Here is a 230,686-nt window from a genome sequence, read left to right as displayed (position 1 = left end):
GGAGAAGGCATGGCCCCCTTTGATATTTGCTTTCACTGATTACTCCCTTTTTATGTTTCAGGATTGTGGTGTTGAGGACGTGCCTGCTGGCTTATCTTTGGACTCGGTAGATGCTGGTTTGGCGACAAATTTCTTGACGGCCTCCTGCAAATCCTTGAAGGCAGCTTCCTGATTAATGTACGACCCTTCAGGCGTGCCGATCAGCTCACGCAAATGCGCCATGCGTTTTTCGCTGGTGGGGTGAGTGCTGAGCAAACCCATGGCTTGCTTGTAGGCTTCACGCGCCTGCTTGTTGTCGATTTTTTCCATGGCGGCTTTTTCTTCTGCAATCATGCGCTCGAAAAAGACGGGTAAGCCCGCCGGATTGATGTTGGCACGCTTTAATAGCAGCACACCTTTTTCATCCGCATCGGTCTCAAAGCGGCGCGAATATTGCTGGCTCATCAGCATAGGCGCTGCATTGCTGAAGACTGCCAACAAGCCACTGACATCGCCAAACACGGCACTGGCGACCAGATAAATTCCGGCATTGCCGATGATATTGCGTGTCCCATGCCGCTCTTCTACATGGCTGATCTCATGCGCCAGCACGCCCAGTAATTCTTCCGCACTGCCCGCCTTCAGGATCAGGCCAGAATGAATGGCGACATAGCCACCAGGCAGCGCATAGGCATTGGTGCTGCTGTCATTGACAATGGAAATAGAATAGCGGTACGGCGAATTCGGCAAGGCCTGCAACAAGGGTGTGGTAAGTGGCTTCAACACCACTTCAGCCTCAGCTTTAGGCATGCGACGGTTTTTCAGGTCATCCTGGGCAGCCACGCTGGCACCGAGTTTTTCTTCCCATTCCACAGGCACCTGTTTGGCGGCATAGGCAGACATGGTATCCATCTTCCACATCAGTCCCACTGGCACCGCTATCAGCAGCAGGCTGAAGCCTATCAATGCTCCCCATCCATAAGCACGTTTGCGGCCCGCCGCAGCGATCTGTCGTGAGCATTCAGGGTGAGCAAGCAGCACCGGGTTTTTCAATATGTTGAGGTCGCTGGTATACAGCACCAGGTCAGGCTTGTGGGCATGCTTGATGAACACCAGTTTATTGGCTGCACCACCCAGTGTCAGTTCCAGTTGCGCAAATGGTAAAGTGCCCAGCAAGGAGGCTACCTGATAACTGACACCCAATTGCGACAGGCTCAGTTCACCAGTATCCCGGCCATCTGGCAGGGATGCGTGAAAAGCGTGACAAGGGTATTTGCTGGAAGCAAGATCCATTTTGGTCCTGAAGTAATATAAGAAGCTGTCTATAGCTTGCTGAAGAAACAAGCAAATTTAGTCAGGGCGTCAGAATTATAAATCAGCGTTCCGTATTTTTTGTTTAAGTTTATAAACCTGACAAAACATGGTATTGACGCAGTGGGGTGTGGCTGTTAGTGCATCGTAGTGCATCGCCTGCAAGTATCATGTTTCCCTGTGCCGATATAATGCAGGCCATTAATCAAAGGGCTTTTGCCATGTCACCAGACTTGAATGATTTACTGGCTTTTGCCCGCGTTGCCGAATGCCGCAGCTTCCGCCAGGCTGCGCAAGAATTGCAGCTTACCGCTTCTGCCCTCAGTCATACCTTGACGAAGACGGAAAAGAAGCTGGGCATGCGTCTACTGCAACGTACTACCCGCAGCGTCAGCCTGACACCCGCAGGTGAACGCTTGTTGCGGAGCCTGCAACCTGCGCTGCAAGAAATCCAGGGTGCTCTCGAAAGCCTGAATGAACTCAGGGACAAACCGGTAGGCCACTTACGCCTGAATGTACCGCGCCCAGCCGCGCAACTCACACTTGCCCCTGTCATGGCTGCCTGGCATGCGGCTTATCCTGAAATTGAACTCGAAGTCGTCAGCAGCGATGCCCTCATTGATATCGTGGAGCAAGGCTTTGATGCAGGCCTGCGTTTTGGTGAAAGCCTGCAGCAAGACATGGTAGCGATTCCGGTCGGGCGGGAAATCCGTTTTGTGGTTTGTGCCTCTCCGGCCTATCTGCAAAAACATGGGATTCCAAAGACACCGCATGATCTGTTGCAACATCAATGCATACAATTTCGTTTCCCCAGCGGGCAAAGATATCGCTGGGAATTCCAGCGCGGGCAAGAAAAGCTGGAAGTCGCCACCACCGGTGCGCTGGCGGTAGATGATTTCTATGTGGCGACACGGGTTGCCTGCGATGGTGCCGGGATTTGCTATACCTATTGTGGCTATGCGGATGAACTGGTGAAGCAGGGACAATTGCACTATGTGCTGGAAGACTGGTGGCCGGCGCCCGAGCGCAGCTATTTATATTACCCAAGCCGCCGTCATCAATCAGCGGCTTTGCGGGCTTTCATCGATTTTATGAAGTAAGTTGATGATATAGACACAGGAAACAAGCACCTACTTTGGTGTTGTCGCTATCGTCCAGGAGAAGCTGCCAGTCTTTGATTTTACGGAATCATACAAGCTGCTGACCTGTTGATCTGCATGATTATCTTTGGGATCCACTTTGCGACTGACTTGCATTTTCCATTTTTGCATAGTGGTTTTGTTATCAAATTTTGTTTCCGTCTCCTCCATCGTGTAATGGAGCTTTTGATCGGCCAGTGCTTTGCGGAATGCTTCCATGCTGGCCTGATCTTCAGTCTCATATGAAATTTTCAAAAGCACATCGACTTTGGCATTTGTTGCGTGCTGACGAATTGCATCAGAGGGTAAATCAGCGGCGTTGGCAATGAGTGCGGTACTTCCAATGCAGATGAGGGTATATGCCAATAACAGGTATTTATTCATGTTGTGATGGTTTTTTGAGGTTGGTTTATTCAGTATTGAGTATCAAAAGCATATTTGATAGTATCAAAAATACACTTGATAAGTAAATGCTTAGCACATTTGCTGCCAGGCCTCAGGGCAGGAAAATCCCCTGAGATTGGAGTAGAAGAGTAAACTATAGGGATAACCATCTTGTCGCATCCTGCGATACGAAAGAACGAGCGAGCATCGCCATGTCAGAAAACACACCTCCGATTACCTTTGAAGACCTGCAACTGAGTGCGCCTATTTTGCGCGCCTTGCAGGATGTTGGCTATGAAACACCATCGCCGATACAGGCGGCCACCATCCCGATTTTGCTGTCCAACCGTGACGTCCTGGGTCAGGCCCAGACGGGTACCGGCAAGACCGCCGCCTTTGCCCTGCCTATTTTGTCGCGCATCGATATCCGTCAGACTACCCCGCAGGCGCTGGTGCTGGCACCAACGCGTGAACTGGCAATACAGGTCGCTGAAGCCTTCCAGACCTATGCCCGCCACATCCCCGGCTTCCATGTCTTGCCTATCTACGGTGGCCAAAGCTATGGCCCGCAACTCTCGGCCCTGCGCCGTGGTGTGCATGTCGTTGTTGGCACACCTGGCCGTGTGATTGATCACTTGGACAAGGGCACGCTGGATCTGTCCGCGTTGAAAACCCTGGTGCTGGATGAAGCAGATGAAATGCTGCGCATGGGCTTTATCGATGACGTAGAGCGTATCCTGCAAGAAACACCAGAAGGCCGTCAGACTGCCTTGTTCTCGGCCACCATGCCTCCGGCCATCAAGCGCATTGCCCAGACTTACCTGAACAAACCGGCAGAAGTCACGGTTGCTGCCAAGACGGGCACAGCCGACAATATCCGCCAGCGTTACTGGCTGGTCAGTGGCATGCACAAGCTTGATGCCCTGACACGCATACTGGAAGCCGAGACTTTCGACGGCATGATCATTTTTGCCCGTACCAAACTGGGTACTGAAGAACTGGCAGCCAGGCTGGGTGCAAGAGGCTTCTCGGTAGCCGCCATCAATGGCGACATCAACCAGCAACAACGCGAACGCACGATTCAGCAACTGAAAGACGGCAAGATTGATATCCTGGTCGCTACCGACGTGGCTGCCCGTGGTCTGGACGTAGAGCGTATCAGCCATGTCATCAACTATGACGTGCCGTATGATCCAGAAAGCTACACCCACCGCATAGGCCGTACTGGCCGTGCTGGCCGTAGTGGTGAAGCCATCCTGTTTATCACACCACGCGAAAAGAACTTGTTGAAAGCGATTGAAAGAGCAACGCGCCAGCCAGTGTCGCCATTGGAATTGCCAACAATACAGACCGTCAACAATGTCCGTATCGCCCGTTTCAAGGATCAGATTACTGCCACGCTGGCACAAGGCGGCCTGGAAGAATTCACGTCCTTGATCGAAGATTTTGAACGGGAACAAAATATCCCAGCAGTGGAAATTGCTGCGGCGCTGGCCAAAATGGCGCGTGGCGATGAACCTTTGCTGCTCGATAAAAACCGCAAAGAAACCAAGACCGACGATAGCTGGCGCGATGAGCGTCCAGCCCGCGCTGAGCGTGGCGACCGAGGCGATAGAAATGATCGTGGTGACCGGGGTGACAGATTCGAACGCGCACCGCGTGAAGACCGTGGTGCACGCCGTGAACACAGCCCGCGCACGCCAGAGCCAGGCATGCAGACTTTCCGCATCGCGGTGGGTCATGATCATGGCGTCAAGCCTGGCAATATCGTTGGCGCGATTGCCAATGAAGCCAATATAGAATCCAAGTTCATCGGTCGTATCGATATCTATGATGACTACACCATCCTTGATCTGCCAGACAATCTGCCTGGCGACATGATGGAACACCTGAGTTCAGTACGTGTTGCTGGCCAGGCCTTGCGTATCAGCGCAGAAAAAGGTCAGGGCAGCAGTTCTGCATCATCCCGCCCGGCTCCGCGTACAGCGCGTGAAGAAGCGCCTCGCGAACGCGCCAGTCGTACCTCTAGTGCCCCCAGTGTTGCTGACGCCGCACCAGGCAGCAAGCTGAACCAGGCCGTGGACCGTGCAGCCCGCGCGCCGATGGACGAAGATCGTCCAGCCAAGCCCAGGAAAGACAAGGCTGACGGCAAAGGCAAGGTCAGCATCCCTATGCTGACTTACCGTATCGAAGTCGGCAAGGCTGATGCTGTCACCCCCAGCAATATTGTTGGTGCGATTGCCAATGAAGCCGGTCTGGAAGCCAAGCATATAGGCCGCATCGATATTTTCGACGACTACAGCACACTGGATTTGCCAGATGGCATGCCCAAGGAATTGCTGAAGCAGTTGCAAGGCGTCTGGGTCGCAGGCAAGCAAATCCAGATCAGCCCGGTCGGTGAAGACCATGTGCGCAAACCGCTACCAGTCAACCAGCCATCGCCTTTTGGCCCCAAGAAAGCCGGCGGTGATCGACGCGTGACAGAAAAAGCCAAGGGTTATGGATCGGGTAAACCAGCAGCAGCCAAGCCACATCGCAAAGGCCCTAAAGCCTGATTGGCCTGATGCAGGCAGTTCGTCAGATCTGAAACAATAGCTTCAATACCCCCGCGCTTGCGGGGGTATTTGTTTGTGCGGGCGGTTTTATGTGTGCTCAGGCAGCAGCACGTTCTGCATCTGGTCTGCGACGCAGCCTGATCTGGGCAATGGCAGGTGGATGGTAGGCTGCATGCAAAGGGCCAACATCTGTTCCGGGTGCAACGATATGGTCTATCTTGTCCAGGACTTCATCACTGAGCGCAACACCGGCACCTGCCAGCAGGTCATCCAGTTGTGCCATCGTGCGCGGCCCCAGGTTGGCCGCGGTCACACCTGGGTGGGCAATCGCAAATGCCATCGCCATGTGTGTCAATGATAATCCGGCGTCCTGCGCCACGATGAGCAGTTGCTCAATAGCCTCCAGTTTGCCCGCATCCGTCATATAGCCAGGATTGAAACGTACCCGTGCGCTATCAGTTTGCTGGCCCTTGCGATACCGGCCAGTCAGCAAGCCCATGGACAGCGGGCTCCATACCATCACACCCATGCCATATTTCTCACAAATTGGCAGCACTTCGCGTTCTATGCTGCGGTTAAGTATGGAATAAGCTGGCTGCTCACAACGGAAGCGCGCCAGTCCGCGCTTTTCTGCCACCCATTGCGCTTCCACGATGTCTGAGACCGGAAAGGTGGATGATCCTATGGCGCGTATTTTTCCAGCACGCATCAGGTCGGTCAGTACCGACAGGGTTTCTTCTATGTCGGTGTCTGGTGCTGGCCGGTGTATCTGGAACAGGTCTATGTAATCTGTCTGCAGGCGGCGCAGGGAATCTTCTACGGCACGCACCAGCCAGCGCCGTGAATTGCCTTGCTGGTTGGGGTCAGTGCCCATGGGCAGATTCGCCTTGGTTGCCAGCACGACATGATCGCGGCGGCCCTTGAGTGCCTTGCCGACGATCTCTTCTGACTCGCCATGGCTATAGAAATCTGCCGTGTCGATAAAGTTGATACCTGCATCGAGTGCCTTGTGAATGATGCGGATGGAGTCTTCATGGTCAGTATTGCCAACCGCGCCAAACATCATCGCGCCCAGGCAGTAAGGGCTGACCCTGATGCCGGTTTTTCCTAGCGTACGGTATTGCATAAGGTGTATTCCTGTCGTTGAAATAATGAAATGAGTTCTGATGACCGTCGACGAAATCAGCATACTGAAAGGTAAAATAGAACATCGTTCCGGATCAATCGGATCAATGTTCCGTTTTATTATACGGAACAGTGTTCCGAATTTCAAAGAAAGAATATAATTGGAAATAAAAATGGAAGTGAAAAATGGAAATGAAAAGTGGAAATGAATAAGCTGGCTCCTGGAGCAGGTAGTGAAAACGGCTGGAATGAAGAGCAAAAACCCAGGCGCGTGCGTGCTGACGCGCAACGCAGTACAGATGCCTTGCTGGAGGCGGCCCTGGAAGTATTTGCCACTTCCGGTGTGGACGCGCCGGTGCGCGAGATTGCTCTCAAGGCAGGCGTAGGTGTTGGTACCCTGTATCGCCGCTTCCCACAGCGCTCAGACCTGGTCATCGCGGTTTTCCAGCATGAAGTGGATGCCTGTGCCAATGCTGCGCCTGTGTTGGCGGCTGAATATCGGCCTGGCGAGGCGGTCGCGCAATGGATGTTGCGCTATGTCGATTTCATCGCGGCCAAACGCGGGCTGGCGGCAGCGCTGCATTCCGGTGATCCTGCATTTGCCGTCCTGCCGGCCTACTTCCAGCAGCGCCTTGAGCCAGCGCTCCGCAGTTTGCTCGACGCAGCAGCAGCAGCAGGCGACATGCGTGCAGATATAGCGCCCTATGATTTGCTGCGTGCGGTCGCTAATCTGTCGACAACTACCCAGGAGGGCGGGCCAGAACATGCGCGGCGTATGCTGGCTTTGCTGGTCGATGGCTTGCGCTACGGTGCCAAGCCCGCTGCCAATTAATATTTGTATTTAAACTACATAATTATCGTTGTTTAAATACATCGTCGAGAATATGTGGTGTCTCGTTTTAAGCCTGCTCGAAGAAGAGGGGTAACGATTAAAAAGGCTTATTTAGGAATTTTCATGTTTCTTTTACTTGATACGTCATTTATGTTGATGTATCTTAACTACATAAATTAATAAAGAGACGACAACATGAAAAACATAGCCAGCCTTGCTTTGCTGGGATTAATGTCCTTGCCTGTACTTGCACAAACCATCAGCAGCGTAAACCATCCGTCCTGGAGCAAGAATGCCGCGATTTATGAAGCGAATATCCGCCAGCATTCACCTGAAGGAAGTTTCAAGCGTTTTCAGGAATACCTGCCTGAACTGAAAAAGATGGGGGTAGGCATTATCTGGATCATGCCCATCAACCCCATCGGTGAAAAAAACCGCAAGGGCAGCTTGGGCAGTTATTACGCTGTGCGCGATTACAAAGGTGTCAATCCAGAATTTGGCGCACCGGCTGATTTCAAGAACCTCGTTGATGCCGCCCATGCGCAAGGTATGAAGGTCATCATAGACTGGGTCGCCAATCATACTGCCTGGGATCATCCCTGGGTCACATCCCATCCCGAGTATTACTTGAAGAATGGCAAGGGCGATTTTGTGCCACCTGTGGCAGACTGGCAGGACGTCATCAAACTTGATTACGCGAACAAACAGTTACGCGCAGAGATGATAGATGCGCTGAAATTCTGGCTGACTGAATTTGGTATTGATGGTTACCGCTGCGACGTCGCCGAGATGGTACCGACCGATTTCTGGAACGAAGCAAGGGCAGCGCTTGACAAAGTAAAACCAGTCTTCATGCTGGCAGAGGCCGAGGCGACAGACTTGCATGAAAAAGCCTTTGACATGACTTATGCATGGCAGCTCAAAGACATGTTTGGCGAGATAGCCAAGGGCAAGAAAAACGCCAATGACCTGGCGGCCTATATGGCCGGGCCGGAAAAGAAATTCCACCCCAATGCTTATCGCATGCTGCATACCTCCAACCATGATCTGAATTCATGGGAAGGCACAGAGTTTGAACGCTTGGGCGATGGCGCAGAAAATTTCCTGGTCTTGTCGAATCTGTTGAAAGGCATGCCGCTCTTGTATTCAGGCCAGGAGGCCGGCAATACCAAACGCCTGGAATTTTTTGAGCGTGACCCCATCAAGTGGCAAGACCATCCTTACAAGGCAATCTATACGACGCTGTTTCATTTGAAAAAAACCAATCGCGCCTTGTGGAACGGCACCGAAGGTGCAGAGCAGGTACGTATCGCCACATCGAATGATGCGTCCATCTATGCGTTTTCACGCAGCAAGGCAGGTAATCAAGTCGTGGGCATCTTTAACCTGAGTGGACAAGCGCAAAGCCTTAGCCTGAGCAAGCCACTTGCGGCCGGACTCAGCAATCTGTTTACCGGTAAGAAAGAAGCTATTAAACAAGCTCAGAAAATTGAACTCAAACCTTGGGAATACAAGGTGCTGGTCAAATAAAAATCAGGGCGAGCCGCAGCACAAGACTGCTGCGGCTTGCTATCGTCCGCAATCCAAGGCTAACGCAGTCAATAATCCAGATCCAGCACAGGTGCAGGCAAGGCATCTGTTGTTACCAGGCCCAGGATACGTGCGAGGGTTTGCGAGATCACATTCACGTCATTATCAAAACTGTTGTGGGCAAGCGGGATAATGCGCTTGCCGCAATTGACGTGAGTAGCATCAATGATGTGCAAATTGCTTATTTGCTCTGCCGTCAAACCCGCGCCATCTTCAGCAAAATCGCGGGGCAGTTTTTTGCCCCAGTAAAACTTATTCCAGCTCTTCAAAGTAGCGAGGGTGGTTTCATTCCATTGCCCCTCTGCCAGTTTATCACCGTTGAAGTAGGCAGCATCAAGGCTGGTAGCCATACCCAGCAAAGGTGTTTTATGGCGAGTTTCAAAGGCCCGTGCCACCAGGTAGAGCAAGGACTTGCGATAGACCTGATAGACATTGTCAGTACGTTCGCGCCGGTCTGACATCAGATGCAGATGGAAATTCTCGCGTGCCAGCACACCGCTTTCCATGGCCGGGCGGTAAGTGCTTTCTGCAAATTCCAGGCTACAGGCAGGTGCGTACAGACTACATGTGCTGACAGCCAGTTTGCGTGCGGCCAGCAGGCCCAGCAAATGACCCATGACGATGGAGCCGGCTGAGTGGCCTATCAAATGAATTTCCAGCTTGCCCTTGCCAAGCTCCTTGCTTAATTGCTTGAGGCGTTCGGCGATTGCCAGCAGGCCACGCGGCGGCTGGTCATCTTCGGTAGCCAGGGCAGCATTTTGTTTTATCTGCATCCACTGCGATTTGCCACCTATGCTGGCGGCAAGGTTTTCTATCGTGCGGTCCATGACATCAACGGCTGTATTCTTGAGCTGCTCCAGCCAGTCGCTGGAGACTACCGAGCCTGTCAGATAATCCCGCAATTTATCCCTGAGCACGTCCCCCATGGTTTCTGTGAGCCCGGTTTTCCAGGTGATGAAGACAGGGTAAATGCCGTTTGCCAGGAAACTGGGTGCCATGGCGGCAATGCGCTTGAGTGACTCAGCTTCACTACTAAGGCCACCATGGGCATACAGGGCAAGTTTCAAGACTTTGTTTTTGCTGTGTTGTTTGAGCCAGGCTTGTGGTGCCTGCACCAGGATTTTTTCTACCGCTGCTGCCGCATCGGCAACTTCGAGCAATCTTTGTATCAGGCCACCATCATTGCCCATGACCACGGTCAGGCTATACGCCTGGTCCATGCTGAGCACTGCCTGGCCAGGCTTGCCTGCGGGATGGGCACCCCCGGGCAGCAGGGCTGATCCACTGGCCTTGAAGGCAGCAGCAGGCGGAATATTGGCCTGAGGGGCCAGCTGCTTTTCAGCGCGGGTACGGTTCACCGCATCAACATAGCGCACGGGCACACCAAGGGATACGGTCCAGGCATCCGTGCCATTCACCAGCCAGTCGTCATAGGTGATGATGGCAAAGCCCTGCATGCCCCAGTCTGCACCCCAGGAATTTTGCACGACAAAACCCTGGTCGGTATAACCGAGCAAGGCAAAGGCATGGCCACCGGCCTTGATCTCGCTAAAGTTGACTACGGGTAGTTGCTCCAGCTTGCTGAAGTTGCTTGCCCTGGATGCCGGGACTTCGGACCAGCCCTGATGCAGCTTGCAAGAGACATAGATGGCACCAATCTCGACTATGGCCGCCTGCATGTCAGTGATCGATGTTTTATCTATGCGGTAATACACACCCAGGGCGCGGCTCAGTGCATCTTTTTCCCAGCCCGGTTTTGGCGCTTCGAAGGCTGGTACCTGGTCATTTTTATTGACCGTATACGGCCAAAGTGCACGGCTGCAGACCCCATGCTTGTGCCAGCCCTTGAGAGCACCACGGCAACTGGAGCCCAGATAATCCTCACCCGGCCATTCGTCATACAGTTGCGCAAGGTGATAAATCATGCGCGGGCTGCTTTCCTTGCTGCCCGCATCGCGCAGCCAGAACAGGTAATTGATGACAGCTGCCAGGCCAAAACCAGTGCAGGCACCATCCGAACCCTGGTTCAAAATCATGCCCGCCTTGATGTATCTGGCGAGCTGGTTTTTGATGAAGCTGCTATCTGGGAAGAATACCGGCAGGTTCAGTAACCGGGGAGTGTAGTTGCGGTCACGGATATCAAGGCGGTCAGGGCGCGCATCCAGGGCCAGTTCGCTGCCGTTGAAAGGTATGGTCTGGGCTGGCATGCAGGCCTCCTGGGTCAGTTTGAGGAATTTTTATGGGAATATTGCTTGAAATATTGGCAAGAATAGTGTCTCAGGATTTATTTGGCTTGGCAATAGTTCAATGCGTGGGGACATCTGGAAAAGCTTGCACGCAAAGAAAAAGGCCGCCAAGACTAGCTTGACGGCCTGTTACCCCGTGATTACTGAGGCTTATTTTTTCGCTGCGTCAGCAGAAGCAGATGCTGCCGGTACTACAGTCGGTGTAACTGACAATGGTGCACCTGATGCTGCTGGTGCAGAAGCTGCGGCTGGCGCTTCCTTGATTTCTATCTTGGCTTTGGCCTTGATGTCATCCAGCATTTTCTTCAGGTTCTTTTGCTGCAATTGCTGGATCAGGCCGGACTTGACTTCTTCCAGAGGTGGAATGGTCACAGGACGAGAATCGTCGAGGATGATGACGTGGTAACCAAACTGGGATTTGACTGGCTCTTCAGTGAATTTGCCTTTTTCCAGTTTAGCGACTGCTGCACCAAATTCCGGCACCATGCCGCGTGGGTTGAACCAGCCCAGATCACCACCATTGGCTTTGGAGCCTGGGTCTTGTGATTTGGCTTTGGCCAGGGCTTCGAAGGACTTCACGTCTTTCTTGATCTTGGCGATGATGTCTTTCGCCTCATCTTCTGTTTTCACCAGGATATGGCGTGCCTTGTATTCGTTGCCACCATTGCTTTTCTTGAATTCTTCGTATTCAGCTTTCAGAGCGTCATCCGAGACGGCTGCTGTCTTGATGTAATCCTTGACATAGGCATTCGCCAGGATGGATTGACGCGTCATTTCGATCTGGTCGGCTACTTCTGGCTTTTTATCCAGACCTTTGTTGACCGCTTCTTTGGCTACAACGATTTGCATGGCCAGATTATCGATGACCATCTTGCGTGTTTCAGCTGTATCAGGCATACCTTGGGCGGCCTGTTGCTGCATGATCTGGTCCAGTTGTTTCTTGCTGATAGGTGTGCCATCAACGGTGGCAGCGACTTCACTACCTGTTGCAGTTGCCGACGCAGAAGCTACAGCCGCTGCTGCAGGCTTGTCTGCATTCTTATCATTACAGGCGCTGAGTACCAACAAGGCAAGAGCGCTACCCAGGACTACACGGGACTTAATTGACATACACATTCCTTCAATATTGAGCTGACTTTGCAGCAGATATCATGCCTGTCGGCATACGACGATTTAAAAAATGACGCTGAATTCTACTCGCGATTTTACCTGCCATGCTAGTTATTCACTTTTACTTACTAAATTTCAGTAAAAATGACTGCCTCCGGCCCTTGCCAAAGACAGCCGCAGCAGCAGCCCGCCTGGAATGGAATGAAATATCAGAGGCTGGTCAGACCAGCTGCAATTGATCCAGTGTGCTGCCAAAACCTTTCCCATGCTGGCAAAAGTAGCCTGCCATCTGCATCCGTATGATTATCTCTATGGCAATTTGGATTCCAGCAAATTTTTCAGGTATTCCTGCTAAAAATAAGGAATATTTCTTAAAAGCACGGAAGTAGGGGAACAAATATTGACTTGTTCACTCCAAGCAGGGGAGTTATATCCGGTATAAGAATGACAATCAAGATCTACATCATTTACATCAGCAATTGAAAAGCGTCGCACAGAGAGTTTTGGTCAATCCGGCCAGAAACTTCGATAGAAGAATCCAAACAGGAGACATTAATGCGTATTTTGCAGGTTTTATGCGGTACCGCCCTCATCGCCACCAGCTTCAGCGGCCAGCTCGCGCTTGCCGCCAGCGAAGAAAAAATCGATCTCGACCTGATTACCAAATTACGCGACGAGGCCATGAACCGCTCCAAGGCGCAAGAGATACTCGGCACACTGACCGATGAAATCGGCCCGCGCCTGACCGGTTCACCCGCCCTGCGCAAGGCCGGTGACTGGACCCGCAGCAAATTCGGTGAATGGGGCCTGCAAAATATTCATAGCGAAAGCTTCGCTCCCTTTGGCCGGGGCTGGACACTAGAGAAAACCACCCTGCGCATGGTTGCGCCTGCCCAAGTTGATCTGTATGCCATCCCCAAGGCATGGACCCCAGGTACTAACGGTCTGCAACGCGGTAAGCTGATCATTGCAAAAATGGCGGCAGATGAGGATTTGCCAAAATGGAAGGGCAAGCTGGCCGGTGCCATCGTCTTGCTGGATGAACCTTTGCCCATCAAACCCCATGTGAAGGCAGATGCGCACAGGTATTCGCATGAAGAACTGAGCGAGCTCAGTAAAATCGATTTCGAACCGTCCGCCTCCCGCCGAGGTGATATCCAGACTTACCTGAAGCGTTTTGCATTCGCCAAAAAACTGCGCTCTTTCCTTGCAGAAGAAAAAGTTCTGGCTGCCTTGAATGTCACCCGCGGTGAAGATGGCACCATCTTTGTACAGGAAGGTGGTTCGTACAAGAAAGATGACGTGACCGGCCCGCCAACCCTGGTCGTTGCCAGCGAAACCTATAACCGTCTGTATCGCCTGGTCGACAAGAAAAAAGACGTAGAACTGGAAATTGATGTCAAAGCCACGTTCAGCGACGAAGACCCGGAAGCAGCCATCAATGTACTGGCAGAAATCCCCGGCACAGATAAAAAAGATGAGATCGTCATGCTCGGTGCCCATCTGGATTCCTGGCATGGTGGCACAGGTGCCACCGACAATGCCGCCGGTGTTGCCATGGCGATGGAAGCCGTGCGCCTGTTGAAAGCTACCGGCTTCAAGCCGCGCCGCACCATACGCATCGCCCTGTGGGGTGGTGAAGAACAGGGCTTGCTGGGTTCGCGTGCCTATGTCAATAAATGGATCGCGTCCCGTCCTGAGCCGACTGATCCCAAAGAGCTGGAATTGCCCAGCTTTGCCCGCAAGCAGACTGGCCCGTTGAGCATCAAACCCATGCACGGCAAGATTTCTGCTTACTTCAATCTCGATAATGGCGGCGGCAAGATCCGTGGTATCTATGCAGAAAACAATGCGACCTTAAAACCGATTTTCGATGCGTGGCTGGCACCGTTCAATGATGTTGGGGCAACTACGACAACGCTGCGTAATACTGGCAGCACCGACCATGTGAGCTTCGACCGTGTCGGCGTGCCCGGTTTCCAGTTCGTGCAGGATGATATGGATTACTTCAGCCGCACTCATCACTCCAGCATGGATGTCTATGACAAGGTACAAAAGAACGACCTGACCCAGGCTTCGATGATACTGGCCAGCTTCGTTGCTCATGCGGCCAACCGCAACGAGATGTTGCCACGCAAGCCTATGCCTAAAGATCCACCGCCAGATGAGAAGAAAGACGATAAGGCAACCGAAGAAACAGCGGTCAAATAAATAATACAGAGACTTTATTCTTTCAAAAAGGCCATTTGCGCTTAGTCTTCCAGAACAGGAATACAATGCGCCCATGGCCTTTTTTGATTGAGACAACAGATGAGTGAAGTTAGCCTGACCAGCGCGGAAGATATTCCCGATAACCTGGCTGAGATATTGCCGGTCGGCATGATCGCGGGCGGAGGCATGGCAGCACTGGCCATGGCAGCAGTAGCCAACCGCAAGTTTCTGGCGACCCAGCCAGCAGAACAGCGAAACAGTGGCTGGCAGGCGTTCCACTATGAGCGCATTTCTGCAACCGAATTTGAAATCACAGGCGGCATCGCCGACCCAAGTTCAGGCGGTAAAAAATTTCATGGTGCGCATGACACTGTCATCATCAATGAGGCCGAAGTTCTGGCTGAAATGCGGTTGCTGCTGCCGCAAGCAGCAACGACGACTGTAGCGAATGCCAGTACGGCTTTGGCTCAGCCCGTCGCCACCATACAGGGTACAAATATGGCCAATGTACTCAAGGTGATTTTTACCTTGCCGGATGATGAACCCGGTCGTCAAAGAATCCTGCGTACATTTCAGCTACAAGCCGATTTCTTTGGCGCAAAAGTGCAGGCTTGCTCATTACATGATGCCAGCTTGTTGAAGCTGGATTAAGTTGGATTAAGCACCTTGACAACGCGTACTTTTTTGAAATGGCTGATGGCATTCAGTCTTTGTCTTTTGCTCTATGCGATATGGCGACGTGATGTATTGCCACCTCCGGCCGAATTGAACAATGTGCTGTTGAATGAGCCAGTACAAACCCAGATAGAACAAACCGCATTTGCAGTCAGCAGGGGCGGTGTCGATTACAAGGTGCAGCCCTTGTATGACTATGACCTGGTTGGCCTGGTCGTCAGCAGGCATGATACCAGCACCGGCTGGGATTACCTGCATCGTGAATGGAATGACCATTTGAATGTCATGGATATCTGTGTGATCTGGGGTAATAATGCACGCAATGGTTCTTACAACGACATCAGTTTTTCCAGTGGCCAGTTCACCTGCAATTTCCGGGCATCGACAGCAGAAGCATTTGCCGCATTTGACCAGACTGCCATTTCAAACAACCATCTGCTCACCGACCAGCCCAGCCTTGCCAAGATCATGCAAAAAGTCGAAGTAGGCGACCAGATACGCCTGCGTGGTCGTTTGTCTGAATATTCACATAACCATGGTTTCGCTTTCAAGCGCGGCACCAGCATCGCCCGCACCGATACCGGCAATGGCGCCTGCGAAACCATTTTTGTTGATAGTTTCGAGATACTCAAAAGCAGTGGGCAGACTTGGCGCAAGCTGGTGTGGCTGGCGGCCATCATGCTGGTCGTCAGTATCGTGGGCTGGTTTATGCAACCAGTTCGTTTCAACCATTAGCGTGATGAAATACAACCGGCTAATGCGATCATGCTGCGCTGCACATAAGCATTCATAAGCGTTCTTGCTTGAAATTTGTATCCTCTTATTTCGATGGACTTGAGAAAAAGCAAAAAAGCTGCATTTAGCCTGGGCTCGATGTTCTCGCATTTTGTCGGCATTTTTGTGTAAGTAAGCAACACTTGCCCAGAACTGCCTGCAGTCAATACCAGTTGTGTGGTCTGGCGATTAATTTTCCGTACGCTCGTAAGGGAAATCCCGTTTGTTTCCATCCGCATAATGGAGGATACTTGCACAATATGGTGCACAGACTTGCACTTTTATCTCTCGTTATCTTCCAACAGTAGGAGAACGTATGACCTCTTCCCACTTCGCTGAGCTGATTGCTTATGCGCAAGCGCACACCGGCCCGGCATCTGAACGCCAGGGTTCTTTTATTACCACCTACTTTGAAAACACTGACCCGGATGAAATCATCAGCCGTGGCCCGGCTACCCTGTTCGCCCAGGCCAATGCCCATTGGCGTTTGCTGGATGCACCGCGCGCTGCGCACACGCCCAAGATAAGGGTGTTCAATCCCACCCTGGCAGAAGATGGTTTTGTCAGTGACCATACTGTGGTGCAGATCGTCAATGACAATATGCCCTTCCTGGTCGATTCAGTGACGATGGCGATCAACCGCAGTGGCCGTACTGCCCACTGGATAGTGCACCCGTTGATGAGCGTCGCACGAGATGTGAATGGCAGTGTGACTGCGGTCAGTACCGTGGCTGCGGCAAAAGCTGCTGGCAGTACTGATCCGGTTGAATCTCTGATTTTGGTTGAATGCGACCGCATCGTCGATCAGGCAGCACAGCAGGCACTGGTGGAAGACTTGAAAAGTGTCTTGTCTGATGTACGCGGTGCTGTAGTTGACTGGCAACCCATGCTGGCCCGCGTACGCGAAGTACGTGCTGCGAGTGAGAAATCCAGCCAGTCCCCAGAAAAACGTGATGAAGCGATTGCTTTTCTGGCATGGCTGGAAGACCGCCATTTTACCTTCCTTGGTGTACGCGATTATGACTTAAAACGCGAAGGCGAGAATGTCAGCCTCGTTGCAATTGCCGATTCTGGACTTGGCATCTTGCGTGGCCCGGTGAAGACCCCGGAAACCCGTTTGCCGCCAGAAGTAGTCGCCTTGATGGATTCGACAGAAATGGTCATGGTCACCAAGGCCATGACACGCGCCACTGTACACAGGCCAGCCTGGCTGGACTATATCGCCGTCAAGCGTTTTGATGATGCGGGTAATGTCATCGGTGAATCGCGCTTCCTGGGTTTGTATACATCCACAGCTTATTCCGAGCCCGTAGGCAATATCCCGCTGGTACGCCAGCGTGTGGTGAATGTCATGAGTACCTCCGGCGTTGTGCCTGAGAGCCATGCGGCCAAGTCGCTGCAAGCCATTCTCGATGATTATCCGCGTGATGAACTGTTCCAGATTGATGCTGCTACGCTGGCTGACCATGCGATCGGTATTTTGCGTCTGCAAGAACGCCAGCGCACCCGTTTGTTCCTGCGCCGCGATCCTTTTGGCCGTTTTACCTCGGCCCAGGTGTTTGTACCGCGTGACCGCTATAACACTGAGCTGCGCATCAAGATAGGCAATGAATTGATGATGGCACTGAATGGCCAGTCGATAGAATTCACGCCCATGCTGACCGACAGCCCACTGGCACGCATCCATTATCTGGTCCGTGCCAAGGATGTCGCACCACAAAACGTCAACCTGGCGATGCTGGAAGCCCGCATCGCCAAACTCGCACAACGCTGGGAAGATGATTGCACGGCAGAGTTGCTGCGCTCGCATGGCGAAGGCAATGGCCTGAACCTGGCAAACCGTTTTGCCAATGCCTTCCCGACTGCCTACCGTGAAGATTTTTCTGCCCTGGTTGGTGCAGAAGATGCCGACATGCTGGCCAGCCTGAACGCCGGTGCGCCGATGATGGTCAAACTTTACCGTCCGCTCGATGCAGGACCGGGCAATCTGCGCTTCAAGATTTATAATACTGCCAAGGTAGCCTTGTCTGATTCCCTGCCTGTACTGGAGCATATGGGGGCCAGGGTACTGGATGAACATCCGTATGCCATCGTCAGCGGTGCCGAGACTTTGTGGATACATGACCTTGGCTTGCAATTGCCTGCCAACACAGATTTGTCATCAGTCAAAGTGCGCTTTGAAAACCTGTTCTCACAGGCTTGGGGTGGCGAGGTTGAAAGTGATGACCTCAATCGCCTGGTCTTGAATACAACTCTTGATGCACGCTCTATCGCCGTCTTGCGCGCCTGCTCGCGTTATTTCAAACAACTTGGTTTTGCCTATAGCCAGAACTATATCGAAGCAGCACTGAACAAGAATGCACCTATCACGCAACTGATTGCCGAGCTGTTCGGTGCCCGCTTCAAGCCTGATTATGTCGGTGACCGCGAACAGGCACAAAAGCATATACGCGAGCAGTTGGAAACCCAGATGAGCAATGTTGCCAGCCTGGATGAAGACCGCATCTTGCGCCAGTTCATTGCGACTATCGTTGCGACACTGCGTACCAATTTGTGGCAAACCACCGCCAGCGGGGCATTCAAGCCCTACATGAGCTTCAAGCTCAATCCGCGTGAAGTGCCGGGTGTGCCAGAACCCAAACCCCTGTTTGAAATCTGGGTTTATTCTCCGCGTGTTGAAGGTGTGCATCTGCGCGGTGGCAAGGTTGCCCGTGGTGGCTTGCGCTGGTCTGACAGGCGCGAAGACTTCCGTACCGAAATCCTGGGTCTGGTGAAAGCCCAGCAAGTCAAAAATACGGTCATCGTGCCTGTTGGTTCCAAAGGTGGTTTTGTCCTCAAGAATGCGCCGCCAGCGACAGACCGCGAAGCCTATCAGGCCGAAGGCGTGGCTTGCTACAAAATCTTCCTGTCTGGCTTGCTGGACCTGACTGACAATATCGTCAAAGGTGCGGTGGTACCGCCCAAACTGGTGATACGCCATGATGTTGATGATCCTTATCTGGTGGTCGCGGCTGACAAGGGCACGGCGACCTTCTCCGATATCGCCAATGGCGTCTCGGCTGACTATGGCTTCTGGCTCGGTGATGCATTTGCATCGGGCGGTTCGGTCGGTTACGACCACAAGAAAATGGGTATCACTGCCCGCGGCGCATGGGAATCGGTCAAGCGCCATTTCCGCTCACAGAGTGTGAATACGCAAGATACGGCTTTCACCGTGGCCGGTATTGGTGACATGTCCGGCGACGTGTTTGGTAATGGCATGCTGCTGTCTGAGCATATCAAGCTGGTGGCGGCATTTGATCACCGTCATATTTTCATCGACCCATCACCTGATGTGGCAACGTCATTTGCCGAGCGCCAGCGCCTGTTCAATCTGCCGCGTTCGAGCTGGGATGATTACGACAAAAGCCTGATTTCTGCTGGCGGCGCTGTCTTCCCACGCACAGCAAAATCCATCAGCCTGAGTCCGGAAGCACGCGCTGTGCTGGGCATAGAAACAGCCGAGCTGGCACCAGTGGAATTGCTGCGTGCGATCTTGCAAGCCCCTGTAGATTTGCTGTACAACGGCGGCATAGGCACTTATGTCAAGGCCAAGTATGAAACCCATGCCCAGGTCGGTGACAAGGCTGGTGACGCCTTCCGCGTCAATGGCAATGATTTGCGCTGCAAGGTTCTGGCAGAAGGTGGTAACCTCGGTTGCACCCAGAATGGCCGTATAGAATTTGCCCAAAAAGGCGGTCGTATCTACACCGATGCGATAGACAATTCTGCCGGTGTCGATTGCTCTGATCATGAAGTCAATATCAAGATTTTGCTGGGCAGCATCGTCGAAGCAGGTGACCTGACCCTCAAGCAGCGTAATGACTTGCTGGCTTCGATGACAGATGAAGTCGGCCACCTGGTTCTGACCGATAATTACTATCAAAGCCAGGCGCTGGATATTGCCACCCATCGCCCAATGTATGTACTCGATGGCCAGCAAAGGCTGATGCAGTCGCTGGAAAAACAGGGCCGCCTGAACCGCGCCATAGAATACCTGCCCAGCGATGATGAAATTTTCCACCGCAAGGCTTTGAAGCAGGGCCTGACTGCACCAGAAGGTGCGGTCGTGCTGGCCTATGCCAAGATGTCGGTATTTGATGAACTGGTCGCCAGCAATCTGCCGGATGATCCTTTCTTCAGCCGTGCATTGAAAGCTTATTTCCCGCAAGTCTTGTCTGAACGTTTTGCTGAAGCGATCTCGAATCACCCATTGAAACGCGAAATCATCGCCACCTTCATCACCAATACCGTGGTGAATCGCGCCGGTGCAACCTTCGTCAACTTCATTGCCTCTGAAGCAGGAGCGACAGCGGCAGATGTGATACGTGCCTTCACCCTGGCACGCGAAATATTTGATCTGGAAGTGTTGTGGGACCAGATTGATGCGCTGGATTATAAGGTTGATTCAAAACTGCAACTCGACCTCTTGTCCAAGCTGATTGCCATTGCCCAAAGAGCGTCGCGCTGGATGTTACGCATACGCTCGCAAAGCACTGATCTGCCAACGCTGATCCAGCGTTACCAGCCAGCCGCACGCGAGCTGCGCTGGCAACTTGATGACTGGCTGCCAGCCAATGCTCACGCCAGTTGGCAAAAAGAAGCTGAGGCCCTGACGCAAGCCGGGGTAGAAGCCACACTGGCACAAAACCTGACGGCGCTGGAATACATCTTCCCGGCACTTGACCTGGTTGATCTCGCTCAAAGCACGAGCAGCACGCTGGAACTGGCAGCGCGCGCCTACTTTGGTATTGATGATGAACTGGGCCTGACCGGCTGGCGCAATCAGATCAACCGCCTGCCAACAGACACCCTGTGGCAGACCCAGGCACGCGGCAGCGCGAGAGATGATGTGTATTCCATCGCCAGCCAGATCACCCGTGGCCTGTTGTCACGGCAGGAAGAAGTCAGCAACTGGCATGCACAGCATGCGCCAGCCATAGACAGGCTGACTGCCTTGCTGACCACCATCAGCGCACAGGGGCCGGACCTGGCACCAGTATCAGTAGCCTTGCGCGAGTTGCGTCACCTGGCTTGATGCATAGTCTGCAGTCATGCTTCATGAAACTGGCCTGTTGTTTTCAACAGGCCAGTTTTTTATGCGCTGTTATTGCTGGTTGGATTTGTTGGATTTGACGACGGGCTTACAGCTTGCATCCAGCACATACTGCTTTGCTTGCTGGCCTTTCTTTTGTTTTTCCATGCTCTCCACGCTTATCGTGTTCCCAGTGATTTTCCATCTGGAGGCAGATACATCCAGTGCATGCAACTTGCTGCACCCGGCTGTTTTGTAAAACATCAAAAAATCATTGGAGCCACTATATTCATGGGTGACTAAGACCTGTTCATCCCGGCTCAGGTAGATATCTTTCCTGACCCAGATACCACTATTGATTTCGCACTGGGTATTGCTGGCAAGTTGCAAGACTTGTAAAGATGGTTCAGGGAAAACATCAACTTCAGGATCATTGGCATCGCTGTTGAAGCGCAATTCCACGGATTTGGCCTTTGCATGGAATATCTCATACTGCCCAGGATTGAGCGGGGTAACCGGGATATTTTCCAGCTTGCAACTGGCGGCATCTACCTGTGTCGCCAGGATACAGTTCAGCGTGATAACCACGGCGGTAGATGTAAGTGACATTGTTAATTCGGTCATGGGTCGGGTTATATAATTTATACGAAATTTTATGCGCAGATGTTGAACGTATTCTGATTTTCTTGCTCTAAACAGGTTGCTTTATTCTTCTATCTGGTCTCGAATAATAATGAAAAAACATTCCACATATTATTTATCTTCTGCTTTACTGGCCTTGGCACTGGGCTTGCCAGCGCATGGTTTTGCACAAATGCAGGCCAGCAAGGTAGATGAAGCTGCCTTGCGCGCCCATCTGGCGCTTATTTCTTCCGACCTGTTTGAAGGCCGTGGCACAGGCCAGCGTGGCGGTGACCTGACGGTAGCTTATCTCGACACCCAGGCTGCTGTTGCTGGTTTGTTGCCCGCTAACGGCAAGAGCTACAAGCAGGCGGTCAGCATCAACGGTATCAAGTCCTTGCCATTGGAAAGCTCGGTCAATATACATCTTGCCAGGTCACTCAATTTGAGTTTTGGCAATGACTGGATCTGGAGTACGGGTGATGCCGTGAGCTCGCATCAGTTTGATCATGAATTGCTGTTTGTCGGTTATGGCATTACTGCGCCAGAAGAGCAATGGGATGATTTCAAAGGTATTGATTGCAAAGGCAAGATACTGGTCGTCATGGTGAATGACCCGCAGCCCACGGCAGAGCAGCCAGACCGCTTTGGCGGCAAAGCCCTGACTTACTATGGACGCCGGACCTACAAGACGGAAGAAGCCCTGCGCCGTGGTGCCGCCGGGGTTTTGCTGATACATACCGATGCCTCTGCAAACATAGGCTGGGATGTCTTGAAAAACGGTGGCATGGGTGAGCAATTCCAGGTGGCCAATAAAGATGCCAAAGGCCTGGCGATACAAGGCTGGATTACCGATGGCGCAGCAAGCACCCTGTTTGCGGCATCAGGCCTGGATTTGAATGCCTTGCGTCAGGCTGCTGAAGGCAAGGACTTCAAGCCAGTCGCGATCAAGGCCAGGCTCAAGGGTGAGGCAAAATCTCAAATACGCCAGTTGGAGCAATTCAATATCGCAGGCATCGTCCCTGGCACAGACCCACAGCTTAAAAATGAACTCGTGATCTACAGCGCACACTGGGATCACCTCGGCAAACAAGACGGTGCCGGTGACCAGATTTATAACGGTGCCGTCGATAATGGCTCAGGCACCGCCGCCTTGCTGGCGATGGCAAAAACAGCCGTGCAGCAACCGGCCAAACGCAGCCAGATGTTCTTATGGGTAGCCGCAGAAGAGCAGGGCCTGCTCGGCAGCGCCTGGTATGCTGCACATCCTCTCTGGGCCCTGAACAAGACAGCAGCGGCACTGAACCTCGATACGCTCAATTTTGTAGGCCGCACCAGAGATATCAGCGCCTTTGGTGCCGACCGTAGTGATCTGATTGTTACGGCCAACAAGGTAGCACAAGGCATGAACATGACAGTCGCCCCACCACGCGTGGATGTGGCGGGCGGCTATTTTCGCAGTGACCATTTCAGTTTTGCCAAGGCGGGTGTACCGGCATTTTCCATAGGCAGTGGCCGTGACTACATCAATGAGCCGCAAGCCTCGCAAGAAAAGGCACGCGGCTATGGCAAGCGTTATCACCAGGTTACCGATGAATATGATGCCAGTTGGGATTTGTCCGGCATGACAGAACAGGCACAGTTCACCTTGAACCTGGGCCGGGAAATTGCCAATGCAGCAAAAATGCCTGTCTGGAAAGAAAATGATGCTTTTGCGAAAGTAAGGAAATAAATAAAAATAAAAGAAGATGGTGGAACTTGTCCTGGAAAATGATTTCCAAGCCTATGCTGTCTATCGATAGACAAAATCTCTACAAGATTTCACAAGAAAGAAAATAATGAACCAGACAACATTTAAATTAAAGCCTATCGCCAGCGTCTGCCTGCATGTCATGCTTGCCCTGCCTTTGATGCAAGGCATGGCACATGCTGCTGATGCTCCTGTCCCCAAAAACGTAGTAACGACAAAAGAAAGCGGCATGGATGCTTCAGTCGCACCGGGTGATGACTTTAACCGTTATGCCAACGGCGGCTGGGAAAAAACTGCTGTCATCCCTGACGATAAAGTCGCTGTCGGCATTTTTGATGTGCTGAAAGAAGAGTCTGATGCCAAGGTCTTGAAAATCATAGAACAAGCGACCAAGGCAGAAGCAGGCAGTGCCGTGCGCAAGATTGGTGATTTTTATACCTCTTACCTCAATACCGACGTTATCAACAAACGTGGTCTTGCACCGCTGCAAGGCGAGATGCAAAGCATAGCTGACCTCAAAGACAAAGCCGCTCTGGCGACTTACCTGGGCAAGCATTTGCGTGCCGATGTTGACCCTATCAATGCCACCAATGTATTGACTGAAAACCTGTTTGGCCTGTGGGTGTCGCAAGGTTTTCATGACCATACGAAATACATGCCCTACCTGCTGCAAGGCGGCCTGGGTTTGCCTGACCGTGAATACTATCTGTCAGCCAGCCCCAGAATGGCCGAGATCAGGAAAAACTATCTCGCGCACATAGCAGCGACATTCAAGCTGGCAAATGTGCCAGATGCCGAGCAAGCCGCCAAGCGCGTCTTTGATCTGGAAATACTGATCGCCAAAGGCCATGCGAATCGCGAAGACACTTCGGATGTTGTAAAGGCCGACAACACCTGGACCCTGGCGGACTTTAACAAAAAAGCTGCTGGCCTGGACTGGGCAGCCTACTTCAAGGCAGCAGGTCTGGATGGACAAAGCAAATTCATCATCTGGCATCCCACTGCATTGAAAGCTTCATCTGCACTGGTGGCGAAAACGCCGCTGGCAAGCTGGCAGGATTATTTGCGCTTCCATGCCATCAACACGCGTTCCACAGTATTACCGCAAGCCTTCTTTGAACAGCGCTTCAAGTTTTACAGCGCACTCAGCGGTGCCAAAGCACCTCAGCCGCGCTGGAAATATGCAGTGGCAGCAACCAATAATGCGGTCGGTGAAGAAGTTGGTAAATTGTATGTGGCCGAGAATTTTTCGCCCGATTCCAAAACCCGTATCAATGGCATGGTCAGCAATATCCTGGCTGCCTTTGGCGAACGCGTACAAGCCTTGAAATGGATGACGCCAGCCACCAAGCAAGAAGCGCTGGCCAAGATCAAATCGACCTATGTTGGTGTTGGTTACCCGGATAAATGGCGCGATTATTCTGGCCTGGTGGTCGATGCAAATGATGCCTATGGCAACCGCGAGCGTTCGCAGGAGTTTGAATACAGCCGCGCCCTGGCAAAATTTGGCCAGCCTGTGGATGTCACAGAATGGTGCATGAATGCGCAACTGGTGAATGCCGTTAACATGCCGCTGCAAAACGCCATCAATTTCCCGGCGGCGTATTTGCAATCGCCGAACTTTGACCTGGCCGCCAGCGACGCCACCAATTACGGCGCTCTTGGAGCAACCATAGGCCATGAAATCAGCCACAGCTTTGATAATTCTGGTTCCATGTTTGATGCTAAAGGCGAATTGCGCAACTGGTGGAGCAAGGCCGACCTGGCGCATTTCAAGACTTCTTCCAAAGCCCTGATCGCCCAGTTCAATCAATACAAGGCCTTCCCTGATCTGGCCGTGAATGGTGCCCAGACCCTGGGTGAAAACATTGCCGATCTGGCTGGTTTGATGGCTGCCTACGATGCCTATCGTGCATCAATGAAGCAAAAAGGCCAGACGATTACGAAAGATGATGAACAGGAATTCTTCCTCGCCTATGCCCGCAGCTGGCGCGGCAAGATGCGTGATGAAACCCTGCGCACAGTCATCATCACCAATGAACACGCGCCTGGACAATACCGCGTCCTGACCGTGCGTAATCTGGATGCCTGGTATAACGCGTTTGCCGTGCAGCCTGGTCAAAAACTTTATCTGGCACCGAAGGACAGGGTCAAGGTCTGGTAAAAAAACCTGCTTACGATCTTACTGCGCGAGCGCTATAGTAATTAATGCGGGACTCATGTGCTGCTCAACATGCTCATGTACTAGAGTACATTCCACTTTTTGTGCTGCGTTTTTGCTACCCTGACCCCGCTGACGCACACTCGCTACAGATCGTAAACAGGTTTAAGAAAAAAAGATGTCAGGCAGGTCGCAAACCATCATGCATGCGCCGCCTTACTTCTCCAACATGACGCTCGCTGACCGGGACTTTGTCCTGGTTGGCGAGGATCAGTTGATAGACGCCATCTCCCAATACTTCAAGCTGGCTGAGCTGGTCACAGCGCACGATTGCGCTGCGGTGCACGCGCATGAAGCGTGCCGGGTCAAGATGCTTTTCGAGCTGGCTTAGCGCAACCCTGTGCAACACGGCACGCCGCATGTGACGCTCATTCAGGTGCAATTGCATGTAATTTCCTGCCGCTGCTATCCATAAGACATCCGCCAATTGTATACACTCTATGCGGCCTACTGAGCGCACGCTGACTTGTTGCCAGTAAGCTGGCTGTTCTTTTTTTGCCTCATCCTCAGCCTTGACATACTGGCTCATGGCTTGCGCATAACTGGCTTGCTGGCGCTGCGTGAGCATGGCAGCGGCGCGTTCCAGCGATAGCGCCAGACGCCCATCGTCAAAAGGTTTCAGCAAATAATCTAGTGCATGCAGGTCAAAGGCTTCTATTGCATGGGCGTTGAAAGCCGTGACAAAAATGACTAGCGGTGGTGTTGCCTGGGTACTCAGTTCACGCGCCAGTATCAGGCCTGTTTCGCGGGGCATTTGTATATCGAGGAAAATGACATCGACCGCATACGCATTCAGCGCTTCGCGCGCCGTAGCCACATTTGCACATTCAGCGACGATGCTCCAGCCGGGATGATCCTGCAAGGCGTAGCGCAAGTTGGCCCGGCCAGGTTCTTCATCATCGACGATCAGTGTACGAATATTGTTCACGCTGTCGCACTCTCTGTCGCGCGCTCAGGCATATGCAACGGCATGCGGATTTCTACTTCAAAGCGTTGTTGTACCTCATCTTGTATGCGGTCACTGTGCATGCTAGCGTGTCCGGCATACATCAATTCCAGCCTGGCGCGGGTTTGTGGCAAACCCAGCCCCAGACCGGGGTTGACCGCGGCACCATCGGTGATAGTGTTACTGACTTTGATGCTGAGCTCTTCGCCCTGCAACTTGAATTGCATACGGATATCACTGCTGCCTTCGTGACAGTCCAGATCATGGCGCAAGGCATTTTCCAGCAAGGGTTGCAGCAGCAAAGGTGGGCAGTCACCTGCCAGTACATTGGCTGTCTCACCCGCGATGCTGATCTGCAGGCGCGCACCGTAGCGCAGTCTTTGCAATTCCAGATAATCGCGTATGAATGACATCTCATCTTCGAGGCTTACCCAGTCCCTGCTACTCGCAGTAAGTGCATAGCGCAGCAAATCACTCAGGCGGTTCAGGCCAGCCAGGGCGATACGCTTGTCATCACTTCTTACCAGGGCGCTGATGGCGTTAAGGCAATTGAACATGAAATGCGGTTCCAGTTGTCCGCGCAAGGCATCCAGCCTTTGCTGCTCCAGGTCCAGTTTGAGATGTAAAACATCGTTCATGGATTGCTGCAAGGCTTGTTCACGCACACGCGCTTGCCGCCAGGTACAGATGGCCAGCACGGCAATGAAGGTGCCGGTGGACCAGGCATATTCGAGGAAGACAGTAAAGTTACGCATATTGAAGGCCGTGGTCATTATGTCTTGTAAGCCAAAGCCGGGTTTGTCCTTGAGCAGATCAAGGATAGCGATATACATTACTTCCAGTGGCAGAAAGCCCAGCAGCATGATTGCGTAGGCCAGCATTATGCCTTTGGCCTTGCTGAGAAATCGCTCGTACCGCATGAAAATCAGGTAGAGGCAGGTACTGAACACCATCATCAGCAAATGGCTGCTGACCCAGAACCATAGTATTTCGCTGAAGCGACGCTGGGTAGTTCCGTACTTGATCAGGTCACCATAATTGCCGAGTGCACCAATGGCACACAGACTGGTCCATACCAGGATATTGCTCAGCAAAAGCTTGAGCAAGCTGATTGCCGTGAAAGGGTGAGCCTGGTTCAGGGCGGGAGTATCTGGGCGGGCATTTTCCATGGCATCAGTATAGCAGTCTGTATGAACGTATTTGCTTGTGCAGGGAGACAGCAGAGACATGGCTTCGGGGTTTCGTCACAAGCTTTGTCATGACAGTTTATCGCTGCCAGATAATCAATTTCTGCTTTAAATTGCCAAGGAAAAGGGAAACACATGGATGTAAAGTTGAACGTGAACGGACAGGTACGTACATGCCAGACAGATGGCGATACTCCACTGCTATGGATATTGCGCGAAGACCTGGGCCTGACCGGCACCAAGTTTGGCTGCGGTGCCGGACTATGCGGCGCCTGTACCGTACACCTGGATGGTCAGGCTCTACGCAGTTGCCTCGTGCCGGTAGAGGGCCTGAACGGGCGCAACATCACCACGATAGAAGGCCTCTCACCCGACCGCAGCCATGTCCTGCAACAAGCCTGGATAGAGCATCAGGTGCCGCAATGTGGTTATTGCCAGTCAGGCATGCTGATGGCGGCTGCCGCCTTGCTGAAGAGCACACCGCATCCCAGCGACAAGCAAATCGATGCTGCCATCACCAATCTGTGCCGTTGCGGTACCTATCCGCGTGTCAGGGCCGCCATACATACGGCTGCTGCGAAGCTCAAGCCATTGGCAGGTAAGAAAGGGACAAAGGCATGACTACCCTGGCTTCGCCTGCACGCAGGAATTTTCTTAAATCGTCTTTGGTGGCCGGTGCATGGATACTGGGCAGCAGCACAATACCCATGCTTGATACTTTTGCGAGGGATGAAACGGGAAAGGCAGTGTCTCCTTTCGATTTCTGGCTCAGTGTGGATAGCACTGGCGTGGTGACTGCATACACCACAGTTACCAATCTGGGGCAGGGCACCCATGCGGCGATTGCCCAGATTGTGGCAGAAGAGCTGGAGATGTCTATCGCCAATGTGCGCATAGAACATGCGCCCGTCATCAAAAAATTCCACAGGGAATGGCCACCCGGTATCACCACTTTTGGCAGCGCTGGTTTTAATTCTGCAATGGCGACGATAGCACCGGCCTGTGCCGCAGCCAGGCAGATGTTGCTACAAGCGGCAGCCTTGCAATGGCAAGTCGAGGTGAAAGACTGTATCGCACGCAATGCGCAAGTAGCTCATGCCGCCACAGGCCGCAGCTTGCACTATACTGCCTTGATCAAGGCAGCGGCACTGCTGACACCACCAGAAAAACCTGTCATCAAATCATCGAAGGACTGGAAGGTGCTGGGGCAATCGGTGCAACGTCCCGACATTCCGGCGCGGGTAGATGGCAGTGCCGTGTTTGGCATCGATGTGCAAAGACCAGGCATGCTGATGGCAGCTGTTTTGCATGCGCCGCGCTTTGGCAGCAGCTTGCAAAGTGTGGATGACAGCCCTGCGCTGGCAATAAAAGGCGTGCGCCAGGTTGTGCATTTGCCGAATGCCGTGGCGGTGGTCGCCGATCGTTACTGGATAGCACGCAAAGCAGTGCAATTGCTCAAGCCTGTATGGCAGGATGGTGCGCATGCCAGCATCAACACCGCAGAGATGCGCACCAGCTTGCTGAGGGCAGTTGCTGCTGGCGACGGCAAGCTCTTCCCTCGTCCAAAAAAACAAAAAGAAGGTGCTGCAGAGACCGCAATGAACGAGGCAAGCAGCATGGTCGACACCAGCTTTGATGTCCCCTTCCTGGCGCATGCAGCGATGGAACCCCTGAATGCCACCGTTGAGGTGACTGCAACAGGTGCACAAGTCTGGCTCTCCACCCAAAGCCAGACTGATACACAAAATGGCATCGCCAAGGCACTGGGCTTACAGCCGGAGCAAGTACAGATACATACCCAGCACGTCGGGGGTGGTTTTGGCCGCAGGCTGGAACATGATTTTGCTATCGAGGCCGCCTTGATCGCCAAAGCTGCCGGTGCCATCGTAAAAACCATCTGGTCGCGTGAGAACGATATGCGGGCCGGTTATTACCGCCCCATCACCGCTGCCCGCGTGCAACTGGCGCTGGATAAAGATTATCTGCCCATGGTTTTGCGGCTCGATACTGCGGGCCCCTCACTACTCGAATATACGCGGGTCACGAATAGCCCGGCCAGGGATGGTCTTGACTGGACCTATATCATGGGCTGGTTCGGCAACACTTATAAATTCCCTTTATTCGATACCCGCTGGACACGCGTAGATTTTGGCGTTCCCTGTTCTTACTGGCGCTCGGTAGGCAATTCGCAAAATTGCTTTTTTCTTGAACATACACTGGAACAGGCAGCACGCAAGGCGGACATGGATAGCCTGGAATACCGTCGTCGTCTGTTGCAGCACAATCCCAAGGCCCTTGCCTTTGTGAATGCGCTGGCAGAACGCGCAGGCTGGAGCAAGCCCTTGCCCAAGGGCCATTACCGTGGTTTTGCCATGAACGGCAATAGCGCCCTGTTCAGTGCGCATATTGTTGAAATTGCGGTCAGCAAACCCGGGCAATTCCGCCTGATAAAAATTACTGCTGGCATCAACCCGGGAATTGTCGCTAATCCCAAAGCAGTCGAGGCGCAGATGATGGGTGGGACCTTGTTTGGTTTGTCTGCTGCCCTGTTTGGCGAAATCAGTTTCAAGGATGGCCGGGTGGAACAAGGCAATTTTGATAGCTATCGCCTGGTCACACTGGCACAGACACCAGTACTGGACGTCATGGTCATGAGTACAGGTGACAGGCCGGAAGGCGTGGGTGAAGAAGGCCCGCCATCGATAGGCCCGGCCATTGCCAATGCCTTGCTGGCAGCCAGTGGCAAACCAGTCACACGACTGCCTTTGACACAGGCGGGGTGGAAACTGGACGTGTAGGAGTTAAGTTAAGCAAAACAGATTTTTGCTGCTACTTGTTCTAACTGCTGGTATCGTGCAATTCTCACATCTGAATTCACACTATTCCAGGAGATAAAAATGACGATAGCAAACTGGTGCGTATTGGCCGCATGTCTGTTACCGATAGTGGCAGTCGGTCTGGCCAAGGGGGGCTCGGCAAAAGTGCCGCGTGAAGCTGGCAGGTATGACAACGATCATCCCAGGGAATGGGCAAATGGCCTGAGTGGCTGGCGGCAACGTGCCAATGCGGCACAGCAAAACGGCTTTGAAGCCCTGCCCTTGTTTATTGCTGCGGTTGTTCTTGCACAGCAAGCACATGCTGACCAGACACGTATAGATCAACTGGCAGTGTTGTTCATTGCCATCCGTATCGTTTACATCATCGTCTACCTGATGAACCAGGGGACGTTGCGCACCCTGGTTTGGGCAGGGGGCGTGGCAACCAGTATTGCCATCTTGCTGATGGCCTAGGTTTTTATCATGACCAGGATATAGGCGGGCACGTCCTCGTCCTTGTCCTGACGCGCAACTTCCTGTTTGACTTCGGCTATTTTAAATCCATGTGAATCTGCCAGCCGCTGCAAGTAGGCATAGCTATGGGCATAGCGCTGAGATGGGCGCAAGATGTAATCTGCGCTTTCATTCGTCACTTCCACTGAAAATCCCAGCACTGCACCAGCACGCATGACATGGCTGGCCGCAGCAAATACGGTATCGAGTGCGCCGATATAGACAAATACATCGGCAGCCATGATGAGGTCAAAATCCTGGTCTTGTCCTTGCAGCCAGTCGCTGATTTCTGCACAGTGCAGTTCATCGTACCATCCTGTCTTTGTGGCTTGCCCCAGCATTTTTTCTGACAAGTCTATGCCTGTCAGTTTGCTGGCTGTTGGCCGCAGATAAGCGCCGCACAAGCCTGTACCGCAACCCAGGTCCAGATAATTGCCGGGCCCGGCTTTCACATGTTTGCTGATTGCCTTGCTGAGCAAAGTGGGGATTTGATAATGCAAGACCTCCAGCAAATGCCCATCAAAATGGCTCGCATACTGATCAAACAAATCTGCGATGTAGGTGGGGGGTGACATTGCGGGTGTATCCATTACTCCTAATGCTGCCAGCGCATAATTGATGTGTGCCAGCTCTGTACCGTCTTTACTGTGGCTGCTTGCAGTCTGGTATGCCGTGATGGCAGCAGCCTTTTGCCCCATCTGGCGTAGGGTATTGCCATACTGCAGATGCGCCTTGACATAATCAGGCTTGATTTTTATTGCCTGTGCAAAGCTGTCCACAGCAGCGGGGAATTGCTGTATTTTTTGCAGACAGATTCCCAGGTTGCAAAGAGCTTGTATGTGCTCAGACTGCAAGTGCAGGACATCTTCGTATCCAGCGATGGCATCTTCATACAGACGCAGACATTGCAGGCTCAAGGCGCGTGCAAAATGGATGGCAGCATCTTGCGGTGTTAATGTCAGCGCTTCATCAAAGTCCTGCAAGGCTTGTTGATGCTCTTCCATTTCCTGCAGGGCGATACCGCGGTTCAATAAAGCTTCGGTATAGCGAGGGTTGAGGCGCAGGGCCTTGTCATAATTATGCAGGGCCGCTACCAGCTTGCCTATGCTGCGCAGCGTATTGCCACGGTTATTCCAGGCCATCGCATAGTCTGGCTTCAATTGCAGCGCTCGGTCATAACTGAGCAAAGCCTCTTCAGGCAGTCCCAGGTCTTGCAAGGCTGCACCAAGGTTGCCATGCGCAATGGCCTGCTGTGCATCGATAGCAATCGCCTCGCGCAGGCGTGTCACTGCCAGCACGGCATCGCCACGTTGTTTTGCTATAACACCCAACAGTTGCAGGGCATCAAAATGCTCAGGCTGGCTTTGTAAAACCTGCAGGTAGAGTGCTTCTGCTGCATCCAGCTTGCCTTGCTGATGAAGTGCCACGGCCTGTTGCAACATATTGCTCATCTTTATTGTGCTCATTTTCCTGTACTATCTGAATTACTTTATCAAGGATCAATGTTATGGATGAACAGGAACTATTGGCGCTGTTATGGAGCCTGCTGCCTTCCCGCGCCTACCTCATTGCCGCCTTTGTTTTTGGCTTGCTCGGTATGGTCGCGTTTTACTATGGCAGAAAAAAAGCCAGCAAACGTGTCATATGGCTGTCTGTGGGCTTGATGTTTTATCCCTACTTCATCGGTAGCGACATACGTCTGCTATACGGCGTAGGCATTGCTTTTTGCATCGCTATCGCCGTCAGTATTTATTATCCTCAGGAGCCTAAAACTTAGTTCAGGATTTTTTCCATCTCTTCAAATTGCAGGTTTTCTACCAGAATCTGTTCCTTGCCATTATCAGAGGGGAAGGGTTTGAAACGACCTGTGCGTACATAGCCTCGGCGTTCATAGTAAGCAATCAGTTCTTTCCTGACACTGATGACGGTCATCCATATCTTGCTGATGCCCCACAACTCCTGCGCATGTTTTTCAGCAGTTTGCATAAAGTGTTTGCCTATGCCATTACCCTGCAGCACAGGGCGCACCACAAACATGCCCAGGTAGGCTGCGCCTTCAGTTTTTTCCAGATTCACGCAACCGATGATGTCTTCACCCTGCAAACACAGCAGGATCACAGAATCGGGATTGGCAATCAGTTCGCGCACTTCAGGCGGGAATATGCGTGAGCCCTGTAATAAATCGGCTTCTGTAGTCCAGCCCTGGCGGCTGCTGTCGCCACGGTAAGCACTGTTCACCAGTGCCGCGATCGTGTCCGCGTCGGCATCAATGGCGGGGCGGAAATGGATGTCTGCGGTATTGCTGCTGGTATTTGCTGTCATGACTGTCTATGTAAGATGAATTCTGGCTGGCGTTGGGCTGAAATAATAACATGTGTTTCTTGCCCCGGAATCTGGCTTTGCGTGCGCCGGGCAGCGTGTTAACATGTCAATAGCAATAGAAAAATTTATCTTTTTATTAAATCCCTATATTAAATCCCTATATTAAATCCCTGATCTGGCAATGAAAACTTCTGCTACCAAGGCTATCCTGTTTGTCTGCATGGGCAATATTTGCCGCTCACCCAGTGCCGAGGGTGTATTCCGCGCCCACGCCGGGGCAGCAGGGCTGGATTTACATATAGATTCTGCCGGTACCCATGCCTATCACATAGGTGAGGCACCTGACCCCCGCTCGCAACAATTTGCGGCGCGCCGTGGCATAGACTTGTCGCAGCAAAGGGCGCGCAAACTCACTGCAGATGATTTTGAAAGTTTTGACCTGTTGCTGGCCATGGACAAGGACAACCTGGCACGCATGAAAGCTGCCTGCCCACCGCAGCATCAGCACAAGCTCAAACTCATGATGGACTATGCAAGCCAGAGTGACAGCGAGATCGTGCCCGACCCCTACTATGGCGGGCCAGGCGGTTTTGACCTGGTGCTTGACTATATCGAGGATGCCAGCGCTGGCCTTATACTTTGCATACAACAAGAAGCTGACACGAGGGGCGCATGATGCAGGAAAGGGAACTGGAATTTGCCAGGAATGCCATACGCAGTTACCTGCAGGGACGGCCAGACAGTGCCGATACAGCCGAAGGCATACTCCAGTTCTGGATATGCTGGCCAGATGTAGTTCCATCTTTGTCGGTGGTATTGACAGTACTGGAAGGCATGCGTGATGCCTGCGAAGTTGAGAGGGGTAATGTCGGTGGCCGTACTATCTGGCGTGCTGCGCGCTGAGCCGGATACCCATGTCAGCGCGCAGACTGTTTTTCCTGCTGCCATTTTTTCTGGTGGCTCCCCTCTGCCTGGCTGAGCCCATACAGGCACGCAATGATCCTGTAAGAATTGAGACTGTTAAAGGGGTGTCTTCAAACACCTTGATGGCGACCAATACCAGCCGCATGCCGGTGACGGTGACGCTGCAACTCAGCAATTTCAGCAACCTTACTTCAAGTAAGCCATGGCCGATACAGGCGCAAATGGCGGGTGGCCAGACCATGGAACTAGTAGAGATCGCCGCCGCCAACAGGCAATTTGGCTATACCATGGATTACCGCAGTTATATCGTGCAGGGCGACCCCAGGGCCAGGCATGATGCCAGCATCAGTTACCAGATACCCTTTGTTGCGTCTCAGGGTTTCCAGGTTTTGCAAGCAGCCGACGGCCCGCAGTTTACCCATCATACTGTTGCTACCCGTTATGCGGTTGATATCGAAATGCCCATGGGCACGATAGTCGTGGCAGCGCGTGCCGGGCAAGTGGTGGAAGTTGTCAGCCAGTTTGCCGACGATGGCAGGGCAGAGCCTGCCTATATGGACCTGGCCAATTATGTGCGCATCTTGCATGATGACGGTAGCTGGGCTGATTATTTTCATCTCATGCAAAACTCTGCCCACGTACAGCCGGGCATGCGTGTCGAGCCCGGGCAAGTGCTGGCTTTATCCGGCAATAGCGGTTATTCAGCGACACCACACCTGCATTTTCATGTACAGGTGAATCAGAATGGCACCGTCATATCGCTGCCCTTTCACTTCATTAATTCGCATGATGGCATTTTCACACCACGGTATCAAAGCTGGTTGATACCGGATACCCCCAATCTCAATGCCAGCAAGGCTAAAGCGAAGAAAGCGGCGCGTGAATGTTTGCCTGCCGGTAAAGCGCTGAATGACCTGGCAATACGCTGTTTATCCAGTTCCTGAACAGGCGAATTATTAGCCTGAACGGGGCAGTGTGACGAAAATAATGTCTCTAGTGACAGAAAGCCACTGGCAGGAAATTCCCATCTGATCGCGCTGCTATACTGCAAGACATGGATACCAGCAGCCTTCATACTTCTACAAATGCATTGCCACCACCTGCGCCACAGACCTGGCAGGCTGCAGGCAAGGTATTGCTGCTCAATATAGTCCTCTGGAGCGCGCTGAGCCTGATCGGTGCGCTGACTTCGCTCAATGATGATTTGCGCGAAGGTAATCAGGGCGATTTCTGGCTGATCCTGCAAAGCTGGGGCAGGAGCGCGATAGCGCTGGCCGTACTCGGCTATATCCTGATGTATTGTTTCAGACGCTGGCCCTGGCTGTATGGCAGTGCCCGGCATATCGCCATGGCTTATGGCCTGCTGCTGCTGGTGGTCTTGCCGGGACAGTTACTGTATGTAGGCAAGTTGTTTACTCTCGATGGCCCTCATGATGTGAACTGGGGGCAGATACAGGCCGAGTTACAGGTTTTTGACAAGCTGGCCGCCCTCCTGCGGCTGTCATCCATCAGCGCGGTGTATTTTGCCGTGGTCGCGATCAAGGTCTGGCAGCAAAGCCAGCAAAGAAACCGCGCCTGGGTGCAGGAAAGAGAAGATAGCCTGGCCTTGCGGCTGGAGCTGGAGCAGCAAAAGTCCCTGGCCTTGCGGGCGCAGCTTGAACCGCATTTCATGTTCAATGCCTTGAATGCCATCAGCGCCCTGGTGATTTCTGACAACAAGGATGTTGCCCTGAATGGCATACAGGGCCTCAGTGAACTCTTACGTTATGCACTGGCTGCGGGCGATAAAAACTGGGTCAGGTTTGCCGAAGAACTGGCCTTTGTGCAGGACTATCTGGCCTTGCAGGGCCTGCGCTATGGCCAGCGCCTCCATGTCGTTATAGAGGGGGCGAATGAACAAGTACTGACCTGTGATTGTCCGCCTTTGTTACTGCAACCCCTGATAGAAAATGCACTCAGACATGATCTCGATTGCCATGAAGAAGCCAGTGACATCTTGTGCAGCTTTGAATGCCGGGAGGGAAATTTGCTGATACGCATCAGTAATCCCGTGCATACAGAGGCTGCTGCCAACCCTGGTGTTGGTCTGGGTTTGCGCAATACCTTGGCGCGCCTGCAACTGACCTATGGTGATGCCGCTTCCTTGCAAACAGGGATTTGGACAGGCCGTTTCCAGGTCACGATCAGCCTGCCTGTTAACATTGCTGGCGGGCTGGTATGAATATGGCGATCCGCAGCATCATTGTCGATGATGAAGAGCATGCACGCATCACCCTGGGTTATTCCCTGGGAAAATACCCAGAATGGCAGGTACTGTCCGCGCTTAAAAACGCGGCCGCTGCGCGTGAATTCATCGCGCAAAATAGGGTCGATGTGGTGTTTCTCGATATACAAATGCCCAGGGAATCAGGTCTGGAACTGGCCCGCAGCCTGGCCGCACAGTCAAGGCCGCCACTGATCATCTTTGTGACTGCTTATAATGCCCATGCGATAGACGCCTTTGATCTGCATGCACTGGATTACCTGCTCAAGCCATTTAGCCAGGACAGATTTGCCAAAACCCTGGAGCGTGCCAGGGAAATGCTGAGTCTGACCCAGCAGCCTGCATATGCTCAGGCTTTGGCAGCCTGCCTGGTTTCCAGCCAGCATAAACCTGATGAACTGCAGCCCGTTTATCTGCAGCAAGTCACGGTCAGGTCTGTTGGCGAGATGGAATGCATACGGCTCGCTGATGTGCACTGGATAGGGGCAGCCGGTAATTATGTAGAACTGCACCTGGGCCAGCATGTAGTCTTGCACAGAGTGGCTTTAAGCAAGCTGGAAGAATATCTCGACCCCCGCCAGTTCATCCGGGTACACCGCGGTGCCATCGTCAGGACAGATCAGCCCGTCCATTTGCGGGTAATGGGCAACGGTGGCTATCAACTGACATTGCGTAGCGGTGACGAAGTCGCCGTCAGCAAGAATTATATCGATACCCTGCGCCAGCTCATGCTGGAGCCAGCCCTGCCCCAAATTTCAGCACACTCCTGAACTTATCCCGCTCCCTTGGGTCTGATTTCCTGTAATTCAAGCAAGTCTGTTTGCATTTCAGTACGCCAAATAAGCATTTCATCCATAAAAAAGTGCACTTCAAAACCAAGGCGATTGAACTGGACAGGACTACAGGGAATACTCTCTCATCCAATTTCCCCACATTAATAGCGACAGGGACCATCATGTTACGTAAAACTTTACTTGTTCTTGCCATTGCCTCAGCGCTGGCAGCTTGCAGCAAAGACAAAGCTGCAGAAAAAGCCAATGCAAGCGCCAGTGCCAGCGCAACAGCAGACAAGAGTGATGCCAAAGACAAGAAAGACAAAGCCCCTGTCAAGCTGGTGATTGCACCAGAAGACGTGATGACGGTGCAAAGCAATGCCATGGCATCTGGCCCGGTAGTGACAGGCTCCATACAACCAGAACGCAAGGCAGATCTGCGTGCCGAGGTCAGTGCGGTAGTCTTGCAAGTGCTGAAAGAAAATGGCGATGTCGTCAAACGTGGCGATATCCTCGTCAAGATGGACGAAACCTCCATCCGCGACAACCTCAATTCGGCTGAAGACAATGCCCGTAGCGCCGCAATGGCACTGGATCAGTCTGACCGTGCCCTGCAACGCTTGAAAACCCTGCGTGCATCAGGCATGACTTCTTTGCAAGCCCTGGATGATGCTGAAGTACGCCGCAATACCGCCCAGAGTGAATTGTCAGCGTCCAAAGCGCGCGCCGTTGTTGCCCGTCAGCAATTGCAGCGGACTATTGTGCGTGCACCGTTTGATGGTGTCGTCAGCGAGCGCAAAGTATCGGCTGGTGATACCGCCGCCATAGGCAAGGAACTGGTCAAGGTTATCGACCCGACCAGCATGCGCTTTGCTGGCCGCGTGTCGACGGACAAGATCGCCATGGTCAAGGTTGGCCAACCTGTAGGTTTCCGTATCAACGGTTATGCCGGGCAAGAATTCCGTGGCAAAGTCACCCGGGTTGATCCGGCAGCGAACGATGTTACCCGTCAGGTTGAAGTGCTGGTGGCCTTTGCTGACAGCAAGCAACCCAGTGTGTCTGGTCTGTATGCCGAAGGCAATATAGAAGCAGCGACCGTCAATGCCCTGATGCTGCCTGAGGCTGCTGTCATCAAATCTGGCGATAAGGCGTATGCCTGGAAGGTTGCAGGTAAGACCCTCAGCAAGGTGGATCTGCAAATTGGCAAGCGCGACCAGCGCACCGGCAATTATGAAGTCCGCAGTGGCCTCGCTGCAGGCGATGTTGTCATGCGCAGCCCCAGCTCCAGTTTCAAGGATGGCCAGAACATAGAATTGGCAGCGCCCAAAGTGGCAGTGGCTGACGCGACCCCAGCACAAGGGAAATAATCATGTTCTTATCTGATTTCAGTATCAAGAAGCCGACGGCGACCATTGTCCTGATCATTGCCCTCATGGCTCTGGGTTTGCTGGCTCTCAGCAAACTGCGGGTGAACCAGAACCCTGACGTCGAAGTGCCCGGCTTGTCAGTCGTGATTGCCTATCCTGGTGCTTCACCGGATACAGTAGAGCGCGAAGTCATCAACCGTCTGGAAAAATCCCTGCAAGCGGTATCCGGTGTAGAAGAAGTCTGGGCCACAGCATCTGAAAACAATGGCCGCTTTGACATGCGTTTCAGCTTCAAGAAAAACATGATCGAAGCTTCGGATGAAGTCCGCAATGTCATCTCTGGTCTGCGTTATAAAATGCCGACAGAAATGCGCGAACCCATGATACGCCGCTGGGACCCGGGTTCACAGCCTATCGTCAACATGGCCCTGTCGTCAGACAAGCAGAGTCATGCCGAGATTTCACGCCTTGCTGAAGATACGCTGGCTGACAAATTGCGCAGCATCAGCGGCGTGGCAACGGTAGAAGTCAGCGGTTCATTGAAGCGTGAATTATCTGTACTGTTGCGTGCAGAAAAGCTGCGTGAATTCAATGTCTCGGTCGGTGAAGTCGTCAATGCCTTGCGCAACCAGAATACCAATGCGCCAGTAGGCAAAATACGTGGCAATCTGGATGAAGAAAGCATACGTCTTGTAGGTCGCATAGAGTCGCCAGAAGAATTTCAGGGCATCGTCGTCAAACGCACAGGTGACCAGATTGTCCGTCTGTCACAGGTGGCCACCATAGAAGACAGTTTCGCTGATAAAGATGGTCTCAGCATACGCAGTGGCAAACCGAATGTCGGTATCTTTGTCACCCGTGCGCGTGACGCGAGTACTGTTAGCGTCGCCAAGGCCATCAGTGAAAAAGTAGATGAAATCAACAAGGATCTTGAAAAGACACAACCAGGTACCAAGCTTGAAATCACCCGTGATGGTGGTAAAGATGCACAACGCAGCCTCAATAATGTGATCGAATCTCTGGTACTTGGTGCTGGCCTGACTATCTTTGTCGTGTATGCATTCTTGAACTCCTGGCGCTCTACGCTGATCACTGCCTTGAGCTTGCCGACCTCGGTGATTGCTGCTTTCATTGCGGTTTGGCTGTGTGGTTTCACCCTCAACTTCATGACCTTGCTCGGCCTGTCGCTGGCGATTGGCGTATTGATTGATGATGCGATCGTGGTACGGGAAAATATCGTGCGTCATATGCAAAATGGTTCAGACCGCCGCACTGCCGCGCTCGAAGGTACGGCAGAAATCGGTTTGGCCGTGGCTGCAACCACTTTCTCCATCATTGCCGTGTTTATTCCCGTTGCCTTCATGCCTGGCATGCCGGGTGAATGGTTCCGCCCATTTGCTTTAACCGTAGCTTGCTCGGTACTGGTCAGCCTGGGTATCTCGTTCACACTTGATCCTATGTTGTCGGCATACTGGGGCGACCCACCAGATCATCACACTGCACCTAAGAAAGGTATCAGTAAAGTCCTGGCGCGTTTCAATGACTGGTTTGACCATCAGTCTGACCGTTACAGCAATGTGATTGCCTGGGCTCTGCACCACCGCCGTTCCATGGGCGCGATTGCCCTGGTCAGCCTGGTTATTGCACTGGGTGTGCAGGTCAAATGGGGCGGTACCAGTTTCCTGCCGGCTTCTGACTCTGGCAACCTGATGATTACCGTGCGCACTCCCGCTTCATCTTCACTGGAATATGCACGTCTGAAAATGGAAAGGGCAGCAGAAATAGCGCGTACTCTGCCAGAGACCAAAGAGACCAATAGCAATATCACGCCTGCCGGTGGCCGCATCTATGTCGATATCGGCAAACGTACAGAACGCAAACGTGGTGCCAAGGAAATTGCGGCTGAACTGCGCGAAAAAGTACGTGTCCTGGTGGGTGCAGAATATGTGGTGCTGGATGATCTTAACAATGGCGCACAAAAGCCAGTACAGATAGAATTTACCGGCCCCGATTCGCGCAAGCTGCTGGAAATTACCAGTGCTTACATGGATAAATTGCGCCAGGTACCAGGAGCGGTTGACGTTGGCTTGTCTGAGCAGGATCCAAAAAAAGAATTGAAGATAGAACTGAACCGTGGCCTCGCTAATTCCATGGGCATTTCTTCCAACGATGCTGCGCAAGCCTTGCGCGTTGCCTTTGCCGGCATCGAGGTGGGTGACTGGGTCGATCCGACTGGTGAAACCCGCGATGTGGCTGTGCGCCTGCATCCTGATGATCGTGTCAGCAAGGAAAATATAGAACGCCTGCCTATCGCAGTATCGGGCACTAACCAAATGGTGCCGCTCGACCAGATTGCCACCATTACCATGGGCAAGGGCCCATCGGGTATCGAACATGCCAATGGCAAACGCACGATTACCGTGTCTGCCAATGCCCAGGGCCGCTCTAATGGTGAAGTGATTGATGACGCCATGAAGCTGGCCAAGTCTTTTGATTATCCACCTGGCTATGGCTTATCACTTGGTGGTTCGGGCCAGGATCAGCAAGAAGTATTTGGCGCCATGCTGATCGCCTTGTTGTCCGGCATAGGGTTGATGTATCTGATACTGGTGATACAGTTCGGCTCCTTCACGGCACCGCTGGGCGTCATGCTGTCATTGCCGCTTTCGCTGATAGGTGTCGTCCTGTCTTTGCTGGTAACAAGCAGCACCCTGAATTTGATGAGCTTTATCGGTATCATCATGCTCATGGGCCTGGTGGCAAAAAATGCGATTCTCTTGCTTGATGCGGCACGCAAACGCGAGTCAGAAGGCTATGACCGTGAAGATGCACTCATGTATGCAGGCCGTGTGCGTTTGCGCCCTATCCTGATGACCACCTTTGCGCTGATCGCAGGTATGTTGCCAGTGGCGCTCGGTCTGGGCGAAGGTGGTGAGTTTTACCGTCCGCTGGCAATTGCGATTATCGGTGGCACCATCACTTCGACAATTTTGACCTTGCTGGTCGTGCCTACTTTCTATGACAGCATAGAAATATCGCGTGACCGCATGATGACAAAAATGCGCAGGCGCATGGAAGTCCGCAATCCTTTGATCGCCTTTTGCATGACCATGCTGGAAGCGGTATTCACCTTGCTGCTCATACGTTTTATTTATCGCATGTTGATGAAACTTTTTGGCCTCATCACGGGTCGAAACCGTAGATCGAATACAGCATTGAACATCAAGGCAGAAAATGTCTGATGCCTGTTTTCAGAGAAATCTGAAAGAGTAAAGAATGGTAGTAGAAACGCTTCCCTCTTGCTGATAAGACCTTTGTTCTCTGGTCAGCAATTTAATAGCCTGCGCAACGAGGTGTGCGCAGGCTTTTTTTTATCCAGATTTATATAGTTGCAGTTTTGGGACGCAAGTTTTTCCTGGCTTGTGCAGCAATTTCGTAAGAATGCAGGCGCGCAGCGTGATTGTGAATTTGTGCAGTGATCATCAATTCATCCGCGCCTGTATGATTGATGAACGCCTGCATCTTTTCTGCGATGGTGTCGGGCGCGCCGATGGCGGAGCAGGACAAAACCTGTTCCAGCAAGGTATGTTCTTGCGGGCCGATTTTTTTCAAAAAATCAGATACAGGTAATGGCAGTTTTCCAGGACGGCCACTGCGTAAATTAATGAATGCCTGTTGGGCAGAGCTAGCCAGATAATAAGCTTCATCATCGGTAGCAGCTGCAAACACATTAAAGCCGAGCATGACGTAGGGTTTGGCCAGTTGCGCAGAGGGGCGGAAGGTGGCGCGATAAATTTCTATCGCCTGCATCATTTGCTGAGGCGCGAAATGCGAGGCAAAGGCATACGGCAAGCCCATGGCTGCCGCCAGTTGTGCACCAAACAGGCTGGAACCCAAAATCCAGACCGACACTTTCAAGCCGTGCCCAGGCACAGCACGCACTGCCTGCTGTGATTCATCGCTGAGATAATCCATCAATTCAGCCACATCCTGAGGGAACTCATCGGCATCGCTGGAGAGATTGCGACGTAATGCACGCGCAGTGCGCTGGTCTGAACCTGGTGCCCGTCCCAGACCCAGGTCTATACGGCCAGGGTAGAGTGATTCCAGCGTACCAAATTGTTCTGCAATAACCAGTGGCGAATGATTCGGCAGCATGATGCCGCCAGCCCCCACGCGTATGCTCTTGGTACCGCCAGCAATATGACCTATCAGTACAGAAGTGGCAGCACTGGCAATGCCAGGCATGCCGTGATGCTCTGCCAGCCAGTAACGCTGATAGCCCCAGCCTTCGCCATGCTGGGCCAGACTGAGGGAGTTGCGGAAGGATTGCGCAGCATCACTGCCTTCGGCAATCGGTGACAAATCAAGTATGGATAAGGGATATGGAGAAGACATAGCCTGCAATTTCAAATGGAGAGAAAACCATTATGGGTGAAATCGCGATTCTCTGTTGGCAGGCTCAATTTTCTTACGATTGTTGCAAAACTAATCGGACTAACTGTTCGAGTTACTTTAACGCTGGCCTGCGTCTGGTAGGGTGCGCCGTGCGCACCGCTATTTTCATCGGCAAGGACAACGGTGCGCACGGCGCACCCTACAAATTTATGCAGTCTTTTTCATCACCGTATCCAGCAAGAGACGGTCAAGCACAGAGAAATCCATATCACCAGTGCTGCTGGTCCTGACACTATCCAGCCTTTCCAACTGGCTTTCAATAAAGCGGTTGATGACAGGCATAGGAACAGATAATTCTGATTCCTTGGCGCGGCGTTTGATGACGAGCAATTCGGCGATGGCTGCCAGCAATTCCTGGTCTTCAATGGTCGCATCTACCATATCCTGAAAACGCATGGGCACTGGCCCTAAGTCCTGTTCTATCCACAAACAAGCCAGCAAGGGGCGTAAGACATACAGGTATTTTTTCAGCTTGACCATTTCACCCTGCAAATGCTCGCGGTAGTTTTTGCTGGCCATGTGCAGGTAATGGTAGTAAGCCCTTTCAGGCCTGTGCACTTCGCGTGCTGCGGCCTGCAAGGCTTGCAAAAAGACCGGGTCAGTCGCATATACCACCGGTGAAGACAGCCACTCTATCAGCGTTGCATTGCCATTGCGCAGCAAGCCCAGCGCCTTGCGCACATCCCAGCCGCTGACATCATAGATTTCATTGACAGGCAATTCAATGACATCGCGCCCAGGAAAGACGGTCAGGTACCAGTCCAGTTTGTTGGCATAGATAAAGCGCACGTCATAGTCACTGTCTGGCGAAGCAAAGCCCCAGCCGCGGCTGCCTGATTCGCAGGCAAACAAGACTTTGACATCATGTATCTGTTCTATACGTTGCAGGGTCGCATTGATCTCTGCGCGTATCGCCGGGTCTATGGGATGTTCTTGTTCTTCCAGTGGCAGGGTAGTCGTGGTCATGATGATCTTTGATATTGGTTTTGCAAAAAATGATACATGTTTTCAGTCTGACAATTTGTAAGGAAATGCAATTCGTATTGTCGGCTCAGGATTTCAAGACTAGTCTGATTTTCCCCTGCCGTATGCCAAGAATAAAATCATGCTACCAAATTACCCAGCAAAACTGTCCGCTCTCGCATTGATATTGACTCTCGCCGCTTGCGGTGGCGGTGGTGGCGGTTCTGCGCCGGCCAATACGGGCACGACTGGCGCAGGCACAACGGGTACTGGTGGCACTACAGGCACAACAGGAACCACAGGAACCACAGGAACCACGACTGCCACTGCGCCAGTGATCAATAGCTTCAGCGCCAATCCTGCCAGCATCAATGCCGGGTCAAGTACGCAACTGAGCTGGACAGTCACTGGCGCTACCAGCCTGACGCTGAATGGTACTACGCTTACTAGCAATAGCCTTGCAGTCAATCCGGCTACGACCACGACTTATACGCTGACAGCCAGTAATTCTGCTTGCAGCACTACATGCAATACCAGTGCTACGGTCACAGTGACCGTGAACAGCGCAGGTACAGGTAACACAGCAGGCAATGCCGTGTATGGCGATTTGCGCAAGGCTGACCTCGGTGCTGGTGCCAATCTGAATGGCAGCCTGCCTTTCCCTACCAATAATGCCTGGAATACGGATATCTCGGCCGCACCCGTCGATCCTGCGTCCGACGCACTGATCGCCAGTATAGGGCTGGGTACAGGTTTGCATCCTGACTTTGGCGCTGGCCTGTACGACGGCGCGCCGATAGGCATACCTTATGTCGTCGTCGCAGCAAGCCAGCCCAAAGTCAATGTGCAATTTACCGACTATGGCGATGAGAGCGAACCTGGCCCTTATCCCATACCAGCCAATGCACCGATAGAAGGGCAAAAAGCCAACGGCAGCAGCTTTGATGGCGACCGTCACGTTCTGGTCATAGACCGCGATGCGAATCGCCTGTATGAAGTTGGTAATGCCTATCCACAAACAGGTGGTAGCTGGAAGGTCAGTGGTGGTGCGATATTTGACCTGACATCCAACACAGTCAGGCCAGGTGGCAAACCTGGCTGGACCAGTGCCGATGCCGCAGGCCTGCCCATCTTCCCTGGTTTGGTACGTTATGAAGAAGCTGCCAGCGGCGTCATACGTCACGCCTTCCGCTTTACCGTCAGCCGCACCCGTCGTGCCTATGTACCACCAGCGACCCATTACGCCTCATCGAATACCAGCAATACCCTGCCACCGATGGGCATGCGCGTGCGCCTGAAAGCGAGTTACCAGATACCTGCGAATTTTTCAAATGAGAGCAAGGCCATCCTGCAAGCCATGAAAACCTATGGCATGCTGGTGGCCGACAATGGTTCCAACTGGTATATCAGCGGCGCACCTGATGCGCGCTGGAATAACGATAAACTGCTGTCTGAACTGGGCAGTGTCAAAGGCAGCAGTTTTGAAGTGATCCGCATGGACGGCCTTGTTACCCCCTGATTGCGCAGGCAGCCTTATTTGGGAAGTTCATGACGACGGGAGTGCAGCCGCTTCCATTAAAAATCTGGCTTTGACAGTGTCTGAGTCAGCTTCAAGAAAAAAATTTTCAAAACTGGTTTCATCAATAAATGAATGACGTACTTGCGCCATCAATTCACCTAGCCGTTTGCCAGACAGGCCAGTGATGTCAGCCGCAAGCTCACCATTGAATTGCTGTTTCAATCGTTTCTTGCGGGCGTATTTTTCCAGTGCCTGATCATAAGCCTGTTTGAAATCTGGAAAGAGTATGAAAGTAGCTTCCAGAAAATCCTGCTTTTGCTCATCACGCGCAGCCGTGCCAGCTACTGCCCACGGGTAGGCTGGCAGTGTGATTTCATCCTGCTCATCGAGCCACAACAAAAAGGCATTGTAAGTCGCCCGTTTGGCGTCGCGTATTCTGGCCTTATGGTTACGGTTATCCAGCAGATAAATTTCGCGGTTGACATAGGGTGAAGACACGACATAGCGAAAGATATCTTGCAGGTTTTTGAATTGCCTGCTCACACGCATGCTCTCATACAGTGGGGCATCATATCCCAGCAGCTTCAGTGCCTCACTAAAATCCCTGGTGATGCACAATTCAGCAAGCAAATGATCTTTGTCATCTGGTGCCCGTAATGGATACAGCAAGCCCAGATGACCAAACTTGGCACCAAATTTATGCGCTATACGGCCTATCAGATTACCAAAATCATTATAGCCAAAATAGCGTGAAGCAAAATCAAATGAGGCAGCTTCTGTCCTGATCAGATCAAGCTGGAACACACCTTCTGCTATAGCCAGGCCTATGCTGGTGACATCACCATTCAAGACGATTTCGGTCGCTTGCAATGCTGTAGCAAATTGCGCTGCATCGTAGTCATCACCAGCTTCGATCAGGATATCGAGATCACCAAAGTCTGCCTTGTCAGCATAAGCGATGATAGCCTCGATACGGCGAAATGGAAAATGCCGCTGTAGTGTAGTCACAGCTTCATGTTCCACTTCGCGATACCGTGCAGCAGGCAAACGAACTGACTCAGCTTTTAATGCATTTCCGCCCATGATTTTCCTACCTGTCTCCGTGTTTCAGCAAATAGGTGTTTGAAATTGCCTTGAACGACATTCTATTACCCAAGCTTGTGCATTCTATAGCAATGACATCTTAAATAGGGTCGATAACCATGCTGAAAATGCCATCATCCAACATGTACTTTTTTGCTATTGACAATTTATGCAACTGCAAGAAAGTGCATAGTTAAGCAGACTGATGAAGTCTTTCACCAAAGGCGTAACCAAAGACTCATTTTTTCGATATCTAATAAAGTAAATCAAAACTCCTTGCAATCCGACTTATATCCATCCAAGGAAATTTGTTACCGCTGTCGAAGATACCGATACGTCCTGTGTATCTATCCCTTATTCTAATGAGATTTTTAGTTACGGTAAACGAGCTCGACATAACACTGATCTATAAAAGATTTTATAACTGGTGCCGACTGCAGGACTCGAACCCGCGACCCACTGATTACAAATCAGTTGCTCTACCAAACTGAGCTAAACCGGCAAAAACTGGCGCCCCATAGCGGAATCGAACCGCTGGCAACCCGCTAGACAGGCGGGCACTCTACCATTGAGTTAATGAGGCAAAAAACTGGCGGAAGATGTGCGACTCGAACGCACACAGGCTCGTGAAAACCCTCCGGATTAGCAATCCGGTGCAATACCATTATGCGAATCTTCCTTCAAAAAATACCGCGCATGTGCGTCTGCACATCTCACTGGTGAGGTAGTGAGGATCACATGATCACACGGTAAAACTGGACCCGCCTGCAGGGGTCGAACCTGCGGCCTCAACATTCGTATTGTTGCGCTCTTCCAACTGAGCTAAGGCGAGAAAAAATATTTGGCATCCCAGGTAGGACTTGAACCTGCAACCTTCGGTTTTGGAGACCGCGACTCTGCCAATTGAGCTACTGAGATATACAGGACTTACGAAAAACTGCCCCAGCTGCGTTGCCACTCCTCTCCTAGGAGCCGCGTACTAAAGTACTGTCTTCGTCGCTGACGGTGCAGTTGGGGTTTCAGACAATATATTGTCTGCCGACGAAACGAACATCCTCTACAAAGGATGTTTCATAAAAGCGATAGCCTTGCTGGAACAGCTTTTCGTCAGTGCTGTTGAGGGTGCTGGTACTTGCAGATGGAGTTGAACCATCAGCCTCTGCCTTATCAAGGCAACGCTCTGATCAATTGAGCTATGCAAGTAAGGATAAAATGGTGCCCCTTGCTGGTGTTGAACCAGCGACCCACTGGTTATGAGCCGGTTGTTCTCCCACTGAGCTAAAGGGACGGAAATGGCTCCTCGACCTGGATTCGAACCAGGGACAGATGCATTAACAGTGCATCGCTCTGCCAACTGAGCTATCGGGGAATTGATCTTAAAAATATCGTTTAAAACACCGTGTAAAGTGACTGTACTTTAAGCGACATTCTTCATTGGTCGGGATAGAGAGAATCGAACTCTCGCCGTCCGGTTAAAAGCCGGATGCTCTACCTTTGAGCTACATCCCGTGAGATGATTAAGTGTGGCATCTGACGATGCCTGGTCTTTCGTTTCATGATTTACTCCTGTAATTGAAATGAGAATATGGTGGAGATGGACGGAATCGAACCGACGACATACTGCATGCAAAGCAGGCGCTCTCCCAACTGAGCTACACCCCCGTAATCTGTAAAGCACTTGCACATGGCCTGAAAATGCCATGCTATTTACTACGAATAAAATGGTGCGTCCCCGTGGTAGCTAGAACTCATCTCCTCAACGGGAGTGAGTGCGAACAAGATGATTTGGGATGCAGTGCAAGGCGTGACCCGCTGCTAAGGCTCATGCCTTAGCGAGGGGCACAACGCCGCAATGCGCCCAAATCGTCAGTTCCCGCAGGGTTTGTCTCATAACGCGTGCTGGACTGCGTTGGACTCGTTATCAATAGCACCGCTATTGACTGCCTCGTCCGCCTTGCCAGCACACGTTATGAGACAAACGCATCTCACTCCCGTTGAGGAGATGAGTTCTGTCCACGCTCTCCGATTCTTCAAAACGGCGCTTTCACCTGGTTAGCTTGAGACACAAAATGGTGGATGGTGATGGAGTTGAAGCACCTACTACTAGCGTGCTTGCGGGTTACAGCCGCACCCCTTACCGTTCGGGCAACCATCCTTAAAACTGTTAATACTGGAGTCCTTGAGCGGAATCGAACCGCCATTCGCTGATAGAAAGTCAGCTGTCCTAACCTAAGCGAACTGTCACAGTGAAAAGCAGAAGTGCTTGCCATGTGCGCGCCGACCATGGCTGCGTTGCAAATACTCGCGATAGCCCCGCTATCGCTGTGTTTTGCGCCTTGCCCTGGTTCGCCGGGCCCATGTCCTTCACTTCAGCTTTTACTATGACAGTCCACTGGACGACAAAGACATCATGAAAAAAACCTCGGCAATAGCAAGTACTAATAAAGTCACTTTCATGATGGAGCGGGAGAAGAGAATCGAACTCTTGCCGTAAGCTTGGAAGGCTTCAGCTCTACCTTTGAGCTACACCCGCATATAAACGTGTTTCATCTTTAATGATGAAACGAGTTTTTGTATTCAGCCTTACCCCAAAAGCAGACCTTCCTGCCCTTGGGATAAAACTGTTTGAACTTCCCAAATTGTTAAAGAGCTTCCATGATCCGGTGTTGTCCGGCCACGACCGCGTTGGCGGGTTTAACTACTGTGGTTTGTCTTGAATACTGCGAGCAAACCAAAAATCCAAGATAAAAAATGACACCAAAAAATCAAAAAGCCCGGAGCTTTTCAGGGCATCCGGGCTTTTCAGCGCTAGGGTCTTGGGTGACTTTAACTGCCGCCTGTGACCGTCAGGGTTTCCCCTCGAATGCTTGTGTTGCTAAACCATGTGGCCGCAAAATGAATTGGGCTGACATCATTGAACATCTCACTATCAGTATCTTTAGTTGTGCGTGTATCTGTATTCGTACGATACGAGGCTTCACAAGTACTCCGTGTGCCGCCTGCTGCACCGCCAACTTTGGCAACCGACGCCAAAGCCCGCGCTGTCTTGCGCAAGTTTTGTATCAGTTGTTGTGTCAAAGTTGTTTTCACGATCATTCCTAAATAGGGTGGTGTTGCTTGGTTGATGTACGTATCTTGCCACAGCTTTTTTATAAAAACAAGCATCAAATGACGAATTTGTTCATTTAATTGATATTTTTCGCGAATGATGCAAATTTATTGCGTATTCAAGCGAGTGGACAAGAGTGTTTTTGTCTATGGCCCTGCTATGAAAATCAGCCCCAGACATCACACCAGCCAGTCTCTTTGACCAGCTTGCCAGGGAAGATGCCGCATCCACCCCAGCCCTTGCCTTTGTCTTCATATAATTGGCAACTGCCGCATTTTTGCGTGTTCTTGAATTCAGGGAAGCGCTTTACATCGACTTTGCTGGCGTCTTCTACATAGGCATGTTCTTTGGCGGCTGCCTCATCTTCTTTCACTGCTGGATCAGTAGCGTAGCTGGAAGCCGTGCAAATACTGAGGCAGGCACCAGTCATTTGCATGATGAATATACGGCGGTGGTGATTGATGTTCATGTTGTGTATGTGCTTTTGATGGTGGATGTTCCCACGTCAGCCGTTCAGATGCAGAGCCAGGGGCAGCGTTTGCGGGCTTTTTATTTTACGTCAATCAGGAATGCCGGTGGCGTCGCGTAGGCATCATTTATAGCAAATCTATGCTCTTCAGTTTTCTGATGTCGCCAGTATCTGTTTCTGACTACATTTTAAAATGTAGTCAAATTACTTAATTATTTGTGTTGTTGATCAGCAACTACCTGATATGCCTGATACATCAATTTTTAAATAAATAACATAGTAATATTTAGATTTTTAGCTCTTATTTGTGCTGCATAACAGCATCAATATATTTATATATTAATAGTTTTTGTATTAAAACTACTGCACAATTTTTAGGCTTATTAAAAACTTATGTGGTACTAAAGGCCGCTAAGTCCGGATATGCCTTGCAGGCAAGGTGCTTTTGTCACCGTGGATTGCCATTGACGGTGCCGCTGAGTAAGACGGGCGGTGAGTTTGGGGCTGTTGAGGCAATGCATGAATCGGTCTGCATGAAATTGGGGGCAGTTCAAATCTTCAGGGTTTGAATTTGCCAAGTTAAATAGTGAGGGGACAATATGAATCAAAATATAAGCAAGGAAAGTAGTAAAGGCGGTATCAAGGGCACATTACAAAAAGCATTTTTTTGTAGTGTGGCAGGCGTGACTATGGTGGCAGCAAGTGCGCCTGCTCACGCCTTTAATCCGCGTGACACTTCAGTGCAGATGTTTCACTGGAAATGGACCGATATTGCACAGGAATGCACCAATTTCCTCGGCCCGCAAGGCTATGGTGGTGTGCAGATATCGCCACCCAGTTCAGCCAATCGTGGCGGTAACTGGTGGGATATTTACCAGCCTGTCGATTACACGAATCTGACCAGCAAGATGGGCACGGGATCCGAGCTGCAGACCATGATCAATACCTGTCACGCAGCAGGCGTGCGTGTGTATGCGGATATCGTCGTCAATCACCTGGCAGCAGGCAGTGGCACTTCTACTGCTGGTGCAAGCTGGGTAGCGGCCAGCAGTTACCCGCGTTTCAGCGCTGCTGATTTTCATCCGGCCTGCGATATCCAGGGCAGTGATTACAGCAATAACCGCAATGCCGTTACGCAGTGCCGCCTGGTCGGTTTGCCCGATCTGGATACGGGCGCCAGCTATGTGCAAGGCCAGATCAGGAATTATTTGAGCAGCCTGATAGGCATGGGTATAGATGGCTTTCGTTTTGATGCAGCCAAGCATATACGCCAGAGTGATTTGCAAACCATCGTGAATGGCGTGACACATACCACGACATCAGGCGAGCCTTTATGGATCACGCAAGAAATCATTACCGATGGCACGGTAGATCGCAATTCTTACCTGAGCATAGGCACCATCAATGAATTCAAGTATGCAAAGGCGATGAAAGAGACCTTCCGCAACCTCAATGGTGCCAGCATTTCGCAAATGCGCAGCATCATGGGCATGCCCGGTAACTGGGGTGGTACCTGGGGCTTTTTCACAGACAGCAGCAAGGCCACCGTGTTTATCAATAACTGGGATACTGAGCGCAATGGTGATTCCATGAACGCCAGTAACCGCAGTGGTGCGACCAATGATACGCAGGGTAGCAAACGCTATGACCTGGCGAATATCTTCATGTTGGCCTGGCCTTATGGTGAGGCGCAAGTGCATTCCGGTTTTATCTTCACGGACACCAATGCCGACGCGCCAGCCGCCAGCCCCTTTGATGCGAATGGCAATCCACTGATCAACCAGCAATGGGATTTCATCCATCGCTGGGCTGACATCGCCAATATGGTGGCTTTCCGCTCGGTGACATCGGGCCAGGGTGTCGATAACTTTACCAGCGGTAGCGCTAACCAGATCGCCTTTAACCGTGGCAGCAAAGGCTTTGTCGCTATCAATAATGAGTTCAGCGCATGGAACCAGAGCTTCCAGACCTTGCTACCTGCTGGTACTTACTGCAATGTCGTGCATGGTCTGGCCAATGCGGGCAAGACAGCATGTACTGCCGATGCAGTGGTGGTGGCGGCGAATGGCACGGTCACGCTCAGCATACCCGCAAATGGTGGCAACACGGTACCGGCAGTGGCTTTGCACATCAACCAGAAACTCGGTGGCGCATCGAATGACACGACCGCACCCTCGGTGCCAACCGGCCTGACAGCAACTGCCGCCAGCAGTAGCAGCATCAGTCTGAGCTGGAACGCTGCTACCGACAATGCCGGCGGCAGCGGCGTCAAAGGTTATAACATTGCACGCAATGGCGGTAGTCCTGTGTTCAGTGCCAGCACCAGCTTCGCTGACAGCGGTTTGTCGCCAGCCACCACGTATAGCTATACCGTTGCAGCGGTCGATCATGCCAATAATGTGTCAGCCAGCAGCATTGCGGCCAGTGCAAAAACGCTGGCGGGTGCTTGTCAGGTGCTGGTGAATTTCCAGGTGAGCAATAACACTACCGTGGTCGGGCAGGATGTTTACCTCACCGGCAGTGGGGCAGAACTGGGTAACTGGAATACCGCAAGCGCCACGAAGTTGTCTGGCAATCTCTGGCCCTTGTGGACAGTGTCGCGCAACCTGAATGCCAGTACGACTTATGAATACAAATACCTGACCCAGGGCGTCAAACCTCTGGCTTGGGAGGTGGGGGCAAACCGTGTGATTAATGTACCTGCCTGCGGTAGCGCGCCATTGACTGTACCGGCCAGCACTTTTCGCCAGTAAGTTATTTCAGGTCGCAATTTCGTCCGGTAGAAAAGAAACTGGACCAAGGTGAATGAGGGGCTCAATGGCGGATGGTTTGCCATTGATCCTTTTATTTTTGCAGCACGTCTATCTGCTTTTGCAGGGATTGGTCAACAGTGTATCCCGGATAGCTAGCACGGAATTTACGCCACTCTTCCAGTGCCTCCTTGTTACGGTGGTTCTTCAATAGCTGTTCAATTCTCTCCAACCACTCATAGGCACCCGGATGTATTTCAGGTGCCAGTGCGGCTGACAGCGGCGGTGCAGTTGCCACAGGCGGTGGCGCCATGACTATGCGTGGCGCTGGCTGCGCGGCAGGGAATGGTACAGCCGCAGGCATATCAGCTTTTTTATCTGCCGCTGCTGTCTCGGCTTTCACATGGCCGGTGGCATCAGACGTTGCTGCACTTCTGGATGCTGTCATTACTGGCTTTTCTGCCGACCTGGATTCTGTGTCACTGGTTTTCGCCGCTGGTGCACGCATTTTTGCGTTACCGGCATATTGGCTGTCTGCTGCCACTTTTTCTTCAGCGCTGACCATTTGCGCGGGTGCCGCAGCCATGTCTTGCCTGCGTATTGCCGACCCTGTGATTGTCACCCTCGCCGGTTCAGGTGCTGCGGCTACCATGGGTGCTGGAGCCGTGCTTGCAGGCGGGACAGGAGCCGGAGCGGATTTTGAAGCGGATATTTGAGCAGACAGCGGTTCGGCTTGCTGCTGAGCTTGCCTGAATTCACTATGCGGTTTTGCTGCACTGGTACGTCTGGCGTCATCGGCCACCTGGCTTTCTTTGGCCTTGCTAGCTTCCATGGCAGGTGCTGCTGCACTGTTCATGTTCGCTGCCGGTGCCGCCGCTGGCGGGGCAACTTCGGCGGCGACCTTTGCCTGCTTCGTCAAATCTGCTTGTGCCAGTTGTGGCAATGCTGGTGTGTCTTTTTCTTGTATCGCAGGTGCCGTAGGTACCGCAGGTGCATTTGGAGCACGCACAGTCACTGGATCTGCCGGATAGGATTCCTGGTTTTGCTGCATGACCACGGGTATGGCAAACAGTATGCTGGCAGCCAGACTCAGTGGCAGTTTCCAGCGCCAAAAAAATGATGGCGGTTTGCCGCTGCCTTCAGGGCCGATGGCATCATTGGCTGCTGGTGGCACAATGGCTGGTGCTGTCCTGGTTGCTAATGGGGCCGCAAGAGCACCTTCTGCCTCAGCGATGATCGCCGCATCCAGCTCTGCCGACGGTTGTGCTTGCGGCAAATCTTGCAACAGGCTGGCGAGTTCGCCCTTGCCTTGCAGGAAATCCTCAAATTCAGCTACGTGCATATCGTCATTCCTGGATGTCATGCTGGCTCCCCCTGTGTCTGGGTATGCAATTCGGCACGCAATTTTTGCATGGCATAACGTAATCTGCTTTTGACGGTCTCCGTAGATACGGCGGTAATGGTGGCAATTTCTTCCAGGCTCAGGCCATTGAATTGCTGCAAGACCAGCGCTTCTTTCTGTTCGCTGGGCAAATTCCTGATGGCTTCATGCAAGCGCTCGGTCTGCTGTTTTTTTTCCAGCCGGGTTTCTGGTGACCTGGTCAGCGGTGTCGATTCCTGTGTGCTTTCCAGCGTGTGTTCATACTGGTCAGGGTCGGCGTCAAGCAGGCTTTCTCGCTGGCGCAGTATGTCGATCAAACGGTTGCGGGCGATCTGGTACAAATAGGTTTTGAAACTGGCAAGCGCTGTGTATTGCGACCGTGCCGCATGCAGCGCAGCCCAGCTGTCCTGCACGATTTCATCTACCCATTCCTGACGTGGCGAACGCCAGTCTATAAAGCGGTACAAACCCAGGCGATGACGCTGATACAACTCTTTGAAGGCGCGCAGGTCGCCATCGCAATAGAGCAGCATCAGTGCCTCGTCTGTTTGTGGTTCGGTTATCATGGCTGCTAGTTTAACGGAAAATCCCGTCTCACCAGCATAATTTCCATGCACTGTCAGGGTAAAACTGTCATGCATCCAAGCCACTTCCGGCGTTTTTCTGACAATCAGCAACTTGCCAAAAAAACGCCCTGATAGTGCTTTAGCTGATACTAAGGCGCGATGCGTATTGCCAGCGGAGTTGTCCACGTCTTGTCCGTATCGTTATAGTACAGATAGGCAGAAGAGGCAGGCCCGGTATAGCTGCCTGGTACTGTTGCCACCAGATCTACCGCCAGTTTTTTTACTTCGCCCGGTTTCATGTCACGGAAATACAGTATCACTTCACGGGCACGGGTTTCATAGAAATCTATCTGTCCTTTCTCACGCATTTCTTTCAATTGCCAGTTCTGGAAAGTCAGGCCACCAGGCAGACCCAGGCGTACCAGGCTCATGGGCTGGCCGGTTTGTGTCTTGTTGCTGATGACCGCATTCAACCTGACGGTCTCACCCATTTTCAAATCAGCTTTAGCAAGGCTGGTGTTCAGGCTGATCACGGCGGTGTTGGATGATGCCGGTTCATTGCTGCGATATTCAATCGCCATGGAATACGGCAGCGCAGAGCCGCTGCTGGTTTTGAGCGTGATATTGTGCTTGCCAGGTGTCAGCAAGTCTTCAAAACCATTGAACAGCAAAGGTTCACGCTTACCAGCCTCATAGCTCTTCTCGCTGACGACGACACCATCAACAATCAGGCTGACTTTGCCCGCCGTGGGTGCAACCCTGGTTGCTTCGTCAAAGGCGATTATTGCCTTCAGGGCCAGCACAGTGGCCTGGGTTGCGCCCCATTGACCAAAGCCGCTGCGGTTAGCCTGCAACCAGGTGATGCCCTTGCGTGCCTGTTCCAGGTGGCCATCTGCTTTCAACATGGCCAGCACCGCCAGCGAGGTGGTTTCTATATGCAGATTGCTGCCGCCGCTACGGGTGATGGAATGATCTGCATTCGTCCAGGAACCGTTGGCATTTTGCATGTCCACCAGTTTATCGACTGCAGTGCGGCGGGCCTTTTCTGATACTGCTGCTTTTGTAGATGGTGCCAGCATGGTGCCGCTGGCCAGTGCCAGTTGATACGCATCTTGCGTGGTTTCCGCCAGTTTGACGGATTTACCTATTTCTTTATCCAGCCCGGTTTCACCAGCGCTGACCAGTGCCCAGGTAATATAGGCATCAGTCACTTCTGGTGCAGCACGGCCAAAGCTGTCGAGCGCCTTGGCATCGCGCTGGTAACCACCATTGCCATCACGTCTGGCTTTGAGCCAGTTTGCAGTACGCGCCAGCATGGCGGTATCGACGGAACCATAGATATTTTTCATATCGGCAAATTCCAGCAAACCATAGGCAGTCAGCGCTTCATGGCCAGGGTCGCCACCAAACCATTCATAGCCTTTTTTCGGCGATTCAAAGCCAGCCAGTTTCTTGTAGCCGCTATCGAGTAATTTGCCGGTACGTTCCAGCAAGGCGCTGTCGGCAACATCATGCTGCTTCAGGTATTGCATGATCATTACGTTAGGGTAATTGGTCGATGAGGTTTGCTCGAAACAGCCAGACGGTTCACGTAACATGCCTTCCAGGCCAGATACCATGGTAGCGAGTGGCGAGGTATATACCTTGATTGATGTCTGCACGCTGCCCTTGTTGGCTTTGCTGAGATCGATGTCGTGCGTAAGCTGTCCCTTGATTTGTCCTGACTTCTCCAGCAATTGCGGAAAGCCAGTGGCAACCACTGGTATGCTGCGCAAGACTTCATCTTTCAAGCCCGATGCCGTTGCTGACAACTGCACCTGCGACAAACCTTGTGTGCCCGTGACTTCAAGCGGGATAAACATGCTCTTGCGCTGGCCAGCAGCAATAGCGCCCACTTTGTCATTGCTGTCACTGGCTTTCAAGAGTTTGCCAAAATTGCTGTTGAGAGTGACGTTGACTGTCTGTTCGCCTTCATTGCTCAAGGTGACGGGAATCAGCGGTTTGTCACCTGCCGATATTTCCAATGGCAGCTTGGCTGACAAGGAAAATGGCAAGGAAGATTTGAGGATGTTTTCACTATGCCCGGCCTGCCCGCCACCGACACCCTCTGCCGTGACGCGGAAGGAAGTGACTGCATCCGACAAGGCCAGCTTCAAGGTGGCCTTGCCCTGTTTGTCGGTTTTTACCGAAGGCGCCCACAGAACGGTATCGCGATAATCATCACGCGGCCCGGCATAATCAGGGGTAGAGGCTGGAACCGGAAAAACCCGCACTGCTGCCCATGTCGCTTCCATCTCCGCTGGCGGAGCCATCATTTTCGCATCTGCACGGGCGAAATCTTTATCTACCGTGATGGACGCTTGTGGCAGGTAGGCAGCTTCTCCCTGTTCAGGTGGGACAAGCCTGATCCTGCGCCCGGCAATTTCTTCCTTCATTTTCCCCATAGCGGGTTTTTGCGGGGCTGGTACTGCTTCAGCGGCAGCCAGTTTTCTCAACTCCGGTGCTGCTACTGCTGCTACTGGGACAGGTGCTGGCGCAGGCATCGCTATTGGTGCTGCCTGTGGTGCTGCTTTCATCGCAGCCATAGGCGCTACGGCATTTGCCTCTTGTCGCCTGATATTGCTGCCAGTAACAGTGACACGCTGAATCGGGTTGGTTACCTGTACCCAGTCAAAGCGACGATAGCCACGCGTACCCATCAGCATATCCAGTGCCAGGGCACTTTTGTCTTCCCCCAGGTCGGTATAAAAATTAGGCTCTTCTATCTTGCCGGGTAATTCACTTTCCAGCAAAAGACGCGACAGCATATGGGCGCTTTTGTCATCGGCAAACGACAACACAGTGTCATCGACAACCGACAGGGCCAGTTCTGCCGGCACGGCTTTGCCGCTGGCATCTCTGGTGGTAATGTTCAGGGCGACTTCGCCACGCGGTACATAGGCTTTCTTGTCTTGCTCTACCTTGATCTCAAGCCGGTTACGGCGATTGCGGAACACCAGGCGCTCAGCCAGTGGGTCCAGGTTTTGGTTAAACAGAGTGACGCGGGCAATACCTGCAGTAGAAGTCGTGGCAGGGTCTTTGGCTTGCAAATACATGACAGCCGGTTTACCCGGGCCTGCTTCCATGCTGCCTGCATCAAATAATTTATCGCGCACGGTGGCCGCGACCACCACCTTTTGTGTGGTGCTGCATTGCACCGCTATACGCAAGGCTTTTTCCTGTCCATCCAGATCATCATAGCTGCGCATGACACAGCCCGCTTCTTCTGCCAATGGCAAAGCATAGTGCTCAGTCACGCTGCTGGGTTTGCTGACTTCTGCATGATAGCTACGACCTGTAGCTGGTGTAAACGCCATGCGGCCCAGACCATTTTTATAGGTGCTGAATTTCGCTACCGTATTACCCAGGTCATCAACCAGCTTGCCCTCGGCATCTGCTGGTTTCCCCAGCCTGGTCTTGGCTTCAAAATAGAGACGGGCAGGCAGGCCCGCCACCATCTTGCCTCCCTCAGGGAAGAAAGACAGTACCAGCTTGTTTTGCAGGATGGGGATGGATTTTGAGATCGATTCAGTGACACCACCATCTTCTACCAAGATCGTCAGCAAACCATCGCCAGTGCTGATGTTCTTCGGCAAATCAAATTTCACCAGTGCCTCACCCGTGGCATCTGTCGTGACATTCACGCGGGGTAATTCAACACCATCGACAGTGGCTACTGCAACCAGGCGCTTGCCCGACATGATCTCACCAGTAGGGCGTTTGACGGCGATCGTGGCGCTGACCTGTTCACCCGCACCATAGGATTTTTTGACGAATTCCAGGGTTTTCTTCATGCGCGGTGCTTCAAATGCAGAGACGATGATGGCGCGTTCCAGGGTTTTTCCATCACTGCTGGTGATACGTATCTTGTATTCACCACCCTGCGCCTCTGCTGGCAATTCAACATCATTGGCAGCACTGCCAGCCTCGACACGCAAGCGTTTCTTGATCACGCTGGCGCCTTTGGGCGAGATCAGTTCCACCGTTGCTGCTTGCGTTTCGCTGCCAGTCAAATTGCGGGCTTTCAGGTCCCAGCTTTTGAACCAGATGGTTTCACCGGGTTTGTAAAGCGGCTTATCTACCTGTATGTACAGGTTGCGTCCCTCATGCGTGTCGAAATAACGATTGATCAGGGCGGGCAATTCCTCAGCGCGCACTTGTTTGATCCTGGTCGATGCCGCCGGGGCTGGTTCAGCCGCAACCGGGCCCGACACTGGTTTTTGCCCATCCTGAGAGGCGATCGTTTTGTTCTTCTTGTTGCCAGCTTGTCGGGAAGCTGTTGTGTCAGATTGCGGGCTTATCATCACATCATCCGTGGCAGCGACGTTTTCTGCGACATCGCCAAACTGACAACCGCCCAGCATCATTAACAGCAAGGGGCACAAGATCGGCGCTTTAAAGTAGTGGCCAGATTTTTTCATGATTGACAATTTCCTGTATTTTTAGTGTGAACGGGGGCCTGGGTAATCCCCCATGAAGGTGCTGCATGACATCAGGTAGTTGTGGTGCGCTATATTTGCGGCGCTTTAATTCGGGTCAGGTACGAAACCGCCAGGGAAGGGATTGGCATCCTGATCGCGGTTGCGCGGGATAATGCCGCGTGCGACCAGATGAGCGTAGGTGTCATACTGGATACTGATGATTTCGTCAGGCTGCTGGCTGGCACGGCGAAAATCGGTGTTCCGCACGCTGCTGTCTATGCGTTCACCATGGCCTGTACCTATCCTGGCATCCATGGATTTTTCTGCCATGTCAGACTTGCTTTTTGCCAGATTGCCGTTCGCTTCAACCGGAGGCGAGGCAGAAGCAGTGGAGGCAGCGGGTGCTGGTGCAGTAGCCGCAGACTCAGCCCGGCGTGAATACAAGGGTTCTACAGGAACAGGCTCCCTATATTCCCTGAACTCCCTGAACAGGGCAACACCGATGACACCAACATTGTCTGGCCTGCCCGTGCGGGCCGCATACGAATCAGGCAACTGGGTGAAGTAGAAAGCCGCCACTTCATCCATATTCTTACGCCAGCCTTTTACCTCTACCGGCTGCTGCCCCGCCAATACATAGCCTGATTGCTGGGGCGACGCCGTGGCACCTGTCAATACATTGACGCCATCGACAGACAAGACCGACAAAATACGCCCGCCTGTCTTGTTGATGATTTCTACCGCATAACGCTCACCGGGCTTGCCCGCTACATAATTATTGCCCTGATGACGCCATATAGGCAGCCTTTCACCCGTGCTTTGATTGATGATGCTGACGCCAGCAAGCTGCCCCGCATATGCGAATGTGCTCAACGACGCCATTGTCCCTATTGCCAGGGCGGCCAGTAAAGATGTCCATTTATTCATTTTGTTCTCCATAAAAAGCGCGTTCATACTCATTAAACGGAGCAGCAAAACAAAAGGGGTTAAGATTTTAAAAAAATAATTGAATAGATGGCTGCGTTCTGATGATCCAGTGTCACATTTTCATTTTTTAAGGATAATATGAAGCCATCGCGAGCTTAAGTGGCCTAAATCATTTGAGTTGCTCGCAGCAATCATCCCAGGAAAAAGTCATGAATACAGAAAACACCAGCGAGTCAGCCACCACACCTGCCAGCCCGGCAGCAGATGCACAATTCCTCGATGCAGTAGAAGTCCGCGTCCTCGGCGTGCTCGCAGAAAAAGAAGCCGCCACTCCCGACAATTATCCCTTGTCCTTGAACACCCTCGTCAATGCCTGCAACCAGCTCACCAGCCGCGACCCCGTCATGTCTGTGACCGAGTCTGAGGTGCTGGAAGCCATAGACAGGCTGGCCACCAAAAAACTGGTCAACGCCATCCACCAGGCAGGTGCCCGCGTCGCCAAGTATGAGCACCGCATGCGTATCAAATGGATGCTCGACCAGCCCAAGGTCGCCGTACTGACCATACTCATGCTGCGCGGCTTCCAGACCGCCGGTGAAATCCGCGCCCGCGTTGGCCGCCTGCATGAATTTGCCAGCGTCGCCGATGTTGAAAAATCCCTGGACTACCTGATGGACAAATACCCGCCGCTAGTCGCCCGCCTGAACCTGACACCAGGCACCAAGGAGCCGCGCTATGCGCACCTGCTGTCCTGTGATGAAGCCAGCATCGACCAGGCCGAAGCTTCCAGTTTTGCCAGTGCCGGTGGTGCTTCAAAAAATGATCGGGTCAGCCAACTGGAGACAGAGGTCGCGCAACTGAAGCAACAGGTCAGCGATTTGAGTGCGCAGTTTGCGGAGTTCAAGAAGCAGTTTGAGTAGATAGCTGTAAGACCAAAAAGCTCACCACAGAGACACTGAGACACAGAGAATTCACGGAGATAATTCTCTGATAACCCTCTGTGTCTCTATGTTGAGCAATCTTGAGCTTGATTATTTATGGTTGAATATCAAAACATGATCATAACCGCGATGATCAGTTTGAGTAGCAAGAGGCGATATGAACCCTGAATTACCCGAGGCAACATGATTTCAAAACAGTATGTCAGCCGCGTCAGCCTGCGCAGAGATATCGTCGAGTCTTTTGAACGTTACCCTTTCTCTTTGCCTGCGATAAAAAACTTCGAGTATGTGGATCTGCATCCCAAGATCACTTACTTTGTTGGTGAAAATGGCTCGGGCAAATCTACCTTGCTCGAAGCGATCGCGGTTTCTTTGGGTTTTAACGCTGAGGGTGGTACCAAGAACTTCAGCTTTGGTACACGTCGCTCACATTCAGTACTGGATGAGTATTTGCGTATTGCCAAAGGCATACGCAAGCCGCGCGATGGCTTTTTCTTGCGGGCTGAGAGCTTCTTCAATGTGGCTACTGAAATTGAAAGACTGGATGAAGAACCAGGTGGCACGCCGATTATCAATTCCTACGGTGGCATCTCATTGCACGAGCAATCACACGGCGAATCCTTCCTGAAGCTGATGACAGAACGCTTCGGTGGCCAGGGCCTGTACATACTCGATGAACCTGAGGCTGCGCTATCACCACAAAGGCAACTCGCGGTCTTGTCTCGCATCCATGATCTGATAGAAGATAATTCCCAATTCATTATCGCTACCCATTCACCGATACTCATGGCTTATCCTGATGCCTGCATCTACCAATGCGGTAAAGACGGTATCTCTGAAATTGCCTATGAAGACACCGAACACTACAAGGTCACACGGGATTTTCTGGCGAATCCCAAGCGCATGATGGATGTGTTGATGGAGCGTTGAGTTTTTGAATTAGGTTGATTTCTGAAAGACCAAAAAGCTCACCACAGAGGCACTGAGGGAAGAAAGACTGCTGGCAAGCAGCCTTCGTTACGCAGGCGAACGGCATGCCGTTCGATTTCCCTGCTACACCACAGAGGATACATAGAGAAAATTCTTTGATGAACTCTCTGTACAGCCCCAGTGTCTCTGTGTTGATAGATTTTACCGTGACTTGATTACTTGTGATTGAGCATGGCAATCACGACGACGACAGCGATGGCCAGCAACACCGCCCCTGCAATCTTCCACGCTGAATACGGACGCTCACCCTGCACCTGGCCGGTCTGGCCATTCACCAGAAAGCGGTAAGTTTTGTCGCCATATTTATAAGACGACAGCCAAATAGGCAGCAGGATGTGTTTAAAACTGATATTCGAATAGCGCGGCTGCATGGCAATGATGCGCTGGTGGTCACCACCAATGTCGCGGCAGATGGCATTGCGGATTTCGCCTTCCATCTTGCCCTGGGCATCGACAAAGCCAGGCTCCAGTCCCACCTGGTAAGCCTCTACCGTGAAGCCGGAGACATAATCGTCACGGTAACCCTGCAGTTTTTCCAGGCGCCATGGCGCGAGGTTTTCTGCATACGCAGTTGGCAGGGTTTTTGAACCCACAACCAGCACGTCATCAAAGGACACCTGCACTGCGCCCACTGCCGGATACCAGTTGGTACGCGTCACCTGGCGGCTCTTGGTCTCACCGTTTTCAGTATAGTTTTCTGTGACCGTGTAATCGACACCGCGCTGGCCTTGATAGGTCGTGTCGCTGTCAGCATCATACGTCCAGTAAGGGGTGTAGATACCCTTGAGGCCACGCTCGGCACGGTAAGCCTGCTTCAGTGCATTTGGCGCGAACCATAGGCCCGTAATCCAGTTGGCAAACTTGCTGCGCGCTTCTGATTCCTTGATATCAAATGGCGCAATTGCCTTGGGCCTGATCTTGCGTGCAGAATAGGCATTCGCAGCGATCAGCGGCACCGCGCAAAACGGGCAGCGGTCAGACACCAGATTGGCTGCCAGTTGCGACTCTGCGCCGCAGCCTGTGCATTTCACATGCTGGCTGGCGAGCATGGGTTCATTACCGGCCTGCTCTGAAAGGTAAGCCTGATAATCCAGCTCTTCCACTGCTGCGACCGTGGCTTCCTGGTCTTCAGGGATATCATTCTTGGCACCGCAATACGGGCATTGCAGTGCGTGCTGGCCAGGCGCATATTCCAGCTTGGCACCGCAAGATTTACAGGGATAGTTTTTTGTCGTCACAGGAGAGGATTCCAAAACAAAATAGAAGGCGTCGCTACCATCAGGCGCGACGCCACATCAGAGGATGATTTATTGCGGTGGCAGCGGTGGAGGCAACGCCGCAAACAAGCCAGACAAATCAGCCTGTTCACCCGCCTTGCCCCAGGCAGCCATGCCCTGACGCCATACCAGGCTGTCACGCGTCAAACTGCCATTGCCAACGTGGGATTGCAATACACCCAGATCAAACGGCCCGGTCTGTGCACCGTTTTGCGCGACGAAATAAGATACCGCCGTTGGCAAAGGTGGTGGCATACCGCCGCCTGCCGCTGGTGCAGATGCAGGAGCGGCAGCAGGCGCTGCTGCCGGTTGTGGATTATTACCAAACATCGTGCCCATGCTCTGGCTCAGCATACCACCCACGCCTACCCCCATCATGGCACCAGCCATGCCGGGGTTTTGCGCTGCATCACGCAAAGCCTGCGCACCCTGGTACTGGGCGAACTGGTTCATATTGCCGATCACGCGCATCGCCCCCTGCTGGTCGATGGCTTTTTCCACTTCTTCCGGCAAACCTATGTCCTGCACCTGCACTTCGCACAGTTCCAGGCCATATTGCACAAAGTCCGCAGCAATTTTTTCCTGTATGCGCTTGCCCACTTCAGTGACCTTGGCTTCCAGGTCGATGACAGGCACACCAATTTCAGGCATCACTTCCTTGATGCGCATGCCGATCTTGCCACGCAGGTTTTCTTCTATATCCGCTGTCGTAAAATCAGCCTTGGTGCCGACCAGCTCAGACAGCATGGCCTTGGCATCCACGATGCGTATGCCATAGATACCAAACGCTGTCACACGCACCACGCCAAATTCAGGGTCACGCATGGTGGCAGGGCCAGCCGTGCCCCACTTCATATTGGTAAAGCGGGTAGTCTTGAAGAAATACACTTCCGCCTTGAACGGGCTGTTAAAGCCATACTTCCAGCCCTTGAGCGTACTCAGCAAAGGCATGTTCTCGGTCGACAGCTCATACATGCCCGGCGTGAACACATCCGCCACCTGCCCCTTACCCATCTGGCCTTCATTGACCATGATGGCAATCTGCCCTTCGCGCACCGTCAGCTTGGCACCCATCTTGATTTCATTCTGATAGCGCTCAAAGCGATGCACCATCACATCGGGACTGTCATCGAGCCATTCGACAATATCGATAAATTCATTGCTGAGCTTATTCCACAGACCCATAGTGTTCTCCAAAAAACAAAATTCTTGCAGGATGCTGGCAGGCAATTCTATTGATAGCGGCCAACAGCTATTCGGCGGATACCAGTATATCCGGCGTAGGCGAAGTATTGCTGAATTGGTACATTATCACAAGGGTAGGGAAGGGAATTATTGATATTGTTTCTGAACGTAAATAAGCTAAACCGGTATTTTCAAAAACACATCAGTCCTTTTAATTACTTTTAGATCGTACATATCCTGTTTTAATACGGATGGGTCTATATTCTTGTGTAATTTTGCAATTTATCTCCAATAGGACAATTTATGCCCGTTTCCTTGAATGAACTCATCGCAAAGGCAATTGAACCTGATGACCTGAAAGCAGATGGGCAATTAACATCGCCACGCAGTTATGGTGTGTACGAGATTAAGGGAGCGAAGCAAGACAGCATTTACAGGCAAGGAAATCACTCTGTGCGTTTGCGTGAGCTTCAAAAGGAATTTTCTGAGGCTACATTAAAGTATTTATTTTCCTCAAAAGAAGATGCAGTTCAGGTAGCTGCCATGCTAAATGCCAGAGATAAAAAAACAGTTTCGGAGAGAATATCTAGACAGGCGAAGATTCCATCAAGTCCGAAGTCGAGAGTTTCGGGGCAAAGCATTGTCCATTCAAGCAAAATCCTGATTGAACTTTTTGAGCATAAGCCATATCAGGGTGTCGCACCTGAACGATCGCGGTTTCTGTTTATCGGGCTTGATGCGAATTATGATGTGGACATAGAGAAGAAATCTATTTTCCAAAAAGTGCTTGATTATCATGAGGATGGCGAGAAATTTTGGCATGCTCACAGAGTGCATCACCCGTTTCTGTTACATGAATATGGAGGTGATGGAAAGCGCTTTCACCGGAATTTTGAGCGTATCGGATTTAAAGCAGAGCGCGCCAACTTGATCTCTTTCGTTGAGCTGTTCCACCTTCCGACTGTTGGTCGTAACAAGCTTTCGGTTGCGGATTTAGATGTCACTCATTTGAAGAGATTAAATCAGTCAATACTTGAAGGCGATGCTACTCACATATTCATTTCTTCTACAGTTGCCAGTTTGATGCGTGCTAGTGGTGTATTTACTTGGTTGCCCAGTAAATCAATAGATGCAAGTGATGTAATGCCAGTTTTATTTAGAAATAGTAATAAAACCATTTATTCTCTATTGCACTTTTCCGGCTACGGGAAGTATTACAAGAAATTAGGTTTGCAAATAGAAGAAATCAAAAAAATCATTGCGAAATTTTAAATCTAGATACGCAGCTTTGATCTGTTCGCCTCAATGACTTTGCCCACCATCGCCAAGGTCTTTTTCGAAATAGGCAAATCCCGTGCAGTATTCTTGAAATCAGCAGCAGTAATTAGTCCTAGCATTTCATCAATAATATTATGCGCTTCTTTTTCTTTCATTCCCCCGTCTTGAGCCACTTTCAAGATATGTGCCCGCGCTGGTGATTTTCCTTCGCCAGCGACATCCATGAAATGCTCGCCGCGATAACCTGCACAATAAGTCAGGTCATAAGGTGGGGTGAGTTCCCATTCATTATTTTTGTTGAGTAAGTAGGACAGGTTTTTTGCGTGATCATCGCGGTTGTTCATCAGTACGTTGAAAACGCAGCGTTGTAATGCCTTTTTTAGTTCTCTTGCATCTCTTGTTAGCCTGCGGGTTGCTCGCATGAATTCGCTATAGCCTAAAGAGGGTATCTGGAAATGAACGTGCAATATGCCGGCTAGTGAGTGAACGTGGATGCGCTGCTCATTATCGCGGTCAAAACGTTTGGTGCCGAATGCTGTCATGCCTTCTGGTAATTCAAAGAATTGTGTCTCGCCCATACCCAGGCCGCATTTGCGCGCCAGCCGGGCATACAGTTCTTCCAGTGCGCAGCTATCGTTGGCATCGTCTTTTGCCGGGAATTTAATGAGCCAGGATTCTGCATCTGGGATGTACTCAGTGCTCATTTGCCCTGTCGCAGGCTGGTAGTAAACCAGTGCCTTGGGGCGTGCACCGCCGGGTGAGCCACCTGCCTTGGCGAGCTCGTCCAATACTTCATAGCTGTCATCTGTGAGTATTGCCTGAACTTCTTTCGCCAGATCAATCAGGGCAAGGTCGCTGACTGCCAGATGGGTTTCGCTGCCGGGTTCATAGGTCAAAGCACCCATGGTGTTGTCACCAAGGTACGCGAGCATGTCTAGTACAGAGACGGTGTCGGTATCGATGCCTTTGGCTTTCATGCGGCGTTTCATCAACTGTAACCCCCAACTGTCAGGCAAGGAGTCGTAGAGTAAACCTGGAACGCGCATAATAGGCAGGTAATCGACCTGTTTGTCAGGGTAGGCAGATGGCCGCAATGGCAGGCGTATGGGGGATAGATCCAGACCGCTTGCAAGTGCTGCTGGCGAATACTGGAACAAGATATCACGGCCATCGTCGGCCAGTGTACCCAGCCACAGTGAATCGCCATACGCGTTATAGTTGACCTTGAGCTCTTTCATGACGGGCTCTTGGGTTTACGATACGCACGCTGTCTGGTTTGTACCGCAGACTTTGCCCGCATCCCTTCTATGGTATTGGTTTGCGGCATCAGGACTGTCTGTAAATCTGGCGCGGCATTCAGTGATTCAAGTATGCGGACAAAGTTGGCCAGGGTGCATTTGCCAGTTCGTTCAAAGCTGCTGACAGTTTGGGCCGAGATGCCTGTGCGTTGCGCCAATTCTTCTACACTGATGTTCAGCAGCAAGCGACGCTCACGCGCTCTTTCGCCGAGTGTCAGGCAAATTTTGTCAGGCAGTAGTAAGGAGAAATCCATTGGTTTTATATAGATTAGTGTTAGATAATCTAACTTTCCAATAGAATTATACTGGTTATGATAGCGGCCCTGGCTTATTTTTTAAGCAAATTTCTATGTAAAGTATTGCTTCCTGACTAACGCTCATCCTCGCTGTTGCGAGGATAAGCTTATCGTAGCATGAGAATCAGGCACTCAACTCACCCCACCTGATTCACCCTCTTCAGTCTCCCCGCAACCGCGCCCCAGCTCCTCAACTTATGCCCCTTCACCGCATAAAAGAAAATCATCAGATAACAGGGCAGCATGACCCAGTAGGCGGTTTGGGAGTTGCCTGCGTCGGAGAATTTACCGTACAGCATGGGCAGCAGTGCGCCGCCGGCGATGCCCATGATGAGCAGGGCGGAACCGGCAGCGGTGTATTTGCCCAGGCCTTGCAGGGCCAGTGGCCAGATGGATGGCCAGACCAGGGCGTTGGCCAGGCCCAGCATGGCGAGGAACATCACGGTGTTGGGTACTACCGGCACGCCTGCCCATCCGACTATTGCCTGGGCAATGCCGGTGTCCGTGGCGGAACTGGTGGCGACGCCAATGGTGAACAGCAGGCCGCTCACTGCCGAGAACAGCAGGGCAGTTTTTTGTGTCATCTGTTTGGGGATGGTCGTCGCACCGAGGATGTAGCCTATGACCATGAAGCTCATGGTGTATGAGGTCAGCACGGTGTAGTTATGCACGCCCAGGTTGCGGCCATACAGGCCTATGGTATCACCAGCGATGACTTCGACGCCGACATAGGCGAACAGTGACAATGCACCCAGTACCAGTTGCGGGTATTGCAGCACGCCCCATTTGGTGATTTCGGGCTGGTTCTTTTCTTCGTCTGCCCGCAGTTCTGGTAGTGAAGAAAAATGCACAATCATCATCACCACCAGCAAGCCCGCAGCCATGATGGCATAGGGATAGACCAGGCGCGATGACAGTTCTGAACGCAAGGCAAGACGACCAGCATGATCAAGTGCGGCCAGTGCAGTGTCAGAATATTTTTCTATGCCGGACAAGATCAGTGCAGAGAACACCAGCGGCACGACGATGCCCGCACCTTTATTGAACAGGCCCATGATACTGATGCGCATGGCAGCGCTCTCGCGTGCACCTATGCAGACGATGTAAGGGTTGATGGCGGTTTGCATCAGCGTCATGCCAGTGGCCAGTGTGAACAGGGCCAGCAAAAAGAAGCCGTAATAACTGGTCTTTGCTGCCGGGATAAACAGCAAAGCGCCCACTGCCATGATGCCCAGGCCCAGAGTCATGCCATTCTTGTAGCCGGTACGGCTGAGTATGGCGGCTGATGGCAGGGCCATGACGGTGTAGGCGATGTAAAACGCAAACGTCACCCACAGCGCCTGGAAGTTATTCAGGTCGCAGACTATTTTTAAAAACGGGATCAGCGAGCCATTGAGCCAGGTAGCAAAGCCCAGGATAAAAAACAAGAGGCTGATAAAGAACATGGCAACGACCACATCCTTTGTTGATCCCGTTGCTTGATCATTGTTATTCATGAGGTGTTCCAGACGTATGTAAAATGGTCACTTGATCTAGTCTTGCTGATGCATTGTGCAAAAAAGCCTCCCCTGCTGCTTATATGGGGAGGCTCTTCTGGCGCTCTTGCATGGTGAACTGAATCACTTCAGTTCACCGTCGTGCAGATGAAAGCAGATCAGAACTTGGCCCTGACACCTACGCTGTAACGTGCGCCGTTTTCATACACACCAACTGGCAGGCCATCTGTAGTGTTGGTGCGTATCACAGAATTGGTCAGGTTGACGGCAGTGGCGAACAGGCTGATCTTTGGTGTGATGTCCCAGTTGGCTGTGGCATCCCATTGACCGTAGGCGCTGGTGACATCCTGACCACCTTCATCCAGGCCGCCGTAGGATTTGGAACGGTAGTTATACGACAGGCGGAAGCTGATACCGTCCTTTTCATAGTAACCGCTGGCATTCAACTGATTGCGTGAGTTGCCGATGACATTCAGTTTTTGTCCGCCAGCAATGGAACCTGCCTTGGCATCAGTGAAAGTGTAGTTCACGATGGCACCAAAACCATGACCAAAAGCTTGTTGCCATTGCAGTTCCAGACCGTTGATGACCGCACCATTGTCGGCATTATGCGGACGTGTTACCGGGCGCGTTACGCCACCGACATTTTCTTGCGCAGTCGACGTGTAGATAAAGGTATCCAGGCGTTTAGTGAACAAGGTGGCAGACAGCAATGATGCATCAGAAAAATACCATTCTGCACCTATCTCTGCCTGATCGGCATGGTAAGGCTTCAGCAGAGGATTACCGGCAGTGGCGGCATTGGTGGTGCCGCTCACTTCGGTACTGGCACTGAGATCGCTGTAAGTGTTGCGTGCCATGACGCGGGCGATCGCACCACGTATGATCAAATCTTTGCGCAAGTCATACACCACGTTCACGCTGGGCAAGACATCGTTATAAGTACGCGTGGTGCTTCCAATGACATAATTGCCTTTGCCGGTCAGGTCTTGATAAGCTTCAGATGTCTGTTCAGTCTTGACCAGGCGTACACCAAAGTCACCGCGCCATTTGTCGATGGCATAGTCCGCCTTGACATAAGCCGCCGTGATTTTTTCTTGTATCTTGTAATACTCACCCTTGGCTTCGTTATAGACCATGCCCTTGTCGTACATGGCAAAACCCTTGCTGGCAGCCAGTGCATCATTGACCCATGCATATTGTGTCAATGAACCTGAGGTAGCTGCAGCCTGGCTCAATAGTGGTGATGGGCCAGTCGAAAGATCAGCCAGGCTGAAAGACTGCCAGCCAGTGCTGTCAGGGCCAACCGTGCCTATGGTGCGATGATTTTGTACGGTGTTGTCACGGTATTTCAGGCCCAGTTTGATATCCTTGATGAAGGAGCCGGTCAGGTCCCAGGTCAGGTCGCTCTGCACATAGTTCTCTTTGCTTTCCATCTTGCGTACCCAGTCACGCGCATTTTGCAGCGTGAGCTTGGTTGGGTCGAGCGGGCTCATGTCCAGGTAAGATACTTCATAAGTATCTGGTGCGATATTCACGGTGGCGCGGGTATTGCCAGTGAACCAGAAATTGCGGTCATGCTTGCTGCCACCCTCGGCTGATGTGGAACCCAACTGGCCGTGTACTTTCCAGCCATCGCCTTCGTAATTGCCTTCCAGATCAAGTATCTTGGATTTGATATAGGCTTCGCGGTAGATAGGCTCAAACGAAACACCAGTCGTCGGACCTACGGTGCCACCGACCACTGCCTTGGTGCCATCAGAAGTCGTAATGAAGCGTGGGTTAGTAATGCGGATGACATTATTCTTGTCCGCCAGACCACCTATCTGCCACAGGTAGTTCTGGTTATTATTGTCCATGTTCATGTCTGAATTGATGTAATTCAGGGAGATATCGCTGTCACGGTTAGGCTTGATCTGCAGGGTGACATTGCCCGTCGTGCGCTCACGGTCCTGGCGGAAAATCGCGGAACCACCACCCCATGATGCATAGGCGTTTGGTGTTGCTACATTATTTTGATCAATGATGGTGTACTTGGTGGAATCAGTAAAATTTTCCAGACCATCGCGGCGCATGGTGCGTTTTTGCTTGCTCAGGGACAGCAAGACGCCCAGGGTGTTTTCATCATTCTTCCAATTCACCAGACCAGAGATTTGCGGGTCGGTTTTCTTGGGAAGATCAGAATAGGTTGCTTCCAGCGAGAATTGCGCTGTCAAAGGTGCCTTGAATTGCAGCGGCTTGCGGGTCTTGACATTCACCAGGCCGCCGATGCTGCCTTCATCGAGATCAGCAGATGGGCTTTTGTAAACATCGAGGCTGCCTACCAGTTCAGAAGGCAGGATGTCATAGTTAAAACCACGGCTTTGTGAATCGTTTTTCCACCAGTAAGCGGAAGCGACTGACTGACCATTCAATTGCGTCATGTTCAGGCTTTTATCTGTACCGCGTACGAAAATATCGCGGCCTTCACCCCAGGTGCGATCGACAGAAATGCCAGGCACGCGTTGCAGCGAATCAGCGACATTTTTGTCAGGGAATTTACCGAGGTCTTCTGAGTTGACCGTGTCAACAATGTTTTGTGAATCGCGTTTGCCAGCCAGGTTTTTTTTCAGTGTATCGCGTATGCCGCGCACTTCAACTACTTGCGAGCCTGGTGCAGCTTCTGGCGTTTCATCGGCAGCATAGACAATATTAAATGCAGTGGTGCTGACGATCAGGGCAATCAGTTGCGGTAACAGCTTCTTCTTGAATACGGGGGTGTTCATGCAAATCTCCTTCAGTTGGTTTTACTCGTAGGTATCACATCTTCTTTTTTTGGCGCAAAAATTTTGACCTCGTTATGTATTACATACAGCGGGGTAAAAATAATCTTTTCATTCTTTTTATTGTTTTTATTGTTTTAGTCTTCACATGCATCAAGTGCTAAAAAAAGCCGACGCCGCACTGGGCGTCGGCAAATCAATCATACGACTTGGGGGAGGTATGATCTTAACGCTTGAACTCTCATCGCTTAAACTTACTTGCACTTGCAACACTGTTTTGTATTCTTGCGGCTGCTTCCTTGCCGGTGAGCGTGCCATTCAATAGATCGGCATTCACATTCCATAATTCCTGCTCCATGCTCGGCTGGCCACGGTTCAATATCTGGGCATTGACACGTATGCTCGATTCGCACGCCGTGCGCCACTCCATCATCTGTTTGCCTATCGGGTCACGCACTGCGATCAAATGATTCGATAGTGAAAAAAATCCGGTGACGCGGTTGGTATATAAGTCAGCAAATTCCTGCGAGCCTAGCCATTCGAGAAATTTGTAGGCATCTTCCTTGTTCCGTGATTTCTTGTTGATGCCTATACCTATATCCATGTGATCCAGGATGTAGCACTTGTCACCAACGGCACGCACGGGCGGTGCGAATACACCAAAATCCAGGCCCTGCACCTGATTGAAATAAGAGATATCCCAGGACCCCACCGGGTACACGGCCGCCTTGCCGGAAGCGAATTGATGCTGGCTGTCGCTGTAGGTTTGTGTGCTGGCTGTGCTTGGCAAATACGAGCCCAGCTTGGCGGCATAATCAAAGGCGGCCACATACTGTGCATCAGTAAATTTTGCCTTGCCTGCGATAAGTGCCTTGCGACCTGCTTCGCCATGCCAGTAATTGGGGCCTATGCTGGTGAACAGGGTTTGCGTGGCTTCCCATTTTTCTGCTGTACCCAGCGCTAGTGGCGCGTAGCCGCCATTCTTTTTTACTGCATCGAGTACCGTCAAGAATTCAGCCTGGGTTTTTGGGGCCTGCAGGTTGAGTTTCTTGAAGATTTTTTTGTTGTACAAGAAGCCGTGAATGACAGAAGCTACTGGCATGCAAAAAGTCGCTTTCGCATCATCGGTCTGCCAGGCCAGCATGGAGCTTGCTTCAAAATGTTCCATGCCCGGCTTGCCATCCAGTTTTTCCAGATAGCCTTTGTTATACAAAGATTGCGATACATCGAAAGGGCGGCAAGCTACGAGATCACCGGCAGTGCCATTGGCGAAATGTGCTTGCAGGCTGCCGTCATATTCTGTCGGTGTGGTGGGCGCAAAGCGTATATCTATGCCAGGGTGGCGTTTGGCAAATGCTGGTATCAGGACTGTTTCCCACAAGGCCTTGTCATCCACCCGCCAGCTTTCCAGGACGAGCGAGCCAGCATTGGCAGTGCTCATCATGGCGGTGGCGCATAGCATGGTGATGTGGGAAATACGGCTCAAGAGAAATCCTGTCAAAAATATTTTTAGGCAAAACAAATCGGTATAAATGAATTACTTGAAACCGATACTAGCAACGTGATCAATGTAATGCCACTTGCATATCTGTTTAGCGCATCTTTTTATAAGTGATTGATTTATTGGAGCTTTGTGTAAACTGGTCAGGTGAACAGCTTACAAATCCTTACCCTTTTTTTGCGCTGGTATCGCTGTGCGCTAGGGTGTGGGTGATTTACAGGCGTGTGGATTACTAAGCTGGCAAAACTTAACTTAAGAATTCCTTACAAAACTTTACAAAAGTCCAGATTCAGGTGTTGTGATTCGCGCAGAGCGACGCCAGCTTATCCTCAAATGACAAACTTAATTAAGTCGGTAAGAGATGTTGAGGTGTGAGTGATATACCAGGTCAGGCATCGCCCTCGTCGGGCAGGGTAATGATGGCCTTCAGGCCGCCTTCGGCATGGTTCTCCAGCACCAGCGTACCGCCATGGGCTTCAATGACGCTGCGTGCTATGCCCAGGCCCAAGCCCATACCGCTTTCATTCTGACTACGGCCATGTAACAGGCGAACGTAGGGATCGAACAGGCTGGGCAGGGCGTCCTCTGGTACGCCGGGGCCATGGTCGCGTACTTCTATGATGACTGCATCAGTCGCGGCACGAACGCTGATTTGTGCACGTTCTCCATAATAAAGGGCATTGTCTAGCAGATTACCTATCGCCCGCTTCAATGCCAATGGTTTGGCATGGACGGTCACGCCTGAATCAGCGAATGCCACATTGTGCTTGGCCAGGTGGGCGCTGCGTACCAGACGGCGTATCAGCGGGTCCAGCCTGACTTCAGTGGGGTTTTCATGGATGTCGCTATCTTTTACGCATTGCAAAGCGCCCTTGACCATCATGTCGAGTTCATCCAGGTCTTCTTCAAACTCACTGCGCAAAGTATCATCGTCAAGTAATTCTGAGCGCAGTTTGAGGCGCGTGATAGGTGTGCGCAAATCGTGAGAAATGGAAATGAACAGGCGTTCGCGGTCTTCGATATAACTTTGTATGCGCTGCCGCATGGCACTGAAGGCACGGGCGGTATTGATGAATTCCTTGCTACCAGTCTCAGGCAAGTCTGGTACTTGTTCACCCTTGCCAAAGGCTGCTGCCGCATCTGACAAGGCCGCCAGTGGCCGCGTGATCCAGCGCACCACCATGATGGAGAGCAGTAATACCGCAGCCAGTGACAGGCCCTGCAAGACCAGGCGGTCAAAGGACAGAGGGTCATTGCCCTTTAAAAAATAAGGGTTGGGCATCAGTGCCGCCATGTATAACCAGTTACCTGGTTCCAGCTCGGTCTGTATCACCAGCACAGGTGCAGGTTCAGGCTTGATCAGCAGGATATGTTGCACCCAGCTCTCAGGTAGGTCAGTGATGCGGGTGCCATCGACAGAGGTAGTCAGTTGGTCGGGCCAGGCAAAGGCGAGTTTGAATTCAGGGTATTGCGGCAGGTCAGTCTTGAGAGTATTGCCGACCTTGCCTAACACCGTATGCGCCAGTGCCTGCGATTCTATTTCTGTGATGGGTACATAAGCATTATTCGCCTGCACAAAAAAGCGGGTTCCCCCCATCTCGCGGAATTGCTGTATCAGCACGGTGCGGTAGTTAGGCGGCAGGCTGCGGAAAAAACGTATTGCGCTTGATGCGCTGTGCGCCAGGTATTGCGCTGCCGTGGTCGCTTCTATCTCTGCCTTGGCGCGTTGTTGTGTGGTCCAGATGGCGCTGCCCACCAGTTGCGTCAGCAGCACACCGCACACCATGACCAGCGACAAACGACCCAGCAGCGATTGCGGTAGCCAACGCCTGAGCATGATGGCAGCTTCAGGCACTGGCCACGCTCACGTCGGCAGAAAATACATAACCCGCTCCGCGTACGGTCTTGATCAGGGTAGGCTGCTTGCTGTCATCCTTAAGTAGCAGGCGCAGGCGGCTGATCTGTACATCGAGTGAACGGTCCAGCGGGCCTGCGTCGCGGCCACGGGTTTCTTCTGTCAGCACATTGCGGTCCAGCACATCGCCCGGGTGCTCAACAAAATACTTCAGTAATTGATAGTCCAGCCCGGTCAGCGGCACCAGTTCACCAGTGTTGTCTGTGACCTTGCGCTCTATCAGATCCAGCGTGAAACCCAGGAAGCGGTAATAGCGCGGCGCTGACGCGACATCGGCAATTGCTGTACGGCGTAGTATGGCCTTGATACGTGCCAGCAGTTCGCGTGGGTTATAGGGCTTGGCGATATAGTCGTCCGCACCCAGCTCCAGCCCCACAATGCGGTCAGTGTCGTCGGAACTGGCGGTCAGCATGATGATGGGGATATTGGATTTTTGCCGCACTACCTTGCACAGTGCAAAGCCATCGGTATCAGGCAGCATTACATCAAGTATCACCAGCGACAACTGGTTCATCTGGCTATTGAACTCAGCCACGAAGCTCTCGCCATTGTGTGAGAGGATGACTTCATACTGATTTTTTTCCAGATAGGTTTTCAGTAAAACCCGGGTCTTCTGGTCATCGTCGACTATCAGTATTTTGCGTGTCATCTTTGTCTGCCTCACATCTTATGGAGTTTGTTTTTTATTATTGCTAAATGTCTTGTACATCGCCATCAGCCTGGCCTGGGTGTCGGCAGGTGTCACCGTGGCGTCGATAAAGTAGCGGTGTATCACGGCAATGATGGCGTCTTTGCTGGTTTCATCGGTCGCCATGCGATGCACCAGGCTGGGTGCTTGCGTATTAGCTCCCTGGGCAAAGGCTGTCCATGATGCGCGGGCGCAACTGTCCATGCGTGCAAGGTCGGCGTCGCGCCTCACTGACACCGAGCCCTTGACGGCATTGTAGTCAGCTTGTACCGCTGGCGTGGCGACCAGGCGTGCCAGTTTTTCTTGCGCCGCAATGCGCGAATAATCATTGGTGAACATTGAAAAGGTATCGACGCTATACAAATGATATTTACCAGTACCCGGCATGGCCGTGCAAGAAAAAGCCTCGTCAGTGACAAAACCGCCGTCATTGAGCTCACCCTTGACCCAGTCGCCGGTGATCATCATCGCCGCTTCATTTCTGGAAAACTGCTTCACCACTTCTGTCCAGGGGCGTTCATCGACAGGGTTATTCATCCAGGCTTTCATCTGACGCAAACGTTCCAGTGCATGGGAAAAGCGCTTGTCCATGACCGCCTGGGCATTTTGTTTGACGAATAATTCGCGGTGGTATTCAGGTCCACCCTCAACCAGTATCAGGTTTTCAAACAGCGTGGCAACCTGCCACGGCTCGCTGCTTTGTGCCAGTGGTATCACACCTGCTACTTTCAGCCTGGCTGCAATGGCGACCAGCTCATCCCAGTTTTCTGGTGGTGAGAGCTTCAGCGTGGTGAATATTTTCTTGTTATAAAACAGGGTGTTAATACGGTGTATGCCCAGCGGTGCAGCCACCACATGTTTGCGGTGCTGTATCAGGTTTTGTATGGTCGGGAAGAAACTGGTATTCCATTTATTGACCGCTGCAACCTTGTCCAGCTCCATCAAGAAACCCAGGTCTGCCCATTCGCGTATCGAGACGCCAATAATTTGCGTGACCTCGGGGGCATCATTCGCCAGCACGCGGCTCTTCAATACTTTGCCCGCTCCTATGCCCGCACCGCCGGGGATGCCAGCATCGCGCCAGATGATACCCTCATCCGCCATGCGCGCCGCCAGCAAACTGGCTGCCTTGCGTTCGCTGGCAGAGGTCCACCAGTGCAAGACTTGCAGCGTGCTGTCAGACTGCGGAGTGGCTGCATGAGCTTTGCCTATGCAAAACGCCATGCACAAAAGCCCAAGCGCTGCCATCCTGGCAACGTGCCGGGTTGGCGATGATGCAGCGACATGATGGACGGACGAAATCAAAGGAACTTTTCCGGGCAGGTTATTGCAGCAGGGAAATCAGGTTTTCAGGATTGATCAGGAAGATCGAACCGGATGCATATTACCAAAGGGGGCTGTTTTCTGGTAGGCATTGTTCTTTTGTGTACACAATACGCTGGAGATAAATACAATCGCCTAATACATAGTCACTAAACAGGGGAAATGACCGTACATGCGTTCGAGATTGTAGGTTGGGCTGGTAAATCGTAGCCTAGCGAGGCCCGGCCCAACCTGCAGTAGTCATCGTGCACAACATTTTAATTAATCCCTTTTTCTAACTACCAGTCTCTCCAGCAAATCAAACCCCCATTGCGTCAACAATGCCAGAGCCGCAGCAGGTATGGCACCTGCCAGCAACATTTGGTTGTCATTCAAGGCCAGGCCTATGGTGATGCGCTCACCGTAACCGCCCGCGCCAATGAAGGCCGCGATGGTTGCCGTGCCCACGCTCATGACGGCTGCCGTTTTAACACCAGCCAAGATCATGGGCAGAGCCAGAGGCAAGTCTATATTCCATAAGCGGTCTCGCGATGACAAACCCAAGGCTTGCGCAGCCAAGCGTAATCCGCTTGGTACCTGCACCAGGCCTACACAAGTATTGCGTACTATGGGCAGCAAGGCATATAACGACAGGGTGATCAGGGCAGGGACAAAACCTATCCGGCCCAATAAGGGTATCAACATCGCCAGCAAGGCTAGTGAGGGTATGGTTTGCAAGATGCCCACAGTCGCCATGACGACCTCGCGCAAACGCGGTGCAAATGCGGCGATGATGCCCAGTGGTATACCGACTAAAAAGGCCAACGCAACCGACAGCAATACCAGCGTCAAATGCTGCCAGGTCAGCTTCAAGAAATCTGTGCCAAATAATTTGGACATGAAACCTGCACGTTCAGTAGTTACCGGTGACCTTGCCACAAATTGCTGCGCGGCCTGGACAAAGCTCAGCCCATCAATTTCTACTGCTGCATTCATCGCTATCATTTGCGCATTGTCTATTTTGCCTTCCAGTTTCTGGACGGCTGCCCAGGCTTGTGGGAAGCGCGCTGGCACATCCAGTCGGTACAGCAAGACGGCATCATAACGCGGGAAGTAATTTGCCTCATCCAGCAGCACGCGCAAGCCCAGTTGTTTGATCTTGGCATCGGTGGAATAAATATCGATGACATCTATCTGCTTTGCAGTCAGTGCTTCATAAGCAATGCCATGGTCCAGCCCGCTGGCCTGTTGTGGCAGGTGATAACGTTTGACCAGGCCCTGCCAGCCATCGGCACGTCCCAGAAATTCATGGGAGAGACCAAAACGCAACTCAGGCTGTGCCGCAAGATCAGTTAGTGACTTGATATTCCCAGCATCAGGCCGCATCGCCAGTGCATAGGTATTATTAAAGCCTAGAGGTACAGCAACTCCCAGGCCTTGTTTAGCCATTTCCGTCTGCATCTCTTGCATGCTGATTGCATATTCATGCTTCAAGATTTCAGTGTTGATGGTACCCATGTATTCCGGATAAACATCGATGCTGCCATTCTTGAGCGCATTAAAGACAATGGCCGTATTGCCCAGACCCTGCTGATGTAATGCAGGGCTATGAGCAGCTGCAGTTTGCGTCAGAATCTCGCCCAATACATAGGATTCTGTAAAGCGTTTGGAACCAACTTTGAGCGTATCAGCCGCTTGTGCTTGCGCTGCAAAACTGCATAGTAATAGCAGTTTCAGTATTGAAGAGAAGAGGTATTGCAGCCTGCACCAGGTCAGCATGGGTGTGTGCTCCGCTAAATTGTGATCGAAACTGTGACGGGATATTTTTCTTGTATTCTACATGCCGTTTGCAAATGTCCAATTCCACCTTGATTCTGGCTGAACTGCCGCTACTCTTGTCTCTGCCACCGACCTACACTGCAAGCTCCAGATAAATCAGGAGTGACCATGCCCAACACAGGATCTACGCATATCCCCATCAAGAAAATTAAATCTTGTACTAAACAGGACATGCACGCCGACGATGCGCTCAGTGATTTTGGCGCACGCGAGATCGCGCTCAATGGAGTCAGCAAGCGTGTCTATCTCACTGGCACAGGGCCTGCGGTCATCGTCATGACAGAAATGCCTGGCATCAGCCCGCATGTGGCACGCTTTGCGCGCTGGGTGCGAGAGGCGGGTTTTACGGTGTATATGCCTTCCTTGTTTGGGCGCGATGGCGTGGTGGCATCGGCAGAAGAGGGGGCAGCGGTGTTCCAGAAAGCCTGTGTCAGTACAGAGTTCCGCGCGTTTTCAGGTAAAGGTTCCAGCCCTGTGACGCTATGGCTGAGGGCACTTGCCAGGCTCGCACATGAAGAATCTGGTGGCCCTGGTGTAGGCGCGATAGGCATGTGCTTCACCGGTAATTTTGCCCTGTCGATGATGCTGGAACCCGCGGTACTTGCGCCAGTAGTGTCGCAGCCATCTTTGCCCATGGATGATGCGGCAGGCACGGGCATAGACGAAGCCGATTTGCAAGCCGTACGCCAACGCCTGGAGGCAGAAGACTTGACTGTCATGGCTTACCGTTTTGCCGGCGATGCATTTTGTCGCGCACAGCGCTTCGCGGCATTTTCAGAAGCTTTGGGCGAGCGCTTCGTCAGCAAGGTGTTGCCTGACAGCGCTGCCAATCAGGATACTGCGCCTTTCTTTACACGTTACGTAACAACACCGCATAGCGTGGTGACCGCGCACCTGATCGATGAGGCAGGGCAGCCAACCATCGTTGCGCGGGATGAGATTTTGGCTTTCTTTGCGCGTCGTTTGAAACGGGTGTAAAACAGGAGTATAAAAATGCCTGGATCAAGATCCAGGTATTTGCATTAATAGTGCAAAGAAACTTACTTCTTGAACGCCGTTACGGCCGCACGGCCAACGGCGGGATCATCTGTAAAGAAACCGTCAATTCCCGCTTTCAGGTAAGCCGTGATTTCTGCGATGGAGTCACCGCGCTGCGTCAGCGAAGCAGGGTCACCAAGGCGCATGCTAGTTGGCAGGAAAGGATTTTCCGGGCGCAGTGTCCAGGTATGCACTTTCAAGCCAGCAGCATGCGCATCTGTGACAAAGCTAGTCGCCGCACCCAGTTCATTTTTCGCATCACGCGGGATGATGACTTCCTTGTACGGCGATACTGCATCCGCATACTGTGCGATTTCTTTCAGACCTGCTGGTGTGACGAGGTCGGCATAAGTGCGGCTGCTGCCAGCGGCGATAAAGTCATACGGGGCATTGCGTGGCACGCCATTGACTGGCGGGTTCAGCGGATTATCGACCAGTTGCACCAAGCGCATGTCTATCATGCCGCGCAATTCTTTCAGGTTCGCCACTTCAAAAGACTGGATGAAGACTGCAGCATTTTTACCCTTGTAGCCATTCGCCACCAGTACATCGACCAGACGTTTTTCCAGCGGCAGGCCTATGGATTTGAAATAAGTTGGATGCTTGGTTTCAGGGTAAATGCCAATGACGCGATTTTTCTCTTTGGCCTGTTGCTTGACCAGGTCGATGACTTCTTGCAACGTTGGTATTTCAAACTGGCCATCATAAGCCGTGTTGGCAGGGCGGTTCGCCGGAATACGTTCCTTGGCGCGGATAGTCTTCAATTCTGCCAGCGTAAAATCTTCCGTGAACCAGCCATTGACAGGGATACCGTCTATGGTCTTGGTGGTTTTGCGGCTGGCGAATTGTGGAAGAGCAGAGACATTGGTGGTACCAGTGATGTCGTTTTCATGACGTGCCACCAGGACACCATCCTTGGTGGCTACGAGGTCAGGTTCAACAATATCAGCACCATCATCTATCGCTCTCTGATACGAAGCCAGCGTATGTTCAGGACGTAAGGCAGATGCGCCACGGTGGCCGGTTACTGTGGGCAATGGTGGCCAAGATGGACCAGGGTTCTGAAAGTCAACAGGCTCGCTGCTATTGCCACCACAGGCACTCATGCTCATGCCTGCAAATACTGCGCAGAGCAAGTGTGCAGTGTGTCTGGATAAATGTCTCATCAAGTCTCCTCACGATTCATTACGATAAGTGTGACCAATGCAGTTGGCCAGATATGCTTCGCCACCATCATGTTGGCGTTGGCAGGAATGTAAGGCTTAAGCGTGACTATATGATGACTTGGAGAAATATCTTACAAACTGTTTCACCTCTGCTTTTTCAGGGGGAAATAAAAAAGGCCGACCAATTTGGTCGGCCTTCCATGCATATTACTTGTGCTGTATTACATGCATTACGCCATGTGTCATGCAGCTTGCAGGCTAGGATAATCCGTATAACCTTTTGCGCCCGGTGTATAGAAAGTAGCTGCATCAGGAGCATTCAAGGCCGCGCCCTGCTTGATACGTGCAGGCAGGTCAGGGTTGGCCAGGAAGCTGGTACCAAAAGCTACCGCATCCAGTGTGGAGTTGCTGATAGCTTGCGCTGCTTCGTCAGCGTTGTAACCCATATTGCCGATCAATACGCCTTTGTAATTGGCACGAGCAACAGTCAAAACATCACCAGTCTGTGCCTGGAAGAAGTCAGAACGCATCAGGTGCAAATACGCCAGATTGAATTCATTCAGGCGTGTCGTCAGGTAAGAAATCAGGGCCAGTGGATCACTGTCTTTCATGCTGTTATAGCTGTTGATAGGTGACAGGCGCAGGCCGACTTTATCAGCGCCAATTGCAGCACTGACTGCAGTCAATACTTCAAACAAAAAGCGTGCACGGTTTTCTATTGAACCACCATAGCTGTCGGTGCGCGTGTTGGCACTGTCACGCAGGAACTGGTCGATCAGGTAGCCATTTGCGCCATGTACTTCTACGCCATCAAAGCCAGCAGCAATCGCGTTTTTTGCGCCTTGTGCATAAGCAGCAACCAGGGCAGGGATTTCATCCAGGCGCAATTCACGCGGCACTGCATTCGGCACTTTGCCGTCAGGTGTGTGAACTTCAGAATCAATGGCGATAGCGCTAGGGCCGACGTTTTCAACACCATTGTTGAATGCCGGAACAGCAGCACGGCCAGCGTGCCAGATCTGCATGAAGATCTTGCCACCTTTGGCGTGTACAGCATCCGTCACGACTTTCCATGCGGCGATTTGTTCGGCATTGTAGATGCCTGGTTCGGCATAAAAGGCGGAGGTATTTTCAGCCACCATGGTGCACTCAGTCACGATCAGGCCAGCTGTGGCACGCTGGCTATAGTATTCCGCCATCAGGGCGTTAGGCATGTGACCTGCGTCAGCACGGGCGCGTGTCAGAGGGGCCATCAAAATGCGATTAGCGAGGGAGACAGAACCGGTTTGCAGAGGATTGAATAACATTTCTTAATTCCTTTATTGGGCGTGTTGGGGACAGCAAAAATCGATGGTAAAAACGCATAAGGGCAAACTTATGGCAAAACTTATTGGGTAAGCAAATCCACAACTCCATGTATAGCCAACCCAGGGTACTTCAAGATAAAAATTAGACTGGTCGTCTAGAAGAAAATTATAAGAATAAATGTTTTATAAAATGTTACTAAAGGGATTGCGCTTGATATTTCAAATTCAGTGTTTTACAGCTTGAGCATTTTGCGGGTGGCGAGCATTGCGCTTTCCAGCGCACTCATGTCACGTCGCATCTTGGTCAGCAAACCCGCACCCAGCCACATCTGGTACAGAGTCAGTGCGCATGCATCAGCATCCAGGTCTGCAGGCAGCGACCCATCGATGATACCTTCACGCATGCAATCGGCCAGCTTGGCAATGATACTGTCCGTGCCACGTTGCAAGGTGACGCGCATGGCTTCAGACAAGTCAGACACCTCGCCGCCGAGTTTGGTCGCCAGACACTGGCATTGTACGCCCTCACCTGGGCGCTCCGGCAACCAGCCCTGCCAGTAACGCATGAGACGCTTGGCTGCTGGTATGTCCGGATTTTTCAATACAACATCAACTGCTGCCAGATAACCGGCGAAATAGTCTTCGAGCAAGGCTTCGCCAAATAATTCTTTGGACTTGAAATAATGATAAAACGAACCCTTTGGTACTGCCGCCGCCTTCAACACCTCGTTCAGGCCGACCACAGAAAAGCCTTTGCCCAGGATAATGGGTTTGGCTGTATCGAGGATATGTTGCCTGACATCGATGCGCGGAGTGTTCATAGCCTGCATTCTAGATAAAATTAGACCAGTCGTCTAGTACTTTTTTCAGAAAAAAAATGCGTTGAAAGGGCGCGAGAGCAGGTACATGAGATTAGTCAATTTTTTGGACGCGGATGGCATAGACCGCACATATTGAGTTGTTTGACTGGTTGGCAACAAACGCCGCTGTGCTCCAGCCTGTGCTGGAGCGACGATGTTGAGAGCGTTGAGAATACCAGTGCCGTCCTCCTTTTGAGAACAAAAACTCAAGGCCCATGTAAAGCAACTAGCCCCTGCTTCGTCGCTCCAGCGCATGCTGGAGCCTAGCGGCTTTCGTTGATCACCATAGACATCTTTTGCTGGCAAGCATCAAAACCCGACTGTTATCGCAATAAAAGCTGCAAGCACCCAATTCCCTCAATCCCTCATCTCCCAAAAAACTCAGCATGTATCGCCTGCAAAGCCAGTTTCCTGTCCTCTTGCTGCACCAGCATGTAGGCAGCCACTTCGCTGGCACCTGCAGCCGCCAGGCAGACGTGTACGCCCGCCGCAATTGCAGCAGACAAGGCGCGGCTGGCAATCGCGCCGCCTACATCAGATGCCTCCAGTACGCCATCACCAACTACCGCGACAATAGCCACATCTGCGTTGCGCGACACTTCCACCACACCGGCCAGATGGTGCTTTACCAGTGCGGCATAGGCAGCATCCAGATGATTGCGTGATACCAGGATATTGATGGCAGTTTGCGCTGTCAGCACGCTTTTGATATTGATGTCGTTGGCATCCAGGGTGTTGGTCACCTGCGCCAGGATGCCGGGTTTGAATCCCACGCCAGGGCCGTGCAGTTTCAGTATCGCCACGTCTTCTGTCGAGGTCACACTCTTCACCACATCACGCGTCACCTTGCGTTGTGCATTGATAATGGTGTAAGGCAAGAGACCGCGCTCAGGGCGGGTTATGTTCAAAATACGGATAGGGATATTCTGGTCAAACAGCGGTTCTACCGTGCGCGGGTGCAAGATCTTGGCGCCGAAGTAAGACAGCTCTGCTGCTTCCAGATAATTCAATTGAGTAATCGTATGCGGCGCACTCACCGTGCCAGGGTCGGCGCTGAGAAAACCATCCACATCCTTCCATACATCCAGTGATTCTGCACCTATGCAGCAGGCGATGGATGCTGCTGAGTAATCAGAGCCACCACGGCCAAACAGGGTCGCCTTGCCATCACGATCTACCCCATAAAAACCCGGCACGACAATGACTTCATTGCCCTGCAATGCTTTCGAGACAGCCGGGGCGCTCGCATCAAAATCGCAGGCAGCATTGCCAAATACGCCATCGGTAACCAGACCTATATCTTCTGGTAGGGCTTCGCGTGCGCGTATGCCGTGGCTGAGCAAGACTTCGGTCAGCAACAGGCTGGATAGACGCTCACCATAGCTGAGGATGGCATCATTGACGAAGGTGGGCACATCACCTATGCAGTGTATGCCGGTCAGGTAACGATCAAGCTGATCAAGGCGTGCCGACAACGCTTTTTCTACGCGTGCCCGGTTGGTGGCATCGCTGATATTCGCTTCCAGTATCTGCTTTTTCAGGGCACGCAGGTTTTGTGTGTAATCCTGGCTCTCGGCCAGGGCTGCTGCTGTTCCCGCCCCTTCTCGTGCAGCCTGCACGCAAGCAATCAGGGCATTGGTAATGCCATAAAAGGCAGATACCACCAGCACCAGCGGCTGTTGGTAAGTTTGCACGACATTGACAACGCGGTTGATATCTTTAGGCTGGCGCAGGTTGGAGCCACCAAATTTAACGACGATTTTTTTCATTGCAATTTCCAGGACAGGGATAGCATGTTGATCTCAGACATCCCGCAAAATACGAAATGGCATATATCGAAACAACAAGGGTAATGCAGCGGGCCGGACAGGTCAACGCAGTATCCATCACGATCAATCAAGCAGACGGCGAAAAACAGCAGTATTCCAGCATTTGATCTGGCGCTGCTGCCTTTATAGTCGCATCACCGCGCTGACTACCCATGTCGAATCCTGTCCTCCATTCGCGCTTCTGCACCACTTGCCAGACACCATGAAAAAATGCCACAACCCGTATCATCCTTATTGCACGCACTGGGTGGCAGAGGGTGAAGCCATATGTGCGGCGGGCCATGCGCAGTCAGCAAATCCGTTGAGACGTGAATTACTGCATGCATCCGCTGGCAGGCTGACAAAAAAAACGGAGGCATATGCACCAGCCAACCTGCATATGCATTTCAGCGGCTATGACCCGCGTGCCGCAGGTGGCCGACAAACCCTCAAGCTGGAATTGTGCGGCATCTTGCCAGCAAATGCCACCATCATTGAAGTGCAATTGCATTGCGAGCTTATCGCCTCTGGGGCCGCAAAACTGCGGCTGCTGCGCACCGTCTCAGGACAATGGCAACCCCTGCTGGTCAGCTTCTCATCCAAAAGCAAGGAGCATGGGCAATACCCGATAGAAATCAGTTTGTCACATCAGCAAGACCCTAGCGCCAGACGCAAATGGCTGTGCACCAGCGTGCTCTTCGTGCCGCGTGCAGACGCCAGCCTGACAGAAATACACAGCGTCTTTCTGGCGGCACAAAAAAATGTCAGAGTCATTGCAGAAGATGGCGCGATTGCCACGTTGAGTGGGCTTGGTCAGTCGAGCAGCTATGCGCATGGCAATATGGATATAGAAATCAATGCCAGGGATGCCTCTGTGGCCAAGCTGGACATGCTCCCACCTACAGGCAAATATGAAATCGCCATGGGGGCGATAGCCTGGGATGAAGAACTTATTGAAGTTGTTGCAGAAGCAGATGTGCCAGTCAATGTACCAAAGCTTAAACAAGTACCCTCGCCTACAACAGTACCAGACAGGGCAGCAGCAGGCAAGCCGGTAACTAACAGGTCGGTAAGCAGTAAGCCAGTAACAAAATATGCCAGCCTGGCTATCGGCCATAAGCAGTCATTCAGGCATATCCGCCTCTTCGCTCTGGATGAATGTGTGCTTGGCCGCATGGAAGAGCAGCCGCAGGCCGATATCCAGCTCAGCCATAACGCCAATAACCCGGCAGAAAATGCCAGGCTGACACGCCGCATCAGCGCCCGTCACGCCATCATCCGTAGAAAAGCCGCCGGTGCAGAAATCATCGATATATCACGCTATGGCACTTTGCTTGACGGTATCAGTATGGAAAAAGACCAGGCCTATGCTTTGCATGCAGGCATGCAAATTGAGTTTTGCGCCAGTGTGAGGGGCATAGTCAAACTGCAAGTCATGGCAATGCTGCCGCATGTCATTATCCTCAGTGACCTGGATGTCAAGAGAGGGAGCGGCATGCTGTATCTGCTCAAACCGGAAACAAGGGCGATGACATTGCCACAAAATATGCCTGAAGGTTTGCCGCTGATATTTCATTTTCAGGGTCAGTTCTGGCACAGGGACATGCTAACTTCGCAAGAAAACATGCTCGACGATTCTGCAGATTTAAATGCAGCTCCTCAAGTGCCATGGTCAAACCCTTATCCAGGGCTGGCAAATGCGCGATACTGAGACTGTGAGGCGAATTAACATGGCAAAAATGGCAATGCCATTGAAAAATTTTGTTAATCCTGCCAATGTGCAATCAGATTGATTTATCGGTACTTCCTTAGTGAAGCCGTACAGAAACGGCATGTTTTTTCCATACAAATCACGATCTGGCCCTAAAACCCCCTTCTGTTCCCGCCTTTCAAATCCAACCCCGGTGCTACCATTTTTGCTCAGGTGCATGATGTTCCCTCGTCCCCGCACCGCGCCGCGATTGAAGGAGTTCCCATGTTCAGCATCTTTGCCAGTTCCAAACTCAAATGCCCCCAGTGCGACCATGGCAATATACAAGATGCAATTTATTGCACGCATTGCGGCTTCATGCTAAGCAGCCCGCGGCACGAGACTATTTTGCGCCAGAATCGCTGGCTGCCAAAAGAGAATGAGGTCGCGATGTATTTTGGCCTGCGCCCACTCAGCAGCATCACAAAACAAGACTTGCATATCCCTGTCAGCGCACGCGCCTATATAGTGCAAGAAGGCCAGTTTGTCGAATTGTTGACAGGCGATTACATGGGGCAAGACATCAGCGGCCAGCTCATGGGTTTGCAGACCGACAAAGCGGCGGAAATCTTGCTGACCCGCCTGAATCCCTTTGCCCTGCTCTTCAGCTTTGACGATCTGCACACCGCAGAATTTCTGGCTATCGCTGCCAAGTTTGTCATCAGCGTCAAGATTGCTGACGTACCTGCATTTGCCAAACATTTCATGACCGCACCCGGCATCATCACCTGCCAGCAATTACAACAGTTGCTGGAACCGATGGTGCGCCAGATTGCGCTTGAATTTTTGGGTGCGCAATCCTTGCGGGATTTGCAAGACAATGCCCACCTGCGCCAGCAACTCGATGAACGCCTGTTGTCGACCCTGAATTTGTCGATTGCAGAATATGGCTTCGTCGCGACTCAGGCCGTCACGCGTGAAGTACGGCATGACAAGCTGACAGATGACAGGGAAAAGCTTAGTGAAAAGATAGGCAGCATGCATCTGGTCATTGATGGTCAACGCGCCAAACTGGAACAAAGCAAGCTCATCGATGCGCTTTACACCAATAGCGAATGGCAAAAAATCTCCAGGCAGGAAGAACAAATCCGCCTGCGTTACCGACATGAAGAACTGCGCCAGCAGTTTGGCAAAGACCTGGGCTGGTTGTATATGCAAGGCCAGGTCGAGAACGCCAAAAAACGCCTGAGCCGCGCCAAGTTGCGCCAGGATGAAAACGAAAGACTGCAAACCATACGTGCCCGCGAGCTGGAACTATATAGCCGCATTGCCGATGCAGCCACGCGCAAGCATGCGCTGGAGCGTGGCGCTGCAGATACCATCAAAGAACTGGAACACGGTCTCAAGCAAAAATCTGAACATCGCCAGAATGAGGCAGACCAGTGGCTGCATGTACGTACCATGGCGCGCATCAAGATGCGTTCAGAATCAGAAATCACCCAGTTGCAGGGCAAGGAGACCGCACAACTGATGCAGCAGAAAATCCAGCATCAGTTAAAAAAATTCCAGCTCGAACACGAGTTCGCGCTAGCCAGCCTGATCGCTGATCAGGAACAGCAAAAAGCCCAGACAGCGTTATTGCGCCACAAGCAAAACCACCTGGCACGCCGTGAGCAGGAACTGGAAGATGAAGAACAAAAAAACCGCCTGATACTGATCAGCATAGAAGCAGAAGCCAAGGCCAGAGAATTCCAGCGCATACAGGCCTGGGAAGAAGAACTGCAACAGCAACGCACGCGTGCATTGCAACGTGAAGACAGCATCAGCGATGTTGATACTGAATTCAAACTCAGCCAGGTACAAGAAAAAATCAATGGCATCAAACGCAACGACAACCAGGCCGATGCCATGGCTCAGCATGAAAAATTGCTGACAACGCTGAAAGCTCATGCCCAGTTTGAACAGCAGACACAGCAGCAACAGCATCAAGCCAGGCTGGCCGAAGTGGAAGTTGAAACCTTGCGCCAGCAACTCAAGCAGCAAGATGATGAACGCCGATGGAAAAAAGAACTACAAATGGCAGAAGCCGAGCGGGCCGACAAGTTTGCCAGACTCAGCCTGGAACGTGAACAACGTCAGGCAGAGCAGGCACATGATGCCCTGCTGGCACGCATTGCCATAGAACGCATGAATGCCATCGCCAACTTCAGCGAAACCGGCAAGATCGCCACTGCTGATCCGGCGAATGCGATTGCATTGGCCGAGATCGTCAAGGTGCAGGCTCAGTCCAGCCTGACGGCAGAACAAATCCTCGCCATGCAGGCTGGCAGTTCAGAACATGCCGCTCATGCCATGGGTGCCATGGCCAGTGCGCAGCAAGGCATGACATGGGAACAGGCAGTCAAGATGCTGCAAGAGCGCATTGGAGATGAACGTGCGCAAAGAGAAGCAGAGCAGCAAAGACGCCATGAGATAGACCTGAGCATGGCGCAAAACGCTGGCAACCGCGTAGCGCAGTCCAGTCAGGCAGGAAGAAAATAGGCATAGGACGAAGCTGGCGAATGCAGTGTAAAACTCAGCTGAAAAACGCCGCCGGACATCGAAGAAAATTTAATGTTACACCCCATATCCAAGTTAAAGAAGACCAGTCATCACAATGCAAACGCCACTACAAAAAATCCGTGAATTGCGCGCATTGCTGGATGAAGGTCTGCTAACCGAAGACGAATTCAAGCAACGCAAAAACGCAATACTCGACAATGAGCTTGCCCCTGCCATTTCCAGGCAGGCCAGCAAGGCCGCACAAGAACCCGCACAGGGTACTGACTTGGGTTTTCTGGCGGGGCAAGAAGTGGGTGGCGTCTCCAAACGCTACAGGCTCGAAAAACTGTTAGGGCAGGGCGGCATGGGCCAGGTATGGCAAGCCAGTGACCTGGCAACCCAGGCTGAGCTAGGTCACAGCGAGACAGTGGCTCTCAAGATTTTGCCACCACAACTGACCCAAAGCGCCCTCCATGCGCGCCTGCTGGTCGAAGAAGCATCACTGGTGCGCAGGTTGGCGCATGAACACATTGTCAGAGTATACGACTGGGCACGCGATCCTGCCACCAACAGTTATTTCATCATCATGGAATATCTGGACGGGCACGATCTGGAAAACTATCTCATCAAGCACACCCGCTGCACTCTCAAGCAAGTGTTGGACATGCTCAGCCCCGTGGCAGATGCACTTGATTATGCCTGGGCCAAGCACAAACTCGTGCACCGTGATTTAAAGCCCAGCAATCTTTTATTGACACAGGCAGGTGATATCAAGCTGCTCGATTTTGGTATCTCTGCCCGCTTGCGCAGCCATACCCAGGCTGGTCTCATTTCCACCAGCATGACGCCATCGCGTTCACCCTATGCGGGTACCGCAGGTTACCGTGCACCAGAAGCCGGCAGTCATCAGCACAGCCCCGGTCTTGATGTATATGCAGTTGCCGTCATGATTTACCAGATGCTGGAAGCGGCCATGCCCTTTGGCGAATATCGCCACCCCCAGCAGCAACCTATACAACCCGCAGCTTTGAATGCAGCGCAATGGCAAGTCTTGCAAAGCGGCTTTGCCATCCAGCCGGACCAGCGCCCAGCCAGTGTGCGTGCGTTATTGCAGACCCTGCAGGCTGCGACTAAACCGCTCAATAGCGCAATGTCCGTCAAGGCTTCCGTCAACATCAGGCCACAGGCAGAAATAAGAGAATCGTTGATAGAAGCCGCCGCCCGCCAGCGCGCCGAGCAAAGACGGCAACGCAAGGAACTGGAAAAACAAAGGCGCGAGCAAGCCAGCGCAGCACTGCGCGCACTCATAGAGAGACAAAACCGCCTGCACGCCATAGAAGATGCCCAGCGCCGTCAAAAAGATGAGCAGCTAAGGCAATATAAAGAACAGCAAGAACAAAAACGCTTGCAGGATGAAGCAATGACAGCAGCCTTAACAGCCTCACCTGCAGATGCGCCAACCGACACGACCATCACCTGGGAAGAAGCACAACGCTATCTGGCGGCAATCAGTCGCAATAACGGTACCGACAATGGGCAAATGCCAGGCGTAGCAGCCTGAATGCAAAAGGCCAGTGCCATCAGCAACGGCACTGGCCTCGACATCAATCAATTAAACTGCTTAATTCTTGACCGCAGCCATAATCGCTTCTGCAACCGCTTTAGGTTGCGACAACATAGGCACATGGCTGGTTGACAGCGTGGTTGTCACGGCATTGATCTTTTTCGCAAACGCGGCTTGCAAGCCCGGATCTATCATGCGGTCTTTGCTGGCGACGATGTAATAGCTGGGCTTGTTTTTCCACGCAGCGAATGTCACCGCTTCACCAAACACCTTGGCTGGCAGCAGACCTTGGGTAGTGGCCAGCACCGCAGTTTTTTCTTTTGGTACATCTTGAGCGAAATTAGTCGCAAATGATACTGGTGACAATTCCAGGTTGCCATTGGCATCTGGTTTCAGCGTCGCGATACCTGGCGGGACTGGATAGTCTTTACCCAAGCCACCCAATGCTTCACCTTCAGAAGGTGCAAACGCGGCCACATATACCAGCGCCTTGATCTTGTCGCTGATACCCGCCTGTGTAATTACGGCACCACCCCATGAATGACCGACCAGTACTACCTTGCCAGTCTGGGCATCGACTACACGCTGTACCGCAGCTACATCATCCGCCAGTGAAGAAAGCGGGTTTTGCACGGCGACAACCTTTACGCCTTTCGCTTGCAGAAATGGCGTAACCTGGTTCCAGCTTGAACCATCAGCGAAAGCGCCGTGGACCAGGACTACCGTGGTGTCGCTGCTGGTTGCGGCCAATGCATGGCCCGGCAAGGCAGCAGCAGAGGACAGGGCAACAGATAAGATCAATGCGGTTTTGCTGATGTTTTTCATGATGATGACTTTCATAGAAAATTTAAAAACAGATAAATTAGTTAGCGCGCTAAGTATTTGAATGGCGTTTCCCGTCTTTTGCGCTTTGCCATGTGGCGAATAATAGCGCGCTAATAATTAGCGCGCAAGTTAAATTTCAATATTTTTATTTCAGCTTGCTTTAAATTTAACGGTCGAGGTGACTACTCAGTTTGTTCAGGCCAGCCATAAGCTGCTTGAAGTCGGTCAGTTGCAAGCCACAGGCGGTAGCAATTGTCTGGCTGATACGTACGCCGGCTGCACGCAGTTTATTACCCTCATCCGTCAGCGTCAGTACCCTGTTGCGCTCATCTTTTGGGTCGCGGTTACGCAGCAGATAACCTTCTGCTTCAAGGCGTTTTACCACGGGCGTGATAGAACCGGAATCCTGCCCCAGGCGGCTTGCCAGATCACGTATCCCCAGGCCTTCTTCTTCCCACAACACCACCATGACCAGATATTGCGGATAAGTCAGGTTCAACTCAGCCAGCAACGGTTTGTACAACTGCGTCATTTTCAGTGACGTAGAGTACAGGTTGAAACACAGATGGTCTGCGAGCAGGGGTGGTTTGCGGGTAGTCATAGATAATCAAATTTTGGTATGGCGTTAGCCTAGCGTACTTTGGGATTGGTCGCAAATGTGAAGACGTTGGCGGGTTTGTAGGTTGGGCCGGGCCTCGCTAGGCTACGATTTACCAGCCCAACACTGGGCGTTTAATAAACGTATATGTTATCTGAGGCTGAGTGTTAGGCTGATAACCCGTAGCCCAACCTACGACGAAGGCCCACCTACGTTATTTTTTATCCCCCCCCACCAACTCCCGCATCTGCACATGCAATTCATCTTCCCACTCCACCTTCAACTGCTGCTTGGCCCTCAGATAATGATCAGTGAACACATCCAGATACATCTCCAGCGCCTGCGCAGCCGCAGTTTCGCCAGCCAGCCCCAGGCACAAAGCCGCCACTTCAGAGGTACACAAATGATCATCCCGCCGTGAGCGGCGCAAACGGTAACGTGATAACTGCTCTGGCAGCAGGCTAAGTACGGGGAACTGCGCCAGGTAAGGGCTTTTCTTGAATATCTTTCGTGCCTCTGGCCAGGTTGCATCCAGCAAAATGAACAGCGGGCGCTTGTTGTTATTGTGCTCTGCATCTACAGGTGGCAATTCCGTAATCACGCGCTCAGGTGCCACAAACTCACCGGGGAACACCACATACGGCTGCCATTGCGGATCAGCCAGCAGGGCCAGCAAGGCGGGGTCAACTTCTGTACGTGCCCAGCCAAAAGCCATTGTCTTGGGTACCACATCGGCAATCAGCCAGCCAGTGTTGCTGGGTTTAAGTGTTTCATGCTCGGCCATCAGCAGGCATACCCCGGCGCGAGTTGGCACGATGGGGCGCAATTCACACAGACAATGACTGAGGATCAGCCTGCAGCCACTACAACGCTCTCCCTTGGGGCCGCCACGCGCCAAAAACGGCCTGGTGCTACGCTCAAGACGTGCAGAACGCAGGCGGGATACTGCATGGGGTGGATGTGACAGAGGTGGCAATGGCGATGGCTTCATCAGAGATGCAAATCAGGTAGCAGGCATGGCACCATGCGTGTTTGAAAAACAGGCAGGCGATATTCTGGAATGCTAAAGGAGAGCGCAACACGCGCTGATAGCCAGTGAACTGGCTAGCTAAAAGACAAAGGTGCAACTTCAACGGTTGCACCTTGCTACCTCTACAAAAAAGCAATCAGCGGTAAAACGCCTCAACCACGCCCTTGACCTTGATCATCAAAGGGTTGCCCTTGCGGTCACGCGCCTTGCCAGCAGCAACGCTGACCCAGCCTTCACTGATGCAATATTCTTCAACATCATTGCGCTCTTTGCCATTGAGCTTGATGCCGACATCGTGTTGAAACACTTCGGCGACATGATAAGGGCTGCGCGGATCAACCGACAGGCGATCCGGTAATGGAGGGTATTGTGTAGTATCGTTCATAAGCACGATTATCCCTTAGAACGGCAGGGGATTCAATGACAACCGCAGCATGACTCTTTGCTAGATATAAGTTAATATAATAAAGGCAATTCGACAGGTGCGATTGGCTTTGCCACGCTGCGTTTCGTGTTCACGCCTATTCATGTATTCATCATTTTTAAAAACCACACGAACACTCTACTTTCTAAAGCTTGAATCTTTCAATAGTCAAAACAAATTGAATCGATAAATTAAATTAAGTATACCTATTGCTCTTCCATCTCTACAATCGATCAGGTAGTAGAACTCATCTCATCCCTTGATGAAATGAGCTCGCTTATCATTCAACCAAAGGAGATAACGATGTCAAACGATGCGAAATGCCCGTTCTCAGGAAGTGCCCGCTTAACTGCTGTGGCCGGTTCCCCAACTAATGCAGGCTGGTGGCCAAACCAACTGAATCTCAAAATCCTGCATCAGCATTCTCCTTCATCCAATCCCATGGAAAAGGACTTCAATTACGCCAAAGCCTTCAAGACCCTTGATCTGGATGCAGTGATACAGGACCTGCACGCACTGATGACAGACTCGCAAGACTGGTGGCCAGCAGACTACGGCCATTACGGCCCTTTCTTCATCCGCATGGCCTGGCATAGCGCAGGCACCTATCGTACCGGCGATGGCCGTGGCGGTGCTGGGGCAGGCGCGCAACGCTTCGCACCGCTGAATAGCTGGCCAGACAATGGCAACCTCGACAAGGCGCGCCGCCTGTTGTGGCCCATCAAGCAAAAATATGGCAACAAACTGTCCTGGGCAGATCTGATGATCTTGGCAGGTAACGTCGCGCTTGACTCCATGGGTTTCAAGACCTTCGGCTTTGCCGGTGGCCGCCCTGACGTGTGGGAACCGCAAGAAGATATCTACTGGGGTTCAGAGGGCAAATGGCTGGATGACCAACGCTATACAGGAGACCGCGAACTCGAAAAGTCTCTCGCCGCCGTGCAAATGGGCCTGATCTACGTCAACCCAGAAGGCCCGAATGGCAAGCCAGACCCGTTGGCATCTGCCCGCGACATCCGCGAAACCTTCGCCCGCATGGCCATGAACGATGAAGAAACCGTCGCCCTCGTTGCAGGCGGCCATACCTTCGGCAAAGCCCACGGCGCAGGCGACCCAGCCCATGTCGGCGCAGAACCAGAAGGCGGCAGTATCGAAGAACAAGGCCTGGGTTGGACCAACAGCTTTGGCAGTGGTGTAGGCGTGCATACCACCACCAGCGGGATTGAAGGCGCCTGGACACCAACGCCCACCAAATGGGATAACTCCTATTTCGAAACCCTGTTCGGCTACGAATGGCAACTCACCAAGAGCCCCGCCGGAGCCCATCAATGGACACCAACCGACCCAACTGCCAAAACCACAGTGCCAGATGCGCATGACCCATCCTTGCGTCACGCCCCCATGATGACCACCGCAGACCTGGCCCTGCGCGCAGACCCGGCTTATGAAAAAATTTCCCGCCGCTTCCTGCAAAACCCGCACGAACTGGCAGATGCCTTCGCTCGCGCATGGTTCAAACTGACCCACCGTGACATGGGCCCCATAGCCCGTTACCTTGGCCCGCTGGTACCAAAAGAAGAACTGATCTGGCAAGACCCTATCCCTGCGGTCGATCACTCTCTGGTTGACGACAAAGACATCGCCAGTCTCAAAGCCAAGCTGCTGGCATCCGGCCTCTCCATATCGCAACTCGTCAACACCGCCTGGGCATCCGCATCCACCTATCGCGGCAGCGACAAACGTGGCGGTGCCAACGGCGCACGCATACGCCTGGCACCACAAAAAGACTGGGAAGCTAACCAACCAGCCGAACTGGCCAAGGTACTCGCCAGACTGGAAGCGATACAGTCTACGTTCAACGCCGCGCAATCTGACGGTAAAAAAATCTCACTGGCTGACTTGATCGTTCTGGGTGGCAGCGCCGCCATCGAAGCCGCAGCCAAAAAAGCCGGGCAAGATATCACCGTGCCATTCACTCCAGGCCGTATGGATGCCAGCCAGGAACAAACCGACGTTGAGTCTTTCGCCGTACTCGAACCCGTGGCAGACGGTTTCCGCAATTACCTGCGCAAGGGTCTCGAAGACGCCGCAGCAGCACTGCTCATCGACAAGGCACAACTACTGAACTTGAGTGCACCAGAAATGACAGTGCTGGTAGGTGGCCTGCGCGCACTTGATGCCAAAAGCGTACTTACCAAACACGCAGAGACGCTTAACAACGACTTCTTCGTCAACCTGTTGGACATGAGAACCAAGTGGCAAAAGTCAGGTACCGATGGTTTGCTCGAAGGCCGCGACAGAAAAACGGGTGATCTGAAATGGACAGCCAGCGTCATAGACCTGGTCTTTGGTTCCAACTCACAATTACGCGCACTGGCAGAAGTGTATGCCAGCAGCGACGCGCAGCAGCTATTCGTGCGTGATTTTGTGAGGGCCTGGACCAAGGTCATGAATGCGGACAGGTTTGATTTGTTGTGATGTTCAAATAAATCTGATTGCAATAGCGTAGATTGTGTCGGCCCTCGCCAGGCCCGGCACAATCTACGCTTTTATACTGAGTTCCCCGCCACTTTTGCCAAAGACATGGCGTCCTTATCAAAGCCCGCCAGCCGTTTATACCGCAAAGAAATCGCCTCCAGTTCAGCCTGTGCAATTACTTCATTCACGTCCGCGAAACCTTGCGGCGCACGTTCTTCCGCCATCTGCATCACTTGCTCAGGTCCGTTCATGCGGTTGCGCAATACGATGCCCGTAGTGCGCGGCAAGCGTTCAGCTTCATACTCACGCAGGGCATACAAAATATTTGATTCATTAACCAGGCAATTTGTCAGATAGCGCGCATCAAGTATCGCCTGTGCACTGCCGTTCGAGCCTATAGGGTACATGGGGTGTGCCGCATCACCCAATAATGTCACCCGCTCAAAGGTCCAGCGCGGCAAAGGGTCGCGGTCTACCAGTGGAAATTCATACACCACCTCTGACTTTTCGATCAGCTCGGGAATATCTATCCAGCCCCAGTTCCAGCTATCAAAGGGTTTGCTAAAGGTAGCCTTATCCACTTTGCGATTCCAGTCCGACGCTGGCAATTCACCACCCGGCACACGCAACTCTGCAATCCAGTTTATCAACGAACGGCCTTGCGCCCGCAATGGCTCAGAGATAGGGTAACAAACAAATTTCTGATCCTGATGCCCCGCCATGAACATGCTGCGCCCGTCCATGTACGGCGCAGCCTCCGTCACACCCCGCCACAGCATGCGGCCAGAAAAACGCGGCTGGTCACCCTGTGTATATAAAAAGCGCCGCACTGCGGAATGTATACCATCAGCACCGATGAGCAAATCAGACTCAACCAGCACCGCCGCTTTATCCGCCTGCATGGTGAAAGTAGAAATGACCTTGTCCGCTACCTGCTCAAAAGACGTGAATGCATGTCCCTGGTGAATGCGCCCAGCACCCAGCCGGTCTATGGCATTCTGTAGCAAAGTCATCTGTAACTCACCACGGTGTATAGAATATTGCGGTGAGTCATACCCAGCCGCACGCCCTCGCGGCTCTTGCCAGATTTTTTGCCCAAATTTATTGAAATAAGATAGGGATGAAGTTTCAATCCCGCGCTCAGCGAGACAACTTTCCAGCCCCAACTGACACAATTGCTGGCTTGCATGCGGCAATAAATTGATACCCACACCCAGCGGCTTGATTGCATTGACTGCCTCATACACTTCAACTTCTATCCCGCGCTCATGCAACATCAACGCCAGAGTAAGGCCACCTATACCGGCACCTGCGATAACTACTTTCATGTCTTCCTCCAGCAAAATTATAATGCAGCACGTCTTTAATAAACCGCTTAATTGTTCTACTGTATAACAATTATTCTGGATAACACAAGATGTGTTGCAAATTATTGCGGTACAGCTTAGAGCGCTTAGGGTCCGTATTCTGATTCTTGTAGTGTGGCAATAAGCTTACAACGCAGTGTAGTTAATTAAAAATAGCGCAACATGTACAATACTTCAAAGAACAAGCTCATTCATATTGCCTGACCATGCCCAAACAAAAACCAGCCAACACCAAAGTGCAATCCAAGTCCAAGACGCCAGCGCCCAGGCGCGAGGCTAGCAAACCACAAGCCCCCACCTTCAATGCCCGCATAGAAGGTATCAATTACGATATCCTCGAAGAACTCACCGGCTATGCTGTACGCCGCGCCCAGCTATCCATCTATGCAGACTTCACCGCCAGTCTGGGCGCATTTGACATCACGCCACAGCGTTTTTCTTCTTTGGTGATCATCAGCAACAACCCCGGCATCTCACAAACCCGCCTCGCAGAAGTCATGGGCATCGCCCGCTCAGGCGTAGTCGCCATCATCGACAATTTTGAGCAAGCTGGTTTGCTGGAACGGCAAGACGCCGGCGACCGCAGATCCTACAACCTGCACCTCACCAAAGAGGGACAGAAGCAATTGGAGAAATATAAGCAGGCAGTGAAAGAACATGATGACAGGGTTAGCCAACAATTGACGGTGAAGGAAAGACAGCAGTTACGTGCCTTGTTGGGGAAGTTGTGTATGGAGGCGAAGTAATAGCTTTGCGTAGGTTGGGCTGGTAAACCGCAGCCCAACCTGCGGAATCCAATGTTTCTCGATGTAATGAGTAAGTCACCACTTGCCAACAAAAAATCCAAAAAAAGAAAACCCCACTTGCATCCTGCTCAAAATATTATTATATTGAATAACTGTTATGCGACATAACAATAATCTGTCGTAATTAAAAAACCAAACATGACTAGCCCAGCCAGCAAACAAGGCCAATAACGAAAAGCAACAACACTCCACACCTCGCATCTGCAATACCAACAATAATTCAGGAGACCGCAATGCAATTCAACATCAAACCCACCCTACTGGCGATGCTGATAGCCGCCGCCACAGGCACAGCCCACGCCGACATCACCATAGGCGTCAGCTTACCTCTGACTGGCCCGGCATCTGGCCTGGGCATCCCCACCAAAAACGGCATTGCCCTGTGGCCAGAAACCATAGGGGGCGAAAAAGTAAAACTCATCATCCTCGATGATGCATCCGATACTACCCAGTCCAGCAAAAACGCCCGCAGGCTCATCACCGACGACAAGGTCGATGTCATCGTCGGCTCCACCGCCACACCAGCATCAGTTGCCCTGGCAGAAGTTGCGTCTGAACTCAAGACGCCACAAATTTCCACCTCGCCAGTTGAGGTCGCACCTGGCAAAGGCACCTGGACCTTCCGCGTCGCCCAGTCCACCCCGCTCATGGCCCATGCCGTGGCCGACCACATGAAAAAATCCGGCGTCAAAACTTACGCCTACCTTGGTTATTCTGATGCCTATGGCGAAACCTGGTTCAAAGCCATTACCGCTGCCACCAAAGACGGCTTGCAATCAGTCGCCACAGAGCGTTTTAACCGCCCTGATACCAGCGTCACCGCACAAACCCTGAAGCTACTCGCTGCCAAGCCAGATGCCATCCTCATCGGCGCATCTGGCAGCGGCGCAGCCATGCCCCATAAAGCACTGATAGAGCGCGGCTACAAAGGCAAAATCTACCAGACACACGGTGCCGCTTCGCGTGATTTGATACGCCTGGGCGGCAAAGACGTAGAAGGTGCCTTCGTCGTCGCCGGCCTCGCCATCCTGCCCGAGCTGTTGCCAGATAACCACCCGTCAAAACAACTGGCCACCGATTTCACCAGCCGCTATGAAAAACAATACGGCGAAGGCAGCAGAAACCAGTTTGCCGCCCACGGCTACGACGCCTACCTGCTATTGAACCGCGTGGTTCCCCTTGCACTGAAAAAAGGCAAACCCGGCACGCCAGAATTCCGCACTGCTCTAAAAGATGCGATGGAATCTGAAATCGATATCCCCATCACCCAAGGTGTCTTGCATTACACAGCAAATGACCATTTTGGCCTGGAAGAAAAGGCGAGGGTGATGTTGACGATACAAGGCGGGAATTGGAAGGCGGTTGGCCCTTGAGGTACATGGGTGCAATCCATCTGCATGACACCCGAGATACTTGAAGTGAATATCTATTGCCATCAGCAAGAGCCGCCTGCTGCGGTTCTTGCCTCTTTGATTCTTGATTAATCGTTTGTCGCGCTGCCAGGTTTGCCCCATAGCCGTCGATATGATCCGTCGCGGTCGTGGTCATGGACTTGCTTTTGAATATTGAAGCGCCGGCCATTGCGTGGGTCTGTGCCACGCCCCGCGATATACAACCAGTTACCTTGATTACTGTACACATCATAATCAATGAGCTGTGCTTCAAACCATGCTGCACCAGCTCGCCAGTCGCAAGCCAGTTCATGGATGAGATAACTGGCGACCACCTGACGCATGCGGTTGGATAAATAGCCAGTCGCAGCAAGCTCTGCCATTGCCGCATCAATAAACGGCTCGCCCGTCCGGGCAAGACACCAGTCGCTAAAATTTTCCGCATTATGCGTAGGAATAGGAAAATCGGACAGCCCTTTTGCAAAATATAACTGACGACCGTATTTGAGATGCAACAAGCAAAAATAATCACGCCACAATAATTCAAACCAGATCCAGTAACTGCTTTCATTGGCACCATGCTCAGCTTCAAATTTTTTCAGCGCACTAAAAATCTGGCGTGCTGATATCGCACCAGACGCTAGCCATGGAGAAAATTTGGTCGAATAATCCAGGCCCGATAATTGATTGCGGGTCTGCTTATAGGTATGCGGCAATTTCCGATTGAGATAGCGTTTGACATGGGCGCAAGCGGCAGTTGAACCGCCAGAGAACTCAGGCAAAAAGTAGGGAAACGAAGAGCGCTCATCCATCTGCGCTTCTTCTATGTCAGTGCTTATCCGCGCCTCATCAGACAGTGCATCAATCGCCCATTGACTGGCAATCTGGCTGTAGTTGCCCGGCAATGGCGGCAACGACTGTACCCCCGGCAGTGGTGCAGGTGCTTGCACGCCTTCACGTTCTATGATGGTACGAAATTGCGTAAATACATCAGGCAGGGCATTTGGCATGAACGGCAAATCTACCGGGTCAATCAAGGTGGATTGCCACCGGGTGTGTACAGTTAAGCCGGCAGCGTTTAATGCAATCACCTCATCCTGCTCATAGGGTGCAGCAATCTCTTCGCAGTAAATAATGCGGCTACCTAATTCACCCGCTAGCAGCGGAAAAAAATCCGCCGCACCCATGTTGACTTCTAATAGCTGGTTCCCGCGTGTTACCAACTGCTGCCTCAAATCAGCTAAAGCAGATGCCAAAAACCGCTGACGATGTAATCCAGGATGCGGCAACTGCCAGCGCAATGTATGTAAAGTTGAGGGCGAATGGCAATAGACAAATAGAATCTTTTCCGCATTCTGGCATGCAGCAATTAAAGCGGGATTATCTTCGAGACGCAGGTCATTACGAAACCAATAGATAATGGTGCCTTGCATATGGGGACCTTGTAAATTGCCGTTCATTGCATTTTTTATTTCCATTTCACCAATCCAGTTCTAACTGCGTGCTACCTGGTTTGTCAGGTGGCGAAGGCTGGCGCGATGTGCTGGAACTCTTTCTACGCGACCCATGCTTTTCTAATATGATCAAATTCTCTGGCTGCATATGCGCTTGCTTGCGCAAATCAAACAGCCGCGTCTTCGCAACGCGAGTCGCCAGTTCCAGATCCACAATAGGCTCAGGAATATCGACACCAACTTTGACACCACAAGATGCCTGCACATCTGGCGGCATGCGCCATGGTTCAAACAACCAAGTGTCTGGCACGCGCCGCATCACAGGCAACCAGCGGCGCACGAAGTGCCCGCGGGGATCATGATCGCTGGCTTGTTTGACCGGATTATAAATACGCGGCACATTCGTCCCCGTGGTGCCTGATTGCATCTGCATCTGGCTCCAGTGTATGCCTGGTTCATAATCTAAAAACTGGCGCGCAAGCCAATGCCCGACTGGTCGCCAGTCCAGCCACAAAGGATAGGCTGCGACAGAAACCAGCATGGCGCGCATTCTAAAATTAAGCCAGCCTGTTTGTCGCAACATGGTCACACATGCATCTACCAGCGGCCAGCCGGTGCGGGCGGAAGTGAGTGCATCAAAATGCGCCTGATTGAATTCCTGCTCACGCAGCCCGTCATAACCGCGATGCATATTGCGGTATTCTATTTCAGGCTCGCTCTCCAGTTTTTGAATAAAGTGGCAATGCCAGTACAAGCGACTGATAAAGGCGTCCAGTCCCTTTTTTTGACGATCAGCCGTGACGGGCAACTCTATGCGTTGTTGCCGTGTTGCGTGCACCACTTCTCGCAAGCTAAGGCAGCCAAATGCCAGATACGGCGACAGGCGCGAACAAGCCGTGGGTGCCGACAAGGGCGATGAAATTCCGCCCCGGTACTGATAGCTGCGCTCACGCAAAAAACTATCCAGTATCATCAAGCCATTCTGCCTTCCACCACGCTGACGCTCAGGTGGATCATAAGGGTCCAGGTGCAACTCCTGTACTGAAGGCGGCAATCGTGGGAATGTAATTGCAGGTGTCAAAGGTGCAAAACTTGCGGCACTGAAGGGCGGCAGCGCTACACTGGGCAAGTCATTATGCGCATTCCAGCTGGCTTGCCAGTCATCCCTGCTTTGCAATCGTCGCACCACCCCAAACTGGGCAAACTCATGCCATTCTACTTGTTGCGTGCGGCACCAGCGCGCCAGCGCCTTATCGCGCTGGTAAGTGACATTGTTGCCAGTTTCTTCGTGTGAATAAATAGCCGAGAATGGCTGATGGCTAAAAATGTGCGCAAATACTTCAGTGACTTCACCCGTCAGTATATGTAATTGACCACCATTTTTTCGTAAAGCAGTGTAAAGATCACGCAGGCTCTCGAGCAAGAACTGGTAATGCTGATTCGCCGCATCAGCCTGCGCCCACAAGGACGGTTCAACCACGTACAAACACAGCACCGGCCCTTTGCTGGTGGCTGTATGTAGCGCAAGATGATCATGCAAACGCAGATCGCGCTTGAACCAAACGATGCTATATGTCATGCGGGCATTATATCAACGCCCGCTTATTTTATCCGGATGCGCAAAAACTGGCAGGCAAGCCTGCTACTCTTGTTTAGTGGGCACCAGCTTGCTTACATCAAAGCCTTGAGCCACCAGCCGTGCGACCAGGGCATCGTACTTTTCCTTATCAACTTTTTTCGTGCGTGACAATATCCACAAGAACTCGCGCTTGGCTTCGCTGACGGCAACCAATTGGTAATCCTTGTCCAGATCAATGACCCAATAATCCCCCCACACCATAGGCAGAAAAGACAAAAACGCTGGCGCAAAGCGCACTTTCAACTTCGGTGAGCTTGAGTTGCCCACCTGCCTGGCCTCGCCTATAACCTCGATGATCTCGCCACCACTGCCCTGGCAACGGTTGGTGACCTGTACCTTGTCGTCCGCTAATGCTGAATATGTAGCCGAGGTAAAGCCCGTGCACTTCTTCTGGAATCGATTTTCAAACTTTGCTATTTCATACCAGGTACCCATGTAGCGCGGCACATCCAGTGCGGCAATTGTCACAACAGGCTTGGCAGCGGCTTGCGGTGTATCGGCAGCATTCGCGTTCAGGCTTAATGCAAACAGTGCTGCGATGATGATTCTTTTCTTCATTAAATGCTCCAAATTATTTCATGACAAGAGCAGCTCAGTCACGGCGGTGTGGCGACAACTGAAGCGCAGCATGCTGGCGACGACGCTTGCCGGACATGTCAATATACAGCTAATTTGAAAGGCGTTCACAGGCACTGGGTAAGCTCAGGCATTGACCAGTTATCATCTGTCATGATCTACCCTGTCTCATGCAACTGCATGTGCTGGCTGGCACCACTCTGGAATTTATAGGCCAGTGCAGTGATGGCGCCGCTCCAATATCCAAACTCGGAAACCAGATTGGTAAATTTTCATATTGCATGTTTTTCAACTGAGACATTTTGTCCTCATGTAGGAAAACTGCTTTGAGGTAGTATGCAGCAGGGCGCACAGCAACACCATTGTTGCGTGACAGTTGTGGACGCCTGCTCATTTCTCATCCGCATTCAGCAAATCACTATGCTGGATGCCTGAGGGGGGATGGTTGAAAAAAACGAAGTTGCTGGAGCGGTGTTTTACGGTAGTGCTCTCCACACGATAGATAGTGCCAATAACAACCTGAAAATGCTCAAAATGATGGATTGGATCCCTATAGTCCTGGTGACATTCAAACTTCTCGTGCTCGCGATAGGCATGTTCTTCGCCATCAAGTGGCATTATGATCAAGGCAAGAAGCTGAAGGAAATGGAGGGGCACGCAGTGCTACGCGCGAGCGGCAAGGTGGCCGCAATCTTCGTGCTATCGCTCCTGGGCCTGGGGCTATTCACCCTCGTCCTTGCCAAGATGTTTGGATTGGACTTGAGTTTCCCGTGATGGAAAGAATAGCTGGTCGATATCCAGTGATGCGTCAGCACTTCCCATTATGCGGCTATTCGGCAAGGTCGGCAAGCGGGCCGTCACTGCCGAAAAAACGGGCTATGATATCCAACTGGGCTTCGCCCTTGGCCGCAGGGATGCGAGGAAAAACCAAACAGGCGTAAAGTCATTTGAGGCATTATAACCTGTGGCCTAGGGTTTCCGCAGCTACCTGTTACTAAGCCGCGTCATCTTCCTGGCTCTGAAAAAAACCAAGTTTGGACAACAAAATTCTGCACTGCATTAAAAGACACGATGGAATCTGAAATTGATATCCCTCTCATTCAGGGTGTTTTGTATAGCACAGCGAATTACCATTTTGGACTGGAAGAAAAGGTGGGGGTGATGCTGGGGATACAGGTGAGAATGGGAAGGCGGATGGGACGTAAAATAAAGCCAAAGAAATAAGTTCAGAACAAATATTATGAGATGAAATGCGCCTATGATCTTCATGTAGTCATATTCTTACCATTATTTCGATATCGAATAATTCAATATTGCGTAAAAAAACGATGAAAATTATATCTATTTTTTGAAAAAATCAGTCCTATCTAACTTTTTCACCTTTCGGTGCAATCGTAAAATCAAAAATGGCTTTTGCAATTTTCTCCCAACGCAAATCTGTTTGCATAAGCTTGAGATTTAACTTTAGTGGGTTGTTTGATAAGATGTCAATAGCATTAGCTAAGACGTTATCGCCCATGCCTAAAATTTTTGTACATTCGCATAATTTTTCTTTTGCTTCCCCATTTTTGCATAAACAACAGCCCTTTTTTCTTCTATTTAATTCTGCTTCAGCTTTCTTCCAATATTTTTTTGTTTCAGAATCTTGTCTTGCAACCCAATCCAGAGCTAATCCTTGCTTGAGGTCAATGTATTTCCAGTGTCCCGGATCTTCGACTACTATTGAATTAATCTGATTTATGAATACGTTCGCATTTTCGATTCTTTTTATTAGATCGTGCGGAATTAGATTTTCAATTTCTCGTTCTTCAAGAGATATATGTTCTGCGACTTTATTTGCTGCTTTGTTTACTATTTCAATACATCTTTTGGTGACAATTGATTGCTTGAATTTTGGATGCAATTTATCACTATCGGTAACAGAGAGACACGGTGAACTTTCGGTTCTCAAATAGCTTGAAAGTGAGGCAGCGATGACTGAACCACCACCGCATATTGCCCTAGCATTTGGGAAAAATCCATGGATTTTTTCTCTCTCAATATAACATTCTGCAAATTTCAATAGGAGCATTACGTCAGACGGATTTTCCCCAATTACCGCAGTTTCAATAATGGAATTATCCGCAAAAAAGTTTAAGGGAATGTGCCAGTCATTTCCAATTCGCTGAACTCCGAAACGAATTTCGTTCTCAATATAGACAACTATTTTTCTAGCTACCAAGTCAGATAGAAGTCTATATTCTGAAAGCCTATTTCGAAGTGCATTCAGTGTCGCCTGACTGCTTAAGCTTAACGTTGGCTTCAATTTGGGTACAATCCCATCTAAATCTTTTATACGAAAAAAAAGCACATGACTTCGCCTTCTGAAGCAAGTCAATAAAGCTTCCATACCTGCGTTTTGTTTTATATCGTTAGGATCCATATTTACTATGGACGGATCGAATTCTATAAACATCTACGCCTCAGGCTCAAAAAAGCCTATAGGCCAATTCGTTAAATAGCCTTCTTCGTCAAAATTTGCTTGGCTTATTTCAGTGACTGAATCTTCATTTTTGTCAAATATCAATATTTGAACAGATGAGCTTTTCAATTCTCCTTTACTGATAAGCTGTCCTAATCTATTTATTATGTGATTGCTATGCGTTTCAATAATAAATTTAGGTGGATTAGTTTTCGTATCAATGATCGCTGTAGCAAATACGTCAGCTAACTTAGCTTGAAAAGACGGATGCAAATGTAGTTCAGGTTGCTCGATAACAATGCAATTAGTAGTTTTTTTGTCTGTTTGCGTTTCTTTTACAGTTGAGTACCAAATTTGAGTAATCACAGGCAAAATTTGTGAAACTCCAAATCCAATATCAGCAAGATTCGACTGTGCTTTAGAATTATTCTCATTAATTACTATTGCAACATGACCGCCATCATTTTTTGTTTTGGCGACAAATCCAAATCTTTCTTTTGTCCAATTATTGAAATTCCTTAGTAAACTTGGACTAAGGTTGTCGATAAACATTGCTAAATTTTCACCTTTTGAGTCAATTTCATCAATTGCGAGTTCTTGTTTTCTATAATATCTAAGTGCTGTAGCTCGTAAAGGCTCAATATACTTCACGCCAGAATAATAATCTTTTATACCGCTATTTAAAAAATCAATGAGAGAATTAATCTTTGATGCGAACAGAAAGGGCTCGATTTTTATTAGCCTATTCTTTATGAATTTAATTACTCCTGGATTCATTTCTTTAAAAATAAATCCATGGTCTTTAAGGACGTAGTCCGACAATGTACCTATAGGCAACAGAGGCGAACTTTTGATAATGTTTTCGAGCATCACTCGGATCGGTTCAATGCGTTTCCCAACTAAAAGTTTTTCAATCTCTGCGATAAATGGGGTGTAAATTGAAAATTCATGTTCGGCTATATACTTGAAAAATCTAAAATTTGGCAATATGGCACCATACTGAGCGATAGCCAATTTTTTCGGATCAGCATGCCAACTAACGTCGTCAACATTAAATCGCGACATCACGTTATTCGCGTTGATTTCAAGAGAAATATTGTATCCAAAAGCATTTATTTTCACTGTAGACGAGTGACTAGATGTGCCTTGTTTTTGAATTGTGATTTCTGTGTGTGTTTTGATAAGGCGCCTTAACCTTTTGCGACCTCGATTTACACCTATTTGATTATCTTCGTGTATGGTTAAGCCGAGAGAGATCGTTATCTCTTTTGGTTCCTTCTCCGATCGTGAAACTGCCTCTTCAAACGATCCGAAGTCCACTCTATCCCCAAACCAAAGAATTGGACCTCGTTTTTTTGCTTCGGTACTTTGCCTAAGTAATGGAAAACTCCTTGCAAACGTACTTTTGCCGGCACTGTTTTTTCCAACCAGAATAGTAATTGGAAGCATTTCTACGGATGCATTCATTTGCAGAGATCGCAAATTTTCTATTTGTATATATTCTAGATTTGAACTCATTTTTTTAAAAAATAGATAATGCTGATTAATTGAATTGAGTCGGATAGTTAAGTGTACTTAATAAATTTACATTCATTAAAAATTTAACCATTGATTACATTATCGTTGCATTAATTGCGTTAATGGTAATAATATCGCATGTCATCATTTTGGCGCTCCTTTATCGCAACCGCTCACTAAAAGCCCGCGCCAACTCAATCAAAGTCGCCTTCGCCGCAGAGTGTCGCACGGGCGGCAAAGCCTGTACTCCAATTGCGATCTGCCTCGCAGCCTCAGCCCGCGTATCCTCCAGCGCCTTATTGGCGACTAGCCATGCGCTGACCTCTACAGCGTCAGCAAAACCATTCGCTGCCAGCACATCAAAACCTTGCGAGTCGCGCTGTCGGGCCAGTAGCAAGGGGTAGGTCAGCAGGCCGGTGCTGAGGTTGGTGTAGCGGGTTTTGCCTGTGTCATTGGTATCAGGGGCGAGGTCGATGATGTCGTCGATGAGCTGGAAGGCCAGGCCCATGTGGCGGCCGAAATTGGCGGTGGCGGTGACTGTGGCGACGTTGCAACCGCCTACGGTGGCACCGGCGCGGCAGGAGCAGGCGAACAGGCCGGCGGTTTTGCCATCGATAATGTACAGGTAATCTTGTTCGCAGGCTTGCAGGTTGCTGCGGCCTGATAGCTGGTCGGATTCGGCGGCGATCATGGATTCTATGACTACAAACTGAACTCCAAAATCTGGTGCTTCAATTTTGGGTTCAGTTCAAGTTTGCTGAGGAATTTTTATTGAAGGGTTAAAACTCTTCCCAGTCATCGGTCGCTGTGGCCACGGGTTCTTTTCTGGGGGCTGCTGGTTTTGTGGTTTTGGCGGCAGGCTTAGTGACAGGCTTAACTTCAGGCTTAGCTGCGGGTTTGGACAGCCTGCGTACCAGCGGTTTTTCAGAAACGCTGGCGACTGCGACCGGTTTTGAAGCTGGCTTGGGCGTAATGACGTGGTTCTGGTCAAGTTTAAAGACACTGACTATGCGGCTCAGGTTCTCGGCCTGGTCTTGCAAGGCCCCTGCGGCGGCTGCGGCCTGTTCTACCAGGGCGGCATTTTGCTGGGTCATTTCATCCATCTGGGTAACGGCAACATTGATCTGCTCTATGCCAGCACTTTGTTCAGTGCCAGCAGCCGTAATTTCACTGATGATGTCGCTGACGCGCTTTACACTATCCACGACTTCTTTCATGGTTTCACCAGCCTGATCGACCAGGCGGGTACCTTGCCCTACTTTATCGACAGAATCATTGATGAGTTCCTTGATCTCCTTGGCAGCACTGGCCGAGCGCTGCGCAAGGTTGCGCACTTCTGAGGCCACCACGGCAAAGCCGCGTCCCTGTTCACCGGCGCGGGCAGCCTCAACCGCTGCATTCAAGGCCAGGATATTGGTCTGGAAGGCGATACCGTCGATGACGGCAATAATATCGACGATCTTTTTTGAGGATTCATTGATGGAGCCCATGGTATCGACGACCTGCGACACCACGTCGCCCCCTTTTTGTGCCACCGCAGAAGCAGAGTGGGACAATTGATTGGCCTGGCGTGCATTGTCGCTATTGTGTTTGATGGTAGAAGTAATCTCTTCCATTGAAGAAGCTGTTTCTTCAAGTGAGCTGGCCTGGTTTTCCGTGCGGTTGGACAAGTCCATATTACCTTCTGCAATTTCTTTCGTCGCTGCGGCAATTTCATCTGTGCCCTGACGTACCTCACTGACTACTTTCAACAGGCTCTGGTTCATTTCTTTTAGAGCTTGCAATAGCAAGCCGGTTTCGTCACTGGTATGCGACTCGATATGACTGGTCAGGTCGCCGGCAGCAACGGTCTGAGCAACCCTGACGGCATCCTGCAGTGGACGTGAAACAATGCGGGCAATGGCAACAGCAAGCAACATGCCAAGCGCGATACTGCTGACAAGCACGATGATAATCAGAGTGCGTGAAGACTCGTAAGATTCAGCACCACGCTTGTAGGCATCAACACCGCCCTCGACATTGGTCTTGACCATTTTATCGACAAGAGCACGTACTTTGGTATTGAGCTTGGAAGAGTCTCCACGCATCAAGGCCATGGCGTCCTTGCTGTTACCCTCTTTCGCCAATGCTGCCATCTTGTCCGAGATTTGCAAATACTCGGTCATTGACTTGCTATATTCTTCAAACTGTTTTTTTTCGTCAGGCTCAGATATGAGGCGCGCATAATCGGTCTCATTCTCCTTGAGGCCAGTAATGGCTTCCTTCGTGCGGCCTATGTATTTTTCGACCTCTTCGGCATTTTCAGCTGAAACCAGTTGTGCTTCCTGTGAACGTATGCGGGAGACCCTTTCCTTGATACCCATTGCAGCATTCACGCTGGGCATCCAGTTGGTGCCCAGTTCATAGGCGTTCTGGTTCACCTTGGCCAGCATGGTAATGGAAAACACGCCGAGGAATATCGTCAACAGCAACAGCAAGCCAAATCCCACGAACAGCTTGGCTGAGATTCTCAGGTTATAAAAAGTCTTCATCACAACTCCCGGTAAAAGGGATGACAATATGTCGGAAAAAAGCCGTTAATGCGGGCCGGGTCCAATATCTCAGAATTCTTCCCAGTCTTGCTCTGTCTTGGCTGGTTCACGCTGTTTTGTTGCCGCTTTTGCAGGCGGCAGTTTGCGTGTACTCGTAGCAGGTTTAGCGGCTTGTGGAGATATTCTGGCTGCGGGCCTGGCTGCCTGACTTTGAAAACCTGCAGCAGGCTGCACATTGTGGAGTTTGAACACCGCAACAACACGGCTCAGGTTGGCTGCCTGCTCTTGCAGGGCACCCGCTGCCGCCGCTGCTTCCTCCACCAGCGCCGCGTTCTGCTGGGTAACCTGGTCCATTTGTATAATGGCGGTATTGATCTGGTCTATACCTGAGCTTTGTTCGGCACCGGCTGCCGTGATCTCGCTGATGATGTCGCTGACACGTTTGACGCTATCGACCACTTCTTTCATGGTGATACCTGCTTCATCGACCAGGCGCGTACCCAGATCGACTTTTTCGACCGAATCATTGATGAGAGTCTTGATTTCCTTGGCGGCACTGGCAGAGCGCTGTGCGAGGTTGCGCACTTCTGATGCGACCACGGCAAAGCCGCGCCCCTGTTCGCCAGCCCGCGCCGCTTCTACTGCTGCGTTCAGTGCCAGGATATTGGTCTGAAAGGCAATGCCATCAATGACGGCAATGATATCGACAATCTTTTTGGACGATGCACTGATGGAACCCATGGTATCGACCACTTGAGACACCACGGTGCCACCTTTTTGCGCCACGGCAGAAGCTGAATGCGATAACTGATTGGCCTGGCGAGCATTATCACTATTATGCTTGACGGTAGAAGTCAGCTCTTCCATGGAGGATGCTGTTTCCTCCAGCGAACCCGCCTGGCTTTCAGTGCGGGCCGACAAATCCATATTGCCATTGGCAATTTCTGTTGAGGCTGTTGCGATCAGGTCGGTACCGGTGCGCACTTCGCTGACCACCGATAACAGGCTGGCATTCATCTCTTTCAGGGCTTGCAGGAGTTCGCCGGTCTCATCCGTTGTCGTGACCTGGATATCACTGGTCAGGTCACCTGAAGCCACGGTCTTGGCGACCTTGACTGCTTCTTGCAGGGGGCCTGCCACGACTCTGGCTATCCAGTAAGCCAGCAGCATTCCCAAGGCAATGGTGGCTACGATAAGGCCCAGTATCAAATTCCTGGAGTTCGCATAAATCTGTTCACCTGAGTGGTATTCGGCGGTACCGCCATCGGCATTCACCTGTACTATTTTGTCGATAATTGCCAACATGTCCGCATTCAGTTTGGATGAATCGCCACGTAAGGTCGTGCGCGCTTCTTCCATATTGCCGGCGTTGGCCTGAGCGGTCATTTTTTTTGTCTCGGCTGCATAGCGCTCCCATATGACGAGATATTCGGCAAAGAACTTTTTTTCTGACTCTGTGCTGATCAGTTTTGCATAGTCCGATTCATACTTCTTGAGTTCTGCAACATAATCAGCCCAGCGCTTTTCGTATTTCTTCAGATTGGTCTCATCACCTGCTGATAGCACTATTTGCATTTCCTGGGTGCGCAGGCGTGAAATTCTTTCCTTGATGCCCATGGCTGCATTGACGCTGGGCATCCAGTTGGTGCCCAATTCCAGTGCAGTGGCATTTACCCGGGACAATTGAAAGACTGAAAAGCCGCCAAGAAAAACGGTAAGTATCAGCAGCAGCATGAAGCCAACGAACAGCTTGGCAGAAATCCTCAAGTCATAAAACAATTTCATGGTGAGTCCTTTATGGAAAAGAACAACAAAATTGCGAAGGTCAGGAAGCCTGGAACAGAGGTGGGGGGATATTATGACTATATATCTAGTTGTAGAAGTAAGTGTTGCAGAATGCAAATTTCTTGTTAGTAATTTGCGGTGCAACTGTGAAAAGCGTGGCAAAAAAAAAAGAAAGCTGACCAGCAGCTTTCTTTTTGACAATTAACCGACTGATTGGTCAGGGCAGAACAGTCACGACCTTGACCGTGGCATCCACCGCAGATTTTTCTATATAGCCTATCCCGGCAGGATTGGCAGCCACGGCTTTTTTTACCTCTGCACTACTGTGCAATTCTTTTGGTGCCGTTCCTTTGCCGGTGAACACCAACTTGGACCAGATTGTCTTTACTTCAGACAAATCCTTGTCAGCCACTTTCTTGTAGAACTCGGCACGTAGCGGTGAATTGTCCGGCAAATCCACAGGAGTAAACATCGGTGATTTACCCAGGAAGAATTGCGAAGCCTGGGTAGCGGTCATGGCCGTTGCCGGGTTGGCGGTATTCACGATCACGACCAGCTCGGCTGCTTGCACCATTGCGGTGCCAGTCATGACAGTGGCGGCGAACAATAAATGTGTCAATAGCTTATTCATCACGCCTCCCATCAGAATACAAAATCAACTGCTGCTGCAAACACGGTCACTGGACCTTTGAAACCTGGTTTGGCATTGATGAATACGCCTGGGCCATTGTCGGGTGACATCCTGTCGAGCTGCAACTTCAAAGCGGCAGATTTATGAAAGTCCCAGCGTACACCTATGCTGTTGCTGCTTTGTATTGGTGAGGCAGTCGCCAGTGAGTTTGCGCCCAGGGTATAAGGCAGCAGCGGGCCAGCAGTTGGCAGGCCAGCGACTGTACGTGGGCTGTCCTGGGTTGCGGACGCATGGACCACATACGGCAAGAAACTGCCCATGCGGTAACCAAACATGGTGTACCAGGAGGTGGTGTCTGCAATGGACAGGCTGGCAGATTTACGCTTGCCATATTCTGCCTGCACTACCATGCTCTTCCAATCCACACCGAGACCGACGGAAGTGAAAGAAGCCTTGGTGTCGTTCACCGCGATGGCGTTCGCAGCAGAGGCAAAACCAAACTTCGTCAAACCAGAAACCAGGGTATTGAGGTTAGTGGAATTATCGACAGTGACATTTGCATCGACACGGCCAAAACGCAAAGTGAAAGGACCGTTTTCAGCGACGATGTTGACGCTGGATACTTTCTTGAATTTCGCTGTGAATCCACCGCGGTTGTCTGAGTCAGTGACGCCATAGGCAAATTGCGCAGTCACGGCGGTATCACCAAGATTGGTCTGGTAGAGTACATCGGCACCGTCCAGGCTTTCCAGCGTGACCTGGGTATACATTTCTACCGGAGGGCGCAACATGGTGTTGGCATAGCCAACATTGCGGTAGTCAGAAATCATGTACACAGGCAAACCAACGCGGCCCACGCGTATGTTCAGGTTGTCAGATACCTTGGCTTTGGCAAAAGCCCAGGCCAGTTCTGCACCAAAATTGTCCGTGACGTTTTTACGCACCAGACCCTGCCCTGTAAAAGACAGCCAGTCATTCATTTTTGCGGTGACTTGCAAACCAAGATTGGAATCCACGCCAGTTTTTGCGCCGCTGGTGACGCCAGCCAATTGATTTGGGCGGGCAAATTCTGCGTCAGAAGTATTGCTGCGTGTCAGTGCGGCAGTGCCAAATCCGCTGATGGTGATGTTGGACGTATCCTCAGCCCAGGCGGCTGATACTGCGGATGTCATCGCTAATAGAGTAATAAAAGGCTTCAATTGCATGCTATCTCCTTGAAAGTTTCTTCATTGTAAGTTTTATTGAACAGACAGATTTAGACTATTTCCTCAGGGAAATCCACAAAACAATTGCATAACGACAACTCAACGTTTGGCAAAAAATAGTAATCTGATATGCGATTTTTTGATGCCTACTAGGAGATGCTTGACGGAAACATAAACAAAAGGCCCGCCTTTTCAAATTAGGTGATGCTCAGACTTACAAAAAGTCATTTCACCATTTCTTGCACTTTCCGTGGCGAAATGCCGACAATACGCATGCTTAAAAAGCAAAAATGGCAGGCCAAAACGGCCTGCCATCACCAAATCAGTGCATGCAAATTTGTTTAAAAATCAGCTGTCACTGAAAAATTCCAACTGCGGGATGGTACAAAAGTATATTGATCAAATGCTGTGCCCTTGCTGTTCACAGAAATCGAAGTTGCCTCCTGTTTGTCGAACAGATTATTGATGCCAAACTGCGCCTTCACATTTTTCAGCATCAGCCCATCTGTCTTGTAGCGATAACCGATAGTGAAATCTGTCGTTGTATAAGCAGCTATTTTGTAGGCTGCTGGTTCGCCATCTTTTGCATATTGTTGGCCCGTGGTTTTTGCGATCAATGAAGCATGCAAGCCATTGGCCTTGTACAGCAAACCCAAAGCAGAGGTGGATTCTGGTGCCTTGGCAACCTGCAAGCCTGTCTCTTTTGTCTTGGCACTATTCAGGGAAGCATTCGCATGCACTGAGAAACCACTACCGAGATAGTAAGTCGCCGCAGCTTCTATCCCCTTGTAGATGACACCACCCTGGTTGTAATACACCACGTCGTTGCCAGTGCCAGTAGAAGCAATTTTGTTATTGAAGTCGATGTAATACACATCGGCATCCAGGGTCAAATCTCTGGATTGATGAACCATACCCAGCTGATAATTGGTCGATGTCTGCGGCTTTGGTGCGCTCAGGCTGGGCGTGTTGACATAGAACATGGACAAATCAGGCACCAGGAAGCCGCGGGCGATTTGCGTGTAAGCAGACCATTCCTTGTTGATGCTGTAATTGGCGGTCAGGAAAGGCAAGGTTGTTGTATAGGTTTGTTCTGTAACGGTCGGGATGCGGGTGGTCTGGTTGACCTTGGCATCAAGTGAGCGCTGGAAGCTGACATACTTCAAGCCCGGTGTAATCGTCAGGTCTGGCATGGCGGCCCATTCAAATTCGACGAAGGGCTGGTATTGCCTCCAGTTCGAACCCTGCTCATAAGCGACATTCTTGGGGGCAGTCGATTCTTTCGGATTGGCAACACCCAGGGTCCAGTCAAAGTCATAGGTATGGCGGTTGGTGCTGGCATTTTCCATCCAGATGCCAAGACGCAGCAAACCAGCATCAAATTGATTGCTTACCTTCAGGATATCGCCATTCACACGGTAGGCATTGAGCTTGTTATAACCGGGAACATTCAGATTGCCTGTTACGCCAGCCTTGGTGCCATTCGCGGTCGCGCCACTGGCGTCCTGGCCGGAGTAGGTATCGTTGGTATAGGAGTAAGTGTAAAGGGTATTTTCTATCCCCCAGCCTGCCAGTTTTGACTGTAGGCGTATGTAATCAAAATCCGTATTTTTGTTGTTGAAGTTGTAGCCATAGAAATTCTGACTTTTAGGATCATTATTGAGCGCATAGTTCTTGCCGAACTGCGCTACCTGGTTCAAGGTCACGCCACCTTTGTCGGCTGCATAGCTGGTGATCTTGTTGAAGGTCGAAAACACGGTCAGCGTGGTCTCCTTGCCCAGACTGCGTTGCAGTTTGAACTGGTAATTGTCTTCAGTCACACCGCTATAAGTCAGGTAGCCATCTGTCGTCAGGCGAGAGCCATTGAACATGAAACGGGTATCGCCAAAATACGAACTGGTGCCACTGTCGATTTGCACGCCAGTCATTCTGGTATTCCATGAACCAAATGTGGCATAGGGTGAGAAATGAAAATCCTGCGACAATTCTTTGGAAAACAGATTGACGGAACCGCCAAATGTCGCCTGCCCCAGATTGCTGGCATTGCCAGGACCACGTTCTATGACCATGCCACCTATGATGCGTGCCGGGAAATACGAAGTCGAGTGATGGGTAGGATTATTGGTATCGCCAAAAGGGATACCATCATAAGTGATGTTATATTCACCATCTTGAAAACCACGTAGTGTCACCTTGGTTTCAGCCAGACCTGGCCCATTCGGTGAGACACCGGCACCAACGCTGGGGGCGATGCGTGCCACGGCATTAAAATCTGCCAGTGGTGTCACTGACTGTTCTATGAAGGTAGCCGTGATCACGGACTGGGGCTGGGTCGCCTTCAGGGAAGTTTGTACCGGTGCCCGGTTACCTATCGAAGCGCCACTGATGACAACACGCGATTTGATGGCATCCGCATCCAGCGCGGACGGGGACTCCTGTACCGTTTCAGGAGTGGTAACAGTCTGTGCCCTGGCGTGCTGTTGTGTCATGCATGTGATGGCGAGCAACACCTGCGCCGTCATGATATGCATGGAAAATTGAACTTGCTTGCGTGTCATCATTTGCCTTCCAATGAGCTTGGTGGGTAGAAAACCCGCAAGTGTAGGAAGTGCATGTGACAGGACGGTGTAAGCTGGATGACCGTTTCGTGACGTAACAACAGGACGTGCTGTGAAAAGGTAAAAAATCTTCAACTCGCTGCGAATCGTCGCTCATGCATGGCTGATCGTTGTATCGTCTTGCGCTGCGACAGATGTATGAAAATATTTCCTTCTTAATTACACCCCAATCTTAATCCTGAATTTGAGACCGGGACTGGGGTGGAATTACACAAAGCGGATAAGGCAGATTTCACTTGTTGCTGCACTCGGTCTTATTGCCCTGCATGCGGCATTCCGTGATCAGCTTGCCTTGCTTGTTCCAGGCCTGGACTTTCCAGCTTTGTTGTTCACGCTCCATGGTCATGAAGCCGACTTCATTCGAATTGCTGAAGTAATCCAGTTTTGCCTCAGTATACGGCGTGGAATTTACTGCCAGTGGCACAGGCAGCGGCGTGTCAAGCGAAGAGCCGCCATTGCCTGAGACAAATTGCACAGGATGATCAGTGCTGAAAGTCAGCGCTTCAAACAGATGCACATGACCGGACAAGGTCGCCTGCACTTTGGAAGGGAACAGGCGCGTGGTATTCAGGGTTTGCATGATGTCTTGCATGGCGAGATTGCCAGGGAAGATATTCAGCGGCCCGTCTTTTTTACGTTCAGCAGCAAAGGCCAGCACAGGGTGATGGTCGATGAAGATATTGAAGTCGGCATTTTCTGCCAGCTTGTTGACGGTCTTGAACTGCTCCCTATACAAAGAATAGGCAGCATCGGTTTTTGCGAGTGGTTTGATCGGCACTTTGGCTGAATCAAAGATGATCAGTTGCGCCTGCTCGCTGCCTATGCGCCCCAGCGGTACGGCATAAGGATCGCTATAGTCGCCACGCATGTCATTTGATTCATCGACACAGTCACGCCCTCTTTTCAACGGGCGCGGGTCCATCAGACGCCACCAGCCCTGGCCTGCACGTACGCAGGTTTCATGATTGCCGCGCACGACCACCCACGGTGCAGCCTTCAGCAAAGCCTGTGCAGGCGTGAAGAAATCTGCCTGCCAGGTATCCCAGCCATAACCCCAGGGGCTGCCTGCACATTCCTTATTCCCTTCCGGGCAGGCATTTTCGCGGTAATGGTAATCACCAACATGCACAACCAGATCAGGCTTGAAGCGCGCTGCGGTTTCCACCATTTCACGGAAAGCCCATTTTTCGCTGTCATTGCAGGACTGGAAGTAATTGTCTGCCACTTTCAACCGGCAACCGGTATCACCAATGACGATGATTTTTTGTGCCACAGGTTTTGGTATCGGTAAATCCCGTCCGCCGACGCTGGCGGTCTTGGTCGTAGGCTGCAAGGGTGCTTCACAAGTCAGCACAGGAAAATCGGAAGGCTTGCTGTTTTCCGGTTTGCTGGCGGTCTTGCGCAAAGGCAGGGTATTTGCCGCAGCCCTGTGGTTCATCGCGACCAGATTGCCATCCTGCACCAGTGCAGGACAGATATTGTCTGTCGTCACAGCGCGGGCTATGGCCTGGCCATTTTCCCCAAGCACCACCCAGGCAGCCTGTATTTTTGCATCGTGTTGCGTAGGCAGGCTGCTACAGGCCGCCAGCAAGCTGCTGATGGCAGCGATAGCGAGCAGTCGTCGTCCTGGCAAGCTGTGTGTGTGCATATTGTTCTCCATCCTTTATTTCAATCCCAATGCTTCGTAGGCCAGTCTCTTGAAGTCAAAAGAGAACGGATGCCAGAAGCTCATCAATCTTTGTGTCATCAATACCCCGGCGATATTGTGGCGTGGTGATATCCACCAATGCGTGCCAGCAATACCACCCCATTCAAATTCGCCAACGGAAGCTGGAGGGTCTATCGATGAGGGTTTTAATGTTACCGCACCACCGAGGCCAAAGCCCTTGCCAGGTACATCACCAACGCCAGGAAAAGCAATGCCTGTACCAGCAGGCAAGTGGTTTTGCATCATCAATTTGATCGTTTCTGGCCTCAGCAAGGTATCGCCATCGGGCATGAAACTGCGCATCAGTGAAAGCATATCCTGCATGCTTGATACCAGTCCACCGCCGCCAGACAGGCGTGCCACTGGCGTCGTGAATGCGCCGGGGTAAGGTGATTTGTCAAGCTTGCGCAAGCCACGCTGCAAGATATTTTGCGGGTCAGTACCGGCATAGTAAGACGCCAGCCTGGCTAGCTTATGTTCAGGCACGACAAAGCTGGTGTCATGCATGGCCAGGGGATTGAGTATGCGCAATTGCAGGAAGCGGTCAAAGCTCATGCCACTGACCACTTCAACGAGGCGCGCCAACACATCGGTGGCTATAGAATATTCCCAGGCCTCACCAGGATGAAAGCTCAGCGGCAATTCTGCCAGCACATCCATCATGTCGGCCAACGTAGTGAAGGCATTCATGACCCGCTTTTCATTGTAGGCCTTGTACATCACCGTGCCATGATCGAGCAGACCATAACTGAGACCGGCAGTATGGCAAAGCAAATGCCTGATGGTGATCTTGCTGCGGGCTGGCTCGGTATCGTCGATGCGGATCGCCCCGGGTTTAAGCACTTGCAGATGCGCCAGTTGCGGCAGGAATTCTTCTGCAGGTTGGTCTAGTTCCAGCTTGCCATCTTCCATCAACAGCAGCATCGCTACTGAGGTGATCAGCTTGGTATTCGAAAACACGCGGAACAAGTTGTCATCGCGCATTGCTGTCTGGCTTTCGCGGTCGGCCCAGCCTGTGCAGTGCTGGTGCACCAGTTCGCGCCCGACCAGCACCGCAGTCGAGACACCGGACAGGATTTGCCTGTCCACATATTTTTGCATCGCCGCGTTGATTGGGCTGAAATCGTAAGTCATTTGCCGGATATTGAAGCTACAAAGGGTATATCCTACCCTCAACTCAACATATACTGCCAGCTAAAGAACACCGTCAGCCCGACGATGATGGTTGCCAGTTGATGTCTGGTCACCGCGCACAACAAGGCTGCCACCGTCGCTGCCACCAGTTGTGGATTGCGCCAGCTCAATTCCAGCTCCTTGCCATGCGGCGACAGGATCATGGGGACTATGATGGCAGTCAGCACGGTCACAGGCACAAACTCCAGCGCCTTTTTGAGGTGACCGGAAAATGCCACACGGTCACCAAGGATGAAGATCAGGGCCTTCACCAGAAAAGTGATAAGCGCCATGCCGAATATGGTCAAAGTAATATTCATGCCTGCTCCACGGTGATTTGTTCTGGCTTATTATCTTGTCTGGTGAAGCGCGACATCAGCATGCCAGTCGCGACCCCAAAGGCAATCGCTACCAGCAAACCCAGCTTGTAGGGCAAATGCTGCAAGACATAGGCAGTGCTGCCAGCAACGATGGCCGCCAGCAAATGCGGGCGTTTAAACAATTGCGGCACGACGATCGCTATAAAAGTTGCCACCATGGCAAAGTCCAGCCCCAGGCGCTGCAACTGCGGGAATATCGCCCCAAACATCAGGCCTATCAGCGTCCAGACTTGCCAGTTGGCATACATGGACAAGCCCGACCCCAGGAAATACCAGTGCCCCAAAGCATCTTGCGGATGCTGGCGGTAATAGCGATCTACCACGGCAAAGGTTTCATCCGTCAGCAAAAATCCCAGTCCCCAGCGCCAGCGCCTGGGTAAATGACGTATATGCGGCATCAGGGCAGCCGCATACAGCATATGCCGCAAATTAACGATAAAAGTCGCCAGCCAGATCACCAGCATGCCCGTGTGGCTGGCGATGAGGCCAGTCGCAATGAACTGGCTGGACCCGGCAAACACCGCCAGCGACATCAACTGGCCTTGCCAGGCATGCATTAGTGCTGTGGCGACGAGGGTGCCAAAGATCATGCCGAAAGGGGCTGCACCTATCAGCATGGGGACGGTGTCGCGGATACCGGCGGTGAAGTGCTTCATTCTTGTGGATGGGGGCATGGGTGATTCCATATTGCGGATGGCGATTGAATGGGATCTTGCCTGTTAATTGGGGAATGGGCTTGTACGTTCTTGCGGTTTGGGGGCGTTATTTGAAATAAGATTTCGACTATCTAAAACGAAGCTAGATTCATAATCATCCAGCAGCAATCTCAAAAACGTCATTCCAGCGTGCTTTTGGCTGGAATCCAGCGGCGTTCGCTGCATATCGCGAACTATATTAACTTCAGATTCGTAGTTTGTTTTACGCTCCTGCAATTCAAATACCTGCACACATCCTTTGAGATTGCAGGCCGGGGGTCGCCTTCTTTTGCTTACTTTTCTTGCTGTCGCCAAGAAAAGTAAGCAAAAGAAGGCGACCCAGGCATAGCCGCCCCTAAAGGGGTTCCCGTTTGTGCAATACAAAAAATGGGAAGATCCGAAACTCGCTTCGCTCAAACAGCGGCTCTTCTTAATCCATTTTCTGTACCGCACAAACGGCGGCTACACATGGGAACTGCGAAAATCAACAACAACGTCAATGCAACCCATATTCACTTGATTGCAAGAATGCTTATCTAAAGATAATCCACTCAAACCCGCCATCTCCCCGGCGCGACCCCAAACGCCTTCTTAAAATGCCGCGTGAAATGACTCTGGTCCGCAAACCCTGTCATCGTCGCAATCTCGGTCACCGACAAATTCTGCCGCAATAAACTCTGGGCGCGGTTCAGTCGCAGTTGATTACGCCAGGCATGCGGCGGCATACCCGTCGTGCGGGAGAACAAACGAGCGGCGTAAAAGCTGGATAGGCCTACCTCTTGCGCCAGTTCGGTCAGGCTGACCGCGGCGCTGAGGTCTTCGCTAAGCCGGGATTTCATCATTTCTACCCTGGCGGCATCAGGTAAGACAGCTTGTACAGTGGGGCGGGTGCGGGCGTAGCGTGATAGCATCAGGGCAAAGCCTGCGGTCAGGGCATTTTCGGCGGCGAGTGGATCGCTACCTGCTTCCAGCAAACGGTGTGCAAAGGCAAGTTGGGCAGACACTTCGGCATCCTCGATTACGCCATCCGGTAACCAGGGAACCCCAACCGCGCTGCCTGCCATGTCGCTGGCGAGTTGCTGCATCCAGTCCACCGATGGGTAAAAGGCGCGGTAAGCCCAGCCATGCTCGGTTGCCCTTTCACCTGTATGCACTTCGCCGGGATTGATGGCGGCGATGCAGCCAACTGCGGCCAGGCAACGGCTGCCGCGATAGCGGTAGGTTTGTGCGCCAGACTGTATGACGGGGATGGAAAAACTCTCATGCCAGTGTGGAGCAAACTCTTGTGCGAAGTATTCAGCCGTCAGCAACTCAGCATCCGGCAGTAGCGGGCTGCGCCAGAAATGGGCGTCGTCACGGAAGGTGGCTGGTTTTTCCATACGCAAAGAAATGCTGTAAAGGTTTGATTATTAAGGGCTATTCTATACGTAGTCAAATAATCCTACATTCAGCGCCACAATACATTTGCCTGAAAACAATTCATCGACAAAATTTTGTATGCAGGCTCGTGTGTATTTTTTCTGATGCTGGAAAACAACGTAAAACAGTGACATGAAAAATTTAAATGATTTCTTCTAGTTTCATGTGGGGCAAACAAATTTCATCTTGCAGCAAATGACAAATAGATTTTGAATTTGCGCTGGGCAGCCACTTATAATGGTGGGCAAATGTCCAGCATGTCGCTATCGTGATGTGCAGCCAAGGACTTACTCCCTACTCTTGAATCTCAACCACCTGATGGAAAGGTCAAAGTGACTTCTGCTGCTTCACCCACAGTGCCCAGGCTGGAACTGACCGACATCTGTAAACGCTATCCGGCAGTCGTCGCCAATGATAGTGTCAGGCTACAGGTGGCACCTGGTGAAATTCATGCGGTACTCGGTGAAAATGGTGCAGGCAAATCGACGCTGATGAAAATCATCTTTGGTGCCGTCAAGCCTGATTCAGGCACGGTGCGCTGGAATGGACAGGAAATCAAAGTAGCGACACCGCAAGATGCGCGCAAGCTGGGCATCGCCATGGTGTTCCAGCATTTTTCTCTATTTGATACCCTGACCGTCACAGAGAACATTGCCCTCGGTCTGGACCAGCATGTGAATATGCTGGAGTTGGCCGAGCAAATCGCCAAGACCGGTGAAAACTATGGACTGGAGCTGGAACCACATCGCCATGTGCATACCTTGTCAGTCGGTGAAAGGCAGCGTGTAGAAATCGTGCGCGCTCTGCTGACCAAACCGCAATTGCTGATCCTTGATGAACCAACCTCGGTACTGACGCCACAAGCCGTACAAAAACTGTTTGTCACCCTGCGCAAGATTGCCGCTGAGGGTTGCAGCATCCTGTATATCAGCCACAAGCTCGATGAAATCCGTGAACTTTGCCACAGCGCCACCGTCATGCGTGGAGGCAAAGTCACAGGGCATTGCGATCCGGCGCAGGAAACTGCTGCCAGTCTGTCGCGCATGATGATAGGCGAAGACTTACCTCCATCTGCCCATGCCGAACCCGTCACCCTGGGTGAATCGCGTTTGCGCATCAGGCAATTGAGCCTGCCCAAGGCACATGCTTTTGCCACGGCACTCGAAGACATACAACTGGAATTATTCGGTGGTGAAATTGTTGGCATCGCCGGTGTATCCGGCAATGGCCAGCAAGAGTTGCTCGCTGCCTTGTCGGGCGAAGACAGGCGTGCATCGCCGCAGATGATACAACTCAAAGGTAAGCCAGTAGGCAATCGTGGCCCTGAAAGCAGGCGCAAGCTGGGCCAGAGCCTGGTGCCGGAAGAGCGCCTGGGCCGGGGGGCAGTACCTGAAATGAGCCTGACTGCCAATATGCTGTTGTCACACCAGCATGCGCCCTTCGTCAACAAGGGCATGATCAATTTTCGTCATACGATACAGGCGGCAGCAGACATCATCGCCCGCTTTCGCGTCAAGGCAGGTGGGCCTGGGGCGCTGGCGCGCAGCCTGTCGGGTGGCAATCTGCAAAAGTTTATTGTGGGTCGTGAGATTACCCGTCAGCCTGATGTCTTCATCGTCGCCCAGCCAACCTGGGGCGTTGATGTGGGTGCGGCAGCGCAAATCCATGATGAGATACGCAAGCTCAAGCAGGCGGGTTGCGCGGTGCTGGTGATTTCGGAAGAGCTCGATGAATTGTTTGAATTATGTGACCGCATGCATGTGATTGCCAAGGGGCGTTTGTCGCCATCGATAGCAACTGCTAGCGCGACCAGGGAAAAGATAGGATTGTGGATGAGTGGTTTGTGGGAAGAGTGGACAACGGCAGAAACTGTGTCCCTCGGTAAAACCGGTGGCGGTGGCAGCCGCAAAAAGAAACCATACAGCAACGAGCGGGGTGAGCATGCTTAAGCTGGAATTGCGTGCCGCCAGTTCGCGTAGCATGGCCTACCTTTCTCCTGTGCTGGCTTTGCTGCTGACGATCTTTTTGGGTGCCCTGTTATTCATGGCACTGGGCAAAAACCCTTTGACTGGCTTACAGGTGTTTTTGATAGAGCCGATACGCAGCAAGACTGCCATCGCAGAATTATTATTGAAAACCACGCCGCTGGTCTTGTGCGCGCTGGGGCTGTCGGTCTGTTACCGTGCCAATGTCTGGAACATAGGGGCCGAAGGACAGTTGATCGCCGGTGGCCTGGCCGCTGGTAGCACCATCTTGTTTTTTGATACCGGCACGCCAGGTTTGTCGGGCGGCATGGTCTTGCTGCTGGCAACTTGCGCGGGTGTAGTTGGTGGCGCCTTGTGGGCATCCATCACTGCCTTGCTGCGAGACCGTTTCAATGCCAATGAAATTTTGGTGTCGCTGATGCTGACCTATATCGCGCAATTGCTGCTGATGTATGCGGTTAATGGTCCGCTGAAAGACCCGCATGGCATGAACTTTCCGCAATCCAAGGTGTTTTCCAGCGATTATCTGTTGCCACACCTTTTCTCGGGCAGCCGCCTGCACATAGGTTTTATCGTCATGCTGGTGGCCAATGGTTTGATGGCAGTGTTTGTGTATCGCAGCTTTGCTGGTTACCGCTTGACGGTAGGTGGTCTGGCACCGCTGGCAGCCCGTTATGCGGGTTTCTCCAGCCGCCGCGCCTTGTGGACTTCCTTGCTGATATCCGGTGGTTTCGCTGGCATGGCGGGTGCGTTTGAAGTGGCCGGTCCCATCGGCCAGGTCTTGCCTTCCATCTCGCCTGGTTATGGTTTTGCTGCGATCATCGTGGCCTTCATAGGCCGTCTGAATCCCATAGGCACCATCTTTGGTGGCCTGGTGCTGTCGTTGTTTTACCTCGGTGGTGAGATGGCGCAATCACGCCTGGGCCTGCCTTCTGCCATCACTGGCCTGTTCCAGGGCATGCTGCTGTTCTTGCTGCTGGCTTGCGACACCCTGATCAATTACCGCCTGCGCTGGCAGAAATAAACAATCATGGAAAATTTTGCTGCCCTGATCGCCGCCTCCATCAACTCTGGCACACCCTTACTGATCGCCGCTTTGGGTTTGCTGATCAATGAACGTGCAGGCGTGCTCAATCTTGGTGCCGAGGGCATGATGCTGGTGGCTGCCATCACCGGTTTTGCCGTGGCCCACCAGACCCATCTACCATGGCTGGGTTTTGTCGCAGGCGCTGTTGCCGGCATGTTGATGGCAACCCTGTTTGCTTGGCTGGCACTGGTGCTGGCAACGAACCAGGTGGCAACTGGCCTGGCCTTATCCATCTTTGGCACAGGCCTGTCGGCCTTCATAGGGCAGTCTTTTGTCGGCCAGTCGCTGCCTGCCGGGCCACATGGGGTCGCCTTTTTATCGGACATACCCTTCCTCGGCAAAGCCTTTTTTGATCAGCATCTGGCCGTGTATTTTGGTCTTTTACTGTGTGCGGGCATCATTTGGTTTCTGCAACGCAGCCGCGCCGGCCTGGTTTTGAAGGCGGTTGGTGAATCACCAGAATCTGCCCATGCATTGGGTTACCCTGTGCGCAAGATACGTTATCTGGCGTTGCTGTTCAGCGGAGCCTGCTGCGGTATCGCCGGTGCTTACCTGTCAGTCGTGTATACGCCGATGTGGGTGGAAGGCCTGGTCGCTGGTCGCGGCTGGATCGCACTGGCGCTGACGACTTTTGCCACCTGGCGTCCGGCACGGGTCTTGCTGGGTGCTTTATTGTTTGGCAGCGTGACGATTTTGCAATTCCATTTCCAGGCGATAGGCATCGCCATTCCATCGGAAATTTTATCCATGCTGCCCTACCTGGCAACGATTATCGTGCTGGTGCTGATCTCGCGTAACCCTGACTGGATACGCCTGAACATGCCAGCCTCTCTGGGCAAGCCTTTCCGCCCGGGGTCTGCTTAAGTATTGATAGAGATGTCATTTGCTGTGCGTTTTTTTGATTACAACTGAAAATCAGACGAAGGAAGCTCCCCATGAAAATTACTCGCAGAAAAACCCTGGCAGCCGCGCTGTCCCTGGCTATTGTCGGTCTTGCTGGTTGTGGCCAGAAAGAAGCAAGCAAATCCGCCAGCGCCAGTGCAGCAGCGCCTGCACCAGCCAGCAGCGCTGCCGCACCTGTTGCGGCAGAACCTCTGAAAGTCGCTTTCGTCTATGTAGGCCCGATCGGTGATGCAGGCTGGACTTATGCCCACGACGCAGGCCGCAAGGCTGTGGAAGCCAAGTTTGGTGATAAAGTTAAAACCAGCTTCGTTGAAAGCATTCCTGAAAGTGCCGCCGATGCAGAACGCGTCTTCCGCGATCTGGCAACACAGGGTAACAAAGTCATCTTTGGCACCACCTTCGGCTATATGGAAGCCATGCTCAAAGTCGCCAAGGATTTCCCCGATGTGAAGTTTGAACACGCCACCGGCTATAAAACTGCTGAAAACCTCGCGCAATATGATGTGCGCACATATGAAGGCGCCTACCTCGCCGGCATCGCTGCTGGCAAGATGAGCAAGTCCGGCAAGCTGGGCGTGGTTGCGTCCCTGCCTATTCCTGAAGTGCTGCGCAATATCAACTCCTTCACCCTTGGTGCCCGCTCGGTCAATCCCAAGGCAACCACCAAGGTCGTGTGGGTCAACAAATGGTTCGACCCGGGCAAGGAACGCGAAGCAGCCACCACCCTGATAGGCCAGGGCGTGGATGTACTCATGCAAAACACGGACTCTGCCGCCGTCGTGCAAACCGCAGAAGAAAAAGGCGCATATGCCTTTGGCTGGGACAGCGACATGAGCAAGTTCGGCGCCAAAGCCCACCTGGCAGCATCCGTCATCGACTGGGGGGTGTATTACACCAAGCGCGTCGATGAAGTGTTGAACAAAACATGGAAATCAGACACCACCTGGTGGGGCCTGAAAGAAAACATGATAGACCTGAAAGCCTTCAACGCCAGCCTGTCCGACGAAGTCAAAAAACTCATCGCCGACAAACGCCAGGGCGTCATTGACGGCACAGGCCCGATCTGGAAGGGGCCGATCAAGGACAATACCGGTAAGGAAGTATTGGGCAAGGATGCTGTTGCAGATGACAAGTTCCTGCATGACATCAAGTTTTATGTCGAGGGTGTCGAGGGGAAAGTGCCGGGTTGATGTAGGGCGTCAATACAAAATTGATCTGTAGGTTGGGCTAGGGTTTACCAGCCCAACACTCGGCGTTTAAACAGCGTATACGTTTGCAGAGGCCCAGTGTTGGGCTGATACCCCGTAGCCCAACCTACAATCCTGCCAACCATCCTGCCTACAACTTACACCATCACCTTGGCCGAAGCCTCCGCCACTATCCTTCGCAACCATTGCACTTCCGCCGCCGCATGCGCCCGTTCATGCCAGAGCATGAAGAACTTCATCTTGGGTACGGTAACCGGCATCGGCAAGACTTCTATTGGCCAGTCTCTGGCACATTGCACGGCAAAGCTGCGGCTGGTAGTGAAGATGAGATCGGTGCGTGAGAGTACGTAAGGAACCATACCAAAGTAGGGAATGGTCATCTGTATCTTGCGTTTCAGGCCCTGCTCTGCCAAGGCGGTGTCGATGATGCTGCGGTGGCCCATCATATAGGGGGTAGGGGCCAGGTGGGCCATCTCCAGATAGTATTTGATCGACAAACCCTTGCTGACGACCGGGTGTTTGCGGTTCACCATGCACACCACTTCATCTTCAAACAATTGCGCCAGATGCAGGTGCGGTGGTAGGTCTGGCCAGTTGCCAATGACGCAATCGAGTTCACCGCTTTCCAGTCCGGCAGCATAATCAAAACCAGCATTCAGGGCATGCACGGTCAGGCCAGCATTGGGCGCCTGTTCGCGCAGTTTTTCAATAATGAGTGGGATCAGCAGGGCGCTCAGGTAATCCGGTGCGCCGAGATGGAAGATGCGCTGGGTGGAGGCAGGCATGAAAGCCGGGGCCGGGCTGGCGATGCTTTCCAGCACATTCAAACCCTGGCGTGCCAGCAACAAGAGTTCTTCACCGCGTTCGGTTGCAGTCATGCCGTTTTTGCCGCGCACCAGGATGGCATCTCCTGTGATTTCACGCAGGCGCTTCAGCATATTGCTGATGGCGGGTTGCGATTGCCCCAGTTTCATGGCGGTGCGGGTGACGCTGCGCTCAGTCAGCAGAGTATGCAGCACGCGCAAGAGATTGGTGTCGAGCTGGTCCATCAAACGCTGCTGGCTCATGCTGCTACCTCGGTTGAGGGAGATGAGGGTAAAGGCAATACATCACCATCAACAAACACCAGCATCTGGCCAGATGCACATTGCGTCCAGCTTTCGTTCGTGGTCAGGGGTTCGGTGACGATGATGGCAACCTTGTCGGCAGGGGTGGTGACTTGAGAAAAATCCACGGCGACGTCTTCATCCGTCAAGGCGGCGGTACTGAAGGGATGCTGGCGCACGATGTAGTAGAGCTTTGTCGAACAATGGGTGAACAGTGCTTCGCCATTCGAGAGCATCATGTTGAAGGTACCATAAGTGGCAATCTCTGCAGTGATCTCATGCATGAACTGCGCCAGTTGTTGCACCGATGGCAATTGCTCGCCAAAGTGACGGCGCATGCGTTGCAGCAAATAACAAAATGCCCGCTCACTGTCAGTATTGCCAACTGGCTGGAAACTCCCATCCAGCACAGGTGCAAATTCCTTCAGATCGCCATTATGGGCAAACACCCAGTAACGTCCCCAACACTCACGCACAAAGGGGTGGCAGTTTTCCAGGGTAACCTGGCCCTGGGTAGCCTTGCGTATGTGGGCGATGACATTCCTGGATTTGATGGGATAGCGTTTGATAAGCTCAGCCACGGGTGATTCCACCGCCGACTGATGATCAACAAACAGGCGTACACCGCTGCCTTCAAAGAAAGCGATGCCCCAGCCGTCTTTGTGCTCGTCCGTCAAACCGCCGCGTGTTGCAAACCCGGTAAAACTGAAGACAATATCAGTCGGGGTATTGCAGTTCATTCCTAGTAATTGACACATGATGCATATAGTGAAAACAGTTTGTACATACCTTACCATACGCAAACCTGCTTATTATTCCCATCTTTATAAGATTTTGAAGTTTGCTTATGTTATTTGCTGTCAGATTCACCGACAAAACAACGATGCGCCATGTGCGCACCGTCTATATGGGCGGCCCATATAGACTGAGAGTGAGATTGAGAGTGGCTGGCAGCGCGCCAGACACAAATCAAGTAGCGGGATCATTGCGCCAAGAGGCGAGTGACCGCCCTATGGGTGATTTATGGATCATTGAAGCCAAGGACAGCGCAGAAGTAGAAAACCTGTGGCAAAACCGATCCTTTCTGGGTTCACGGCATGCGTGAAAGTGTGGAAATTCTGCACTGGTCCAAAACATTCCCAGAGACGATGACGGCAATCTGAGGCATTCTTCAGGCGTTTTTACTATTTTGATGGTAAGTTGACAGTGAGCGCACAACATGCCCGTGGTAAATGTTTTACATTTTGACCGTAGACTAAGCCCCTATTGAAGCAGATAATATTTCACACAAGACCTGCTTACAGGTAAATAAAGGATGGATAATCATGCAAAGCTTCAGTACAGACGCCTTGTTGCTGGCAGTACCTGAATTAAAGGATGTTGCGCCCAAACACTATCCTGACCTGGTGTTACTGGCAGCGCAGAAGACATTCAAGACACGTAAGCCATTCTGGCGTGAATTCCTGACAGGCCTGACAATGTTTGCGGCTGTTTATCTGTCTAACCGTATCGCTGCACCAGATTCGATATGGATTAGCTGCGTGCTGACTGTCGGCCTGGCCCTGATTTCCATGTTTGCGATAGACCTGGTGTACTTCCGCAAGTTAAAACCTGCGATCATAGACCGTCTTGCCAAGATCAAGCTTGGTGTAAAAGAATAAGCCCGGCTGCGGTCTCAGGCTTCAGGCCTTAAGTTTCAGGTTTTTATGGCAAATACTTTTTGAAACTCACGCTTGCCCTTGCTGGTCAACGCCAGCGCCCGGCTATCAAGGTCGCGCTCCAACCAGGCACGGTGCAACAACAGGTTCAATAGAGCCGCCCCCAAAGCGCCACCCAGATGCGGTGTGCGCTCACTCCAGTCCAGGCAGGAACAGGCAAAACGCCTTCTGGCTTTGCGGGTCGTGGCGATATCCAGCCCCAATTCTTCCAGGCCCTTGCTACCTGCGTTTGTCAATTCATAGGCTGTTTCTTCACCTTCCACGGGCCTGATCCAGGCTTGCTGCATCAGGTAATCATGCACGCCCACGGCTACCTCCCCCGCCATATGGTCATAGCAGGTACGCGCCTTGCGCAGTCGGTCTGGCGTGTTGGGTACAAAGCGCGATTTGGGTAAACCAGCGATCAGCAACAGCGATTCCAGGGCAATTGCAACTTCATTGCTGGCGAGCTGGTAATAGCGGTGCTTGCCTTGCGCCACCACATTCACCAGATGTTGTTCCAGCAATTTGCTCAAATGCACGCTGGCAGTGGAGGGGCTGACCTCGGCCACGACAGCCAGCTCGGTACTGGTGCGGGCGCGCCCGTCCATCAGGCTGCACAGCATGCGGGCGCGGGCTGGCTCGGCGATGGCACCTGCCAGCTTGGCTAATTGGGTGTCGGCGTATTCAATATTGGTGGGATCTTGTGCATTCATAGTTTGATGGTAGACGAATTGTTCAATGCAAACAAGCCCTATACTGCGTTTCATTACCTGATCATTAGTTCTGCCATGACACAGAAAACCTCTATCCTGAATGCAGCTTGCCGCCCAGACCCTTACCCGTATTACGCCAGCCTGCGTGCAGGCCCTGCACTGGCTTTTGATACAGAACTCAGATGCTGGATAGCCAGCCGTGCCGCCGTCGTGCAGCAGGTGCTGGAATCGCCCGCTTGCGCTGTCAGGCCAGTTGCAGAAGCTGTGCCGCGCAATATTGCCGGTGGTACGGCAGGAACAGTATTTTCATATCTGGTACGCATGAATGAAAGCCAGGCGCATACATTGCCCAAGCAAGTCATACAAAGCTCGCTGCGCAAGCTGGATTTATCTGGCATCGCTGCATATACACAGCAGCATGCTACTCAACTCACGAGCAAGTATGATGTAAGGACAGGAAGCGGGCTGACGCACTATCTGTTCGATTTGCCCATCCATGTCATGGGCAGTGTATTAGGATGTGAAGAAGATGCCTTGCCCGCCCTGGCAAACTGGGTGGCAGATTTTGTACGCTGCCTGTCCCCCTTGAGTACAGCAGAACAAATTGATGCGGCACATGTAGCCGCAAAGGCTTTGCAAGGCAGTTTCCGCCAATTGCTGCAAGACAGCCAGGCAAAACCGCATGGATTTTTGGCTGACCTGCAAAGCGAAGCTGTGCAATCTGGCTGGCAGCATGCTGACGGCATATTGTCCAACCTCATCGGCTTGCTGTCGCAAACTTATGAGGCCACTGCTGGCCTGACGGGCAATAGCCTCACTGCACTGCAAGCACACCCTCATTTGCTGCAAGACTTGCGCAAAGATACATCTTCCCTTCCAAGAAATTTACTTGACCTGGTAGCAGAAGTTGCCCGCCATGATGCACCTGTACAAAATACCAGACGCTTCGTCAGTCAGGCTTGCGAAATCGCTGGTCAAAGCCTGCAAGCGGGCGATGCCATCGTCGTCTTGCTGGCGGCTGCCAATCGTGATGCCGCTGTCAATGTTGATCCCGATACTTTTCAACTGGACAGGCCGGACAGAAAAGTTTTCACCTTTGGTCATGGTCGTCATACCTGTCCAGGCCAGCACATTGCAGAGCAAATCACAATCAATTGCCTGCATCACTTGCTGAACATGCCTGCATTTGATTTCGCTACATTGCTCTGGACATACCGGCCTTCACTAAATGGCCGCATCCCTGTATTTACGCACGACATACAAACCAGGAGACCACATGATCGCCGTGATTTTTGAAGTCATACCACATGCAGAAAACAAGAAGGAATACCTCGATATTGCAGCCGGGCTCGCACCTTTGCTTAAGGAAATGGATGGTTTCATTTCCATAGAGCGTTTCCAGAGTTTGATCGATCCCAGCAAGATTTTGTCCCTGTCTTTCTGGCGTGATGAAGCGGCAGTCGCCAACTGGCGCAATACCGAAGCACACCGGGCAGCGCAGTCGCAAGGACGCGGCCATATCTTTGCAGGCTATCGTTTGCGCATCGCATCAGTAGTGCGTGACTATGGTTTGCTGGAACGTGAACAGGCACCGACAGACAGCCGCCATGTGCATGGTTAATAAAATTCATCCAGGAAGTCACCATGTCAGCACTTGATTTTTACCTGAAAAAACATTACCTGAACAAAGCACAATTTTCCCTCGCATGCCAATGCGCAGAGGCAGACATTGATACACTGATACAAGCGCAACTCTTGCCTGCGCCATCTCATGTCGTCACTGACAATGCAAAAATCCACTCTGCTGTATTTGGTGTGATGGACGCTGACAATACCAGCACTGGCGCTTATTTTCATCCAGCCAGTGTAGGCTGGTATACGCTGGCACTGCAGCTTATAGACCAGTATGGTTCGAATGTCGCACCAGTAATCCTGAAAGAAAATTTTATCCGCGATTTCATCAACGGATTGACCGACATGCATCACAACATATGGCGTCTGAATGATTGTTTTACGGCCGATGACCAACCTTTGCTTTCTGGCCTGATGCAACGCGCTGAATTTTCATGGCAACATTTTTTGCTGGGCACTTTTGGCCTTTGTGTTGCCCACCCTGTTTCTGTCTCAGCAATAGTGCGCAAAGAAATATTACAGGAAAAACTCGCCCATCTTGCCGACAACGGCAACAAGGAGAATTTTTCTCCCGTCGAAGCAAAAGCATTGTTACCCGTTGTTGATGCTTTTGCAGAAGCCGTCATGTGGTTTTCACCAGCAGAATATCCACGTTGCAGTCGCAAGCGGCTGGTGGAGGATTTACGTCCACGCTTGCTCGTGGCAATCGCTGCATAATTAGCAAAAGGGGGGCATTCTTTTCTTCACTACAAAATTGATGTCAACATAGTGAAGTCAATTTGTCTTTTCAAGCTGAAAATGTTATTTGCCGATACAGAATCGCGAGAAAATCACACCCAGCAAATCGTCGGACGTAAATTCACCAGTGATGCTGTTCAAACGGTCTTGCGTCAAACGCAGCTCTTCGGCAAATAAATCCAGCGACTGATCATTTTGTGCTGCGTATTCTGCCGCGTTTTGCAAATGTTCATGTGCGTGCTTGAGGGCGATCAAATGGCGTTCGCGGGCCAGGTAAAGTGATTCTCCGGTTTGCTCCCAACCGGCAATGCGCAGCAGTTCCTTGCGCAGCAGATCTATGCCTATGTGTTCATGTGCGGACAAGTAGATATGCGTAGCATCCGACATTTCATCGACGCTGGCATGGTGGCCGGAGAGGTCTATCTTGTTCCAGATACGTATGACTGGCACGCCTTCCGGGAAGCGGGCGACGATGGCATCGTCGGCGCGGGTCGGGCCGCGGCTGGCGTCAAGCAGATGCAGGATGACATCCGCCTTTTCTACCTCTGCCCAGGTGCGCTCTATGCCTATGCGTTCTACTGTATCGATGGCATTCGCGACCTGACCGTCTTCAGGTTCGTCATGCTCGTGGCGTATGCCAGCAGTGTCGATGATATTGAGGGGTATGCCTTCGATATGAATCGTCTCGGTCACCTTGTCGCGGGTAGTACCGGCGATGGGCGTGACGATGGCAACTTCATCGCCAGCCAGCACATTCAGCAGCGATGATTTGCCGACATTGGGCTGACCTGCCAGCACCACATTCAAACCGGCGCGCAGCAAAGCACCTTGGGCGGCTTGCTCAAATACTTTTTGCAGGGCTGCCTGTATCGTCGCCAACTGGCCACGGGCATTCGATTTTTCCAGGAAGTCGATTTCTTCTTCAGGAAAATCCAGCGTCGCCTCTACCAGCATGCGCAGGTGTACGACTTTTTCTACCAGTGCATGAATGACTTTGGAAAAAGCGCCGGACAGCGATTGCGATGCCGATTTGGCGGCAGCCTCGGTCGATGCTTCGATCAGATCTGATACCGCTTCAGCCTGTGCCAGATCAAGCTTGTCATTCAAAAAGGCGCGCTGGGTAAATTCGCCTGGCTCAGCCAGCCGCAAACCCGCATCCTTGCCCGCTTCCAGACAGCGTGACAGCAGCATTTGCATGACCACAGGGCCGCCATGGCCTTGCAGCTCCAGCACATCTTCACCCGTGTAAGAATGCGGTGCCTTGAAATAAATCGCGATGCCCTGGTCGATGACGGTGCCATCTGCCTGGGTAAATGGCAGGTAACTCGCATGACGCGGTTTGAATTGGGTAGTGCCAAACAGGGCAGTGACAACGGGCGCAAGGTCCTTGCCGGAAATGCGTACGACACCTATGCCACCACGCCCTGGGGCGGTGGCAATGGCAGCGATGGGAATGGGTTCGTAGATCATGTTGAAATTCTATCTGTGCTGCACTCTATGGGTGCAAATTAGTCTGTTGGTTTGTGACGGAAATGCGACAGGGCAGTTACCAAGAATATCTACTCCCGTAGGTTGGGTCTGGCCTTGCTAGGCTACGGTTTACCAGCCCAACACTCAGCCTCAACATTCAAATACGTTAATTACACGCCCAGTATTGGGCTGATACCCCGTAGCCTAGCGAGGCCCGGCCCAACCTACGAATTACATGCAAGTGCGCCATGGGTTTGATTAACAAATCACGTCATAAAAAAAGCCCGCAAGCAAACTTGCGGGCTTTCTCATTTGCTCAATCTTGACGCTTAAGCCTTGTGCTCTGGCGGTATCAATTTATTGTTGATCACCCATTGCTGCGCAATCGACAAGATATTGTTCACTACCCAATACAATACCAAACCGGATGGGAAGAAGAAGAACATGACCGAGAATGCCAGTGGCATGAACATCATCATCTTCGCCTGCACAGGATCGGCCGGGGCCGGGTTCAATTTGGTCGTGATGAACATAGAAATTGCATACACCACGGGCAAAATGTACCAAGGGTCAGGAGAGGTCAGGTCAGTGATCCAGCCCACCCATGGTGCGCCGCGCATTTCCACGCTGGCTTGCAAGACCCAGTACAGCGCCAAAAAGACCGGCATCTGGATGAGGATAGGGAAGCAACCACCGAGAGGATTGATTTTCTCGGTTTTATACAACTCCATCATGGCCTGGTTCATTTTTTGCGGATCGTTTTTGAAACGCTCACGCACAGCCTGCATCTTCGGTGTCACGACTTTCATTTTTGCCATGCTGCGATAACCGGCAGCAGACAAGGGGAACAAAGCCAGTTTGATGGCAATCGTGAAGACCACGATAGTCCAGCCCCAGTTACCCAGCATTTTGTGGATTTGCTCCATGACCCAGAACAGTGGCTTGGCAATCAGTGTCAATACACCATAATCCTTGACCAGTTCAAAACCAGGCGCGATTGCGTCCAGCTTGGCGGATTCTTGCGGGCCGGAATACAGGTGCGCATTCATGCTTACAGTGGCACCTGGTGCGACCGTGCCCATAGGCAAGACATTACCGACTGCATACAGATTGGTATCTACCTTCTTGGTGAAAATTTCACGCTTGACCTTGTCTTGTGGAATGAAAGAAGACACAAAGAAATGTTGCAGCATTGCTACCCAGCCATTGTCTGACTCTTTGGCATGGCTATCTGTACCCTTGGAGATTTTCTCAAAATCCAGTTTCTGGAATTTTTCCGCTTCTGTATATACCGCTGGTGCATAGAATTCGCCGCTGCCAGAGAACATGCCACCACTTTCAGGCTTGGTACCGTCATGCAGCAATTGCAGATACAGGGAAGGCGTGATCGGCGCTGTACCCGTGTTAGTCACATCATGGCGCACATCGATCAGGTATTCGCCTTTTTTGAAGGTATAGGTCTTGGTCAGCTTGACGCCGCCTTGCTCTGCTTCCAGCACCAGTTGTACCTGGTTACCACCTTCCAGGGTGCGGACACCTGGCCTGGCGATGAAGCCAGATTTGTGGTTAGGGAAAGCCCCACCCAGCAAACCCGTTTGCGCCAGATAAGTACGTTTGCTTGAGTTATCAAACAAGACCATGTTTTTTGTATGGTCTTTGCCATCTTTATGCTTCAGCAATTCCAGCTTTTTGAGCTCGCCACCAATGGTATCAATATCTGCCCTGATAACGTCAGTAGTAATAGTGATGGTTTCGCTCCGAATGACAGGGGCAGCATCTGTCCCCGCTGTTGCCGTAGCACCAGCAACGGCACTGGCACTGCCTGCCGCACTGGATGCGCTGGCAGTATTATTGGCAGAGGCAGAGGCACTGGCCACTTTGGGTGGTGGAGGGGCAAAAATAGACGGCTTGCCGCTATACACGCCCCAACCATTCCAGAGCATGATCAGCGCGAAAGAGAGAATTACCCACAGGACGGTACGTTTGATATCCATTTGTGTATGTCAGGAAAGGGGAGAAGAATGTCCAGTGCGCTTGCCATCATGGCAGCACTGGGCAGATGTGGGGGTGGTTTGTGATTTTTCACTAGCGGGTGGCACATTATCCACGCCACCAGGGTGCCAGGGATGGCATTTGCACAAGCGCTTGCCTGCCAGCAAGCTTCCCTTGGCGGCACCGTGTATTTTGATAGCCTCTGCCGCATATTCAGAACAGCTTGGATAAAAACGACAGTTCTGCCCCAACATAGGACTAATTGCCAGTTTATAAAATCTGAGCAACAGGAGCAGCAGGGTTTTCATCTCAAATGCCCTAAAGTTGACTTACCGGCGGCTTGGTACCAACCAATGCGCAGGCTGGTGCCGCGAACAGACGCAGGATTTCCGCCCTGAGCTCACGTTTGAGCTGGGCAGTCGTCGCTGGCCCCGCCTTGCTGTTAACGGGGCGAGACAACCGCACGATGCAATCCACATTCAACAAGGCTGAATGACGGAATATCTCGCGGGTGACACGCTTGATCGTATTGCGCGTCACTGCACGCGGCGCAAAACGTTTGGCGGCCACCACACCTAAACGGGCATGCGGCAAATCATTGGTTCGGGTGTACAGCACAAAATGCGCGGTTTTTTGCACGGGGCGCAAACGAAAAACGGATGAAAACTCATCCGTTTTAACGATGCGCCTGACGCGGGCAAAATCTACGCCGCCTGCACCTGCCTGAACTGGCTCAGTTATATTATTGATCATGCGAATTCAGCAAGGCTGCGCAGATCAACGAACTGATAATCAAGCTGCCAGGCGTTTACGGCCTTTGGCGCGACGTGCGTTCAGAACAGCGCGGCCACCGCGGGTTGCCATACGTGCGCGGAAACCGTGGGTGCGCTTGCGGCGAACGACGGAAGGTTGGTAAGTACGTTTCATGTTGGTCTCGCTAATTGAGCAATAAAAAAAATCGGAATTACGGATAAAGGCTGTCTTGGGTGCGACTTCGGCTTGCACATTTTCGTCAGGCCTTTCGCCTTTACTGCCCCAAAACCGCTGCTCATGGTGTTACGCATCAATCCATCAAAAAACCGATAATTAAAGCCGCACCAATAAAAGAGGGGTAGGGAACCCTGAATTAGACACCATTTTTGCTTTGCGTGTCAATCACTTAGCGCAAAAATTAATCAAACAAGGCACACCTATTGGTGCAATGCAAAGAATAAATTTAAACCCAAACCTGTGGATAACTCGGTCAAGCGGGGTTAAAATAGCGGATTAGCGCGGCACCGTTTTATGTCTTTAAGACAACTCACCCAGCGATAGAGGTGCAAGTCTCTTAGTAAGCAGCTCATGACATCTGTCATTGAGTATGACTAATACTTACTCAATACTTGCCAATATCGCACAGGTCAGAATTTAATTCGGCACCGCGCATTTGCATTTAATAATTAAAGTCATACATGGAAAATTTCTGGCAGGCCTGTTCGTCCCAACTTGAGCAAGAGCTTCCACCACAGCAATATAGCGCCTGGATCAAACCGCTATTCCCGCTTGACTTTGAAAACGGCAAGCTGCGCATCGCCGCGCCCAACCGTTTCAAACTCGACTGGGTCAAAGCCCAGTTCGCCAACCGCATTACCGACCTGGCTAACCAGTTCTGGGATGAAGAAGTCGAGGTACAGTTTGTGCTCGATCCGCGCGGCAACAGAAAGCCTGCTCCTGCAGCGGCGGCCGCGCCACGCTCACAAGGGTTGAATGCTGACCTCGATGCCCAGGGCAGCGTGCCAGAAATGATGTCTGAACCCGCTGCGCCAGAAGTATCACCGCGCCGCGAACAAAGCCGTATTAATTCCGACCTGACTTTTGACAGCTTCGTCACCGGTAAGGCCAACCAGCTGGCGCGTGCTGCTGCTATCCAGGTGGCGAATAACCCTGGCGTTTCCTACAACCCGCTGTTCCTGTATGGCGGTGTCGGCCTCGGTAAAACGCATTTGATCCACGCCATCGGTAACCAGATACTGGTTGATAATCCGAACGCCAAGATACGCTACATCCACGCTGAACAATATGTACGCGACGTAGTGACCGCTTACCAGCGCAAGGGTTTTGATGAATTCAAGCGCTATTACCATTCGCTGGATTTGTTGCTGATTGATGATATTCAATTCTTTGGCGGCAAGAGCCGTACGCAAGAAGAATTCTTTTACGCCTTTGAAGCACTGATCGCCGCCAAGAAACAGATCATCATCACCAGTGATACTTATCCCAAAGAAATCACCGGCATGGATGACCGCCTGATTTCCCGCTTTGATTCTGGCCTGACAGTCGCCATTGAACCGCCAGAGCTGGAAATGCGCGTAGCGATTCTGCTCAAGAAAGCCCATTCAGAAGGCGTGAATATTTCCGACGACGTTGCCTTCTTCGTCGCCAAGCATTTGCGCTCCAACGTGCGCGAACTTGAAGGCGCGTTGCGCAAGATTTTGGCTTACTCACGCTTCCATGGTAAAGAAATCACCATCGACGTGGTGAAAGAAGCGCTAAAGGATTTGCTGTCGGTGCAGAACCGCCAGATTTCCGTAGAAAACATACAGAAGACCGTAGCCGATTTTTTCAACATCAAAGTCGCCGACATGTATTCAAAAAAACGTCCGGCCAATATCGCCAGACCACGCCAGATTGCGATGTACCTGGCCAAGGAACTCACGCAAAAGAGCCTGCCAGAAATCGGCGAACTCTTCGGCGGCCGCGACCACACTACCGTCTTGCACGCAGTACGCAAGATCACCGCAGACCGCACCAAAAACCCCGAATGCAATCATGAATTGCACGTATTAGAGCAAACGCTCAAGGGTTGATGGGCTGGATGTTGTAGGATGTGCAAGTTGGAATAGTAATTAGCAGTAGACAGATGAGTAGGGTGCGCCATGCGCACCAGGGCAGTAAAGCCGGACAAGTACGGTGCGCACGGCGCACCCTACGGGTTGGCAAGGGTTTTGCTCTGGAATCAGCGATATGCGTAAGCAACGAACGCCCCTGGATTCCAGCTTTCGCTGGAATGACGGTTTTGACGCTACCGGTCGCATTGACGTATCGGATGTTTAAAGCAACAAGAAAAGTATTTAACGTCATCCCAGCGCAGGCTGGAATCCATCTGAGCAAGAACCGTTTGCCCAGAGCGACGAACAAGTTTGTAGGGTGCGCCATGCGCACCAAAGTAACAAGCAAGACCGCAGTAAATATGTGAAGCAATCTATAAAAGCAGTAAGAAATAGTTAAGTTCCTTGTCACCATACAAAGTGAGGATATTCAAATGCAATTGGTTAAAACCCACCGGGACACCCTGCTCCGGCCTTTGCAAATTGTGAGTGGTATTGTCGAGCGTCGGCATACATTGCCGATTCTGGCCAATATCCTCATTCGCAAAGACGGTGAACAGGTGTCGTTCCTGTCGACCGACATAGAAGTGCAGATCACGACCAAGGCAGCCATCGGTTCTGGCGGCGACAGCATAGCCACGACAGTAGCAGCCCGCAAATTGCTGGATATTTTGCGCGCCCTGCCAGATGACAATGATGTCGTCCTCAAGCTTGAAAACAAAAAGATGAGCGTGCAGTCAGGCAAGTCACGCTTCTCTTTGCAAACCCTGGCGGCAGAAGAATTCCCTACCGTTGCCCAGGCCGAGCATTTCAATGCCAGTGTCAACCTGCCACAAAAAACCCTGAAACACCTGTTCAACATGGTGCATTTCTCGATGGCGCAACAAGACATTCGTTATTACCTGAACGGCTTGCTGCTCGTCGTCGATGGCAAGAACGTCATCGCCGTGGCAACTGATGGTCACCGTCTGGCATTTTGCCAGGTCGAAGTCGAGCAAGAGTTCCCGCGTCACGAAGTCATCATCCCGCGCAAGACCATTATCGAGATGCAGCGCCTGCTGGAAGACAAAGAAGACCCGGTACAAATCGACATCGCCAACAACCAGGTCAAACTGACTTTTGCCGATATCGAACTGATTTCCAAACTGGTCGAAGGCAAGTTCCCTGACTTTAACCGCGTCATCCCAAAAGGCTATAAAAACAGCTTCACTTTGGGCCGTGAGCAATTACTGCGTTCATTGCAGCGTGCCGCGATCATGACGTCGGACAAGTTCAAGGGCGTGCGTTGCGTCATCACCCCTGGCCTCATGCAAATCCTGTCGACCAATGCCGACCAGGAAGAAGCGATAGAAGAAATTGAAATCGACTACGGTGGCGACAGCGTGGATATCGGCTTCAACGTCAGCTATCTGCTTGATGTATTGAATAACCTCAAATGCGACCAGATATCGGTCTCTTTGGGCGACTCCAATTCATCCGCACTGATCACTATCCCCGACAACACCGACTTTAAATATGTCGTCATGCCGATGCGAATATAGTTTTTTTATTTGCTGAATTGCCGTGAAAGCAGCGCATTAAATTCACGGCGATCTTAATACCGTCATTCCCGCGCAGGCGGGAATCCAGTGTCGTTAGTCGTTATGCCCTGATGCATCAACACCCAAGACACTGAATCCCACCTGCACAGAAATGACAAAGCAGTCCCTGAATATGTTTCACATTGGACGATTGACACAATTGTCCAAAACAGTTCGTTTTTTTAGAAGGTAGCCATGTCCGATAACACCCAAGACAACACTCCAGCCCAGCCCAATCAATACGGCGCGTCCTCAATCCAGATTCTGGAAGGCCTGGAAGCCGTGCGGAAACGCCCCGGCATGTACATCGGTGACACCTCGGACGGCACCGGTCTGCATCACCTGGTCTTTGAAGTGCTGGATAACTCCATCGATGAATCCCTGGCAGGTCACTGTACCGAGATCAATGTCACTATCCACAGCGACAACTCCATCTCCATCACCGACAATGGCCGCGGCATCCCTACCGGCATCAAATGGGATGACAAGCACGACCCCAAACGCAGCGCCGCAGAAATCGTCATGACCGAGCTGCACGCGGGTGGCAAGTTCGATCAGAACTCGTACAAAGTATCCGGCGGCCTGCATGGCGTGGGTGTCTCCTGCGTGAATGGTCTGTCCAAGTTGCTGAAACTGACTATCCGCCGCGATGGCAAAATGTATGCGATGGAATTTGTCCGTGGCGTACCGCAAAACCGCGAACTCGAAACCGTTGATGGCATCGTTACATCCCCCATCAAAGTTTTGGGTGACACCGACAAACGCGGCACCGAAGTCCACTTCTGGGCCGATGAAGAAATCTTTACCCACGTTGAATTCCATTATGAAATCCTGGCCAAGCGCATACGCGAATTGTCCTTCTTGAATAATGGCGTACGCATCAAGCTCAACGACCACCGCACCGGCAAAGAAGAATTGTTTGCCTTCGAAGGCGGCACCCGTGGCTTTGTTGAATACATCAACAAAAATAAAAGCGTACTTAATCCAACGATTTTCCAGGCCACTGGCGAACGCCAGTCTGACCAGAACACCACGATCACGGTCGACGTCTCCATGCAATGGAACGATGCCTACAATGAACAGGTATTGTGCTTCACCAATAACATCCCGCAGCGCGACGGTGGCACCCACCTGACAGGCCTGCGTGCCGCGATGACCCGCGTCATCAACAAGTATATTGAAGAACACGAATACGCCAAGAAAGCCAAGGTCGAAGTCACCGGCGACGACATGCGCGAAGGCCTGACCTGCGTCTTGTCCGTCAAAGTACCAGAACCAAAGTTCAGCTCGCAGACCAAAGACAAACTCGTCTCCAGTGAAGTACGCGGCCCGGTAGAAGAAATCGTCGCCAAGACCCTGTCTGACTTTTTGCAAGAACGACCAAACGACGCCAAGATCATTTGCGGCAAAATCGTCGAGGCATCCCGCGCCCGTGAAGCAGCCCGCAAAGCCCGCGAACTGACACGCCGCAAAGGTGTCATGGACGGCCTGGGCCTGTCCTCCAAACTGGCAGACTGCCAGGAAAAAGACCCCGCCTTGTGCGAACTGTACATCGTCGAAGGTGACTCTGCGGGTGGATCAGCCAAGCAAGGCCGCGACCGCAAATTCCAGGCCATCTTGCCACTGCGCGGTAAAGTATTGAACGTAGAAAAAGCCCGCTTTGAAAAAATGCTGTCCAGTGAGCAGATCACCACCCTGATCGCCACCCTGGGCACCAGCATAGGCCCCGACGAATTCAATGCCGACAAATTGCGTTACCACCGCATCATCATCATGACCGATGCTGACGTCGATGGCGCCCACATCCGCACCCTGCTGCTGACCCTGTTCTACCGCCAGATGCCACAACTGGTAGAACGCGGCCACATCTACATCGCCCAGCCACCACTCTACAAAGTCAAGGCAGGCCGCGATGAACGCTACCTCAAAGATGACGCAGAAGAAGCCACCTACATGATGACCGTCGCCCTGACAGGCGCATCCCTCACACCAGGTACAGGCGCAGCCCCCATCACTGGCGAAGCCCTGGGCGAACTGGTACGCCAGTACAACCTCGCCAACGCCATCATGATGCGCCTGACCCGCGTCATCGACCGCGCCGCCCTCACCGCCATCATGACAGGTGTCACGCTGAAACTGGATAACGCAGAAAACGCAGAAGCGTCCGCCATCGCCCTGACCGCCGCCATCGGCGACAATGCAGTCAAAGCAGTAGTACGCAGCGACGAACTCTCAGGCGCATTCAGCCTGCGCATAGAACGCCTGTACCACGGCAACATCAAGGTCAGCAGCATCGATGCCGACTTTGTCGATGGTGCCGATTACCAGGTACTGGAAAACGCCGCGACCACCTTCAAAGGCCTGCTCACAGAAGGCGCCTTCATCCGCCGCGGCGAAGGCGAAAAAGCCAAGGAAATCGCCGTGCACGACTTCCACCAGGCCATGCTCTGGCTGCGCGACGAAGCCGAACGCGGTGTCAGTAAACAGCGCTATAAAGGTCTGGGCGAAATGAACCCAAGCCAACTTTGGGAAACCACCATGGACCCCACAGTCCGCCGCCTGCTCAAAGTACAGATCGAAGACGCCATCGCCGCCGACCAGATTTTTACGACATTAATGGGCGACGATGTGGAACCACGCCGGGCGTTTATTGAATCGAATGCGTTGAGGGCGGGGAATATTGACGTTTGATGTAACTGTGATTTGTAATGTAAAACGGAAAGGTCAGCCAAAATGGGCTGACCTTTTTTGCGTTTACATAAATCAAGTAATTGATGTCTCTAGCTTTGTCACGCAAAAATTGGAAGGCATCGCAGCAAAAAGAAATTTTTCGAAGTCATAGAATCTAGTGTCACTGCCGAATCTGATCAACTAACAGGCGACTGCAACCCTGAAGTTAAGAAACAACACTATCTGTGCGTCATCGATGGCAAAAACACAGTAATACATACTTGATCTATAGATTAGTCATTTTTCAGTACTTACAGTTATAATTTGTTCAAAAATAAGCTATTTAAATGCTATTCTAATATTTAATTTTCCTTTCTATAAATCTAAAGTCACGCTGAGTTCTTGACTTCAAATAAAAGAGAAATTAGTTATTTTTGAATGTACAAAGTGGTTCAATTTAGCATGAATGCCCTCATGAAATTAGTAGAATAACCTCAAATTTTTAACGTCCACGTTTCAGGCGAAACTGAAAATTTTTAGATGACAGAGCTTAATCAATGAACGCTGAAAAAATCCTTCTACAATTGCAGCAGTCTCAACAAGCTCATGATGAGCGCTCGCATAGAGATATTCTGGGATTGGATACCCATACCCGTCTTAAACACATGATCCTGCATTTTCTTAAGTATGCAGGAAAAATAACTAATGCTGGTGAAACTGGAAACCACGAGTTATTAAAGGCGACTTTGGTTGATACATTTATTATTTGCCTTGCGATGGCAAATACACTTAATACTAGTATCGGTGCAAATATCCATGAAGAAGCTGCGGAATTAGATGATCTAGCAAAAATGTTAGGGCGGCAAATCGCAGCACCAAATATTTTTGATTTTACTTTGAAAAAGCTAGTTAGCCTTTCTGGGAAAATGGCCAAATCGATAGAATCTACAGATCATTTGGAAAGAGGTAACCCAAGGGAAGAGCTTGAGACATTAATTGTCGAGTTATCTATCTCAATTTTGCAAATCATCGGGGTTTTAGGCTTTTCTTTGAATACATTAATTCATGAGCGTTGGGCGGGCGTAGAACAAAAATTGTTGTTTAACAAACTTTCGGCTTTGCAATGAGTTTCTGGAGCGGGGAGCGGCTTGCTATCGAACTTAAGCATCTACTTAAGGATGATTTTAATCCTGCGCAAATTGATTGTGCATCATATCGACTTAGACTCGGTGATCAAGCATTTGTAACTTCTGACAAATCATTTAATGCGGCACCCGGCGAGCCACTTGTTCAAAGTATTGGTGATCCCCCTAGCCACATAATTAAAATTCCCCCTGGCCAATTCGCTTTCTTACTTACTCAAGAAATTGTAAAAGTACCTCGTAGTGCACTAGCGTTAATTTCAATGCGTGCAGGTCAAAAATTCAAAGGATTGATAAACGTGTCCGGTTTTCACGTCGATCCTGGATGGGAAGGTCGATTGATATTCGGCGTTTATAATGCTGGTCCAAGTGATATTATTTTACATAAAGGCCAAGAACTCTTTTTGATCGTTTACGCAGATTTAGACCGTCCTTCACAGAATGTCTACAAAGGTAGCGGTAACGGTCGTAATGGAATAAGCTCGGAATTAATACAAGGAATGACAGGCCAAGTGTTTTCCCCCATGTTATTGCAGAGAAAAATTGAGGAACTCAATAAAAATTTGCAAGATGCAAATAATAAATTAAAAGACTTAGAAACCCAATTAAGAGTACAACTGATTACTCATACTGCATCGTTTCAATCTTTCGAAGAAAAACAAAGGATATATTTCTTTGTTACGAAAGGGGTAGCGGGGTTTGTGGCTGCTATCGTAGTTTTATTTATCTCATCTCTTTCGACGGATTCAGGAAAACGGGTTGCTGGAGAATGGATTCAATCAGTGATTAATGTCACACACAAATCATCCACCACATCTTTGAAAAACAATGGAGTTGATCAGGCCGTATCATCATCGCAAGTTCATATAAGTGAATCAAAACCTCCGCCACCAAAGCAAGTGACTTCAAGCCCTGCATCGCAATAAATTCTTAATACGTATATTACAAAACAGGTCACAAAAAGAGGTTTTAGTATGAAGCAATAGTACATTCAAGATACTTTTTACCAAGTATCTTGAAAGAAAACATAAATCAATCGCTTTCATTTATCTGAAGGTATCTTGAAGTAAGATCGAAGCCGCTAGCGGTTGAAGCTTAATACCTATATAAACAATTGGTAAAAATTTTATTAAATATGCTCAGAGTTACAATTGAAATTCTTCCGTCAGGAGATGAAAGCCGCAAACGTCATCTTGGTACTGTGGAAATTGCAAATGATGGGACAGGAAGTCAAGAAATTGGAAACTATTCAATCAGACTAGCTAAATTTGGAAGACCAAATCAAACTTGGCTTTATGGAAAATTAAGTGGCTTTGATCGCATTAGAAGAGGTCCCTATGATTTACTTTTACAATCGCTACTAGCCACAATTGGCGTTCGAAACTCGGCAACAGTAGAGGAATATAAAAAGTCTCAAAGCCCAATAGTTAACTTGATGTCAGAAGAAATGTAGACTTTTTTGATCCAATAAGTGGGATTAAAAGTCTCAAATCCAATCTTAAAAAATGCGAGCATGAAATTTTAAAATTCACATTTAGCAATTAGATGACATGCATGGAACAAATTTAATGGATCGAGCATTAAGATCACCAAAAATTTTACCATGCTGGTGAACTTTAAGTTCTCTCCAGATTTTGCACGCAGCTAGAATTGTAATTTCCCACTGTTTGCCAGAACATACGGAAACTTCCAAGTGTGCAGTCAAATCTTTTATTGTGCGTAACAACCCATATTCGACAGAATCGACTCCTTCAAAGAAAGAATTTTTCTTTGCCTCAGTAAAAATTAGTGCAACAATCGCTTCGTCGATTACAGCTGCTCGCCCGCCATCCTGCACTTCGTCAACATCTTTATCACTTTTACGTTTGCAATTAAAAAAATGCTTTCCACGCAATACCGGCGACCAGCCTAAAATTGCAACGAATGCCAAATGAAAGACGTCGTGGAGTCTGTATCCATCATCTTCATATGCGTTATCAGTAAGCTCGTTTCCGAATTGCTTAGCTTGAAAAAGTAGCTGAGCATGTCCTTTATTATCTTGATCTGAAAGTTCAGAGTCTACATTTATCTCAAAGTTGCGAGGAAACTGCTCTGTCGCTGTAAAATTTTCATCAAATAGTTTTGCTCCAACCCCGATAGATTGATCATTCCACCTATCACCAATTTTTTGCAGATTCAATTGAGCAACTTCATTTAAATTTAGATTAGTCTTAGTCGCGATATTTGCCACATTCCAAAGAATGTCTCCGAGCTCTTCACTAATTCGATCTCGAAAAATTGTATATGCCTCCCCGTCTCTCAAATAGCGTTTGTAATGCGTAAGCAATGAACCAGACTCCCCAGCAAGACCAAGTAATGGCAAGATCAATGATTTAACATCGTCACTTGAAGTGAGAGGAGCTTGATCAGTTTTCTGAGCTGTAATTTGGTATTCTGCGAAATCCATATTATTCCTTAGAAATAAAAATGACACGACTCTTGTACTTTTTGAAGATGGATCAGTGACTCGACGTCAATTTCAAAATAATTTATCTTGACGAGGAGCACTTGATAAAGTGTCTGTTTCGCCGATTTCGAGCTTCCACTTAGGAGGGTAAAAATAATTTATCGGCTCGTCTACAGCATGAAATTTTTGTTTAATGCGTGTGCGGCCAGATATACCCGCTATTTCTGGATGCAACACCCGAGAATATTTATCAACCTCGCAAAAAACGTTTTGTATATCAATTAGTTGAAGCGGCCTACCCCATAAGTTTTTAAACTCAAGTCCTAAACGCTCAAATTCGTACTCTTGGCGGTCAGCCATTTGTTTAATAATCTCTATTTCTGATAACCCGCCGAGTGAAGAAAAGCACTTTCGAATTCCGTCTCTAGCTCCAGGTCCCGGCATCGTAAATTCCATCTCACTGAAATTGGTCAGTCCACTATAATTGATATCCGTTACTAGCTGATATGCTAAAAAGTCCCCAATCAACGGGTACGACAATAATAATTCGAATGCTTGTTTCATGCTTTTACAAGCAACTAGTCTTTCAGGTAAGCAATCGGTAAGCATAAGTTCAAGAAGTTTAAGATGTGACTGATGTTTCTTTTCCACTTTAAAGATCGCATGCCCAGAAGCCATGATGTACGCTGCTGAATAAATGGTAGTCTTTGATGCCATTGCCCGACTCAGTACACGATTGTAGTCACTATATCGATATGATGACCAACGGATTGGCCCTAGTTCTCTCTCCAGTAGCTGCCAAGTCTCAATTTTATTAAATAGCTTGAATAAAATAATTCGAAAAAAACCATCTTCAATCGCCAGCTCATCTTTATAGATTACATCTCGAATTAGATACTGACTTACTCGATCCGAAGCACGATAAGCGTTTGTAAACTTATATTGATTAATTATTGGGTCCGTAGACCACGGTGCTTTTTCACCGTTTATTCTTGCAAAAAATACGTCTTGTCGTAACTTAGCAAACCTCCAGTACGAATCAAAAGCCACAGTGGTTTTTGCAGGGCTTAAAGAAATGAAGATAGTTGGAGCTAAAGGCCTTTTTTTTTCAACAACATCTGTTTTTTTTAAATTGGATGTTTTAGCCTGCAGTTTTTCTAATTTTGAAATCATGGATGCGCGACTATGTAGAAGGAAGCATGGTAAAAATATCTTCTGAGAATGGAGTCAATATGGCTTTTGTCTTTTCGTGGTGGGATCGCTGCACAACAGAAGACATACAAATTACTTGTGTGAGCGTTAGTCCCAGATGTTTAGCCATAAATCTGCCAAGCCAGTATAAACCGAGATAATTACCATATGCTTTCTCAAATTGCAGTTGAGTTGCATATACTCCCGTGATTGAAAGCTTGTCGTTGGGTAACGGCGTGAATGACACTTGCTGAAGGCACGGAAAGCCTCTTTGACGTTGATCTGAATGATCTCGAGTCGGATCGAATATTGATGCCTGCAATGCACTTTTTCTGTGATTTCCTGATTGATATGTATCTATTACACTTTGCAGTTGATTAACAGGTCCCGTAGTCCGATCTTTAGGTTGGTAGCTAGTTAAACGCCTAAAATAAACACCGTTCTTATTTGCTGGGCATTTTTTTATTCCCGGCCACGCTTTTTCGTATCGAGTAAATAAATCAATTGAATCTGTTGAAGAATTCATATTCCATAACGACGATGGAAAGATTGTGTTACTTACTGTCTTGCAAAGACTTAAATTATGACTGCTCAGTTCCTTGTCGAGTCGTTCACGTATGCACATATTCTCCAGCAAATTACCGTCATCTAGATTGTTGATCACAACTACTGATGGGTGCCGAGTATCGCCCCCCTTTTCAAAGGTAGCAAGAAATGCGCGTGCCCACGCATGGGATAGATTTGAATCTGATATAGACAAGCTAGTAATCATTAATCAACCTCTTCTTCGAAACGGTAGCAACCACGTCCGTTATATTGAGCAGGCGAAATCCGGACAAACGATGACCATAGATCAGTACTCACACGAGCTACACCTGGCGTCGACGCGCGCACTACTAGCCCATTGATGCTAGGTAATACTAGGAACTTCGAATCATTTTCAAGAAAGCTATTTCTCGGGAAAATTATGTAATCGCCTACTTCGCAATCGACAGCGCGCCCCTTCCAAAACTCGTCAACAACGACGAGATGTGGCATATCTGATTTACCAATTAATTGTCTGCGAATATCTCTGGGCTGAACCTTCGCCAATAACTCGCCCTTACTCCGAGATATTTTCCCTAAGCCGTGAACCAAATGATTAATAACCCCAGAATAACTGACGCCTAACCAAGCGGACAGTTTGAAAATTTGAATGGGATCAAGTGTGTCATAAGTATAACCACGCTTCTTCATACCATTTTCGAGAGTCACCTTAGGGATCAAAAAAAAAGCTGCGAAGCAATCTGCCTGAAATTCATTGGGATCTACTGATCGACTAAATGATCTATCCTTTACCAATTCATCAAATTGCTCGCCATGTCCCATCATATGATGTCCAATTTCATGGGCGCATGTGAAATTTCTTCTGCCTTGAGGGCGAAGTGAAGAAAGCACGATTGTTGGTTTTTTCCCGCCAACGTACATACCCTCCATAGATGGAAGATTTGTTAAGCGTACTTCGATACCTAACTGCTCAGAAGCATCAATTGCAGATACAGACTCATCATGTGCCAAATTCAATTGTTTACGCACTTGTAGAGCTTTTACTATTGCATCACTGGCGAGTTGTTTTTTATTTGGCATTAGGGGTTTTCAGAATCACGAAGCATGCGCAACATATTCATAAGTCGATCTAAATCTTCAGCGTTCATTTTACTTAGCTCACGTGCCGCAAGCAGTATTCGCGTGTCACTGGAGTTACTAGTATCTGAACCATTTATAATCCAACTAACTGATACGTCGTACAACTTAGCAAATTCACCAATCTCTTCAGCAGACACTTTACGTCGCCCGGCCTCAATTTCAGAAACAGTTGGTCGATGCAAAGTCATTTTTTTTGCCGCCTGACCTTGTGAAAGACCTGATGCTTCACGAGCCTCCCTCAAGCGTTCATTTATCGACATCTCATACCTTTCTCTACTTTTCAATCGTGGTAGCTTGTTCTGCAATGCGCGTAGCAGCTTCTTTGATCGAAAGCACTTTGTTATCCATCAAAAAAATATTATTAAACTCTAGGTTCAACTGTATTTTTTCAAAAATTTCAACGGTTACCTCTACACAATTTAAGCTATCGAAGTCCTCTAAATCTTCTAAAGGAGTCATATCTGAAGTAATCACAACAGGCGCACGGCCACTATGCTCTTGAATTTCAGCTACAGCTTGAATTAATAAAAATTCAATTTCAGATTGCGTCATGTCAACCCTTCAAAAGAAGTATTCTTACCATCGGTAAGAATATCTTACCACTATTAAATCATTAATTACAAGGGAGATTTAATCTTTAATTGAAAAAACCTAACCCAATATAAATTCAATGAATATTGCGGGAATCGTGACAGCTCATTCCCAATAGCAGCTTGGGCGGAATGACACGGCATGCGGCGAAGAAAATGCCTTCCACGTCTTTGCCATCCAGACGTATCAGATCATGCAATGCTGTATTCCGAGCAAGCAAAGGACATCTGCATCAATACAACGCGAAAATTACAGGCTTCCCTTATGAAAGCGGAAAGCACTTCACCGCTGCTGCCGCGCAAAAAACTCCCAAATCATTTCCGCCCCATTCGGTGCCATTGGCGACGGGCCTAGCAAGCGCGCACGTCGATAGTAAGGTTGTGGTAAGCCATGTCCTCCGCCGTGGATGGCGACGAGTTCGACTTCAGTTCTGGGGTCGTGCTTCCAGCTTATGCGTTCTACATCGACACCTGATATTGCAGTCGTCTGTGTCGTGGGTGTGGCGGTGATCTTGTTCAGGTCGGCGAAATATTGTGCTGAGGCGCGGGCATTGAGTACGTCGCCGCATTTGTAGAACAGGCCTAGCAGGTTCACTTCGCCGCCGTTGTAAGGCACGAGCGGGTCTTTGGTGCCGTTCATGATCATGACTGAGGTGCCGGTGCCTGCGGGTTTGCAGCGGAAGTTTTGTGGGGCTTGCACGCTGGCGGATACTGCGGCCACGGCGCGGAAGCGGGTTGGGGATTCCAGGGCCAGGCGTAGTGACATGAAGCCGCCTGCGGAGACGCCGGTGGCGAATACGCGGGTCTTGTCTGTGCCCAGGTCATTGATGAGTTTGTCGGTCAGGGCGTTGAGGAAGCCGACGTCGTCGATGTCGCGGCCATTGACCTGGTAGTCGCCGACTTTGCCGCAATCGTTCCAGTCAAAGCTGTAGGCGTCGGGGTAGGCGATGGCGAAGCCATGTTGGTCGGCGAGACGTTCGAAGCCGTAGCCGGTTTCTACGCGTATGTCTTCTGCGCTCTGGCCTGAGCCGTGCATGACCAGCACCAGCGGTGCGCCCTTGGGCAGGTCGCGTGGCACATAGCTGATGTAGGTGCGCTTGATGCCACCTGCCTGTATGCTGCCTTTTTGCACAGCGCCAGATAAGTTGGGACGTTCGGGTGTTGGGGAATAGATGAAGTAGGCGAACAGTGCGCCGCATAGCGCGATGAGGGTGAGCAGGCCCAGCAGGCTCCAGGCAAACCAGCGTAGTACTCTTTTCATTGCGCACTTTCAGTGGCTGGGCGGGTAGAGGGAAATCCCCACCATTCGCCGGGTTGTATTACCTATAGCTTACCTGCCTAAAACATGCCTGAATAAGCACCCAAGTAGGCACCTAAATAAGCACCAAGCTCAGGGTGAGGAGACATAACAGTACTAAGCAGTACTAAGCAGCACAAAGTAGTACGAAGCACTATAGCGGCGTCACAGCAAGATCACTGTCTTGCGTGATTCGTCACGATGATATCTTTGGCCGCTGATGCTGAATGCTTCCCTGAACCTGGCCTCTTCGTTTTGCTCGATTTGGCACATTTAAATATGGCTCGCTTAATGCAGCGAGCCATATCCTGATGCTGTTGGAGTTGAAAGCCTGGTCAGTGAAAACTGTTCAGTAAAGGCGGGCCTTAGGACAGTTCACTTTGATTGATGATAATCCGTGATACCAGGCCGTATTCCTTGGCTTCGGCAGCACTCATCCAGAAATCACGGTCTATATCTGTCGTGACTTTTTCCAGTGACTGGCCGGATTCCCTGGCGATCAGGGCGGCGATGCGTTCACGTATCTTGACGATTTCACGCGCCTGGATAGCGATATCTGAAGCCTGGCCACCAAAACCGCCGCTAGGCTGGTGTATCAAGAAACGGGTGTTTGGCAGGCAGACACGGCGCTCTTTAGGTACCGACAGGAACACATTTACGGCTGCACTACCCACCCAGCCAGTGCCAACGATATTCACCGGTGCATCGATGAACTTGATGATGTCATGGATGACATCGCCAGACTCCACATGGCCGCCGGGGGACGAGACCAGGATGGTGATAGGTTCTTTGGACTCTGCCGACAGGGCGATCAGGCGCTGGGAGATTTCTGATGCCAGTTTGTCGTTGATCGTGCCAAATACCAGCACAGTACGGGATTTAAAGGCCTTTTCTTCGAGGAAAGGGCTGCGTGCTGGTGATTCGTTGTTCTCTTTTTCGTCGGCCATGAAAGTCTTCTTATCTGATCTGGTTGAAATGTGGTGATTTTTTGGTCAATATGGGGGATGATTTTATGTCATTCCAGGCTGTGTAGATGGCTGCTCAGGCAGTTTTTTTCAAGTAGGCCTCAGCCAGCCTGACCCAATAAGTTGCGCCTATGGGCAGCAAATCGTCATTAAAGTCATAGCTGGGGTTGTGCAAGTTGCAAGGCCCGAGGCCATGTCCCATGTCTCTGTGGCCGCCATCACCATTGCCCAAAAACACATAGCAGCCCGGTTTGGCTTGCAGCATGAAAGAAAAATCTTCTGCGCCCATGGTGGGTTCTACCTGGTCATCAACCTTGTCTGCGCCCACGACACTGCGCATCACTTCTGCGGCAAAGGCAGTTTCTTTGGCGTGGTTGATCAGGGGCGGGTAATTGCGCTTGAAGCGGAAATCTACCTGGGCATCAAACGCTGCGGCCGTATGCTCGGCGATGGTGCGCATGCGTTTTTCGATGAGGTCTATCATTTCTGTACTGAAGGCGCGTACTGTTCCTATCAACGTTGCTTCATCCGGGATGACATTGGTGGCACTGCCGGAATGGATTTGCGTGACTGACAGCACGGCAGACTCCAGCGGGCTGGCATTGCGGCTGACGATGGTTTGCCAGCTCTGCGCCATTTGTACCGCGACCATGATGGGGTCTATCCCCTTGTGCGGTTGCGCCGCATGGGCACCTTTACCCCTGACGATAACTTCAAATTCATTCGATGAGGCCATCATGGGGCCAGGCGTAACGCCAAAAGTGCCAACCGCAACACCTGGCCAGTTGTGCATGCCAAAAACCGCATCCATGGGATATTTGTCGAACATGCCGTCTTCTATCATGCGGCGCGCACCGCCACCACCTTCTTCGGCGGGCTGGAAGATCAGATAGACCGTGCCATCGAATTCTTTATACTTGGACAGGTAATGCGCCGCCCCCAGCAACATGGCGGTGTGGCCATCATGGCCGCAGGCATGCATTTTCCCATCGTGCTTTGAAGTATGGGCAAAGGTATTGATCTCTTGCATGGGCAGGGCATCCATGTCGGCCCGCAAGCCTATGGCCCGTTCGCTAGTGCCATTCTTGAGTACCCCGACGATGCCTGTGCCTGCCAGGCCACGGATGATAGGTATGCCCCAGGCTTCCAGCTTTTGCGCAACGACTTCCGAGGTGCGGTGCTCTTCAAAGCAAAGCTCGGGGTGGGCGTGGATATCACGCCGGATTTGCTGGATTTCGGCCTGGAATTGGACGATAGGGTCGATCAGGTTCATTTTTTGTCTCCGGATTGCATTGCATCAATACCCTGGCAATAAGCTACTGGCAGATATGTGCAAGCTATTCTTTTCAGGATGTTATCCTGTTGATAAGAAAAATGATAGTCAGCATGGTATCTCTGCCAAATCAGGCTCAATACCTGGATACTGGCTTAAAGCAAGTTTCTTCAGTATAGAGAAAGATACCAGATTCCGGGCAAACTGGTAGTGGTCAGCCTGCGCCAGGATCGTATATACATACTACAAAAACAGCTTTGACTAAATGCCTTGGCCAGCTTACCTTACCAGCGCATGCCAGACATAGCACTCATGCCCGCGCTATAAATGGCCAGTATGCTCAGGATCAGGCCGAGGGGGCCAGACACCAGGCTGCTCCACAGGCAGTTGATTGCCAGTTCTCTTTGCTTGCGCAGCCTGGCCATGGCAGCCGCAGGCAGCATGATCAAACCCAAAATAGCTGGCAACAAAAGCACAACCAGCGGGGTAGTGCGGCCACTGGCATCAAGCATGAAGAAAGAGATCGTCAGCATGGCGATCAGGTGCAGCAAGATGAGTCTGGCGCGGGCGCTATGCAGGCGTGTTGCCAGGTAAGAAAAGTAAACAGGGTAACTCAGGCCACCGATCATGAGCATGCCAGGCACATTGCTGAGATCGGTATGACTGATGTAGTCATAGATCAAAGGTGGCAGGATCATAACAAGCAGGATCAGGAAAAGATGCAGGGCAATACGCTTGATGATGGACATGTAAGCTCAGTTTATGCGGGTAGAGTCGCAGGCAAGACCCGCGGCTTGCTTAGTGTAGCAGATGGCATGGCATGCACGAGTCTGCTTGCACGAGTCTGATACAAAGCCTGTAAAATTCGCCAAAAGACGGTAAAACATTCTATGGTCGCAATGAAGATACTCACGAAACTTTCATGCCGGAAAACCAGCCATGGGCCAGCCCAGGAGGATTCCCTTTATCTGCCGATAATCTCAAGGCAGGCCTGATACATGCCAGGGTTCATCTTGCGCCGCCTGCTGCAAAGCCTGGCTGTTTTGCTGCTCATGTCACTGCTGGTATTTGCCGGTGTGTATGCAATAGGCAACCCCATCGATATCCTGATCAGCCCTGAGGCAGATCAGCTTGAGCGTGCGCGTATCATTGCTGCCTTTGGCCTGGACCAGAGCCTGCCGCAGCAATACTGGTTATTTTTGAAAAATGCCCTGGCTGGTGACATGGGGCGTTCCTTCGCTTATGCGACTCCGGCCCTCGGTCTGATCCTGGAACGCATGCCCGCCACGCTGGAACTGGCCGTGTCTGCCATCTTGATTGCGGTAGCTCTGGGCATACCGCTGGGTTTGCTGGCTGGTTTGCGGCCCGACAGCATTGCTGCAAAAAGCATCATGGCGGTTTCGATACTGGGCTTCTCCCTGCCTACCTTTTGGGTAGGGTTGATGCTGATCATGGTGTTTGCCGTGCAACTGGGCTGGTTGCCTTCCAGCGGGCGGGGTGAGACGACGCTCTTGCTGGGTGTGCCTGTGAGTTTTTTGAGTATCGATGGCCTCAAGCATTTGCTCTTGCCTGCGCTGAACCTGGCGCTTTTCAATATCGCCATGGTGATACGCCTGACACGCTCAGGTGCGCAAGAAGCGCTGTTGCAAGACTATGTGCGTTTTGCCCGCGCCAAGGGTTTGCGTAATAGCCGCATCATCGGTGTGCATGTACTTAAGAATATCCTGATCCCTATTGTCACCGTGATTGCCCTGCAATTTGGCTCCATCATCGCTTTTGCGATTGTCACTGAATCGGTGTTCGCCTGGCCGGGCATGGGCAAGCTCATCATCGATTCAATCCGCGTACTGGACAGGCCAGTTATCGTTGCCTACCTGCTGTTGATCGTCAGCCTGTTTATCCTTATCAACCTGATAGTGGACGTGGTGTATTCATTGCTGGACCCGCGCGTGCGTTTGTCAGAAAGCCGGGGCTGATTTTAATGACCGCGATGATTGAAACCATCACTCCCAAAATTGAAACGCCCTTGCAGCGTTTCTTGCGCGATTTTTTTGCCAGCCGCATTGCCAGCCTGGGCAGCCTTATTTTATTGCTGCTGGTTTTGCTGGCGATATTTGCGCCCTTGATCTCGCCGCAAAATCCTTATGACCTGATGGCGCTGGATGTCATGGATTCACGCCTGGAACCCGGCACACTTTCGTCTGATGGTAAACAGACTTTCCTGCTAGGCACCGATGAACAGGGTCGCGATATGCTGTCGGCGATCTTCTATGGTCTGCGCATTTCGCTTATCGTTGGTTTTTCCAGCACGGTGATTGCGCTGGCAATCGGGCTTAGTCTGGGCTTGCTGGCGGGTTATCTGGGTGGCCGTGTTGAATCCCTCATCATGCGTATTGCTGACATACAGTTATCTTTCCCCTCCATCCTGATCGCCATGATCTTGCTGGCGCTGACAGGGCAGGGCGTAGGTAAGATCATCATCGCGCTGGTACTGGTGCAATGGGCTTACTATGCGCGCACTGCCCGCAGTGCGGCGCTGGTGGAAAGGCAGAAAGAATATATAGAAGCTGCAATCGGCCTGGGCTTGTCACCGGCCCGCATTATCTGGCGTCATTTGCTGCCGAATTGCCTGCCGCCACTGATCGTCATCGCGGCCTTGCAGGTCGCCTCGGCGATTTCGCTTGAAGCGACGCTGTCATTCCTGGGCCTGGGTTTGCCCGTGACTGAACCTTCATTGGGTTTGCTGATCGCCAATGGCTACCAATATCTGTTATCCGGCAAATACTGGATCAGCTTTTATCCCGGCCTGGCCTTGTTGCTGACGGTGGTATCCATCAATCTGGTGGCTGACCATTTGCGCGATGTACTGAACCCGCGCTTGCAGACGCAATAGGTGAAATAGGCAGAACAGACATCATGACAATTGCGACTCTGGAAGTACAACACCTGCAGACTGAATTTGCCAGCCGCGTCGGTACTGTGCGCGCGGTGAATAATGTCAGCTTCAGCGTGCAGCCCGGCCAAATCATGGGCCTGGTGGGCGAATCCGGTTCTGGCAAATCCATGACGGCTTATTCCATCATGGGCCTGATCGACCCTCCCGGCAAAGTCACGGCAGGCAAGATCTTGTTCAAGGGCCAGGACTTGCGCAGCTTGTCGGCAGAAGCCATGCGGCAAATCCGTGGTAACCGCATTGCCATGATATTCCAGGATCCGATGATGACCCTGAACCCAGTCTTGCGCATTGATACGCAAATGATGGAAACCATCTTTGCCCATCAACAGGTCAGCCATGAAAAAGCCCGCGAGATGGCACGCGCCGCCCTGGTCAAGGTTGGCATACCTTCGCCAGATGAAAGACTGCTGTCCTACCCCCACCAGTTTTCTGGCGGCATGCGCCAAAGGGTGGCAATCGCCATCGCACTTTTGAATGAGCCAGAGCTGATTATTTGCGATGAACCAACCACCGCGCTCGACGTGACAATACAGGGGCAAATCCTGTATGAAATGCAAAAGCTTTGCCGCGAATCTGCCACCGCATTGATCTGGATTACCCATGACCTGTCGGTGGTGGCAGGCCTGGCTGATACCGTCGCCGTCATGTACGCAGGCAAAATAGTCGAGAGGGGCAGTGTGCAACAAGTACTGGAGCAGGCTTTGCATCCCTACACCCATGGCCTGATCGCCTCTTCACCATCGCGCAATCTGCATGGGCAACGCCTGCGCCAGATACCGGGGTCAACTCCGTCCTTGCTGAACTTACCGCAAGGCTGTGCATTCCGCCTGCGCTGTGAACGTGCCACTGCGGTTTGTGAACAGGACCCGGTGATAGAAAATCTGCACGGCCATAGCGTATTGTGCTTCCACCCCATGCAAACAATCGCCGGGGTGACGCATGACTGATACTCATCTGCCAGCCTTGCTGGAACTGCGCCAGGTCAGCAAGCGCTTTGCCAAGCCTGTAGCATTGACAGACAAGCTGACCCAGCTATTTGGTGCTGACAGCAAACAGCAAATCGTCCATGCCGTTGATCAAGTCGATTTGAGTTTGCAAACGGGTGAAGTCGTCGGCCTGGTTGGTGAATCCGGTTGCGGTAAATCTACGCTGGGGCGCATGGCCGTGGGTCTGCATACTTTGTCAGAAGGGTCGCGCTGGTGGCGCGGTGAAAACCTGGCAGACATGAATAATGCTAAACGCAGGCAAATGCAACTGGCCGTGCAAATGATATTCCAGGACCCGTATGCCTCGCTGAACCCGCGTCTGCGTGTACAAGACATCGTGGGTGAAGCACCGGTCGTGCATGGCATCATCAAGGCTGCAGAACAGCAGGAATATGTAGAACACCTGCTGCAAAAAGTAGGGCTGGACCCGGCTGTGCTGAAACGTTTTCCGCATCAATTTTCTGGCGGCCAGCGTGCCCGCGTTGGCATCGCCAGGGCATTGGCGGTCAAGCCTGAACTGCTGGTGTGCGATGAAGCAGTCGCGGCGCTGGATGTGTCAATACAGGCGCAAGTACTGAATCTGTTCATCAAACTACGCGATGAGTTGAACTTGACTTATCTGTTCATCAGCCATGATCTCGGTGTCGTCAGGCATGTGTCTGACCGTGTACTCATCATGTACCTGGGCCGCGTGGTTGAATCCGCCGCCACCTCAGAAATTTTTGAACGGCCTAATCATCCCTATACACAAGCCTTGCTGGCATCTGCCCCCAGGCTGGAAGTGCGCAAGATGGAATACATCGCTATCAAGGGTGAAATTCCTTCCCCGCTTAATCCGCCGACCGGCTGTCATTTCCATCCACGCTGCCCGCATGCGATGCCGAGATGCGTGACTGAACAGCCAGCATTCAAGGAAGTTGCGCCCGCACATTTTTCAGCGTGTCACTTAAACGACTGAGTAACATGCAGGCGGTCGTCAGTGCAGATGTTTGATAGTGCTTGTCTGGGTCTTTATCTACGATCTACTTCGGATATTCTGAGGGCGTAACGCTATCGATATAAATCACCGCATCATAGGCTTTGGCTGGAGTAATCGCCTCTGGCGTCATACCCCAGTAACGCGCATAAGCAGGTGAGAACATCCAGCTATTACTGGCATCGGGTTTTGCCAGTGAGAAATCGATAAAGCTCATGTTCAAACGGCTATTTGTGAGTATGCTTTCCATGCTGCCTGCTGGTGGTGCTGCAATTTCAGTATAAGCTTCCTTGCCATAGCTACCCAGAATACCGCGGCCCATATACAGGCCTATGGTGTACATTTCTTTACGGCGTTTTTCTGCCATCCACACACCCATGGTTTTTGCGTGGGCTTTGTCTGCCCAGTTATTGGCGATATGAAAATTATGTGCCCAGACGATGATTTTCTTTTTCGGATAGACAGTGTCGGCGAGAAAGTTCAGGTTCTCGGCCATGCGCTGGTCACGCATTTCTGTGAATTCCTTGCTCATGGGAGGGAAGGCCAGTTGCTGGCTGAACGTCAGCCTTGAGCGGGCTTCCTGTATCGTTATATCTACCATGTAGGCTGTAAACTGTTTCGCCAGCGTTGCGCGGTTTTTTAGCAGAGTATCGGCGATTAACTTATAGTGTTCAGTCAATTCACTTGCTACAGTCATGGGCATTTGCTTGTTGAGCAGGGCATTCAATTTTTCTTCAATGCCATCAACTTGCCCGGCTAATTGTGGGGCTACCACTGTCAGCATGCACTTGAATCTGTCTATGATGTTTTGATGTCCCAGATAACCGCTGTCCTGATTATCAAATCCTGCAAGTATCAGGCGAGGTTTGCCTGTTGCACCCTGTTTCAGGTAATTGAACAAGTCCAGGGTTTCATCCGTGGCGATGGTGCCAAACTGGCTGCTGCGCATCGCGTCAAGGCCAGAGGTTTTATCGAGATTGACATAAGCTGCATCGGCCGCAGTCATTGATGCTTCCATGGCGATGATCTCAAAGCCCATTTCCTGATGCAGGAATTTAATCAGGCGGGTTTTCATCCAGTTGAATTCTGCAACGCCATGGGCGCTTTCACCAAGTTGCACGATGCGCTTGTCTTTCAGCAAGGGCTTCAGAAATTGCAGGTCGCTGAAGTCATCGCTGAAAAGTGAACGCAGACTGTGGGCATTTTTTTGTATGCCTGCTTGCCACGCGGGTTGTATGGTTGTGATCAGTCCGGCAGGCAGGGCAAGGCTCTGGTCATCCAGCAATTGCATGGATTTTTGTGGGCGTGCAGGCTTCTTTATTTCTTCGATATCAGGAACCGTCATACTTTCATCGACCTCCAGCTTTACATCATCAAACCAGGCCGTACCTTCACCTGCCAGGCCTACACCAAAGTGTACCAAAGCAGCATTGGCTGCCACCGGCACTGTAATGTCAAAGCGTTGCCAGTCACTGCTGCCAGTAGGGCCGCGTTTGGCCAGCATGGCATCAGCCACGCCAGTCTTTAATTTGCCATCTACCTGAAACAAGAGCTCGGCGCGGCCATTATTGACATCTCTGGTTTTGATCCAGCCTGACAAGCGCAAAGGATGACCACCTATGGTACTGGCGACCAGTGTTTGTCCAATGACGGTCATCGCCCCTTGCGGGGTTTTGGCATTACTTTCAATCTTGACGGAGCACTTACCTTCTTTCGCCAGCGCGCAGTCTGCACTGACGGTATGCGCTTCCATCAACATCTTCCAGCCATACGGCAGGCTTGACCCTGCTTGCCATTCTTCAAAGCCAAGATTGTGTGTTGCCAGATCTGCCGCATTAGCCGTGGTGGCCACACAGGAAGAGGCAAGCGCCAGGCCACTATAAACAAGAGCTTTGCCGGATTGCTGGAGCAGGAAGTGCAGGCGTAGAAATGACATGGATAGAGTTGAGTGTAGTCTGCCAGGAAAATAGAATATCTTCTTGGTAAGAAAGATTTCATTATTGCCATTATATGTCGGAGTAATGAATGGTCTGGCTAGAATAATTATGTAAATTACATTTCCCCAGCTACTGTGGCGCCCAGACTCAAGCTACAGCGAGGCAGACATGTGCGAAAGTCATGGATAAAGCGAGAGATATTTGAAACGGTGATAACGATTATGTCAAAAATAAAGAAGACTTATTTGCTGCGGTGCGATAAAGTAGTACTTGTCTCCTCCAACACCTCCTAAGGTTTGGATTTAACCCGCAACCGCAAGGTCGCGGGTTTTTTTTCGCCGGTTTAATTTCTTCGCTCTACAGTATTCAAATTCCTTGAATATTTTAATTCTATGCAGAAATATCCTACGCGCCCTGATATGTGTTTTGTGAATGATTGATATGCATAAATAGATCTTGGTAAATTTGCTGCGCTGCGATATAGTTGTACCTGTCTCCTCCAACACCTCCTAAGGTTTGGATTTAACCCGCAAAGTTTGCGGGTTTTTTTTTGCCTTTTTTTGTCCGGGCTTCTTTTGTGCAACTGGTGAGCTATCTGCCCTCTTTTATCTGTTAAGGGTATTGATTTGTTAGAATGATATGATTGCTGTTATGTCAATTCCCTTTCAGAACTTCATGCATTTGAAACGCCAACTCATCTCCCGCACCCTCATTTGTCTGGCGCTGTCTGCTCATTACTTGTTTGCAGAGGCGGCACAGCCAGACCAATCTGAGCAGGCAGCAGTTTCACAAGCAGTAATAGTGACCAAGGAAATGCGTGCCGCATTGCAGCAGTTTGTCAGCCACTATGCTGGTAATGCTAAAAACAAACCTCAGCATATTTATATCGCGAGCGTCAAAACCGAGAGCGGTGAAAATACTGTGTATGCGTATTGGAAAGAGGACCAGTCCATCCTGATCATGAATTTCTTTACGCAAGTAGTGGAAGAAGATGGCCTGTCGTGGTTGCACCACAAAGCCCGGATAGATTTAAAAACCGATGTTGTCGCCACCGAAGCAGAGATGAGTGGCAGTAACTACCTGGTCACCAGAGCTTGGGCTGCCAATATAATCAAGACTTGTCGCGAGCGCGGGCGAGTTCTGGTGTTCAAAGCCGTGCATCGACGCAACAAATAATTATTCAAACTGTATATCGATTCAAACTGGATAACGACGAAGATAAATATAAGGTCTGACTGACCTGTTTTGCAGAAAGAACGCCAGTTTGAGTATTCACTCTAGAGATGGATAAAATATAACTGGTATCTATATTGTGAACCTGTTTTACTGAGAGAAAAATCCAGTGGTATTTATTGTTGCCTAGATATTCAAAATATGTATACCTGATATATGGATAATAAAGCATACAGATATGCTGCACCGCATTAAAGTAGTACCTGTCTCCTCCAACACCTCCTAAGGTTTGGATTTAAGCCCGCTAATAGCGGGCTATTTTTTTGTCTGAACTCTTTAGAAAACTGCTCGATGACTTATTCAGCGATATGAATATGCCGTTTGATATGCTTGAGATGGGCGACGATGGTAAAGGTCATGATGACCAGCAAAGACCATGAACTCCATTTGCCGACATGCACGGTGGACCAGGCACCCAGTTGATTGGGATAGCGCCAGATACCAAAGAAGGTCCCCATATTTTCTGCCAGCCAGATAAAGAAACCGATCAGTACGAAAGACAGTAACAAGGGCATGCTGCGGTCACGGTCCAGCGGCCGGAATACCACCGATGAACGCGCGTATAAACCTAAAGCGCAGGCCGCCAGATACCAGCGATAGTCACCGATATAGTGGTGAGTAAAAAAGTTCAGGTAGATCAGCATGCCTATCAGGCCAGCCATCCAGTAAGGCGGATGATGGCGTATGCGCAAATCAAACAAGCGCCAGGCCTGGATGATGTAACTGCCTATGCTGGCATACATGAACCCGCTGAATAGCGGCACGCCCCATAACTTGGTATAGCCAAACTCAGGATAGGCCCAGCTCTGTATCTGGCCTGATACCTTGAACACTTCCAGCGCAAAACCTACCATGTGGAACAGGGTCACGGCTTTCAGCTCATCGACGGTTTCCAGCTTGCTCCAGACCATGCCAGCCTGTATCAGCAGCGCAATGACAAACAGCACATCGTAACGTGGCAAGCCAAACAAGCCAGCCTTGGGCACGATCAGTATCGATGCAAAGAACAGGCCGACGAACAGGCAGGCACGCACTTCTTTTATGCCGAAATACCAGAACTCTAGTAAAAAACGACGGAAGCCCACCAGGTTTTCAGGCTGGGGTGGCTGGATGAGGAATTGGTCTATGGATTGCAGGCGCATGGACTGCATTGTAACAAGCCTGCAGGGTCAGGCGTCACTAAGGTGATACGGTTGCCTTTGTTACAGGGGGCTTACACAGCATTTATTTGACCTGTTTGACCTGTGTGTGCTTGTTGTGAAAAACACTATGTTGTTTAATTGATGCGTAATAGAACATATACTAAAAGCAGTATATCTATCCTTGAAAAATTGCTGACAATCGTAGGCGAATTTGAAAAATGATTTAGTGCAAATGCAAAGATGGCACGTCACTTGCATTCATTGGATCAGTTTCAGCGCTGAACGAGAATAATGGGCATCCACTTGCCCTGAGTATTTTGCATCCGGAGAATAAAAGTATGACGCAGTCCAGCAAGCAGTCAAATCAGCAATTCAGTGACTACCCCCGTGACCTCATCGGCTATGGTCGTCATGTCCCGCATGCGCAATGGCCAGGGCAGGCCAGGATAGCCCTGCAATTTGTCTTGAACTATGAAGAAGGTGGTGAAAACTGTGTACTGCATGGTGACCGTGCGTCCGAGCAGTTTTTATCCGAGATCGTCGGCGCGGCAGCCTATGAAGCGCGTCATATGTCGATGGAATCCATCTATGAATATGGTTCGCGTGCCGGTGTCTGGCGCATCTTGCGTGAATTTGAAAAGCGCCAGTTGCCGCTAACCGTGTTTGGTGTTGCCATGGCCTTGCAGCGCCATCCAGAGTTGACCAAGGCCTTTGGCGAGCTGGGCCATGAAATTGCCTGCCACGGCCTGCGCTGGATACATTATCAAGGCCTGGAAGAAGCCATAGAGCGCGAACATATGCAGCAAGCCGTACAAATCATGCGCGAGCTGACTGGCAAAGCGCCGCTGGGGTGGTACACCGGGCGTGATTCCCCCAATACCCGCAAGCTGGTGGTGGAGCATGGCGGCTTTGCCTATGATGCTGATTACTATGGCGATGACCTGCCTTTCTGGACGCAAGTGACTACGAGCGATGGTCAGCAGCGTCCCCATCTGGTGGTGCCTTATACGCTCGACAGCAATGACATGCGCTTCGCCACACCCCAGGGTTTTAATACGGGCGAGCATTTTTATGACTACCTCAAAGACAGTTTCGACCTCCTGTATGCCGAAGGTGATCCTGAGGGCGACAATGCACCAAAAATGCTATCCATAGGCATGCATTGCCGCTTGCTGGGGCGGCCAGGGCGCTTCCGCGCCTTCCAGCGCTTTCTGGATTATGTGCAATCGCATGACAAGGTCTGGATTTGCCGCCGCATCGATATCGCCGAACACTGGAAACAAGTACATCCCTATATACCTGAATAAATAACGGCGCATGTTGACCTGGCCGGATTTACCGAAGTCCTGCTTGCCCTTGGATTGAGCTGACAAAGTTTGATTTGCCACCACGCTGAAAAAATCGTTGTTAAACCTGAGAGAAGGAAAAAAAGATGAAAATGCAAATGAAATCCCTGGTTTTGGCAGTCGCTTCTTGTTTGTGGGCCGGCAGTGCGCTGGCGCAGTCCAGCGTGACGGTGCAAGGTCTGGTGGATTTGTCCGTAGGCTCGGTCAAAATGAGTGGCGACAAGGCCAGCACGGCTGCCATCACACCTGGCGGCATGACCACCTCCTGGTTTGGTTTCAAAGGAGTAGAAGATCTCGGTGGTGGCCTCAAGGCAGAATTTGCGCTGACGGCATTCCTGCGCCCTGATACCGGCGAGTCTGGTCGATTTGGAGGCGATACCCTGTTTTCACGCGATGCCAATGTTGCCCTGTCAGGCAGCTTTGGCCGCGTATCGCTGGGGCGTGACCTCGCACCCAGCTTCTTGCCTGTCGTGATTTTCAATCCCTTTGGTGATTCTTTCGACGTCTCACCTCTGGTGCTGCACTGGTATGTACCATCTGGCGGCTTTGCTTCACGCACCTGGGCCAATTCAGCCGCTGGGGATTCTGGCTGGAGTAATGAAATCATTTACAGCACACCCAATTTCGATGGCTTCAGCGCCAATATGCATTACCAGTTCGGTGAAAAAGCCGGTGATACAGGCACGCGCAATATCGGTCTGAATGCACTGTACTTCAATGGTCCGCTGGCTTTGAGTGCCTTCTATCAAAAAGTACAGGTATCAAATCCCCTTGGTGGTTCGGCGATTGTTGATGCGACATCCGCACCTGTGAATTTTGCCTCCATCAATAGCCAGACAGCGTACTTCGTCGGTGCCAGTTATGACCTGACCGCCGCCAAACTGTATGCGACTTATACTTCCAGCAAAAATGACAATGCCGTTGGCAAGCAGATGGATGACAAGATTTATAGTCTGGGTGCCAAGATACCCGCAGGTGGTGGCGATATCTTGCTGGCTTATGCAAACACCAAACGCAATGGCACGCTGACCGCCAACACAGAATACAAGCGCGATACCCTGTCGGCCGGCTATGACTACAATCTGTCCAAACGTACCGATGTGTATGCAGTGCTGATGAGTGACAAGATCAGTACGGCGGACCGTGCTACCAGTGTGATTGCTGGCATACGTCACAGATTCTGACTTGCTTAAGTTGACTTGCTTGAGCTGACGAAAAAACCGCATATTGAAAGATTTGCGGTTTTTTTCTATTTGCTGTCACAAACGCTAAGTCTGTTTCGTCTTATCATCATGAACTTAGTGGACTGCAACAGTGAAAAACGAAGTGCCTGCCATGTGCGCACCGACCATGGCTGCGTCACAAATACTCGCGATAGGCTTACTATCGCTGCGTTTTGTTCCTTGCCCTGGTTCGCTGGGCACACGTCCTTCACTTCACTTTTCACTATTACAGTCCACTGGATACCACCACGATGAACCGCCTGCAAAGCTTTACTGACCATAGACCCCGCCTGTTTGGCATAGCCTACCGCATGCTGGCTTCGCGCGCCGAGGCAGAAGACCTGGTGCAAAACACTTACCTGCGCTGGCATGCGCTTAGCGATGAAGAGGTATTGCAAATCCGTGAACCCCAGGCCTGGCTGGTGACTGTCATCAGCCGTCTTTGCGTGGACAGGCTGCGGGTACTCAAGCGCGAACGCGAAAACTATACCGGCCCTTGGTTGCCGGAGCCCATGATAGAAGTCGATGAGCAGACGCCGGAGCTGATGGCAGAATTCAGCAGCGATGTCTCGTTGGCCTTCCTGACCATGCTGGAACGATTATCGGCAGAAGAACGGGCAGCGTTTCTCTTGCATCAGGTATTCGATGTGGATTACCCTGAAGTGGCAGGCATGCTGAACAAGACAGCCGCTGCCTGCCGCCAACTGGTACACCGCGCAAAAGAAAGGGTGCTGCAAGAAAAACCGCGCTTCCAGGTCAGCCGCGATCATCACAGGCAATTGCTGCAGCGTTTCAGTCTGGCGGCACAAAGCGGTAATTTAAAAGAGCTCATTACCTTGTTCGCCGATGATGCGCAAATGATAGGAGATGGTGGCGGCAAGGTGGCTTCCGTCAACCGCATCCTGCATGGAGCAGCACGCATAGCTCGCCTCTACCATGTAGTCGCCAGAACTTATCCGCAACGCATGCAGTTTGTCGAAGTCAGTATCAACGGTGAACCTGGCTTGCTGCGCTTTATCGATGGCAAACTGGATGCGACTATCTCCATCGTCAGCGATGGTGAAAAAATCCTTGATCTATATACCATACGTAATCCGGATAAATTGCAGGCTTATCAGGCCATGACTTTGCCATCGCAAAATAGTTAAGAAATTATTCAAGCAAGCTGTCACAAACCGATTTTCTCCAGCGTCTTATAGATGAAGAAAGCAATTTCGCTGACTCATTGTAAAACTGGAGAATTACCATGACACTCAAACTCAATTTCCCTGGCCTGGCACCTGCTGCTTATCAAGCCCTTGCTGGCGTCAACACGGTGCTGGATGCCAGCAGCCTTGGCAAATCCCTTATCGATCTGGTGTTCTTGCGGGTATCTCAAATCAATGGCTGTGCATTTTGCGTAGACAAACATGCGCATGACTTGCTGGAACATGGCGAGAAGTTCCAGCGTCTCAACAGCCTGGTATGCTGGCGCGAAGCCCCTTGTTTCAGTGAAAAAGAAAGGGCTGCGTTGGCCTGGAGCGAAGCCTTGACCAATATCGCAGGCAAGCATGTGGATGAAGCGCTGCAACAGGAATTGCCTAAGCACTTTACTGAGAAAGAACTGGTTGACCTCGCATTTGTCATTGGCCTCATGAATGCGTGGAACCGCATTGCCATCGCCAGTGGTAAAAGTTTTAGCATGCGCTAAGTCGTCGTTGTAGTCGTCGTAGTCGTCGTTAGTTAGGGCTAGTGCAGAATACAAGCTCAAGGATAAATATTGACATTTTTATAAAATTATTTATCCTTGGCGGTCTTGTATGACCTGAACAACCGCCTGACAGGATTATTCCCATGACTACAGTGCCCGAGTTGCCATTCGTCCAGATACTTCCCTATTTATTCTTGTATGCCGCCATCGCGGCAGCCTGGTTACCTGCAATAGTGTTGGCTGGGCCTGTCAACAGCCTGGTACCTGGTCACCTGCTTGCTGTGCTGGCAGGAATACTGGCTTTGATCAGCGGTCTCATCTCACCCGTGGCAGCGGCGGTATTGCTGGTACTGGCACTCTTGCTGTGGGCGAGCGTCCGGAATACTTTTCCACTTGCCTTGCGCATAGTCGCTGGTGCGCTGGCATTGCTGCTGGCGCTGCTACTGGCCATGCACAAAGTGCCAGGCTTTCACAATATTCTGTTGCTGGACAAAGTCAGGCTCAGCGATGATGCCATCCCTTTTACTCTATATGCCAATTTTGATAAAGGCATGGCAGGCTATTTACTGCTGAGCCTGTTTTGTTCGCGTGCAGGTAGCTGGACACAATTCCTGGCAGATGGCAAGCGCATTGCCCTGCCAGCCTTGCTGACGATCGCTGTTTTTACAGGCCTGGGCCTGGCGACGCAATTTTTTCGCTTTCTTCCCAAGTTGCCAGAAGCGACTTTGCTCTTCTTTATCGTGAACCTGGTGCTGACTTGCGTGGCAGAGGAGGCATTTTTCCGTGGTCTGATACAGGAAGCCATCTACCGTCTGGGCAGCAAGCCAGCCTATGGCTATCTGGCGATTGCCGTATCGGCTATCCTGTTTGGGCTGGCCCATCTGGGTGGTGGTATGCAATATGCTGCCCTGGCGACGGTTGCCGGGCTGGGGTATGCCATTATTTATCACCAGACCCGCAGACTGGAGTGGGTGATACTGACGCATGCGGCTTTTAATCTGTATCACTTCGTTTTATTCACCTATCCAAGGTTGGCCTGATGGTGGCTTGATATTTTTTTGCCAGCATGACGTGTCGGTACAAATCCGTCGTACTGGTACAAGTATGAATTAATTGTCATGGTTAGACTGCCCCTGTCGCTAATACAGGGAGTCAACAATGGAAGAGCTGGAAGTCATTAGAGAAGACAATGTCTTGCTGACGCGTCTGGATGATGTAAGCAGGCTAATACAAACCAATAGCCTGTGGTACCTGACCTTTGGCCTGGCCTGCTGTGCCGTGGAGATGATACAGGCCGCCGCATCACGCTATGACATGGAGCGATTTGGCATGATCCCGCGCGCCAGCCCCAGACAGGCTGACCTGATGATCGTGGCCGGTACACTGACCAACAAGATGGCACCCGCCCTGCGCCGTATCTATGACCAGATGGCAGAGCCGCGCTATGTCATTTCCATGGGTTCGTGCGCGAATGGCGGTGGCTATTATCACTACTCATATTCAGTGGTGCGTGGTTGTGACCGCATTGTGCCGGTAGATGTGTATATCCCGGGCTGCCCGCCTACGGCAGAGGCTCTGATTTACGGGATCATACAATTACAGCGCAAGATACGCAGCAAGACCATGATAGAGCGCTAGCTGTTAGCGGCCAGTCATTTCCTGCCTGAGCAAATAGGGGTAAGCGTCTCTTACCTCCATGTCCCTCTTGCCCCATCAATATGTACTTTCCTGCAGTTCCCCGCATAAAATCAGGATCTATTTCCCAGACAAGCTGCATGGTGCGGTATGCGCTATGCGAGCTATCGCACATAAAATCCTGCATGGATTTATTACAATCTGGAATTTCTCATTGATTTCTGTTAAATGGGATTCTGATTGTAAAAACTATATAATCAAAAATTAACGAATTTTGATATTTCCTTGCTGTGCACGCGTGGCCAGACAGGGATATGGTATCTGCCTGGTTGCCGTATCCAGGAATGCTGAATCAATACTGCGATCAGAACGAACCGGAAAACGTATGAGTACCCAAAGACCCCGTGCTACACCATATTCAGTCAACTTCTTTCCTATGCAAAGGCAGGAAAAAGCATGATCACGCCAGTCTCCCAAACTGACCAGGACGATTTCAAGCGTATTCTTTTTCGCAATATTTCACTCCCGCTGGTGGTTGGCGTCATCAGTGCCGCCATCTTTGTCGGCATGATCTTTTATTTGTTATCTGCGCTGAAATGGGTAGAACACACCGTACAGGTGATCGCCAATATTAATGAAGCATCGCAATATTCGGTCAATCTACAGAGTGGCATGCGTGGCTATCTGGTGACAGGTGAGGAAAGTGCTCTTGTTACCTACGATGTCGATAAGTCACAAATGGCCAACCGGCTACGTGGCATTGTAGAGATGGTCAGCGATAATCCTGTGCAGGTTGACCGCTTCAAGCGCATACAAAGTCTGCAAGCCGAATGGGAAAAGTATTCGCTGGGCATCATAGACATGAAGCGTAACAAGCAAGACTATCTGGCTGCCATTGGTGCCGGGCGTGGCCGGGCCTTGTTTACCCAGATACGTAATGAATTTGATGATGCCATTACGATGGAAAGAAATTTGCTATGGGAGCGTAATAACGCATCCAAGCAAACTGTCACAATGATTATTGGTATCTACTTGACGATTTCACTGATACTCGCTGGTTTATTGGCCATGCTGGGCAGACGTGATTTGCTGAGCCTGTCTACTTCTTATGGCAATGCCCTCAAAAAACATGCAGATCATGCACTGGTATTGCAGCAGCAGGCGTGGTTGAAATCTGGCCAGAATGAACTGACGGAGCAGGTCATAGGCCAACTGGCAGCCCCGGCCGTGGGTGGCCGTGTACTGGAATTTTTGGCAAAATATTTAAATGTCAGTGTTGCCGCTTTTTATGTGCGTGAAGGCAATAATGTACTGCAAAGAGTCGCATCTTATGGCTTTTCCAAAGATGAAAATCTGGGGAATTCATTCCGTTGGGGTGAGAGCCTGGTCGGGCAGGCGGCCAGTGAAAACCGTATATTGACATTGCGTGATGTTCCGGATAACTACCTGAAAGTGGCCTCGGGGCTGGGTAATAGCAAACCAAAAATGGTGGTTTTATTACCTTTCTCTAATGAAGCCAAAGTCATTGGTGTCGTGGAACTGGGTTTCATGGACTCTGTGCAAGAACGTGATCTCGACTTGCTCAAACTGCTTGCAGATAATATAGGCACATCCATAGGTGCCGCCCTGTATCGCCAGCAATTACAGGATGTGTTGGCAGAAACCCAGCAATTGAATGAAGAACTCCAGGTGCAGCAAGAAGAACTGCGTACCGCAAATGAAGAACTGGAAGAACAGTCGCGCGTACTGGAAGAATCTCAAGCCAATCTGGAAAATCAAAAAGCTGAACTTGAGCAAATCAATGATCAGTTGACAGAGCAGACAGGCGCGCTGGATCGTAAAAATGCAGCACTGAATACGGCACAAGTCGAGCTGAAAAAAAATGCCCAGGATTTACAAAGGGCGAGCAAGTACAAATCAGAATTCCTGGCGAATATGTCGCATGAATTGCGCACACCCCTGAATAGCTCGTTGATACTGGCCAAGCTATTGTCGGATAATAAAAAGGGTAACCTGGATGAAGAGCAAATCAAGTTTGCCCAGACTATCTATTCCGCTGGCAATGACTTGCTCAATCTCATCAATGACATTCTCGATATTTCCAAGGTAGAAGCGGGCAAGCTGGAACTGAGTCCTCAGCAGATAGTCTTGCGCAGAATGGCGGAAGAATTAAGCAGGACTTTCCAGCCTCTGGCAAACCAGAAGAAACTGACATTCGCAGTAGAAATCGAGCCTGGTGCGCCAGACTTGATCGTCTCCGACCCTGCACGGGTAGATCAGATATTAAAGAACCTGTTATCAAATGCCATCAAGTTCACCGAAACCGGGACTGTGACTTTGCGTATTGCTGCTGATCAGAATCACATGATCAGTTTTGCTGTTTCTGATTCTGGCATAGGCATAGCAGCAGACCAGCATGAAACGATATTTGAGGCCTTCCAGCAGGCTGATGGCACGATTAACCGCCGTTATGGGGGCACTGGTCTGGGCTTATCGATTTCCCGTGACCTGAGCAAATTGCTGGGGGGCAGCATAAGAATCTGCAGCACGATAGGCAAGGGCAGTACATTTACGCTGTCACTGCCACAGCAATGGCTGGCTCCGGTTGCGGCAGACAATCAAGTTGCGCAGCAAGCTTATTCTGGCACGGTCTCTTCCATCGCTGCGTCTCAGTTGAGTAATGTGCAGCCGGCATTCTCTTTAGCGAATGAAAGCACTACCACTGAGTCAGCAAGTACCCCGACAGTTGCGACTGTCGAATTCCCGGACGACAGGGCTAATCTTTCTACCCGGAACCGCACCATCCTGGTTATCGAAGATGAGCTGACATTCGCCGGTATCCTGTATGAGCTGGCACATGAAATGCAGTTCAATTGTCTGGTTGCACAAAGCGCGCGAGAAGGGCTGGAGCTGACACGTCAGTTCTTGCCAGATGCCATTCTGTTGGATATCCGCCTGCCTGACCGCTCTGGCCTGACGGTTTTGCAGCAATTGAAAGAAGACTCGCTGACCCGCCATATCCCTATCCATATGGTGTCTGGCATGGAGCGCAGTGATGCCGCCATGCATCTGGGGGCAATCGGCTATGCCAACAAACCTGTGACACGCGAACAGTTGAAAAATGTTTTCCAGAAACTGGAAGAGAAATTTACCCAGGAAATAAAACGTATCCTAGTGGTCGAAGATGATGCACGTCAAAGAGATAGTGTCATCCAGTTGCTGGGTGACCTGAATGTGGAAATCACTGCAGTAGAACTAGGTGAGCAGGCTTTGCAATTATTGCGCACGACAGTATTCGATTGCATGATTATTGATCTCAAATTGCCCGACATCCAGGGGCATGAATTATTGCAACGCATGACGTTGGAAAATATCCCGTCCTTCCCGCCGGTGATTGTCTACACCGGCAGGAATCTGACGCAGGCTGAAGAAGCCGATTTGATGAAATACTCACGCTCCATCATCTTGAAAGGAGCACGCTCACCAGAACGCCTGCTCGATGAAGTGACGCTGTTCCTGCATAAGGTGGAATCACAATTGCCATCGCAGGCACAGACTATGTTGAAAGAGGTGCGTAGCCGTGACCGTATCTTTGAAGGCCGCAAGATTTTGCTGGTCGATGATGACGTCCGCAATATTTTTGCCCTGACCAGCGCACTGGAACAAAAAGGTGTGAATGTGCAGATAGGCCGCAATGGTTTTGAAGCCATCTCCAAACTCGATGAAGTGCCTGATATTGACCTGGTGCTGATGGATGTCATGATGCCGGGGATGGACGGGCTGGAAGCAACCCGCCGCATACGGCAGGATGCGCGCTTCCAGAAATTGCCCATCATAGCGGTGACAGCGAAAGCCATGAAAGACGATCAGGAACAATGCATGCTGGCTGGTGCGACTGATTACCTGGCCAAGCCTATTGATCTTGACCGTCTGTATGCCCTGTTACGTATATGGATGCCACACCTGGAGCGCCATGCAGACTAGTATTAATGACATAGAGCTGCGCTTGCTGATGGAAGCAATCTATCTCAAGTACAGCTATGACTTCCGCGATTACGCTGGCTCTTCACAACGGCGCAGGGTGTCGCACGCCATTCGCCAATTGGGATGCTCGACTATTTCTGCACTTCAGGAAAAAGTCTTGCATGATCCCAAAGTGTTTTCGCAATTATTGCAGTTCCTGACGATACCTGTTTCATCGATGTTCCGCGATCCGACTTATTTTTTTGGGTTGCGCGAACAGATTTTGCCTTTTTTGAAAACTTACCCTTCTCTCAAAATCTGGATTGCCGGATGCAGCACTGGTGAGGAAGTGTATTCCATGGCTATCCTGTTGCGTGAAGAAGGCTTGCTGGAACGTACACTGATTTATGCGACGGATATCAATCCGCAGTCACTGGAAACAGCCAAGAAGGGTATTTATCCGCTGGAAAAGATAGAGGGCTATGCAAGCAGTTATGTACAGTCTGGCGGTAAACATAATTTGTCTGATTACTATACAGCGGCCTATGACACCGCCTTGTTTGATCGCTCTCTGACTGAAAATATTACATTTGCAGACCATAGCCTGGCAACCGACAGTGTGTTTTCAGAAACGCACCTGGTGTGCTGCCGCAATGTTCTGATCTATTTTAATAAGGGCTTGCAGAACCGGGCGCTGGGTTTGTTTCATGAATCCCTTTGTCATAAAGGTTTCCTGACACTGGGCAGTAAAGAAAGTCTGGATTTTTCTGCCTATGCAGACAAGTTCACGGCCTTGTCGAAGCAAGACCGTTTGTTCCGCAAGAGTTGACTGGCAGGACCATGCCCGACGCAGACATAAAAAAAGCAATCGTGATAGGGGCCTCGGCGGGGGGCATCAGTGCATTGCAAGACATATTGACGGGTTTACCAGCAAATTATGGTTTACCTATTATTGTCTTGCTGCATTTGCCAGAAAACCGTGAAAGCAAATTGGTTGAACTGTTCGCACATTTTGTAAAATTGCCCGTCTGTGAGGCGCGCGATAAGGATATCATCAGCGCTGGCACGATTTATTTTGCCAGTGCCGGGTATCATTTGTCGATAGAAACAGATGATAGTTTTTCCTTGAGTTGTGAAGCGCCAGTATTTTTTTCGCGCCCTTCAATTGATATCCTGATGGAGTCTGCCGCGTATGTCTATGGCAGGCACCTGGTGGGTATATTGCTGACAGGTGCAAACCAGGACGGGGCTTACGGCTTGAGTTGTATTGCAAATCATGGGGGATTAACGGTAGTCCAGGATCCCGCTGAGGCCCAGGTCGCCACCATGCCGAATGCCGCCCTAGCGCAAATGCAGCCTGATTTGATACTGCCCTTGCATGAGATTCATCAGTTGTTATTAAGATTGAAAACCACGGTATGAACACGAACACCATAACAAAACTTTTGATCGTTGATGACAAGCCAGAAAACCTGCAGGCGCTGGAGGCGATTATCCGCCATGAAGGTCGCCAGATTTTCCAGGCTGCATCCGGTGACCAGGCTTTGGCATTATTGCTGGAGCATGAATTTGCCATGGCCATACTGGATGTGCAAATGCCGGACATGAATGGTTTTGAACTGGCGGAAATGATGCGCGGTACAGAAAAAACGCGGCATATCCCCATCGTCTTTGTCAGTGCAGCGGGTAAGGAACTCAATTATGCCTTCAAGGGTTATGAAACAGGTGCGGTAGATTTTTTGCACAAACCTCTGGATATTCATGCAGTAAGGAGCAAGGTAAATGTGTTCGTCGCCCTGTATCAGCAACGTAATGAAAGCCGCAAACAAGTGCTGGCACTGGAAATTAGCCGGGCACAACAGGAAGTATTGTTGAAAGAACTGCATTTTGCGCAGGAAGAATTGCAGCGCGCTGTGCGCATGCGGGATGATTTCATGTCCATGGTTGCGCATGAACTACGCACACCCCTGAATACCCTGTTTCTAGAAACGCAGTTACGCACACTGCAACTGGACCGCAGCAACACTGATTTTTTTAATGAAGGCAACCTGCGCAAAATGGTGGAGCGTGACCGCCGCCAGATTGAAAGCATGGTACGCCTGATTGATGACATGCTGGATGTATCACGTATCAGGAGTGGCCAGCTATCCATACGCCGCCAGCCTACTGAGCTGTCCAGTTTGCTGCAGCGTGTCGTGAATGACCTGAGTGCCCAGGCAGTATCGAGTGGCAGCACCATAGAGCTGGAAACCATAGAGCCTGTGACTGGCATGTGGGACCAGTTCCGCATCGAGCAAATGTTGATCAACCTGCTGACCAACGCTTTACGCTATGGTGCCCAAAAACCGATTACCGTGTCTGGCGTGGTGAAGGCCGATAGCGTGCATATCCGGGTGCAGGACAGGGGGATAGGTATTTCGGATGAAAACCTGCAACGTATTTTTGCGCCGTTTGAGCGTGCCCTGAATTCCGATTCCTCTGGCGGCCTGGGACTGGGCTTGTATATCACCCGGCAACTGGCAGAATCACATGGGGGATTTGTCAGGGTGGAAAGCGTGGTTGATGAAGGTTCTACCTTCACGGTCGTATTGCCTTTGACAGAGGCTTCAATATAAAGCCTCTTTGCGCAAAGACAGAAACAAGGCGGGGCTGGAAATTCTGAATCTGGGGGTGGCAGGTAATCGTAAGCAAGTTCAGGTGTTACCAGCAATTGCGCCAGGCAGTTCTTCTTGTAATGCCACGCCCCACCCGCTTCCGATAAACCATCCCAGATCAATTGGGACAGCATATCGGTTTCGGAAAAATCATCCAAGCCTAAGGATTGATCTCCATTTTTTGGGTTTGATCTCAATTATCGTCATCAGCCCCGGCTTTGATATACCACTTTATCAAGACTGGCTTCACCAAAGGCATCGGCATTGCTGAGGTAGTCATCAAAAGGGCCTAGCTTGCTGATTTCTGTGCCATTACGGAAAACCAGTTGCAAGCCATTTTCTTCATCCCAGTCGCAATCACATTCCACTGAAACATACACCGTCTTGTCGCCATTCGGACGCTGGCTTACCAAGGCTTCATAGCCATACTGGATATGCTGCCAGACGTCGGCTGGCTGGGCTATCTGCACAACATTGAGCTTTTCTGATTTGCGGTAGTTGGCTGTGTCCTGATAATAGGCATAAATATCAGCCTCTGCCTTCTTCAGGACGGCAGGATCGAGCTTGATGAAGTTAGCGATGGCATTGTGAAAGTCTGCCTTGCTGGCATCATCGGCTTCATCATAGCCCTCGAGCAGGAATTCATATTCCTGTTCCTGCAAGGCTGGGATGAGTACGGGCTGGCTGATGTACCAGCCATTTTCTTCATCGTTTTCTACTGGTCCAAGTCCGGGGATGTTCATGGTGAGTTTTCTTTAGTAGGTGGGGCACGCTTTGCCATCAGCGCTATTGTCCCACACTCAACTCACACCCTGGCGCAATTAAGTTTGTGCTTCAGGATGTTGCTGTACCCCTGTTGTGTCATATAACTGGATTTCATTCAAATGATCAAAGCAACTGATTTCAGTGTGGTTTAGGCCCACCCTGAGCTTTTTGTCGGTGCTGTTCAATTGTCCGTGGTTGACGAGCAAACGCATTTTGGCGATGAGGTCAGCAGTGTGCAGCAAATGGCCCAGTGGGCTCCATTCTACGGCTTTGCGGCCACCCGCCTGCTGTTGCAGCGCCAGGATCACATGTTCAGGAAATTCCCATCGCTGGGCGATGCGGTAAGACAAGGTAGCGGCGACGGACGAGAAGATAGGCTGGAATGCAGGTGAATATTTGAATTTGCCATGCTCACACGTCTGGTCCAGCAGACGAAAGGCGATGATGAGACCGACATTTTTCATCAAGCCAGTCAGAAATGCATGGAAGGGATCAATATCTCGGGCCAGGGTATGGCAGGCAACAGCGCATTTTTCTGATTGTGCCCAGATGTGCGGCGCCGCCCGGCGGGTGAATTGCCCGGCATTGAGGTTGATGATGGGGCGGAAGGCGACTTTGGCAATCACCAGCCGCAAGCCTTCTTCACCCAGCATCATGACGGCTTTTTCCAGACTGTTGATACGGTCAGCCGGGTTATACAGAGCGCTATTGACGGTATTGATGACTTCGCCTACCAATACCACATCCTTGACGATCTGGCGTGACAATTCACCAGCCGAGATGGTCTTGTTGCGCAGACTGTTGAGCAATTGCGGGATGACGCTGGGCACGCGCGGCACGATGACTGCGTCATTCAGGTCAGATGCCAACAATTTGTAGAGTGCTTGCATGACAACTTGTTCGGTCTCTATGCTTCCACCTTCACCGGGATAGCCCATGACCCAGTCAAAGAACAGGCTGTCCACTGGCAGGGCAGGTTTCCAGGCAATCAGTTTTTCTGCAACAGGGCTGCTGGCCGGCATTTCTGGCGCAGGTACTGGGGGCGATGCGGCTTCAGCCTGATTGGCCGCAGCGAATGCCACCGCCTCAGGGTTGATCACCACGACCGGCTCAGGTGCTTTGGGAGCCGCCACAATCTCCATCACAGGCGCAGATTTGGGCTGGCTGCTGGCAGGCTCGGGCTGTTCAGCACCGAACAGGCGGTTGAAGAATTTGCTCAGGGTATTCGCCATGGCTGCCCTTTCGGTTCAAACTGAGATAGCGCATGTTAATGCTAAAGATGTTCGTCATGCTCCAGAAGTTTCAGTGTGTATATTTGCCGTGAGCATGTCAATCCCGGGCTAGTCCTATCTTAAGTTTGTTGTCAACTTTTAACTTAAATTGTCATTCGCCAGCAGTAAGCTGGGCATTCAGTATGGCAATTTCTGCCATGATTTCTGTAGGGAATTCTTCCCTCGCCCATTCCCTGTATTCACCACGCGCATAAGCCAGACCATTCTTGTAATACATATAGGCATTCAGGCGGTTGCGCACATAATTGTTTTGCGTGCGGATGACCTTGCCTGGTGTGCCCATGACGATGGAATTGTCAGGAATGACAGTACCTTCTTTCAGAAAAGTATGGCCCGCAATAATGCAGTTATTGCCGATCACGCAGCCATCCATGATGGTGGAATTGATACCTATCAGACAGTTATCACCTATGGTGCAGCCATGGATGGTGCAATGGTGAGTAATGGAGCAATGGCTGCCTATGATGGTAGGCGTCTGGTCACCGATATGCAGCATGACAAAATCCTGGATATTGGTATAGGCACCAATGATTATTTCCTTATGCTCAGACCTCGCAACCACATTCATCCAGACCGAGGCATTTTGCCCCACGCTGATCTTGCCATATAGTTGCGCCGTGTCATGGATATAGGCGGGATTGTCGAGTGTGACATCCGGACCGATGAAAGCCATTTGCTCCCCCCAAAAAAATAAACTGAGTCAGCGAATCAAAGGTAACAGCATACTGCGTTACAGATGCATTTGCAGAAGTATTCTGATGGCGATTACCCAGCACACCGCCATGCCAGACAGATACAGCATTGCCCGCCAGGGTTGCAGGCCACGCAGATAGACGATAGTGTGCAGATAGCGTATCAGCACATAGCTGCCAAACAGCCAGTTGGCGCTGGACAGGCCGCCACCGAGCAAGGTGTAAGTCAGTGCCAGGGCCAGGAAGAGCGGCAGGTTTTCTACATCGTTGCGCCAGACGCGGGCGCAGCGTTGTACCAGATCGGCCTCTGCTTCCACCGGGCGAAGACCGACCATGCCTGCGTCTTCAGGCAAAAGGTAGCGACGGCTGCGCACGCGGCTGATGATCTGTACGCCACTCAGCAGACTGGCTTTGAGGAATAGTGCCAGCAAGGCTAGAACAAAGCTGGACAGGGCGGGGTAGCTCATCATGTTGCCCTCTCTGCGTCTTGCTTGCCGTCGCGCAGATCCCTGGCGGTCGCAAATTGCGTGATTTGCTGGCTTGAGGGACGCAAGCCACTCATGGACCAGGCTTCTGCCTCGCTTTCCTGAATATTGATCCAGATGGATTTCTTGAATTCCGGGTTACCGCCGCCTTCAATTTCTACCAGGGCGTCGGCAATTTTTTCCAGCAGGCGCTGTTTCTGATCCGTGTTCAGCATTCCTTTAATCGTATTGATTTGCACGTAGGGCATGTGGTACTCCTTGTCTGTTGTAAGAGACTTCATTGTGCAGTGTGCAGAAAAGTACTACCATTGGCTGAATCGACAAAAAAAGGTGTTTATTGGACAGGCGGTAAAAATTGGACAAGGCAGCCAAATGATAATGAAGACAACAAATGAAGGAATCATACGCATAGGCGTACTGGTCTATCCCGGCTGCCTGCGCAGCGGGGCAGTGATGCCCATGGATGTATTTACCATTGCCAATACCCTGGCAGGCATACGTCCTGCGGGTAGCAAGCCTGTGCAATTTGACGCCTTCTGGGTCAGCGCCCGTGGTGATATCTTGCAAGAAGTAGGTGGTCTGCATTTTCAGACACACGATATTTATAAGCAAAAGCTTGATGCCCTTATGGTGCCAGGAGTGGATCACAGGGATAGCAGCCAGCTTGATGGCTTGCTTGATGCGCTGGTACCTGAGCAGACTTTGATGGAAAGTTATTTGCAGCAAGATAGTCTGCTGATTTCCAGTTGTTCCAGCACCAGCCTGCTAGCCAGGACGGGCAAGCTTGATGGCCGCCGCGCCACGACTAGCTGGTGGCTCAGCGCTTATTTTCGCAAAAATTTCCCGCAGGTTTTACTGGAGGCGGAAGAGCTCATCGTGGTGGATGGCCAACTGGTATCTTCTGGCGGCGTGACTTCGTATATTGATTTGTCGCTATGGCTGGTGGGCCATTTTGCCGGGGAAGAATTGCGCCAGATGACGGCCAAGATACTGGTGGTCGATGCCAATAGAAATAGTCAGGCACCTTATGTCGCCAAGGCCATCATGCAGGACCAGGGTCATGCGGTGATAGAACGTGCCCGGCGCTGGCTGAATAAACATCTGGACCAGCAATGGGCAATGGCTGACCTGGCCAGCTATTGCAATGTCAGTCAGCGGACTTTGCTCAGGCGTTTCCAGGAATCGATGAATCTCAGCCCTATCCACTATGTGCAACAATTAAGGGTGGAGCGTGCCAAGGCCTTGCTGGAAACCACGCGCCTGTCGCTGGAAGATATTACGGCGCGTTGCGGTTATGAAGATGTGTCGAGCTTCAGTAAAATCTTCAAGCAATGGGCGCAAGTGACGCCCAAGGATTACCGGCGCAGGTTTGGATTGAGATTCTAGATGGCATAAGGACGACAATGGATAACAGACATGTAGTGATCGTTGGTGGTGGCGTCATCGGTAGCGCGGTGGCCTACTTTTTAGCCGTGCATCCCCGTTTCCAGGGCAGGATCACCGTGCTGGAACGCGACCCTACTTATACCCACGCTTCATCTGCCCTGTCTGCCAGTTCCATACGCCAGCAATTCAGCACGCCGCTGAATATACAGATGTCGCAATTCGGCATCGCTTTCCTGCGCAACCTGCATCGGCACCTTGCAGTTGATGGCGAGTTGCCGGAACTTGGCCTCAGCGAACATGGTTACCTGTATCTTGCCAGCGATGCTGGTGCGGATACTTTGCGTGAAAATCATGAGATACAAAAACATGAAAATGTTGATGTCGCTCTGCTGGCTCAAGATGCATTGAAGCAGAAATTCCCGTGGTTGAATGTCGATGATCTGGCATTGGGTTCGCTCGGCCTTAGTGGTGAAGGCTGGTTTGATGGCTATGCCTTGCTGATGGCATTTCGCCGCAAGGCGCGCAGCCTGGGTGTCAGTTATTTGCAGTTGGATGCACAAGGTTTTGAGCATGATAAGGGCAGAGTAAGCAGCGTACGTTTGCAGGATGGTTCTGTCGTTCAATGTGATGTTGCCGTCAATGCCACCGGTGCCTGGGCGCGGCCTTTATTGGCGGGTACCGGTTTTGATTTGCCTGTGGTTGGCCGCAAGCGCACGGTGTTCGTGGTCTCCAGCCCGGCGCAGACACCGTCTTGTCCGCTCATCATAGATCCATCTGGTTTATGGTTGCGGCCAGAGGGGCAGCACTGGATATGTGGCTTGCCGCCGCTCGATGATCCCGATAATGTACCGCTGGAAGCAGACTACGAACAGTTCAATGCGGTATGGCAGATCATGGCAAATCGTGTTCCTGCTTTTGAAGCCTTGCGCCTGCAAAGAGCCTGGGCTGGCTATTATGAATACAATATCTTTGACCAGAATGCCGTCATCGGCGCACACCCGCAATTAGCGAACCTGATACTGGCGAATGGCTTTAGTGGCCATGGCATGCAACACGCACCCGCTACCGGGCGCGGTATTGCAGAGCTATTGATAGACGGCGCTTACAGCAGCCTGGATTTATCGCCCTTGTCTGCACAGCGCCTGCTTGATGGCAGGCCGCTGCTCGAAAAGAATGTGATTTGAGGATGTGATTTAAAAGCGAGATTTAAGGGCGAGATTCAGATCAATGAGTTGCTGCATAAGCATCCAGCTCATCGAGCCAGACCTGTTTTTGTTCCGTTGTGACAAACGAGGCTTCAAAGGCATTGCGTGCCAGTTGCACTAATTCTTCCTTGCCCAGTTCCAGCGCATCGGCAGTGGCGATGTAATTCGCATTCATATAGCCACCGAAATAAGCCGGGTCATCTGAATTGATGGTTACGCACAAACCCGCGCGCAGCATGCGCGCCAAGTTGTGTTCGCGCATATCCTTGACCACGCACAACTTCAGATTCGACAGCGGGCATACCGTCAGCGGCATGCGACTTTGTTGCAACCTGGCCATGAGGGCCGGGTCTTCTTCTGCTCGTACGCCGTGGTCTATGCGTTCAACTTGCAAGACATCCAGCGCACTATGGATATAGGCGGGCGGGCCTTCTTCACCAGCATGTGCCACCAGGCGAAACCCCATGGCTTGCGCTATCGTGAACACATGGGAAAATTTCTCTGGCGGGTTGCCGACTTCGGCAGAATCCAGACCCACACCTGTCCACAGGTCCGCATATTCATCGCGCAAGGGCAGGGCTGCTTCCAGCGTGGCAATCGCATCTTCTTCACTGAGGTGACGCAGGAAGCACAAGATCATTGCACCAGAAAAACCGTGTTTGGTACGCGCTTCACGCAAGGCGCGGGCGATGCCAGAAAAAACGGTGTTGATGTGTATGCCGCGTGCAGTATGGGTTTGCGGGTCAAAGAATAGTTCCACATGGCGCACATTGTCAGCCAGGGCGCGTTCTATATAGGCATGCGTCAGGTCAAAAAAATCCTGTTCGTTTTGCAGTACGGCAGCACCGGCATAATACAGATCCAGGAAAGACTGCAAGTCTGCAAAGTCATAGGCCGTGCGTACCTCTTCCACACTGGCATATGGCAACTGCACGCCATTTTTTTGCGCGAGTGCAAACATCAACTCAGGTTCCAGTGAACCTTCTATATGCAAATGCAATTCTGCCTTTGGCAGGCCACGGATAAAGTCGTGCAATTGAGTACTCATAGTCTTGAACCTGATAGGGATAATGCCGGATAAGAGAATAGCAATGATACGACGAAGATATCACTGTGTTTCTGTCAGCATATCAAAAGCAAGTGATGTTCTGTATAGAGTGCCGCATATCGGTGTTGAGCTGCGCTTGATTTGTTTGAGATTTGCACAGTCGGTATCAGGATGACCGCAAAGTGCTGCTGGCGAGCTAGTCAGGATACTGACTTATTATTGCTAGTACGTGGTAACTGAGAAATACAGGCGATAGCTATAGCCATCGCCTGTATTTTTAGCCGTATCGTCTTCGTTGATTAAGCATTGATGCGTTATGCCTGTGACGTACAAATTAATGCAATAAAACGCTTTGACCCATGTAGCCATCAAACTGGCCAAGGAAATCATCGATTTCTTCTATGCTGGGTTCATTGGCGATGAGTTCAGTCACGTCCTTGCGGAAATTGATCGCCAAGGGGCCACCAATAAACCATTCACGGCGCACTGCCTTGTCGGTAATTTCATAACCACCAAAGCGCAGGGCTTCGTGGTCAGTATCTGCGCCATACTCGATGACGCTATATTGATCGCTGTTGTAAATAATATTCATTTTATGCATCCTTTCTGGCTGGAGGAGGATGCCTCCAGGTTAACCGTTATGGTGCTTACATTGATGCAAAGACAGCGAATTTCAAGAATAGCCCGGATTAAGCTATTGCGCGGAGCGGTTTTGAACTTGTGATGCTCGCCGTACATTCGTACGTCTGTGCTTCCCGGCCCAAACTAGCACCGCTCGCTACGCTTACTCTGGGACGCTTCCTCCCGTAACCTGTAATACAGGGCTATTCTGTGCTGCTGTGAAGTATTACGGCATGGCAACGTCTGGACTTTAGCGACTTAACATTGGTTCACAAGCTAGTGTCTAATATCACTATTCTGGCATTGACGGTTCCGCATCGCCTGGATTTGAGCAGATTAAGAATACGGCGTACTAGTGCTGTTGATTTCAAGCAAGTTAATGTAGGCAGGGTCCTGGAGTGTTAGCAGGAGTTTATCCATGTGGGCATCACTGGCGATGCCTAGGTATATATTAGCTGGTTTTTGCCTGAGGGCGCGGTTCAGGGAGACGCGCAGGCTAAGGTTGCCTATGCAGCAAAAACAACCGGGGGCAATGCGGTTGACGTGTAGCAGGTCGGTGGCTTGCAGGATATCTTGCCCTTCAGGCAAGCCTTCCAGGATGACGATGTTCTTGTCTGTAGCAGCGCCGTTGCCAGCTAAAAGGGTAAGGGAGGCTGCAATTGCCGCCTCCCTCTGGGTATAACTCGCGCCATGTATCAGGTGTAATTGCGCTTTTGCTGCGGTCACACCGTACTCACATTGCGCTTTGCTTAATATGTTTAAACATCACTCGCCACGCTTTGCGTATTTCATCGACTCAACACCAAGTTGCTTGAGTTTGCGGTACAGGTGCGTGCGTTCCAGGCCGGTTTTTTCTGCCACTCTGGTCATGCTGCCGCCTTCGCGGTTCAGGTGGTATTCGAAGTAAATACGCTCGAATGCATCCCTGGCTTCACGCAGTGGCAAGTCAAATGACAGGCTGGCGAATTGATTATTCGGTGCAGCAGCGACAGGCTGGGCAGCCGAGAAATGTCTGGCTTCATAGGCGGGTGTGGTACTACCAAAGCTGCCGGACATGCCCGCATTGGCAGTATTGTCATTACTGATGACACGCAAGGCAGGTGCCGCCGGTTTTGCTGGCTCTGTGCTGCGGGTCAGGCCTTGCTGTACTGCTTTTAACAATTTTTGCAGGGCGATGGGTTTTTCCAGGAAATTCAAGGCACCTATCCGGGTCGCTTCGACCGCTGTGTCTATCGTGGCATGACCTGACATCATGATCACCGGCATCGTCAGCAAGCCGTCACGCTGCCATTCTTTTAACAGGGTAACGCCATCCGTGTCCGGCATCCAGATGTCGAGCAAGACCAGATCCGGCCTGGCTTCTTGCCGGGCAAGACGTGCCTGCTGAGCATTTTCAGCAAGTTGAACCACATGACCTTCATCACCGAGAATTTCAGACAACAATTCACGGATACCCATTTCATCATCTACGACCAATATATTTGCCATAAATCTACCCTATTACCGCCTCTATGTTTTTTTGGGTGCTTCTTACCGTTCGATGTTCAAGTCTGCACATAGTCTGCCCCATACTGGCGGGTGAAAACGATGTGCTTGTGTTGAATGACAATTTCAAAGTGCCCCTTCTGCTCTTTAGCCGTATTCCTCTTTTGGGAATATCGGAACAACTACTGCGCAACAAATACTGCACAACTATTACCGCAAGTACGGCGAACTTATGCCGTATTTGAATCCGGTGCTAACTTTAACAGCAAAATCGCTACTTTTGCACCGTTTGTATCACTGCGATTTTGAATATCGATCCTGCCACCATGTTCATCGATGATTTTCTTCACCATTGCCAGCCCCAGACCGGTGCCGCGTGGTTTGGAAGTGGCATACGGTTCAAAAGCCCGCGCCAGAATTTTGCTGGAAAATCCCGGGCCGTTATCGATAATTGACAGGCGTACTGCAGAGTGCGCTATCTGGTCAGTTCCAGTGTAGCGCACTACATCGGTGATGACATCAATACGTGCTACAAAACCGGGAGTGGTATTGTCAGCAACCGCATCCTGGGCGTTTTGTAAAAGATTGTGAATTACCTGGCGCATCTGGGTAGCGTCTCCCATGACCTTGGGCAAATTCGCTGCCATGGTCAGTTTGATGGCGTCCCGGCCATCGCCGGCGATATACAGATGCAGCACTTCATCAATCAGTCCGGCCAGATTCAAAGGCATCAACACTGCAGGTGGCGTGCGCGCATAGTCGCGGAAGTCATCGACCATACGTTTCATTGATGTCACCTGGTTGACGATGGTAGTCGTGCTCTTGTTGAGTATCAGTACATCGGTGTCGCTGAGCTTGTCCTGTAATTTCATTTGCAGGCGCTCTGCCGATAGCTGTATCGGTGTAAGCGGGTTCTTGATTTCATGTGCGAGGCGGCGCGCCACTTCACCCCAGGCGATGGAGCGCTGGGCAGAAATGATGTTGCTGATGTCATCGAACACCACCACATAGCCACTGCCTGATGCTACCGGCAAATGAGAGCCACGCGCAAGCAGGGTAATGCTCTGTTCATCTTCTGCCACCACGGCTTCACCCGGTGTTGCTGGCGCTGCAGCTTTCTTGCCTTTATTGGGGCGCGGCACCTCAATTTGCTGTTGCCAGTGTTGCTCGCGTTCGTTTTCACCACCGGCGGCAGACTGTGCATGCTGTTCAGAAAAAGCCTTGGAAATGGCAAACGCAAACGCCTGCATACCATCAATATCGGCGAGTGGCTTATTGATTTCGCTTTCCAGCCTGCGCTGCAGGATACGTTCTACCGATTCATTGCACGTCACCAGATTGCCATTTTGGTCCAGCACCATCACACCGGCAGACATGTTAGCCAGTACCGATTCCAGATAAGCCTTGGCGTTTTCCAGTTCATTGCGGTTTTTTTCTACCGTGGCACGGGCATCAAACAATTGCCGGGTCATGGTGTTGAAAGACTTGGTCAGGCTGCCTAGCTCATCGGTGCTGGTGACGATAGGGCGAGGTGAGAAATTACCCTCGGTCACCGCCTTGGTACCTTCTGCCAGCAACAACAGCGGTCTGGCCAGTTCGCCTGATATCAAAAACGCGCTGGTAATCGCAGCGACTATCGCCAGCAATAATGTCAGCGTCAGGGTGATGATGTACATCTTTTTCAGGTTCACCCGGCCTATCGAACGTACCTGATATTCGCGTGAGGCATTGCTCAGGGCTTCGGCATGCATGGCCAGATTGGCAGGTACTGGTTGTATCAGTTGCAGGTACAGGGCTTCATTTTGCAGGGATATCCAGCCCGTCGTCATGCGCAGCGGCACTACCACACGCGAGCGCAGGATGCGGGCAGGCTCGGGTGCCAGCGCTGGTCTGGTAGCACCACGGGTTTCTGCGTTGCTGCCCGTGTCTGGCGCCGCAGCGGGATCATCCACCGCAGGCTGTATCAGTTTTTCATCCCTGGCAGCGTAATAACGTGACAGCTTGACTTGCCTGATCATTTCAGTCGTCGGCAATTCAGGCAACAGGCTGCTGACATTGTCGTTGGCAGAGGCGATCAGACGGCCCTTGCTATTGACGATAGTGGCTTCTTGTATCTGCATGCGTTCACGCAGGCGCGACAGATGGATGGACATCGAGCTTTCAGACGGATCAGACAATTCTGAAGCCATGTCATTGGCCTTGGATTGCAAGTCAGCCAGCAAGAAGTCAAGGGCGGTCAGGCCCATGTTCTTGCCAGAATCGAGTGCAGACTCGACCTTGACGTCAAACCAGGATTCGATGGAGCGCGAGACAAATTGTACCGACACCAGGTAAATCACGCTGCCCGGCAAAATACCCACCAGGGCAAACAAGACCACTAGCCTTGTCATCAGCTTGGAACCAAACTCGCGTGCACGGAAACGGCGGAATAATCGCAATACCAGCGTTAGTACCAGTACCAGCAAGGCCAGGGCAACCACGGCATTGGCATCCAGCAACCACTCGTAGTAGCGCTCAAAGCGCGAAGAATTCTCGGAAACGGTGGTCAGGAAAAATAGCAGGATGCTCATCAGAGCACCACCGATAATCAGTGCATACCGCAAAAATCTTGTCACTTGTCTTCAGCCTTGAAGGAAAAACGCTTCCACTCGGTTTTTTGACTCCAGTGACTGTCATTGAAGCTGGGTATTTGTAAATGCATGGGGATCTTGCTCAAACCCATGCGCAATTGCAAGGCAACGTTATAGATAGCACCACTGGAAAGCAGTGATTTGTCGGCAATCAGCCAGCGATTCGGGCGTGTCACTAGATTCAGGGCGGTATCGAGAGAAGCGAAGTTCTGTTGCAAGCCATTATTAATGGTGACTGTATATTGCTGCGTCCACTCATTATAGGCAATCCTGACCAGGTATTCGCTGCGTACCACCTTCTCATCCACCCAATACCAGCGTGAACGGGTCAGCTCTACCTCGGTCGTGAACGATACCGGGATGCCATCGCGGATAGCCTTGCGCAGGCTGTCACTGAGTTCCAGCGAGAAACTGGCAGCCAGTCGGTAACCTTCATCACTGGCTTCTATCCTGGCTGTTTTGACTTCCACATCGGCAGCCTGGGCCGCAGGCACCACTGCCATTGCCAACAGCGCCAACATCAAAGTCAGCGAGAGCTGGCGCAGCAGGGAAGCGAAACGTCTGAACATGCAATCAATACGGAAACAAAAGTCTGCTAATGATAGCTTGAACTTGTTGGCATTCGTTAATTTTGCAGTGGTTTTTGAAACAATGCATAGAACAAACCATCATGTTCGTTGTTGCTTTCGGACGTATTGCCCAAACTGGGCAGTAATTGACCTGGTGCATCCAGGCGTTCTGCGCCGTTTCGGGTGGCAAAGGTGGCTGCCTGGGCTTCCGATTCCAGTGGCCAGATTGAGCAGGTGACCATCAGCATCTTGCCACCTGGTTTCAGCATGCGCCACAGGTTATCGAGGATACGGGCGGACAAGGCGGCCAACTGGGCAGCATCCGTCTTGCGACGCAGCCAGCGGCTGTCGGGGTGACGTCTGACTACGCCAGAGGCTGTGCAGGGCACGTCAGCCAGGATGCGGTCATACGGTTGGCTATCCCACCAGTTATTACGGGTGGCATCACCTTCCTTGATGGTCGCAAATAACTTCAGACGCGCCAGGTTTTCATGAATGCGCTGGATACGAGCCGGGTCGGTATCGACGGCAGTGAGTTCAATATCGGCCAATTCCAGCAAATGGCCAGTCTTGCCGCCGGGGGCAGCGCAGGCGTCGAGTACCCGCATGCCAGTCTGGACATCCAGCAAGGGGGCCGCCAACTGGGCAGCAGCATCCTGTACCGACACCACACCCGCTTCAAAGCCGGGGATGTTCAATACGGGCATGGGGCGGTCCAGGCGCACGGCAAATGGACCGATCTGGCTGGCGCCGATTTGCTGGCTGGCCAGCAATTCCAGATAAGCAGCAACCGTACTTGCACGCTGGTTAACCCGCAAAGTCAAAGGCGGGGCATGGTTGCCGCAGCTCAAGATCGCTTGCCAGTCCTGTGGATACGCTGTCTTGCACTGATCTACCCACCATTGTGGGTAATTCCAGGCGGCTGCTGGCTGCTTCATGACCAGCTTTAATAATTCCTCTTTTTCACGCAGGTAACGGCGCAACACGGCATTCACCATGCCCTTGGCAAATACCATGTGCGGGCTGGAGGTGGCGGCGTTTACTGCCTGATCTACCACCACAAATTCTTCATAGGCTTTTTCTTCATCGCCTTCATTGCCCACTAGCAAGGTCAGAGCGCAACACAGCAGGCTATACAACAAGGCTGGTTCCGGCGTCTTGTTGGTCATGATCTTCAGCAAGGCATCAACCCGGCCCACCTGGCGCATGGTGCGGTAAGCAATATCCTGTATCGCGCCACGGGCTTGCGGCAAAGGATTGGTTTGCGTAAATACCCGCGTCAATGCCTGTGGCAGCGCCGTACCTTCCAGCACATAGGCCACTGCCTGTGCTGCACCGACCAGACTGAAAGCCAGGGAATCTGCCTTGACTTCTACCGTCTCAAATTCCACCTGTGGCTTATTGCTGTCGCGGGATGTACTACCTGCGCGCGCAGTGCTGCCATTCGCATTACCACTCGCTGCATTTGTGCTGCGGGCAGGTTTGGCTGGTCGGCCCAGGGTTTTTCTTGGTTGATCTTGCATATTTTTATTGGATGGATTCGCAATACTGCAATAAATTGCCCTTGTAGCAATTTAACATAAATTCGCCCCCCAGCACATTCTGCCCATAAAACTGGCAGGCCGGATCATGGCGAAAGGGCGCTAGTGTAACAGCCTTGCTGCCTTAATCTGTTTTCTTCAGGGCGAAACCATACCTGGCTGGTTTCCAATTCCATGTTCCCCATCAAATAAACTGCTTTCAGGCGGCTTTTTGTATCTGTTCCAAAGGGGTAAATTGCTGGAGTTCCAGCCAGGTGCGCAAGTCGTCGAATACCCTGGTGGCATCGAGCTCATTAAATATCTCGTGATAGAAACCGGCGTAAAAATGCTCTCTGAACCGGGACGCATCGAGTTTTTCCAGGAGGCGCCTGCTTCCGGCAGGATCAACCAGGTGATCGTCCTCGGCCACCATCATCAGCAGGGGGATGCCTAATTCCGCAGCATGGGCATGGCAATAATCCATGGCCTGCAATATGCTGGTCAGCAGGCGTGCGCTCAGGCGGGTATGTACCAGGGCGTCATGTTGATAGGCCAGTACCACTTCGCCATCGTGGGATAAATAGCGGGTTTGCAAGCCATTTGGCAAGCCAACGCCGGGGATCAGGCTGGAAGCTATTTTCAGCAAGCCATGTTGCAGGCTGGACATGCGTATCGCCAGCGCAGGGGACGATAAAATCAGCGCGCGCAAGGGGCTTAATTGCGCCAGCGCATAGCGGGCAGCGAACAGGCCGCCCATGCTATGACCTAATAATATGGGCGGGCCAGCCAGTGACTGGCTAAAGTCACTGATAACCATCTGGGCATCACGCAAGAGGCACATCGAGTCTGGTACGTCACCGCTGCCACCGTCAGACTGACCATGGCCGCGGTGATCATAAGTCCGCACGACAAAACCCAGGGCATTGAAGAATCTGGCAACATGGGCATAGCGGCCACAGTGCTCGCCCAGGCCATGCATGATGACTACCCCTTGCCGGGGCTGCTCCATGAGCGCATCTGCAAGTGGCCAGTCACGTACAAAGATAGCTTTGCCATCGCTGGTCTGTAATTCAAATTCCCTGGTATTTTCTACGTGGGAAGTCATGGCTTTACACGCCCCACATCACTTCGCGCTGCATCTTGTTGGCGGCGTGCAGCATTTCAAGCACTGGGAAGGCCCTGGTGGCAAAGCTCACTGTTTCTGGCGCTTCGTGGTCATTGTCATCACCATTTTCATTGTGGTGTGCATTCACATCGCGGCTGACTTCTTCAGAAATTGGATGTGCCTTGCTTTCGGCAACGGCAGCTTCTATGGTTTGTATGGCGTGTGGCAGTTCAGGCGGCGTGATGATGCCGCGATCTACATCTTTATTCAACAATTCCAGGATGCGACGCGCATGTTCCTTGTACATGGTGATTTCTGTAGCAGCTTTGGATTTAAACGTGATCAGCATGGGCTTTTCCCTTTTTTTCTAAGACGTGTTGAGATAATGCGGCCAAACACCTGCAGTGCGCTAGCGGCACTGGGCTGGCTGCGCGTCCTTATATAATAATCCCAAATCGGCGGCTTGTCGTTTCAGATTGTTGCTTCAGCTGGATTTGAAAGACGTCATATAGGTGTCGATGACATCCTGTTTCATGTCTTTTTCCTGACCCAGCATGATAATTTGATATGCCCAGGGGCCACGCGTCAAAAAGCGGGCCACCATCATGACAGGCTGGCCGTTGCGCAACTTGCCGCGCACTTCCAGCATGTCACCTGTGCTTTTGGTGGTTTCCGGGGTTCCCTGAATATTCCTGATCATGCCTTTTTTCATGGCTTCCATGATTTGGCCTGCCTTGCCAGCATCCTCCGCTTTGCTGCTGCCAACGGCAAAACTGATGCCGCCTACTTCACCGGCCAGCATGTCCATTTTCACCTTGATGCCTTCGAGTTGCAGATCCTTGGTGTCGCTCAAGGGCTTGCCCGGCATCAGGATGGAAAAAGGTGCATTGTTGCCGCGGGCATCGCGCCAGTCAAATTTAGGGCTGCAGGCATTCAACAGTAGCAGGCTGGCAAGCACCAGGGCATAAGGACGTACAGGTTTCATGGAGATCAAATTGATAAGATTGCAGGAAGACATTCATGTTTATGGCTTTCTTGCCGTCAACAACATGCCTCAACTGCTACATGATAATTCCTTTGTGCAGAGCGCGTCTGTTTTTGCATCGGAGAACAGCGTCCGCAAAATTGGCAGGTGTTTTCCTCTCTGTCTTCAGCAACAAGCCATTCTGTGCAGGTATACAGTGGGGTATGATGACAACTGCGCATGACAACTGCGCACGACAACGACGTTTAGACCATTCTGCAAAGGCAGGTCTGGTATGTTTTCATTTCATTTTTTGGTGCCGTGATGTCATTTTTTAAGTTCCCCGGGATTTTTTTGCTGATGCTGACATCGCTGACGGCTTGCGACCGTTTGGGTTTGCCCGATCCAGCCAGGGATGCCGCAGCGCGCGAATCAGATGCCCGTGCCACAGGCAGTGCTTGCCGTCATGCTGGCCGTGCCATAGAGGATTGCTATGCCCTCAATCCCGATGCTGCCCGTTCAGCCGTATATGCGGGATGGAAGGAAATGAACGACTATATGCGGGAAAACAAGATCGATGTCGTCAAACCCGAACTGGCGAAATCAGAAACTCCCAAAGGCGAAGAAAGCAGCGCTTCAGCCAGTGCCAAGGCACCGAAGTAGAATTCAAGTAGCGATCAAGTAGAGATAAGTTGATGCTGGTACGTACCATGCAGCCAGCAGATCTGGCGGCTGTCTATCATATACAGACCCAGGCTTATGTAGCCGACATGGTGGAAGCACCTGCATTACTGGCCAGCCGCCTGGCGGCAGCACCGGCTTGCGCCTGGGTGGTAGAGCAAGGGGATCAGGTAGTCGCTTACCTCGCAGCCTACCCCTCACGCCATGGGAGGATATCAGCCCTGGGGCAAGAGTTTCAGCCCGCCCAGCCAGCCAATGCGCTGTACCTGCATGATATGGCGGTTGCACCTGAACAGGCCGGGCGAGGGCTGGCGCGCGCCATGCTGGCTTCGGCGCTGGAATACGCAGGCGCACAAGGCTGGCAATATGCCTGCCTGGTATCAGTGCAAAGTACCCGCTCTTACTGGCAAAACCAGGGATTCATGGCGCAGACTGAGTTGAATGAAGAGCAAAAGGCAAAGCTGGACACTTATGTCGGGCCAGCCTGTTACATGATCAGGACGTTGTAAAGCCGCAAAAGAAAAAAGCGGCTTTGCCAGTCAGGGTGGCTGGACAAATCCGCTTGGAAGGCAGGGCTGTAATGCTTATTCTTCGGCCTTGCTGCCAGCCTTTTCCTTCTTGTAGATGATTTTCTTCTTGCCCCCTTCGCAGGTACCAACCACACGGTGTGTGGTCTCAGTGTCTTTGGCGACTACCTGCAGGCTGTAGTTGTTGACTCCTTTAGCTTCCAGCTTTGCTGCCACCTTGTCCTTGATCGTTTCGCAAGAAGTGACTCCGGCCCAGGCTGGTGCGCCGCCGAGCAATAAACTGATGACCAGACCTTTGATACTAACGCTTTTTCTCATTTTGCCCGCTCCCTTTCCAAGTTTTCTTATGCAACACCCCTGGCAAACCATGGTTGCTTCGTCTCTGGGGCATTTTCTTAAAACCGTAACATTTCCCAGATATTTTTAACAGGAATAAATAGTTTCCTGATAGAAAGCGTGGTAAATCGTCTGCAAATTTGCTGCTGACTGCTCAAGTTCCGGTATTGCGGGGCACGGTCCATTGAGGGCACTGAACCAAGCCTTGATGAAACGAAGATGCGTATCACATGCTATGGCATGATCCCAACTTGCACAGTTTGCAGTTATTGATGCACAGGGATCTATATATCTTCCATTCTTGTCGATATAAAAACATATCATCACTGTTGAGTGCCGGAATAGAATATATTTACATTACAGTATTATTTGAAAATCAAAACTCCAACAATTCAGGCAACATACAGGTCTATCAACTTGCCCGACTTGAGCACAAGGATCAGCTTTGAGCGTGACCGGACGACATGAATTGAAGCCAGCGGGATTGCCTACCAGCCGTTTAGCCATTGCGCTGGCGGCCAGTCTTGTGCTGGCCATTATCGTCGGCGCAGCGACTGCTATCTGGATGTTGCGCATACAGGAAATCGGCAAATGGGAAAAGCAGACTGAAACCTTCAGTGTCGTGCTGGCAGAGACCGTCAGCCAACAAATGGATTTTGCCTATACGGCACTCGATAGCATTGCCGAGCGCATTCAGGACCGCTGGAGTGTCAGTGCTGAATATCTGTCAGGCAAATTATCGACACACGATTTTCACCAGTTCCTGCGTGAAAAGGCAGCATTGTCGCCAGCCGTCGAAGTCATCTCCGTGCTCGATGTCGATGGTAATGTCATCAATACTTCCCGCAATTTCCCCGCCCCTACCTATAGTCTGGCGGACCGTGATTATTTCGTCGCCCAGCGCGATAATCCGGTACAGGGTACTTTTTTGAGTTCTTCGGTACGCAGCAAGACCACCGGCAAATGGATGTTTTTTCTCAGTCACAGACTGACGGGGAGTGATGGTGAATTCATCGGCGTCGTTATCCTCGGCATGTCGCCTTCTTTCTATTCTCAGTTTTATGAAAAACTCAGTGCTGATGGCCATGCCACAATAGGCTTGCTACGCAATGACTTTACCTACCTGGCGCGTTGGCCAGAGCGGGGCGAAGTCATGGGCATGCGTAATCTGACAGGTAGCACCTATGAACTGGTACATGAAAAAAACAAGAAATCAGGTGTGCTGATCACCAATAACCCGCGTATGTCAGAAGGTGGTAAATCTGTTACGCGGATGGCTGCCGTGCAGTCACTGGAAAAATATCCGCTGATCATCAATTTTTCTGTTGATGAAGATTTATATCTGGCTGACTGGCGCAAAATCAGTACCGGCATCGTTATTGTCGCCATGAGTGGCATACTGGCCATCGTCGCCGCCTTCAGTGTGCTGGTGAATTTGCTGGAAAGACGCGAGCAGGATCTGGTCGTCACGACGGAACTCAAGCAACAGGCTGAAGTCATCAACCGTAACCAGGCGCATTTACTCAAAAACCTGACCGAGCAGCAAATTGCCCTGAAAGATTCATCCGATCGCCTGCAAGCCATCTTTCAGAATGCGGCAGACGGTATCATCATGATTGATGATACCGGTAAGATAGAAGCCTTGAACCCGGCTGCAGTGGCGATCTACGGACATCCAGCCATTGAGGTGGTGGGCAAGAATGGCAAATTCTTTTCGCCACCAGGCCAGCCTGATTTGCTGGGTCTGGCCATGAGCCGTCGCGAATTCCTGGAAACCGGCTGCCTGCGTACCGAGGCTGAACGCATGCGCAAGGATGGCAGCCTGTTCCCGGCTGAACTGGCGATCACCGAGTATTACCATGCGGGCAGACGTAAACTGATTGTCATCGTCAGGGACATTTCCGAGCGCCGCAAGATGGAGCGCATGAAGAGCGAATTCATCTCCACTGTCAGCCATGAACTGCGCACACCACTGACAGCCATACGCGGTTCACTGGGTCTCATCATGGGAGGCGCCATGGGGACTGTGCCTGAGAAAATTTCTGCTCTGATGGGTATGGCGCACAAGAATAGCGAGAGCCTGACGAGGCTCATCAATGACTTGCTCGATATCCAGAAAATCGAAGCTGGCAAGATGGACTTCGTCTTTGAATGCCTGCCCTTGCAAAACCTGCTGCAAACAGCCATCGGCAATAACCAAGCTTTTGCCCACAGCATGAATACCGAAATCGTACTTGGCAGCCAGCTGGAGCAAGCCATGGTGATGGTGGATACCGGGCGTTTCCAGCAAGTCATGGCCAATCTCTTGTCGAATGCCTGCAAGTATTCACCTGAGGGGGCCGTAGTACAGGTATTGAGCATGGCCAGAGATGATAATCTCATCCGCATTGAGGTGATAGATCAGGGCGCAGGCATACCCGAGAACTTCCGCGACCGCCTGTTCCAGAAATTCTCCCAGGCCGATTCTTCAGATACCCGTGCCAAGGGCGGCACGGGCCTGGGCCTGGCGATATCCCAGGCCATCATACGGCAAATGCATGGCGACATAGGCTATTACATGGCGCAGGATGCCGGGCATGACACTGTGCAGGATGATGCTGAGGGCCAGGATATTTTGCGTACTGGCACGCATTTTTATATAGACCTGCCCCTGCATACAGAGGGCAATGGTGGGCTGGAATTACCTACGCCAAACCCAGATCCCTTGCCTTGACACCGGCAAATACCTGATCAAGCTGGTTCGCGTTCAGGCCATAGATACGGCCAAACAAACCGCCCAGCACAGCACGGTATTCGTTGAGCACAGGGTAATCACGGTTCTGGAACAGTTTGCCCGCCTCCAGCGCAATCTGTTCACCGGCAACTTGCCCACCCTTGATGCCGCCACCCAATACCCAATATACGCTGCCATGGCCATGGTCGGTGCCGTGCTTGCCGTTTTCACGGAAGGTGCGGCCAAACTCGCTGATGACCACTACCGTGGTATTGCGCCAGTTGTCACCCATTTCCTTGCGATAAGCTGCCAGGCCGCGACCCAGTTCTTCAAACTTGACTGCCAGGGTACCGCTGGAACCACCCTGGTTGACATGGGTATCCCAGCCACCGACATCAATAAAGCCTAGCGCATATTTCTCACGCATGAGCCTGGCTATCCTTTCTGCTTCCAGTTCAAAACCCTTGGTCGAAATCGCATTGCGGTTGGCGCTGTTCATTTCTTCCCGCATTTCACGGGCGACTTCATCCCGCATGGCAAAACCGTCCTTGACTGCCTGCGAGAGGCTGGTGTCGGCATACATCTGCAGGATCAGGTCACGCTGGCGTTGATCCACATTATTCTTGCTGACATTGCGCAGCGCCGTATTGGCAATTTGGGCGCTACCCTGCATGGCCAGTGGCAACTGGTCGGTGAAAGACATGGCTGTCATCTTGCCATTATTGCCCAACACCTTGGCCAAACGATTCATGAAGCCCGAATGGAAATTCCGGCTGCCATTCAAGGGCTGGCCCATTTCTATGCTGTCCTGGGTTTCAAAATGGCTGCGCGTCAGGTCTTCGGTACCGGCAAACGGGATGAAGGCAGCTTCACCCTGCTGGAACATCGGGTAAATCGTCTCGCGCAAGGCCGGGTGCAGGCCCCAGTCAGCATTCAGGGCGAGAGCTGCATCCGGTGTTGAGCCTGGTCTGGCAATCGCGATATTGGGTCGTGATTCATAATAGAAATTGCTTGATGTGGGTATCAGCAGGTTACTGGCATCATAGCCACCGCGCAAAAACACTAGCAGCAGGCGGTTTTGTGTGGCAGGTGCAGCCATCACCTGGCTGGAGATGCCCAGCATGGCAGTCGATGGCAGCAAGGCCAGTGCTTTTAATAAGTCTCGGCGTTTCATGTCTGTTTCTCCGTGAGGATTAGCGGCGCATCATTTCAGGTGAGGCGAGGAACAAGGCATTCCACTCCTGCGGCGTACTTGCCTGGCTCAATGCAGTTTGCGTGGCCGGGCTGAATTGCTTGCTCCAGTTTTTCACATAGCCCGATGTTGCCAGCGCAGGTGGCGGCGGCTTAGGTGCTGCCGGTGTTGCTGCCTGAGCTGTTACAGGTGCTGGTGACAGTGCTGGTGTTGGTGTTAGCGTAACCGGGGCTTGCATGCCACCTGCAGCAACTGGAGGTGTCATTGATGCTGCCGGCATGGCAGCGGGTGGGGCAGGCGTATCGACCTTGAACAAACCAGGGTTGCCATTCGCGAGTGACCTGGCAATATCAAAGCGCACCGTCATCTGGCCTGAGCTTGCCCAGGCGCTTTCATCGAGGGCATACCCATCCGGTGTCTGTCTGCCGTTCAGTTGCTGGCCCATCATATTCAACCAGTTCAGCATCGGGCCGGTATTGACAATGGTATTGCCGTCATACGCGAGGCGTACCGATGCCAGCATATAGTGCATGGGGTCTTTGAATTTTTTGCCCAGTGAGGCGACAAATTCCTGACTGTCAAACATGGTACGCAGGGTAGCCGGGATATCGCCATCGGTTTGCAGGAAGCGTTGCGCCATCTTTTCTACCAAGTCTTTTGAGGGGTTGTCTGCCACAAAGAACTGCGCCAGTTTCTGGCTCACATAACGTGCAGTGGCAGGTTGCCTTGACAACATCAGCAAGACATCATCCAGTTCGGCAATGCCGCGCCCCTTGATGGTTTGACCAAGAATTTGCTTGTCACCAAAATCATGACGTTGCGGCTGGAATTCAAACATGCCTTTCCTGACATACAGCTTTTCCTGTTCAGGCTTCATACGTGGCGCATCCTTGTTCAGGCTGACACCTACGCCAGTAAGTACCCTGGCGAGTTCCTGTACATCTTTCTGGCTGTAACCACCATTGACACCCATGGTGTGCAATTCCATCAATTCGCGCGCATAGTTTTCATTGATGCGGTTGACGGCATTGTATTCATTGTCGAGATAGCGCAGCATGGCCGGATGCATGACCGTCGCGCGCAGCAAGTCACGGAAATTGCCAAGGGCATTCGGGCGTATCGCCTGCTCTTCAAAATCACCTAGCATCGCACGTATATTGTGCTTGCCGCTGTGGATATTGAAATGATTCATCCAGAACCAACTCATCTGTTCCTGTAGCTGGTTGGAAGAGTAAATGTCACGCAGCAGCGCGCGGTTGGCGGCTTCCCTGGCAAGGCGTGTCATTTCCTGCTGGTATTCCTTGCGCAGCGTGTCGTCCGTGCCTTTTTGCTGCTCTGAGGCGATGCGGCGTGCTTCCAGGTCACGCATGGTATCCATGAAAGGCTGACGTGAAATGGTCATCGCATCGACCTGCGCCTGTATCGCGGCAGGCAAGGTGGCATTGCGCCCGCGCAACTGCTGGTCGAGGTAACGGTCTGGTCCCATTGCCTGCAGGCTTTGTAAGGTAGAGGGATTGCTACCCCAGCTCAGGCGGTTCAATAAGGCTTCAGGTGCCACTGCGGCCTTGCTCAGTGTATTGCCTACCGGGGGCAGTTTGCTGTTATCGCCAGCCTGTTGCTGTGAGGTGGTGCTACAGGCGCTCAGCAATACCAGCATGCTGGCGGCCAGGGCGTGCTGCAAATTCAGTCGGGTCGTCATTTCGTTCTGCCTTTTCCGTTGACATCCATCTATAACGCATCAGTCGATAAACCGTAATACACAGTATATGTATATTTACCCACATTTTCGTAACGCGCTGTAACAAAAATAAACGCCTGTCAACTGGCAGGATGGACAACAGGCTTGCTTCTTAAAAAGCAAGCTTGCTGGGGAAGTTGTGCTGATGAAATGTGTTCTGATAAGCCGCGAGAGTGGCAGAGATCAGGTGTCAGGCCAGATCCAGATCATCGCCACCAAAATAATTGTCCTCCGCAAATGCAGATTCGGCAGGCGAGGCATCAGCCAAGGGAGAGGCGTGGGCAGTGCTGTCGGTATTGCTAGCGCTGGAATTGCTGGTATTGCCTGTATCAAAATAACCGGGGATCAGGTCACTTCCACCCTGGTTGAGTTGCGCAGCGGCATTCTCAGTGCTGGCCGCATGATGCTGGCCGCCCATCAAATGTCCTATGCCCTGGAATAGAAAGGCACCTGCAGCAACACCTGCCGCAGTAGCTGCAACCGTGCCCAGCACATTGCCAGTGCCACCACCGAAAAAGCCTGATGCCGGTGCCGCCACAGGCGCTGCGGCATTTATATAATTTGCCGGGAGAGGCGGTGGCAATGCCTGACCACTGACGCTGTAGCTGCTTGCAGGCTGGGCACGGCTGCTGGCACTGTTGCCCCAGCCTGTCGTAGCCGGATCGAGGAAGTTGCCCGACGGTGCCGGGTTCCTTTGCGCCTGCAAATCACGCAACTGGGTTTGCAAGCCGCTAATTTGTTGGTTGGCATTGGACAAAGCCTGATCCAGCAACAAGGCGCGCTGCACCAGCAGATAATGGGCATCTGGCTGTTTGCTGACGGCCTCATTGATCATCGCCAGCGCCTGTGCATCTTTATTGCTGTCTTGTACTTTCACCAACTGGTCGAGAAAATTTTGTAAAACCTGGGTTTCTTGCGGGGACATGATCAACTCCTGTTGAGAGATACTTAATGCTGTCCCCTATCTGGTCATGGCAATGATAATTTCAATGCCATGTCCTACTCAGCTACTGCCCATGTACTACTTTACTGATCCCTGAGTGCGCGCCGGTACTGGATAGCCTCGGCCACATGCGGCGTGGCGATGTGGGCTGAACCAGCCAGGTCGGCTATCGTGCGGGCGACCTTTAATACGCGGTGATAGGCGCGGGCTGACCAGTTGAGTTTGGTCATGGCATTGCGCAAGAGTTGTCCAGCTTGTTCATCCGGTTGGCAGTGCAGGTCAATTTCTGTGGTCGATAAAAGATTATTCGCCTTGCCCTGGCGCTGTTGTTGCCTGCCAAAAGCAGTTTCTACCCGCGCATGGATACTGGCACTGGCTTCACCATCGGCCTGCTTGAGCAAGTCCGCATGCGGCAGTGCGCCGACTTGTATCTGCATGTCTATGCGGTCCAGCAGAGGGCCTGATATTCTGTCCTGATAACGGGCAATGATGTCCGGTGTACAACGGCATTTGCCATTGCTGTGCCCGAAGTAACCGCAAGGGCATGGATTCATGGCTGCAATTAATTGAAAGCGCGCCGGGAAGTCGGCCTGTCTTGCCGCGCGTGAGATGGTAATGTGGCCAGATTCCAGCGGTTCACGCAAAACTTCCAGCACTTTTCTATCGAATTCTGGAAGTTCGTCGAGGAAGAGCACACCCCTGTGAGCCAGAGAAATCTCACCTGGACGCGGTGTTCCACCTCCACCTGTAATTTTCAAAAATAAGTGCGAAAATGTCTCAAATTTCTAGGGAAATATGAGAATGCGCACATTTCAACATCCGTCTCCAGCAAATCCGCCTGTCCGAAATATTGTCCCAAGTGCAAGGGGTGTTACTGGAAAAGTGCCAAACTTTGGTAAGTATGAATCGAGTTTAGAACGCGATTTTATGGAAATTCTTCGGTTTGATCCGGAAATTGAGGAGTTTACCCCGCAGCCTTTGACTCTCGAATATCATGATCAAAATGGTAATGTATGCCGTTATACTCCTGACGGCCTAATTAAATTCAAAAAATCGGCTCAACGATGCTTACAGCCAATTTTATTTGAAATCAAATATCGCGAAGACTTCCGTAAAGATTGGCGTACTTTGATGCCTAAATTTCGCGCGGCCAAATCGCTTAGCATGGTTAGGGGTTGGCGTTTTGAAATCTTTACCGAGCGAGAAATTCGTACTACCTACCTGAAAAACGTCAAATTTCTCTGGCAATTTGTGGATCGGCTCCCCGAGCCAAGCATGGTGGATCATGTTTTGAAGGTATTAAGTGATCTTGATGAAGCTGATGTAGAACTGCTGCTATTTGCATTGTGCAATGACAAAAACAATCGCGCAGCATTTATACCAATAATCTGGCACATGGTCGCAATTGGCCTAATTGATTGCGATCTTGACGAACCTTTGAACATGCGCTCGATTCTCACTCTGCCCGGATCTGAAAATGAAGAATAATATTCGTCCTGGGCAACTAGTTTACTGGCGCGAACAAGCCGTCATCGTACTGGAGCTTAAAGGGTTCAAAGACGCGATTCTTCGGACAATAGATGGCGCGCGAACTGAAATAGCAAGCGTAAGCGACCTAGCGCTTACATTAACTCCGAGAAATTCTCAATCGTCGCAGCATTTGCTGGCAAAAGATAAGGATTGGGACAAGGCGCTTAGTCGGTATGAGGCAATTCAACCTTTGTTGGAGAATCCTCGTCGCACGGCTGATGATATTCAGCGTGTAGCAGATAAATTATCTAAGAGTCAGGCAACAATTTACCGATGGCTATCCAAATTTGAAGATACAGGGCTTGTTTCTTCGTTATTGCGCCCCCCTCGCTCTGACGTAGGGCAAGGTAGGCTTCCACAAGAAGTCGAGGATGTTGTTGCAATATTAATTCAAGAATTCTATTTGAAAATGGAAAAGCCTTCGATACTCAAGCTATATCGAAGGATCAAAGAGGAATGTGATTCGCTTGATTTAATCCCTCCCAATAGAAACACTGTGTATGCACGTGTAGCAGATATTGAAAAACGTGAATTGATCCGTAAGCGATATGGCCCGAAAGCGGCACGGGAGAAATTAGAGCCATTGCGAGGGAGTTTTCCAGGGGCAGATTATCCAAATGCCGTTGTGCAAATTGACCATACAAAAGTTGACGTTATTATTGTTGACGAGCTTCATCGGCTCCCGATAGGTCGCCCCTATTTGACATTGGCTATCGATGTTGCCACAAAAATGGTAACAGGATTTCTGATGACTTTAGACCCTCCAAGCGCATTGTCGGCCGGCTTGTGTATTGCGCATGCCGTATCCCGCAAGGAGCATTGGCTGGCTAAAAGAGATATCCATGCAGAATGGCCAATCTTTGGCAAGATGGCCAAAATTCACTTGGACAATGCAAAAGAATTTCATGGACGTATGCTGACCAGGGCTTGTGACGAACATGGGATTATTAAAGAGCACCGACCTAAAGGTCAGCCTAATTATGGGCCGCACGTTGAACGTGCCTTCCGCACTTTTATGGAGGAGTGTCAAAGTTTGCCAGGTACAACTTTTTCTAATGTTCAGAAGAAATTAGACTATGACTCAGAAGGGCGTGCATGTATGACTCTAACCGAACTCGATGCTTGGTTCACCGTATTCATTGTATATTGCTATCATCATCGTCCACACTCTGGTATCAACGATATTCCGCCTATTAAGTTGTATTCACAATTTGTGCATGGTTCGTCCACTCAGCCTGGTATAGGACTGTCAGCGCCTATTGATGATGAGGAAAAGTTTCGATTAGATTTCACGCCATATCTGGAGCGTACCGTTCAGCGGGACGGAGTAACGATCGACTACATCCAATATTATGCCCCTATCCTCAGAAAATGGATCGATGCTCGTCAGCCAGATGACCCGAAGAAAAAACGGAAATTTATTTTTGCGCGTGACCCCAGGGATATTAGCAGCATTTATTTCTTGGACCCGGATACCAAATCATTTGCACGTGTTCCTTACTTTAATAGTTCTAGACCGGCGATAAGCCTTTGGGAACTTCAGGCTGAGGTGAAGCGCCTTCAAGACGACCCTGCCAATAGCGTTGATGAGGAGATGATTTTCAAAGGCATCCGTAAAATGAGGGAAATCGAAGAAGCCGCTATCGAAAAAACACGCCTGGCAAAGCAAGGACGGGCCACCGAGAAACGAAAACGTCGTATGGCTGAAAGGCGCAATGGCTGGAAGGATGTACATGCGGCTACATCAAAATCAGCGGCAACTATCACTCCAATTGCGGATGATGATTTGGACGATATTGAGGCATTTAGTGACATTCAGATTGGGTGAAATACATGACGACGCTTAATCTCGCACACCTGCATCCATCTGCAATTGAGGTCGCTATAAGTTCCAAAGAGGATAGGCTGGAATGGATTAAAAAGCCGCGCTGGATAGGATATCCCAGAGCACATGACATTTTGGGACAACTTGAAGATCTGATGCGTTTCCCTCGTCAGTCAAGAATGCCAAATATGTTGCTTATTGGCGATAGCAACAGCGGGAAGACAAGACTAGTCGAAAGTTTCATTCAACGTTATCCTGCGGACGAAAATATCGGCGGTGAACATATTATTGCAAAGGTATTGTATATAGAAGCTCCGCCAGGGCCTAGTGAAACAGGACTTTATGTTGAAATCCTGAACGCTCTTTTTGAACAAGTGCCGACTAGCTCATTGGAAGCACGCCGTGCTCGTGTTATTGAGATGCTGAATGAGATACAGTTGAAAGTTTTGGTCATCGACGAGTTGCACAATATTTTGGCTGGAACCACAGTTAAGCAGCAAAATATGCTCAATGTAATCAAATACCTCACCAATAAATTGCAAATATCCATAGTCGGTTGTGGAACTGGTGACCTACTTCGTGCGGTAAGTATTGATACGCAAATCCAAAATAGATTTACGCCAGTACTTTTACCTAAATGGAAAATGGGGAAAGAATTCCAAAGATTACTTAAATCTTTCGAGATGATACTTCCCCTTCAGAGGGCATCAACGTTACACGATACGATCCTGTCATCCAAGATACTCGCAATGTCTGAAGGAACAATTGGTGAGATATCTATTTTATTAAATACTGCAACGAAATTTGCCATTCAAAGTGATATTGAATGTATTGACCAAGATGTGTTGAATTCATGCGGCTATGTTGCGCCAAGTGACAGAACTAGGTCAGCAGCGATTGTGTAAATTTTGTACGTTGGTCAAAAATAGAAAGAGTTATTGTTGCGAATCTCGTCTTGTATTATGACGAGGAGATGAATGTGAAAAATCAGCAAATAAGGAAATTAAGAGTTTGGCCGATTCATCCAATGCCGCTGGAAGATGAACTGATATCATCCTGGATGATCCGTATTGCGCAAGCAAATCGGTCAAAGATACATACATTTTACGCTAGCCAATTCGGTCGCCATCGTGAAATTTGGACGCGTGATATAGATCATCTGGCGCCGATCTGGCTCATAGATGAACTTTCTGAGCACACTGGCTGCTCTCGAGAGATCATTCGTGGAATGACTTTGCGTTCATTGGAATCAAAAGCATTTCAAAATTTCAATGAATCAGGTGAAACAAATTTCATTTTGCCGCTGAGCATCTTCCACAGAACACGGCGTGGCTATGGACAACAATTTTGTCCATTGTGCCTTTCAACTGATCCTGTTAGTTACCTTCGGAGGAGCTGGCGCCTTGCATTCAATACTATCTGTAGTAAGCATAAAATTCTTTTGCGTGACCGCTGCGACTCTTGCTTGCAGCCTCTTGTCCCGCATCGCGCAGATATGCACCATCGTTCCTCATATCCAGAAAAAGATTCCATGCGTCGGTGTGCCTTTTGTCATAAAAAATTTGGTGAATTCTCCAGACTTGCAGAAGCCGATGAACTTCGCATGCAACAGAAATTTGATCTGGTATGTAGTTCTGGTTATTCGCAGATCGATTGCGACACTACTGTCTATTCGCATCTGTATTTTGAAGGAATACGGGTCCTGATGCTTGGAGAATCAAAACTTAGCAAGTCTATAATTACTAAAATGAAAATTGAGCATGCGTCAGTCGAAGAGCGCCTGACCCGTTTGTCGAAAGTATTCAAATTATTAGATGACTGGCCAGAAAATTTTCTGAAATTCTGTTGTGATAAGAAAGCTCCCTATTCCGCATTCTGTCAAAACTCTCACGAAATTCCTTATTGGTTAAATTCAGTACTACGACGAAATGTATTTCAAGGCTATGCGCCAGTATCGGATTCGGAGCTAATTGCGATTGCTGATGTCGTAGATCGGTCTGGCTGCAAATCGCCATTGGCGGAGGCAAGGCGCATCTCCGGCAGAGACACTTCCAAGTTCTTTCGAGTTGTCAGAGTTGATGATGACACTGCTGATATTTTGTTGGCTTCCATTGACCATAGCATATCGACCGCTTCAAAAAATAGTCGCCTCATTCTATTGCGTGACAAAGTTATGTTTATTAGTGCTCGTTGTCTAAATTTGAGCGTGACAGAGCTTTTGGAATATAACGTGCCTGATTCATTAGAAATGGCAGCAATTACTTTTTCTTTTTGGGACCGTGTAGAAACGAAATCTCAGGTCGAGGCGATGCTTTGTTGGTATTGTAATCATGTGCGAGTTAAAGCGGCTAACAAAGAGTCGCGATCATTGTTTTTAACTAACAACGGAAAAAAATTGCATAAAAGTAGTGTTGGACAGAGATTTCAAAATGCAGTCCGTTTTGCTGGATTGGAGCGGGCAATTTCTGGTTGGAAATCATGGGTACAAACCCGATGAGCCAAGCACGTCCTTCATGATAGTCCAAAGTATTAGCTTTGCGCCATTCTAGCGTCAGTCAAGGCTCACTGAATGTGTTGCATAAATGGTCTCAAAAATTGGTGTGTTGACATGTCTTTTAGATAAATACTTAAAAATATGTCAATGCGTCCTAATTCATATGATAATTTTAGTAAAAGTTCTTGCTGAAATTACGGAGTGATTATGAGTTCACTAGTGCTAACCCGTTCCTTGACGGTAGGCTGGGCCAGGTTGATGAACTGGCTGGACGGCCTATTTGGATACGACGTATTCATCGCACACCGAAGGGCCGATGGAGCCGTGTACGCTGATCGGCTCCATCAACTTCTCCAACAACACAAGATCAGTAGCTTTCTCGATAAAAAGGTCTATCTTCCAGGGGACTCTTTGCGCATCTCGACTCGTCGGCACGCCGGAAAGTCCACGCTGTTGATTTTGGTGGGTTCGCCTGAGATTGCTGTGCCGCGCAAGCCGGTGGACTGGGTCGAGCAGGAAATCGTACACTATCTCGAAACCCATCTCGACCATCCAAAATTGATCGTGCTAGACTTTGGCTCGATGATCGCCAATTCTGCCCTTGGTGAGCTGACGCAACCGACCTACCCGATTGCACAGAAAGTGGCCGAATTTGTGTTGCTACCAGGAGACCTGTCTGCGTTGGATTTGCCTCCTTCGGAGGCGGTGCTTGACATCATTCGTCGCAATCTCACCGGTCGCCGGCGCGAACAGGCACGCCGCAGCGTTTTCCAAGCGGCCACCGCAGTACTAGTGGTGCTGGTTCTGGTGTCGGGATCAATGGGGGGCCTAGCGCTTCAAAAAAGCGAGCAAAGCAAACTTAACAAGATTCAGTCGATGACCACAGACAGTTTGCGCCTGGCATCCGAGTCGACGCGTGAACTGAACGCCAACCACGCCGATGTTGCCGCGTTGCTGGCATGGTCCGCACTCGCCGAGCCATTGATGGGATTTGAACAACCGCGTCCATACACCGTAGAAGCAGCAGTTGCGTTGGTTCGGGCATTATCCTACCGACCGATCGCTACTGACGTGTTACGCTATCCTTCCGGCATTCAGTTTGCAGTGCCAAACCCTTCCAATAATATTCTGTTAGTCGTGACCGAAGATGGGGCCGCAGAGTTGCGCAGCATAGATGGACTAAAGCTGCTCACGCAATGGCAAACTAGACAGTCTATCCCTCAGGCCGGATCGTTTAGTCCTGATGGACAGTACATCGCAATTGCTGCTCACGACGGTAGCATCAAGCTTTGGGCTGCAAATGGAGGGCAGGAAATCCGAACGCTCAACGCTAACAGCCCGCTACGTTCCGTTGCCTTCAATGCGAACGGAAGTAAAATACTAGGGAGTGGGGATGATGGCAACTCCTATGTATGGATGATGGCATCGGGAGAAAAATTGGCGCAGTTAAAATGCAGCGGCGGCCGACATCGACCGGCGGCAAATATACAGCCGGCTGCATTTCATCCCACAAACGAGCAAGTTGTGATTGCATGTGAAGACGGCTATGTGGAAACGTGGCAGGTTGCTGACAAAGTGCGACAAAGCCGCTGGCCGGGCCTGATCAAGGCACCTCGCGCTATTGGCTACTCGCCTAACGGCAAGCTGTTGGCAATTGGCACCAGTGATGGCACGTTGCAAATCCGCCAAGCTACCGACGGCACGATATTGCATACTATTTCTGCCCACGATGCAGGGATCACATCTATGGCGTTCAGTCAGGACAATCGTAGCTTGCTCACCACCTCGGACGATCGTACGGCAATGATGTGGAATGTTCAGCAGGGGAATAGGCTGAATGCTTTGCATGGACATACTTTCTACGTCCGTAGTGCTTTTTTGTCTGGCAATCAGCAGGCTATTACCGCATCATGGGATAAGACGGTCAGGGTCTGGCAACTCGGCAATGACGAAATCCAGCGTACCTTGGAAGGAGTTGTCGGAGGCGTGTCGTCGATGTCGCTATCAGACGATGATGGGACGGTACTGGCGGGTTCATGGGACGACGGTGCATTTCTGTTCGATGGTGCCAGCGGAAGCATCCGTCAACACGTTGCCGCCGGTCATTCAGTAGGCGCAGTGGCGATCAGCAAGGACGGTCTTTATTTCGCTACTGTGGGCGGTAGCAATACTCCGGATGATGGCTTGGTTCAACTCTGGCGTAGCGCCACTGGAAAGCTTCAATATACGTTGCCGGTGTTGAAGGACGGCGTAGCGTCAGTTACGTTCAGTCCGGACGGCAAGGGTCTTTTGGTCGGGGGCGGAGACGGTTCGCTTCGTGTTTGGAGTACCCAACGGACGAGCCAGCTGTTTGCACTGCCGGTGCAGGAAGATGCAATTGGCAGCGCCGAATTCGATCCGCAGGGCGATCGGATAGTGACCGCGACCTCCAACGGAGTTATCGTATGGAATGTGGCATCGAAGCAGCAAATAGCGACGTTGCCGACGGCGGCATCGTACGTGGCAGGCGCCACCTTCGACGGTTCTGGTCGACGTATCCTCGTACGCTACTATGACGGCGCACTTACGGTGTTTGACAGCGGAACCACCGAGGCAATCTTGCAAATTCCCAAATCGACCGTTGGGATTCAGTCAGCTGAATTTAATCGGGATGGCAGTCGAATCGTGGTCGCCCACGAGGATGGAAGCGCCATCATCTGGGATACTCGTACCGGTCGCCCCATTGAGGCCTATACCGCGGCAAAAGTAGACGCTCAAGGAAAGGTAAAGAAAGGGCTGGACAAGGCGATATCTATCGCCAAATTCAGTGCAGATGGACGACTTATTTTTCTCGGTACGGAAAGCGGAAGCGTTATGGTCTGGCGACCGACCGCTGGCGCTTTGGATACATTGAAATCACAGCTTCCAAAATACTCGTTGACAAGTGCTCAGAGACTTGAATTCGGTCTGAATTGAAACAAGGCCATGCGTATCGCTAAAACTGTGGATGTGTGAATTGAGAAAATAAATACTCCATATCCAAAATATACGTTAGGTTAATCGGATAAATATTTTATTTGCAATATATTCGTACAGTAGCGCACAACCATACCTTGGCGCAATTTCCCGCTGCCACAATCAAATGAAGCGTTTATAAAGCTCGACTTCGAATTGCGCTAATAATCGAGTCTGTATTCCATCGCACCATTTCATGTGCGGCAAATTTCACTGACTCCGGCACTCGAAGTTGTCCTTTTGGAATTACACCAATGATGGGCTTGTTATATGACTGAGCAATAGCGACCTCCTTATCAATCCAAAATCTATGTGCGGCATACATTCCAGCAATGACGAGTACGCATTGAACAGGTCTGATTTGAGCTTCTATCAGATCTGCCAATTTTTCTTGGCCCACCTTGGTATTAGGGTCTATAACCGGATCATGTATTGGCACAGAATAATTTCTGTACTTAAACATATCTGCGGAACTAAGCAAATTTTCAAGGGCGTAATATTCCTCATTGTACTTCCACGCATGGCTAATGAATAGGTCGTAATTTCTGAGAGATGGCATAGCAAATTTTCCCTAATATATATTTGAACGAATTTAAATCCAATATGATTCGGTTGAATTTATAACTACCCAATCAAGTCGATACAATTTTTGCCGACCATTCCGATACTTGCAATAGAAAGATACTTCGTCAAAAAAATGTGTCGACTCTACTTGAATGCTGTTGCCCACTTCGAAGGCAATGCTCTCAACAGCTCGGTCAAAGGCTCACGTATTGATCACCATCCCTGTGAGATTATGAAATGGAAAAATCATAACCAGACAAACGATCCAAAAAATCATTCAGCCAACCTAGCAGGCGAAAGAACCATGAGACATGATTTGCAGATTCGGGACGTTCTTAATGATCCTTCAATTCCATCTCACTTCCTTGGAAATCTTAAGAATATGTCCTTAAGGCCTTAATGTGGAAACTGAGTTTTTCGATTGCAATCTAATTTCAAAGCCAGCATTCAGTAGGTTAATTTTTATTATTCCAACTATTTAAAGTATTCCAGTTGCTAGACCGTTTAGACATAAGAAAAAACACTCGTTATGCCGCAACCGTTTGAGCTTATATTTATTCATTATTTTATTAATAAGTCAATATTTATATGCAACGCAAAACAAATGTTATTGCTAGCATGAACAACTATTGAGTTGTACAAATATTATCGCTATGATTTGTTATCCCTACGCTGTATTCTTGGAGAAATCTCATGCCAAAAAACAAAGCTGCCGTAGTATTCATCCATGGTCTGTCGAAGAAACCCGCACCTCATGAATTAAAGCGACTGTGGTTGTGGGGACTGGAAAGGGACAATCCAATGCCTTCAGTATTTGCGGAACCTAATCGTGGTGTGAAACTGGGTACCAATGGCGTAACGTCAAGTTTCTGCTATTACGCAGATGTCTTTTACGGGGAGGACTACGAACTCGACTTCCAATCCTATTATGAACAGGAGACAGCGCAAGGCGACATTGCTGCTGAGGGCCTAGATCAAGTCGAAACTGAATTACCTCTGGCCAAAGGTGTTACGCCTCGAGAGCAGTTATTCCTGCGCGCCTTTGAAGCAAAACTTCAAGCCAATCTTGAGCTCAACGACCCAGCTGACATCGCCGTGATCACGCGAGGCGCAGTGGAGTACGAAATTGCAGGTTTCTTGCCGAAGGCAGTACGTCAAGCCGTCATCAAGAAAGCGGCGATGGAGGCGTATTACTATTTATTTGATAAAGAATACAAGCGTGCAGATGGAGCCACTTTTCAGGTTCGTAGCACTCTGAGAAACAAGTTAATAGCGACGTTAGCCGCCGCCAGAGACGAAGCCGACAAGGTGATTTTAGTCTCACACAGTATGGGGACGATGATAGCCTATGACGTTTTGCGCAATTGCCCGGATTGTGTTCCGGTCGACACTTTGATTACACTTGGCTCGCCACTGGGCATTCGAGAAGTGCAGGACGAATTGATCGCAACCGATGCTCGACAAATCGACTTTCCCGCTGAGAAATTGGTCAACTGGATAAATATATACGATCCGCTCGACCCGATTTGTGGTGCCGATCCCCGTTTTGCCAACGATTTCCTTGCTGTAGACGGTAAGTCAGTGAAGGATTGGAAGGAATCAAACTGGGGTAGCTGGCGACACACGATTACGCACTATCTTGCCGGATCGAAATTACGCCAAGCTATCACCGAGGCGACGGGCATTGGTGAGGCTTCCAGATGACCCCCGAGTCGCTTGTCGCTTCTCTGCTTAAGGGGGATTGCCCTGAGGGGGCTGTCTGGGAGTTGAAGAAAGCGGTTCGTATGATCGTCGACGGGATCGCATCTGACAGTACCAACTACAACGCAACAGCGACCTGGAAAGCCTGTCGTGCATTGAATGCTCAGCGCTATTTCGAGCTTACCCTGCTGATCGGTTCTGCATGGGACTGTCGTGACTTCGATCCTGCCGTTGCTTTCCAGTATGTGCAAGCGCTCATTGATCTCTCGCAACTGAATGAGGCAGAGGCTTTGTTAGATAAGTGTATCCAGAACATCGGACTTGCAACTACCGATCAGATGCAAGAAAACGAGCTGTCCAAATATAAAGGGCTTAAGGGACGTATTCACAAACAGCGCCATGTATGCGATGAGGACAACAGCAAATTATTGGAGGCGTTCACTGTTTATCACGAGGTGTACTTAAAGAATCCAAGAGTGAATTATTGGCAGGGAGTGAATGCTCTTGCCTTGCTGGCTCGTGCTGAACGTCTAGGGCTTTCGATGCCTGTAGCATTCAAGGTCACTACGCTTGCGGAGCAACTACATGAAGAATTACAGCTAGGAGACATGGATGATCCTTGGAAGCTAGCAACCATGTCGGAGATTTGTGTGGCGCTTGGTAAAGAGGACAACGCTGAGCTTTGGTTGTATCGCCTTTTGTACGCGCCAAAATGCACTCCCTTCATGCTGGAGAGCTATGCCAGACAGCTGCGTGAGATCTGGGGTGCTGGCTTACATAACGGAGGCAGACGTATCCAGGACAAATTATGTGTCATTATTGCTAGACATCAGATGGCGCGACAGTCCATGTTCTCGTTGATACCACCCGTATCATTCGCAGCACAACAAGAATTTGAGCGCAATTTCTCCGGCGCAGGCACATTCACTGTCGATACAATCAAGAACATTATGTACGTTTGCGCAGCAATCGGCTGCGTTTGCAACAGTAAAGGTATGCGCCTGGGTACTGGATTTTTGATCGATGCAGACGCATTAGGTTTAGCTGGTGGGGACAAAGTCTTCGTCACCAATGCCCATGTGCTAAGTGATTCAGTGGATGGCGCGATACGATCCCAAGATGCACTGGTAACGTTTGAGCTGGCATATCCCGACGATGGCAGGCCAGTTTTTCACGCTATTAAAGAGATTATTTTCAGTTCGCCGCCAGGGCCGCTTGCTCATTCTTGCGAAGAGCCGATTTACCTTGACGTCACCGTAGCGCGCCTCGCTAGTAAGCCTTCAAACGGGGTGGGACTGCGTGTGAGTGCGGCTTTACCAATCGTTGATGGTCAGGCCAAAGCTTTTGTAATTGGACACCCGCGCGGTAGTGGTTTACAGATCGCCATCCATGACAGCGAATTGCTAGATATCGACGATCGCAAGCGGCTTTTGCACTATCGCACACCGACAGATCCAGGTAGTTCCGGAAGTCCTGTTTTTAACGAGGAGTGGCATCTTATCGGGCTGCATCACGGTGGCTCCTCCAAAATGCCTAGGTTTCGGCCACTTGGTAGTGTCTACCAAGCGAACGAAGGTGTATCCATCCATGCTATCCGCACATGCATTCAACTTGCTCGTCAGGCGGTAGCATCACCCTTGTTGCAAGATTATGAGAGCCCGCCGTAATAGAGATACTTCCTATGTGATTTGGCTTAGCTGAGGTGCAAGTAGCGCATTTGTGAGTGACAAATTGATTGGGAAGATAGATGCATGATTTGGAATGTCTACACAGATAGATGCTGGAAATCTCCAACGAAAAAATAATCTTTTGAGACCCACAAACGCGATTATGGAACGGAACTAACGGAATTGATTGTGCAAATGACGAGCTGTCTGTAATCGCACTCGATATGTGTGAGGTTTTTAAAAGCATTTAATCAAAATTGAACGGAAAAAATTGGCTTAAGACGGAGCGCTATTTCCTGTATCACTTGGCAGCACCCGCATATTCGCACCCCATTACTTGACATCTATATATGAGAGAATTTTATGGCTAAAGACACGCGTAAGGTCTGTTTCGTGGTAATGGGATTTGGGACAAAAACCGACTACGAATCAGGTCGCACACTAGATTTGGACGCAGCATATGACGCAATAATTCTTCCGGCTGCAACTGATCAAAATTTACGTTGCATTAGGGCTGATGAGATCATGCATTCTGGAATAATAGATACTGAAATGTACGAAATGCTGTTGCGAGCTGATCTTGTAATTGCCGATATATCCACTGGAAATGTTAACGCGATATATGAACTTGGCGTAAGACATGCTCTAAGACCGAATTCTACGATTATTATGAAAGAAGGCGCTGGCCGACTTTATTTCGACTTAAATCATCTCAGTACGTTTCAATATGAACATTTAGGAAATGATATAGGATCTCGAGAAGCGGTACGGGCAAGGAGATCGCTAGGAACACTTATTTCAGAAGTTATGAGCGCACAAAAGCCAGACAGTCCGGTATATACATATCTACCGAAATTACAACAACCAAAAATGACCGATGCTGAATATGCTGAGTTGCTGGATGACGCGGAAGCCGCTCAGAAAGATTTTTCTGCGCTATTAAGTAGTGGTGAAAGTGCGATGAAAGAAAGCCGTCATGCGGACGCAGCCGTGATATATGAGAAGGTGCTGACCATTAAGCCAAATGAATCATTTTTTGTTCAGCAATTAGCTTTGGCAACATATAAATCAAATGTTCCATCAAAGCTTGATTCTCTCATGAAAGGTTTAACAATAATATCAGCATTGGATCCTGAAAATTCTAACGACCCTGAAACTCTAGGCATAGCTGGCGCGATACGCAAGAGATTGTGGCTAATGACGAGCGATCGAGTTCAACTTGATTGTGCGATTAGATTATATGGCCGTGGTTTTGAAGTTCGACGTGACTATTACAATGGAGAAAATCTGGCGACTTGTTTTGAAATGAGATCAAAAATACAGACTGAAGGAGATGAGATTCAATTTGATCAAATGAGTGCTCGGAAAGTCCGTGAAGTGCTTCTTATCCTTCTCCAGGAAATCACTTCTGCACAGACGTTTCCAGACAGATCTGACAAAAAATGGATATTTGCTACACTAGCTAACTGTGCATTCGCGCTCGGCAAGCATACAGAGGGAAATGAATTTGAAAAATCCTTTTATGCTGAGGCACCTGCGGATTGGGAAATTAATACTTATACCGAGGGGAAGATCGCAATATCCTATCCTGTAGATAAAATATCATAAGAGCAGAAAAAGTAGATGGAGTGATTTATCTTTGAGCTGACTGATGACCGTCAAAAAGTTCATTTGACGGATCGCTAAGCAATACGCAGCTAGATACTAAATGGAGATTCAAAGTGATTCGCACTCTGTTTCCGTTCGATACTCGCCAGGTCATTCTGGACAAAAATGTACTTCTGCATTCAGAACCATCTGGGGCGACTTTGGAGCAAGTCAGAGCGACAAAAATGCTTGCTGATCTTGCTCGCAGAACTAAGCATGATGATAAAGCGCCCTGGAATCTTGCAAAGGTCTCTGAAGAGGAGATTTCTCAAGTTCATGAACTCTGGGGCGAGTCAGGCCTCCTTCAATTGCTTATTCTTGCAACGTCACTTGATTCCAGTGAGTTCGATCACTTTTATGGATACATAAATGACTCCTCAAAACTGAAAGATGTTGTCGATGGGGGCGAGAAGAGAAGCATCCGATACGATAATGCAGAGCTTTTTTCAGATAATCGGCTACAGGCTTTTAATATTAACGTATTAAACCCATCACTCTCACGAAAACTCTATCGAAGTGGTGTGCATCATGGTTCATTAGTGTATGGGCTCGGAGGCCCCCGGATTCTTGTTTCTCACCCCTTTCAAGGCATTGAACGCGAGGTCTTTTACGACATTTTTGCCAATACAATCGATGTCGTGACAAGCTTAAATATGCGAGGCTATTACGGCACCTTTCACTTTCTCGATCACTTGCCCGGACTAGATTTCGAACTCTGTGGTTTCCCAGCTTGGGCGCTGTGGTTTTCTGTTGTTGCAGCTCATTCAGACATCGTTCTGTTCGTGAAAGAATACGAGGGTGAATTTGGGGAGTCGCAGCAACTTGAGATCGCGGTTACGCCGGATCGAATAAGAAAGAAGATAGTGGAAATTCCGTACGCCGAACTGTCGTGGGCAAAAAAACCAGATCCGATTGAATCCGCTCAAAAAATTTACTATACAAAACAAGGTCAAGTTTCTGAGGATGAGTGGAATCGGATGGAGGCGTCTCACGCAAAGCCGTTCATCGAAAGTTACGTTGGCGGAGAGTTCCCGGATGATCGGTTTGTTGTCCTCAGAGAGGATCGCGTCGATGAATATCCACTTGAATTTCCGGTGTACGATGCAACGGCAGATCTTGAGCCGGTGACGTCTCGATTTTTCAACGATACGATTAGGGAAGATGATAGCAAGCATCGATCGCCGTCTGCTCCTGCATGGTGGCAGTTCTGGAGGCGTTAAAATCGCTGGAAGGCAACCCTACCTGAACATTGGTACTAGCATCTCTAGTACTAGGAACTAACTCGTTCCGATTTTTAAAGCATACTCGGACAATTTTTCGATTTCATTGGATTCCACAAGTGACAAAATATGTTGAACTTCCTGAATTTCATTTTTATTTTCAGATTCTAGAAATAGTTGAAGTGCATCTCTTAGTTGTGGAATTGCCTGATCAATTTTTTTCTGTGCCAAAAATACCATAGCCAATTCCACGCGACTTTTTCCAATCCCAAATTTCAGCTTACTCTCCGAATCAATTTTGAGTGCCAGCATGATAACTTTTTCGGCTTTGTCATAATATCCAGATATTCTGTAAACCTTAGATAAATTTCTGTATTGCATTGCTTGGCCTTGCTTCTTGCCGAGCTTCTGGTCTATTACGAGCGCTTTAGAAAAGAATTGTTCGGCCTCATCAAATTTGTCCTCCGCAAATGCAATCAACCCCAAACACCCATATTGAATAGAAACACCGCTCTGGTCGCCGCGATCTTCAGCTATTGTGAGAGCCTCCAGGCAATAGGCCTTCGCTTCGTCTAACCGTCCTAAAATGCGATATGCTGTTGCGAGGTTAGTTAACTCTCTAGCGACGCCTCTTAGTTCGTTGCTCTTTCTGTAAAAAGCCAAAGCTTCTTCGTGTAGTGGAATTGCCTCATTTAACTTGCCTTGAAGGCGCAGCGATGCCCCCAGGTTGCCCAAGACAATGATAATCCCCTCAGTGTTTTTGTTGTCCTGGTGAATTTTGAGTGCTTGTCGCTGAACCAGTTCTGCATCCGCAAATCTTCCGCGAGATTTTAGTACTAATCCAAGATAACCAAGCGATGATGCCAAACCAGCATTGTCTCCAATTGATTCGTAAAGGGCCTTCGCTCTACTCAATTCATGTTCTGCCTCTTCAAGCATCCCGAATTTCTTTAGCACCTTACCCAAGGCTTTTGCGGAATTGGCCATGCCAATCTTATCCCCTACTAATTTATATGAGGTGAACGATTCGCGAAACATGTCAATTCCATCTTGAAGATTTCCCGCCTCCTCTTCTAGTTTTCCCAATTGAGATGTTGCAAAAGCCATCACGTCCAATTTCAGGGGTTTACTTGCCTTTGATATGGCCTGCGACAACAGCGTCCGTGCCCTGTCAAACAGGCCTAATTTTCTCAGGAACTTACCATATTCAGCAGTAATTTGAGAATTACCACTATCCTTTGCAACTAGGTTTGAGAATATTTCTTCTGCCTCGACCATTTTTCCTTGCGAAATTAGTTCATCAATCCTCACAAGCTCGACTGTTGTGTCTGATTCGGCGTTCGACATATGAAAATCGTTAATGTCAAACGCTTCGGACAGATTGGATTGAAGTGCCGTTTCTCGCAGTGAAGATTTTGATTCATGCTCTCGCACCCATTTTGATAGATGTCGCTGTAAAAGCTCAGTAAATTTGTTTGGACTATCAAACGTATAAAACAACATATCCTTGCTCTCTTCCCGCTCTTTCTTGAATTTTAGAACACGGGATAGTTGCTCCCCTGGATCGCTAAGTTGCCTTTCGTTAATCGCCTTAAAAAACAGTGTAATGCTCTGCATAGAGAAAGCCCGATCTCTATTACATTGTGTAGCAATATGAAACTCTTCTTCCGTACCCGAGGTATAACTGCTGCTATCCCCAGCGCTTGGCGGCGTCCCCCATCGGTCATGAAGTACTAAAACAAAATGATCGCATTTCTTAATATCTTCATTTATCAACGCCTGTGGTCTTCCCACCCCGCCTAAAGTTAAGTCCCATCCAATTGGTGAGAAGTGCACCCCTCTGTGATTTGCATCCGAATCGTTGTAACTAAATAGAGTTTGTTTGAAGGCTTCTCGAATGTCGTCAAGACCGCCAGGAGACGCAATGAATACTTTGTAATGCGCGAGTGTATCGGCCACTTGAATCTCCTTAATACAAGTTTAAAAAAACTAATAATTGGCTTTCTGGAATATCGAGGCTTCTTGATTATTAAATAATATCATGCCCATTCAAAATATAACCTAGCGCACCAGTTAGGCTAAGAGCTACCCTCGTGGAAGCGGAACAAGTAGTTGTTCCTGGTCACATCTGCAATCACGGACAAATGTTTCCAGTTGAAATGAAACTGAATAATCGGCGTTTTCCCTTTGAGTGCCCAAGTACGCGCACGGGTATCGGCAGTCGACAGTTCAAGAGAAAAAGTACGTGACCGAAATGTATGAAACATCGAAGAACACAGTTTCAAAATGAGCCGTTTGAGGCATAACTGTCATGTTTTTAGTAATCCTCAATAGGTCGTTAACAATCTCAGAGATTGAGCGCTTCTTAGGCACCTGGTTGCTAAGTCAAAACTGCGCATGTGCATTGCGACGATACCAAGTGATAGTCAACGCCTAAGCCTGGGGGAGGAGCGCGTACTGGACGATCAATCTGTCCCAGCGCGCGCGATCATATACACGCTGTTTTGCATCGTAGAGGGCCGTTAATTCACATCCTATGGTTAAGCTCGCATGCCAGCACAAGTGTGCCACGTATTGCTGTTGCGATGACGCAATCATATACTCTCTGTAGTTGTCGAATCGGTCGATCAGCTCGTCGTCGAGCGCATGTTTCACCTCCGGGTCCCACTCAACGATCTTAGAGGCGACCAGGTTAGCCACAATGGTCGCTTCGAGCTCGAAGATTTCTGTCAGCTCACGGAACTCACTTTCCTTATTCCCGAATACGAAACCGGGTATGCCTTTACTCGCGACCAATTCTTTGAGATCAGCCGTCGTGTCAGCTAGCGGCACCAGCGTTTCATCTGCCCCAAGGACTTCCAATCCTTTTAGAACTGTGGCTCGCAGGAGCGGATGTGATGGATTAGCGCGCAGCAAGCGCCAAAACGTTTCTTGGTACCGTGACATCGTTTCAGGATATCTTAAGGCAGCTAGTGCTAGTCCAGTAGCTAGTGAGCAGCGAGCGTCGAGGTAGCAAAATCGGTGAGCTGGACTGCCGAACAGTCCCGCATCGCGTGTATCCCAACGAGCGACCAGATGATCAAGTTCGGACCAACGTCCGTGCTCGGCAAGGAACGCCACTGCGCCAGTGGCGCGTGCGCGGTGGTTCGCATGTGCATCTCCAAGGCGGTTCCAGATCAGGCCGGCTACCCCCTCTGCAGCGTCGATTGGCTGCTCCGGCCAACCGGTATTCTCCAGTTGCCCTCCTTTCGCCGCGAGGCGCGCCATCCCACTTTCGAAGAGGCGCTGGCCAATGCTTGGGGCGTCCTTCGCGTCAACTTCGGTCGTAAGTAGTGCTGCCAGCGTCAACCACATCGTAGGGGCGGCGTCCAATTCATGTAGGGAAACGCACGCTATCACATCCTTTGCGACCGCGTCGACGGGAGTTGGGCCTAGCTTGGCCAATCGTTGAAGCACCATATCAAACCCATATGGATCTCTGACCAGGCTCGCGGGGTCTGCACCAACGAGACGCGAGGCTAGGAGAGGACGGAGCTCCTGCACTGATATCGTGTTTGACCACATCTTAAGACATTCTTCCAGTGCGGCGAGGCGTGCAACAGCACCATCGAAGGGTAGGCGAACGCTCGCCAGCGCCTCGAGATATCGCCGTCGCTGCGAATATTCAACCTGCGACTGTAATTCGTCGAATAAGCTCTGCCCAGAGCCCGGACAGCCAGACGCCTCGAATTTCGACCACGCCATCGCAATTGCGTCCGCATCGACGATATCGGTGGTGGCAGCGATCTCTTTGGCGAAAGCGAGCTCGACATCGACTCCAACTTCCAACCGGGCATTAGCTGCTTCGTTGTCGGCAATCGGTGTCTTTCCGACGTCAGACGTCGCCCCGTACCACGCTGAGTTTGCGGTTAGAACAGTCCTTAATTGTGTCAGACCTGCCTCCGACAAGAGCTTAGAATTCTTGGAGTGCTTTAAAAACTCATGTAAGAGAAATATTGGAAAATGGCCGCTATCCTCAACTGCTCCGGATTGGCGTAGTAATGCGTCAAGCAACTGCGACGCGTTCATGTCATTGCGTTCGATCAGAGCAGATGCGGTCCCGCCATCTAAATTCTCCAGGATACCCGGGGTGGACTCTCCCATGATGGCGTACCATTGCTTCGGCATGTCAAGCATGAACAGAGCGAGGGCTGGAGCCGCGTCGAGAATGTTGCGCTCAAGGAGCGCGGTTATGACCGGAGATAGCGTGCTGTCGAGGTCGACCAGTCCCTCCTGTTCCCACTGCCCAAGCAGGATGAGTGAGGATTCGCCCAGCGCCATGGCAGCAGCCTGGCCGAAGCTATACCATGGAAAGTGTGCTACATATGAGCCTGAAAAACAGGACTCACAGAGTCGGATAAATCGATACGCTTGGACCGGGGTCAGTCGCATGTTCTTTAAGTTGGCCATGATCGCAAACACTTGACTGAGAATCGTTGTGTCCGTAGCGACGATCTCGTCGATCAACGACAAACTGCGCCTGCAGAGCGCTCTTGCATCATCCGGCGAGGCCGGCAGGATCGCTCGGGCGAGTTCAGCATATGCCTCGCTACGCCAACTCATGTGGGGTTGGTTGGCGATGCGCTGCGTCACGCGCTCCATCAACGCGTAGGCCACTGGGTGCGTTGCGGGAATGTGGGCGCAACGCGCCACATGCGCGATTTGTTCGGATATCATCCAGGAGCAATCACGATCGCCTAACTGGAAACATCGTGCAGCGAGCTCGGGGGAAAACTGGTGACAGATTCTGAGCGTGCGCAACGTAATATCGCGGCCGATGGTGTCCAGGTGCCGGGCAGAATTCTGTATCCGCTTGCCTTCTTCGTCCTGCCGAGGCAGGCATTCCCATGCTGCGAATAGATTCTGCGCCGAAGTCGCGTCGCCGCAGTTCGAGATCAACTGCGTGCACGCTAGGACCACATCCATCATAGGCAGAATTGTTTCAAAAAGGGTAGTGGACATTGACTCTGGTAAATCTTCGACCTCGCTGCTGTTATGGTTCGAATGAGTGTGCTGCGTGATCAGCGCTGCGACTATCTCTGGCGTTGCGCCCTGATTGTCGGTTAGTGCGTACATCTGGGTCGGTAGCAGATCGTGTAGCGATGGAGTGCGGCCCTGGCGCATAACTTCGATGATCGTGTAGAACACCCAAGGAGCAAGGTCAAGGCCATGTGCGTTTCCCGCAAAGGCGCGTACGTCGGGGCGTTGAAGCTTGCAAGCGGCGAGCAAAGTGTCACATACTGTCTTTAAGCCGAGACGAAGTGCGGCTGCCGCCCCATCGAGGATAGCGCGATGCAGTGCACCAATCGCCGATAGCTCGGTTGTCCATACGACTTCCTTCAGACTACGCGCAAGTTGCGTGACGAGTGTGGCTTCGGACGCTGCATCGCGGTCAGGCCATGACGTCAGCGCAGCCCCGAACAATGACGGTGCTGCGACAGGGCTGCTGCAAAGTGCATTGTATGCCATGGCAAGTTGATTGACGTCGGGTAGCTCTCGCGCCAATGCGAAGACGCGGGAGGCTGTAGCGAAGCCCGTTTCCTGTGAAAGATCGGCAATCAATGCGAAGGCGGCCTCGAACTCGCCGCGTGCGATATGGTCGAGCGGGAGTGCAACTAAGTCTACGATATGATCTTGGCTGGCTTCGTTGGGCTTGTTCTTTTGCTTGCGCCAGGTCGACCAGTCCGCCACGCGCTTGGCGTATTTGGCAGCCTCCGCGAGATCGCCCTTGAGAATGTGGACGATAGCGAGGCGGGCGTGCCTCGACTCAGGACGATAAGTCTGCAGCTCGAACAAACGGCGCATGGCGTCGATGTCATCAGTCAGCGCAACCAAGTCTGGATTGGCCGCGATAAAACGATCTCCCTTTGAGCTGCCATGCAGCAAGGTGCCAAGCTCCACGAGCAACCCGGCGACGGTGGGAGGGGAGGCACTACGCACAGCGAGGCCCAACGCGGTCTTGATACGAAGGATACGTAGCGCACGCTTGCCGACATCACTCATCTGCTGGAGCGGCAAGCGTTCGCTGTAGGCGAGGTCGATGGCGGCTTCCATATCGCCCAATTGCTTCAGCAAGCCTGGCAAAGCGTAGCATGCATATTGCGATTTTTCTTGTGCGAGATCGAGGCGCTTAGCAAGCGCATGCAAAGATTGTAGGTCGTCGCCATAGTTCGTTCGGATGAATGCTTCTGTCGACTCGTCGCGAAAAATCACACCCAAGGATGTCATCTCAAGTAAGGCGTTGAGGTCAGCGAACATGCTCTGCGCGTGAGCGATTACGATTCCGTTCGCGTCGGCGTATTCTGCCAGCGGAATAGGCGGGGGCAAAACCGCGAGCCCAGCGAGGAGGGGCTTTAAGTAGTCCATACCGCCGTCGCGGTCTGCCGCATCGCGGATCGCTGTATGCACGCGTTGCGAGATCAAGTCCTCGACTGCCAGAATCTTGAGCGACTCCGGACCTCGTATCAGTTCGTCCCAGTTGTCGATTAGATGAGACAGAACACGCGGATTACCAACTGAGCGAGCTACAGCTATATCGATCTCGATCTCGCTGATACTACCGATCGAAGCACGCACATATTCGGCTGTCTCGGCGCGGGTGAATCCTTGAACCGCGAATTGCGGTAGTCTCTGATTTTTGACAAGGATAGTCTGTCTCTCGGTGCGACAACTTAGCACAAGCCGCACGTGTGCAGGGAGCTCAAGACGGACTGCGGTTTCTATTAGGGCTACTGGGAAAGCATCCTCACCACGGTCGAGGGCCTGCTGGGCAGCATTGTCTGCGGCGTCAATGAGCAGCACCAGAAATTCAGCCGCTTGATTGACGCGGAGCGTCTCGACCGCCTGCGTCAAACGTTTGCGAAAGGTGCTAAGTAAGGCGCTCGCGTCACCTTGACATGGCAGCAACGGGTCGCATAATCCCTTGGCTGCGAGTTGATTTACAATGTGCAGGAGCCCACGATCTAGCCGATGGCGCGCGTCTTCGAGCGCACGATAGGCACCACCCGCAAAACAGTCGAAGAGCACGATTTCGAAATTCGATGGTGCGGAGGCATACAGACTTTGCATAAGTACTGTTTTGCCTGTACCTCCAGGAGCGTGGAGAATCAGTGGAGCGGTTAAAGAGGGGATGAGTTCAAGAATTTGCCGTGTCTGCGAGCGCATTATTTGAGTGTCAACCGGTGGAAAGGCACAAGGCGTCGGCAGCAGCTCATCTTCGTCGGCTAGCCCTAATGCATCCAGCACATCGACTCTGCGGATGACGTTGCGCTGCTCGCCGGGACTTTCGGCCTTCTCCCGTACCATTGTGCATAAGCGATGCAGTCGCGCCGTCGCCATTATATCGCTGCCTGCGGACCAGGACGCCAGTTGCTTGCGGACGCCTCGCTCCAATGCCTTCACATTCTCTTCGTCTGTGTGAAAATCGAGGCGCTGGGCGAAATCAGCACGGTCAGTTGGATCAAGGTCTACCGCAGCACAGAACGCATTATATTGAATTAGTAGTGCCTTCTCCATCGGCTCAGGAATCGTATTCTCGCGCACGTGCTTGATCGCAGTCATAAACATGTCCGAGATGGGTCTGTTCGTTACAATGCCGTAACGCCGCTTTTGCATAGCCGGCGTATCTCTGTGCTGCTTCAGTAGTGCTTTGTCCGATGCCGCGAATTTGCGCAGCGTCTTTGCCATATCGGAGGCTGCAGCAGCAGTATGTGCGCTTGAGATCGAGTATTTGAACTGCAGGACGTGGTGGCGACTACACGTATCGAAAGTACAAGTGGTTTCTCCGTAATACAAAGAAAGGTCGGCGATCTCGATGGTTTCTTGATTGGCAACGCTGAAATCTGCTGGCGCAAGCCCCTCGACGGCAATGCCTACCAGATCATCGACTGGAGCAATTAATTCGAGTGCACGGCGCGCGGTCCAGGCTTCGTGAAAATGGTGCCCTTCGCGTGAGGCTCGTACCGTGTCTGTCATCTCGTGCTCTATCTTCGTGAATATTTATGCGAAGCTGTAATGATAACTGAGCCGCCCGTACTTTTGCTGAGGTCGGTTAATATGATTCAATGAAACACTTATGTTCTTAAAATAGACTCGCAAGCGTTTTGCAAATACTTTTAGCGTAGAAATATCCATGCGAGTAGATTCCAGCTAGGTAAAGAGAATTTTTTTTGCGTTTTTTGAGAGGGTTTAAATTTACCTAATATCAGTCGCTATCGTTATGATGTTCGACCGCAGCGTAAACGCGAGCATCCATCCCGTCAGGTACATAACGTCCATGAATATATCGCACAAATGCCTTCTCAGCGTCCTCACTGAGCAATATCAGCTTCAGATCTATGCCATGAGCAGTGACGAATAGTTTGCCGTTTTTAGCACGTTCTGCCTTGAAACCAGAAAAGTCACATTCCCGCTCTACTGCGTCAACTAACCCTGCAACATTCGCCGCGTCACAAGGGTCCACTGCATCAAGCCATTCATCAAAATTGCTAGTTGTTTCCATTTCTATCTCCTTGTTGTTTCAGCAGCCATACCGGTAAAGCACGCACACGAATTACTGATTACGCCTCAATTAATAAGGGCCGGAATAAAATCCATTCCTGTTCTTTGCACAAGTTCAGCATAAGAAATCGGCTTCCCAATTTTTGCTGCGTCGGCATTTTCTATCCAATGCGCCCAAGCCTTGTTTGCGCTTTTGTCGTAAACTAATTTAAAAAGGTACTTTGGTACCCAGACCTTATTTGACCCTATCGTCTCAACGTTGGAGTCAAAGACGGGCCCGGTGATCACATACACATCGCCACTAGCGCGGGTGACATACTTACGTGTCGCTTTTTCTATACTGGCCCACGCCTTGCGATTGTTTTGCGGCGCCTGCGGCACGATATTGGCAAGAGAGAAGCTTTGCGCCATACCTTCTGCCGTATCCATATCTCCGGCAGGAGCCATGTGTCCGCGGTCGTATCCAGAATCCTTATAATCCCCTAATTCAGCGCGTTCTTTTTGCGGCAGACGTGCGTCCGCAAAGAAGCGGTTGGTTCTTTCATTGTCCTTAGCCGCAATAACGGAGTCTCGATTCAATTTTTCAGCCACATAAAGTGGAGTGTGACTTTTGCCTGAATGCAGAACTGCGAAATTAGAAAAACAAAGTGCGCGTGTACTGAGCTCTTGCTTGTGATCAATCGCTGGAATCTCTCCATTCGCAAAGAACTGACGGCATTCAGCAAAGTCTTGTGCTGCAAATGCAAAGCTATTGGTTACTGCTAACGCGGTAATGCAAAGAAGTTTTTTAATCATAAAGCTAAATCATATTTTCAAAAATAATAAAATCAGATGGCAATACCCAATGCATTCATTGTTTCGGTAGTCATGGTGCCCGTGACTGACAATCCTTTAACGGCCTGGTATTGCTTGAGTGCCTTTTGCGTCTCTTTATTCATGATGCCATTAATTTGACCATCATAGAGCTGCAAACTATTGAGTTTGATCTGCACACGCAGTATCTGCAATTTCAGCTTTTCAGCGGTGTTCATACTGCTGCCTGGCTGGGTTGTGGTAGGCGACGTTTTTGCATTGCCGTTTTCAGAACCGGATATACCATCATTGGTTCCTGTATTGGAGCGTGGTGAGCTCGGCGTTGTATTATCGGTGTAAGAGTTACCTGTCGATGTCGAGCTTGTCGTCTTTCCGCTCGTTTCTGGAGGATTAGGTGCAGGCGTAGTTGGAGCCGGAGTTCGTGGTGCAGGAGTATAAGTACTGCCTGTCGTTCCCGAATAGTGGCTTGAGTGCGAACTGTGGCTGGAATGAGAGCTATGGCTGGAATGCGATCGGTGCCCAGCGAACAAATTATTGATGTCGAAGTTTAGCGATCGCAAGGATACCGGTTTCTGATCAGTATTAGGTTCAACAATTAATTCTTTTGTCGGCACGGCTGCATCTGAGATTTTTGTGAGCAGCAATGGTATGCCAGCAAAAAACATCGAAAGATTTTTAATGAACTTGCTCATATCGCCGTCTCCTCAATTGCTTTTATTTTAGTTGGTTTCCAACCACGTTCATACCACGCAAATAGCCCAGAACATTGGGCTTTCACTTGGCAATCATGACATTCCTCTGCATAGACGTTCTTCCAGTCAGAAATACTTCTCCTTGCATACGGCCATAACTGACTTGGTAAGGCACAAAGTGGTGCGTTCATTAACAGAAACGGTACAGCGTGACGTTGCAAGGTTTTAGCCGAGGCTAGCAATTGGTCACCCCATTCGAGTAAATCAACTTCGCACTGGTCCTGGTTCGCCAAAGCGTAGCCAATAGGTTCACAGGCCATCAAAGCAACGACGTTCACAAAAGGAAGGTTTCGACCTATGAACTGGCATAACTCAGGCAAGACACGCAGCACAGGATCTATCAATACAATTCTCAATTGAATTGGCTGCTGGTGTTCCTGCAGGTTCAATAGTCCGGCAATCGTCTCTTCAAATGCTCCAGGACTCTGCACCACGAAGTCGTGGATAAAGTCAGCATGGCCATACAGTGGAACCAGCCAGGAAACGTTGGATGCAAGATTGACCGTCAGACTCTGTGCTAGGGTGGCATCTTTTAGTAAGCGCCCGTTTGACAGTATTTCGATGCGTGTTGTCGGATGCTGGATCTGTATGGCGTCAATGATCGTCCGCAATGCACTACCCAGCAAGACAGGTTCACCGCCAGTAAGGCCTAGCGTCGGCGGAGACACACGGATATGAGCAATAATATCCAACGCTTCAGCTATTAGCCAAGAATCGTCTTGCTTGGTTGGCGGCTGTGAACACATCAGGCAATTACTATTGCAGCGATTGGTCATGAACAGCGAGTGATGTACATCAGATTCCCGATAGACCACAGTGACTTGGGATTTCTGCTGATTCGGTACGATGATATCCCCAGGCTCGATATCCAGACTATCTACCCAGGCGATATTGTGTAAACCAGATTGCTGAAGGCGAGTTGTTCCAGTCTTAGCTTCATCTGACTGGACCAGAACAGCAAAGTGCAAGTGTTCTTGCCATTCGGTATGCAAATTGTCATATGCAACGACACGATAGACCCGTCGCTCCATTTCTTCACTGTATGTAGCAGAGATGCGTCTCATAGCGCCTCTTGAACTGTATTGGGCCTAGACCAACGGTAAAACAGATCCATGGTCCACTCGTCTGCAGTCTTCACTTTGGCAAATAGAGTATCAAAGAGCCAAGTATGTCTTTGGCAATGCTCGGTGCTTTCGACCAAAGCATAAACTGTGTGGAGCTGCGCTTGTGAATCAACGGGGTTGGGGGCACAAAAGCGGTTATATGCGCAGTTCTGGCAGCCAGGAGTTTCGTCGACCATGCTTGCATTGATCAAAGATTTTTGAACATCAGACTGCAATAAATCCTCAATGGATGTGCCGATAGGGCCCAATCGCAATGAAAGATCGCCTGTTTCTTTAAGCATTCTGGCTTCATCGCTAGGATAGACATAGCCATCGTAGTTGTAGACGAGAACACTCAATCCTGCGCCGGTTGGACTTTGGAGATCAACATATCCGCTATCGAACGTAGACAGGATTTTGTTCAAGATGATCGACGTGTAGACCTCACGCAATTCAACGCCTTGGCGATTCCAGTAGAAAATGCGCTCCAGGCCGCGCAGATAGAAATTCGAAAAATCCTTTAATGAATATCCAAGCCGAGCTTGGTTCCGCTTTGCAAAGCCATAAGAACTCAAGGGACGCAGAAATATGTCGTTGAATCCTAGCCTGACGTATTCGTCCACGATGGCCTCAGGGTGAAGCAAAGATTCTTTGGTGGTGGTCATCAAGGCCGAGACAGCATGCAATCCAAGATGCGTGCGGGCCAGTTCAACCCCTTTCAGGGTGCGTTCGTAGGCATCCCTAGTGGGGGTGGGCCGGTTTTTGTTGTGGAGCTCTGCCGGGCCATCAATGCTGATAGAAAGGAAGACACCAAATTGCTTAAAGAAATTGCACATTTCTTCATTGAGCTGATGCAATGTGGTAGCGATGACGAAACGGATTGTTCGGTTTTCAGTTTGATTTCTTTCATTAATACGCAGGATGGCATGCTTGACCAAATCGAACCGCAATAAAGGATCACCACCTTGAAATTCAACGGTCAGCGTCTTTGAAGGACTTTGGAAGATGGTGTCGCAAGCCAAGTTCAAATGCTCAAGAGAAATGGTATGTCCCTTGTCTTCAAGAGATCGACTTACTTGGCAGTACTTGCAGGAGTGGGCGCATTGCAAAGTCGGTACGATGATGTGCAGAGATGGACCATTTTGCACAGTCTCTCGCTTTGCCGCTTGGCGGGACATGAGCAAGCGTATTGTTCCCTGGTTTCCACGCTCTGGTGCCAGGAAGAAGCGGGAGCGTAACTCAGCCTGACGTTCTAAAGGCAATTTAATTGACTTGTTCAGTAACTGAGTTAATTCAGCTTCCTCCAGAAATGCATAATCGCCGGAGGCAGAAACAGCAATGATGCTACCTTCAGTAACTCTTCGATAGTTGAAAGGAAGAACTTTCGTTGAATATGCCATGGTTCAAATTTTGGGGATCTTACTATGCAACACTGCACTAAGCGGCGCATTGCCTCCGTCGATCAGGATACTTGACACCAATTTGCATGACTGTGCTAGTTGCAGCTATAGTTAATTCGGCCATTTTGTACGAACAAGATTACGATATTTGGCCCAGCCTAATATAAATTGACGTAGCTCTTTCACTCTTAAGGTGGGATTTATGGTGGCATCTCGGACCTGCAGAGTAGCTCCTTTGCTGAGGAGGAATGCTTGAAGCGCAAGATTGTCTTCATAAGAATCTCGATCCCTATATCCTGGGTTCAACCATTGAACGATTACTTCGTATCCATTTCTGAAAAAGAAATTGTATGTATCTTGCACATCGGCTCTATATTGCGTTGAGCAAAGAACAATTTTTGGTAATGGATCGGGAAGTAATTTATTTACTTCTATATCACGTTCTTCTGGCGAGCCACTTATAAGAAAAACGTTCACGGATTCAGCGTCATTAAGATAGAGTGGACGTTCATAATCACCAGTTTTAACTGTTGCATTAAACAACGTGTTCCAAGTTGTGCTTTTGCCTGAATTACGATTACCAAGAACTGCTATGACAAGTCGGTCAGCCATTTGTAATTTCCCCGATAAATAATTTGATCATAACGTCGCAAAACTCAGGAAGAGAAAAGATTGCCAGTACAGCTGGGAGTTAAATGGCTTTCAACACCCTATTTATGAGTGCCATATTTATTACCCGTTTTCGTATTCTTATAAGTTCCACCTTTATGGGATGACCCTTTTCCACCTGAATATTTGCCACCGTGACTGACAGTGTGCTTGCCGCCGCCGTAACTAGGCCCCTTGGCATACGCCTGGCTAAAGCAAAATGATGTCGCAACCAGAACCAGCATCAAAACTCGCTTCATTAACATCTCCTTTAAGAATAGTTTTGTACAAAAGCTACTTTTTAAGGCAAGCAGCCAAACACCTGTTGATCTACTTCAAAGTTCCGTGAACAACGGACAGACGGTGTCGCGTTTTAACTTACTCTGGTCAAATGATTAAAAGCTTGGTGGTTTTCATTAGGAAAACGGCTTTTTGATTTCATTTTGCAAAGCATCTTGTCGAATTAACTTTAACGAGCAGCAATTACGCCGTCAACATTCCAATTCAATATTGACAATTGTTTTCAAAATTGCATTACAAGTAACTAAATGTTACAGCTATAATAAATTAACCAATAACTTTTTTGCAATTGCAGATCGAAGGAATTGATTTCTTTTTTTGCACAGAAGCAAATCGGACCAAAACGTCGTCTTTATATTCAACACATATGCTGACCTCACTTTCGCGCTTCGTACTTACATTATTTGCTGTCTTATTCTTGTGCATGGGAACGGCATATGCGTCGTGCCAGGGTTGCTGTTCCTCGCATGGCGGGGTCGGCAGCTCCTGCGCATCCAATGGCAAAATCCGTTGCGCTGACGGCTCTGTAAGCCCTTCCTGTGCATGTTCATCCTGCACCGTTTCGCCGCCAACTTGCACAGGAGGACAAATCGTCGTCGGGAGTCTTTGTATGTGCCCAGTCGGTCAAACGAATGTCGGTGGCATCTGCAAAACCCCTACAACCACGCCAACTTGTACCGGTGGGCAAATTCTGGTCAACAACACATGCTCTTGTCCCGCCGGCCAGGTTTGGTCCAGTGTGTCCGGGCAGTGTCAGCTTCCTACGCCAGCGAGGGCTTGCTCATCGATTCGGTGGGATATAAAAACGGGGAATGACCGCAGTGCCAGTGCCGTGTCATCAACAGAATTCGCGACGGCAATCAGCTTGTTGCAGCAGCAATCTCTATCCAACGTTGTCGTCGATGATGGCAACCGTATTTCACCTATAGAGAATACGCGCTACCTGGTTGAAGGAGCGCTGATCTCTTACAAGGCCACATCAGATTCGGAGTATCAGCTCGTTTTGAAATCTAGCAGTAGTATGACAATGGTAGCTGCCATTCCGCATCCGGACTGTGTTGGCCAAAACTCCCCATTCTATGCAGAAATCAAGGCGGCGAGGGACACCTTCGATAAAACCTTTGTCGCACAAACACAGGCAAGTACGACACAAACACAGGTCCAGGTCGGTGGCATCGGCTTCTGGCAAGGTGCCATGGATTCAAACGGTCAGTTGCAGAACAAAATTGAATTGCACCCTGTCACTGCCCTGCAGTTCAACCCTAAACAAGAGATAACAACTTTTAGTGGTAAATATGCTGATTACCGGGTGTCGGCAACCAAAGTTGGATACACAATCGCTGACAGCAGCGGTACTCCAGTTCTTGCCACCAATCTTCAGCGCATTAAATTCGCTGACTACTCGCTGGCATTTGATCTTGATGGCAATGCGGGTAAAGCCTACAGGTTATATCAAGCTGCCTTCAACAGAACACCGGATGCTGCGGGTTTAGGTTATTGGATACAGGCGATGGATAAAGGCGTAACCATTCAAGAGGTAGCTGCCAGCTTCATGGAGTCAGCAGAGTTCAAATCCATGTATGGAGCGAACCCAAGCAATACGACACTGATTACGCGCTTCTATGCCAATGTTTTGCATCGTACTCCAGACCAGGCTGGCTACGATTATTGGCTGGGTCAGCTCAATGCAAAAGTCAGCACGCCCTCATCCGCACTAGCTAGTTTTAGTGAGAGCCAGGAAAACAAGGCGCAGACTGCTGATGC

The 230,686-nt window shown here is 50.8% G+C and carries 186 protein-coding genes, 11 tRNA genes and 2 pseudogenes (2 of these 199 cut by a window edge); 79 read left to right on the top strand and 120 right to left on the bottom strand.

Going from position 1 to position 230,686, the window contains the following annotated elements; genetic code table 11:
• A protein-coding gene (locus ACO0LG_RS05640; protein WP_423024152.1) for a TIGR00266 family protein crosses the window boundary here: on the bottom strand, positions 1-36 show its beginning. Its footprint begins 624 nt before the window's first position; only the first 36 of its 660 coding nucleotides appear in the window; its start codon is at positions 34-36; the stop codon falls past the left edge of the window.
• A 21-nt stretch (positions 37-57) separates the two neighbouring features.
• Entirely contained in the window at positions 58-1,272 is a 1,215-nt protein-coding gene (locus ACO0LG_RS05635) for a M48 family metallopeptidase (protein WP_423024150.1), read from the bottom strand.
• Between the two features lie 209 nt (positions 1,273-1,481).
• On the opposite strand from ACO0LG_RS05635, the gene ACO0LG_RS05630 reads away from it, so the two are divergent.
• On the top strand, positions 1,482-2,390 hold the full coding sequence (locus ACO0LG_RS05630) for a LysR family transcriptional regulator (RefSeq protein ID WP_423024148.1): 909 nt from the start codon (positions 1,482-1,484) through the stop codon (positions 2,388-2,390).
• A gap of 30 nt (positions 2,391-2,420) precedes the next feature.
• On the opposite strand, the gene ACO0LG_RS05625 is transcribed toward ACO0LG_RS05630, so the two are convergent.
• A complete protein-coding gene (locus ACO0LG_RS05625; RefSeq protein WP_423024146.1) occupies positions 2,421-2,813 on the bottom strand; it encodes a hypothetical protein in 393 nt (130 codons plus the stop codon).
• A gap of 212 nt (positions 2,814-3,025) precedes the next feature.
• On the opposite strand from ACO0LG_RS05625, the gene ACO0LG_RS05620 reads away from it, so the two are divergent.
• Positions 3,026-5,368 carry a DEAD/DEAH box helicase gene (locus tag ACO0LG_RS05620; RefSeq protein WP_423024144.1) on the top strand — a complete coding sequence of 781 codons (2,343 nt, stop codon included), beginning with the start codon at positions 3,026-3,028 and terminating at the stop codon, positions 5,366-5,368.
• A gap of 97 nt (positions 5,369-5,465) precedes the next feature.
• On the opposite strand, the gene ACO0LG_RS05615 is transcribed toward ACO0LG_RS05620, so the two are convergent.
• Positions 5,466-6,494, bottom strand: coding sequence for an aldo/keto reductase (locus ACO0LG_RS05615; RefSeq protein ID WP_423024142.1), 1,029 nt, complete (start codon positions 6,492-6,494; stop codon positions 5,466-5,468).
• A gap of 204 nt (positions 6,495-6,698) precedes the next feature.
• Between ACO0LG_RS05615 and ACO0LG_RS05610 the strand changes: the two genes are divergently transcribed.
• Positions 6,699-7,325, top strand: coding sequence for a TetR/AcrR family transcriptional regulator (locus ACO0LG_RS05610; protein ID WP_423024140.1), 627 nt, complete (start codon positions 6,699-6,701; stop codon positions 7,323-7,325).
• A gap of 195 nt (positions 7,326-7,520) precedes the next feature.
• Entirely contained in the window at positions 7,521-8,855 is a 1,335-nt protein-coding gene (locus ACO0LG_RS05605) for an alpha-amylase family glycosyl hydrolase (protein ID WP_423024138.1), read from the top strand.
• Between the two features lie 68 nt (positions 8,856-8,923).
• On the opposite strand, the gene ACO0LG_RS05600 is transcribed toward ACO0LG_RS05605, so the two are convergent.
• Complete coding sequence (locus tag ACO0LG_RS05600; RefSeq protein WP_423024136.1) at positions 8,924-11,122, bottom strand: C1 family peptidase; 2,199 nt, start codon at positions 11,120-11,122, stop codon at positions 8,924-8,926.
• A 189-nt stretch (positions 11,123-11,311) separates the two neighbouring features.
• Positions 11,312-12,271: a foldase protein PrsA gene (locus ACO0LG_RS05595; protein ID WP_423024134.1), complete on the bottom strand. Its 960-nt coding sequence runs from the start codon at positions 12,269-12,271 to the stop codon at positions 11,312-11,314.
• A gap of 555 nt (positions 12,272-12,826) precedes the next feature.
• On the opposite strand from ACO0LG_RS05595, the gene ACO0LG_RS05590 reads away from it, so the two are divergent.
• The 4 genes from ACO0LG_RS05590 to ACO0LG_RS05575 all read left to right on the top strand — a co-directional run bounded on the left by ACO0LG_RS05590 (position 12,827) and on the right by ACO0LG_RS05575 (position 21,008).
• On the top strand, positions 12,827-14,482 hold the full coding sequence (locus ACO0LG_RS05590) for a M20/M25/M40 family metallo-hydrolase (protein WP_423024132.1): 1,656 nt from the start codon (positions 12,827-12,829) through the stop codon (positions 14,480-14,482).
• Positions 14,483-14,581: 99 nt separating this feature from the next.
• On the top strand, positions 14,582-15,133 hold the full coding sequence (locus tag ACO0LG_RS05585; protein ID WP_423024130.1) for a hypothetical protein: 552 nt from the start codon (positions 14,582-14,584) through the stop codon (positions 15,131-15,133).
• A gap of 15 nt (positions 15,134-15,148) precedes the next feature.
• Complete coding sequence (locus ACO0LG_RS05580; RefSeq protein WP_423024128.1) at positions 15,149-15,892, top strand: hypothetical protein; 744 nt, start codon at positions 15,149-15,151, stop codon at positions 15,890-15,892.
• Between the two features lie 355 nt (positions 15,893-16,247).
• Positions 16,248-21,008 (top strand): NAD-glutamate dehydrogenase, encoded by a 4,761-nt coding sequence (locus tag ACO0LG_RS05575; RefSeq protein WP_423024126.1) that lies wholly within the window; start codon positions 16,248-16,250, stop codon positions 21,006-21,008.
• Between the two features lie 69 nt (positions 21,009-21,077).
• On the opposite strand, the gene ACO0LG_RS05570 is transcribed toward ACO0LG_RS05575, so the two are convergent.
• A complete protein-coding gene (locus ACO0LG_RS05570; protein WP_423024124.1) occupies positions 21,078-21,629 on the bottom strand; it encodes a hypothetical protein in 552 nt (183 codons plus the stop codon).
• A 109-nt stretch (positions 21,630-21,738) separates the two neighbouring features.
• On the opposite strand from ACO0LG_RS05570, the gene ACO0LG_RS05565 reads away from it, so the two are divergent.
• Positions 21,739-23,358: a M28 family peptidase gene (locus ACO0LG_RS05565; RefSeq protein WP_423024122.1), complete on the top strand. Its 1,620-nt coding sequence runs from the start codon at positions 21,739-21,741 to the stop codon at positions 23,356-23,358.
• 106 nt (positions 23,359-23,464) lie between these two features.
• Positions 23,465-25,540, top strand: coding sequence for a M13 family metallopeptidase (locus ACO0LG_RS05560; protein WP_423024120.1), 2,076 nt, complete (start codon positions 23,465-23,467; stop codon positions 25,538-25,540).
• Between the two features lie 178 nt (positions 25,541-25,718).
• Here ACO0LG_RS05560 and ACO0LG_RS05555 read toward each other — a convergent pair whose 3' ends face one another.
• The gene (locus ACO0LG_RS05555) at positions 25,719-26,525 is read right to left on the bottom strand and encodes a LytR/AlgR family response regulator transcription factor (protein WP_423024118.1); all 807 of its coding nucleotides are present in this window, start codon (positions 26,523-26,525) and stop codon (positions 25,719-25,721) included.
• Entirely contained in the window at positions 26,522-27,712 is a 1,191-nt protein-coding gene (locus tag ACO0LG_RS05550; RefSeq protein WP_423024116.1) for a sensor histidine kinase, read from the bottom strand. Before ACO0LG_RS05550 ends, ACO0LG_RS05555 begins: the two co-directional genes overlap by 4 nt.
• Before the next feature lie 153 nt (positions 27,713-27,865).
• Here ACO0LG_RS05550 and ACO0LG_RS05545 point away from each other — a divergent pair, with 153 nt between their 5' ends.
• The 3 genes from ACO0LG_RS05545 to ACO0LG_RS05535 all read left to right on the top strand — a co-directional run bounded on the left by ACO0LG_RS05545 (position 27,866) and on the right by ACO0LG_RS05535 (position 31,020).
• Complete coding sequence (locus tag ACO0LG_RS05545) at positions 27,866-28,351, top strand: (2Fe-2S)-binding protein (RefSeq protein WP_423024114.1); 486 nt, start codon at positions 27,866-27,868, stop codon at positions 28,349-28,351.
• Positions 28,348-30,528, top strand: coding sequence for a molybdopterin cofactor-binding domain-containing protein (locus ACO0LG_RS05540; protein WP_423024112.1), 2,181 nt, complete (start codon positions 28,348-28,350; stop codon positions 30,526-30,528). Before ACO0LG_RS05545 ends, ACO0LG_RS05540 begins: the two co-directional genes overlap by 4 nt.
• A 99-nt stretch (positions 30,529-30,627) precedes the next feature.
• Positions 30,628-31,020, top strand: coding sequence for an MAPEG family protein (locus ACO0LG_RS05535; protein WP_423024110.1), 393 nt, complete (start codon positions 30,628-30,630; stop codon positions 31,018-31,020).
• On the opposite strand, the gene ACO0LG_RS05530 is transcribed toward ACO0LG_RS05535, so the two are convergent.
• Complete coding sequence (locus tag ACO0LG_RS05530; protein WP_423024108.1) at positions 31,017-32,525, bottom strand: tetratricopeptide repeat protein; 1,509 nt, start codon at positions 32,523-32,525, stop codon at positions 31,017-31,019. The two genes, ACO0LG_RS05535 and ACO0LG_RS05530, sit on opposite strands and share 4 nt — an antisense overlap.
• 41 nt (positions 32,526-32,566) lie before the next feature.
• Here ACO0LG_RS05530 and ACO0LG_RS05525 point away from each other — a divergent pair, with 41 nt between their 5' ends.
• Positions 32,567-32,836, top strand: coding sequence for a hypothetical protein (locus ACO0LG_RS05525; RefSeq protein WP_423024106.1), 270 nt, complete (start codon positions 32,567-32,569; stop codon positions 32,834-32,836).
• Here ACO0LG_RS05525 and ACO0LG_RS05520 read toward each other — a convergent pair.
• Complete coding sequence (locus ACO0LG_RS05520) at positions 32,833-33,381, bottom strand: GNAT family N-acetyltransferase (RefSeq protein ID WP_423024104.1); 549 nt, start codon at positions 33,379-33,381, stop codon at positions 32,833-32,835. The genes ACO0LG_RS05525 and ACO0LG_RS05520 overlap by 4 nt on opposite strands.
• A 181-nt stretch (positions 33,382-33,562) precedes the next feature.
• Between ACO0LG_RS05520 and ACO0LG_RS05515 the strand changes: the two genes are divergently transcribed.
• From ACO0LG_RS05515 to ACO0LG_RS05485, 7 genes are all read left to right on the top strand, one after another.
• Positions 33,563-34,057 carry a low molecular weight protein-tyrosine-phosphatase gene (locus tag ACO0LG_RS05515; RefSeq protein ID WP_423024102.1) on the top strand — a complete coding sequence of 165 codons (495 nt, stop codon included), beginning with the start codon at positions 33,563-33,565 and terminating at the stop codon, positions 34,055-34,057.
• A complete protein-coding gene (locus ACO0LG_RS05510) occupies positions 34,054-34,284 on the top strand; it encodes a hypothetical protein (RefSeq protein WP_423024100.1) in 231 nt (76 codons plus the stop codon). The genes ACO0LG_RS05515 and ACO0LG_RS05510 overlap by 4 nt, the downstream gene beginning before the upstream one ends.
• A gap of 11 nt (positions 34,285-34,295) precedes the next feature.
• Entirely contained in the window at positions 34,296-35,249 is a 954-nt protein-coding gene (locus ACO0LG_RS05505; protein ID WP_423024098.1) for a M23 family metallopeptidase, read from the top strand.
• A gap of 110 nt (positions 35,250-35,359) precedes the next feature.
• A complete protein-coding gene (locus tag ACO0LG_RS05500) occupies positions 35,360-36,526 on the top strand; it encodes a sensor histidine kinase (protein ID WP_423024096.1) in 1,167 nt (388 codons plus the stop codon).
• Positions 36,523-37,338: a LytR/AlgR family response regulator transcription factor gene (locus ACO0LG_RS05495; RefSeq protein WP_423024094.1), complete on the top strand. Its 816-nt coding sequence runs from the start codon at positions 36,523-36,525 to the stop codon at positions 37,336-37,338. The genes ACO0LG_RS05500 and ACO0LG_RS05495 overlap by 4 nt, the downstream gene beginning before the upstream one ends.
• Before the next feature lie 185 nt (positions 37,339-37,523).
• Positions 37,524-38,708 carry an efflux RND transporter periplasmic adaptor subunit gene (locus ACO0LG_RS05490; protein WP_423024092.1) on the top strand — a complete coding sequence of 395 codons (1,185 nt, stop codon included), beginning with the start codon at positions 37,524-37,526 and terminating at the stop codon, positions 38,706-38,708.
• Positions 38,709-38,710: 2 nt separating this feature from the next.
• On the top strand, positions 38,711-41,950 hold the full coding sequence (locus tag ACO0LG_RS05485) for an efflux RND transporter permease subunit (protein WP_423024090.1): 3,240 nt from the start codon (positions 38,711-38,713) through the stop codon (positions 41,948-41,950).
• A 139-nt stretch (positions 41,951-42,089) separates the two neighbouring features.
• On the opposite strand, the gene ACO0LG_RS05480 is transcribed toward ACO0LG_RS05485, so the two are convergent.
• The 3 genes from ACO0LG_RS05480 to ACO0LG_RS05470 are packed head-to-tail and all read right to left on the bottom strand — an operon-like array spanning position 42,090 to position 44,132.
• Complete coding sequence (locus tag ACO0LG_RS05480) at positions 42,090-43,106, bottom strand: LLM class flavin-dependent oxidoreductase (RefSeq protein WP_423024087.1); 1,017 nt, start codon at positions 43,104-43,106, stop codon at positions 42,090-42,092.
• 11 nt (positions 43,107-43,117) lie between these two features.
• A complete protein-coding gene (locus tag ACO0LG_RS05475; RefSeq protein ID WP_423024085.1) occupies positions 43,118-43,297 on the bottom strand; it encodes a hypothetical protein in 180 nt (59 codons plus the stop codon).
• Between the two features lie 16 nt (positions 43,298-43,313).
• On the bottom strand, positions 43,314-44,132 hold the full coding sequence (locus tag ACO0LG_RS05470; protein ID WP_423024083.1) for a nucleotidyltransferase domain-containing protein: 819 nt from the start codon (positions 44,130-44,132) through the stop codon (positions 43,314-43,316).
• Positions 44,133-44,271: 139 nt separating this feature from the next.
• Between ACO0LG_RS05470 and ACO0LG_RS05465 the strand changes: the two genes are divergently transcribed.
• Positions 44,272-45,648, top strand: coding sequence for a hypothetical protein (locus ACO0LG_RS05465; protein WP_423024081.1), 1,377 nt, complete (start codon positions 44,272-44,274; stop codon positions 45,646-45,648).
• Positions 45,649-45,675: 27 nt separating this feature from the next.
• On the opposite strand, the gene ACO0LG_RS05460 is transcribed toward ACO0LG_RS05465, so the two are convergent.
• From ACO0LG_RS05460 to ACO0LG_RS05395, 14 genes are all read right to left on the bottom strand, one after another.
• Positions 45,676-46,731 carry a hypothetical protein gene (locus ACO0LG_RS05460; protein ID WP_423024079.1) on the bottom strand — a complete coding sequence of 352 codons (1,056 nt, stop codon included), beginning with the start codon at positions 46,729-46,731 and terminating at the stop codon, positions 45,676-45,678.
• Positions 46,732-47,156: 425 nt separating this feature from the next.
• Positions 47,157-47,233 (bottom strand) — tRNA-Thr (locus tag ACO0LG_RS05455).
• A gap of 6 nt (positions 47,234-47,239) precedes the next feature.
• Positions 47,240-47,314, bottom strand: a tRNA-Asp gene (locus ACO0LG_RS05450).
• Between the two features lie 7 nt (positions 47,315-47,321).
• Positions 47,322-47,410: transfer RNA gene (locus ACO0LG_RS05445), tRNA-Ser, on the bottom strand.
• Between the two features lie 77 nt (positions 47,411-47,487).
• Positions 47,488-47,563, bottom strand: a tRNA-Arg gene (locus ACO0LG_RS05440).
• 10 nt (positions 47,564-47,573) lie between these two features.
• Positions 47,574-47,649 (bottom strand) — tRNA-Trp (locus tag ACO0LG_RS05435).
• 208 nt (positions 47,650-47,857) lie between these two features.
• A tRNA-Ile gene (locus ACO0LG_RS05430) sits at positions 47,858-47,934 on the bottom strand.
• A gap of 90 nt (positions 47,935-48,024) precedes the next feature.
• Positions 48,025-48,100, bottom strand: a tRNA-Asn gene (locus ACO0LG_RS05425).
• 66 nt (positions 48,101-48,166) lie between these two features.
• Positions 48,167-48,240 (bottom strand) — tRNA-Lys (locus tag ACO0LG_RS05420).
• Between the two features lie 77 nt (positions 48,241-48,317).
• Positions 48,318-48,393: transfer RNA gene (locus tag ACO0LG_RS05415), tRNA-Ala, on the bottom strand.
• A gap of 408 nt (positions 48,394-48,801) precedes the next feature.
• A tRNA-Tyr gene (locus tag ACO0LG_RS05410) sits at positions 48,802-48,886 on the bottom strand.
• A 304-nt stretch (positions 48,887-49,190) separates the two neighbouring features.
• Positions 49,191-49,264 (bottom strand) — tRNA-Gly (locus ACO0LG_RS05405).
• Between the two features lie 293 nt (positions 49,265-49,557).
• Positions 49,558-49,821: a hypothetical protein gene (locus ACO0LG_RS05400; protein WP_423024077.1), complete on the bottom strand. Its 264-nt coding sequence runs from the start codon at positions 49,819-49,821 to the stop codon at positions 49,558-49,560.
• Between the two features lie 185 nt (positions 49,822-50,006).
• A complete protein-coding gene (locus tag ACO0LG_RS05395; protein ID WP_423024075.1) occupies positions 50,007-50,309 on the bottom strand; it encodes a high-potential iron-sulfur protein in 303 nt (100 codons plus the stop codon).
• A 599-nt stretch (positions 50,310-50,908) separates the two neighbouring features.
• Here ACO0LG_RS05395 and ACO0LG_RS05390 point away from each other — a divergent pair.
• Entirely contained in the window at positions 50,909-53,062 is a 2,154-nt protein-coding gene (locus ACO0LG_RS05390) for a carbohydrate-binding module family 20 domain-containing protein (protein WP_423024073.1), read from the top strand.
• A gap of 91 nt (positions 53,063-53,153) precedes the next feature.
• Here ACO0LG_RS05390 and ACO0LG_RS05385 read toward each other — a convergent pair whose 3' ends face one another.
• The 4 genes from ACO0LG_RS05385 to ACO0LG_RS05370 form a co-directional block, all read right to left on the bottom strand.
• Positions 53,154-54,422: a hypothetical protein gene (locus tag ACO0LG_RS05385; protein ID WP_423024071.1), complete on the bottom strand. Its 1,269-nt coding sequence runs from the start codon at positions 54,420-54,422 to the stop codon at positions 53,154-53,156.
• The gene (locus tag ACO0LG_RS05380) at positions 54,419-55,192 is read right to left on the bottom strand and encodes a sigma-70 family RNA polymerase sigma factor (protein ID WP_423024069.1); all 774 of its coding nucleotides are present in this window, start codon (positions 55,190-55,192) and stop codon (positions 54,419-54,421) included. Before ACO0LG_RS05380 ends, ACO0LG_RS05385 begins: the two co-directional genes overlap by 4 nt.
• On the bottom strand, positions 55,156-59,466 hold the full coding sequence (locus ACO0LG_RS05375; protein WP_423024067.1) for an MG2 domain-containing protein: 4,311 nt from the start codon (positions 59,464-59,466) through the stop codon (positions 55,156-55,158). The genes ACO0LG_RS05380 and ACO0LG_RS05375 overlap by 37 nt, the downstream gene beginning before the upstream one ends.
• Positions 59,467-59,571: 105 nt before the next feature.
• Positions 59,572-60,393: a hypothetical protein gene (locus tag ACO0LG_RS05370; protein WP_423024065.1), complete on the bottom strand. Its 822-nt coding sequence runs from the start codon at positions 60,391-60,393 to the stop codon at positions 59,572-59,574.
• Between the two features lie 209 nt (positions 60,394-60,602).
• On the opposite strand from ACO0LG_RS05370, the gene ACO0LG_RS05365 reads away from it, so the two are divergent.
• Both ACO0LG_RS05365 and ACO0LG_RS05360 read left to right on the top strand, forming a co-directional pair.
• Positions 60,603-61,313, top strand: a complete 711-nt coding sequence (locus ACO0LG_RS05365) for a YceH family protein (protein ID WP_423024063.1) — start codon at positions 60,603-60,605, stop codon at positions 61,311-61,313.
• 204 nt (positions 61,314-61,517) lie between these two features.
• Positions 61,518-62,264, top strand: coding sequence for an AAA family ATPase (locus tag ACO0LG_RS05360; RefSeq protein WP_422952426.1), 747 nt, complete (start codon positions 61,518-61,520; stop codon positions 62,262-62,264).
• 215 nt (positions 62,265-62,479) lie between these two features.
• On the opposite strand, the gene ACO0LG_RS05355 is transcribed toward ACO0LG_RS05360, so the two are convergent.
• Both ACO0LG_RS05355 and ACO0LG_RS05350 read right to left on the bottom strand, forming a co-directional pair.
• Complete coding sequence (locus ACO0LG_RS05355; protein WP_423024061.1) at positions 62,480-63,562, bottom strand: hypothetical protein; 1,083 nt, start codon at positions 63,560-63,562, stop codon at positions 62,480-62,482.
• Between the two features lie 69 nt (positions 63,563-63,631).
• Entirely contained in the window at positions 63,632-64,786 is a 1,155-nt protein-coding gene (locus tag ACO0LG_RS05350; RefSeq protein WP_423024059.1) for an SPFH domain-containing protein, read from the bottom strand.
• A 303-nt stretch (positions 64,787-65,089) separates the two neighbouring features.
• Between ACO0LG_RS05350 and ACO0LG_RS05345 the strand changes: the two genes are divergently transcribed.
• Positions 65,090-66,058, top strand: a complete 969-nt coding sequence (locus ACO0LG_RS05345; RefSeq protein WP_423024057.1) for a hypothetical protein — start codon at positions 65,090-65,092, stop codon at positions 66,056-66,058.
• A gap of 2 nt (positions 66,059-66,060) precedes the next feature.
• On the opposite strand, the gene ACO0LG_RS05340 is transcribed toward ACO0LG_RS05345, so the two are convergent.
• The 9 genes from ACO0LG_RS05340 to ACO0LG_RS05300 all read right to left on the bottom strand — a co-directional run bounded on the left by ACO0LG_RS05340 (position 66,061) and on the right by ACO0LG_RS05300 (position 79,101).
• Positions 66,061-67,302 (bottom strand): type II toxin-antitoxin system HipA family toxin, encoded by a 1,242-nt coding sequence (locus tag ACO0LG_RS05340; protein ID WP_423024055.1) that lies wholly within the window; start codon positions 67,300-67,302, stop codon positions 66,061-66,063.
• A complete protein-coding gene (locus tag ACO0LG_RS05335; RefSeq protein WP_423024053.1) occupies positions 67,299-67,616 on the bottom strand; it encodes a helix-turn-helix domain-containing protein in 318 nt (105 codons plus the stop codon). Before ACO0LG_RS05335 ends, ACO0LG_RS05340 begins: the two co-directional genes overlap by 4 nt.
• 179 nt (positions 67,617-67,795) lie before the next feature.
• Positions 67,796-69,154, bottom strand: a complete 1,359-nt coding sequence (locus tag ACO0LG_RS05330; RefSeq protein WP_423024051.1) for a sugar MFS transporter — start codon at positions 69,152-69,154, stop codon at positions 67,796-67,798.
• Positions 69,155-69,312: 158 nt separating this feature from the next.
• A complete protein-coding gene (locus tag ACO0LG_RS05325) occupies positions 69,313-71,919 on the bottom strand; it encodes a TonB-dependent receptor (RefSeq protein WP_423024049.1) in 2,607 nt (868 codons plus the stop codon).
• 238 nt (positions 71,920-72,157) lie between these two features.
• Positions 72,158-73,378 (bottom strand): ABC transporter substrate-binding protein, encoded by a 1,221-nt coding sequence (locus ACO0LG_RS05320; protein WP_423024426.1) that lies wholly within the window; start codon positions 73,376-73,378, stop codon positions 72,158-72,160.
• A 427-nt stretch (positions 73,379-73,805) separates the two neighbouring features.
• The gene (locus ACO0LG_RS05315; protein ID WP_423024047.1) at positions 73,806-75,254 is read right to left on the bottom strand and encodes an ATP-binding protein; all 1,449 of its coding nucleotides are present in this window, start codon (positions 75,252-75,254) and stop codon (positions 73,806-73,808) included.
• A gap of 10 nt (positions 75,255-75,264) precedes the next feature.
• The gene (locus tag ACO0LG_RS05310; protein ID WP_423024045.1) at positions 75,265-75,981 is read right to left on the bottom strand and encodes a response regulator; all 717 of its coding nucleotides are present in this window, start codon (positions 75,979-75,981) and stop codon (positions 75,265-75,267) included.
• A gap of 18 nt (positions 75,982-75,999) precedes the next feature.
• The gene (locus tag ACO0LG_RS05305; RefSeq protein WP_423024043.1) at positions 76,000-77,325 is read right to left on the bottom strand and encodes an ABC transporter substrate-binding protein; all 1,326 of its coding nucleotides are present in this window, start codon (positions 77,323-77,325) and stop codon (positions 76,000-76,002) included.
• 279 nt (positions 77,326-77,604) lie between these two features.
• Positions 77,605-79,101, bottom strand: a complete 1,497-nt coding sequence (locus tag ACO0LG_RS05300; RefSeq protein ID WP_423024041.1) for a glycine betaine ABC transporter substrate-binding protein — start codon at positions 79,099-79,101, stop codon at positions 77,605-77,607.
• A gap of 231 nt (positions 79,102-79,332) precedes the next feature.
• Here ACO0LG_RS05300 and ACO0LG_RS05295 point away from each other — a divergent pair, with 231 nt between their 5' ends.
• A complete protein-coding gene (locus ACO0LG_RS05295; protein WP_423024424.1) occupies positions 79,333-80,139 on the top strand; it encodes a dienelactone hydrolase family protein in 807 nt (268 codons plus the stop codon).
• A 62-nt stretch (positions 80,140-80,201) separates the two neighbouring features.
• On the opposite strand, the gene ACO0LG_RS05290 is transcribed toward ACO0LG_RS05295, so the two are convergent.
• The 4 genes from ACO0LG_RS05290 to ACO0LG_RS05275 form a co-directional block, all read right to left on the bottom strand.
• Positions 80,202-81,365 carry a glycerophosphodiester phosphodiesterase gene (locus tag ACO0LG_RS05290; RefSeq protein WP_423024039.1) on the bottom strand — a complete coding sequence of 388 codons (1,164 nt, stop codon included), beginning with the start codon at positions 81,363-81,365 and terminating at the stop codon, positions 80,202-80,204.
• 242 nt (positions 81,366-81,607) lie between these two features.
• On the bottom strand, positions 81,608-82,672 hold the full coding sequence (locus tag ACO0LG_RS05285; RefSeq protein ID WP_423024037.1) for an alkene reductase: 1,065 nt from the start codon (positions 82,670-82,672) through the stop codon (positions 81,608-81,610).
• Positions 82,673-82,905: 233 nt separating this feature from the next.
• Positions 82,906-83,493, bottom strand: coding sequence for a TetR/AcrR family transcriptional regulator (locus tag ACO0LG_RS05280; RefSeq protein ID WP_423024035.1), 588 nt, complete (start codon positions 83,491-83,493; stop codon positions 82,906-82,908).
• A 404-nt stretch (positions 83,494-83,897) separates the two neighbouring features.
• Positions 83,898-85,301: an aspartate kinase gene (locus tag ACO0LG_RS05275; protein WP_423024033.1), complete on the bottom strand. Its 1,404-nt coding sequence runs from the start codon at positions 85,299-85,301 to the stop codon at positions 83,898-83,900.
• Between the two features lie 262 nt (positions 85,302-85,563).
• Here ACO0LG_RS05275 and ACO0LG_RS05270 point away from each other — a divergent pair, with 262 nt between their 5' ends.
• Entirely contained in the window at positions 85,564-87,051 is a 1,488-nt protein-coding gene (locus tag ACO0LG_RS05270) for an FHA domain-containing protein (RefSeq protein WP_423024031.1), read from the top strand.
• Here the strand turns inward: ACO0LG_RS05270 and ACO0LG_RS05265 are convergent.
• The gene (locus ACO0LG_RS05265; RefSeq protein WP_423024029.1) at positions 87,013-87,270 is read right to left on the bottom strand and encodes a hypothetical protein; all 258 of its coding nucleotides are present in this window, start codon (positions 87,268-87,270) and stop codon (positions 87,013-87,015) included. The two genes, ACO0LG_RS05270 and ACO0LG_RS05265, sit on opposite strands and share 39 nt — an antisense overlap.
• A 45-nt stretch (positions 87,271-87,315) precedes the next feature.
• Here ACO0LG_RS05265 and ACO0LG_RS05260 point away from each other — a divergent pair, with 45 nt between their 5' ends.
• Together ACO0LG_RS05260 and ACO0LG_RS05255 are read left to right on the top strand one after the other, a co-directional pair.
• A complete protein-coding gene (locus tag ACO0LG_RS05260) occupies positions 87,316-89,571 on the top strand; it encodes a hypothetical protein (RefSeq protein ID WP_423024027.1) in 2,256 nt (751 codons plus the stop codon).
• A gap of 115 nt (positions 89,572-89,686) precedes the next feature.
• Complete coding sequence (locus ACO0LG_RS05255; protein ID WP_423024025.1) at positions 89,687-91,132, top strand: protein kinase domain-containing protein; 1,446 nt, start codon at positions 89,687-89,689, stop codon at positions 91,130-91,132.
• 60 nt (positions 91,133-91,192) lie between these two features.
• Here ACO0LG_RS05255 and ACO0LG_RS05250 read toward each other — a convergent pair whose 3' ends face one another.
• The 4 genes from ACO0LG_RS05250 to ACO0LG_RS05235 all read right to left on the bottom strand — a co-directional run bounded on the left by ACO0LG_RS05250 (position 91,193) and on the right by ACO0LG_RS05235 (position 93,973).
• Positions 91,193-91,960 (bottom strand): alpha/beta fold hydrolase, encoded by a 768-nt coding sequence (locus ACO0LG_RS05250; protein ID WP_423024023.1) that lies wholly within the window; start codon positions 91,958-91,960, stop codon positions 91,193-91,195.
• Between the two features lie 166 nt (positions 91,961-92,126).
• Positions 92,127-92,561, bottom strand: a complete 435-nt coding sequence (locus tag ACO0LG_RS05245; RefSeq protein ID WP_423024021.1) for a MarR family winged helix-turn-helix transcriptional regulator — start codon at positions 92,559-92,561, stop codon at positions 92,127-92,129.
• A 211-nt stretch (positions 92,562-92,772) separates the two neighbouring features.
• Entirely contained in the window at positions 92,773-93,549 is a 777-nt protein-coding gene (locus tag ACO0LG_RS05240; protein ID WP_423024019.1) for a tRNA-uridine aminocarboxypropyltransferase, read from the bottom strand.
• A 175-nt stretch (positions 93,550-93,724) separates the two neighbouring features.
• Positions 93,725-93,973: a DUF3297 family protein gene (locus ACO0LG_RS05235; RefSeq protein WP_423000171.1), complete on the bottom strand. Its 249-nt coding sequence runs from the start codon at positions 93,971-93,973 to the stop codon at positions 93,725-93,727.
• A gap of 342 nt (positions 93,974-94,315) precedes the next feature.
• On the opposite strand from ACO0LG_RS05235, the gene katG reads away from it, so the two are divergent.
• Complete coding sequence (katG, locus tag ACO0LG_RS05230; RefSeq protein WP_423024017.1) at positions 94,316-96,490, top strand: catalase/peroxidase HPI; 2,175 nt, start codon at positions 94,316-94,318, stop codon at positions 96,488-96,490.
• Between the two features lie 71 nt (positions 96,491-96,561).
• Here katG and ACO0LG_RS05225 read toward each other — a convergent pair whose 3' ends face one another.
• Positions 96,562-97,818, bottom strand: a complete 1,257-nt coding sequence (locus ACO0LG_RS05225; RefSeq protein WP_423024015.1) for a flavin-dependent oxidoreductase — start codon at positions 97,816-97,818, stop codon at positions 96,562-96,564.
• Between the two features lie 245 nt (positions 97,819-98,063).
• On the opposite strand from ACO0LG_RS05225, the gene ACO0LG_RS05220 reads away from it, so the two are divergent.
• Both ACO0LG_RS05220 and ACO0LG_RS05215 read left to right on the top strand, forming a co-directional pair.
• The gene (locus ACO0LG_RS05220; RefSeq protein WP_423024013.1) at positions 98,064-98,603 is read left to right on the top strand and encodes a MarR family winged helix-turn-helix transcriptional regulator; all 540 of its coding nucleotides are present in this window, start codon (positions 98,064-98,066) and stop codon (positions 98,601-98,603) included.
• Between the two features lie 293 nt (positions 98,604-98,896).
• Entirely contained in the window at positions 98,897-100,036 is a 1,140-nt protein-coding gene (locus ACO0LG_RS05215; RefSeq protein WP_423024011.1) for an ABC transporter substrate-binding protein, read from the top strand.
• Positions 100,037-100,143: 107 nt separating this feature from the next.
• Here ACO0LG_RS05215 and ACO0LG_RS05210 read toward each other — a convergent pair whose 3' ends face one another.
• The 3 genes from ACO0LG_RS05210 to ACO0LG_RS05200 all read right to left on the bottom strand — a co-directional run bounded on the left by ACO0LG_RS05210 (position 100,144) and on the right by ACO0LG_RS05200 (position 103,705).
• Positions 100,144-101,487: a DASH family cryptochrome gene (locus ACO0LG_RS05210; RefSeq protein WP_423024009.1), complete on the bottom strand. Its 1,344-nt coding sequence runs from the start codon at positions 101,485-101,487 to the stop codon at positions 100,144-100,146.
• A 46-nt stretch (positions 101,488-101,533) separates the two neighbouring features.
• Complete coding sequence (locus tag ACO0LG_RS05205) at positions 101,534-103,087, bottom strand: FAD-binding domain-containing protein (RefSeq protein WP_423024007.1); 1,554 nt, start codon at positions 103,085-103,087, stop codon at positions 101,534-101,536.
• 63 nt (positions 103,088-103,150) lie between these two features.
• A complete protein-coding gene (locus ACO0LG_RS05200) occupies positions 103,151-103,705 on the bottom strand; it encodes a lipocalin family protein (protein WP_423024005.1) in 555 nt (184 codons plus the stop codon).
• 552 nt (positions 103,706-104,257) lie between these two features.
• On the opposite strand from ACO0LG_RS05200, the gene ACO0LG_RS05195 reads away from it, so the two are divergent.
• A complete protein-coding gene (locus ACO0LG_RS05195) occupies positions 104,258-104,497 on the top strand; it encodes a hypothetical protein (RefSeq protein WP_423024422.1) in 240 nt (79 codons plus the stop codon).
• 589 nt (positions 104,498-105,086) lie between these two features.
• Here the strand turns inward: ACO0LG_RS05195 and ACO0LG_RS05190 are convergent.
• From ACO0LG_RS05190 to ACO0LG_RS05125, 14 genes are all read right to left on the bottom strand, one after another.
• Entirely contained in the window at positions 105,087-106,145 is a 1,059-nt protein-coding gene (locus tag ACO0LG_RS05190) for a hypothetical protein (RefSeq protein WP_423024003.1), read from the bottom strand.
• Between the two features lie 33 nt (positions 106,146-106,178).
• Positions 106,179-107,702: an AAA family ATPase gene (locus ACO0LG_RS05185; RefSeq protein WP_423024001.1), complete on the bottom strand. Its 1,524-nt coding sequence runs from the start codon at positions 107,700-107,702 to the stop codon at positions 106,179-106,181.
• A gap of 160 nt (positions 107,703-107,862) precedes the next feature.
• Entirely contained in the window at positions 107,863-108,393 is a 531-nt protein-coding gene (locus ACO0LG_RS05180) for a polyprenyl synthetase family protein (protein WP_423023999.1), read from the bottom strand.
• A gap of 88 nt (positions 108,394-108,481) precedes the next feature.
• Complete coding sequence (locus ACO0LG_RS05175) at positions 108,482-110,233, bottom strand: methyl-accepting chemotaxis protein (RefSeq protein WP_423023997.1); 1,752 nt, start codon at positions 110,231-110,233, stop codon at positions 108,482-108,484.
• Positions 110,234-110,302: 69 nt separating this feature from the next.
• Positions 110,303-112,018 (bottom strand): methyl-accepting chemotaxis protein, encoded by a 1,716-nt coding sequence (locus tag ACO0LG_RS05170; RefSeq protein WP_423023995.1) that lies wholly within the window; start codon positions 112,016-112,018, stop codon positions 110,303-110,305.
• Positions 112,019-112,235: 217 nt separating this feature from the next.
• Positions 112,236-112,649 (bottom strand): hypothetical protein, encoded by a 414-nt coding sequence (locus ACO0LG_RS05165; protein ID WP_423023993.1) that lies wholly within the window; start codon positions 112,647-112,649, stop codon positions 112,236-112,238.
• Positions 112,650-112,660: 11 nt separating this feature from the next.
• Complete coding sequence (locus ACO0LG_RS05160) at positions 112,661-113,854, bottom strand: hypothetical protein (protein WP_423023991.1); 1,194 nt, start codon at positions 113,852-113,854, stop codon at positions 112,661-112,663.
• A gap of 341 nt (positions 113,855-114,195) precedes the next feature.
• Complete coding sequence (locus ACO0LG_RS05155) at positions 114,196-116,412, bottom strand: TonB-dependent receptor (RefSeq protein ID WP_423023989.1); 2,217 nt, start codon at positions 116,410-116,412, stop codon at positions 114,196-114,198.
• Between the two features lie 292 nt (positions 116,413-116,704).
• Positions 116,705-118,120: a metallophosphoesterase family protein gene (locus ACO0LG_RS05150; protein WP_423023987.1), complete on the bottom strand. Its 1,416-nt coding sequence runs from the start codon at positions 118,118-118,120 to the stop codon at positions 116,705-116,707.
• A 15-nt stretch (positions 118,121-118,135) separates the two neighbouring features.
• Positions 118,136-119,314, bottom strand: a complete 1,179-nt coding sequence (locus ACO0LG_RS05145) for a serine hydrolase domain-containing protein (RefSeq protein ID WP_423023985.1) — start codon at positions 119,312-119,314, stop codon at positions 118,136-118,138.
• A 38-nt stretch (positions 119,315-119,352) separates the two neighbouring features.
• Positions 119,353-119,673 carry an AzlD domain-containing protein gene (locus tag ACO0LG_RS05140; RefSeq protein WP_423023983.1) on the bottom strand — a complete coding sequence of 107 codons (321 nt, stop codon included), beginning with the start codon at positions 119,671-119,673 and terminating at the stop codon, positions 119,353-119,355.
• Positions 119,670-120,407 (bottom strand): AzlC family ABC transporter permease, encoded by a 738-nt coding sequence (locus ACO0LG_RS05135; RefSeq protein ID WP_423023981.1) that lies wholly within the window; start codon positions 120,405-120,407, stop codon positions 119,670-119,672. Before ACO0LG_RS05135 ends, ACO0LG_RS05140 begins: the two co-directional genes overlap by 4 nt.
• 45 nt (positions 120,408-120,452) lie before the next feature.
• Positions 120,453-120,845 carry a hypothetical protein gene (locus tag ACO0LG_RS05130; RefSeq protein ID WP_423023979.1) on the bottom strand — a complete coding sequence of 131 codons (393 nt, stop codon included), beginning with the start codon at positions 120,843-120,845 and terminating at the stop codon, positions 120,453-120,455.
• A 134-nt stretch (positions 120,846-120,979) separates the two neighbouring features.
• Positions 120,980-121,807: an AraC family transcriptional regulator gene (locus ACO0LG_RS05125; protein ID WP_423023977.1), complete on the bottom strand. Its 828-nt coding sequence runs from the start codon at positions 121,805-121,807 to the stop codon at positions 120,980-120,982.
• Positions 121,808-122,179: 372 nt separating this feature from the next.
• On the opposite strand from ACO0LG_RS05125, the gene ACO0LG_RS05120 reads away from it, so the two are divergent.
• The 4 genes from ACO0LG_RS05120 to ACO0LG_RS05105 all read left to right on the top strand — a co-directional run bounded on the left by ACO0LG_RS05120 (position 122,180) and on the right by ACO0LG_RS05105 (position 127,012).
• A complete protein-coding gene (locus tag ACO0LG_RS05120; protein WP_423023975.1) occupies positions 122,180-123,796 on the top strand; it encodes an ABC transporter ATP-binding protein in 1,617 nt (538 codons plus the stop codon).
• Positions 123,789-124,856, top strand: a complete 1,068-nt coding sequence (locus ACO0LG_RS05115; RefSeq protein ID WP_423023973.1) for an ABC transporter permease — start codon at positions 123,789-123,791, stop codon at positions 124,854-124,856. The genes ACO0LG_RS05120 and ACO0LG_RS05115 overlap by 8 nt, the downstream gene beginning before the upstream one ends.
• A 6-nt stretch (positions 124,857-124,862) precedes the next feature.
• The gene (locus ACO0LG_RS05110; protein ID WP_423023971.1) at positions 124,863-125,783 is read left to right on the top strand and encodes an ABC transporter permease; all 921 of its coding nucleotides are present in this window, start codon (positions 124,863-124,865) and stop codon (positions 125,781-125,783) included.
• A 71-nt stretch (positions 125,784-125,854) separates the two neighbouring features.
• Complete coding sequence (locus tag ACO0LG_RS05105; RefSeq protein WP_423023969.1) at positions 125,855-127,012, top strand: BMP family ABC transporter substrate-binding protein; 1,158 nt, start codon at positions 125,855-125,857, stop codon at positions 127,010-127,012.
• A 155-nt stretch (positions 127,013-127,167) separates the two neighbouring features.
• Here the strand turns inward: ACO0LG_RS05105 and ACO0LG_RS05100 are convergent, their stop codons facing one another.
• Together ACO0LG_RS05100 and ACO0LG_RS05095 are read right to left on the bottom strand one after the other, a co-directional pair.
• Positions 127,168-128,097 carry a LysR family transcriptional regulator gene (locus tag ACO0LG_RS05100; protein ID WP_423023967.1) on the bottom strand — a complete coding sequence of 310 codons (930 nt, stop codon included), beginning with the start codon at positions 128,095-128,097 and terminating at the stop codon, positions 127,168-127,170.
• Entirely contained in the window at positions 128,094-128,894 is an 801-nt protein-coding gene (locus tag ACO0LG_RS05095) for a class II glutamine amidotransferase (protein ID WP_423023965.1), read from the bottom strand. Before ACO0LG_RS05095 ends, ACO0LG_RS05100 begins: the two co-directional genes overlap by 4 nt.
• A gap of 89 nt (positions 128,895-128,983) precedes the next feature.
• On the opposite strand from ACO0LG_RS05095, the gene ACO0LG_RS05090 reads away from it, so the two are divergent.
• Entirely contained in the window at positions 128,984-129,241 is a 258-nt protein-coding gene (locus ACO0LG_RS05090; protein WP_423023963.1) for a hypothetical protein, read from the top strand.
• A gap of 220 nt (positions 129,242-129,461) precedes the next feature.
• On the top strand, positions 129,462-129,797 hold the full coding sequence (locus ACO0LG_RS05085) for a hypothetical protein (RefSeq protein ID WP_423023961.1): 336 nt from the start codon (positions 129,462-129,464) through the stop codon (positions 129,795-129,797).
• Positions 129,798-129,832: 35 nt separating this feature from the next.
• On the opposite strand, the gene ACO0LG_RS05080 is transcribed toward ACO0LG_RS05085, so the two are convergent.
• Complete coding sequence (locus ACO0LG_RS05080) at positions 129,833-130,549, bottom strand: ArsR/SmtB family transcription factor (RefSeq protein WP_423023959.1); 717 nt, start codon at positions 130,547-130,549, stop codon at positions 129,833-129,835.
• Positions 130,550-130,624: 75 nt separating this feature from the next.
• Here ACO0LG_RS05080 and ACO0LG_RS05075 point away from each other — a divergent pair, with 75 nt between their 5' ends.
• From ACO0LG_RS05075 to ACO0LG_RS05065, 3 genes are read left to right on the top strand one after another with little or no spacing between them, the layout of a single operon-like run.
• Positions 130,625-131,845 (top strand): cytochrome P450, encoded by a 1,221-nt coding sequence (locus tag ACO0LG_RS05075; protein ID WP_423023957.1) that lies wholly within the window; start codon positions 130,625-130,627, stop codon positions 131,843-131,845.
• The gene (locus ACO0LG_RS05070) at positions 131,826-132,170 is read left to right on the top strand and encodes an antibiotic biosynthesis monooxygenase family protein (protein WP_423023955.1); all 345 of its coding nucleotides are present in this window, start codon (positions 131,826-131,828) and stop codon (positions 132,168-132,170) included. Before ACO0LG_RS05075 ends, ACO0LG_RS05070 begins: the two co-directional genes overlap by 20 nt.
• A gap of 23 nt (positions 132,171-132,193) precedes the next feature.
• Positions 132,194-132,898: a DUF6058 family natural product biosynthesis protein gene (locus tag ACO0LG_RS05065; protein WP_423023953.1), complete on the top strand. Its 705-nt coding sequence runs from the start codon at positions 132,194-132,196 to the stop codon at positions 132,896-132,898.
• Positions 132,899-132,982: 84 nt separating this feature from the next.
• Here the strand turns inward: ACO0LG_RS05065 and mnmE are convergent, their stop codons facing one another.
• From mnmE to rpmH, 5 genes are all read right to left on the bottom strand, one after another.
• Positions 132,983-134,389 carry a tRNA uridine-5-carboxymethylaminomethyl(34) synthesis GTPase MnmE gene (mnmE, locus tag ACO0LG_RS05060; protein ID WP_423023951.1) on the bottom strand — a complete coding sequence of 469 codons (1,407 nt, stop codon included), beginning with the start codon at positions 134,387-134,389 and terminating at the stop codon, positions 132,983-132,985.
• Between the two features lie 329 nt (positions 134,390-134,718).
• Positions 134,719-136,383 carry a membrane protein insertase YidC gene (yidC, locus tag ACO0LG_RS05055; RefSeq protein ID WP_423023949.1) on the bottom strand — a complete coding sequence of 555 codons (1,665 nt, stop codon included), beginning with the start codon at positions 136,381-136,383 and terminating at the stop codon, positions 134,719-134,721.
• Positions 136,384-136,392: 9 nt separating this feature from the next.
• Positions 136,393-136,689 carry a membrane protein insertion efficiency factor YidD gene (yidD, locus tag ACO0LG_RS05050; RefSeq protein WP_423023947.1) on the bottom strand — a complete coding sequence of 99 codons (297 nt, stop codon included), beginning with the start codon at positions 136,687-136,689 and terminating at the stop codon, positions 136,393-136,395.
• A 10-nt stretch (positions 136,690-136,699) separates the two neighbouring features.
• Positions 136,700-137,134 carry a ribonuclease P protein component gene (gene rnpA, locus ACO0LG_RS05045; RefSeq protein WP_423023945.1) on the bottom strand — a complete coding sequence of 145 codons (435 nt, stop codon included), beginning with the start codon at positions 137,132-137,134 and terminating at the stop codon, positions 136,700-136,702.
• Positions 137,135-137,173: 39 nt separating this feature from the next.
• Positions 137,174-137,308, bottom strand: coding sequence for a 50S ribosomal protein L34 (rpmH, locus tag ACO0LG_RS05040; RefSeq protein ID WP_061535510.1), 135 nt, complete (start codon positions 137,306-137,308; stop codon positions 137,174-137,176).
• Between the two features lie 524 nt (positions 137,309-137,832).
• Between rpmH and dnaA the strand changes: the two genes are divergently transcribed.
• The 6 genes from dnaA to ACO0LG_RS05010 all read left to right on the top strand — a co-directional run bounded on the left by dnaA (position 137,833) and on the right by ACO0LG_RS05010 (position 146,093).
• Positions 137,833-139,227 carry a chromosomal replication initiator protein DnaA gene (dnaA, locus tag ACO0LG_RS05035; RefSeq protein ID WP_423023943.1) on the top strand — a complete coding sequence of 465 codons (1,395 nt, stop codon included), beginning with the start codon at positions 137,833-137,835 and terminating at the stop codon, positions 139,225-139,227.
• A 455-nt stretch (positions 139,228-139,682) separates the two neighbouring features.
• The gene (gene dnaN / locus ACO0LG_RS05030; RefSeq protein ID WP_110254682.1) at positions 139,683-140,789 is read left to right on the top strand and encodes a DNA polymerase III subunit beta; all 1,107 of its coding nucleotides are present in this window, start codon (positions 139,683-139,685) and stop codon (positions 140,787-140,789) included.
• A gap of 234 nt (positions 140,790-141,023) precedes the next feature.
• The gene (gyrB, locus tag ACO0LG_RS05025) at positions 141,024-143,519 is read left to right on the top strand and encodes a DNA topoisomerase (ATP-hydrolyzing) subunit B (protein ID WP_423006116.1); all 2,496 of its coding nucleotides are present in this window, start codon (positions 141,024-141,026) and stop codon (positions 143,517-143,519) included.
• 536 nt (positions 143,520-144,055) lie between these two features.
• Complete coding sequence (locus tag ACO0LG_RS05020) at positions 144,056-144,625, top strand: hypothetical protein (protein ID WP_423023941.1); 570 nt, start codon at positions 144,056-144,058, stop codon at positions 144,623-144,625.
• Entirely contained in the window at positions 144,622-145,566 is a 945-nt protein-coding gene (locus ACO0LG_RS05015) for a dCTP deaminase domain-containing protein (protein ID WP_423023939.1), read from the top strand. Before ACO0LG_RS05020 ends, ACO0LG_RS05015 begins: the two co-directional genes overlap by 4 nt.
• Before the next feature lie 188 nt (positions 145,567-145,754).
• On the top strand, positions 145,755-146,093 hold the full coding sequence (locus ACO0LG_RS05010) for a hypothetical protein (protein ID WP_423023937.1): 339 nt from the start codon (positions 145,755-145,757) through the stop codon (positions 146,091-146,093).
• Between the two features lie 81 nt (positions 146,094-146,174).
• On the opposite strand, the gene ACO0LG_RS05005 is transcribed toward ACO0LG_RS05010, so the two are convergent.
• The 10 genes from ACO0LG_RS05005 to ACO0LG_RS04960 form a co-directional block, all read right to left on the bottom strand.
• Positions 146,175-147,086 carry a nucleoside triphosphate pyrophosphohydrolase family protein gene (locus ACO0LG_RS05005; protein ID WP_423023935.1) on the bottom strand — a complete coding sequence of 304 codons (912 nt, stop codon included), beginning with the start codon at positions 147,084-147,086 and terminating at the stop codon, positions 146,175-146,177.
• A gap of 72 nt (positions 147,087-147,158) precedes the next feature.
• Positions 147,159-148,259 carry a nucleotide kinase domain-containing protein gene (locus ACO0LG_RS05000; protein ID WP_423023933.1) on the bottom strand — a complete coding sequence of 367 codons (1,101 nt, stop codon included), beginning with the start codon at positions 148,257-148,259 and terminating at the stop codon, positions 147,159-147,161.
• A gap of 10 nt (positions 148,260-148,269) precedes the next feature.
• Entirely contained in the window at positions 148,270-149,049 is a 780-nt protein-coding gene (locus ACO0LG_RS04995; RefSeq protein ID WP_423023931.1) for a hypothetical protein, read from the bottom strand.
• The gene (locus tag ACO0LG_RS04990) at positions 149,049-149,903 is read right to left on the bottom strand and encodes an ImmA/IrrE family metallo-endopeptidase (protein ID WP_423023929.1); all 855 of its coding nucleotides are present in this window, start codon (positions 149,901-149,903) and stop codon (positions 149,049-149,051) included. The genes ACO0LG_RS04995 and ACO0LG_RS04990 overlap by 1 nt, the downstream gene beginning before the upstream one ends.
• Positions 149,903-150,223: a helix-turn-helix domain-containing protein gene (locus ACO0LG_RS04985; protein ID WP_423023927.1), complete on the bottom strand. Its 321-nt coding sequence runs from the start codon at positions 150,221-150,223 to the stop codon at positions 149,903-149,905. Before ACO0LG_RS04985 ends, ACO0LG_RS04990 begins: the two co-directional genes overlap by 1 nt.
• Before the next feature lie 13 nt (positions 150,224-150,236).
• Positions 150,237-150,515 (bottom strand): hypothetical protein, encoded by a 279-nt coding sequence (locus ACO0LG_RS04980; RefSeq protein WP_423023925.1) that lies wholly within the window; start codon positions 150,513-150,515, stop codon positions 150,237-150,239.
• Between the two features lie 321 nt (positions 150,516-150,836).
• On the bottom strand, positions 150,837-151,814 hold the full coding sequence (locus ACO0LG_RS04975) for an alpha/beta hydrolase family esterase (RefSeq protein ID WP_423023923.1): 978 nt from the start codon (positions 151,812-151,814) through the stop codon (positions 150,837-150,839).
• 401 nt (positions 151,815-152,215) lie between these two features.
• Positions 152,216-152,827: an ATP-dependent Clp protease proteolytic subunit gene (locus ACO0LG_RS04970; protein ID WP_423024420.1), complete on the bottom strand. Its 612-nt coding sequence runs from the start codon at positions 152,825-152,827 to the stop codon at positions 152,216-152,218.
• A gap of 64 nt (positions 152,828-152,891) precedes the next feature.
• On the bottom strand, positions 152,892-154,088 hold the full coding sequence (locus ACO0LG_RS04965; protein ID WP_423023921.1) for a M20 aminoacylase family protein: 1,197 nt from the start codon (positions 154,086-154,088) through the stop codon (positions 152,892-152,894).
• 284 nt (positions 154,089-154,372) lie between these two features.
• Positions 154,373-154,837 (bottom strand): hypothetical protein, encoded by a 465-nt coding sequence (locus ACO0LG_RS04960; RefSeq protein WP_423023919.1) that lies wholly within the window; start codon positions 154,835-154,837, stop codon positions 154,373-154,375.
• A 249-nt stretch (positions 154,838-155,086) separates the two neighbouring features.
• On the opposite strand from ACO0LG_RS04960, the gene ACO0LG_RS04955 reads away from it, so the two are divergent.
• The 4 genes from ACO0LG_RS04955 to ACO0LG_RS04940 are packed head-to-tail and all read left to right on the top strand — an operon-like array spanning position 155,087 to position 158,988.
• Entirely contained in the window at positions 155,087-156,064 is a 978-nt protein-coding gene (locus ACO0LG_RS04955) for an ABC transporter permease (protein ID WP_423023917.1), read from the top strand.
• 5 nt (positions 156,065-156,069) lie between these two features.
• Positions 156,070-156,981 (top strand): ABC transporter permease, encoded by a 912-nt coding sequence (locus ACO0LG_RS04950; protein ID WP_423023915.1) that lies wholly within the window; start codon positions 156,070-156,072, stop codon positions 156,979-156,981.
• A gap of 23 nt (positions 156,982-157,004) precedes the next feature.
• The gene (locus ACO0LG_RS04945) at positions 157,005-157,991 is read left to right on the top strand and encodes an ABC transporter ATP-binding protein (protein WP_423023913.1); all 987 of its coding nucleotides are present in this window, start codon (positions 157,005-157,007) and stop codon (positions 157,989-157,991) included.
• A complete protein-coding gene (locus ACO0LG_RS04940; protein WP_423023911.1) occupies positions 157,984-158,988 on the top strand; it encodes an ABC transporter ATP-binding protein in 1,005 nt (334 codons plus the stop codon). Before ACO0LG_RS04945 ends, ACO0LG_RS04940 begins: the two co-directional genes overlap by 8 nt.
• A 64-nt stretch (positions 158,989-159,052) precedes the next feature.
• Here ACO0LG_RS04940 and ACO0LG_RS04935 read toward each other — a convergent pair whose 3' ends face one another.
• Positions 159,053-160,942, bottom strand: coding sequence for an erythromycin esterase family protein (locus ACO0LG_RS04935; RefSeq protein WP_423023909.1), 1,890 nt, complete (start codon positions 160,940-160,942; stop codon positions 159,053-159,055).
• 652 nt (positions 160,943-161,594) lie between these two features.
• Between ACO0LG_RS04935 and ACO0LG_RS04930 the strand changes: the two genes are divergently transcribed.
• The gene (locus ACO0LG_RS04930; protein ID WP_423023907.1) at positions 161,595-162,119 is read left to right on the top strand and encodes a hypothetical protein; all 525 of its coding nucleotides are present in this window, start codon (positions 161,595-161,597) and stop codon (positions 162,117-162,119) included.
• Between the two features lie 353 nt (positions 162,120-162,472).
• Here the strand turns inward: ACO0LG_RS04930 and ACO0LG_RS04925 are convergent, their stop codons facing one another.
• The gene (locus tag ACO0LG_RS04925) at positions 162,473-163,318 is read right to left on the bottom strand and encodes a DUF817 domain-containing protein (RefSeq protein WP_423023905.1); all 846 of its coding nucleotides are present in this window, start codon (positions 163,316-163,318) and stop codon (positions 162,473-162,475) included.
• 338 nt (positions 163,319-163,656) lie between these two features.
• Between ACO0LG_RS04925 and puuE the strand changes: the two genes are divergently transcribed.
• The 10 genes from puuE (at position 163,657) to ACO0LG_RS04875 (ending at position 175,790) form a co-directional block, all read left to right on the top strand.
• Positions 163,657-164,625 (top strand): allantoinase PuuE, encoded by a 969-nt coding sequence (gene puuE / locus ACO0LG_RS04920; protein WP_423023903.1) that lies wholly within the window; start codon positions 163,657-163,659, stop codon positions 164,623-164,625.
• A gap of 131 nt (positions 164,626-164,756) precedes the next feature.
• On the top strand, positions 164,757-165,848 hold the full coding sequence (locus ACO0LG_RS04915) for a porin (protein ID WP_423024418.1): 1,092 nt from the start codon (positions 164,757-164,759) through the stop codon (positions 165,846-165,848).
• A gap of 290 nt (positions 165,849-166,138) precedes the next feature.
• A complete protein-coding gene (sigJ, locus tag ACO0LG_RS04910) occupies positions 166,139-167,035 on the top strand; it encodes an RNA polymerase sigma factor SigJ (RefSeq protein WP_423023901.1) in 897 nt (298 codons plus the stop codon).
• 98 nt (positions 167,036-167,133) lie between these two features.
• Positions 167,134-167,577 (top strand): carboxymuconolactone decarboxylase family protein, encoded by a 444-nt coding sequence (locus ACO0LG_RS04905; protein WP_423023899.1) that lies wholly within the window; start codon positions 167,134-167,136, stop codon positions 167,575-167,577.
• Between the two features lie 143 nt (positions 167,578-167,720).
• On the top strand, positions 167,721-168,617 hold the full coding sequence (locus ACO0LG_RS04900; RefSeq protein WP_423023897.1) for a lysostaphin resistance A-like protein: 897 nt from the start codon (positions 167,721-167,723) through the stop codon (positions 168,615-168,617).
• 118 nt (positions 168,618-168,735) lie between these two features.
• On the top strand, positions 168,736-169,215 hold the full coding sequence (locus ACO0LG_RS04895; protein WP_423023895.1) for a NuoB/complex I 20 kDa subunit family protein: 480 nt from the start codon (positions 168,736-168,738) through the stop codon (positions 169,213-169,215).
• 453 nt (positions 169,216-169,668) lie between these two features.
• Positions 169,669-173,196 carry a response regulator gene (locus tag ACO0LG_RS04890; protein ID WP_423023893.1) on the top strand — a complete coding sequence of 1,176 codons (3,528 nt, stop codon included), beginning with the start codon at positions 169,669-169,671 and terminating at the stop codon, positions 173,194-173,196.
• Positions 173,186-174,004, top strand: coding sequence for a CheR family methyltransferase (locus ACO0LG_RS04885; protein ID WP_423023891.1), 819 nt, complete (start codon positions 173,186-173,188; stop codon positions 174,002-174,004). The genes ACO0LG_RS04890 and ACO0LG_RS04885 overlap by 11 nt, the downstream gene beginning before the upstream one ends.
• An 11-nt stretch (positions 174,005-174,015) precedes the next feature.
• Entirely contained in the window at positions 174,016-174,597 is a 582-nt protein-coding gene (locus tag ACO0LG_RS04880; RefSeq protein WP_423023889.1) for a chemotaxis protein CheB, read from the top strand.
• On the top strand, positions 174,594-175,790 hold the full coding sequence (locus ACO0LG_RS04875) for a hybrid sensor histidine kinase/response regulator (RefSeq protein ID WP_423023887.1): 1,197 nt from the start codon (positions 174,594-174,596) through the stop codon (positions 175,788-175,790). Before ACO0LG_RS04880 ends, ACO0LG_RS04875 begins: the two co-directional genes overlap by 4 nt.
• 245 nt (positions 175,791-176,035) lie before the next feature.
• Here the strand turns inward: ACO0LG_RS04875 and ACO0LG_RS04870 are convergent, their stop codons facing one another.
• From ACO0LG_RS04870 to ACO0LG_RS04850, 5 genes are all read right to left on the bottom strand, one after another.
• A complete protein-coding gene (locus ACO0LG_RS04870; RefSeq protein WP_423023885.1) occupies positions 176,036-176,572 on the bottom strand; it encodes a DUF6985 domain-containing protein in 537 nt (178 codons plus the stop codon).
• 78 nt (positions 176,573-176,650) lie between these two features.
• Complete coding sequence (locus ACO0LG_RS04865) at positions 176,651-177,826, bottom strand: HDOD domain-containing protein (protein WP_423023883.1); 1,176 nt, start codon at positions 177,824-177,826, stop codon at positions 176,651-176,653.
• A 151-nt stretch (positions 177,827-177,977) separates the two neighbouring features.
• Positions 177,978-178,559, bottom strand: a complete 582-nt coding sequence (locus ACO0LG_RS04860) for a gamma carbonic anhydrase family protein (protein WP_423023881.1) — start codon at positions 178,557-178,559, stop codon at positions 177,978-177,980.
• Positions 178,560-178,616: 57 nt separating this feature from the next.
• The gene (locus tag ACO0LG_RS04855; protein WP_423023879.1) at positions 178,617-179,048 is read right to left on the bottom strand and encodes an MAPEG family protein; all 432 of its coding nucleotides are present in this window, start codon (positions 179,046-179,048) and stop codon (positions 178,617-178,619) included.
• A complete protein-coding gene (locus ACO0LG_RS04850; protein WP_423023877.1) occupies positions 179,045-179,311 on the bottom strand; it encodes a tautomerase family protein in 267 nt (88 codons plus the stop codon). The genes ACO0LG_RS04855 and ACO0LG_RS04850 overlap by 4 nt, the downstream gene beginning before the upstream one ends.
• A 130-nt stretch (positions 179,312-179,441) precedes the next feature.
• On the opposite strand from ACO0LG_RS04850, the gene ACO0LG_RS04845 reads away from it, so the two are divergent.
• The gene (locus ACO0LG_RS04845) at positions 179,442-180,449 is read left to right on the top strand and encodes a GlxA family transcriptional regulator (protein WP_423023876.1); all 1,008 of its coding nucleotides are present in this window, start codon (positions 179,442-179,444) and stop codon (positions 180,447-180,449) included.
• A gap of 17 nt (positions 180,450-180,466) precedes the next feature.
• Positions 180,467-181,633, top strand: a complete 1,167-nt coding sequence (locus ACO0LG_RS04840) for an NAD(P)/FAD-dependent oxidoreductase (protein WP_423023875.1) — start codon at positions 180,467-180,469, stop codon at positions 181,631-181,633.
• A gap of 40 nt (positions 181,634-181,673) precedes the next feature.
• On the opposite strand, the gene ACO0LG_RS04835 is transcribed toward ACO0LG_RS04840, so the two are convergent.
• From ACO0LG_RS04835 to ACO0LG_RS04790, 10 genes are all read right to left on the bottom strand, one after another.
• Positions 181,674-182,702, bottom strand: coding sequence for an adenosine deaminase (locus ACO0LG_RS04835; protein WP_423023873.1), 1,029 nt, complete (start codon positions 182,700-182,702; stop codon positions 181,674-181,676).
• A 334-nt stretch (positions 182,703-183,036) separates the two neighbouring features.
• Positions 183,037-183,294: a BTH_I0359 family protein gene (locus ACO0LG_RS04830; RefSeq protein ID WP_422949299.1), complete on the bottom strand. Its 258-nt coding sequence runs from the start codon at positions 183,292-183,294 to the stop codon at positions 183,037-183,039.
• Between the two features lie 365 nt (positions 183,295-183,659).
• Positions 183,660-184,049 (bottom strand): GTPase, encoded by a 390-nt coding sequence (locus ACO0LG_RS04825; protein ID WP_423023871.1) that lies wholly within the window; start codon positions 184,047-184,049, stop codon positions 183,660-183,662.
• 39 nt (positions 184,050-184,088) lie between these two features.
• The gene (locus ACO0LG_RS04820; RefSeq protein ID WP_423023869.1) at positions 184,089-184,811 is read right to left on the bottom strand and encodes a response regulator; all 723 of its coding nucleotides are present in this window, start codon (positions 184,809-184,811) and stop codon (positions 184,089-184,091) included.
• 227 nt (positions 184,812-185,038) lie between these two features.
• Positions 185,039-187,423, bottom strand: a complete 2,385-nt coding sequence (locus ACO0LG_RS04815) for a sensor histidine kinase (RefSeq protein ID WP_423023867.1) — start codon at positions 187,421-187,423, stop codon at positions 185,039-185,041.
• A complete protein-coding gene (locus ACO0LG_RS04810) occupies positions 187,420-188,007 on the bottom strand; it encodes a DUF4390 domain-containing protein (RefSeq protein ID WP_423023865.1) in 588 nt (195 codons plus the stop codon). Before ACO0LG_RS04810 ends, ACO0LG_RS04815 begins: the two co-directional genes overlap by 4 nt.
• Before the next feature lie 56 nt (positions 188,008-188,063).
• Positions 188,064-189,530, bottom strand: a complete 1,467-nt coding sequence (gene rsmB / locus ACO0LG_RS04805; RefSeq protein WP_423023863.1) for a 16S rRNA (cytosine(967)-C(5))-methyltransferase RsmB — start codon at positions 189,528-189,530, stop codon at positions 188,064-188,066.
• Between the two features lie 217 nt (positions 189,531-189,747).
• The gene (locus ACO0LG_RS04800; protein ID WP_423023861.1) at positions 189,748-190,632 is read right to left on the bottom strand and encodes a lysophospholipase; all 885 of its coding nucleotides are present in this window, start codon (positions 190,630-190,632) and stop codon (positions 189,748-189,750) included.
• A gap of 4 nt (positions 190,633-190,636) precedes the next feature.
• Positions 190,637-190,981 (bottom strand): DUF1840 domain-containing protein, encoded by a 345-nt coding sequence (locus tag ACO0LG_RS04795; protein WP_422949292.1) that lies wholly within the window; start codon positions 190,979-190,981, stop codon positions 190,637-190,639.
• A 135-nt stretch (positions 190,982-191,116) separates the two neighbouring features.
• Positions 191,117-191,617, bottom strand: a complete 501-nt coding sequence (locus ACO0LG_RS04790; RefSeq protein ID WP_423023859.1) for a hypothetical protein — start codon at positions 191,615-191,617, stop codon at positions 191,117-191,119.
• A gap of 303 nt (positions 191,618-191,920) precedes the next feature.
• On the opposite strand from ACO0LG_RS04790, the gene ACO0LG_RS04785 reads away from it, so the two are divergent.
• Together ACO0LG_RS04785 and ACO0LG_RS04780 are read left to right on the top strand one after the other, a co-directional pair.
• On the top strand, positions 191,921-192,259 hold the full coding sequence (locus ACO0LG_RS04785) for a hypothetical protein (RefSeq protein ID WP_423023857.1): 339 nt from the start codon (positions 191,921-191,923) through the stop codon (positions 192,257-192,259).
• Positions 192,260-192,291: 32 nt separating this feature from the next.
• A complete protein-coding gene (locus tag ACO0LG_RS04780; RefSeq protein ID WP_423023855.1) occupies positions 192,292-192,786 on the top strand; it encodes a GNAT family N-acetyltransferase in 495 nt (164 codons plus the stop codon).
• Between the two features lie 75 nt (positions 192,787-192,861).
• On the opposite strand, the gene ACO0LG_RS04775 is transcribed toward ACO0LG_RS04780, so the two are convergent.
• Positions 192,862-193,122, bottom strand: coding sequence for a DUF1161 domain-containing protein (locus ACO0LG_RS04775; RefSeq protein WP_423023853.1), 261 nt, complete (start codon positions 193,120-193,122; stop codon positions 192,862-192,864).
• Positions 193,123-193,591: 469 nt separating this feature from the next.
• Here ACO0LG_RS04775 and ACO0LG_RS04770 point away from each other — a divergent pair, with 469 nt between their 5' ends.
• On the top strand, positions 193,592-195,853 hold the full coding sequence (locus tag ACO0LG_RS04770) for an ATP-binding protein (RefSeq protein WP_423023851.1): 2,262 nt from the start codon (positions 193,592-193,594) through the stop codon (positions 195,851-195,853).
• Here ACO0LG_RS04770 and ACO0LG_RS04765 read toward each other — a convergent pair.
• The 4 genes and pseudogenes from ACO0LG_RS04765 to ACO0LG_RS04750 all read right to left on the bottom strand — a co-directional run.
• The gene (locus ACO0LG_RS04765) at positions 195,825-197,027 is read right to left on the bottom strand and encodes a DUF1501 domain-containing protein (protein ID WP_423023849.1); all 1,203 of its coding nucleotides are present in this window, start codon (positions 197,025-197,027) and stop codon (positions 195,825-195,827) included. The two genes, ACO0LG_RS04770 and ACO0LG_RS04765, sit on opposite strands and share 29 nt — an antisense overlap.
• 19 nt (positions 197,028-197,046) lie before the next feature.
• Positions 197,047-198,744 carry a DUF1800 domain-containing protein gene (locus tag ACO0LG_RS04760; protein ID WP_423023847.1) on the bottom strand — a complete coding sequence of 566 codons (1,698 nt, stop codon included), beginning with the start codon at positions 198,742-198,744 and terminating at the stop codon, positions 197,047-197,049.
• 229 nt (positions 198,745-198,973) lie between these two features.
• On the bottom strand, positions 198,974-199,708 hold the full coding sequence (locus ACO0LG_RS04755; protein ID WP_423023845.1) for a DUF2076 domain-containing protein: 735 nt from the start codon (positions 199,706-199,708) through the stop codon (positions 198,974-198,976).
• 101 nt (positions 199,709-199,809) lie between these two features.
• Positions 199,810-200,478: pseudogene (locus ACO0LG_RS04750) on the bottom strand (ATP-binding protein); the annotation flags it as partial.
• 49 nt (positions 200,479-200,527) lie between these two features.
• Here ACO0LG_RS04750 and ACO0LG_RS04745 point away from each other — a divergent pair.
• The 5 genes from ACO0LG_RS04745 to ACO0LG_RS04725 all read left to right on the top strand — a co-directional run bounded on the left by ACO0LG_RS04745 (position 200,528) and on the right by ACO0LG_RS04725 (position 208,530).
• Complete coding sequence (locus ACO0LG_RS04745; protein WP_423023843.1) at positions 200,528-201,214, top strand: TnsA endonuclease N-terminal domain-containing protein; 687 nt, start codon at positions 200,528-200,530, stop codon at positions 201,212-201,214.
• Complete coding sequence (locus ACO0LG_RS04740) at positions 201,204-203,084, top strand: Mu transposase C-terminal domain-containing protein (RefSeq protein WP_423023841.1); 1,881 nt, start codon at positions 201,204-201,206, stop codon at positions 203,082-203,084. The genes ACO0LG_RS04745 and ACO0LG_RS04740 overlap by 11 nt, the downstream gene beginning before the upstream one ends.
• 5 nt (positions 203,085-203,089) lie before the next feature.
• Entirely contained in the window at positions 203,090-203,986 is an 897-nt protein-coding gene (locus ACO0LG_RS04735; RefSeq protein WP_423023839.1) for a TniB family NTP-binding protein, read from the top strand.
• 74 nt (positions 203,987-204,060) lie between these two features.
• On the top strand, positions 204,061-205,578 hold the full coding sequence (locus tag ACO0LG_RS04730; RefSeq protein ID WP_423023837.1) for a TniQ family protein: 1,518 nt from the start codon (positions 204,061-204,063) through the stop codon (positions 205,576-205,578).
• Positions 205,579-205,833: 255 nt separating this feature from the next.
• On the top strand, positions 205,834-208,530 hold the full coding sequence (locus ACO0LG_RS04725; RefSeq protein ID WP_423023835.1) for a toll/interleukin-1 receptor domain-containing protein: 2,697 nt from the start codon (positions 205,834-205,836) through the stop codon (positions 208,528-208,530).
• Positions 208,531-208,705: 175 nt separating this feature from the next.
• On the opposite strand, the gene ACO0LG_RS04720 is transcribed toward ACO0LG_RS04725, so the two are convergent.
• Positions 208,706-209,128, bottom strand: coding sequence for a TIR domain-containing protein (locus ACO0LG_RS04720; RefSeq protein WP_423023833.1), 423 nt, complete (start codon positions 209,126-209,128; stop codon positions 208,706-208,708).
• 698 nt (positions 209,129-209,826) lie between these two features.
• Between ACO0LG_RS04720 and ACO0LG_RS04715 the strand changes: the two genes are divergently transcribed.
• The 4 genes from ACO0LG_RS04715 (at position 209,827) to ACO0LG_RS04700 (ending at position 215,368) form a co-directional block, all read left to right on the top strand.
• The gene (locus ACO0LG_RS04715; RefSeq protein ID WP_423023831.1) at positions 209,827-210,837 is read left to right on the top strand and encodes a hypothetical protein; all 1,011 of its coding nucleotides are present in this window, start codon (positions 209,827-209,829) and stop codon (positions 210,835-210,837) included.
• Positions 210,834-212,501, top strand: a complete 1,668-nt coding sequence (locus ACO0LG_RS04710) for a serine protease (protein ID WP_423023829.1) — start codon at positions 210,834-210,836, stop codon at positions 212,499-212,501. The genes ACO0LG_RS04715 and ACO0LG_RS04710 overlap by 4 nt, the downstream gene beginning before the upstream one ends.
• Positions 212,502-212,864: 363 nt before the next feature.
• Positions 212,865-214,109: a TRAFs-binding domain-containing protein gene (locus ACO0LG_RS04705; RefSeq protein ID WP_423023827.1), complete on the top strand. Its 1,245-nt coding sequence runs from the start codon at positions 212,865-212,867 to the stop codon at positions 214,107-214,109.
• A 113-nt stretch (positions 214,110-214,222) separates the two neighbouring features.
• Complete coding sequence (locus ACO0LG_RS04700) at positions 214,223-215,368, top strand: hypothetical protein (RefSeq protein ID WP_423023825.1); 1,146 nt, start codon at positions 214,223-214,225, stop codon at positions 215,366-215,368.
• 57 nt (positions 215,369-215,425) lie between these two features.
• On the opposite strand, the gene ACO0LG_RS04695 is transcribed toward ACO0LG_RS04700, so the two are convergent.
• The 9 genes and pseudogenes from ACO0LG_RS04695 to ACO0LG_RS04655 all read right to left on the bottom strand — a co-directional run bounded on the left by ACO0LG_RS04695 (position 215,426) and on the right by ACO0LG_RS04655 (position 228,586).
• Positions 215,426-217,327 (bottom strand): tetratricopeptide repeat protein, encoded by a 1,902-nt coding sequence (locus ACO0LG_RS04695; RefSeq protein WP_423023823.1) that lies wholly within the window; start codon positions 217,325-217,327, stop codon positions 215,426-215,428.
• A 125-nt stretch (positions 217,328-217,452) separates the two neighbouring features.
• Positions 217,453-217,596, bottom strand: a pseudogene (locus tag ACO0LG_RS04690) (IS630 family transposase); the annotation flags it as partial.
• 205 nt (positions 217,597-217,801) lie between these two features.
• Complete coding sequence (locus ACO0LG_RS04685) at positions 217,802-223,381, bottom strand: hypothetical protein (RefSeq protein ID WP_423023821.1); 5,580 nt, start codon at positions 223,379-223,381, stop codon at positions 217,802-217,804.
• A 229-nt stretch (positions 223,382-223,610) separates the two neighbouring features.
• Positions 223,611-223,907 carry a hypothetical protein gene (locus ACO0LG_RS04680; protein ID WP_423023819.1) on the bottom strand — a complete coding sequence of 99 codons (297 nt, stop codon included), beginning with the start codon at positions 223,905-223,907 and terminating at the stop codon, positions 223,611-223,613.
• A 65-nt stretch (positions 223,908-223,972) separates the two neighbouring features.
• The gene (locus ACO0LG_RS04675; protein ID WP_423023817.1) at positions 223,973-224,701 is read right to left on the bottom strand and encodes a DNA/RNA non-specific endonuclease; all 729 of its coding nucleotides are present in this window, start codon (positions 224,699-224,701) and stop codon (positions 223,973-223,975) included.
• A 32-nt stretch (positions 224,702-224,733) separates the two neighbouring features.
• Entirely contained in the window at positions 224,734-225,411 is a 678-nt protein-coding gene (gene hxsA / locus ACO0LG_RS04670) for a His-Xaa-Ser repeat protein HxsA (RefSeq protein ID WP_423023815.1), read from the bottom strand.
• Entirely contained in the window at positions 225,408-226,535 is a 1,128-nt protein-coding gene (hxsC, locus tag ACO0LG_RS04665; RefSeq protein WP_423023813.1) for a His-Xaa-Ser system radical SAM maturase HxsC, read from the bottom strand. The genes hxsA and hxsC overlap by 4 nt, the downstream gene beginning before the upstream one ends.
• Complete coding sequence (gene hxsB / locus ACO0LG_RS04660) at positions 226,532-227,974, bottom strand: His-Xaa-Ser system radical SAM maturase HxsB (protein WP_423023811.1); 1,443 nt, start codon at positions 227,972-227,974, stop codon at positions 226,532-226,534. Before hxsB ends, hxsC begins: the two co-directional genes overlap by 4 nt.
• Before the next feature lie 111 nt (positions 227,975-228,085).
• Positions 228,086-228,586 carry a hypothetical protein gene (locus ACO0LG_RS04655; protein WP_423023809.1) on the bottom strand — a complete coding sequence of 167 codons (501 nt, stop codon included), beginning with the start codon at positions 228,584-228,586 and terminating at the stop codon, positions 228,086-228,088.
• A 1,168-nt stretch (positions 228,587-229,754) separates the two neighbouring features.
• Between ACO0LG_RS04655 and ACO0LG_RS04650 the strand changes: the two genes are divergently transcribed.
• Positions 229,755-230,686 carry the 5' portion of a DUF4214 domain-containing protein gene (locus ACO0LG_RS04650; protein WP_423023807.1) on the top strand. It continues 37 nt past the right edge of the window, so only the first 932 of its 969 coding nucleotides appear in the window; its start codon is at positions 229,755-229,757; its stop codon lies off the right edge, out of view.

The sequence above is a fragment of the Undibacterium sp. Ji42W genome (genome assembly GCF_049340405.1).
Lineage (GTDB): Bacteria > Pseudomonadota > Gammaproteobacteria > Burkholderiales > Burkholderiaceae_D > Undibacterium.
The sequence above is the reverse complement of the archived record's forward strand: the minus strand, read 5'-3'. Positions and strand labels throughout refer to the sequence as shown.

What these genes read in the sequence shown, in the direction of transcription:
- ACO0LG_RS05635 (WP_423024150.1), bottom strand. Translation starts at nt 1,272, where the DNA reads ATGGATCTTGCTTCCAGCAAATACCCTTGTCACGCTTTTCACGCATCC.
- ACO0LG_RS05630 (WP_423024148.1), top strand. Translation starts at nt 1,482, where the DNA reads ATGCAGGCCATTAATCAAAGGGCTTTTGCCATGTCACCAGACTTGAAT.
- ACO0LG_RS05625 (WP_423024146.1), bottom strand. Translation starts at nt 2,813, where the DNA reads ATGAATAAATACCTGTTATTGGCATATACCCTCATCTGCATTGGAAGT.
- ACO0LG_RS05620 (WP_423024144.1), top strand. Translation starts at nt 3,026, where the DNA reads ATGTCAGAAAACACACCTCCGATTACCTTTGAAGACCTGCAACTGAGT.
- ACO0LG_RS05615 (WP_423024142.1), bottom strand. Translation starts at nt 6,494, where the DNA reads ATGCAATACCGTACGCTAGGAAAAACCGGCATCAGGGTCAGCCCTTAC.
- ACO0LG_RS05610 (WP_423024140.1), top strand. Translation starts at nt 6,699, where the DNA reads ATGAATAAGCTGGCTCCTGGAGCAGGTAGTGAAAACGGCTGGAATGAA.
- ACO0LG_RS05605 (WP_423024138.1), top strand. Translation starts at nt 7,521, where the DNA reads ATGAAAAACATAGCCAGCCTTGCTTTGCTGGGATTAATGTCCTTGCCT.
- ACO0LG_RS05600 (WP_423024136.1), bottom strand. Translation starts at nt 11,122, where the DNA reads ATGCCAGCCCAGACCATACCTTTCAACGGCAGCGAACTGGCCCTGGAT.
- ACO0LG_RS05595 (WP_423024134.1), bottom strand. Translation starts at nt 12,271, where the DNA reads ATGTCAATTAAGTCCCGTGTAGTCCTGGGTAGCGCTCTTGCCTTGTTG.
- ACO0LG_RS05590 (WP_423024132.1), top strand. Translation starts at nt 12,827, where the DNA reads ATGCGTATTTTGCAGGTTTTATGCGGTACCGCCCTCATCGCCACCAGC.
- ACO0LG_RS05585 (WP_423024130.1), top strand. Translation starts at nt 14,582, where the DNA reads ATGAGTGAAGTTAGCCTGACCAGCGCGGAAGATATTCCCGATAACCTG.
- ACO0LG_RS05575 (WP_423024126.1), top strand. Translation starts at nt 16,248, where the DNA reads ATGACCTCTTCCCACTTCGCTGAGCTGATTGCTTATGCGCAAGCGCAC.
- ACO0LG_RS05570 (WP_423024124.1), bottom strand. Translation starts at nt 21,629, where the DNA reads ATGACCGAATTAACAATGTCACTTACATCTACCGCCGTGGTTATCACG.
- ACO0LG_RS05565 (WP_423024122.1), top strand. Translation starts at nt 21,739, where the DNA reads ATGAAAAAACATTCCACATATTATTTATCTTCTGCTTTACTGGCCTTG.
- ACO0LG_RS05560 (WP_423024120.1), top strand. Translation starts at nt 23,465, where the DNA reads ATGAACCAGACAACATTTAAATTAAAGCCTATCGCCAGCGTCTGCCTG.
- ACO0LG_RS05550 (WP_423024116.1), bottom strand. Translation starts at nt 27,712, where the DNA reads ATGGAAAATGCCCGCCCAGATACTCCCGCCCTGAACCAGGCTCACCCT.
- ACO0LG_RS05545 (WP_423024114.1), top strand. Translation starts at nt 27,866, where the DNA reads ATGGATGTAAAGTTGAACGTGAACGGACAGGTACGTACATGCCAGACA.
- ACO0LG_RS05540 (WP_423024112.1), top strand. Translation starts at nt 28,348, where the DNA reads ATGACTACCCTGGCTTCGCCTGCACGCAGGAATTTTCTTAAATCGTCT.
- ACO0LG_RS05535 (WP_423024110.1), top strand. Translation starts at nt 30,628, where the DNA reads ATGACGATAGCAAACTGGTGCGTATTGGCCGCATGTCTGTTACCGATA.
- ACO0LG_RS05530 (WP_423024108.1), bottom strand. Translation starts at nt 32,525, where the DNA reads ATGAGCACAATAAAGATGAGCAATATGTTGCAACAGGCCGTGGCACTT.
- ACO0LG_RS05525 (WP_423024106.1), top strand. Translation starts at nt 32,567, where the DNA reads ATGGATGAACAGGAACTATTGGCGCTGTTATGGAGCCTGCTGCCTTCC.
- ACO0LG_RS05520 (WP_423024104.1), bottom strand. Translation starts at nt 33,381, where the DNA reads ATGACAGCAAATACCAGCAGCAATACCGCAGACATCCATTTCCGCCCC.
- ACO0LG_RS05515 (WP_423024102.1), top strand. Translation starts at nt 33,563, where the DNA reads ATGAAAACTTCTGCTACCAAGGCTATCCTGTTTGTCTGCATGGGCAAT.
- ACO0LG_RS05510 (WP_423024100.1), top strand. Translation starts at nt 34,054, where the DNA reads ATGATGCAGGAAAGGGAACTGGAATTTGCCAGGAATGCCATACGCAGT.
- ACO0LG_RS05505 (WP_423024098.1), top strand. Translation starts at nt 34,296, where the DNA reads ATGTCAGCGCGCAGACTGTTTTTCCTGCTGCCATTTTTTCTGGTGGCT.
- ACO0LG_RS05500 (WP_423024096.1), top strand. Translation starts at nt 35,360, where the DNA reads ATGGATACCAGCAGCCTTCATACTTCTACAAATGCATTGCCACCACCT.
- ACO0LG_RS05495 (WP_423024094.1), top strand. Translation starts at nt 36,523, where the DNA reads ATGAATATGGCGATCCGCAGCATCATTGTCGATGATGAAGAGCATGCA.
- ACO0LG_RS05490 (WP_423024092.1), top strand. Translation starts at nt 37,524, where the DNA reads ATGTTACGTAAAACTTTACTTGTTCTTGCCATTGCCTCAGCGCTGGCA.
- ACO0LG_RS05485 (WP_423024090.1), top strand. Translation starts at nt 38,711, where the DNA reads ATGTTCTTATCTGATTTCAGTATCAAGAAGCCGACGGCGACCATTGTC.
- ACO0LG_RS05480 (WP_423024087.1), bottom strand. Translation starts at nt 43,106, where the DNA reads ATGTCTTCTCCATATCCCTTATCCATACTTGATTTGTCACCGATTGCC.
- ACO0LG_RS05470 (WP_423024083.1), bottom strand. Translation starts at nt 44,132, where the DNA reads ATGACCACGACTACCCTGCCACTGGAAGAACAAGAACATCCCATAGAC.
- ACO0LG_RS05465 (WP_423024081.1), top strand. Translation starts at nt 44,272, where the DNA reads ATGCTACCAAATTACCCAGCAAAACTGTCCGCTCTCGCATTGATATTG.
- ACO0LG_RS05460 (WP_423024079.1), bottom strand. Translation starts at nt 46,731, where the DNA reads ATGGGCGGAAATGCATTAAAAGCTGAGTCAGTTCGTTTGCCTGCTGCA.
- ACO0LG_RS05395 (WP_423024075.1), bottom strand. Translation starts at nt 50,309, where the DNA reads ATGAACATCAATCACCACCGCCGTATATTCATCATGCAAATGACTGGT.
- ACO0LG_RS05390 (WP_423024073.1), top strand. Translation starts at nt 50,909, where the DNA reads ATGAATCAAAATATAAGCAAGGAAAGTAGTAAAGGCGGTATCAAGGGC.
- ACO0LG_RS05385 (WP_423024071.1), bottom strand. Translation starts at nt 54,422, where the DNA reads ATGACATCCAGGAATGACGATATGCACGTAGCTGAATTTGAGGATTTC.
- ACO0LG_RS05375 (WP_423024067.1), bottom strand. Translation starts at nt 59,466, where the DNA reads ATGAAAAAATCTGGCCACTACTTTAAAGCGCCGATCTTGTGCCCCTTG.
- ACO0LG_RS05370 (WP_423024065.1), bottom strand. Translation starts at nt 60,393, where the DNA reads ATGAATAAATGGACATCTTTACTGGCCGCCCTGGCAATAGGGACAATG.
- ACO0LG_RS05365 (WP_423024063.1), top strand. Translation starts at nt 60,603, where the DNA reads ATGAATACAGAAAACACCAGCGAGTCAGCCACCACACCTGCCAGCCCG.
- ACO0LG_RS05360 (WP_422952426.1), top strand. Translation starts at nt 61,518, where the DNA reads ATGATTTCAAAACAGTATGTCAGCCGCGTCAGCCTGCGCAGAGATATC.
- ACO0LG_RS05350 (WP_423024059.1), bottom strand. Translation starts at nt 64,786, where the DNA reads ATGGGTCTGTGGAATAAGCTCAGCAATGAATTTATCGATATTGTCGAA.
- ACO0LG_RS05345 (WP_423024057.1), top strand. Translation starts at nt 65,090, where the DNA reads ATGCCCGTTTCCTTGAATGAACTCATCGCAAAGGCAATTGAACCTGAT.
- ACO0LG_RS05340 (WP_423024055.1), bottom strand. Translation starts at nt 67,302, where the DNA reads ATGAAAGAGCTCAAGGTCAACTATAACGCGTATGGCGATTCACTGTGG.
- ACO0LG_RS05335 (WP_423024053.1), bottom strand. Translation starts at nt 67,616, where the DNA reads ATGGATTTCTCCTTACTACTGCCTGACAAAATTTGCCTGACACTCGGC.
- ACO0LG_RS05330 (WP_423024051.1), bottom strand. Translation starts at nt 69,154, where the DNA reads ATGAATAACAATGATCAAGCAACGGGATCAACAAAGGATGTGGTCGTT.
- ACO0LG_RS05325 (WP_423024049.1), bottom strand. Translation starts at nt 71,919, where the DNA reads ATGAACACCCCCGTATTCAAGAAGAAGCTGTTACCGCAACTGATTGCC.
- ACO0LG_RS05320 (WP_423024426.1), bottom strand. Translation starts at nt 73,378, where the DNA reads ATGCTATGCGCCACCGCCATGATGAGCACTGCCAATGCTGGCTCGCTC.
- ACO0LG_RS05315 (WP_423024047.1), bottom strand. Translation starts at nt 75,254, where the DNA reads ATGCTCAGGCGTTGGCTACCGCAATCGCTGCTGGGTCGTTTGTCGCTG.
- ACO0LG_RS05310 (WP_423024045.1), bottom strand. Translation starts at nt 75,981, where the DNA reads ATGACACGCAAAATACTGATAGTCGACGATGACCAGAAGACCCGGGTT.
- ACO0LG_RS05300 (WP_423024041.1), bottom strand. Translation starts at nt 79,101, where the DNA reads ATGCTGACCTGGTGCAGGCTGCAATACCTCTTCTCTTCAATACTGAAA.
- ACO0LG_RS05295 (WP_423024424.1), top strand. Translation starts at nt 79,333, where the DNA reads ATGCACGCCGACGATGCGCTCAGTGATTTTGGCGCACGCGAGATCGCG.
- ACO0LG_RS05290 (WP_423024039.1), bottom strand. Translation starts at nt 81,365, where the DNA reads ATGAGACATTTATCCAGACACACTGCACACTTGCTCTGCGCAGTATTT.
- ACO0LG_RS05285 (WP_423024037.1), bottom strand. Translation starts at nt 82,672, where the DNA reads ATGTTATTCAATCCTCTGCAAACCGGTTCTGTCTCCCTCGCTAATCGC.
- ACO0LG_RS05280 (WP_423024035.1), bottom strand. Translation starts at nt 83,493, where the DNA reads ATGAACACTCCGCGCATCGATGTCAGGCAACATATCCTCGATACAGCC.
- ACO0LG_RS05275 (WP_423024033.1), bottom strand. Translation starts at nt 85,301, where the DNA reads ATGAAAAAAATCGTCGTTAAATTTGGTGGCTCCAACCTGCGCCAGCCT.
- ACO0LG_RS05270 (WP_423024031.1), top strand. Translation starts at nt 85,564, where the DNA reads ATGAAAAAATGCCACAACCCGTATCATCCTTATTGCACGCACTGGGTG.
- ACO0LG_RS05265 (WP_423024029.1), bottom strand. Translation starts at nt 87,270, where the DNA reads ATGCACCTGAGCAAAAATGGTAGCACCGGGGTTGGATTTGAAAGGCGG.
- ACO0LG_RS05260 (WP_423024027.1), top strand. Translation starts at nt 87,316, where the DNA reads ATGTTCAGCATCTTTGCCAGTTCCAAACTCAAATGCCCCCAGTGCGAC.
- ACO0LG_RS05255 (WP_423024025.1), top strand. Translation starts at nt 89,687, where the DNA reads ATGCAAACGCCACTACAAAAAATCCGTGAATTGCGCGCATTGCTGGAT.
- ACO0LG_RS05250 (WP_423024023.1), bottom strand. Translation starts at nt 91,960, where the DNA reads ATGAAAAACATCAGCAAAACCGCATTGATCTTATCTGTTGCCCTGTCC.
- ACO0LG_RS05245 (WP_423024021.1), bottom strand. Translation starts at nt 92,561, where the DNA reads ATGACTACCCGCAAACCACCCCTGCTCGCAGACCATCTGTGTTTCAAC.
- ACO0LG_RS05240 (WP_423024019.1), bottom strand. Translation starts at nt 93,549, where the DNA reads ATGAAGCCATCGCCATTGCCACCTCTGTCACATCCACCCCATGCAGTA.
- ACO0LG_RS05235 (WP_423000171.1), bottom strand. Translation starts at nt 93,973, where the DNA reads ATGAACGATACTACACAATACCCTCCATTACCGGATCGCCTGTCGGTT.
- katG (WP_423024017.1), top strand. Translation starts at nt 94,316, where the DNA reads ATGTCAAACGATGCGAAATGCCCGTTCTCAGGAAGTGCCCGCTTAACT.
- ACO0LG_RS05225 (WP_423024015.1), bottom strand. Translation starts at nt 97,818, where the DNA reads ATGAAAGTAGTTATCGCAGGTGCCGGTATAGGTGGCCTTACTCTGGCG.
- ACO0LG_RS05220 (WP_423024013.1), top strand. Translation starts at nt 98,064, where the DNA reads ATGCCCAAACAAAAACCAGCCAACACCAAAGTGCAATCCAAGTCCAAG.
- ACO0LG_RS05215 (WP_423024011.1), top strand. Translation starts at nt 98,897, where the DNA reads ATGCAATTCAACATCAAACCCACCCTACTGGCGATGCTGATAGCCGCC.
- ACO0LG_RS05210 (WP_423024009.1), bottom strand. Translation starts at nt 101,487, where the DNA reads ATGCAAGGCACCATTATCTATTGGTTTCGTAATGACCTGCGTCTCGAA.
- ACO0LG_RS05205 (WP_423024007.1), bottom strand. Translation starts at nt 103,087, where the DNA reads ATGACATATAGCATCGTTTGGTTCAAGCGCGATCTGCGTTTGCATGAT.
- ACO0LG_RS05200 (WP_423024005.1), bottom strand. Translation starts at nt 103,705, where the DNA reads ATGAAGAAAAGAATCATCATCGCAGCACTGTTTGCATTAAGCCTGAAC.
- ACO0LG_RS05195 (WP_423024422.1), top strand. Translation starts at nt 104,258, where the DNA reads ATGATGGATTGGATCCCTATAGTCCTGGTGACATTCAAACTTCTCGTG.
- ACO0LG_RS05190 (WP_423024003.1), bottom strand. Translation starts at nt 106,145, where the DNA reads ATGGATCCTAACGATATAAAACAAAACGCAGGTATGGAAGCTTTATTG.
- ACO0LG_RS05185 (WP_423024001.1), bottom strand. Translation starts at nt 107,702, where the DNA reads ATGAGTTCAAATCTAGAATATATACAAATAGAAAATTTGCGATCTCTG.
- ACO0LG_RS05180 (WP_423023999.1), bottom strand. Translation starts at nt 108,393, where the DNA reads ATGATCGCCGCCGAATCCGACCAGCTATCAGGCCGCAGCAACCTGCAA.
- ACO0LG_RS05175 (WP_423023997.1), bottom strand. Translation starts at nt 110,233, where the DNA reads ATGAAGACTTTTTATAACCTGAGAATCTCAGCCAAGCTGTTCGTGGGA.
- ACO0LG_RS05170 (WP_423023995.1), bottom strand. Translation starts at nt 112,018, where the DNA reads ATGAAATTGTTTTATGACTTGAGGATTTCTGCCAAGCTGTTCGTTGGC.
- ACO0LG_RS05165 (WP_423023993.1), bottom strand. Translation starts at nt 112,649, where the DNA reads ATGAATAAGCTATTGACACATTTATTGTTCGCCGCCACTGTCATGACT.
- ACO0LG_RS05160 (WP_423023991.1), bottom strand. Translation starts at nt 113,854, where the DNA reads ATGCAATTGAAGCCTTTTATTACTCTATTAGCGATGACATCCGCAGTA.
- ACO0LG_RS05155 (WP_423023989.1), bottom strand. Translation starts at nt 116,412, where the DNA reads ATGACACGCAAGCAAGTTCAATTTTCCATGCATATCATGACGGCGCAG.
- ACO0LG_RS05150 (WP_423023987.1), bottom strand. Translation starts at nt 118,120, where the DNA reads ATGCACACACACAGCTTGCCAGGACGACGACTGCTCGCTATCGCTGCC.
- ACO0LG_RS05145 (WP_423023985.1), bottom strand. Translation starts at nt 119,314, where the DNA reads ATGACTTACGATTTCAGCCCAATCAACGCGGCGATGCAAAAATATGTG.
- ACO0LG_RS05140 (WP_423023983.1), bottom strand. Translation starts at nt 119,673, where the DNA reads ATGAATATTACTTTGACCATATTCGGCATGGCGCTTATCACTTTTCTG.
- ACO0LG_RS05135 (WP_423023981.1), bottom strand. Translation starts at nt 120,407, where the DNA reads ATGCCCCCATCCACAAGAATGAAGCACTTCACCGCCGGTATCCGCGAC.
- ACO0LG_RS05125 (WP_423023977.1), bottom strand. Translation starts at nt 121,807, where the DNA reads ATGGAAAAACCAGCCACCTTCCGTGACGACGCCCATTTCTGGCGCAGC.
- ACO0LG_RS05115 (WP_423023973.1), top strand. Translation starts at nt 123,789, where the DNA reads ATGCTTAAGCTGGAATTGCGTGCCGCCAGTTCGCGTAGCATGGCCTAC.
- ACO0LG_RS05110 (WP_423023971.1), top strand. Translation starts at nt 124,863, where the DNA reads ATGGAAAATTTTGCTGCCCTGATCGCCGCCTCCATCAACTCTGGCACA.
- ACO0LG_RS05105 (WP_423023969.1), top strand. Translation starts at nt 125,855, where the DNA reads ATGAAAATTACTCGCAGAAAAACCCTGGCAGCCGCGCTGTCCCTGGCT.
- ACO0LG_RS05100 (WP_423023967.1), bottom strand. Translation starts at nt 128,097, where the DNA reads ATGAGCCAGCAGCGTTTGATGGACCAGCTCGACACCAATCTCTTGCGC.
- ACO0LG_RS05095 (WP_423023965.1), bottom strand. Translation starts at nt 128,894, where the DNA reads ATGTGTCAATTACTAGGAATGAACTGCAATACCCCGACTGATATTGTC.
- ACO0LG_RS05090 (WP_423023963.1), top strand. Translation starts at nt 128,984, where the DNA reads ATGTTATTTGCTGTCAGATTCACCGACAAAACAACGATGCGCCATGTG.
- ACO0LG_RS05085 (WP_423023961.1), top strand. Translation starts at nt 129,462, where the DNA reads ATGCAAAGCTTCAGTACAGACGCCTTGTTGCTGGCAGTACCTGAATTA.
- ACO0LG_RS05080 (WP_423023959.1), bottom strand. Translation starts at nt 130,549, where the DNA reads ATGAATGCACAAGATCCCACCAATATTGAATACGCCGACACCCAATTA.
- ACO0LG_RS05075 (WP_423023957.1), top strand. Translation starts at nt 130,625, where the DNA reads ATGACACAGAAAACCTCTATCCTGAATGCAGCTTGCCGCCCAGACCCT.
- ACO0LG_RS05070 (WP_423023955.1), top strand. Translation starts at nt 131,826, where the DNA reads ATGATCGCCGTGATTTTTGAAGTCATACCACATGCAGAAAACAAGAAG.
- ACO0LG_RS05065 (WP_423023953.1), top strand. Translation starts at nt 132,194, where the DNA reads ATGTCAGCACTTGATTTTTACCTGAAAAAACATTACCTGAACAAAGCA.
- mnmE (WP_423023951.1), bottom strand. Translation starts at nt 134,389, where the DNA reads ATGATCTACGAACCCATTCCCATCGCTGCCATTGCCACCGCCCCAGGG.
- yidC (WP_423023949.1), bottom strand. Translation starts at nt 136,383, where the DNA reads ATGGATATCAAACGTACCGTCCTGTGGGTAATTCTCTCTTTCGCGCTG.
- yidD (WP_423023947.1), bottom strand. Translation starts at nt 136,689, where the DNA reads ATGAAAACCCTGCTGCTCCTGTTGCTCAGATTTTATAAACTGGCAATT.
- rnpA (WP_423023945.1), bottom strand. Translation starts at nt 137,134, where the DNA reads ATGATCAATAATATAACTGAGCCAGTTCAGGCAGGTGCAGGCGGCGTA.
- rpmH (WP_061535510.1), bottom strand. Translation starts at nt 137,308, where the DNA reads ATGAAACGTACTTACCAACCTTCCGTCGTTCGCCGCAAGCGCACCCAC.
- dnaA (WP_423023943.1), top strand. Translation starts at nt 137,833, where the DNA reads ATGGAAAATTTCTGGCAGGCCTGTTCGTCCCAACTTGAGCAAGAGCTT.
- dnaN (WP_110254682.1), top strand. Translation starts at nt 139,683, where the DNA reads ATGCAATTGGTTAAAACCCACCGGGACACCCTGCTCCGGCCTTTGCAA.
- gyrB (WP_423006116.1), top strand. Translation starts at nt 141,024, where the DNA reads ATGTCCGATAACACCCAAGACAACACTCCAGCCCAGCCCAATCAATAC.
- ACO0LG_RS05020 (WP_423023941.1), top strand. Translation starts at nt 144,056, where the DNA reads ATGAACGCTGAAAAAATCCTTCTACAATTGCAGCAGTCTCAACAAGCT.
- ACO0LG_RS05015 (WP_423023939.1), top strand. Translation starts at nt 144,622, where the DNA reads ATGAGTTTCTGGAGCGGGGAGCGGCTTGCTATCGAACTTAAGCATCTA.
- ACO0LG_RS05005 (WP_423023935.1), bottom strand. Translation starts at nt 147,086, where the DNA reads ATGGATTTCGCAGAATACCAAATTACAGCTCAGAAAACTGATCAAGCT.
- ACO0LG_RS05000 (WP_423023933.1), bottom strand. Translation starts at nt 148,259, where the DNA reads ATGATTTCAAAATTAGAAAAACTGCAGGCTAAAACATCCAATTTAAAA.
- ACO0LG_RS04995 (WP_423023931.1), bottom strand. Translation starts at nt 149,049, where the DNA reads ATGATTACTAGCTTGTCTATATCAGATTCAAATCTATCCCATGCGTGG.
- ACO0LG_RS04990 (WP_423023929.1), bottom strand. Translation starts at nt 149,903, where the DNA reads ATGCCAAATAAAAAACAACTCGCCAGTGATGCAATAGTAAAAGCTCTA.
- ACO0LG_RS04985 (WP_423023927.1), bottom strand. Translation starts at nt 150,223, where the DNA reads ATGTCGATAAATGAACGCTTGAGGGAGGCTCGTGAAGCATCAGGTCTT.
- ACO0LG_RS04980 (WP_423023925.1), bottom strand. Translation starts at nt 150,515, where the DNA reads ATGACGCAATCTGAAATTGAATTTTTATTAATTCAAGCTGTAGCTGAA.
- ACO0LG_RS04975 (WP_423023923.1), bottom strand. Translation starts at nt 151,814, where the DNA reads ATGAAAAGAGTACTACGCTGGTTTGCCTGGAGCCTGCTGGGCCTGCTC.
- ACO0LG_RS04965 (WP_423023921.1), bottom strand. Translation starts at nt 154,088, where the DNA reads ATGAACCTGATCGACCCTATCGTCCAATTCCAGGCCGAAATCCAGCAA.
- ACO0LG_RS04960 (WP_423023919.1), bottom strand. Translation starts at nt 154,837, where the DNA reads ATGTCCATCATCAAGCGTATTGCCCTGCATCTTTTCCTGATCCTGCTT.
- ACO0LG_RS04955 (WP_423023917.1), top strand. Translation starts at nt 155,087, where the DNA reads ATGCCAGGGTTCATCTTGCGCCGCCTGCTGCAAAGCCTGGCTGTTTTG.
- ACO0LG_RS04950 (WP_423023915.1), top strand. Translation starts at nt 156,070, where the DNA reads ATGACCGCGATGATTGAAACCATCACTCCCAAAATTGAAACGCCCTTG.
- ACO0LG_RS04945 (WP_423023913.1), top strand. Translation starts at nt 157,005, where the DNA reads ATGACAATTGCGACTCTGGAAGTACAACACCTGCAGACTGAATTTGCC.
- ACO0LG_RS04940 (WP_423023911.1), top strand. Translation starts at nt 157,984, where the DNA reads ATGACTGATACTCATCTGCCAGCCTTGCTGGAACTGCGCCAGGTCAGC.
- ACO0LG_RS04935 (WP_423023909.1), bottom strand. Translation starts at nt 160,942, where the DNA reads ATGTCATTTCTACGCCTGCACTTCCTGCTCCAGCAATCCGGCAAAGCT.
- ACO0LG_RS04930 (WP_423023907.1), top strand. Translation starts at nt 161,595, where the DNA reads ATGTCAATTCCCTTTCAGAACTTCATGCATTTGAAACGCCAACTCATC.
- ACO0LG_RS04925 (WP_423023905.1), bottom strand. Translation starts at nt 163,318, where the DNA reads ATGCGCCTGCAATCCATAGACCAATTCCTCATCCAGCCACCCCAGCCT.
- puuE (WP_423023903.1), top strand. Translation starts at nt 163,657, where the DNA reads ATGACGCAGTCCAGCAAGCAGTCAAATCAGCAATTCAGTGACTACCCC.
- ACO0LG_RS04915 (WP_423024418.1), top strand. Translation starts at nt 164,757, where the DNA reads ATGCAAATGAAATCCCTGGTTTTGGCAGTCGCTTCTTGTTTGTGGGCC.
- sigJ (WP_423023901.1), top strand. Translation starts at nt 166,139, where the DNA reads ATGAACCGCCTGCAAAGCTTTACTGACCATAGACCCCGCCTGTTTGGC.
- ACO0LG_RS04905 (WP_423023899.1), top strand. Translation starts at nt 167,134, where the DNA reads ATGACACTCAAACTCAATTTCCCTGGCCTGGCACCTGCTGCTTATCAA.
- ACO0LG_RS04900 (WP_423023897.1), top strand. Translation starts at nt 167,721, where the DNA reads ATGACTACAGTGCCCGAGTTGCCATTCGTCCAGATACTTCCCTATTTA.
- ACO0LG_RS04895 (WP_423023895.1), top strand. Translation starts at nt 168,736, where the DNA reads ATGGAAGAGCTGGAAGTCATTAGAGAAGACAATGTCTTGCTGACGCGT.
- ACO0LG_RS04890 (WP_423023893.1), top strand. Translation starts at nt 169,669, where the DNA reads ATGATCACGCCAGTCTCCCAAACTGACCAGGACGATTTCAAGCGTATT.
- ACO0LG_RS04885 (WP_423023891.1), top strand. Translation starts at nt 173,186, where the DNA reads ATGCAGACTAGTATTAATGACATAGAGCTGCGCTTGCTGATGGAAGCA.
- ACO0LG_RS04880 (WP_423023889.1), top strand. Translation starts at nt 174,016, where the DNA reads ATGCCCGACGCAGACATAAAAAAAGCAATCGTGATAGGGGCCTCGGCG.
- ACO0LG_RS04875 (WP_423023887.1), top strand. Translation starts at nt 174,594, where the DNA reads ATGAACACGAACACCATAACAAAACTTTTGATCGTTGATGACAAGCCA.
- ACO0LG_RS04870 (WP_423023885.1), bottom strand. Translation starts at nt 176,572, where the DNA reads ATGAACATCCCCGGACTTGGACCAGTAGAAAACGATGAAGAAAATGGC.
- ACO0LG_RS04865 (WP_423023883.1), bottom strand. Translation starts at nt 177,826, where the DNA reads ATGGCGAATACCCTGAGCAAATTCTTCAACCGCCTGTTCGGTGCTGAA.
- ACO0LG_RS04860 (WP_423023881.1), bottom strand. Translation starts at nt 178,559, where the DNA reads ATGGCTTTCATCGGTCCGGATGTCACACTCGACAATCCCGCCTATATC.
- ACO0LG_RS04855 (WP_423023879.1), bottom strand. Translation starts at nt 179,048, where the DNA reads ATGATGAGCTACCCCGCCCTGTCCAGCTTTGTTCTAGCCTTGCTGGCA.
- ACO0LG_RS04850 (WP_423023877.1), bottom strand. Translation starts at nt 179,311, where the DNA reads ATGCCCTACGTGCAAATCAATACGATTAAAGGAATGCTGAACACGGAT.
- ACO0LG_RS04845 (WP_423023876.1), top strand. Translation starts at nt 179,442, where the DNA reads ATGAAGACAACAAATGAAGGAATCATACGCATAGGCGTACTGGTCTAT.
- ACO0LG_RS04840 (WP_423023875.1), top strand. Translation starts at nt 180,467, where the DNA reads ATGGATAACAGACATGTAGTGATCGTTGGTGGTGGCGTCATCGGTAGC.
- ACO0LG_RS04835 (WP_423023873.1), bottom strand. Translation starts at nt 182,702, where the DNA reads ATGAGTACTCAATTGCACGACTTTATCCGTGGCCTGCCAAAGGCAGAA.
- ACO0LG_RS04830 (WP_422949299.1), bottom strand. Translation starts at nt 183,294, where the DNA reads ATGAATATTATTTACAACAGCGATCAATATAGCGTCATCGAGTATGGC.
- ACO0LG_RS04820 (WP_423023869.1), bottom strand. Translation starts at nt 184,811, where the DNA reads ATGGCAAATATATTGGTCGTAGATGATGAAATGGGTATCCGTGAATTG.
- ACO0LG_RS04810 (WP_423023865.1), bottom strand. Translation starts at nt 188,007, where the DNA reads ATGTTCAGACGTTTCGCTTCCCTGCTGCGCCAGCTCTCGCTGACTTTG.
- rsmB (WP_423023863.1), bottom strand. Translation starts at nt 189,530, where the DNA reads ATGCAAGATCAACCAAGAAAAACCCTGGGCCGACCAGCCAAACCTGCC.
- ACO0LG_RS04800 (WP_423023861.1), bottom strand. Translation starts at nt 190,632, where the DNA reads ATGACTTCCCACGTAGAAAATACCAGGGAATTTGAATTACAGACCAGC.
- ACO0LG_RS04795 (WP_422949292.1), bottom strand. Translation starts at nt 190,981, where the DNA reads ATGCTGATCACGTTTAAATCCAAAGCTGCTACAGAAATCACCATGTAC.
- ACO0LG_RS04790 (WP_423023859.1), bottom strand. Translation starts at nt 191,617, where the DNA reads ATGAAACCTGTACGTCCTTATGCCCTGGTGCTTGCCAGCCTGCTACTG.
- ACO0LG_RS04785 (WP_423023857.1), top strand. Translation starts at nt 191,921, where the DNA reads ATGTCATTTTTTAAGTTCCCCGGGATTTTTTTGCTGATGCTGACATCG.
- ACO0LG_RS04780 (WP_423023855.1), top strand. Translation starts at nt 192,292, where the DNA reads ATGCTGGTACGTACCATGCAGCCAGCAGATCTGGCGGCTGTCTATCAT.
- ACO0LG_RS04775 (WP_423023853.1), bottom strand. Translation starts at nt 193,122, where the DNA reads ATGAGAAAAAGCGTTAGTATCAAAGGTCTGGTCATCAGTTTATTGCTC.
- ACO0LG_RS04765 (WP_423023849.1), bottom strand. Translation starts at nt 197,027, where the DNA reads ATGAAACGCCGAGACTTATTAAAAGCACTGGCCTTGCTGCCATCGACT.
- ACO0LG_RS04760 (WP_423023847.1), bottom strand. Translation starts at nt 198,744, where the DNA reads ATGACGACCCGACTGAATTTGCAGCACGCCCTGGCCGCCAGCATGCTG.
- ACO0LG_RS04755 (WP_423023845.1), bottom strand. Translation starts at nt 199,708, where the DNA reads ATGTCCCCGCAAGAAACCCAGGTTTTACAAAATTTTCTCGACCAGTTG.
- ACO0LG_RS04745 (WP_423023843.1), top strand. Translation starts at nt 200,528, where the DNA reads ATGCGCACATTTCAACATCCGTCTCCAGCAAATCCGCCTGTCCGAAAT.
- ACO0LG_RS04740 (WP_423023841.1), top strand. Translation starts at nt 201,204, where the DNA reads ATGAAGAATAATATTCGTCCTGGGCAACTAGTTTACTGGCGCGAACAA.
- ACO0LG_RS04735 (WP_423023839.1), top strand. Translation starts at nt 203,090, where the DNA reads ATGACGACGCTTAATCTCGCACACCTGCATCCATCTGCAATTGAGGTC.
- ACO0LG_RS04725 (WP_423023835.1), top strand. Translation starts at nt 205,834, where the DNA reads ATGAACTGGCTGGACGGCCTATTTGGATACGACGTATTCATCGCACAC.
- ACO0LG_RS04720 (WP_423023833.1), bottom strand. Translation starts at nt 209,128, where the DNA reads ATGCCATCTCTCAGAAATTACGACCTATTCATTAGCCATGCGTGGAAG.
- ACO0LG_RS04715 (WP_423023831.1), top strand. Translation starts at nt 209,827, where the DNA reads ATGCCAAAAAACAAAGCTGCCGTAGTATTCATCCATGGTCTGTCGAAG.
- ACO0LG_RS04710 (WP_423023829.1), top strand. Translation starts at nt 210,834, where the DNA reads ATGACCCCCGAGTCGCTTGTCGCTTCTCTGCTTAAGGGGGATTGCCCT.
- ACO0LG_RS04705 (WP_423023827.1), top strand. Translation starts at nt 212,865, where the DNA reads ATGGCTAAAGACACGCGTAAGGTCTGTTTCGTGGTAATGGGATTTGGG.
- ACO0LG_RS04685 (WP_423023821.1), bottom strand. Translation starts at nt 223,381, where the DNA reads ATGACAGACACGGTACGAGCCTCACGCGAAGGGCACCATTTTCACGAA.
- ACO0LG_RS04680 (WP_423023819.1), bottom strand. Translation starts at nt 223,907, where the DNA reads ATGGAAACAACTAGCAATTTTGATGAATGGCTTGATGCAGTGGACCCT.
- ACO0LG_RS04675 (WP_423023817.1), bottom strand. Translation starts at nt 224,701, where the DNA reads ATGATTAAAAAACTTCTTTGCATTACCGCGTTAGCAGTAACCAATAGC.
- hxsA (WP_423023815.1), bottom strand. Translation starts at nt 225,411, where the DNA reads ATGAGCAAGTTCATTAAAAATCTTTCGATGTTTTTTGCTGGCATACCA.
- hxsC (WP_423023813.1), bottom strand. Translation starts at nt 226,535, where the DNA reads ATGAGACGCATCTCTGCTACATACAGTGAAGAAATGGAGCGACGGGTC.
- hxsB (WP_423023811.1), bottom strand. Translation starts at nt 227,974, where the DNA reads ATGGCATATTCAACGAAAGTTCTTCCTTTCAACTATCGAAGAGTTACT.
- ACO0LG_RS04655 (WP_423023809.1), bottom strand. Translation starts at nt 228,586, where the DNA reads ATGGCTGACCGACTTGTCATAGCAGTTCTTGGTAATCGTAATTCAGGC.